Origin of the sequence: Sphingomonas longa, from assembly GCF_016892685.1 — a bacterium.
Taxonomy (GTDB): domain Bacteria; phylum Pseudomonadota; class Alphaproteobacteria; order Sphingomonadales; family Sphingomonadaceae; genus Sphingomonas; species Sphingomonas longa.
Window position 1 is genome coordinate 1 of record NZ_JAFEMC010000005.1, and the last position, 230,686, is coordinate 230,686.

Here is a 230,686-nt window from a genome sequence, read left to right on the forward strand (position 1 = left end):
TGAGCCAATCAGCACCGTCCAGCGTCAATCAGCCGTTGCCTGTCTCAAGACCCAACACCGACTTCTTCAACACAATCACCCACAAGCAGACACTCGCGGGCTCCTTGGGCCTTCCCAACTTCGGCCGTTTGTTCATGTAGGCATATCGTCGCGGACGGGATCGCATGGATATAGAGGATGCTGTCAGCCTTACGCGAACCGCTCTCCGCCAGAAGCATGTCGGGCTTTGAGGATGGCCGCTTATCCGCAGGGTCGGAACGCGGTCTGATAGGGCGACGGAGCTGTCGAGCCGGCTGTGTTGCTCGTCGAAGGCAAAGCGATTGGCTGCGGCACTGGATGTGAAGCGCCCGAGCAACACGCCGCTACTCTCCCGTACCGTCCACCCGCCACCGACATCCCGGCCAACGACAATGATTTCGTGCTCGGCCATCATCAACGCTCACGGAAATCAGACAAATAGTCCTGCGGGCGAGCCTTATAGCTTCGTCTCCACCGCGTGCTGACCTGAACCTCATCGAACAGATGTTTGCCGAGCATCGCCAGAGCGGTTCCTGCGCTGGCGGAAAAGAAACCCACTGTCGCCAGCGCGTAGGCAAGCGCTCCCGCCGTACGAGGCGCAACCTGCATCGCGATCAAACAGGTGAGCGCCAGATACGCCAATCCGCACAGGATCAGTCCAGAAATACGAAGGCCGATGTCAGCCTTCCACGATCGATGCCACGATGCCATGCCACAACTCTCAAGGTGGCCATCCAGCTATCGGTCCGGACGTAGCATTTCGAGATCGATTCCACGAAACTGCATAGCGCTGGCGTAGCGTTGCGTTGTTCGAACGACCGCAGCCGCTATTGATCGGCGCGCAATCGGTACCCAACACCAAGTTCGTTGGCGATGATGCTGCCGACCGCGCCCGGCGCTTCCAGCTTTTGCCGGAGGTTGCGCACGACGATCCGCAGATACTCGACGCGGGGGTCCTCCCCTGCCCAGGCAACCGCAAGGATGCGGTCGTGCGTCACGACGCGGCCGGCATGACGCGCCAATAGCGCGAGAACGTCATGCTCCTTGCGGGTGAGGTGTAGTTCCACTGTTCCGCGGCAGACGAGGCGACGATCAAGATCGATCGTAACGTCACCTTTGCGAACGATCTTTGGCGCTGTCTCCGAGACCCCGCGGTGGCGAAGGGCGACACGCAATCGAGCGAGCAACTCATCCGTATCGAAAGGCTTGGATACAAAATCGTGGGCGCCAAGATCAAGCGCGGCGACCTTCTCGTCGGTTGCGTCGCGAGCAGAGACGACAAGGATAACGGTGTCGCTGTTCTGCAGGAGGAGCGGGATAAGACCCAGCCCGTCCCTATCCGGCAGGCCAAGATCGAGGAGGATCGCGCTGGGGTACTCAGCTCCGGCGCGAATAAGGGCATCGCGTCCGTCGGCAGCTTCCACAACAGCATAGCCGGCCCGCTCGAGCGTGTTGCGAAGCAAGCGGCGGATCGAGGCTTCGTCATCCACGACGAGGATCTTTGCAGGCATCAGATGTGGCTCTCGGAAGTGTTGCGGACGATCAGGTCTGCAGGAAATACGAGTGTGAAGGCGGCACCTTCTCCGTCGTCACGGTTGCCAGCTTCGACGCTCATCCCCATCGCCTCGGCAAACGCCTTGACGATCGCAAGGCCAAGGCCCGTGCCGCCAATCGCACGATCAGAGCCCTCGAGGCGGCGGAAGGTCTCGAACACCTCCGCCTCTCGCCCAGGGGGTAAACCTGGTCCATGATCGAGGATGCTCAGCCGTATCTGGCCATATAGGTGGACGCCCTCGACGATGATTTCGGTACCAGGATCGCCGTAGCGCCCGGCATTGTCGAGGAGGTTGAGCAGGCAATGGTGCAGGAGTTGCGCGTCTACGCGGACGAGCGGCAGCGACGGCGATACCTGGAGGCGTACATCATGGCCTTGCAGCGCCCGCCGGGCATCGTGCGCGGCGCCGGCGACGGCATCGCTGAGGTCGGTGGCCTCGACGTTGAGCTTCAACGCTCCAGCCTCCACCCTCGCCATGTCGAGTAGATTGGCGACGAAGCGGTTAAGCCGCGCGGACTCGCTCTTGATGGTGCCGATGAGCTCCGGCGTCGCACCGTGATCCAGCTGATCCGCCGCGGCGATCACCGCGGTCAGCGGTGTACGCAGATCATGGCTGACCGACGATAGCAGGGCAGCGCGCAGGCGATCACGGGTCCGTACGGCATCGACGTCGCGCATCTCTGTCTCGAGCCGGAGGCGTTCGAGTACCAGCGCTGCCTGATCGATCAAGCTGGTCAGCAGCGGCAACTGATCGGCACGGATCGGATCGCCGCTATTCTCCTTCGCCACCCCGATCACCGCCAGCGCCTTGCCCCCTGCCTTGAGGGGCTGGAACAGCCATTCCGAGGCTGCAAGCGTGCCTGAACCCTTGCCCGCCGCGGTGCCGTTGTCGGATGCCCAATTGGCCGCTGCCATGTCCATCGTATCGAGGCGGTAACCGGGAGCACTCGCCGCTTGGACGGTAAGGCTGGTTCCGCCCGACGAGGTGAGCAGAACCGTCTCGACGTCGAACAGGCGCGCGACGTCGTCGCAGATCATGCGGGCAGCAACCGATGCGTCGTTGATCGCGCTTAGCTGCCGCAGGAAGCCCGCCAATGTGGCGTTCGTCCGCGCGCTGGCCGCAGCCATATCGGCCTGAGCACGAACGCGCGAAGTCAGCTGGCTGGTGGCGGTCGCCACGCCGAGCAGCACGAATATCGACACGACGTTCTCGGGGTTGCTGACGCTCAGCGTTCCCACAGGTGGCAGGAAGAAGAAATTATAGGCCAAGCTGGATGCAATGCCTGCGAACAGCCCGGTGCGAAGGCCGAACAGACTTGCGGCAGCCATGACGGGCAACAGGTAGAGCAGAGCAACGTTGCCGAGGTCGAGGATATGGAACAGCGCGCTGGCAAGCGCGGTGACGAATGCCACGAGCAGCAGCGTGACGAGGTAACCGGCAGGCTTGCCCCAGTTGCCACTCTGACGACGTACCGGTGATGAACCCGGTCCTTCCTCCATCGGAAGGACGTGCACGGTGACGCCCGGCGTCTCGCGGATCAGGCGATCGACGACCGAGCCGTGCAGGAACTCGAACCAGCGCGACCGACGGGACTTGCCTACCACGAGCTGCGTAGCGCGGGCATCAGTCAGAAAACCGCGAATGCCCTCCACTACGGAAGTCGCAGGCACGGTCGCAACCGCAGCACCGAGCTGCGTCGCCAAGGTCATCACCGCGGCAACGCGCTGATGCTGCGCGTCGCTGAAATGAGCGGTCCGCGGCGTCTCGATGAAGAGCGCTGTCCAAGGTCCCCGCAGGCCATCCGCTACCCGCTTGGCCGCGCGCACCAGGCCGTCGGCGCCAGGCAGTTCGTTGATCGCAACGACGATGCGGTCCGAACCCGCCCAGGTGCCACCGACGCCGAGCGCCCGGACATGCTCCAGCATCTGGGTATCGACCGCCTGCGCAGCTCGCCGCAGCGCCAGCTCGCGCAATGCCGACAGATTGGATTTCGAGAAGAAGTGGCTGAGCGCGCGCGTCGCCTCATGCGGCAGGTAGACCTTGCCGGCCTTCAATCGCTCGATGAGCTCGTCGGGCGGGATGTCGACGACCTCGATCTCCGCCATCTCGAGGATGCTGTCCGGCACCGTCTCACGAACCCGGACGCGGGTGAAACTCGCGACGATGTCGTTGAGGCTTTCGACGTGCTGGATGTTGAGCGTCGAATAGACGTCGATCCCTGCTGCCAGCAGTTCCTCGACATCCTGGTAGCGTTTGGGATGACGGCTGCCGGGCGCATTGGTGTGCGCCAGCTCGTCGACCAGTGCGAGACGTGGACCGCGCGCCAGGACGGCGTCCAGGTCCATCTCCCCCAGCGCGCGGCCCTCATAGGCGACGTTGAGCCTCGGGATGATCTCGTGGCCGCGGGTCAGCGCTTCGGTTTCGGCCCGGCCATGCGTTTCGACCACGCCGACGACGACATCGGTTCCATCACGGCGTCGTCCAGCGCCTTCCGATAGCATCTCGAAGGTTTTGCCGACGCCCGGCGCTGCTCCGAGGAATATCTTCAGGCGTCCCCTGCCCTCCTGCGCGGCTGCACGCAGGAGGGCCTCTGGATCCGGTCTGCCGTCGCCACTGACCGGCATCAGCGCGCGGCGGCGTCCAAAGTGCGGTTCAGGCCAAGCACGTTCACGTGCGGCTCTCCGAGGATGGAGGTTTCGGTCGATCGGGCAACGATCCCACGCACCACATCGACCGACATTGCTCGAACGCGCGCAATGCGGGGTGCCTGAACCAGGGCGGCGGCTGGCGACAGATCAGGGTCGAGACCTGAGCCACTGGCAGTGACGAGGTCGGCCGGCAGCGCGCCGGTCGCGCCTTCCGCCTGCCGCCTGGCGACATCGGGTTTGACCCTATCGACCAGCGCCTGAGACGCTGGGCCAAGGTTTGATCCCGACGAAGCGAGGCCGTCATAACCCTTGCCGGCCGCCGACGGCCGGGTCTGGAAGTAGCGGTCCGAGGTGAAGGCCTGGCCGACGACGGTCGAACCGATCACCTTGCCGTTTGCGCTCACCAGGCTGCCGTTAGCCTGCGAGGGGAATATCATCTGCCCGATGCCGGTCATTGCCAGGGGGTACAGGATCCCAAGAAGGGCTGCGAAGAGGATCGTCATGACGATCGCGGGCCGCAGGGCGGAAGTGAAGTCTTTGCCCATGATGGTTGTCCTTATGCGAGGCCGATGCCACCGACGACAAGGTCGATGAGCTTGATGCCGATGAAGGGCGCAATGAGGCCGCCGAGGCCGTAGATGGCGAGGTTGCGCGCCAGTAGCGGTCCCGCCCCCATGGGCTTGTAGGCCACGCCCTTGAGCGCCAGCGGCACCAGCATCGGGATGATGATCGCGTTGAAGATGATCGCCGACAGGATCGCGCTCTGCGGGCTGCCGAGCGCCATGACGTTGAGCACGCCCAATCCCGGATAGAGCGCGACGAACATCGCCGGGATGATCGCGAAATACTTTGCCACGTCGTTGGCGACGGAAAAGGTGGTGAGCGCCCCGCGCGTCATCAGCAGCTGCTTGCCGAGGCCGACGACTTCGATCAGCTTGGTCGGGTCGCTGTCGAGGTCGACCATGTTGCCCGCCTCGCGCGCGGCCTGCGTCCCGGTGTTCATCGCCACGCCGACATCCGCCTGCGCCAAAGCAGGTGCGTCGTTGGTGCCGTCGCCGCACATCGCGACCAGCTTGCCGCCCTGCTGTTCCTTACGGATCAGCGCCAGCTTGTCCTCGGGACTGGCTTGCGCAAGGAAGTCATCGACGCCCGCCTCGGCGGCGATCGCGGCGGCGGTCAATGGGTTGTCGCCGGTGATCATCACCGTGCGGATGCCCATCTGCCGCAATTCGCCGAAGCGTTCGCGGATACCCGCCTTGACCACGTCCTTGAGGAAGATCGCGCCGAGCAGGCGGCCATTCTTGGCGACCGCCAGCGGGGTGCCGCCAGCACGCGAAATCTCGTCGGTGATACGGCGAAGCTCGGTCGCGGCAGCCGTTTCGCCGACGCCGGGGTTGGCCTTCAGGATCGAATCCACCGCGCCCTTCTGGACCAGCATGTCCGGCGTCTGCACGCCCGATATCCGGGTCTGCGCGGTGAACGGGATGACCTCGGCACCCGCCGGCAGCTCGGTGGTGCGAACGCCGAACCGGTCGCGGGCGAGCACGACGATCGAGCGCCCTTCCGGCGTCTCGTCGGCGAGGCTGGCGATCAGCGCCGCCTCCGCCATCTCGGCGTCGGTCGCGCCGCCGACGCTGCGGAACTCGCTCGCCTGCCGGTCGCCGATCGTGATCGTGCCGGTCTTGTCGAGCAGCAGCACGTCGATGTCGCCTGCCGCTTCAACCGCGCGACCCGACTTGGCGAGGACGTTGAAGCGTACCAGCCGGTCCATCCCGGCAATGCCGATCGCCGACAGCAACGCGGCGATGGTGGTCGGGATCAGCGTGATGAGCAGCGCCGCGAGCATAGCGACCGGGATCGATCCGCCGGCATACGCGGTGAAGCCGGGGATGGTGGCGACCGCGATCAGGAAGATGATCGTCAGCCCGACCAGCAGCAGCGTCAGTGCGACCTCGTTCGGTGTCTTCTGCCGCTCCGCGCCTTCCACGAGGGCGATCATGCGGTCGAGAAAACCCTGGCCGGGCATGACCGTCACTCTGACGCGGATCTCGTCCGAGATCACCCGCGTGCCGGCGGTCACCGCCGACCGGTCGCCGCCTGCCTCGCGGATCACCGGCGCGCTTTCGCCGGTGATCGCCGCCTCGTTGACCGAGGCCACGCCGGATACGACTTCGCCGTCCGATGGGATCAGATCGTTCGTTTCGACCAGCACGATGTCGCCCACCTTCAGCGCGCTGGCAGGCACAGTCTCATGCTCCCGGCCGTTGCCCTTGAGGCGCTTGGCGGTCAGCTCCGCCTTGGTGGCGCGCAGCGATGCCGCCTGCGCCTTTCCGCGCCCCTCGGCCAACGCTTCGGCAAACGTGCCGAAGAGGACAGTCAGCCACAGCCAGACGACCAGCTGCAGCTTGAAGCCTGTTGTCAGCCCGTCATTGCCGATGATGAGCAGCACGGTCATCAGCGCGGCGACAGCCGCGGTGACGAACATGACCGGATTGCGGATCAGCTCCGCCGGATTGAGTTTGACGAACGAGGCCTTGATTGCCGGCACGACGAGGTCAGCCGTGAACAGGCTTTTCGATTGGGTCTTTGCCATGTCAGGCGCCCCTTCAGGACAGTTTGCCGCTGATCATCGCGAGATGATCGGCGATAGGGCCAAGCGCGAGGCTCGGCAGGAAAGTGAGGCCGCCCAGGATCAGCACGATGCCGACGAGCAGCCCGACCCACAGCCCGCCCGTGGTCGGGAACGAGCCGGCACTTTCCGGCGTGTACTTCTTCGCTGCCAGGCCGCCGGCGATCGCCAGCATCGGCACGATAATGAAGAAGCGGCCGACCCACATCGCAACGCCGAGCAACCCGTTATAATATGGCGTGTTGGCGGTGAGGCCTGCGAACGCAGAGCCGTTGTTCCCGACCGCGCTGGTGAAGGCGTAAAGGATCTCGCTGAACCCGTGCGGCCCCTTGTTGAGCGGCCCTGCCAGTCCCTGTTGCAGCACCGACGACAGCGCCGTCAGTCCCAGGATCATCAGCGGCAGCACGGCGATGGCGAGCACCGCGAGCTTCACCTCGCGTGCCTCGATCTTCTTGCCGACATATTCAGGCGTGCGGCCGACCATCAGCCCGGCGACGAACACCGCGAGGATGGCGAACAGCAGGAAGCCGTAGATGCCCGCACCGACGCCGCCGATCACGACCTCGCCCAACTGGATGTTGAACAGCGGGATCATGCCACCGAGTGCGGTGAAGCTGTCGTGCATGCTGTTAACGGCGCCGCACGACGCAGCGGTAGTGACAACCGAGAACAATGCGGATGCAGCGATCCCGAAGCGGACCTCCTTGCCCTCCATGTTCCCGCCCGCGACACCCAGATGATGCAGCACGGGGTTGCCCGCGGCTTCCTGCCAGTACGTCACGGTGACGCCCGCGAGGAACAGGATCACCATCGCCGACAGGATCGCCCAACCCTGCCGCGTGTTGCCGACCGCCTTGCCGAACGTCCACGTCAGGCCGAACCCGATCAGGAAGATCGACAGCATCTGCACCAGATTGGTCAAGGCGGTCGGGTTTTCGAACGGGTGCGCGCTGTTGGCGTTGAAGAAGCCGCCTCCGTTGGTGCCGAGCATCTTGATCGCTTCCTGGCTGGCGACGGGGCCGAGCAGCAGCGACTGTTTCGCACCTTCCAGCGTCTGCACATCCACCACGCCGGACAGCGTCTGCGGCACACCGCTCGCGATCAGGAACGTCGCATAGACGATGCTAATCGGCAGCAGCAGGTACAGCGTGACACGAGTCGCATCCGCCCAGAAATTGCCGATCGCCTTAGTCTCGCGTCGTGCAAAGCCGCGGAACAGCGCGAACGCCAGCGCGATGCCGGTCGCCGCCGACAGGAAGTTGTGGATCGTCAGCCCCAGCATCTGGGACAGGTTCGACATCGTCGATTCCCCGCCATAGCTCTGCCAGTTGGTGTTGGTGGTGAAGCTGATCGCGGTATTGAACGCGAGGTGCGGCGACAGCCCCGCCAGCCCTTGCGGATTACCCGACAGCGCGCCCTGCAACCGCAGCACCGCATAGGTGAACGCCATCAGCGTCGCGTTGAACAGGAGCATGTGCACCGCGTAGCGCCGCCAGCCATATTCCTGATTGGGGTCGATGCCGGCCAGCTTATAAAAGCCCGTTTCGACCGGGCCGAGGACGGTGTGCAGCGGCGTGCGGCGACCTTCGTACAGCGCGAACAGCCACGTGCCGACCGGCTTGGTCAGCGCGAGCAGGATGGCAACGAAGCCAAGGATCAGGAACCAGCCCTGGAATGTCATGAATCGCCCCCTTCAGAAGCGTTCGGGACGGATCAGGACCGCCACGAGATAAAGGAGAAGGCCAAGCGCGGTCAGCGCTGCGAGCCACAGGTCGAGGGTCATCGCATCACCTCAGGCGTTGTCGCACAGGCGTGCATAGGCGAGCGTTGCTGCCACCAGCCCGAGCATGACGAGGATCCAAAGCAGGTCGTCCATCAGCTGTTCCTCTTCAGAAAGCGGCGGTCAGCGACACGACGAACGTGCTGCCGGCAATATTACCGGAGCCGTCCTGGCCCTTGCTGAAGCTCGGGCGCAGGTAAGTCGCCTCTCGAGCGGAGATGTCGGTGTCGATGTACGAGACGTTGAACGTGAGGTTCTTCCAGGTCGCATCCGCACCCAGCGACCAGTCCCAATACTCGCCTGTCGGTGCGACCGCGGTGGCATTGGGACCCAGCCCGTCCTGCCCCCAGCTGTGACCGACATGTGCCTTGGCGGTGAACGGCGTACCCGTGACGGCCAACGCACCGTCGCCCCACAGGTAAAGATTGTCGTCCTTGTCGCCTGGATCGTTATAGACGCCCGCGGCTGCATCGGCGCCGGTGTTGTACCATTTACCGATCGCCTGCTGCTTGGGCGCGTAGGCCACGCCCGCTGTGAGGGTCGCAGGTCCAGCCGTGCCAGTAAGCTTGGCGTATGGCTCGGCGAAATCGGTCTTATCCGCGCCGCCTGGATACATGTACCAGGTTAGGCCAACGTCCAGCGTCGCGTTCTCGGCAAGCTCTGCCTTGTAGCCGCCGATCAGGTCGAGCTCCATGTTGGCGCCACCGAAGGTACCCCAACCGGCAAGGTTGGATGCCCATGTGCCGATGTAGAAACCGCTGTTGTGCGCGATGGTGATCCCACCCTGCACTGCCATTTCGCGATCAGACTGCGAGACACCGCGGAAGCGATAGTCGGATGCAATCGTCGCCGATCCGCTGACGGTGATCGCAGGTGGTGGTGCTGTGTCACCGGCCACCTTGTCCTCAGGCGTCGATTGCGCCTGTGCGGCAGGAGGAACCCCAATTAGCGCAACGGCGATAAGCGGTAGTGTAAGCTTCATTCTTGCCCCCAGCGGAACTGGCTACCGCTGACTGAGCGCGGAGCCTTAGGGGCATGCGATTAGGCCTATGCGGCGTAGCAATTCGAGATCGATTCCGGGAAAACGCGTATAGCTGGCATATAGCTGACGTTTTTTTGGCCTTCATCCGTCGCTTCGGTTTAGCTCGTTCCGAGAATCAGGCCTCTTACGACTGCCTTGCTGTACATCACTTGCGGTGACCGTACTTGAAGCGAAAGGTGCAACGTTCCTTTCGAACCGGTCCTACATGCTTGTACATTCAGGGTGCTGAAGAAGGAGTCTAAGGAAAGCCAAAATGGCTGCGAAACGTCCACTACAAGGCACCCACGCTCGACAGCCATCTTCCACCGCTCTGCTGCGAATAGCCGCCTTGATCGATTGATTACCGGTAAAATTTAGGTGTGCCTCAAAAGGACCAAGTTTAATTCTGCCGTCTTTGAGGCAAACCGCGACAGCTTCCAATTAACAACCTCGTCCGGCCGGAGTTTCGTGGCTTCAGGGTGCCCGGTTTGTGATCCTGACAACGTAAGTTCGAGCTTTCGACGACACGCGCCTCGGACGGCTTTCCCACGTCTTGCTGACCCAATTGCGGCCATTCACGCTTCCGATTTCCCTTCTCAATTTCGGTCATTCGTTCATCTGTACCATCACCATGGTGGGCAGCAGGTGAAAGCGCTCTTCTGTCTTCCGACAGAGCCGGCCGACTGCTGGTAAAGCAGCCCAGTACCCCGCTGCGGCTGATCAGCCATGGCATGAAGCCAATCGGCTGCGGCGGAGCCGACTACAACCCATACCGAAGCTGGCTCTTCCGCAGGGCCGCTCCAAGTTTACGATGGGGCTTGACGGTGTAGCGAATGCAGAGGCAAAAGGTGCAGGTCGCTCCGACGCACGTCCGCGACTGAATTGATTTGAAGGTTCGTTAAGCCGACTCGGTTACACGCTTGGACGAGCGGAACCGACATCGGATCGAGAGCATTCTTACCAACGGACGCTCCAAGGCGTCCCACAGGCCGCAAGGCAACAACGACCCCCGGCGGCAACGTCGGGGGTCCTTCATTTCAGCTTGGCGTCGACCAGCCGTCGGTCCTTGTGTTTCACCCCGCTTTTCAGCCAGCGGATCCCGAGCGCCCACATGTCGAGCGAGGCAGTCCCATCGCGGCTCCGCATGTCCCAGATTGATCGCCAGACATACGGCCATCCCGGCATCGTGAACGCCGCCTCGTCCAACCAGCGCTCACCCAGGCGACGAAGGCCGATCGTGTCCCTGCCCCCCTTGGCACGGATCGCGGAACGCCAGATCAGGCTCCAGTTTCGATCCGAGAAGTCCGTCTGCGATAGCCACCGATGTGCCCTCGCGACGATCGCCGCTTCGGTCCAGGGAGAAGGATCGACGAGTTCGCGCCACTTCATAACGCGCAGCCAACCCTTTCCCCCGCCCGCTTCGGAGCCAAGCCACGCGTCCACGGAAGCGATCACATCGTGCGTCCCAAATCTCTTGGGTGCCACCCGCAGGAGCGCCGAGAAGACGAGGTACCATCTCTTGGGCTCGATCAGCGGCAAGGCCTCGAGGCCCAGTTCGATGAGCCGGGCGATGTGGGCGTCGTCCGTCTCGACGTCGAAGGCAGAGCGCCAGAGCAGGCCGAATCCGTATCGCTCGGCGGGCCCCTCCAGCCAGGAGCGCGCGCAGCCCAGCGCCTGATCGCGCGCGGCGCCGTCCAGCCTCAGGAGCAGCGCCGCGCAGAGATGCACCCACGCTCCGTTGTCATGCGGCTTCAGCACGGCGGCGACGGCCGGGTCACGCAGCGTCCGATCGTCGAGAAGAGCCTCTCCTTCGGGATGAATGCTCCAGACCTTCATCCACCGCTCGGCGCCACCATTGGCGCGCAGCCAGATCGTCATCCCCGCGGCGATGCCCGGGCGCCGTGCGAAGCGCTTGTCGATGGCTCGCGCCCTCAGCAGGACGCGGTCCCATCGATCGTGCGACGGTCCCGACGTAAGGAGCCATGCCGACGCGGCGTCCAGCAGTTCCGCCCAGCCGGACGGCGACTCGTGCTTGGCAAGGCCCTCCCACAGCGACGGCCAGGATCTTCCGAGGGCATCCGAGCGGATCAGCGACATGCCCTGGTCGACCAGCGCCGCAGCGACAGCCGTCTCCGCGCGGAGGCCCAGCGCATAAGAGCAGAGGGCGGCACGACGGCGCTCCACGCCACGGCCGGACGTCAGGAAGTCGAGCGCCAAACGGGTGAGGATCTTCGTCGGGAGCCGCGCGCGGCGAGCGCCCTGCCAGACGCGGAACCATGCATCGTCATCGAGGTCCAAACCGGACAGCCGCTTCGAACAGTGAGCCTGGAACGCCTCCAGCTCGCCCGGCCCGGGATCCGACGCGATCCATGACGGGATCACCGGCAGCCATCCGGGATGGTCGTCGTGGCGAAGCAGCCAGGTGGTAGAGAGTGCACGCGCCGTTGAGATCGCGCCGGATGATCCGTCCTCGAGCAGGTAGCCGGCCACGCGGGACCAGCCGACATGCTCGCCCGGCGTCCTGCGCAACCACGTCAGACCCTGCGCCTCGATGGCGTTCCTCGTCTCATCGGGAGCCGCTTTGGCCAGCGCGAGCCAGACGTGCGCCCAGCTTCGATGCCCGCCCGACGAGCTCTCCAGCCACTCAGCCCCGAACCGCAGCGCCGTTAGCCGCTCAGCGGACTCGGTCGCGAGCAGCAGACCCTCGAAGACGAAGGCCCAGCCGAGATGCTCCGGGTCCGCCGTGGCGAGCCACTCCCGGCCGATACCCTCCAGATCCGCAACCGCGTCGCGGTCGGCACTCCGACGGGCCTCCTGGATGGCCGGGCCCCAGACATGGGACCACCCTTTGAGCTCGACGGGCGCAGACCGCAGGCGACGGACGGCTAGGGCCAGCAGTTCACCGCGCTCCCGCGGGTCGGCGTGCTCGAATACGTCGGGCCAGACCCTCGTCCAGCGCTCGTCCCCCACGTCGGACGCCTCGACCCAGTCGCGCCCGACCCCAAGCAGAAGACCGACCTCTAGGTCCCCGCCGTGGATCGCCTGATCGAGCAGACGACGCCAGATCATGTCCCAGCCGGGTGTCTCCGGACCCGCCAAGAGGCTGCTCCCCTCGGTGAGACCGAGCCAGCGCATGCCCTGCCTCCGCAGGGCGGCTGGCTGCCCCCTCCCCGTATCGATCAGCGCCGCCCAGACCCGCGGCCACGACCCCCGGTCCCGTCCTGCAGCCAGCAGACGCTGCGACAGCACGTCCGTCTCCGCGCAGTGCCCGTGTCCGTCGATCAGGTTCGATAGGATCGAGCCCCAGCCAAACTCGTCATCGGGCGTCCGCTGCAGCCAGTCGACGACGATGCCCCTCACCCGTTTGGACGTCTCGCCCTGAGCGAGGCCGTTCATCAGGCGCGACATTCCCCTCAGCTGCGGGGCGTCGCGCGACAGAGCGGCGATCTCGTCGAGCAGGGCCTCGCCGCCCTCCCTCGACACGTAGTCCATCGCCAGCGGCGCCCAGTCGTGCCACGGCAGGGGATCTCCCCAGCCCGCGAGCCGCCGCAGACAGCCGGAGACCGAGGCGACCGCGCGGTCACGGAAAGGACCCTCTTCGGCCAAAAGGAAATGGCAGGACAGCCGGAGTCCTCTGACCGGCTCCTGTACCTCGTCGATGGCGGTCACCAAGAGATCCGCGGGTGACGGGTTCAGCCGAAGGTCGAGAAGGCGATCGAGAGCCAGCCAGACCGGAAGGTCCTCGATGGGGTGCAGTCCGTCCGCGACTCCGTTCGCGTAGATCGAGGAGAGCACCTCCCGCAGCTCCGGTCGGATGAGATCGATGCGCGCGCGCAGCGCCGGGTCGGTCTCGCGCCCTCCCCGGTCGCGTTCGCGAGCGAGCCGACTTATCGCCCAAAAGGGGGCGTACCGTACCTCCGGTGGTCGTTCGTCGTTCACGAGGTCGGCCGCCAGCGATGCGGCGAGATGCCGCTTGCGCCATGGCCGGTCCGTGATCCGCCCGAACCACTCCCGGTAGATCGCGTCGGCGAGATGCGGATGGGTCAACCTTATGCCACTCGACGACTGCGCCGTGAATTGAAAATGCGACTCCAGCTCCTGCAGCCGTATCAGCGCACTCTCCAGCGTCGGATGCTCATGCTGACTGCGGAGCAGCTCCGACATGGGATAGTCGACGTAGAGCCGGTTGAGCGCCAGGATGCTGGCGATCGCGTCGAGGACCGGGCCGTCCTGGCGGCTGTCGTCGAAGGATCTGATCCGATCCCGAAAGCGCCTGGCGAACTCGGCGATGCTGCCCTTGGTCCACTCGAACAGCTGCTGGACGAGGAGGACGTTGCCCTCCATCGGCTCAACCGACCTCCCGGTCCGAAGGCGATACCATTCGGCGAGTTCGAGAAAGTCGGCGTCCGTCTCGTTCGGCATGTCGAAGCCGTCGAAGTCAAGCTGACCCCCGCAGGCCTCCTCGGCGGACGCCCGCTGCTCGTTCGGCCCGCAGCAGAGGAGGAGCGGTGACCGAGCCGTCTCCCCGGCACCGACGCAGATGCTCTCCCATTCTGCCTGCGCATCGGTGACCGACTTGATAAACTCGGACTGCCGCTCGGCCGTGAAGGGATCGTCGAGCACCAAGACGACGGCGCGCCCCTCCGCCGCCATCCGGCCAGCCCACCGCACGGCCGGCCCGAGCAGCTCGGGGCGGTGGCCGACCCAGAGCACCAGCCGGTCGGGGTTCTGCGCATGCAGCCTTGCCGCCACATGCAGAAGCGCGGCGCTCTTTCCGCACCCCGACCGGCCGGAGATCCAGAACACGGGCAGCTTGTAGAGCGGGCGTTCGCCCGCTAGCCGCTCTTCGCAGGCGCGCTCGATGCGATCATAGACCGCGCGCTTGGCCAGCCTGCCTTCGCGAAGATCGGACACGGACAGACGTTCCCCAATCCGGACCGCCCGCCTGTCGTCGTTCTCGCAGACGACTTGGTCGGGCGCCCTTTCCTCGCTGCTCCACAGGCCGAAGCGCCGCTCCACGGTCGCCGCCGCCAACCGGAGCGCGCGGAGCTCGGCGCGGAACTCGTCCACGACCTGATCAAGAACGCCGCCCGATGCGGCGAGGAAGCGCGACATTGCCCTGTCGAGCCTCTCGAGAGGATCGGCATCCCTGAACTCCTCGATGAGGATCTTTGCCGCCTCGAGCCGCGGAGAGGGAGTGACCGCGATGTCGACCCGCTCGCGGAACACGGCCAGCGCGTCGCCGTCCGCTCCTTCCGGGCTCCAGCGCGCGAGACTTCCGGTCCAGTCGCCGAGCGTCCGCGTGGCGGCCTGAACCCGGTAGCGGAGCAGCGGCAGCAGGTCCGGTGTCCGCTCCTTCGCGAGCAGGTGCACACCCCAAAGCTCGTCGAGCGCCGATCGAAACGCCGAACTGGAAAGGGTCCGCTTCGCCTGCGTGATCAGGAAGCCGTCGGAGCTCTCCACGATGTCGGAGAGCACCTCGATGAACGCCGCGCCGCCCTGTCCCCCAGCCTCCTGTCGCACGATGACGTGCAGTGCGCTCGCCAATTGGAAGTCGAAGCCGGCCATGGCAGCGAGCCCGCCGATGGCGTGCCGCTTCTCGGACCAGAAGCGGCGCAGAGTGAGAAAGGACTCGAGAGCCCCGGCGGCATCACCACTCAGTACTGCCATGACCCGGACCGACCGCTCCTAACCGGGCAAGCAGACCAACCCGTTCACTCACTGTTCTAGGTCGCAGTTTGTTATCGTCAATGCGATTGGGGCCACTTCGTCGGCCTTCAACATTCCCGATTTTCATCCAGGTAGGTGATTGCCGGGTTCCACTCGGGGGTGCTCTTGGCCGTGACAGCAGCATAGGCGCCCTGCCAGCTAGCGACTAGAGCGAACCGGCACCTTATATGAGTGCTGCTCCCAACGCTTCTGAGCTCGCTTACTCAAGACCCAATACCGGACCTTCAACGGCATCTCTGCGGTGCTCGAAAACGGACGCCCGTTCATCTGAGCATCTGCAAAGTTCGCTTATCGTCTCCGGTGGCGCGATACGGCGTGTCAGGTGGTGTGCCTGGACCTGCTCCTCAGATCGTCGAGCAGCCATGCCCCCGCGCGGCCTAGCGGCCGGCTACGCATGTGAGCTGCGTAGATCATGAGCCCGCCTGGCGGCGCGACGTCGTCTTCGATCGACAGCTGGACCAGCTCTCCCGCGGTAAGCAGCGGTGATACGAGCTCCTCGGGCATGCGACACCAGCCAAACCCAGCCCGCAAAAAGTCCATCCGCCGGCCGAGCTCCACGAAACGCCAGGTCTGAGAGCTGAGCACGCCGTAGCTGGGGCCATCCGGCACCGTAGCATCCGACAGGACCAGCTGCACATGGGTGTCGAGATCGCCACGGGAGACTGGTCCCTGTGCCTGCCCCAGAGGGTGCGACGTCGCGACGACGGGAATCATGTTGAGGCCGAACAATGGCAATGCCGCAACGTCTTCGGGAACGGCGGGCAGCAGCACGCAGAACGCCAGCGCAGCGTCGCCGTTACGCAGGCGCCGCTCGGCGCCACGCAGCCCCTCGGTGGAAAAGCTCACCGGCAAATGGGGAAAGGTCGACCGAAGCGCGTGCAGGCTGTCGATGAAGGCAGTAGTCGGAACTAGCGGATCAATCGCGACTGTGAGCTCCGGCTCCAGTCCCTCGCGGGTTCCCGCGGCGAGTGCCTCGAACTGCTCAGCGCTTGAAAGAACCACACGAGCCTGCCTGACCAGCGCAAGGCCGATATCGCTTAGCTTTGGTCGATGGCCGCTACGGTCAAAGAGCGTGACGCCCTGGACTGCTTCGAGGTTTGCCACCGCCTGGCTGATCGCAGACTGGGCACGTTGAAGCTTGCGCCCCGTAGCCGAGAAGCTGCCCGTCTCGGCAATCGTCACCAGCACACGAAGCTGGTCAAGCGTCAGGTTGCCGATCATCCATCATCCAAACCGATAGAAGCTATCGCTTCTTTATCTCTCCCGCCGCTGCTGTCGAGGGCGCAGAACGACCTCGTGCTCCCAGCCTCCACCCAAAGAACACCTGCTGTCGCTGATGTTGCCGTTGGCGCTGCGGAAGGTGATCCCGCCTTCCGTTCGCTCCCACGACCACGCCACCGCAAAGCCGACTTCCGGCTTTCGCTTCAACTTACCCATTCCTGAAAGGACACCATCGTGCCCAAGCTTCTTGTTGTCGAAACAAGTCCTCGCGGCGAGTACTCGATCTCGCGCAATCTAACCCGGCGCTTTGTGGCTGAGTGGCAATCCGCCCACCCGGGTGGCAAGATCCTTGAACGCAATCTGATGACGACCGACCTGCCGTTCGTGACCGCGCCCTGGCTTCAGGCGTACTTCACGCCTGTGGAACAGCACTCTCCCGAAATGCGCGACAGGCTTCGCCTGTCGGACGAGTTGGTCGCTGAGGTGCTTGAGGCTGATCATCTGGTGATCGCCACGCCTGTCTATAACTACAACGTTCCGGCTGCTTTGAAGGCGTGGATCGACCACATCGTTCGCAAAGGGCTGACCCTGGGGCTCGATGGCAACGGCCTGGTCCTCGGCAAAAAGGCGACTGTGCTGATGGCCTCAGGCGGCGTGTACACCGAAAGCTCGCCGATCCAGGATCGGGATATCGCTACCCAGTACCTGCGCATGATCCTCGGCGTCATTGGGATCACGGATGTAAACATCATCGCTGCAGGCGGTGCCAAGGCTGTCGACATGGGTCAGGTCGGTCGTGAGGAGTTCCTCGACCGCTTCGAGCACGAGATCGCAGTCAAGGCCGGGGCCGCCTAGAGGGCGGCAAGGTAGAAGGTAACTAAGCCAATCAACAGGCTGTTCACGGCAGAAGCGCCTATCCGCTCGACGGCACGAGACCGCTCGGGCACTAGGTCTTCCGCCTTTGCCCAACAGCGCAGCGAGAAACTCATGACTGAAGCTACCTGGAACGAAGCCTCCAAGACGCCGGAGATCGACTGGCGCATGAGTGCAGCACTCGAGAACGTGCCGCGCGGTGAAACTGACGTCGCCGACGTGACCAGCCTGGAAGGCGCGGTCCGCGTCTGGCTAGAGCTGGATCCACAGCACCGAGTGAATGCTACGCTCACGCCCGAAAGGCCCATCTTCATCGATGGCGCCGCTCACAGCACCTTCGTGGGAGAGGGTGTTGACCTGATCGCCCAGCTCTTGCCCACTAAGCAGACGGAGGCTTGAGGCGTGGCGCGGCCAAGTGTCTGGTTTGAACCGGGCGAATGGGAGTGGGTCGACGAGCGGGAAAGCATTGGCTTCACCGGCCATACTGAGATGGGACCCGTCGAGTTGCTGATCACGAGCGAGGCGCTTGTCGAGCTCCTCGATCCTTCGCGGGACGCAATGGACCGTGAAACCGCCATCGAGACATTCATCGAATTCGAGAGCGACATTCACAGGATCGCGCTTCGTGAATTCGTTAGCCGCCTAGGCGGCGAGCCGCCGATCCTGCTGACTTCGGCCGACGTCGCTAGTTGATTGGTGGTGCAGCTGGCCTGGACTTGGAACGCTGAGGGAGAGGCGGCTTTTGGAAGCTCGAAGCAGCCGCCGGCCCGCCTGCAGTTTGGATAGCAATGCGGGAGATCCGCAGCAGCGATGAGACCCAGAAACGGTCATTGAGCAGGCGGTTCTGGGATTCCAGCTCCGGAAGTTTGTTCATGCCGTGGTTTGAGCCTCTGTATATGTACTCGGCTGCTTAAGCTGCCACCCTTTCCCACTTGGGTGACAAGCAGCTCTTGAGGCCAAGAAGGAGGGGCTTGAGTTCGCCAGCGGGAAGGTGGTCAATCAGATGGCTGTCCTAGTCGTATGCGCTGACGAATGGACTCAAATGCTGCCTGTATGGAGCGGAAGAGCCCACCGACGAGGCAGAAATCGGTTGTCGCACCTGTACCGCACTTGCCGTCGTGACAGCGCGTCGTGTCAGATGCGGCGAGAAAACACCCGGCTCGACGTCCAAGTGACAATGGGCCAAGATTTTCCTGATCTCCGCTTCTGGATCGTGAACGAGCCGCTCGTACTGAACGTGCAACAATCTACTCCCAAGCAGGTCCTGCCATTTTTGTAGAAGCGATTCCTCCAGCCTAAAATGATGGGCTATGTCAGCCAGATCATATGACCAGTTGGCGCCGCGCAAGAAAAAATGCTTGAAGCACGACCATGCCTGATCCAGAGAGTTGCGGGTGATCCATATGAGCGGAGCATCGGGCAGGCACGTAGCGAACGCGCCTAGGTAACGACTTGCATCAAGGCTCTTGTCGACTACGCGTCCGTGCTCTCCGAACCGCTGCGCGAGCAGATGAAGGTACTGCTCGGCAAGGCCCAAACGAATATCCTTCTCGGACAATTGTAATGATGGAGGAACCGAGCTCCCGCCAATTTCATTGAATAGGCGGCGAAAGATTTCGAGTTCCCCGCCCCCTGCAACGCTAGTGTGGCTTGCAAGAATTTGCTCGATGAGTGTTGTTCCGGCACGAGGCGATCCGGTGACGAGGATCGGCCGTGACGTATCGCTGGATGACCGACGGTCCCCGTCGAATGACGCTCGGGTGTACCCCTCCACTGCGCTTTCAGCCGATCGTGAATCAGCAGATCGGTCTGGATTGATCTGGCTGCGCCAGTCGGCCGATGCAGCGGCGATGACGGCGAAGGCAGCATCATGGTCACCGGCGTCACACAGCAGCTTGCCGAGCCCGTAGAGGTACTGTGCACGCTCTCGCTTCGACGCTCGCGCCATCGCGCTTCTGCTTTGCTCTAACAACATGAGGATGTCTCGGTCGCCTTTACGTGCGACCATAGCCAAAGCCAGCCAAGCTTGCCCTGAAAGCGGATCGGACGACGTGGCAACCAGCAGGTAATGACGAGCCTCATCAAGATCGCCGAGGTTCAGTGCGAAAGTGCCGCGAGTATACGCATAGGCCCCCGGAGACGGCACGTTATCAGGCACGGCGATCAGCAAACGACGTGCCTCGGCGACGGCTCCCGCGCGAGCCAACAAAATTGCCTGCTGATAAATAGCTTTAGGGTCGCGCTGTGACGAGCGTAACGCCAGGTTGCCAGCCTCTACGGCAAGACGATGCTCGCCGTTAGTCGACAGAACGTTGGCTATTGTTTGCCAGCTGCTCCCGAGGTCAGCATTCCGCCTGATGAGAATAGTGGCAGTCGCATTGACCTGTTTCCGATTCCCTTCCGAAAGAGCCTTTTGTAGCCGCTCTATAATCAATCCGATTGGGAGCATCATTATCGATCACAAAAAAAAGGGGCCGGTTGAACCGACCCCTTGATCTACAGCCCTGATTTTAGAAGCCAACGCGGAACTGGATACGGGCAGAGCGCGGCTGCTGGTACACCAACGGCGAGCGGTAATTGGGATTGACGTCGCCGCTGTCCAAATCGCCAAACTCGTCGAAGTCGAGCGCCGACTTCGTATTAAACACGTTGAATACGTCGAACCGAATACTGGCATCGAAATCAGCAGGAACCCGGACCGAAACGGTGAGGTTCAGCTCCTTACGCCAGTCGCTTTCAAATGACTTACCACGTTGCGTCGCCACACCTTGGCAAAAGTTGCCGGCTGCCTGGTACTGGGCCGCAAAGGGATCGACACTGGTGGGGACGACGCCGATACAGCCAAACTTCTTCGGCGATTGAAGGAGCCCGTTAGCACCAAGCGTAACGACATCGTTGAGCTGATAGCTGCCGAAAAGCTTGAACGAATGCCGGCGATGGCCCGGGAGGTATCCATATGATCCCAGCGTCAGGCCAGGCTGATCGAAATCCTGCGTTGCGCCGGTATCCGCCTGGCCAACATCAGATTTCGCGCCGCCCTCGTAGTTACCTTTCAAGCTTGACCACGTATACGATCCTTGCACGCTCCAAACGCCGTCGAACTCGCGATTGAACGTCACGTCCACCGCCTTGTAGGTTCTACGGGCCTTCGGGTAACCCAATTGCTGAGCCGTAAAGTCGACGACGGGCGTCGTGCCGTCGGGAAGGCCAAGCAACTGTATCGAGGCATCTTCACCGGGATTGACGAGCACGTACTGCGAGAACCCAGAATAAATTTCGCCACAGGCATCGGAGGTGAAGCCTTGCGCGGTGCAGTACGCGATCGCAGCCTGATCGATCGCCACGTCCTCGAGAACCTGACCCAGCTTACGATAGGTGAAGTTCAAGCCTACCCGGAGGCGCTGACCAATGCGGCGTTCGAAACCAACGATGTACTCATCAAGAGACTGAGGCTTTAGACCTTGCGCAATAAACGCTGTAGGATCGGTGACCTCACCATTGCTGGTCACAGTGCAGTTTGCAATACCGGTATCAGGACATGGGCGGGAGTTCGACACGGTCAGGATAGGCGCACCAACGATAGGTGACCCATTGGCGTTTACGCCATCCAGAACATTGAAGCGGGAATAATCGAGTTCGCGCCCTGCACCTCGAATGTTGGTGTTAGCGGCGATAGGAACGAAGTATCGGCCGAACGATCCAAAGACTTTGTTACGGCCGTCGCCAAACGGGTCAGCCGTAAATCCAAGCCGCGGACCCCACTGGTCGCCAGACTTGTAGAACGGATCCCCGTTTGCATCCTTGTTCGTAAAGCGGTCGTTACGAATGCCAAGTTGCAACGATATTCTGTCCTGGAAGATCGACCAGCTATCCTGGATATAGAACGCCTCGTTGTTTGTTCCAAACGACCCCCCGTTTTCAAAAAAGCGCGAGGTTAAATATTGCGTGCCAATTGGCAGTCCCGTGCGATCATTCGCAGTTCTAACTTGGAAGTAGTTGATTGATCCACCGCCAATGGAAGTAGAGATCTGCGTCGCAGTGAGATTCTCACGATCATAACCGGCCCGAATGTGGTGAGAACCGAGCAGCTTGAAATAGAGATCGACATCACCGCGGTAGAACTCGCGCTTATCATCATTGGTGGTGATGCTGTTGGACGGATTGCCGATAGACGCTGACGTTCCGCTCCGCTGATCGATAACGTTCGGATTAGTTGTATCAAGTGGCAACGATCCACCACGATTCTTATTTACGCCGTACGCCGCCGATAGGGTAAGCCATGGCGCGAACGTACCAGTATACCTGCCGACGTAATTCTCGCCGCCTGAACGAACATTAGACCCCCCAGTAAAAAGGCCGCGCTCGTTAGTATCGGAATTGTAGATCGTTTGATAGGTATTTGTGGTCTGGGTAGTATTGAAATACGTACCCTCAAGCCGATGACCCTCAAAAAGAATGGCGTCGAGCTTACCTCCCCAAAAGGGGCTAGTCGTACGCTGCTGCGTGTTCCTATTGTTGCCGGGAGTCAGCGTGCCATCTGCAGCTGCCGCACCCGTTGTGCCATTTCGTGAAATGACATCGCGAGCGTTATACAGGCCATAGAAAAATAACCGGTCCTTGATGATTGGCCCGCTCAGCTGAAAAACGGTGTCAGTGCGATTGGAGTAGTCGCCGTCGTTATCAGCTAGGTAGGTGTTTGGCGCGTCGTCTGTTAGCGAGTTTGGCTCCCAGTTAAACAAGACGCTGCCGTGGAATTCATTGCTGCCGCGCTTGGTCGTGGCGTTGACCACACCGCCGGTCGATCGACCAAATTCGGCTTGGAACCCTCCGGTCTTGACTTCGACGGTATCGTAAAAGTCAAACGGCACCGTTACCGGCGCAAACCCCTGGCGGAATTCCGTGATATTCAAGCCATTTACGTAGTATGCGTTTTCCGTGAAAGACGATCCGCTGATCCCCGTCTGGTTGGCAAATGCAGCGTTTTGTCCAGACGATCCCTGGGTTGTGCCCGGTGCAAGCAGGATCACGTCGCGCAGCGAGCGCGCTACTGGAACCCGGGCTTGCAGCTCTCCAACGTTGATGACAGCGCCGGTGGTGGTGCGATCGAAGTCAGCGATTTGCACGCGAGCGCCCGTCACGACAATGTCGCCGCCCTCGGCGGCAGGCGCTGCAGCTCCAACGGCCGCAAGGCGGAAGCTGTTACCGGACTGACTCTGACTAATGGCAACATTATCATCCACGAAGGTATCGTAGCCATCGGCGGAAATCGTGAAGGTGTAGGTCCCAGGCGGCAGCTGCGGTACACGATAGGAGCCGTCGCTTCCGACTTCAGCATCGCGGGTGAAGCCCTGATCATTCGACCGCATCTGGACCCGCGCGCCGACCAACGCTTTGCCTGCGGTATCCGTAACGCGACCTGCAGCGGTCACGTTGGTGTAATCCTGAGCGTAAGCAGGCGAGGCGAAGGCCATTGTTCCGCAACCAGCGCCCAGGAGTGCGATCGCTGGCAAAGCCGAACCCAGCCGCAGTGAACGACGGGCAAAATCCAATGTCGAAACCATACCAAACCCTTTTTTCGCTTCGAGCGAACCCCACTCTTCTAGCGGCAATCCCTCCAAAGGCTGTCGTCCGCGGCGCCGCACACGCGGCATTCCATGGAATTTCAACAACGTGCAGGGCCAAGGTGGCGGTGTAAAGCGACGGAGCAAGCGAGCCTGAAATTTGCAGACGCGTGTGACCGAAATGACACGGTCCCTGTCCTACTTAGATGTAGTTCTAGTTGTACTGGCCGAGGTACCAGCGCGACATCCCATCAGCGCGTTCTCCGGGGTATGGCTATGAGTTGCTGATTTCACCAAGCCAGTGAAAATACTCTGGGCTTCTCTCGGCGTTCACGCAGCCAACGTTGAAACCAGATATGATTAGCCAACGTCAAACGGCTCAACCACTATCGGTCCTTCAGGATGATTCAGACGCCTCCAAGCTCGCTCCGCGGCGTTTACTTTGATTGTAAGAGCGCTCAGGTGAGGATGGCGCTGCAAGATCTCTGTTATTTGCATGATGGTTTCTGGCTGGTACCAACCTTGTAAACGAGCGGCGCCCGGCAGGGTATCATCCCTAAAGTCAAAATCGAAGTCGCCGCGTTTCACAAAGCTGTCGCAAAAGTGGTCATGTTTCATCCTCAGGCGGGATCAAGACTAGCATCTCTCGAAGCTGCCCTCGCGCGGTGCCTCTGCCATCTAACTTAGATCGCTTTATGCCGTCTCAGTCAACGATGATTTTAACCTACATTTTGCGTGAACTGATCCCTCTTCCCAACTCCGCACGCGAACCCTCCCCCAACGCCGCAATTCCCGCACGCCAGTCCGCCGGCGCAGTCCAACAGCGAAGGCAGCCCACCATCGATCCACTCGCTCAACATTGGTGGGCCAGCTAAGATCGAAGCAGAAAGTTTCCTTGGTGAAAATCGTCTTTTAAGGCTTCGCCGGCAGCTAAGATACTCGCGGCAACAACGGGCCGCGTGAACTCGACAGAGCTAGGTTGTAAGTTGCTTTGGGTCATGGCCCTATTGGAGGGCGGTTGCTTGACATCGGCAGCGTCGAGGCCTTTCTACCTGCTGATTCCAACCGCGAAGAGCCAAAGAGGAAGGCGTGTCGCATGCCCCTGTCCTACCCGATGATGCTGGCAATCAGTAGCTTAGCTCTTGGTGCATCACTTGTCGGGTATGAGCATCAAGCTGTGCCTCGAAGCGGTGTTCATGAGAAGTCAGACTATGATTCCGGCGCCATCGTGGTCACAGGCAAGCGGGATGATCTAAGCGAGGTTCCGGGCGTCATAACTGGCAGTGGACGTACGCGAACGCAAGACGGTGGCGACGGTCCAATCGATGTGGCATTTACCTACTCCTACGCCCGTGACGTGGCTAGATGCGCCATGAACGACGATATAAGACAAATCAAAATAGCCGTCGATGGAGCGCCAAGCTCTCCATCGCAGGTGTATGCTCAAGACTGGATTGTCCGAAACAATATAACGTGCTCAGTAAGCGGCAACCTTCTCTCGATAGCTCCACCAGAACTAGGTCGCTCTATGTATCAGCGGGGAGCCCTTATCACTGAGGTACTTGTGAGATTTGCCCCAAACCTAATCTTGAGCCGCTCGCAGACGACTGATCCTGCGGTAATTAAGCGTTATGAAGCTCGGGAGGCGAAAAGGAACCGTGTACGTGCACCGAGCGATCTTCGATACTTCAGGGCAGTGACGTGTATGGTTCAACTGCAGCCCGAGGCATCCGTCAAGCTTGCCTATGGCAATTTCGGATCGAAAGAAGAATCTAAAATTCGAGAGAAGATACTCGGTGGCGCTCAGTTTTGCCTGGGCAATCCGAGAAACGTCTATGTTAAGGCTCTGCAATTCCGCGTGTATGTAGCCGACGCGGTATATAGATGGGCTGTAGCAGTGCAAAACGTGGATACGCTTATCAAGTCATGATCATCGACATCGTTCAAACTGTTATAAACGATACGAACCTTTGACAAATACTATAATATTTTGCTTATCTATGACAGGTTTACTCGAGATTGTAGCCAATATTAAGAAGCGGGCGAGCGAAACTATGAGGGATAGGCTTACAAGTCCGTGGTTGCGTTACCGCACAGACCCACTTCCGGCCAGTCGTACGCAGTTTGCGGCCACCAAGGTTCAGACGTTCGTTCATGTCCGGTGACGACAGCTTTCGGCAACCGTAAATTGACGTTCGAACGACCGCCGCTGTGAGGAAAACGGTCATTAGGGTTACAAATCGTAGCCCCTGCTAGCGGTCCAACATGCCCACTAGAGCGAAGCACCACCCCCAAGCACCCCCGACAAGGCCCTCAATCAAGATGCGCCGGATCGTCCATATGGTCGGTCCTCAGGCCAACGTGGGAGGACCCCTTAAGACGGTCGACCGTCAAGGTTTCACGGCGGGGGCAAGCCCGCCCGCCCAGGTTGCAAACCCCGGCACTAAGGCGACCGGCACCATGAACAGCGGCGAGAGGATTGCAGCCGCACCCCAGTACCAGGCCGGATGGATTCTCCCCTGGGTCCATCGTTCGTGGACTGCGCTCCAGGCGACCGGCGCGAGCATTCCCGCCTCCATCAGCAGCAGACCGATCGGCCCAAGCTGTTCCATCGGCACGATCCGGGCCCAAGCGGGAGCGACGGCGATGATCGTGGCGCACGCCAGAAGCCGACGATGCCAGTCGCTGCGCCGCCGTACACGGATTGCCAACATCACCAAGAGGGCAAACGGGATCAAGCCGCCGATGTTTGCTACGATCGTAAAGGCGGGTTCTGACTGGCGGCCACCGACGATCGAGTCGAAGGTTGTCCAGATCCCGGTTGTTACCAGCGCGACGGCGATAAACGCGCCGATCCAACCAAACGTTCGGTGAAGCTCGCGCTGTCGCATGCCAATCAGCCATGGCTGGATGACCGCCAAAACGCACCAGGCCAAGCCGATGGTGGCATGCAGGTAGACTTCGAGTGGCAACGCGCCGTAATTTGTGCGTCCGCGCATGGGTTCCAAACCGAACCCGGCGATCACGACGAGCAACTGCGTAAGGGCAATCCCCGCGAACAGGCGCGGTTCTCCCTTTATTGACCGGAAGCTCCTGATCACGGCCTCTCCCAAACCCTAATATCGCTGATGCTACCGCCAAAGACGGGCGCTGGCGAGCGTCGGCTATTGGGGCGTTAACGAACTGGCATTTCGCGTTCGCAATGACCCACTTTCAGATGTTCAGCTTGGTTGAAGCGTCTCCCAACTCCGGTCATCCATTCATCTGAGCCGCGGCAAAATCGTGTTCATTCTGAGCCATTCCCGCCCAGTCAGCTCGTCTGGAAGCCCCTATGTCTTACGAGAGGCGACGTCCGCGGTGGCCAGCTGGAGCGCTTAACCCGGAAGGGTCAGTGGCCGCGCCCGCGTGGCGCGAACCCACTGGGAAACATCCGCTGTCAGGAGTTCAGCTGTTCGCCGGATCAGGCGGCGTAAACCATCGAACCCCGGAGCCTCATCCGTGACGATCCGTCGCAATTCAGCCAACTGTGTTGCCAAAGCCGCGTTGCGCTCTGCTGCGCCTGCAAAGTCACCCTGCATGCGGATGCCGTAAATGGCTGCGCCAATTGCAGGTAGCGAGGCGCTGACCACTGTCACGCCGAGCGGAAGGCTATGCTCCGCCCCCGGCGCATGCGAAAACGTCCAGAATACCTCGATGCCCAGTACGCCCGCGCAGACCAGAGCGGTGATCGCGAACAGGGCGCCGCCGAGGCGATGCAGCCGGTGCTCCAGCCGGTGCATCCGCCCGGCCTCTCGCCGTACGTAGCCGATCTGATTGTCGAGCAGAGCGGCGAGGCTGGCATGGGCGTCCGCGAGGTAGGTTGCATCGATTCTGGCAGATGGAAGTGCGAGCCTTCGCGCGATGACGCGCCGTTCGCGTCCGGCAGTGTCTGCCCCCTGCCCCTGCACGCCACGCAGGAACAGGTCACCGAGCGCAGCCGACACCGCTAAACAGCGAAGCTCTTCGGCAAGGGCGCGCTGATCGAGCCATCGCCCATGCCAGCCCGCCCGCGATCCCCAACTTGTAATGAGAAGGATCATTGCGATCGATGCGAACTCGCCTGCGGCGAGGAGCGGTTTCACCCCAACCGGCACGATCAGGCCGAGCAGAGCCAATGTGACCGCAAGCGCAGCCAGTGCGAAGCTGCTGACGAACGCGCTGCGGAACAGTTGTGCGGCCAGACTCGCCTCGCAATCTGCCGCGTCGAACCGAGGCCAGAGCTGGGCATCGATCCGCGCGGCCATCGAGCGGCCAGGCGCTCCGCCCGGCACTCGCGCGGCCGGGCACGGCCGGCGAAGGTCAGCAAGCCGGAAGCGCCGAACGCCCGTGAATGCGAGGAGAAGCGGATAAGCCACCGCGAAAAGCGGCGGCGCCTCGGGCACGACCCGGCGGCTTCCTTCGCTGCCACGAGTTGAGATCAACGCGCCGAGGCGCGTCATCAGCAACGGCAGGTCGTCCAGGCTTCCCCGAGCGATGGTATCGACGGCTTCCGGCCCGGTGTCATGCTGGTTCAGTCCGCTCCAGAGCAGGACCGGCGGTTGCGACGGATCGGGGTGCAGGACCAGCACGGGGATTGCCTGTGCAACAGCCTCCGCCACGATCTGGGCGGCACCTCCGCGCCCGCGGGCCGGCTCGCCGTCCCATATGGCGAGCAGGATGTCGCTCTGGGTGAGTACGACGCGACCGGCCCGTTCGTACGCTGCGGCTTCGCCGCCCGGCTCGTCGCGCCGACCCGGCAGTTCCAGCACGTTCGTGGATCGATCAAGCCTGGCGTGTAGACTCGCTGCGCCGGCACGGTCGAAATCGTCCGCATAGTCGTCGCGGGCGAATGGTAGCACGGTATCGAGCTGCCAGCCCGCGCCGAGCGCAGCATCGGCCGTCATCATGTCCGACCCTTCGGCAAGGCTGCCGATGAGGCGGAAGCGACTGTCCGGCGACGCCGCAGCCATCGCTGCCAAGACCTCGTCAATCCGCGCCTGCAATTGCGCCAGGTCGATGTTGGCGAGCCGGGCAAGCCGGTGCCCGGTTACGCCAATGGCGATGGGCGCATCCTGGATTGTTGCGGTCATGGTGTGCGGTGTCACCGCGTTCGTCGACGTGTTCAAGATCCTTGCACCTTCATGCGCGCGAGATGCCCGCCGATCCAAGGTTCTCGTCGATCTACATGCTCCACGCTCGTCTCCCCACCAGCGTCCGTCTCAACCCAAAGTCACCACTTCCACTGGGGAAGCGCATAGCGAGCCGACCGATCCTTGTCTGCCGCCACTGCTTTAATGGATCGCACCATCCCTGACTGTGCCCTGATGACGCTGCTGTTCCGCACCCCGGGCGGATCGCAGGTCGTATATCGCTAGATCATGAGTTCTCCATGACGTCCGGGGTCTTGCGAAACAAGGCGAGGTGCCCGACACGCGGCACGGGGAGTGCGGGGGCTACCCGCTTCGGGGGGCAATTTGTGAGCCGCTACGCCGCTTTCATCAGCTACAGCGGTGCTGTCAGTCTAACGCGAACTGCTCTCCCCAGGATGGATGTCGGGCTTTGAGGCTAGTCGCCTAGCTGGCGAGCACCTGCCACTCCGCAAGAGCTGCGGAGCGTCGTTCGCGGTAAGTCTGTCGGTCGGTGAGATGGCGCTCCAGGCTGAAGTGGTTGTGGACGTTGGCGTGCACGGAAGCGAACTTCTGCAGCGTCTTCATCTGCCTGAAGCGTAGCATCGCCCTCTCTCGTCGTCGGAACGGCAGGTGGGAGTTCTCGACCCGGTTGTTGGTCCAGCGACCGATCTCCTGCTTCTCCGCATTGCCGAGGTCGTTCATGGCTGCACGGTAGGAGCGCAGGCCGTCCGTGGTGATCGCCTCTGGTGAGCCGTGGCGCTTCAGCGCCTTCTTCATGAAGGTGAGAGCTGCTGCCTTGTCCCTGGTCTTGGTAACGTAGCTCTCCAGCACCTCGCCTTCGTGATCTACCGCTCGCCAGAGGTAGACCATCTCGCCATTCAGCTTCACGTACATCTCGTCCAGGTGCCAGCGCCAGTGGCGGAAGCCACGCATGTGGCTCACCCTCTTCCTCCGCACCTCGCCTGCAAACAGCGGCCCAAACCTGTTCCACCACAGCCGCACCGTCTCGTGGCAAATGTCGATCCCACGCTCGAACAGCAGGTCCTCCACGTTGCGCAGGCTGAGCGGAAAGCGGACGTACATCAGCACCACCAGCCGGATCACCTCCGGCGAGGAGTTGAAGTAGCGGAACGGACTGGCTGGCTTGCGCGGGCGGGGCATGCGGCGCCCTTACAATCCCCGAGTTACCGACGGGTGCATTTGCTTTGACAGAGCCACTGGCTGGCTTGCGAGAACGCGGCATGTCCGCGCCGTACCCTGCCCCGATTACCAGCCGGTGCACTTTCTTTGACGAAGCTCCTTATCCCGGCATGCTCATTCTGTTGTTCTGAGCGCAGGGTCGTCCGATCTTGGCATCGAAGCACGCCACGTTTCTAATCCCTCCGGGTAGTCTGCTGCGGCATTCCTACCGAACGCCTTCATGCGCAACTGCTCCGAAAGGATACCCGGATATTCGGCGGCAGGCGCGAAGTACAGGAAATCGAGCAGCCGGCTGCCGAACCGCCATTGGCCGTCTTGCCGGACATAGTGATCATGGTAGCGGGTGGCGCCGAGGAACCCCGTACCCTGCAGACTGCTTTCGACATGGGAGAAGACGATGCCGGTTGCGCTGTTGTCGTCCTCCAACGTGATCAGATGATCGTGCGTCCAGTGATTGGTGACACCCATGCCCGCATATCGGCTGCTGAAATGGCGGCGGATGGCGTCGCGGCCATGCGCATCGGTGGCGCCGTTGCGGCTCTGAAAGGTGCCTTCCGGCGTGAACAGCCCGGTCAGCGTATTCAGGTCGCGATCGTCGCACGCCATGCAATAGGTGCTCACCAGCGCACGGATCTCCTGCTGCGCCTCCACCCGGGCGATCCGCCGTTCCAGCGCCGCGATGTCCGTCATTTGACCACCTCCGTTTGCATCCGGGCGTTGCCGGGCTCCAGCACCATCGCGAACTTGCGAGGAAGCGCCTCCATCTGCCCCGGCTCATCCACGTCTGCCATCAGTCCCGGGCGGCGCAGCACCGCGACGGCGTGACCGGCCTCCCGCGTCGTGGACAGGTGGCGCCAGAAGCTGCCGGCGCCATGGCTGTAGGGGAACAGGCAGGCCGGCATCAGCATCGCATTGGTGCCGCCGCCCGCCTTGTCCGCCGCGATCACCACCGCACGATCCGATGATGCCGCGGCCAGGAGCGCCTGCACATCGCCCACCGTCAGCTGCGGCAGGTCGGTGAACAGCGACAATATGTGTGTAGCTCCCCTCGACGCCGCAAAGGTTGCCGCGCAACCCAGGGCATCGTTCAGATCGCTGTCCGCCGCTTCGGGCAGCGCACGAACGTCGTGTCGACGCGCCTGGCTCAGCACGTCCGGATCGCGCGAGATCACCACGGTGCGCTCGGGAGGGATAACCTGAGCCGCGGTGGTCAGCACATGGTGAAGAAAGGCCCGGTTCAGAGCCGCGCGTTGCCAGGCCGGCAGGCACAATCGTGATTTGCCGTCGCGAAACGGCTTGGCAGGAACGATCAGCCACAGTCCGTCCATGTCACCGGCCCTCGAAGACCGGTGGACGGCGCTCGCCGAAAGCTAGGACCGCCTCCTCATGGTCGCGCGTTTCGTGGGCAAGCGCCTGCATCGCCGCTGACATCTCCAGCACGGCGGAAAGGCTGGCCTGCTGCGCTTGGCGCATTAATCGCTTGGTCATCCGCACCGCATGCGGCGGGTTGTCCGCGATCTGCCGTGCCACGGCGGCCGCGGCCTCCTGCAAGGCGTCGGCCGGCACCACTTTCGACACGAGGCCGCATGCGAGCGCCTCATGCGCGTCGATCATCTCGCCCGTCAGCGCCATGTGCGTCGCCTTGGAAACGCCGACGATCCGCTGCAGCAGCCAGGCCCCGCCATCGCCGGGCACGATGCCCATCTTCACGAAGCTCTCGGCGAACTTCGCGCTGTCCGCAGCGATGCGCACGTCGCACATGCACGCCAGATCGCATCCGGCGCCGATCGCCGCGCCGTTGATCGCGGCGATCACCGGCACCTCCAGATCCTGAAAGACCAGCGGCAGGCGCTGGATGCCGTTGCGATAATTGCGCCGGGTCTGCGCCGGCAGGGCATCACGCAGCCCCCCACCCGGCACCATCTTCTTGACGTCGCCGCCTGACGAGAACGCGCTCCCCGCACCGGTGAGCACGACGGCGCGGACGGATACGTCGCGGTCCGCCTCCAGCAGCGCCGCGATGACCGCCTCGATCATGTCTGGATCGGAGATCGGGTTGCGCCGGTCCGGCTGGTTGAGCGTCAGCGTAAGGACATGGCCGTCGCGCCGGGAGAGCAGGATGGCCATGTCAGGCTGACGCCTTCACATAGGCGTCGCGCAGTTCGGCAAAGTCGCGGATGTAGTCGAGTTGCGCCTCGAGTGGATCGGGCGGGAAGCGCAGATGGACGTTGGTCACACCCACCGAGCGTAGATAGTCGATCTCCGCCATCACTTGGTGCCGATCCTTGCCATGGGGATGCAAGCTGATCTCCAATCCGAGGGTCGCGGGATCGCGCCGGGCCTCCGACATCGCTGCGCGCACGACATCCAGCGCCGCGATCTGGTCGTCGGGCAGCTTGCCCGTTGCATCGTCGATGCGGAATAGCGGCATGAACCCATCGGCAAGGCGACCGACACGATTGAGCACGGCTGGCGGCGGAACCGGTGCATCGGTACGGCCGCCGCCCATCCAGATCGGTATTGAACGGGCCGGCGGCGCCGGATTGACGTTCACGTCGCGCAGATGATGCCAGCGGCCCTCGAACGTCACCGACTCGCCGGTCCACAACTGGCGCAGCACGTGGATCTGCTCCTCGATCCGCGGCGCGCGTTCCTTGAAGTTGAATTCCATCGCCTCGAACTCGACCGGGTTGTAGCCGATGCCCACGCCCATCACGAAGCGGCCACCGCACAGGATGTCGACCTGCGCCGCCTGCTTGGCCACCAGCGCCGTCTGCCGCGCTGGAAGGCCCAGCACACCGGTCATGTATCCCAGCCGCTCGGTTATCGCCGACAGGTAGGCGATCAGCGTGAACACCTCGAGGAGTTCACTCTGTGCCGTGTACGGCGTCTTGTCGATGCCGCCGTGTTTCTCCGCGTCCACCCCCACGACATGATCGAGCAAGCGAAGATAATCGTAGCCAAGCCTGTCGGCCTCCTTGGCGAACGGCACCATTGAGGAAAGCCCGCCTGCATGGACGAAATGATTGCCGTTGACGGTGAACTTTAAAGCATTGCTCAAGGCATGTCTCCTGCGACGGACGGACGGACGGCCCATGCCGGCCAGCGGGATCAAACGGCGGTGATGCGGATGCCCGATCCGGAACTCTTGTACCGACGGTTGATCGAGATCAGCAGCGAGGTCAGCGCCTCGGCCGCAGCGGAATTAACGATCGGCCCGGCATGGAAACCGCGCATTCCGATCTCGCCGATCAGCGCCACGACCGTGTCGCACGCGTCATTGTCGTCGCCGCACACCAGCACGTCGCAATCGATCGCATGGTCCAGGTCGATCAGGTGATTCCAGGAGACGTTCTGAAAGGCGGAAACCACCTTGACCTCGGGTCCCAGCAACACCTGGATCGCGGCCACTGCCGATCCACCCTCGGGCAGCTGGACGCGCGCCACCTTGGGCGGCACCAGCGGCACCGTCGCATCCACCAGGATCTTGCCCGCCAGTGCTTCCTTGAGCGACAGGGCCGTGTGCTTCTGACCCTGATAGGGGACGGCTAGCACGACAAGATCAGCGGCAGCGACTGCATCCGCATTGGTGTGGCCGCTCACCCGATCGGCGCCCACCTTCTCGTTGAGACGCGCCGCTGCATCGGCTGCCTTGTCCGCGTCGCGCGAGCCGATGATCACGCGGTGTCCCGCATGGGCAAAGCGCGCAGCGAGGCCGCCGCCTTCCTGTCCGGTGCCGCCGATCACGGCAATAGTACGTTGCTCGGCCATCTCTTCTCTCCTTGTCAGCAGGCCGCGGTGGCGAACTGCAGCGGCGTCAGCGGCGCCGCATTGATCGACTGGTTGCGCCGCCCGGCGTGGGGGGTTCCGTACAGCGTGGTGCGCTGGCGAACGGGCCGACCGACCCGCTCGCCGAACGCCTCGATCGCGCGCGGCGACCATTCCTGGCCATGGCTGGCACCCGCGGCGCGCGAGATGCTTTCGTTCATAAGCGTGCCACCCAGATCGTTGACACCGGCGCAAAGACAGCGCTCCATTCCCGCCTCGCCCAGCTTCACCCAAGATGACTGGATGTTGGGGATCAGCGGCCCCAGCACGAGCCGGGCAACAGCGTGCATCAATTCCACCTCGCGGAAAGTCGGTCCGCGGCGCGCCAAGCCTTTAAGGAACATGGGCGCCTCGGCATGGACGAAGGGCAAGGGCACAAACTCGGTAAACCCGCCAGTCTCGTCCTGCAGGTCGCGGATCGCCAGCAGGTGCCGCGCGGCATCGCCATGGCCTTCGACATGGCCGAACATGATCGTCGCTGTGGTGCGCAGCCCGATCTCATGTGCGGTGCGCACGATGCGCAGCCAGCCCGCAGTGTCTAGCTTGTCCGGGCAGATCTGTGCACGAACCTTGTCGTCGAGGATTTCGGCCGCGGTGCCGGGCAGCGACCCGAGCCCCGCGTCGCGCAGCATCTCCAGATAGCGCCGCTCGCCCATCTCCAGCGTGGCCGCACCGTGCTGCACTTCGAGTGGTGAAAAAGCGTGCACGTGGATCGAGGGTTGCACTTCCTTGGCGGTCGCCAACACAGCCAGATAATCCCGGCCGGTAAAACGCGGGTGGATGCCGCCCTGCATGCACACTTCGGTTGCGCCGCGACCCCATGCTTCCGCAACGCGGCGCCCAATTTCCGCAAGCGGCAGATCATAAGGCTTGCCGCGCAGATGCTCGTGCTTCTTGCCCTTGGAAAAGGCACAGAACCCGCATTTGTACGCACAGATGTTGGTGTAGTTGATGTTGCGGTTTACCACATAGGTGATCGTGTCACCCGCCTGGCGAGCGCGTGCGGCATCGGCCGCCGCCATCACGGCCGCCGCCGCCCCGCCACGCGCATCGAGCAGCTCGGCGATGTCGCCGCTGTCGATTCGCTCGCCCCGATCCGCCCGCGCTAGGATCGCGTCGATACGCGGCCCCGCCGCCAGCAGGGTTGGCGCCGCAGGTGGCACGACGATCTCTGTTCCGCCGGGAAACCAGCGATCCTGGCGCAGTAGCCCGGCGCCATCACTAGCGCGCAACACGACTGGGGCGACCGCCGGATCGAGCCAGCGCGAACGCTGCGCCAGATAGTCGGGGTAGACAGGCAGGCGCGGCACCAGCTCCAGTCCGGCGGCGGCCGTGATCGCGGCAAGGCGATCAGCGGCGGGCCATGCCGCTTCGGGATTTACGTGGTCGGGCGTGACCGGCGACACGCCGCCCCAATCGTCGATTCCCGCTGCCAGCAGTTCGCCAAAGCGATCGAAGCTGAGATTGGGCGGGACCTGCAGGTGAACGGTGCCGGGCAGGATCAGCCGCGCCACCGCCGCCGTCCAGAGCAGTTCGTCAAATCCTGCGGCGGGCACATCCGCCAGCTTCGTGCCCGGCTTGGGCAGGAAGTTCTGCACAATGACTTCCTGGATGTGGTCATGCCGGACATGCAGGTCACGGATAGCCAGCAGCGCATCCACGCGCTCGCTGCGTGTCTCCCCGATGCCGATCAGGATCCCGGTGGTGAACGGAATGGCGAGCGTGCCCGCCTGCTCCAGCAGCGCCAGCCGCCGCTGCGGCGCCTTGCCGGGCGAGCCGTGATGCACGCCGCCCTTCTGCGTCAACCGCTCCGACGTCGATTCGAGCATCAGCCCTTGCGAGCCCGAGGCACGACGGAATGCGGCAAGCTCGTCCACCGTCATAATGCCGGCATTAACATGCGCCACCAGCCCGAACTCGCGCTGCACCATGTCGGCCATGGCGGCGCAATAGGCGTTGGTGGTGGCATGACCGAGGTCGGCAAGCTCGGCGCGCGCCACCGAATAGCGGGCCTCTGGCTGCTCGCCCAGCGTAAACAGCGCTTCGCCGCAGCCCGCAGCCGCGCCGGCAGCGGCTATGCCGCGGATCTCGTCCGGCGTCAGATAGGCGCGGTGGCCGGGCCGGGGAACCTGCGCGAAACTGCAATAATGGCATACGTCGCGGCACAACCGGGTCAGCGGGATGAAAACTTTTGGCGAGTAGGTTATCCGCGTTCCGTGGAAGGCGCGCGCCCGGTCCCAGGCCAGCGCGGACAAGGCGGTGATCGACAGCGGCTCGACGCGCGCCATCCAGCTGCCGGTTTCCTCGTGGCCGGCGGCGCCTTCGCAGGGTTCGCCCTGCCCGGCCGATGTTGCTGCCCTTCCGCCCATCAGATCGCCTCGTTCCACGCGGCCGCCCTGTCGACAACGTCCGTCCGTGCGATAGCATTGGAGATCTGCGACGGCACGCCCACTGTTGCAACAGGCGCCACGCCGTGCAGATCGGCTACCGACCAGCAGGTCGGGTATGCTGCTGAATTCGGCGGCTCCGCATCGCGCTGGGTGCCCATCTTACTCTCCTGCAGGCTTTCTCGCCCTTGTCTCTGTATCCTCTATATAGAACGGATTTCGCAATAGAAAAAGATTCTTGAAGCCGGATCGATGATGTGGTTTGCTGGCGACAACGACAAATCAGGCCAACGAGCCGTTGAGAGGACGCCGGCAGCTGTGCTGACCTATCCGCATTTCGAACCGCATTTCCCGCGTGACCAGTGGTCGTTACCCGCGGTTCTGGAGCACCAAGCAGTGCATCGCGCCGACCGGCCCTGTCTGTCGTGGACGGACGTCGGCCGTGCGCACTCCTTCGGGGAAGTGAATAAGATCGCCAACCGCGTTGGGCGCGGCTTTCAGAGCCTGGGCGTGGCCAAGGGTGACTTCGTGATCCTGTTCCTGCCCAATTGTCTGGAATACGTCTTCGCATGGTATGGCTTGGCCAAGATCGGTGCCGTCGAAGTGACGATCGGCAACGATTACAAGGGGGAGTTCCTGCGGCATCAGGCCGGCCTCAGCAAAGGCCGCCTCGCCGTCACCACGCCCCAACTTGCCGCACGCATGGCCGAGATCGAGGACCAGCTGGAAGGCATCGAGCATTGCATTCTGGTGGGCGACGGTACCCCGCCGGCCTTTTCGCGGATCACCACAAGCCGCTTCGAAGACCTGCCGCAGGGCGACGGGAGCAATCCGGGCATTGAGGTCGGCCCGCGCGACACAGCGGCCGTGCTGTTCACCTCGGGCACTACAGGCCTGTCCAAAGGCGTGCTCATGGCGCACTCGCAATTCTACTTCTTTGCCGAAGAGGATGTGCAGCTTGTCCGTTTAACCGAGGACGACGTCTACTCGACCGCGTTTCCGTTGTTCCACGGCAATGCGCAGTTCCTCACGGTTTATCCGTCGCTGATCGCCGGCGCGCATTGCGTGCTGTATCCGCGGTTCAGCGCCTCCGATTTCTTCGGGCGCATCCGCCGGTCCAACTCCACCGTTTGCAATCTGCTGGGCGCAACCATGGCGTTCATCCTCGCGCAGCCGCCCTCGTCCGAGGACCGTGATCATCGGCTGACGCGGATCTATGCCGCGCCGCTGGCGCCTGATCTGGCGGAGAAGTTCGTCGCGCGGTTCGGGCCGATCACCTTCGTCGACGGCTTCGGCCAGACGGAAATCTCCAACGTGTTCCAGACGCCATGGGGTGCGCCCCGGCCGGCGGGGGCGTCGGGCGTGCTGGTGGACCAATTTTTCGAGATCCGGCTGGCCGATCCAGAAACCGACGAGGAAGTGCCGGAAGGCGCGATCGGCGAGTTGCTGGTGCGCCACAAGGAGCCGGGCATCATCTGCAACGGCTATCTCGGTATGCCCGAGAAGACGGTGGAGACCTGGCGTAACCTGTGGTTCCACACCGGCGACGCGATGCGCCGCGATGCGGAAGGCTGGTACTATTTCGTTGATCGCGTGAAGGACGCCCTGCGCCGCCGCGGCGAGAACATTTCTTCGTTCGAGGTCGAGGCGGTGGTTCGCTCCCACCCGGCGATCGCCGAATGCGCGGTCATCGGATCGCCGGCGGACGAGGCCGGCGGCGAGGACGAAGTGAAGGCGTTCGTGGTGCTCAACGACTGCGCGGTGCTCGATCATCACGATCTCGCCGCCTGGTGCGACGCGCGCATGCCGTCCTACATGGTGCCGCGCTATGTCGAGGTGATCGATGCATTGCCGCAGACCCCCTCTCAGAAGGTGCAAAAAAAGGCGCTGCGCGAGTCGGGGCACGGGCCCGGCAACTGGGATCGCATGCGCGCCCGCCAGACCGCAGGAGCCACGGGATGAGCACGCTGGCAGCAACGCAGATCGAAGCCGACAGCCTGACGCTTGCGCGCGACGGCGACATCGCGATCATCACCCTCGCGCGCTCGTCGGCGATGAACGCGGTCAACGATGCGCTGCGGATCGGGCTGGTGCGCGCGTGCGAGGAAGTGAGCGCTTCGCCCGGTATCAAGGCGGTGCTGGTGCGCGCCGAGGGCGAGCGCGCGTTCTGCGTGGGCGCCGACATCAAGGAGGATCGCCCCGCCCTTTCCCCCACCGAAGCGCGCAAGCCCCCGGCCGACCGCGATTACACCAACGCGCTGGCGGCCATGCGCAAGCCGGTAGTGTGCGCGATCCACGGCTTCTGCCTGGGGGCCGGGCTGGAGATCGCGCTAGCGTGTGACATCCGCATCGCGTCGGCCGATGCGACCTTCGGTCTGCCGGAAGTCAATCTGGGGCTGATTCCCGGCGCCGGTGGCACCCAGCGGCTGACCCGGCTCATCGGTTCCGGCCGGGCGCTTGACATGATGCTCAGCGGCGAACGGATCGATGCCGCCAGGGCGCTGGACTATGGCCTGGTGACGCGATTGGCGCCGTCGCGCGCCGACCTGCACGACGCAGCGATCGCGCTGACCAGGGCGCTGGCCGCCAAGGCGCCGGTTGCTATCGCCTATCTCAAAGAAGCGGTGTGCGCCGGCATGGACGGCTCACTGGGAGCGGGGCTCGCCCGCGAGCGCGACCTCTTCACCATGTTGCTGACAACCGAAGACAAGAAGGAAGCGGCGGAGGCGTTCAAGATGAAGCGGTCACCCGTCTTCCAGGGCCGATAAGGGACAACAATGACCAACACGACGAACACGGTGCTGGTGATCGGTGCCGGCATCATGGGTACGGGCATCGCGCATGGCTTTGCGGTGGCAGGCGCGAACGTGCTGCTGAACGACGCCTCGCCTGAGGCGACGGCCAAGGCGGCAGCGGCGATCGGCACCATCCTCGACGGCGCCGTTGCAATCGGCAAACTGTCGGCGGAAGACGCCGCTGCCGCGCGCGCGCGGATCACGGTGGAGCCCGATCTGGCGGCGGCCGCCTCTTGCAGCGGGCTGGTGGTGGAGACCGCATCGGAACGGCTGGACGTGAAGATCGCGATCTTCGACACAGTCAGTGTCAATGCCCCCGCTGGCGCCGTTCTGACCAGCAACACGTCTGCGCTGTCGATCACCGAACTCGCCGCCACCACGCCCGATCCGACGCGCTTTGCGGGCATGCATTTCTTCAATCCGGTGCACAAGATGAAGCTGGTGGAGATCGTGCGCGGGCTGCAGACCTCGCCCGAGACGGTGGCGCTGCTGACCGACTGGGCGACGCGCATGGGCAAGCAGTCGATCGCGATTGCGGAGGCACCGGGCTTCACCACCAGCCGCATGAGCGCGATGCTCGGCAATGAGGCGATGTACATGCTGCAGGAAGGCGTGGGTACCGCTGAGGATATCGACACGGCGCTGCGCATGGGGCTAGGCCATCCGATGGGCCCGTTGGAGCTGGGCGACATGACCGGCTGGGACACGCGACTGTCCGTGCTCAAATACCTCCATTCCACGCTGGGCGAGAAGTTTCGACCCTGTCCGCTGATCGAGAAGATGGTCAAATCCGGCCGCTATGGGCGCAAGGTCGGCCACGGGGTCTACAAGTATGACGCGGGCCAGAAGGTCGCCGGCTCCGGGTTGAGCGCACGATGAGCGGCAACGACGTCGTGATCGTCGGCGCGGTCCGCACGCCAATCGGCCGTTTCCGCGGTGCATTGGCGCCGGTGCGCGGCGACCATCTGGGGGCAGTGGTTCTCAACGCGCTGGCGGCGCGCTCCGGCATCCCGCACGAGCAGGTGGACGACGTTATCTTCGGCTGCGTGACGCAGGTCGGCGAGCAATCCGCCAACGTCGCGCGGACCTCGCTGCTTTCCGCCGGCTGGCCGGTCGAGATTCCGGGCATGACGATCGATCGCAAGTGCGGCTCGTCCGAGGCGGCGGTGCATGTTGCTGCCGGGCTGATCGCGGCAAGATCGGCGGACATGATAGTGGCGGGCGGTATCGAGAGCATGAGCCGCGTGCCCATGGGATCGAACCGGTCGATCCATGGCGAGGCCTATGGCTGGATGGCGGAAGAGCGCGGCGAGATCCCGTCGCAGGGCGAAGCGTCGGAGCGGATCGCCGATGTCTGGCAATTGACGCGCGAGGACGTCGACGGCTTTGCGATCCGCAGCCACACGCGCGCGGCGCAGGCCGAGGACGCCGGCCGCTTTGCCGACGAGATCGTGCCGGTGGACATCGCCGCGGTGGCGGAGCGTGGCGTCGAACTGAAGGCGCAGCGACTGGAGCGCGACGAGACGATCCGCCGCGACACCAGCCGCGAAAAGCTCGGCACGCTGAAGACGGTGTTCCGCGAAGGCGGCCGCATTACCGCGGGCAACGCATCGCAGATTTCCGACGGGGCAGCGGCGCTGCTGATCGCGCGGCGCGAGCGTGCAGAGGCCCTGGGGCTGCGCGCACGTGCGCGGGTGGTCGCCTTCACCTCGATCGGTGCCGATCCCGCCCTGGTTCTGACCGGACCAATCCCGGCGACGCGCAAGGTACTGGCGATGGCCGGGCTCACGCTGGACGATATCGACCTGTACGAGATCAACGAGGCCTTCGCCTCCGTGCCGCTGGCCTGGCTCAAGGAACTGGGCGGCGACCCTGAGAAGCTGAACGTCAACGGCGGCGCGATCGCGCTCGGCCATCCGCTGGGCGCCAGCGGCGCGCGGCTGATGACGAGCCTGCTACACGAACTGGAACGTCGCGGTGCGCGCTACGGGTTGCAGGCGATGTGCTGCAACGGGGGGATCGCCACCGCCACGATCATTGAACGGCTTTGAGGCAGGATCGCCGACAGGGCACGAGGGAGAAGGGCGTGAAAACCGTACGGCTTGGCCGATCCGATCTTGAAAGCTCCGCCCTGGGGCTCGGCTGCATGGGCATGTCCGAATTCTATGGCGACGCGGATGAGGCGGAAAGCCAGGCGGTGCTGGACCGCGCGGCCGAACTGGGCATTACCCATCTCGACACCTCCGACCTGTACGGGCGTGGGGCCAACGAGGAACTGGTCGGCCGCTTCCTTGCGCGGCATGGCCGCGACGACATGCTGATCGCCACCAAGTTCGGCATCCTGCGCGATCCGGATGGACCCGTTGGCAGCACCTACGACCGGGTGCTCGATAACTCCCCGGCGCATGCCCGCGCGGCCTGCGAGGCATCGCTCAAGCGGCTCAAGGTCGAGGCGATCGACCTCTACTATGTCCATCGCCACGATCCGGCGATGGCGATCGAAGAGGTGGTGGGCGGCCTTGCCGATCTCGTCCGCGAGGGCAAGATCCGTGCCATCGGCCTGTCCGAAGTATCGGTAAAGACGCTGCGCCGGGCCAATGCCGAGTATCCGATTGCAGCGCTGCAGTCCGAATATTCGCTGTTCGCGCGCGAGGTCGAGGAGGACGTGCTGCCCACCTGCCGCGAACTGGGCATCACCTTTCTTGCCTACAGCCCGCTGGGGCGCGGCATTCTGGGCGGGCAAATCCGTTCGGTCGACGATCTGGCGCCGGACGATCTGCGCCGCAACGCGCCGATCTTTTCGGCGGCGCACCTGCCCGGCAACCTTGCGCTAGTGGATCGGGTGCGCACGATCGCCAATCGGCATGGCGCGACGCCTGGCCAGGTCGCGCTGGCCTGGCTGCTGGCGCAGGATGTGGTGCCGATCGCCGGCACCAAGCGCGTGCGCTATCTGGAGGAGAATGCCGGTGCCGCAACGCTGACGCTGGATGCAGAGGATTGTCGCGCGCTCGATCAGGCGCTTGCTCCCGGGGCGGTCGGCGGAGCGGGCAAGTGGAGCACGGTTCCGCAGCCGGCCGAAGCACGGTGAGCACTCGTTTTGCCCTGCGGGATCGCACCGCGATCGTGGGCCTGGGCGCGACCCCGTATGTGAAGCGCGGCCACTCCGCCCCGCAGACGCTGGAGGAACTTGTCGGCAAGGCGATCATCGCCGCGGCAAACGATGCCGGCGTGGCGGTGCCGGATATCGACGGTTTCGCCTACTTCGCGGGCGGGTTCGACACCGGCTATCTGATGGAGACGCTGGGCATCCGTGATTGCGGCTTCACCGCCTCGCTGACGGGCAGCGGCGGCGGATCGGCCGGCGCCGTGGGGCTGGCCTCCGCCGCGATCCTGTCGGGCCATGCCGAAACGGTCGTCGTGGTCGGAGCCGTGCAGCAGGGGACGCTGCGCTACGGCGCTATCCCGACCAGCTATGCCGCGAGCCCGGAAAGCAGCTTCTACCAGTCCGCCGGGCTTGTCGGGCCGGGGCACATGTTCGCGCTGCTCGCCCGGCGCCACATGCATCTCCACGGCACCACCCGCGACCATTTCGCCGACGTGGCGATCACCGTGCGCGACAATGCGGTGGGCCATCCCACCGCGCTGATGCAGAAGCCGCTGACCCGCGACGAGTATTTCGCCGCGCCGATGATCAGCGACCCGCATTGCCTGTACGATTTCTGCCTGGAGACGGACGGCGCGGTGGCGGTGATCGTGACCTCGACAGAGCGGGCCCGCGACCTCAAGCAGCGGCCGGTGCTGGTTCACGCCAGCGCGCATGGCGGCGCGGGCGAGTGGGCCCGATCGATCTACTGGATGGACATGCCGGACGAGACTTTCGCGTCCTCCGGCCATGCGGCGATCGCCCGGCGCCTGTTCGCCGCCGCGGACGTCGACGTGGGCGGGATCGATACCGCCCAGATCTACGACCATTTTACCTCGCAGGTGCTGATGCAGCTGGAGGATTACGGCTTCTGCGGCAAAGGCGAGGGCGGGCTGTTCGTGGCCAGCGGCGCGGTCGCCCGGAACGGCCGCCTGCCGATCAACACCGATGGCGGGCAGCTTTCCGGCGGCTACATCTGGGGCATGAGCCATGTGCGCGAGGCCGTGGAGCAGCTGCGCGGCACGGCGCACCATCAGGTCGCCGGCGCCAGGACTGCGCTGGTTACCGGCGGTCCTTCCAACGTGCCCGTCAGCGGGCTGATCCTCAGGAGCGATCGGTGACTCGGATCGCCAAGCGCCCGCCCCTTGGCGCCTTCACGCTGGCCAGTGATCGCTGGACCGAGCCGTTCTGGGACGCGGCTGAAGAGCACCGGCTGACCTGCGCCCGATGCGGCGCGTGCGGCCATTTCCGCATGCCGCCTACCCCCTTCTGCCCGGTGTGCCGCTCCCAGTCGATCGAGTGGCCGACGCTGCCGGGCACCGGCACGCTCTACAGCTACACGATCGTGGAGCGCGCCACGCTGCCGGGCACCGAGCATACGATCCCCTATGTCCCAGCGGTCGTGACGCTCGACGGCGCGGACGGCCGGCGGATGGTGACCAACATCGTCGACAGCGCGATCGACGCGGTGCGCATCGGCGCCCCCGTCCACGTGGTGTTCGACACGCTGGAGGACGGAACCGTGATCCCGCGCTTTCGCCTGGGAGAGAGTGCCGCATGACCCCCTCGCCAATCTGGGCCACGCCGTTCCTGGACGACCATCATCGCGCCCTGGCCGCCCGCTTGGCCGAATGGTCGATCCCGCATGTCGAGGAGGAGCCGGCTGACTTCGGCCCGCCGGTACGCACGATGCTGCGCGCGCTGGCGGACGAGGCACTGCTCGACCTGATCATTCCCGCAGCGGGCAGCACACTGGCCGTGGACGTACGATCGGTCTGCCTGATCCGCGAGATTCTGGCGTATCGCAGCGGCGGGCTGGCTGACACCGCCTTTGTGATGCAGGGCATCGGCACCGCGCCGTTATGGCTGGCCGGCGGCGGCGCGCTGGCCGGCGAGTATCTCGATCGTGCGCGGCAAGGGCGCACGATCGCAGCCTTTGCGCTCACGGAGCCTGACGCGGGTTCCGATGTCGCGGCCGTTGCCACCACTGCCGTTCGCGACGGCGATGATTATGTGCTCAACGGCACCAAGACCTACATCACCAATGCCGGCATCGCCGACCATTACGTCATCGTCGCGCGTACCGGCGAGGCGGAGGGTGCGCGCGGGCTGTCGGCATTCCTGGTCGATGCGGACACGCCCGGGCTTTCCGCCGAGACACAGGATTTCGTCGCCGCGCATGCCGGCGGCATCTTGCGCATGAACGACATGCGCGTGTCCGCCAGCCGTATGGTCGGCGCCCCCGGCAGCGCCTTCAAGCTTGCGATGCAGACCTTCGACATCTTCCGGGTTTCGGTGGGTGCCGCCGCGCTAGGCTTTGCCCGCCGCGCGCTGGACGAGACGGTGGAGCGGGTCGGCAGCCGCGCGATGTTCGGCAAGCCCATGGCCGCGATCGAGGGCGTACAGAGCAAGATCGCCGACATGACGGTCGCGCTCGAAGGCGCCGGCCTGCAGGTCTATCGCGCCGCCTGGTCCAAGGACGCCGGGCTGGGGCGCTGCACGCGAGAGGTCTCCATGGCCAAGCTGGTCGCCACCGAAGCCGCGCAGGAAGTTGTCGACACGGCGGTCCAGCTGTTCGGCGGCGCGGGCGTGCTGCGCGGCTCGATCGTGGAGCGATTGTACCGGGAGATCAGGCCCATGCGCATCTACGAAGGCGCCTCCGAAGTGCAGAAGCTGGTGATCGCGCGCGACATCCTGAAGCCGCGCTCGTGAGCCGGGCAGGGATTGCACCCTACCCCGGCGGCGCCGGTGACGTGGCAGGCCCTCGTGCCGCGCAGCCCGGCCGGGGAAAGCTGGTCTATGCGCTGCTGGTGCTGACGGCCGTCTACTGCTTCGCCTTCGTGGATCGTCAGATCCTCAACCTGCTGGTCGGCCCGATCAAGCGGGAGTTCGCGGCCAGCGACAGTCAGATCGGCTATCTGCTGGGGCCCGCCTTCATCTTCAGCTACGCATCGCTGGGCTTGCCGGCAGGCTGGTGGGTAGATCGGACCAATCGCCGCAATCTGGTGTTCGGCGCGGGCATCGTCTGGGGGCTGGGCACGATGGCGGCCGCCTTTGTCACTAGCTACGAGGCGCTGTTCCTCAGTCGGCTGGTGGTCGGCGGATCGGAAGCATTCCTGTTTCCCGCTGGCATGTCGATGATCGCCGACATGTTCGACAAGCGTCGCCTGCCGGTGGCAACCAGCGTGTTCCTGGCATCGCCCTATATCGGCGGAGGCCTGGCGCTGATCTTCGGCGGGCTGGTGCTGCAATGGACCGAATCGCTGCCGCAGGTCGCCTTGCCGCTGATCGGCGGCATTCCTGGCTGGCAGTTCACCTTCATCATCATCGGGCTGGTCGGCCTGTTGCCGGTGCTGCTGCTGCCCACGATCCACGAGCCGGCGCGCGATCGCCACGATGCCGACGAGGCGGCGGCTGACACACGGCGCTACGGCTTTGTGCAGGGGCTGGCCTATATGGCGCAGCGCTGGCGCTATTATTTCGCCTTCTTCTTCGGTGCTGCCTGTTCCTCGCTGGTGCTCACCACGGTTTCGGCTTGGGCGCCGACCTTTCTCACCCGCTCGTTCGGCATGAACCCCGCCGCGATCGGGGTGAATTACGGGTCGCTGGTGCTGGTGTTCGGACTAGGCGGCGGGCTGCTCAGCCCGATCGTCAATGCGTTCATCGCGCGTCGCCACCCGCTCGACTCCACCATGCGCACCGTTCGGCTCGGTCCGGTGATGGTGATGCTGTCGGCGCTGTGCCTCTGGTTCAGCACGTCGCAGACCATGGCGCTCGTCTGCCTCGCTTGCCTGACCTTCGCGTACAGCTTTCCGCTGTCCATGGCGGGCACCTCGCTCCAGCTCGCCACGCCGCCGCGGCTGCGTGGCTCTGCGTCGGCGGCGTATTTCGTCATCGTCAGCCTGATCGGACACGGCGTGGGGCCCACGCTGGTGCCGCTGGTTACGCACAACATCTTCGGCGACGAGGCGCGCGTCGGCGAGGCGCTGGCACTGATCGCCTTTGTTTTCGGGGTGCTCGCCTTCTGCCTGCTCTCGTTCGCCTTGCGCGGTTTCCAGATCGAACGCGGCCTGCGCGAGCACCCTGCCGTCCCCAAGGAGTTCTGACATGGCGCGGACATCGCCCGAAACTTTCGATTACGTCATCGTCGGCGCAGGATCGGCCGGCGCGTTGCTGGCCGCGCGGCTTGCCGAACGCGACGGCGTCACGGTGTGCGTGCTTGAAGCGGGGCCAAAGGACAGCAATCCGTTCATCGGCATACCCGCCGGCTTCCTGAAGGTAATCTTCGATCCCAAGCTCACCTGGGGTTTCACCACGGAGCCTGGCGAGCATATCGATGGCCGCACCGTGCCGGCCTTGCAGGGCCATGTCGTGGGGGGCTCCGCGGCGATCAACGGCATGGTCTATACGCGCGGCCAGGCGGACGATTTCAACGGCTGGGCGCAGCTGGGCAATCGCGGCTGGGGCTATGCCGACGTGCTGCCCTATTTCATGAAGACCGAGCGGCGGACCGACGGCGGCGGGGACGAAGGGTATCGCGGACGCAGCGGCAAGTTGCCGATCGTCGATCTCCACTGGAAGAACCCGCTGCTGGATCGCTTCTTCGAAGCCGCCGGCGCGATCGGCATACCGCGCAATCGTGACTTCAACGGCAAGGCGCAGGAAGGCGCGGGCACGTACCAGTATAATATCGGCCGGGGCAAGCGCGTGAACACCGCGCGCGCCTTCCTGAAGGATGGCATCAAGACCGGCCGCATCGACCTGCGCACCGGCGCGCGCGCCACGCGCGTCCTGTTCGACGGCACCGTCGCCACCGGAATCGAATATGTCTTTGAACGGGGCGGCACGGCGAGCAGAGTGCATGCCCGGCGCGAGGTGATCCTGTGCAGCGGTGCGCTCAACACGCCGCGCCTGCTGCAGGTGTCGGGCATCGGCGCACCCGCCTTGCTAGGCGCGCTCAACGTGCCGGTGGTCAGCGCGCTGCCCGGCGTGGGCGAGAACCTGCGCGACCATTTCACGCCGCGCACGGTGGTACGGGTCAAAGGCGCACCGACGATCAACGATTATGCGCGCGGGCCAAAGCTGATCGGGCAAGGCGTGCGCTGGCTGACCGGCCGACCCAGCGTGGTCGGCATCGGCGTGGTGCTGGGCCATGCCTTCTGGAAATCCGATCCGGCGCTGGACCGCGCCGACATCCTGATCACCTTCACCCCCGGCAGCTTCAAGGAGGGATTCCTCGGCGTGCTGGACGATCAGCCCGGCATGACGCTGGGCGCCTGGCAGCTACGTCCCGAAAGCTCCGGCTATGTGCGCGCACGCTCCACCGATGTCTTCGAGACGCCGGCAGTGCAGCCCAATTACCTGGCGTCGCAGAACGATCGGCGCGTGCTGCTGGCGGGACAGAAGATGATCCGCGAGCTCCTCGCCCAGCCCGCGCTCGCCCGCCACGTCGCGCAGGAGGTGATCCCCGGGTCGGCCGTGCAGAGCGACGACGAGCTGATGGCCTATGCCCGCCGGCAGGGTCTCGGCGGCTACCATTATTGCGGCACCGCCAAGATGGGTCCAGCGAGCGATCCGATGGCTGTCGTCGACGATAAGCTGCGCGTCCGCGGTGTTCAGCGCCTGCGGGTGGTGGACGCCTCGATCATGCCGGACATCCCCTCGGGCAACACCAACGCGCCGACCATGATGATCGCCGAAAAGGCCGCGGACCTGATCCTGCAGGCGGGCTGAGCCCCACCGGCAGGATCGTCGCCCGGTCAGCCGAAATAGGTGGCGCCGTTCACGTCCAGGATGGCGCCCGACATGAACCCAGCCGCGGGCGAGCAGAGAAAGGCAAGCGTCGCGCCGATCTCCTTGGGCCGCCCCTGCCGCCCCTGCGGATAGGCGTCGCCGGTCATGCCATTGGCGATCGCCATCGGCGTCTCGATCGACCCGGGCGCGACGGCGTTGGCAAGCACATTGTGCCGCGCGCCCTTTTGCGCGAGCCAGCGCATGAACGCGTGCAGCGCGCCCTTGGAGGCGGCATAGTGCGGACCGCAGGCAACGCCGCCCATCCGCCCGGACACCGATCCGCACAGCGCGAACCGGCCTTCGCCCGCCGTGACCATTGCCGGCAGGTAGGCGCGCGCCAGATTGATCGGGCCGACCAGATTGGCGCCGAGCACCGCGTCATAGGCGTCCTCCCATCCCGGCGCGGTCCAATCGTCCTGCGGGCAGAAGCCCGCGGTGTCGATCACGGCAAAGACCGGGCCGGTGGCTGCCGCCATCGCCTCGACCGCCTCGCGATCTGCCAGGTTCACCTGATGATAGGCGCTACTCGTGTCGACCCTGGTCAACCGCGCACGCGCGGCGGCTTCGGGTACCATGTCGGTCAGCGTCACGGTGGCGCCCTGCTCCTGCACGACGGCGGCGGCAGCGGAACCGATGCCGCCGGCGGCTCCCGTCACCAGGATATGCCGGCCCGAAAGGTCGAAAGGCCGCTCGAGTGCACGGTCGAGCGCGGAAAGGTCAATGGTCATCAGGCGATCGCCACATTTTTGGTGCGGATGAATTCGGCGAGCCCCTCAAGCCCGCCTTCGCGGCCGTAGCCGCTCAGTCCTGAGCCGCCGAACGGCGCGTTCTCGCGCGCGGTGGGCGCGCCGTTGACCTGGATCGTGCCCGCATGCAGCCGATGCGCCAGCCGCAGGGTGCGACCCAGATGCGTGGAATGAATGTAGGCGCCAAGGCCAAACTGCGTGCCGTTGGCGATGCGCACCGCTTCGTCCTCGTCGCGAAAGCGCAGAATCGAAAGAACCGGGCCGAAACATTCCTCCTGCCCCAGCGGGCTGGCCGGATCGACGTCGGCAAACACGGTGGGTGCGACATAATAGCCGCCCGGCTGCGACGCGGGACGCGCGCCGCCAGTCACGACCCGGCCATCGCCGCGCTCGCGCGCTGCATCGATGGTGGACAGCAGCCGCTGCTGCGCACCCTCGTTGACCACCGGGCCGAACTCCGTCTCGGCGTCCACGGGATCACCGATGCGCAGCGACTCCACCTCGGCCACCACGCGTTCCACGAAGGCGTCGGCGATGCTGTCCTGCACCAGCAATCGCGTCGGCAGCACGCAGCCCTGTCCGGCGAGGAACAGCGGCTGGCGGGCCGAATGGCGCACGGCAAGGTCGAGATCGGCGTCGGCGAACACCAGGTTGGCCGATTTGCCACCAAGTTCGTAGATCGCCGGCTTCATCAGCGGTGCGATCGTTGCCGCGATCCGCCGTGCGGTCGTGATGCCCCCGGTAAAGGCGATCTTCTGCACGTCCGGGTGGCGGACCAGCGCCTCGCCCGCTTCGGCACCGCCCGTCACCAGATTGAGCACGCCGGGCGGGATCCCGGCCTGCTCCGCCATCTGCAGCAGTCGATAGGCGGTGAACGGCGTCAGTTCGGGCGGCTTGATGACCAGCGTGTTGCCCGCCGCCAGCGCCGGACCCAGCTTCATGGCCAGCCCCATCAGCGGGCCGTTCCACGTGATGATCATGCCGACCACGCCGAACGGCTCGGCCAAAGTGTAGTCAAACACGGTGTCGTCCTGGAAGGTGGAGACGACGCGCCCTTCCAGCTTGTCGGCCCAGCCGGCGGCATATTTCGTCCACGCCGCGAACTTGCCCGGGATCGCCCGCACGCCGCTGATCGGGGAGCCGACTTCGCGCGCGCCGATCCAGGCGAACTCCTCGCCATGCGCCTCCACCAGGTTCGCCAGCCGGAACAGCAGGTCGCGCCGCACCGCCGGCCGCGTCGCGCGCCAGCCGGGCAGCGCCCGTGCCGCCGCCGCGACCGCGCGTTCGACGTCGCTCGCCCCGGCAACCGGCACCACTGCCTGCACCTCGCCCGTCGCCGCGTAGCGATGCTCGTGCGTGCCCGCGCTGCCCTGCTTCAGATATTTATCGCCGATCACGAGCCCGGCTTCGGGCAGCGAAAAGGCCGTGTTGCCCTGTTCCATGTCTCTCTCCTTAGCCGTCGATGTCCGACGCGCCGCCGCTACGCTGCAGCATGATCTCCATGCGATATCGGCCGGCCGGGAAGTGCCCGAGGCCAACCTCCATCACCTCGCCCGCACTGGTGATGAACTCAGTGCGCACCAGCAGCAGCGGCGATCCCGGCGCCACACGCAGCGGCGCCGCCATCGCCGGCGTGGCGGTGCTTGCCTCGATCGATTGCTCCACTCGGCGCACCACCAAGCCGGCGCGCTGCTCGAGCTGGCGATAGATCGTCAGGCTGTCGTCGATCGTGCCGAGCGCGTCGGCATGGCGCGCGTCCACATAGATTTCGGACAATCCCAGCGGCAACTGGCCGCGCATCGGCGTGCGAAGATAGTCGAGCCGCAACCAGCGCGATCCGGCAACCACGCCCAGGCGGCGCGCCATGTCCCCGGTCGCCACCACCTCGCTCCGAGCAAGCAGGGTGGATCGCGTTCGCCCGGAATATTGCAGCAACTCCCCGATCGACTGCACGGAGTTGACGAAGCTGTCGGTCGGGTCGTCCGCCACCAGGATCGAGCGCGCGCCCTGCCTACGCTTGATATACCCCATCGCGGCAAGTTCGCGCAGGCTCTCGCGCACCGTGCTGCGGCTTGCGCCGAACCGCTGCACCAGTTCGGCCTCCGTCGGCAGCGCGTCGCCGATCCGCCAGTTGCCCGCTTTGATGTCCAGGATCAGCGCCTCGGCCATTTCGCGATAGCCGATCACGCGATCCGCCCAGCCAGGCGCGGTGGTAGCCCGCACGCACGTGTCCACCTCGTGGACCAAGGCGTGTTCGCTCGATCCGATTTCGGGCTTTTGCACCGTCGTCACGCTCCCAGCATCACCTTAGCGTCCACGGCGATCACGCCCTCGCCTGCCGACTGGACCAGCACGGGATTTATGTCGAATGACTCGATCCGCGGTTCCGCCAGCGCCAGCGCCCCCAGTTTGGCGACTGCCCGCGCGAGCGCGTCCAGATCATACCGCTGCCCGCGATATCCCGCGAGCAGACGGCCGAACCGGGTGCCTGCAATGGCGCTTGCCGCTTCCGCCACATCGAACGGCGGCACCAGCACCACGGCATCATCCAGCAGCTCGACCAGGATGCCGCCGGCACCCACCACCACGACCGGGCCGACCACCGGATCGCGCTGGATGCCCAGGATCGCCTCCAGCCCGCTGCCGATCATCTCCTCGATCAGGATCGCGTTCCCGTTCGGGTCGGCCTTGGCCAGGGCGGCGGTGACCCGCTCCCATGCCGCGCGCAGCTCCTCATCGCTGCGCAGCGACAGGGCGACCAGGCCGTGTTCGGTCTTGTGCGCGATCCTGTCCGACAATCCCTTCATCACCACCGGCCGGCGAAGCGGGTCCAGCGCGTCCTGCGGGAACGCGCTCACCGGTGCCACGACGTTGGCCGGCGTGCCGATCCCGACGGCGCCCAGCAGCGCCTTGCTGCGCGCCTCGTCCACCAGCCCCGCGCCCTCGGGCAGCGCCAGCGCGGGTATTACGGGCAGTTGCCCACGGCCCGCGCGCAGCACACCGGCAGCACGATGCCGCTCGATCGCGGCCAGCGCCTTCAGCAACGCGGGCGTGTTGTCGGTCAGCAGGATGCCGGCATCGTTGAACCGCCGCCGCTCCGCCTCGTCCACTTGCGGCGACAGCGCGAACAGCTTGTCCATGCCGCGCGCCTTGGCCTCGATCAGCAGCGCGGCGACCTGATCGTTGATCGCCGGCTTCAGCAGCACCAGACCGAATAATAGCTGGTCGAACCCGTCGTTGCGGAAGATGTCGATGATCTCGGGGATCAGCGCGTTCTGCGCGGCGATGTCATAGGGGTTCACCGGGTGGCTCTGCGTCGGCAGCGCGGAGAGCGCCGCCTTGCCGGCCTCAGTCGGATCCTGCAGCGGGATGCCGAGCCGCTCCATCACGTCCGCGGTCTGCGCCGCGAACCCGCCCGAGATTGAGGCGAGGAAGCGGTTCGCCGGCTTGCCGGTGTCGGACCAGTCGTAGCGAAACAGGCATTCCGCGATCAGCGCCAGGCTTTCCAGATCGTCGGCGACATATACGCCCTCGTTCTCCAGGAAAGCGATCGTGTTGCGATACGATCCGGCGATCGCGCCCGTATGCGACAGCGTGGCTTTTTGCCCGCTTTCCGACTCGCCCACCTTGATCGCGACGATCGGCTTGCCCGCATCGCGCGCGCAGGCCAGCGCCGCGCGGAAAGCGGGCATGTCGCGGATCGTTTCCAGATAGAGGACGATCACATCGGTATCCGGATCGTCGGCGAGGTAGGTCAGGTAATCGGCCGCACCCAGCACCAGCTCGTTGCCGCAGGTCACCGTCTTGGCGATGCCCAGCCCGCATTGATGCAACCGGCTGAGCAGCGACGACACCATCGCGCCGCTTTGTGAAACCACACTGATACGCCCGCCCGTCGCACGCCCGGGATATTGGAAGATCGGGGCGATCGAGGTGGCAAGCCCGGTGGCGACGTTGGCCAAGCCGTTGGTGTTGGGGCCGGTGATCGCCACGCCCTGCGCGGCGAGCGCCAGCAGCCGGGCGTCGCGCTGCTCTCCCTCCGGCCCCGCCTCGCCGAATCCTTGCGCGATCACCACCATGGCGCGGATACCTTTGGCGGCGCAGGCTTCCGCCGCCTCCACCGCCGCTTCGGCCGGAACGATCAGCATTGCCAGATCGATCCCGTCCGGAAGCGCCTCAACCGAGGGGTAGCAGCGATGCCCCATCATCTCGGCATGACGCGGATTGACGACGTGGAGATCGCCCGCAAAGCCGAGATTGCACATCGCCACGAGCGGCGAGCTGCCCAGCTTGGTCGGATCACCGGAAGCACCGATCACCGCGACCGAACGCGCCTCGAACAGGTGCCGGATCGCATCGCGCGGATCGACCGCGACCGGCCGTTCCAGGATCGTGCTCGTCATGCCAGTTGCTCCAATGCCGCAGCACCGCAGCGTGTCGTCAGAAAGGACCACAGGTCGCCCTCGCGCCGGGCCGCCTCGCCCAGCCGCGTCGCCCAGGCCCGCTCGCTTCCGTATTCCAGCCGCCAGGTCCACAGGCGCCGAGTGACGTAATGGAGCATGTGCTCGTCCGTCACGCCGATCGCGCCGTGTACCTGATGCCCGATCGTCGCCGCGATGCGCGCCGCCTCGCCCGCGCGGATCTTGGCGATGGCACCGGCATGGTCGAGTGTCCCGGCATCCAGCGCGCTCCATGCCATGTCGGACGCCGCCTGCCCCGCTGCCGCTTCCGCGGCGAGCCTGGCGAGCAGTTGCTGCACCGCTTGGAATCGGCCGATCGGCCGGCCGAACTGCTGCCGGGTGTTGGCATAGTCCACCGCCATCTCCAGCACCCGCGCAACCGCGCCCGCCATCTGGCTCGCGCGCAGCATCGCGCCTAGCGTCAGCAGGTCGGGCAGCCCGTCGGGGATCGGATGCGTCGCGATCGCTTTGCCCCCCTGCGCCACCGCATAGGGGACGCGCGCGATGGAGCCGAGCGCCGCGCCGCTCTGCACCTCGAGCGCCCAACGGCCATCGCGCTGCACCAGCACGTGGCCGACGCCCTGCGCGGCAAACGCCTGGTCACCTCCCGCGGCCAGCGCGATCGGCCCGACCGGCGCTTCTACGCCCGCGCGCGCCAGCATCATGCGCGCCAGCATGGTCTCACCCACGGGCAGCGGCACGACATGCCGACCGAGCGAGGCGAACAGCGCACCCGCCTCGGCGAATGACAGCCCGCCGTCCTGCGCCGGCACTATCAGCGCATCCGGCAACCCGAACGCCTCGACCTGCGCCCACAGGCCCGACGGCCAGCCGCCTTGCTCCACCTCCACCAGCAACTGCCGGTCGACATGGTCGCCGAACAACCGATCGGTCTGGTCGAGCATCATCTCCAGCAGGTCACTCATCGCAGGCCCAATCCCCGTGCCGTCATGCCGCGCATGATCTCGCGCGTGCCACCGCGTAGCGAGAAGCTCGGCGCCGTCTGCGTGAGAAAGGCCAGCGCGTCCTCGAGTCCGCCGTCGCCAGGCAGCGCGGGCCCGATGTCCAGCATGTCCGCCAGCATGGCGGGCGTTTCCTGCTCGAGGTCGACGCCCAGATCCTTGATGAGCGCCGCTTCCTGCAGCGGCTCCAGCCCGCGCTCCAGCATGCCGGCGGTGGAGACGGACATGCCGCGCAGCGTGGCGTACCGCGCGACGAGCCGACCCAGATCGTCATCATGGCGCTCGGCATCCTCGCCCAGCCGGTCGAGCGCCGGCTGCAGCACCGGGAAGCTGGAAAGGTAGCGATCCGGCCCGCTGCGTTCATAGGCAAGCTCGGCATTGGCCTGCGCCCAGCCTTCGCCCTCGCGCCCGATCATCATCGTTTCGTCCACGATCGTGCCGTCGAAATGCACCTCGTTGAAATGCGCCTCTCCGGTGAGGTCCGCGATCGGCTTGATCGAGATGCCCGGCAGCGTGAGGTCGATCAGGAACTGCGTCAGCCCCGCCTGGCGCGGCGCGCCCTCGCCCGTGGGAGAGGTGCGCACCAGCGCGATCATGTAGTCGGATCGGTGCGCGTTGGTGGTCCACACCTTGGTGCCGTCCAGCCGCCAGCCGCTGCCCTCCCTGGTGGCGCGCGTGCGCAGCGACGCCAGGTCGGAACCGGAATCGGGTTCGCTGAGACCGATGCAGAAGGCCAGTTCGCCGGTGACGATCCGGGGCAGCAGCGCGACGCGCTGTTTCTCCGTGCCCGATCGCAGCAGCAACGGGCCGCTCTGCCGGTCGCCGAACCAGTGCGCCCCCACCGGCGCGCCCGCGGCCAGCATCTCCTCCAGCACGACATAACGCTCCAGGCTCGATCGCGCCTGTCCGCCATACCGGGTCGGCCAGGTCATGCCGATCCAGCCGCGCGCGCCTACCGCCCGCGAGAAGTCGCGGTCGAACCGCGTCCAGCTGTGCGCGCGATCGAGCAGCGTCCAGCCTGCGCCCCATTCGGCGAGAAACGCGCGCACCTCGGCCCGCAACTGCTCGGCCTTGGCCGGCAGGGCGGTGGGCGGAAAGGCGAAGCTCATGCGTGGCCTCCGTGGATGCGCAGCGTCTCGCGCGCGGTTTCGACATGCGCGATGTCGACATGCTCGCCGCGGTAAATCACCGCCGCCTTGCCCTGGGCCTCGGCCTCGGCAAACGCCGCGATCATGCCCGCGAAATAGTCGCGATCCTGCTCGCTCAGGGAATAGGCCTCGTTGGCGACCGTCACGTTGGACGGGTGCAGCACGATCTCGCCGGTATAGCCCAGCTGACGATTGAAGGCGGAGAAACGCCGCATGCCCTCCAGATCGTGCACGTCCTGCCACAGCCCGCCGATCGGGAACGGCTTGCCGGCCGCGCGGCAGGCGATGATCGTCTTTGACCGGAAATAGAGCGTCTCCAGCCCCTCGGCCGACCAGGTGAAGCCCAAGGCACGCGCCACATCGGCATTGCGCGCTGCCGACGACACCAGCGTCTGCACGCGCGGGTGCGAGGCGATGGCGAACGCCAGTTCGGCTGCCCGCGCCGTTTCCAGCGCGACGACGAAGCCGATGCTGCCGATCGCCATGCCGCGGCGATGCTCGGCTTCCGCCACCAGCCGGGCGAGCACCTCGACATCCTCCGGCCCCTGCACCTTTGCGACGAACAGGCCGTTCAATCCGGGCTGCACCACTGCCTGCACATCGTCCCAATCGGGCATGTAGGTGCCCGGATTGGTGCGCACGTAAAGCAGGCCGTTCGCCGGATCGTGGCGCGCGACCGCGTCGGCGACGATGACGCGCGCTTCCACCTTGGCCGCCACTGGCACGCTGTCCTCAAGATCGAGCACCAGCGCGTCGGCCTTCGCCGCCGCGGCCTTGTCGATCCACGAGGCGCGGTTGCCCGGCACGAACAGCATGGATCGGATCGGGCGCGCCAGCGCCGCAGCGGGCGTCATCAGAACGACCTCGGCAGATGCAGCATCCGCTCCGAAATGTAGGACAGCACGAAGTTCTGCGAGATCGGGGCGATCCGCCACACCCGCGACTCGCGGAAATAGCGCTCCACATGATATTCCTGCGCATAGCCGTATCCCCCATGCGTCTGCACCGCGCGGTCGCACGCTTCGAACCCGGCCTCGGTCGCCAGATACTTGGCGATGTTGGCTAGGTCGCCGCACGGCAGATCATTGTCGTACAGCCACGCGGCCTTGTCGCAGATCGCTTGCGCCGCCTCCAGCTTGGCCAGCGATTCCGCCAGCGGGAACTGCACGCCCTGGTTCATGCCGATGGCACGGCCGAATACCTTGCGATCGTTGGCGTAGGTCACCGCGCGGCGCAGCGCGCACCGGCCCAGCGCTACCGCTTCCCACGCCACCAGGATGCGCTCGGCGTTCAATCCGTCGAGCAGATACTGGAAGCCCTTGCCCTCCTCGCCCACCATGTCCGCCGGATCGACGGGCAGGTTGTCATAGAAGACCTCGCACGACGCAACGGCCTCGCGGCCCATCTTTGGGATCGGGCGGATGGTGACTTCGGGCCGCTGGATATCGACTAGGAACAGCGTCATGCCGTCCGACTTCTTGGCGCATTGCTCGATCGGCGTGGTGCGCGTGAGCAACAGGCACTTCTGCGACTCCAGCGCCTTGGACGTCCACACCTTGCGGCCGTTCACCACCCAATGGTTGCCGTCGCGCTGCGCGGTGGTCTTGATGCGCGTGGTGTCTGTGCCCGCGTCGGGCTCGGTGACGCCGAAACAGACGTGCAGGTCGCCCGAAATCACCTGCGGCAGATATTTGTGCCGCATCTCCTCGCTGCCGAACTTCACCACCGGGGTGAGGCCGAAGATGCTCACGTGCACCGCGGTCGCAGCACTCAGTCCGCCGCCGCTGGCGCCCACCACCTCTGCCAGCGCGATCGCCGCCTCCGTCAGCCCCAGGCCCGAGCCGCCATATTCCACCGGCGTGACCATGCCGAGAAAACCTGCAGCGGCGAACGCGTTGTAGAACTCCCACGGAAACTGCTTCTCGCGGTCCTTTTCGGCCCAATATTCGTCGGGGAACTGCTGCATCAGCTGGTTCACCGCGTCGCGAATCGCGACCTGATCGTCGCTTGGCGTGTAATCCATGATCGCGTCCTCAGGCGGCAGCGGCAGCGGCAGCCGCAGCAGCGGCAGGGCGCTTCATCATCAGCCCGGCGCGGATGGCGCGTACCACCAGCTCCTCGCGCTGATTGTAGCCGTCGTGCTGGAACATCACGATGCCGGCATCCGGATATTTGGCGCTCTCGCGCTTGGACACGATGGTGGTTTCGGACCGGATCGTGTCTCCGATCCGCACCGGATTGGGAAAGCGGATTTCCTCATAGCCCAGATTGCCCAGCGTCGTGCCGAGCGTCAGATCGGACACTGTCACGCCGTTCACGAACGACAGCGTCCACAGGCTGTGCACGATCCGGCTGCCCCACATGGTCTTCTTTCCGAACTCCTCGTCCAGGTGCAGCGGCTGGTCGTTGTGCGTCAGGCACGTGAACATCAGATTGTCCACGTCGGTCACGGTGCGGTGCAGCGCATGCTGGTACACCTGCCCCGGGTCGAGGTCCTCGAAATACTTGCTCATGCTCTCTCTCCAGCCGGCGGCAACTCGCGCTTGTCTGGACAGGTTCAACGCCAATGCCGACGCCATGTCAAGCCGACATGTTCTCTCACGAGAACATAAGACTATATGGAAAATAGTAGTTGTGCCCTTCGATGCCCCTCGCTAGCCTTTCCTCAAGCCGGAGCCGCAGAGCATCCGGCAACGGAGGATGCGATGAAGACGCTTCAGATATCTCTGTGTGCGGGCGTGTCGGCGCTCGCCCTCGCCGCAGCACCGGCATGGGCGCAGGCCGGTTCGAAGGAGCCGGCGCAGGCAGTGCCGCCACCTGCGCAGCAGGTGGGTGAAGCGCAGGCCGATCCGGCAGCGACCACGGATCGCGCGCAGCGTGGCGGTCTGGAGGACATCGTCGTCACCGCCCGCAAACGGGTGGAGAACGTTCAGAACATTCCCGTCGCCGAGACGGTGGTCTCGTCCGAGCAGCTGCAGAATCAGCAGATCACCAGCATCGAACGGCTGTCGTCGGTCGCGCCGCAGCTGATCGTCGGGCGTTCCGGCACCGGCAACGGTGCCGCCATCGGTCTGCGCGGCATCAGCGTGAACGCCACCTCGATCAGCCTCGAACAATCGGTCGCAGTGGTCATCGACGGCGTCTATTATTCCGGCGGGCGCGCCCTCAACGAAGGCCTGTTCGATCTGGAACGGGCAGAGGTCATCAAAGGCCCGCAATCCCTGTTCTACGGTAAGAACACCACGGCCGGCGCGCTGTCCTTCACCACCGCCGATCCGACGCGGGAGTTCCACGGCATGGCACGCGTGGGCTACGAGTTCCGCGCCGATCAGGTCTATTCGGAAGGGTTCGTTTCCGGCCCGCTCAGCAGCACGCTCTCGGCCCGCCTCGCCGGCCGCGTGTCCAAGCAATATGACGGCATCATCGACAATCTGGCGACCGGCGGCACGCTGTTCACCACCGACATCGTCACGGGCACGCGCACCGCGCATCCGTTTGCGGCGCCCTCGTCAGACGACATTCCGGCCGAAAAGCAGAAGATCTTCCGCGCCGGCCTGAAATGGACACCCGATTCCGCGCTGTCCGCCACCGTCAAAGCGACCTACAACAAGGTGGACCAGTCCACCCCGCATGCCAACGTCGTGATCGGCTTCTGCGAGCAGGGCTTCGTGCAGTCCGATCGCAATGCGCCATGCGGGCGGGACTGGCGCTCGGTGCAGCAGCGCCTGCCGGCCGACATCGCCGCCAGCAATCCGCTGCTCAATCGCCGGAACGGGCTGACCTACCTGGAATATGAGTCGGTCGGTGTGTCCGGCAACTTGCAGTATGACGGCGACAAGGTGAACATCAGCATCGTGCCGGGCTATATCGACTGGCGCACCCGCTGGCGCGGCGACAACGATTTCGTCCAGGCTTATATCCCGCCCAGCAACAGCGGCAACGGATCGGCGGAGGATTCCTCGCTCAAGGCTTTTTCCGTCGAGGCGCGCGCTCAGTCGCGCTTCAAGGGGCCGCTTAACGTGCTGATCGGCGGCTATTACCAGGACTCGGACCTGGATTTCCAGCAGGACAATCTTTTCCCGGGAGGTGCCGAGAACTCTGCCGTCAGCGATCAGACACTGCGCTATCTCACGCTGCGCAAGGTTTCGCACACCTATGGCAAGACCTATGCCGGCTTCGGCCAGATCCTGCTCGACGTCAGCCCCACGCTGAACCTCACAGCAGGCGCGCGCTATACGCACGAGACCAAGAGTTCGGTGTTCGCCCAGCCTTACGTGATCCGCACGGCGCAGGCGACCTATCGCCAGGATGCGATCGGCGCCGACCAGAGTTTTGACAACTTCTCGCCGGAGGGAACCGTCACCTGGAAGCCGAGCAGCGATGTCACCGTCTATGGCAGCTACAAGACCGGCTACAAATCGGGCGGCTTCTCCATCTCGGGGCTGATCGTGCGCAACACGACGCCGGCCGATGCCACCTTTGCGCCGGAAAAGGTCAAGGGCTTCGAAGGCGGAATCAAGACGACGCTCGCCGATCGGCAGCTGCGCGTGAACCTGAACGCGTTTAATTACAATTACAGCGATCTTCAGGTCGACTTCTTCGACGCGACGATCGTCCAGTATCTCACGCTCAACGCGGGCAAGGCGCGGACGCGCGGTGTCGAGCTGGAGGCAGAGTACGCGCCCCGTCCGGTGCCCGGCCTCACCTTGCGCGGCAGCCTGGCCTATACCGATGCCAAATACACCAGCTTCCCCTTCTCGCCCTGTCTGTCTGGTCAGCGCCCGGACGAAGGCTGCACGGTGGGGCAGACCCCCAACGGTGTCCGCAGCTTCCAGAATCTCACCGGCGAGCGCACGCAGCAGGCGCCGGTTTGGACGGGTACAAGCAATGTCGACTATTCGCGGCCGATCGGCGGTGGGCTGAAGGTCGGGTTCACCGGCAGCATGCGCTATTCGGGCAGCTATCACACCAGTCCGTTCGCCAACTCCGAAGCACGCCGGTTTATCCAAGGCAGCTACGCGACGTTCGATCTCAACGTGCGGCTGGCCGAGGAGAACGATCGCTGGGAGCTGGCGCTGATCGGCAAGAACCTGACCAACAGGTTCATCACCGCGGCAGCCTTCGACCTCACCTATACCGGTTCCGGCACCGCCACGCCGGCCGGCATTCATGCCGACGGGCGCAGCTCCGTTTATGATCCGCGCACGATCGCCGTGCAGGGAACCGTTCGTTTCTGAGCAGCACGCGCGGCGTTGCCCTGTTGGCAGCGCCGCCGCTGTTCTAGCCCAGCGCCAGCGGCTCCGCGGGGATGGTTCCACGACCGGCGGAGGAGCCGCGGTCGATCACCAGCGACTGCCCGCTGATCCAGCGCGCTTCGTCCGACGCAAGGAACAGCACGGCTTGCGCCACGTCCTTCGGCAGCCCGCGCGGGTTGGCGGACGCGGCGATGCCCCTCACCAGCCCGCTTCCCCTATCGCTCACATCCGGCAGGCCGACGATCATCGGCGTGTAGATGCCCGCCGGCAAGACGGCATTGCAGCGCACTGGCAGGCCGATCTGCTGACAGTAGAAGGCCACGGTGCGCGTATAGGCATCCACCCCGCCCTTGGCCGCCGAATAGGGCGCATGGTTGGGCTCGCCGCGCGCGGCCGCGATGGAGGCGACGTTGACGATCGAGCCGCCGCCGACCCGGCGCATGGCGGGAAGCGCGTGCTTGCACCCCCACACGACACCGTCCAGACTGACGGACAGGACGGTGTGATAGGCATCCTGCGTCACCGTCTCGGGCGTGCTCAGCCGCGCGACGCCGGCATTGTTCACCAGCACGTCCAACCGCCCTTCGATGCGTTCGCATTCGGCGACAAGGCGCTGCCAGGCTGCCTCGTCCGTCACGTCGTGCTGCACGAAGCGCGCTGCTGGCCCAAGCTCCTCCGCAAGCGCCTGACCCGCATCCGTGTCCACATCGGCCAGCACCACACGCGCGCCCTCCGCCGCGAACAGCCGGGCATCGGCTGCGCCAAGTCCCTTCGCGGCGCCCGTGATGATCGCCACCTTGCCGCCCAACCGCGCGCCCATCTTGTGCCTTCCTGCCCGATCGCTCTAGTGCGACGTGTCGCTATGGAGTTGATCGTGGCAGTTCCCCAAGTTTCTCGCAAATGATCCGCATCGAGCCCGTGACGGGCCTGGGCGAGATCGCGCCGGGCGACGATCTTGCCGACCTGCTGCGGCCTCGGGTCGCGCCTGCTGCGGACACCGTGCTGGTGGTGACGCAGAAGATCGTCTCCAAGGCGGAGGACCGCTACGTGGATCTGCACACCGTGAGGCCCGGGGCCACTGCGATCGATCTGGCCGAACGAACGCGCAAAGATCCCCGCCTGGTCGAACTGGTGCTCGCCGAGTCGAGCGCGGTGGTGCGCGCCGCGCCCAACGTCCTCATCACCCGCCATCGCACCGGCCATGTGATGGCCAATGCCGGTATCGACCAGTCCAATATCGGCGCCGGCGGCAACGATCGCGTGCTGCTGCTCCCGCTGGACGCCGATACGTCGGCCGCGGCGCTGCACGATGCCCTCGGCATCCCGGTGGTGATCGCCGACAGCTTCGGCCGGCCATGGCGCTACGGCACGGTGAACGTGGCGATCGGGGCCGCTGGCTTGCCGTCGCTGGTCGACCAGCGCGGGGACGAGGATCGCGATGGCCGCACGTTGCAGGTGACGCAGGTCGCGCTGGCGGACATGATCGCCAGCGCCGCCGGGCTTGCCATGGGCGAGGCGTCCGAAGGCATTCCCGCGGCGATCGTCCACGGGCTTGCCTGGCATGCCGTGCCGCGCGCGGCGTCCGCGCTGGTTCGCCCGCTTGAAGAGGATCTGTTCCGATGAAGGTGGTTGTGCTGACCGGCGGCGTGGGCGGTGCCAAGCTGGTGCTGGGATTGCAGCACGCGCTGCCGCCTGGAGACCTGACCGCGGTGGTGAACGTCGGCGACGATTTCACGCACCTGGGCCTGCGCGTCTGTCCCGATCTCGATACCCTGCTCTACACGCTGGCGGGCAAGTCCAACACCGAGCAAGGCTGGGGTCGCGCGGGGGAAGGGTGGCGCTTCATGGAGGAACTCCGCTCGCTCGGCGCGCCGGACTGGTTCAACCTCGGCGATCGCGATCTGGCGATACATGTCCTGCGCACCGCCGCCCTTGCGCAAGGCGAGCCGCTGTCGGCCGTGATGGATCGCCTGCGCACCGCCTGGGCCGTGCCGACGCGGATCCTTCCGGCAAGCGACCAGCACCTCGCCACCATGCTAGACACCGATGAAGGGCGGTTAGCGTTCCAGACCTATTTCGTGGCGCGCCGTTGCGAGCCGCAGGTCGAGCGCGTCGTGCTGGAGGGCGTCGATGCCGCGCAGATGGCGCCGGGGGTCGGCGAGGCGATCGCCGCCGCCGACGGCGTCATCCTGGCGCCGTCCAATCCGTATCTCAGCGTCGATCCGATCCTGGCCATTCCCGGCATGGCCGAGACGCTCCGCGGCGCGCATGTGGTGGCAGTAACGCCGGTGCTGCCCGGCCGATCTTTCAAGGGCCCCACCGCGCGCATGATGACCGACTTCGGGCACGCGGTCGACAGTGGGACGGTCGCCCGCCACTATGCCGAGGTCGCCAACATACTGGTGGTTGATCCCGACGAGACGGTAGCGGGCTCGCCGATCAGGATCGCCCATGCGCCGGTGACGATGAATAGCCTGGACGAGAAGGTCGCGCTTGCCGAAGCGTGCCTTCGCCTGCTGCAATAAGGCCGGTGCCACCACACAGGATCGGTTCGCCATTGCGAAAGCCGTTCTAGTCACGGCATAGACCGAAGGATCGTGCCGTCGGAGCTGCCCAATGTCGTCGAGTCCCTTGTCGCCTGAAATCTCCCTCGACGTTCAGGAACCTGTTGCCGCGTCGGCACGGGTCAGCAGCTTCAAGCCCGTCGGCGCGGTGGTGGCCGGGCTGGCCGTGCTGCGGTATCTCGCCGCTTCGCCCGCTCCCATGCCCCTGTCGCGCATCACCCGCGATGTCGGGCTGAACCCCAGCACCTGCCTCAACATCCTGCGAACGCTGACGCAGGAGAATTATGTCAGCCTCGATCCGCATTCCAAGCTGTACGCCATGGGCCTTGGCGCGCTGGAACTTGTCAGCGGCGTGCTGGCGCATGGCGGGGATCTCAGCAGCGTGCGCATGCTGATGGACGGCATCTCCCGCGAGGAAAGTGCAACCGTCACCTTGTGGCGGCGTATTTCCGATCACCGCATGATGCTGATACTGGAAGCGCTGCCCGCCGGCAACGTCAGCATCAAGATGAACATCGGCCAGCGCCTGCCGCTGCTGATCGGCGCTGCAGGGCGTTTGATGGCTGCGTTCACCCGATTGAGCGAGGCAGAGCTGCGCCAGCAATTCCGCACGCTTCGCCTTGAACAGCCGATGACCTTCAAGGAGTTCCAGGCGGATGTGGAGCAGACGATCGCGCGCGGCTATGCGGTGGACGAGAGCCACTTCTTTGTCGGGACCTCGTCCGTTGCGGTGCCCGTGCTCAACAGCGAGAACGAGGCCACCTTCGCGCTGACCGCCACCGTCTTTGCGGCTCGGTTCACGCCCGAATGGGCCGCCAGCATGGCGCAGCGCCTTGCCAAGCCGGCCGAACTGCTCGCGCGCGCGCAACCGTATCTGTGAGCCTGCCTGGCGCCGCCTGACGATGCGGCTTCGGCACACGCCTCAGCGGGCGGCCACCATTGTGGCGGCGATCTTCTCCGCGACCATGTAGGCCGGGAAATTGGTGTTGGCGCTCGGCACCGACGGGAAGATCGAGGCGTCAACCACGCGCAGTCCGCGCACGCCATGGACGCAACCTTGCGCGTCGGTGACGGTGATCGAATCGTCCGGCGCGCCCATCCGGCAGGGACAGGACGGGTGCTGTTAGTTTAACGCGAACTGCTTTTCACAGGATGGATGTCGGGCTTTGAGGCTAGTCGCCTAGCTGGCGAGCACCTGCCACTCCGCAAGCGCTGCGGAGCGTCGTTCCCGGTAGGTCTGCCGATCGGTAAGATGGCGCTCCAGGCTGAAGTGGTTGTGGACGTTGCCATGGACCGAGGCGAACTTCTGCAGCATTTTCATCTGCCTGAACCGGAGCATCGCCCTCTTGGACATGCCCCGGACGAGTGGAGAGTTCCCTTGAGGTGAAAGGCGAACTCGATAACGAAGCAGCGTAGCCTCAGCGGTGAGGTACGCCGCGGGTGGAACCACAGCATAGCGGCCATGACCCAGACCCGCTGGTCTATCACAATACGGAGCCTGTCGGAACGGGGACGCCATCTCACAAAGCTGACCAATTGATGAGGGCGCACCGGTCGGTGCGTAAAAGTTGCTCCTGATGACGACGGTTGTTGAAATGCTTACGAGTATCGCTCTTCCGCCCACGGGTCGCCGCGCATGTGGTAGCCGTTGACCTCCCAGAAACCAGCCTGATCGGCGGCCAGGAAATCGATCCCCTTGAGCCATTTGGCGCTCTTCCAGAGGTAGAGGTGCGGGATCAGCGCGCGTGCCGGACCTCCGTGCGCACGTGTCAGCGGCTTGCCGTCCCAGGCGTGGACGATCATCGCCGCCTCCGCTGCGAAGTCTGCGAACGGCACGTTTGTCGTGTAGCCGTCATAGCCATGGAGCAGGACGTACGCCGCTTCGTCATTGGGTTGGACGAGGTCGAGCAGATCGTGTGTCGCGACCCCATTCCAGTCGTTGTCGTAGCGCGACCAGGTCGTCACGCAATGCATGTCCGAACGCGTTCGTGTTTGCGGCAGCGCCATGAACGCCTTCCAGTCGAGCGTCACCGGATTGTCGACGAGGCCACCGATCTTCAGTTCCCAGCGTTCCGGCGCGACATCGGGCTGGCGGCCGAGATCGAGCACCGGCCAGTCGCGCACCAGATGCTGGCCCGGCGGCAGGCGCTCGTGCGCGCTTCGATTAACGTCCCCCGTGATGAACTTATGCTCGCTTGCCCAACGCTGCTTCGAGCGGGTCAGCTTGCTGTCGGGTGGCGTTTCGTCGGTCATGGCGGTCTCCAGCAACGCATCATCTCGTAGCGTTCGTCGCAGCACAAGCACGTGTGCGGCGACCCAAACTCCAAGCTGCGCGTTGCAACAGCATGAAGACGATTGCTCTACCCGACGGCACGACCGTCCCCGCGCTCGGCCAAGGCACATGGATGATGGCGGAGGACGCCGATCGCCACGCTGCTGAGATTGCGGCGCTGCGCACCGGGATCGACCTTGGCATGACGCTGATCGACACGGCAGAGATGTATGCCGACGGTGAATCCGAGCGTCTCGTCGGTGAGGCGATCACTGGCCGACGGGAAGACGTGTTCCTCGTCAGCAAGGCCTATCCACAGAATGCCTCACGCACGCGCCTGCCGCAGGCATGCGAGGCGAGCCTGCGTCGTCTCGGTACGGACCGGCTCGATCTTTACCTACTCCACTGGCGCGGCGGCGTTCCGCTCGTCGAGACCGTCGAGGCGATGGGACGACTGGTCGATGCAGGCAAGGTCCTGCGGTGGGGCGTCAGCAACCTCGACACGGACGAAATGGAAGAGTTGATTGCTGCAGGCGGCAAGGCATGCGCGACCGACCAGATCCTCTACAATTTGACGCGCCGCGGCCCCGAGCACGACCTGCTGCCGTGGCTCGCCACGCACACCATTCCGGTGATGGCGTACAGCCCGGTCGAACAAGGACGTCTCGTCGCGGATGCAGAGCTATGTTCGCTTGCCACCGATCTCGGCGCAACACCGGCGCAGGTCGCGCTGGCATGGCTGCTCGCGCAAAACAACGTCATCGCCATTCCCAAAGCTGGCCGCAGCGCGCACGTCCACGACAATCGTGCCGCTGCCGATCTGGTACTCGCTCCGGACACACTCGCGCGGCTCGACGGACTGTACCCGCGTCCGAGATGTCGCGCGCCGCTCGAGATGCTCTAGCCGAAGTTGTAGACGCCGCCTGCTTCCGCGGCGACGAAGCGGTACGTGCGATGCCAGCCGCCCGCAATGCCTTCGCCAGCCCTTCCGCCGGCGCACCGCGCGCCTCATCGGTCAGCTGGAACGTGCCCCAATGGATATCGAGCGCCCTCGTTGCGTCGACGTCGGTGAAGATGCGTACCGCTTCTGCCGGATCGACGTGCTGCGCGGTCATTAAACAGCGCGGCTCATCGGCGCCGATCGGGATCAACGCGACGCCGGGCGCTCTCAGGCGGCTCCGCACGTCGGCGAAGATCCGGCCGTCACCATAGCCGGTATCGCCGACGAACCAGATCGACCCCGCTGGCGTATCCAGATAGTGACCGCCCTACAGCATCATCCGCGTGTCGGTAGGCCAGCGGTTCGACCAATGGTAGGCGGGTGTCAACGTCGTCGCGATCTCCGAACCAAGCGGCAGCCGATCCCACCAGTCTACGGTAACGCAACGTGCCGCCGGCACCGCAGCACGCACGATAGCATCATTGCCGAGCGGCATCGCCATCAGCGGGTCGTGGACGGCGTGCAGTCGCCGCAGCGTATCAACATCGATATGGTCATAGTGTCGGTGGCTCAGCAATACGACGTCGATCGGCGGCAGGTCGTCGAACGCGACGCCTGCGCGGCAACCCGCTTCGGTCCATTTCGCCGGAAGGGGATGGCCCGCTCCGACCAGACTGGATCGGTGAGGATGCTCATGCCCCCCGCCTGGATCAGCAGCGAGGCATAGCCGATCAAGGTGATGCAGAGCCCATCGGCCCGCGCCTCTGGCTTTGCCGGAACGACCGGCACAGACTTCGGCCATTTGGCGGCCGCTCCCGCCAGCTTCAGCGCAGCATCGCGCGAAGGCCCCGATCAAAGCTCTCCTGCCCGGGATTGAACAAGCGGGTGCCGTCGTAATGGTCGCTCGGCGGGCCATCGTAGTAGCGGTTGGTTGCCATCATCAGGCAACGCTCATCAACTGTGATGGATAAGCGCTGAGGAGCGGCAATGCTTCATCGACCGGCGCCGACAACCAGCGTTCCTGATCCTCTGCCAGCAGGATCACCGGCATAGCCTTCGGGTGCTTGGGCGCGACCAGCGGATTGGGCTCGGTGGTGCAGAAGGCGTAAACCCGGTCGTGATCAGCATCGACCTTCCAAAGCCCCGCGAAGCACGGCACAGGCTGATCCTCGACGGTGAACCACCAGCTGGTGTCGCCCGGTCCCTGCCGGTCCGCGACCGCCTTGGGTTCGGAAAAGCGGGTGAATGGCACCAGACAGCGATGCTCGGCACGCAGCAGCCACGGCTTCCACATGTTGCTCTGCATGTTCCGCGCATTGGTCCACCAGTCGTAGAGGAAGGGCATCTCGCCCTCACGTGCCGGTCGCTTGCGAGGCTTGCGTGTCGGGAACCCCCAGCGCATGGTGCTGAGCACGCGCTGGCCGTCCTCGTAGCGCACGACGTACCCAGGCTTGCCGGGCGCGGCATAGTCCTTCTCGACAGTGAGTACATTGGCGGCATCGTCAACTGTGGCGAGCGCATCGAAGTAGCCGCGCGGGTCGACCTTGAGGTTGTAGAGGTTGCACATCCCCGTCTTCGATCACGAGCGATAGCGGGAGACAAGCCTCTTCCACGTCGCCTCGTCAGGGTACGGCAGCGGCTCGCCAGTGGGTGCTTCCCGACCGACTATGATGCGCGGTCGAACCGTAGTGCCTTGAGCCTTGCAGGCGGTGCAACACAGACGCGATGAAGCCGCGGGGAAGGCTTCCGTCCCAGCCTCGTCGCGTGAACATCCACCAGAGGCATACCGCGTCGAGCACCTGGACATGAGCGCAACGCGGGCAGGTCAGCCGCAGCGTCCGCTTGTGAAGCGCGCAATTTTCGAGCGTGCGAAGCCGCCGTCCGACATGGTCGTACTCGGCGTTCGCTGACACCGCCCGCCCCGTGTCGTTGGCGGCTTCGATCCCGTTTCGGTTCATCGACTCCGCTCCACAACGCCTTGACCCTTCGTCAATAATTTGGAACATATAGCGAACAGATGAGTCGCAGCAACCATGTCCACCAACCTCCAACGCCATGATGCCCTGGCTCTTCTTCGCGAGAGCATGGGCGAGATGCGTGGGGGTGAGACGGCGGTCCTGCCATTCGGGATCGATGCTCTGGACAAGCGACTCGCAGAGGGTGGGTTGGTGCTCGGCGGACTACACGAGGTCTCCGCTGCGACGCCGACGCTGACTGATGATGCCGCGGCTACGCTCTTCTCCGTCGGCATTGCCGCACGGGCGGCGGCGGGCAGCGGACGCCGTGTGCTGTGGGCCCTTACGCGCTTCGACCTTTACGCGCCGGGACTGGAGCAGGCGGGTCTTGATCCCGCCACGCTGCTTTTCGTCGAGGCCAAAGATGACAAAGACGTCCTCGCGGTTATGGAGGACGGGCTGCGCCACGGCGGGCTTGCCAGCGTGGTCGGCGAGGTGAAGCGCGCCGACATGGTCGCCACCCGCCGACTGCAACTTGCCGCGATGAGTGGGGGCACACCCGCCCTGCTGGCTCGCCGCTGGCGCAAGGCGGGCGTAAGCCCACTCACCGAACTCTCCGCGGCGATGACGCGATGGCGCATCGCCTGCGCGCCGTCCGAACGGCTGCCCGCACCGGGTGTCGGCCGGGCACGTTGGACCGTCGAGCTCGCGCGTCAACGCGGCGGCCCCCCTTTCACCCTGGAATTGGAGGCGTGTGATGACACGGGTCGCCTCGCTCTACCTGCCGCACCTCTCGATCGAGAGACTGCGCCGGCTCGAGCGACCGCGCGCGCTGCCTGAGCAGCAGCCAGCGCCTCAGCTTCCGGTCGATGACGATCCCAGTGTCTGCTCGGTGCCGCGGGGCGGTGGCTGGCGTCCCGGTGCCCGCTGGGCGCGAGCCGACGCCGCGCGTGCTGCCATCGAAGAACAGGCGTCGACACTACCGCTCCACCAGCAGCCAACCATGCGTGAACTTGGTCGGCGCTCGGAAGCCGCTGACCACCCCTTCAAGCGGCCGGTTGCGGCACCGGGCAGTCTTGCGCGGTCGCCCGTCCCGGTCATCCATTCCGTGCCACTGATCCTGGCCGAGCAGGTCGGCCAGCGGAACGTCATTACGGCGGCCTGCCCGGCTGCACTGGCACTCGGCCTGACACCGGGCATGGCGGTTACTCAGGCCCGGGCGCTCGTGCCGGACATCGACATCCGTCCTGCTGATCCCGCCGCGGATCAGGCTGTGCTCGACAGCCTTGCGCTGCACGCCGTGCGCCACTGGACTCCGACCGCAGCGGCGAGCGGCGCCGATGGGCTATGGCTCGACCTGACTGGTGCTGCGCATCTCCACGGCGGCGAGGAACGGTTTTGCCGCCGGCTGGTGAGTTTCTGTCGTCGGTTTGGCTTCACCGCACGAGTGGCCGTGGCGGGGAGACCGGGAGCAGCCCACGCGCTGGCTCGCTTTGGTCGTCAGTCAGTCACGTCCATCCCGAACGGCTCTGAAGCGCAGGCGCTTGCGCCCTTACCGCCGGCTGCCCTGCGCCTGACGCCGGATGCTTTGACCGCCGCGGCCCGCTTCGGCCTTGATCGTATAGCTGACCTGCTCCCCCTACCGCGCGGTCCGCTGGCACGGCGACTGGGCATCGCAAGTGTCAGGCGTCTCGATGAGGCGCTCGGTCGCGTTCCCGAACCCATTGTGCCTGTGGTGCCAGAGGAGACGCCGGTTGCACGGCGAAGGCTGCTTGAGCCAATCGGCACGGCTGAGGCGATCGAACATGTCATTGGCGATCTGCTCGGCGACATGATCCTGACCTTGCAGGAGCGCGGTCTTGGCGCTCGTACGCTGCTGCTGATCCTCGAGCGGATCGACGGCAGCGAGCAGCGCATCGCGATCGGCACCTCGCGCCCGAGCCGCGATGCTTCGCACCTCGCGCGGCTCTTCCACCTTCGTATCGAGAAGATCGACCCCGGCGATGGTATCGAGACAATGCGCCTTGCTGCCACACGCACCGATCCGCTCAGCGCGACCACGCTTGCCGCCAGCCTTGCCGGCGACGATGCGCCCGCCGACGTCGCCACGCTCGTCGACCAGCTCGCTGGCCGCGTGGGCGATGCCGCTCTGTTTACCGCAGCCCCGGTCGAGAGCGATGTTCCCGAACGCGCAGTGTGCCGCGCCTCGCCGCTCGCGGCACCGACCGGCTGGCCCGCGTGGCGTCGCCCGGTGCGCCTCCTGCGCCGCCCCGAACCCCTGATCGGCGTGCTCGCGCTGCTGCCCGATGCACCACCACGGCGGTTTACCTGGCGAGGGCATGTTCATGCCGTGGTTGCTGGTGACGGGCCCGAGCGCATCCACGGCGAGTGGTGGCGACGTGACGGTGAGCTCTGGGCGGTCCGCGACTATTTTCGGGTCGAGGACGACACCGGCGCGCGCTTCTGGCTGTTCCGCCGCGGCGACGGTGTCGATGCGAGCACCGGCGACCTCAGCTGGTATCTGCACGGACTGTTCGGCTGATGGCGTCGCAGACGACCTATGTCGAACTTCAGGTGACGACCCACTTCTCGTTCCTGCGCGGCGCCTCCAGCCCGGACGAGCTGTTCGCCGCCGCCGCCCTGCTCGGCCATAGCGCGCTCGGGGTGGCCGACCTTGGCAGCGTTGCCGGACTGGTCCGGGCGTGGGAGGCTCAGAAGGCAACAGGCGTCAGGATGATCGCTGGCGCGCGCGTCGACCTCGACGATGGCCGTGCTCTTCTCCTCTACCCGACAGACAAGCCAGCCTGGTCTCGGCTTACCCGGCTGCTGACGCTCGGCAAGTCGCGCGCTGGCAAGGGCGGATGCACGCTTGGCTGGGATGACGTCGTCGAGTGGAGCGACGGGCTGATCGCCATTCTGCTGCCCGATCTGCCCGACGAAGTCACCTCCACCGGTTTGACCCAGCTACGCAGCGTCTTCGGGAGCCGCGGCTACTGCGCACTCGCATTCCGCCGCCGGCCTGACGACGCCATGCGCCTGCACGACCTTTCGCGCATGGCGGCTGACGCGGGCGTGGCCACAGTCGCGGTCGGTGACATCCTCTACCATGCACCCGATGCCCGCCTGCTCCAGGACGTGGTCACCGCCATCCGCGAGAAGTGCACCGTCGACACGCTCGGCTACAGGCGGGAGCGCCATGCCGATCGGCATCTGAAAGCTCCCGAGGAGATGGAGCGCCGGTTCGCGGCCTATCCAGATGCGATCCGCGCGACCGCTGAGATCGCCCGCCGCTGTACCTTCGACCTGGGCGAACTCAGCTACCAGTATCCGCATGAGCGTGTGGTCGAGGGCATGACAGCGCAACAGGCGCTCGAGCACCTCACGGCGACCGCCGCCGAGCGTATGTTCCCGGACGGCCTGCCCGATCAGTATCGGACCCAGATCGCGCATGAGCTGCGGCTGATTGGCGAGCTCGGCTACGCGCCCTACTTCCTGACCGTCAACAGCATCGTTGCCGAGAGCCGGCGGCGCGGCATCCTGTGTCAGGGACGCGGCTCGGCGGCGAACAGCTGCGTGTGCTTCATGCTCGGGATCACCTCGATCGACCCCATCCAGCATGAGCTGCTGTTCGAACGCTTCGTATCGGGTGAGCGGCGCGAGCCGCCGGACATCGATGTCGACTTCGAGCATGAGCGGCGTGAAGAGATCATCCAGTGGATCTACGAGACCTATGGCCGCACGCGCGCGGCGCTGACCGCGGTCGTCACCCGCTACCGTGCCCGCGGTGCAGTCCGCGAGGTTGGCAAGGCGCTGGGGCTACCTGAAGACCTGACGAAGGCGCTTGCCGGGCTGGTATGGGGCTGGAGCCAGGAAGGTGTCGGCGAGAAGCAGGTCGAGCAGCTCAACCTCAACATGAACGACCGCCGGCTCCGGCTGGCGCTCGATCTTGCCCGCAAGCTGATCGGCACACCGCGCCACCTGTCGCAGCATCCGGGCGGCTTTGTGCTCACCCACGACCGGCTCGACGACCTCGTGCCCATCGAACCTGCCGCCATGATCGATCGGCAGGTCATCGAGTGGGACAAGGACGACATCGATGCGCTGAAGTTCATGAAGGTCGACGTGCTCGGCCTGGGCATGCTCGGCTGCATGAACCGCGCCTTCAACATGCTGGAGGAAGCCAAGGGCGTCCGCGTCGGAATGGCCGACCTTCAGGACGATGACCCCAACGTCTACGCCATGATCCAGAAGGCGGACACGCTCGGCACCTTCCAGATCGAGTCTCGCGCGCAGATGTCGATGCTGCCGCGCATGAAGCCGGCACGCTTTTATGACCTCGTCATCGAGGTGGCGATCGTGCGCCCGGGACCGATCCAGGGTGACATGGTCCACCCCTATCTGCGCCGCCGTGAGGGGCGGGAGAAGCCGGACTATCCGCGTCCTGAACTGCGTGCCGTGCTCGAGAAGACGCTCGGCGTGCCGCTGTTTCAGGAGCAGGCGATGAAGGTCGCGATCGTCGGCGCAGGGTTTACACCCGCCGAGGCGGACCAGCTGCGCCGTGCGATGGCGACCTTCAAGTTCACCGGCGGCGTCAGCCACTTCTTCGAGAAGCTCGTCGGCGGGATGGTGGAACGCGGCTACCCGCGCGAGTTCGCCGAGCGCACCTTCAAGCAGATCGAGGGCTTTGGCAGCTACGGCTTTCCCGAGAGCCACGCCGCCAGCTTTGCCAAAATCGCGTACGCCAGCTGCTGGATGAAGCACCATCATCCCGACGTGTTCTGCGCAGCACTGCTCAATGCGCAGCCGATGGGCTTCTACGCGCCGGCGCAGGTGGTGCGCGACGCGCGTGACCACGGGGTCGAGGTGCGGCCTGCCTGCATCAATGCCAGCCGCTGGGACTGCACGCTGGAGCCGGGCCGTGGACGCTATCTGGCGGTGCGGCTCGGCCTGCGGCAGGTGCGTGGGCTCGCCAACGCGCATGGTGCCGCGATCGTCGCGGCACGTGGTGATACCCCCTTCGGCTCGGTTGAGGAAGTATGGCGGCGGGCCGGTGTTCCGCGGGCTGCGATCGAGCGTCTTGCTGAAGCGGACGCCTTCAACAGCTTCGGCGAGGACCGCAGACAGGGGCTGTGGAAGGTGAAGGGATTAGGCGAAGCGCCTTTGCCTCTGTTTGCCGCCGCCGATGAGCGGGAGGCGCTATTCAGCCCCGAAGGGCTGGAGCCTGGCGTCGCGCTGCGACCGCTCTCCGATGGTCGGGAGGTGGTGGAGGATTACCGCGCCTTGCAGCTGTCGCTGCGTGCGCATCCGCTCGCCTTCCTGCGCCAGGACCTTTCCCGCCGCGGCATCGTGCGCTGTTCCGACCTTGAGCACATCAAGGACGGCCGCCATGTCGAGGTAGCCGGGATCATCCTCGTCCGTCAGAAGCCTGGTTCGGCAAAGGGCATCCTGTTCCTCACCATCGAGGACGAAACCGGGATTGCTAACGGCATCCTCTGGCCGGACCGCTTCGAGGCGCAGCGGCGCACCGTCATGTCGGCGGCAATGATCAGCATGAAGGGGCGCGTGCAGAAAGAGGGACAGGTGATCCACGTCATCTGCGACCGGATCATCGATCAGGGGACGCTGCTGGCGCAGGTCGGTCAGATGGATTTCCCGCATACGACGGGTCGTGGCGATGGCGCTCGCCATGCTGGGGCGCCGGACCGCGGCGATGCCGGCTGGCGACCGGGGCCGCGCGACAGCTACTGGCCACCGCATGCTGCCGGTGCCGACCCGGAGGATGTGGTGCGCGTAAAGTCGCGCGACTTCCACTGAACGCATGTCCCGGCATCAGCGGATTATCATCGACCTTGCGCTTCACGTCCTGCGCGCCGCCGCGGCAAGATCGGGCAAGGGCAAGGTAGACACGGTAGAGGTGCGGCTCGCGCTCCGGTGCCTCCTAACGCACTGCCCGGAGCGGTGGCCCCTCGACATGTTCTGGAGCTCGGCTGCCACCGACCATGACATTGGGCGCGCGCAGGGTTGCACGGCTGCATACAACGGGATTGTTCGCCAGCTGCGGGAAACCACGACCTAGTCGCTCGACTTCAGCGCGCACCAGAGCGACAGGATGCTCGACTCGGATGCGCAGCGGGAGCGCACGAGCCAGAGCCCTGATCGGCGTGACCGACAGGGCTGCCGGTGGTGGCAGCGGCACTGGAGCCGCTGCGAGCCAAGGAACACCACCATGCCAAAACTCAGCGACACGCAGGCCATCCTGCTGACCCATGCAGCGCAGAACGACACCGCCAGCCTCTATCCCCTGCCGCAGACGCTGCGCCGCGGCGGCGGCATCACCAGGGCTATCGGCGCACTGGTGAGCGCCGGCTACGCTGACGAGCGCGAGGCCCGCGACGCGGATGCGGTGCACCGCACCGACGCTGATGTTCGCTACGGCGTCTACGTCACCGCGTCGGGGCTCGCCGCCATCGGCATTGTCGATGGCGAGCAAGGCGATGCGGCCCAGCCACCCTCGCCTGATCCAGTGGCTACTGCGTCTCGGGTCACCAAAGCCAGCACGGTGGTGGCACTGCTGTCGCAGCCTGCGGGCGCAACGCTGCCGGAGCTGATCACCGCCACCGGCTGGCTGCCGCACACCACCCGCGCTGCACTCACGGGCCTGCGCAAGAGGGGCCACATCATCGTGCGGCACAGCCGCGATGGCGCGACCTGCTACCGCATCGACGCTGCGGCGGCCGCAGCATGAGCGCTGTCGAGGCGGAGATCGCCGCGCTGGAGGCGCTGTCCTCGGCTGTCCTGCGCGAGCGGTGGTCGGCGCTGACCGGCAGCCCGGTGCCGCGGATCAGCCCGAAGCTGCTGCGGCTGGCGCTTGCGTGGGAGCTGCAGGCGCGCAGCTTCGGCGGCCTGTCGCGGGCGACCACGCGCACGCTCGACCAGCTCGGCCGCGGCGAGACGCTGACCGCCCCTGCCCGGCCCGGCATGCGGCTGGTGCGCGAGTGGCAGGGCCGCGTGCATGTGGTGACGGTGGGCGAGGATCAGGTCGTCCGCTGGGAGGAGCGGCCATACCGCTCGCTGAGCGAGGTCGCCCGCGCGATCACCGGCACCCGCTGGTCCGGACCTGCCTTCTTCGGCCTGAAGAAGAAGGTCGCGGCATGAAGCCTGTCCTGAGCAGAGCCGCGACCACGGTCCGCTGTGCGATCTACACGCGCAAGTCGAGCGAGGAGGGTCTGGAGCAGGACTTCAACTCGCTCGATGCGCAGAGAGAGGCGTGCAGCGCCTACATCCTCAGCCAGGCCAGCGAAGGCTGGCTGCTGAGCCCCAGCCGCTATGACGATGGCGGCATCTCGGGCGGGACGCTCGCCCGCCCTGCCCTGCAGCGGCTGCTGGCCGATGTCGCAGGCGGCGAGATCGACATCATCGTCGTCTACAAGGTCGACCGGCTGACGCGCTCGCTGCTCGACTTCTCGAAACTGGTGGAGGCCTTTGATGCCGCCGGCACCAGCTTTGTCTCGGTCACCCAGTCGTTCAACACCACCACCAGCATGGGGCGGCTTACCCTCAACATGCTGCTCTCCTTTGCCCAGTTCGAGCGGGAGGTCACCGCCGAGCGCATCCGCGACAAGATCGCCGCCTCCAAGGCCCGGGGCATGTGGATGGGTGGTACGCCGCCGCTCGGCTACGCGCCTGATGGACGATCCCTCAGAATCGTCGAGGAGCATGCCGCCATTATCCGGCAGATTTACACGCGGTATCTGGCGCTTGGCTCGGTGCGCAGCCTGTCCGAGGAGCTGGAACGCACCAATATTGGCGCGCCGGTCCGCACCACCCTCGGTGGCAAGGCCTTCGGCGGTGTCCGCTTCTCGCGTGGCAACCTCTACTCGATCCTGCGCTGTGCGACATACGTCGGCGAGATCAACCATCAGGGACGGGTTCACGCCGGCCTCCATCCGCCGATCATCGCGCGCGACGTTTGGGAGGCGGTGCAGGCAAAGCTCACCGACAACCGCCAGGGCGAGCAGCGTCGCGGTGGCCGGGCAGCCGCCAGCCTGCTCGCCGGCCGCGTCGTGGATGCGCAAGGGCGGCCGCTGGTCGCCACCCATGCCGCCAAGGGGAAGGCCCGCTACCGCTACTATGTCAGTCGTGATCTGCAGACCGGCTCCAGCGACACCGGGCTGCGCATTCCCGCCACAGAGCTGGAGGCGGCCGTCACCCGGCGGATCGCCGAGCTGTTTGCCGATCCGGTCGCGCTTGCTGCTGCCGCACAGCTCGAGCTGAAGCCGGACAGCTTTGCCGCCGCCGCAGCGAACGCCGACGCGATTGCGACGGGTGCGCCGGCTATCCTGAAGGATGCTGCCCGCAGCATTGTCACCTTGGTGCAGATCCATGACGGGCGCATCGATCTGGTTTGCAATGCTGCAGCCATTGCTGCGGTCCTTCAACTCACCAGCAACGCCACCACAGTAGAATGCATCACCATCCGCTCGGAGGTGCGGCTCACCCGCTCAGGACGTGTCATGCGGCTGGTGCATGCCAGTGGCAGCGGCGTGACCGCGACCGCCAACGGATCGCTCGTCCGCCTCATCCTCAAGGCGCGCCGCTGGTGGAGCATCCTCAAGGCTGGCGAGCTTGATGTCACCACGCTCGCTGCCCGCGAGAACGTGCAGGCAGGCTATGTCACGCGCGTGCTGCGGCTGGCGTTTCTGGCACCGGCAGTGGTCGAGGCGATCCTTGCCGGCAACGTCAGGACTGGTGTCGATGGAGCAGCGCTGACCGCCACCGGCGCAGTGCCGGTGCTCTGGGCTGAGCAGGTGACGACGCTGCTGCCGAAACAACGCTGATCCACCGTCAGGCCTGAGGACGACCTCAGCTCCCAGTAAGCCGGTAAAGGCAGGCTTTCAGACGCCGGTCCGCCGCGATTTCATCCTGACGATTGGCTTCAACCGCCAGCACAATGTCATCCAGGCCGAGTTCGGTGGCCAGCCGTAGCGCCGTTTCCGACGACACGATCTCTGCTGCCTTCGCCTTTCGGATCGCCCCCGTCAGCGCGATGTCGAGCAGTCGGCCGCGCTGCGTCTGACTCGCGTCGCGCTCGGCGTCGTCCAGAATGCCGTTCATCCACAGATTGGAAGGCCCTTCCATGTCGCCACCGGCCCTCAGCAGGCGCTCAGCCTGAGCAGCAGCAGTTGCAGCTTCGGTGCGAAGACACTCGGCGAGTACGGCATCAGAGCACCCTGATGCGATAGCAGGCAGCCTTCGCACCTGATCCAACTTGCCCGCATGGAGATCCTGGAGCGCCACGTGCAGAAGCGCCGCTGCGGAAGATGTAGTTGTCATTCCTGTCCAGCGTGCAGAGGAAACGGCGGTTCCGCGTAAGGTGACCGCCACCCCCCATACGGGAAGACCAGCGACGCGATCAGTCGCTGACAGGACGCATGATTGATCATGAAATCGGGATGGCGGACCATCGAAGGCGGTAGCGATTATGGCGCCTGTTCAGCGGACGTTAGGGCGGACAGCGCGAGCGGAGGCCAGCCCGACTGACAGAAGAGAACAGCCGCATGTCCCAGCCTTCCCGCAGATCACTGCTTCTCGGTGCAGCGTTGATGGCCCCGCTGCTCGCTCTGCCAGCCTGCGTCACAGGCGGACCGGGTGGAGGTTTGACCGAGGGTCTGCGACGCCTGTTGGAGATCTCCAGCCAGCGTGCGCTTGCCCGGCTGGCAACATCAAACGGCTACCTGAACGATCCCGCTGCGCGCATTACACTTCCAGGTGGAAGCAGCGATCGTTCTGCCGCCGTTCTCGGTGCCCTGTTGCGATCGGCACCGGTGCAGCGTGAACTGACGCTGGCGATCAACCGCGCCGCGGGCGAAGCTGCGGATCGCGCCGCGCCGCTTGTTTATGACTCGATCCAGTCCCTCACCTTTTCGGATGCACTCGGCATCGTTCGCGGCGGGCCGACCGCCGCCACCTCCTACCTTGAACGATCCATCGGCGCTCAGATCATCGATGCGATGTTCCCCGAGATTGGTGAGGCACTCCGGCAGATCGGAGGCGGGTCGATCCTCGGGCCGGTCCTTGGCGCCGCGACCGGCATCGACATACCCGCGATTCAGCGCGCTGTGACCAGCCAGGCTTCACAAGGGCTCTGGCGTGCGATTGGCCGGGAAGAAGCTGCCATTCGCGCCGTACCTGCGCGTGCAGGCGATCCGCTTGTCGAGGCGATACTGACCGGTCGAATACCAGGCTAGGCTTGGGCCAGCGTTCGTCCCAGCATCAATTTGCGAGAGGTGTTGGTGCCGATCATGGCATCCGAAGCAGAACAGTACCGTCAGAGGGCCGAGGAGCAGCGCAAGGAAGCCGGGACGGCAACCCTCGCTAAGTCCGTGCCCGAGCGTTGCATGCGGCGGAGCGCTGGACCCTGATGGCAGAACAGGCCGAGCGGTCGTCAGCCGCAACCCTCAGGCGCGACGCAAATAAGGCGGTTCGCGATGCAGAACGAGAAGCGCGGGGCTGACTTAGCTCGCCGAAACACTTCGCTCTGCAGGCCCCTGTAACCCGGGCGGGGGCACGCCATTCGCATCGGGATCCACGCCACGCCGTTTGTCCAGTGAACGCATGATGGGCGTCACGGTCAGACCATGCAGGAGCACAGAAACCAGCACCACCAGCCCGACAATGCACCAGAGGCGTTCTGCGTTTGCCACGTCCATATGGTTGATGCCGTAGGCCAGATAGTAGATCGAGCCGACCCCGCGAATGCCAAAGAAGGCGAGGGTCATTTTCTCGCCCTGATCGGCTCGGTAGCCGAGCAGGGCAAGCCAGCCTGTCACCGGGCGCACGATCAGCAGAATGACCAGCGTTACGCCAGCGTCTGTCCACGTGACGGGCGCCAGCAATCCGCTGACCAGAGCACCACCAAACAGGATCAGCAGCACCATCATGGCCAGCCGCTCGATCTGCTCAGTAATCGCGTGCATGTCTGCCTGGAACTCATGCTCGCGGTGCGTGTGTCGGACGGTGAGCGCGGTGACGAAGACGGCCAGAAAACCATACACATGCATGATCTCCGTCAAACCGTAGGAGACGAAGGTCGCCGAGAGCGCGATCAGGCCGTCGCCGGTCCGTGCAAGCTTGGTCTCGGCCGGAACATGGAAGGTCAGCCAGCCAAAGACGCGGCCGACGATCCAGCCGCCGGCGATGCCTCCTCCGATTTCCCATAACACCCGGTAGGTCAGCCACTCCCCCAGCCATGGCTTGCCTGCCGGTAGCGCGACTGCCAGCAGGATGGCCAGGTGCACAAATGGAAAGGCCGCCCCGTCGTTGAGGCCGGCTTCGGAGGTGAGGCCGAAGCGCACCTCATCCTCGTCCCCTGTCTTGGGTGGGCCAACCTGAACGTCCGACGCCAACACGGGATCAGTCGGCGCAAGGCTGGCTGCAAGCAACAGGGCTACGGCCCAGCTTAAGCCAAGCGCCCACCACGTCAGCAGTGTAATCGCGAGAATGCCGAGCGGCATGGTGATCGCCAGAAGTCGCCAGGTGATCGACCAGCGTCGCCAGCCGAAGACCCGATCGATTTTCAGGCCGGCGCCCATCAGCGCGATGATGACCACAAATTCGGCAAAGCGCTCGGTTATTTCCGGGTAGCGCACCGGCAGTGGCCGCAATGTTACCTGCGGCAGGAGGAAGATAGCGGCGCCAATGCCAATACAGACAATTGGCAGCGACAGCGGCAGCCGCCTGAGCGCAAGTGGCAGCCACGCCACCAGAGCGATCAGCAGGCCGGCACCAGTCATGATGAGGATGTAAGGTTCAGGCGAGAAGGACGGCATGTGCCCTTAACGGCCGCACGCTGCGGGCGGACCCACCATCAATGCACAGACGACGCGTTGGGGTACCGCTCGTCTGCGTGTCTCCGTGACTCACAAGGCGTATTCAGAAGCGCTTCTGTTCCCCCTATGTCCTACAACCCTTTGGATGTGCCACATGGACCTGCCGAGTCGAACAGGTTGAGAAACATGGGTGTTTTGCAGAAGAGCTGGCCTGAGGGCCTGAGTGACGAGGAGGCCCTGCAGCGGCTTCAGACACTGTGCCTGGGCGCATGCGACGGCATCCAAGATCTCGCTGATGACGCGAGGTACAAGGCGCTACGCCGTGCACTGCTGGCCCGCGTAGACCTGCGGCCGCTCGCTCCCTCGTTCATCGCTGCGCAGCCCGGCCTCGAAGCGTTTGTTCGCCACATCCGCGAAACGAAGGATCGGGCAGCCCGCCGGGACAGGGTGCGGCAGGAGTTCCTGCCGCTCTGGAACGAGATCAGGGGAGACGAGCCAATCAGCTCGGCCGCGTGGACGGGCCGGCCTGCCCGGCATGAACAGGCCGCGATCGTTCAGGCCCTTGCCCCAATTGCACTCGAAGCAGTGCAGCGTCTGATCGACGACGAGGAACGCGCCCTCGGCAACGGCGGCCCGGTCGATACGGATCGTGCTGTCGCGCTCCAGCAGCTCAGGGCCCTTCATGACGCGCTTGGCCAGCTAATTATGTGCGTGGAGCGCGAGCAGCCGCTGACCACGGCACTGTCGCGACTGCAGGCCATCAGACAGGAAGCCAAGATCACATTCGGCAGGCTGGTGACTGCACTGCCCGTCACGACGTCGGCCTTGATGGCGTTCGGCAGCGTCGTCGGCATTGCCGAGATCTTCGTTGGCAACGTCGTCATTTCCGTTGCGGCCGGAGCCATGGCCGGAAACACGGTTAAGGACGCCATGCTCAAGAAGGATGCGACAGCATCATCAGCCGCCGGAAGACAATAGCCCCTCGAGCTCCCCTTCCGTAGAACCCTGCCTGGCTGCGCCTCCACTACAGCGGCTCACAACCACTTCCACGGCTTGCGCAAGCACGATAGAGCCAGCAGCATTCCAGGTGGGGAGTGACGTGCGCGAGATTGACAGCGCCAGCACTTGCTCCGGTTGCTGGCATGAGGCTGTGCACGGCTCCGCGTGATCAGCGGCGCATCCCTCTTGCAGCCATGATGTCCGGCGCGTGCGCTTGACCCACCTTCGGCCATTCACGTCCGCTTCGCGACGGCCCGGAAGCTGACGTCTGTTCAGGTTTACTCCAAAGTTCCAATCAGGGGACCAGCCACGGCCCGGCTCGTGGCTGGCTTCGTTGTCGACCTGCTCAGGCGGCCATCGCCTCAATCCTTTGAGCGGCGCTCGCCATCGCGGCCTGATCCTGCTCCGGCCCGTAAGCGATGCCTTCCGCTCGGATCACCTCGACGTCCAGCATGCCGAGGAAGTTAAAGATCGCTGTGAGGTAGGTCGACAGGTGATCGTACCCAGCGAACGGCCCTTCCGAGTAAATCCCACCCGATGAGAGGACGAGATACACCTTGCCGCTCAGCAACCCGCGTGGCCCCTCGGCCGTGTAGCTGAAGGTTTGCCCGGCGATCGCTACATGGTCGACCCACGCCTTTAACGTCGAGGGCACCGTAAAGTTGTACATGGGCGAGCCGACCACCACCACGTCTGCCGCCTTCAGCTCGTCAACCAGAGTCTTGGATCGGCTCATGGTCTCGGCCAGCTTGGTTTCGCCGCTGTCCTCGGCCGTCCAGGCATGCCGGATCGTCATGTCCACGTGAGGAAGCTGATCGGCAACAAGATCGCGGTACACGATTGTCGCACTGGGATTGGCCGTCTTGAGCCGCTCAACGAATTGGCTGGAGAGGCGGCGTGTATGCGAGGCAGCGCTGTCGCTCGCACTGGCATCGATGTGCAGGATGTTCATAAGGTCAGCTCCGGTCTGGAAAAGTGACCTGGACCAGCTATGAGACTTCAAGCGCCCCGCCAAGGAGGCATTTTTGCAGGACCTAGTCACATGGAGCTGACCACCCCCGAGCCGATCCATGTCGAGTGTAAGCGGTTCAGCGGTGTTCTCAGCCTGATTGGCGACAAGTGGACGGTGATGATTGTGCTGACGCTCACAGAGCGGCCGCGCCGCTTCAACGACATCAAGCGCACCATCGGCGGCATAAGCCAACAGATGCTCGCCCGAACGCTGCGTGCGCTTGAACGCGATGGCATGGTGACCCGCACCGTCCACCCCACCGTGCCGCCTCAGGTGGAGTACGCCCTCACCGCACTTGGCCGTTCGTTGGCCGATCCGATCCGCGAACTCGGATTCTGGGCCGGCACGCACATTGCAGAAATCGAGAGCAATCGGTCGGCGTTCGACGACGCAAGGGACAGCCAATAGCCCCGCCCGACACCGCAAGGACCTCGCCTTCGCAGCGTTCTACAACCGGCGGCTCGACCCATTTTCGGCCGTTCGCGGCTCGTGTCCGGCTCTGCAACAGCGGACGTTGGCTCATCGGGCACCGCCTATCGCCAAGTCGCGAAACAAGGCAACGAGCCGGCATGAACCGTCTCGCCTTTCTTGCCCTCACCCTGGCCGGACTTGCCTGGGGGCTTGGCTTTCCACTCGGCAAATTAGCCCTGCGCGAACTCGACCCGGCGCATATGGTGCTGCTCCGCTTCATCGTTGCCAGTATCGTCGCCTGTCCATTCGCCCTTGCCACGAAGGAAGCTCGAGCGCTGTTCCGTTCGCCACCGGTGCTGCTGGCGGGTGCGCTTTACGGACTGGCCTTCGTGGTCCAGTTCGAAGGACTGGCCGGGGTCACCGTTACGCTTGCTGCCCTGCTGGTCGGAGCGATGCCCGCGCTGATCGCAGTCTCGGCTTATCTGATCGGCGAACGTGTCACGCGCGCCTCGTGGATCGGCGTCGTCGCAGCGACGGGTGGCGCGGCTTTGATTGCTGGCAAGCCGGGCGCCGCCGGCACTGCGATCGGCATCGCGCTCTCATTGGCATCGCTGCTGATCTTCCTGGCGTGGCTGCTAGCGCTCAAGCGCGTGCCTGCGACGCGATCGGCGATGGCAGTGCCCGCCGTCACACTGGTTGTGGCGACGCTCACCGTGCTGCCGGTCGCTCTACTGCTCCACGGTGCGCCCCCACTCGCGCTTAGTCCGGTCGCTTGGGGTGGGATCATTGGACAGGGTCTCCTCTCCACCTTCCTTGCCACCGCCGCGTGGCAGTATGGCGCGGCCCGCGTCGATAGCGCCAGTGCAGGCGTGTTCATCAACATCGAGCCGCTGATCGGTGCCGCGCTCGGCATCAGCCTGTTTGGTGATCCGGTGGGATGGCCAGTCCTGCTGGGCGGAATGCTGATCGTGCTCGGCAGCATTGTCGTCGTTCGCGGCGAACGCCCCAACGCCAGCCATGCAGCAGACGCTACGCATGGTCTTTCAATGGACTAGGTCCTTTCCCGCCCTGCGCCGCAGCGGGGAAAAGACCCAAAAACGGACCTTCAGCGACCTCACGGGGGCACCCGAAATCAGCCGGTCGTTCATGAGAATGAGCCAACTGCGTCCAAGAGCCCGGCAGTCGCTTGGCCTGGCTCAGATTAAGGGGATCGGCGTCAGGCAGCTATCGAGCGACCATGTGCAGATAGCTGATGTGAGTGGACCTTTTCTGCACGTTGATTCTCGCACGGATTGATGGACGTGGATCTGCTACGATGCCCAGCTCCGGGCGTTCGGGATCTCAGCGTGCATAAATCGGCCGTTATATGTACATCGCCGCTACCAGCCCCTCAATGACCCGAACCGGTGTCCGCTCTATGGTTGAACCAGCCCCTACGTAAACGGACGACTTTCTCGCGAAGGAGCGGACCTCAATCGGCCGAACGCTTGCCCGCAGTCGCGTTCACGACCATTTGTCTAGCATGAGGCAGGAGATCATAGAGAAGCTGGCGATCGCCGAGCAGTTCTCGCACAACGCCCAGTATGCGGGTGTCCCGCGGCAGGCGGTAGCGGACGGTTATGCCTCGGTCGACGCGATGTTCTCAGCGGTCCTAGAGGACGAGGGGGTCGTGCCGCCGCGAAACCATCGGCAAAAGTTGGAAGAGGTCCACCGCCGGGCTCCCGCGATGTTTGACGAGCGTCAGGAGCGGTGTGGCTCTGGCTTTTCCTACATGGGCGGGATCGACTGGGCCGACCTGGAGATGTTTTACCGGGAATGGCTGACCAGCCGATACGAGCGGTTCGAAATGTCCGCCGGCTTTGCACGCGGCAGAGTTGCGATGACTATGCAGGCTAACAACCTAGGCGTTCGTTGGCTTGCCGACCGCCATGGCGAGGACTGGCTCGATGTGCAGGCGGCGGTTTCGCGTGCTGCCTACGGATATGATCAAAGCCGGACCACTGAGGCGCTGGCCCACGCGCACGACTACCTATTTGGGGAGGCCGAGGCGTACGGTGAGCGGATTGGCCGCAAGTTGGCGACCAAGATGGCGAGTGTCACGAACTTCTGTGGAGCCGACATCGTTGCGGGCGACGAGATCACACGCGGGATTATTGAGGACGACGAGCGCATCGCGCGGCATGCGTCGCGCGTCTACGTCGATTTCTGCGGTTTAATGGAGGAGATCAGGGCAAAGCGGCTGAAAGCTATACTAGCGAGGGACCCGGCAATTGGGTACAACGAGGCGCTCGACGCCGCGACAGACTTTATGCTTTCGATGAAGACCAAATATCACGGCGAGCCGCTGTCAGACATTGGCGCGGGAGTCAGCCGTATGATCGAGCGTTCGATTATGATGATGCCAGGGGCCAGGGGCGACGCCGACGGGATAGAGGCGGGACGCGAAGATTTGCCCAACAATGAGCCGACCGCTGGATGAGCGACGCTGCCGCGGATGATGAACTGAGCATCGGCTATCGGCAAGATCGCCCGCTCATCTACAAATATGTATCCGACGTAGCGCTGCGAGGGATCCTAAACAGCAGTCGGCTTGGCTTTTCGCTGCCCGCCGATCTCAACGACCTTTTTGACCAGCCCCGTGTCGAGCGGTCGCGCTTCCCCCAATCGATCATGACTTTGTTTGGCAGCGAAAAGACAGACGAGGAACTGGCGCAGGAGGAAGATGCGCGCTGGGGCACATGTGCAGTCGGTAGTTTCACGCGGACGCCGGACAACGCGCTGATGTGGGCTCACTACGCTGCCGGCCACCGCGGCGCGGTCATTGAGTTGGACGCAGACATTGCTGAGCTTACCGCTCCAAGCCTGCTAGTCCCAGTCCAGTATGGTTCCTGTATATACATGAAGCGGCCCAACCAGTCGCGTTACGGACGCCTACGCCTGCCGACGTTCCGGAAAGATGGGGAGTTCCGACTTGAGGATTACGAGCGTCTACAGCGGCTGTTTTTGAGCAAACCGCTGTCCTGGGCCTACGAGGAGGAAGTACGCGCCGTCGTCAGGACGAGCGACTTCGCGTTCTCGGGCCGCAGCATGGACGGACGATGGGAAAGGTTCGAGCTTGACGGACGGACGCTGTGGGGCCTCAGGCTGGACCCAGGTGCGGTGACGAGAGTGATCGCGGGGGCGAGGTTTGAAGGTATGGACTGGCTCAGGGCGTGGGGAGCGGAGCATCGCGCCACGATCGAGCGAGCCACCCCGTCGCCAGACACCTGGGACCTCAGATTCGTGACTACCTGAGCGTCTAAGCGCCAGTCTCATCCGCTGCCAAAGCGGAAGAAGTGAGACCGAGTCACCGAGGCAATCTACCATCCTTTCCGGAACAGCAGCCGGCGGAGCCAGTGCACTAAACAGCCATTTTTGCAGCCCCCAACGTCGCCGAGCCGCGCAGTGCTAAACTAATATGAGACGACGTAGCTAACTCTAAACGCAAAGGTGGTCATGCTTAGAACTGGCGACCTAGCGCGGTTAAGAGTGCTTCCTGGGCATCCCGCGCGGCCTAACCGCAGGACCAAGCAATGCCGTTCTGGTGATATCCGATATCGGTTGCTAGCCAACTCACTTCATGACAAACATAAATGCTATCATAAAAGGTGGTTGTGCGGAGGACGGCTTGGTTTTTTTTGAACTCCCGTGCCATCCTCAGGATGGTGCCACAGCTTGGCATCTAGGCAACCTAGTGCATATACACTCTCAACGCTTAGGAGCGCACAACACCCCATCCGCTGAACATGGCAACGAGATATTAGCGCACGCCAAGGGAAAATACGGCGAAATAGCGTTCCACAATTGGCTAATTACCCTCGGTCTAGTAATTAGCCACACGCCGTTCAGGGATGACTATACGCAGAAGGTTGGGGATGACGACTTCATTGTTAATGGCCATCGCTTAGAAATAAAGAGCAAAATGCGGACGGACGCTAGCTCGTTTCCTCCTAAGCCATATTACAACGTCAATCTTGGCAAAAAGGGCATTGAAGAGGCAATTCATGTCTTTGTCGAGATCAGTGGCCGTGATCCGCTTGACCGCGCACCGCCAGCGCTAATCGTCGGCTGGGCCACTCCGGATCTAATTCGTAAAAAGGGTGAACAGACGTGGCCCGGCAAGTTAAGCGACAACGGCCGTTTTACTTTTAAGCGCCATGACTGGGATATCGCTATTTCCGATTTATTTGATCCCTTTTCCTTATCTAGTATTCTAAAGGCTGCATAGTTTTATTTTACCGATCTTCATAGCGCTCCCATCTCTGACAAGAACCTTGACGGGCTTTTTGACCAACCATCCATTCGTGCAGCGTAAGACATGGTCAGGGTCTCTTGCGTCCTAGTTATCGCAACAAAGCAGTTTCGTCGTTCTTCTTGCATTTCCTTAGATGACGAACCCTTTTTAACCGCCGACCAACTGGGAAGCTGGTCTTCTATCATAGCCACGAGATAGACGTGGGCAAATTCTAAGCCTTTTGACGCATGAATTGTAAAGCATGGGATGGCACCTGCCTGCGGCAGCGCCGACTTGGATCGTAGATCCAGTTCCTGCAGAAGAAGATGCAATGTGACTTCGTCTCGGCCGTACTGAGCACAGATTTCCTGTGAAAGGTTGCTCCAGGTGCCCTTCTCATCCGGGTAATCGTCAAAGGTCCCATCCTGGGCAGCAGCCGAATTCGGAAGAGCATCAAGCCACTCAAATGCAGCCGTGATAAAGCCCCAAAAATCTAGCCGGTCCGCCAGATTACGAATTGGCCCATCAACAAGTCTGCGCGTATCTGTGGAAATGTGATCACGCGCCAAAACAGCCGCAATCCATGCTCTTAGATAATCCCCTCCCATAGTTGATGCAGCTGAGATTACATCTCCCGTGTTTAGGTCTACGCCCTCCAATGAGAAGAACGCTTTGTTCGCTTTACGCAGGCACTCACGGCTACCGCGCGCATTAGCAAGACGCAGAATTGAATGCAGCCACTGAAGCGGAGCGCTTTCAAACTCATTTTTACGCGCTCCGAGATAGCCGCTTATACCTTCCGCATCCAAAGCTCTTATTACGCCCTCAAGTGCTTTCCTAGTGCGAGCCAGGATCGCGCAATTGCCCCTATATGATTCCGACTTTGCGGCTATATCAGCCGCAACCCATGATGCCTCACTTGCGAAGGTGTCAAACTGACGCACCCGCACGACCTCATTGTCGGTTTGTGGCCGATGAGCCCGTAATTGGAGCTTTCCTTCCGACCTCTCGAAGTTATGGGCTATCAGCTTGTTTGCCAAAGCAACTACCTGCGGAGGACATCTGTAGTTATCCGGTAACTGTATAGTGGATACATTAAAGTCCTTTTCAAGCGCCCGCAGCCTATCAGGACTCGCGCCATTCCACTGGTATATGATCTGATCATCGTCGGCTACGGCAAACAGATTTTTTGACTGGCTATTTACAATATGACAAAGTATCTTATACTGAGTCATGTTTGTATCTTGGAATTCGTCAATACATACGTAAGGGTAAATGCGTTGCACTTGTTTTTTAACATTAGGCCTTGTTTCAAGTAGGTTAAGAGCTTCCGCCATAAGACCCGGAAAGTCTAAGGCGTTACGTTCAATCATCAATCTACGATAGCTCTTATACACTAGGCCTAATGATTCTGGTTCCTGAACACCCCCAGCTAAAAGCGTTGTGGAAGCCGTTTCGGGCTTGATGTCATTCTCCGTTAAACGATTTACTAGTGGAAGAAGACGCTCGCTAGATAACTTGTCACGAACAGAAATATCTTGCAGTTCATTAATCGCTTCTTCGAGCAATGAGTGACGATCGCCGTCTTCCACAAGCATTGTAAAGTCAGGGCGGAGGCCGACATGCTGACCATGCTGCCTGACAAGGTCAGCAGCAAATGAGTGAAACGTCGTCAGTAGCGTACGCTGTAAGGAACCCTTTAGAAGGTCAGAAACCCTTTCCCGCATTTCAGCCGCGGCCTTATTCGTAAAGGTCAGCGCTAGGACTTTAAAATGTCTGTCCGACGTCTCGTCGATCAACCTTGCTAAGCGATATGCAAGAACCCTTGTTTTACCGGATCCCGGCCCAGCCAAAACAAGTAGGGGCCCATCGTTCCACTGCACAGCTGCAAGCTGATTTTCGTTGAGCGTAGTTAGGTCCAACATCACGCTGCATCCTTCGCGAGTCTGATAGCTTGATTTATTGCCGACTTAAGAAGGGCAGGAACGCCTGCCTCCCCCTGCGCGATAATTTGTTCGGCAACTTGTAAAGCGGCAGCAGGCTTACCACCCTTTGCTTGAGCCTTGTAGACTTGGTGCCAGTATTGGACAGATCCAACTGGATCTACTACTGTCGCAGCCTTCTGGGGCGATATGTTTCCTTGATATACGGCTCCGTACCCTTCAACAGATAGAAATACCTCCATAGGTCCATGATCTAGCATGGAGATGTGATCCGCCGCAGAGCGGCCTGCCAAGCGATTGCTCGCGGTTGTTTGATACGTCGCTCCGGCCGGGTCGCGGTCAACCAGAACGAACCACGCGATGCCAAACTCGTCGGCCAACGTGATATACCTGTCTAGACCAACCTGAGAGAACTCGACGAACGACACGCCTTCTCCGTAAAGGTCGTGCCCCATAGCACGGGCACATTCCATCAATAGCTGCCCCTCTGTCTCGCCCTCTACGAGGATCCAACAGCGCGAAAACAAGAGGCTACCTCGCGTCGACCGCACCTTGTAATCTAGCTTTCGGACATCGTCAGCGTTCAAGGCACCTGGACTGAGATAGCTTACCTGGATATTCCCGTTTTTCCGGTGAAGCCTCCTAATCTTGCTAAGCGGAACGCCCGCTAACAAGTCACCTGAGTGGGTTGATATTAACTTCTGCCCGGCAAAAGACTGTAGCATCCTTCCAACTGCTTGAATCGCTGATGGATGTAAATGAGCCTCTGGCTCCTCCAACGCGAGCAGTGGAGATGCCACGGCACCATACCCGTCAGCTAAACGACTCTTCAAGAATGCGTCGAACAGGCAAATAACGGCGAGGCTTTGAGTGCCATTCCCATGCCTCACAATCGGAATCTTCGCGCCCGTACGAGCAGACAGGCTGACCTGCGTTCGTGACAGAATGTCAAAGACGCGCGCTGGCAACGCCTCGATTAGGACCGGATCAGCAGATCCGTCGGGTAGAAGAGCAGTAGCGTTTGCAAGATGGGTTTTAACATCTTCAAAAGCAGTATGCTTTTCTAGAATTTTCTCATTAAGAGCCGCTAGTGCCTCTTCTAATTCCTTCTGATCTTCTGGCGTAAGACTGAGACTCTTGACGAATGGCCCCCAGAATTGCGATCGGGGCTTGAATTCCTGAGTGGCGTCCCGCAAAGATGCCAGATAGAAATATGGCACAATCTGTGATAAACTACTCACCGCTCGGGATGCTTTGCCCGGTGACAAAGTGTTTCCGGCGCTATCGATAAATGATTGATCAGACACATAGTCATTGATGGTGCTATCGAAGCTACTACTCACGCGCAATGTAAGCGAACTTCTATCACCTAAATCCTGGGTCACACCGTCAAGAAGCTGGTATACATCGTCCGGCCATTCGGAACCTGGCTCCTCCTCGAAGTGAAGCGTTATGACGATTGGCGATGCCTGCCTTGGGTCTGCTGCATTGTCATCTAAATGATAGTCGTATTCAGAAAAGGGAGAAGAGCGCCGGCCAACCGAACGCGAGAGACATAGGCGAATAGCATCGAGGACTGACGTCTTCCCGGCATTGTTTTCGCCAATCAGAACGCAAATATCATCAAATTCAACGGTAAGGTCGACAATTCCGCGAAAGTGCTCAATTTTCACCCTCTTTAGTAGCATGGTACCTCCAGGTCTTCTTTGAGCACTCGCTTTAGGCGCGAGACCATCAACTTTAAAAAATTACGTTCTTACAATCATTGCAAATATCACTAGCTATGTTGATGCCTCGCCTGAGGGGCTAGCGTTGAAGTGTCCTAAATCAGCCTTGCTCATCCAACGTCGGAATTGGAGCTTTTGCTCGTTTCCAAATACGTCTTCATATTCGGCCTCCCCAAAGAAATATATATGCCTTTTACCTTCCCTAATTTTACGAGCCTCGCCAATGCTAATGCCGTACCTCTTCTCTCGAACTGCCTCTTGACCAGCTCCTAGCAACCCGCGGCTTTGTGTTGGCTTCCACGTTTTTGTCCTAAAGAATGTTTCCGCTTCAAACGGGTCACCAATCTTCAGCCTTCTTGATACCTTAAAACCTTTTGCTGGTGTCTGCCCAGTATTTCTAATCAAAAACTTAAGGTCAATGGTCGGTTTCGGTCCGTCAAGATCAACCTTCAAAACTTCTATATTAAAGGCTAGATAAGCACGTAGACCGATCCTTGATGCGTTATCAGCAATATAATTCGCTTGCCGCGCTCTTTCTAAAGCCTTTCTGCCCTGACGTAGAGTTTCTACGAGTGCAATGAGACCTAGCCCGCTTAGAAGCGATCCAACTATCGTGAGGCGCATCGACCACTCGCCAGCCCAAGCTCCCCGTTCAGCAGCAATAGCTGCCCGCCATTGCGCACATAAATCAGCTTCATCGTGCCCGACTGGGTTGGTACAAGGCCGGCGACGTTCCCGTACTGGAGGGACCAAACCTTTTTGAGCTACGACTTCTGAAGCTTGGTCAGCGCTCGTAAACTCATAGGTTGGCATCTGCGTAGCGTTAGCTGCCGCGTGATCCTTGCCAATCAGGAAGCCTATCCCAAATGTGAGAAAAAGCGCCAAGATTATTCCGATGAGAGGCATGCACCAAGCCGGTGCAACTGGTTCAACGTGCTTCTCATTATCCACGTGCCGCCTCTGCCGCGATATGGCCAGCCAAGGTGGCAACGAAGGTTTTTAGGCTGGTCAGCTCCGACATAGCGCAAAATTCGCCTGTCGTGGCGGCTTTACGTGGTGACGCGAGAACCGCCGCAGCGCTGTAGAGCTGTTCTTGAACAAGGCGTTGGCAAAGTACGTCATAGCGTTTGAGGTAGGATGCATCTTGGAACGCCTCAAAGACCGGGAAATGCGGCGAACGATCTGTCACTTTCCGGCGAGACTCGGGAGCATCTTCCACCATCATTAGCCACCCCACAAACGGCCTCGGCTGCGTGCCGAAAGCACCTTCCCGATAAGCGGTCCAGAGATCGTGCGCTGTGCCGATCGCCTCCTCCGTGCGGTTATTGAAGTTGTTGCCGAACGATGGTCCAACCTGACTTTTCAGCTCGATCGCAGCAACCAGGTGCCCGCGATGGATGACAAGGACGTCCCATAGCTTTGTCGGCCGAAAATAGCCCGGCAGTGTGAGCACGGCGCGCCGCTGGTGGACGTCTGCACCTTGCAGCCCATTCGCCTCCACCAGATCGATCAGGAGGGCAAGGAAGCCGTCCATGTTCTTGCCAGAGGTCACGCCGGCACGCTCGCCCTGATCGGCCTTCCCTGCCTCGATCTGAGCTTGGCGGGCCTTCTCGCGATTGCCCCAAAACGCCATCGTGGCTTCGTGGGCCTTCCGTTCATAGTCAGCTAAATCGAGTGCCATGTTATTCGCCGTTCCCCCCGAGTGCAGCTTGCTCGGCCTCTGACAAGCCGTAGAGCTTGAATACAGCGCGGTTGCAGGCCGCTATGTCCTGCCGCTCGGCCGCCTCGATCAGCTCGCGCTGTAGGGCCTGCGACACCATCTTCCATTCCGGCAACCGGATGCGGCGGAGATACTGCGCTTGAAAGCGGAGATAGCCGCCGCGCATTTGGGTCGAGTAGATGGCGACGAACAAGCGGGCGATGCCCGATAACAGGACCGCTTCCAACGCCCGAACGTTCCAGATTTCGGATGTGATGTAGTAGAGATTGTGGTGCGGGTAGAGCTTGCCGCTCTCATACACCACATGAGCCTTGCCCTTGATGTCGGGAATGAGAAGCTTCGGCTTCGCTGCGATAGCGGGGTAGATGCGGTCGATCGTCCGATACCAGTTGGCCGGCGACTTTTGAGCGACGTGTCGTCGTTCGATCTGGTCGCGCCGAGTTTCTAGGTAGCGGGCAAGCTTCGGGAACGCAGCCAAGTCCACCAAACGTCCATCATCAGCGAACGGGTTTATAACACCATAGCCTCGCCATACGACTTCGCCGCTGTCGATATCGCGGGTCATCGCCAGCCGAAGTTTGCGGCTCGGCTCCACGTCTAACGCGTCATACAGACCGATGAAGGCTTTATCGGCTCCGGTCGCGACGCCAATACCGACCTTGCATCCCGCATCCTCAATCGTCGGGAACTCGGCCTCGAGCCGCCGTACCAAGGCGAGCTGGTCAGAGGATTCCAATATCCAGGGTTCCGCGCCGGCAGTCACGCCGTACAACTCGCGAACCCCGCTTGTCGGGTCGGGCGCGCGCTCATTTGCGATATGGGTCGCTAGCGCGCTAAGCGCGGCGCGGTCGATCGCGGGACGATGCGCGATGCGAGTGGCCGTCCCCTTATCGCGACCGATAATCGTGATCGCGGGATAGGCTACGACATCGACGTGAAACGCTGGCGTATTCACCATGTCGATATAGGTTTTCAGGTGATAATGGCCGGCCACCAGTGACCGAAGAGGCCCGCCATAGCGGTTCTTCATCCACCTATCGGAACATATGAAACCGCAATGGCCACCATCGGCCAGTAGCGCCAGCGACCGCTCGATAAAGGGGACGTAGATGTCGGCGCGATCGTAGATCGTTCGATACCGCGCGCGGTATTCTGCCATCAGCACATCAGGAATCAGCTCCTGGCGCACATAGGGCGGGTTTCCGACAACGACATCAAACGGGCCATCAAACTCGGTCAGGAGGAAGTCTCCTTGGACGAGCCAACGCTCGGCCAAGACCCTGGCCGTATGGCTGGGCAAACCTTCTTCGGTCAGCTTGGCGACGACACTGACCGCCGTGCGAGCCACGGATGCACGATGCAGCTCTACCGCCCGAATAGCATTCCCAAGACTGGAAATGGGATCGGGCTTTCCAGCGCTCTCCCATGCCTGCAACAGCCGGTCGACCGCTGGCAGCAGGAAGTCGCCATCGCCGAACGACGGCTCCAGCAACCGCAGCTCATGCAACGGCCTATCTGCGGTGTAGCCCGATAGATCGAGGATGAAGTCCACCACCTCGCGCCGGGTGAAGATCGCTCCCCGCTCCTCGATGCCGGCATCAGCCATCGCATCAACCGCTGCCGATATGAGGCAAAGGCTCGGATAGGTGGTCTGGCGAAACGCCGGTATGATCGTCGCCATTAAATCAACCTTGCCTGCTGCTCGACCTGCCTACTCCCGACAGGAATGACGTTCAGGTTTCCCGCCCGCTTTTTCGCCTGCGCTAGGTCATAGGTGAGCTGATGCTGTAGCCACGCTTCGGCATCGGTGCTGAAGGCCTTCGCGAGGCGCAGCGCCATCTCCGGAGAGATGCCGCAATGGCAGTTCACAAGGTTATTGAGAGCTTGGCGGGTGACCCCGAGCACGCGCGCACCGTCGGCGACCGATAGACCATGGGGTTCGAGGCACTGACCACGAACGAACTGGCCAGGATGAACAGGTTCGATCGACATAGAACAAATGATGCACGTGCCTCGAGCTACACGTCAAGAGACAAGTTGCTCTTGTCACTTACCTCGAGCCGAATGGTCCTGTGCCCTATGATCGCTCACTGACGAGAACACGAAGCTGAGCCAACGTGAGCCATGGCTTCGCGGCATGGACCATGCGGTGACAGTTCGCACAAAGCAGCGCCAGATCGGACACCTTGGTCGTTTCGCCGTGCGACATGGCATGAACGGGATTGGTATGGTGCGCTTCAATATACCCGGCCCCACGCGAGCCGTAGGTAGCCAAAAAATCGAAGTCGCAGGCTTCGCACTCAAGCTTGCCATGTTTCTTCAGCGCGCCCGTTTTCCGTAGGGCGACGACCTTCCTATCGCGCTCAAGGTGCCTGTGCAGGCGGTAACTCACCCTGCCCTCTTTGGCCTCATAGCTCTCGATTTCATCGAGAACGTCTTCGTCCAGGTCGGCCGTGATGCCCTGTCGAATTACCTCCGCCGCGATGGCGAGGGCGTGCCGATCGCCGGCAAACTTATCCCAAACCACCCTGTCTAACTTGCTCGCCGAATTGAGCCCCTTGCCACCGCCAGCGGTAAAAATTGGGTCCAGGCTGCGAAAATTCATGAGCTTCATGGCTACACCGTTCGCGTTGCGAAAGGTGATCAGTCCTGCCCCGCCCGCCATCTCTCGCAGTAGCGCAGACAGCGCTAATACGTCTGGGTGGGTGTCGCCTGGGTCTCTACCACCATGGCGGTGGTAGAGGTCAAGGGCGAGGATCAACTCATCCCGAGACCATGGTGGGTTGCGGGCAGCAGCCGTCGCCGGTGGGTCAAAAGAGAAGCCGAGGGCCTTCAGCACAGGCACGACGTAAACCAGTCCCCCGCTAAATTCGTAGAATCGAAGCGGAGGAGGGTTGCCCGGCAGATAGCCGAACGCCGCGCCAACGATGGCTTTGCTGTCGTAAGATTTGCCCTCGTGCCAGAGCTGGTACTTGGTTGCTCGGCCATAGCCGTATTTCGCTAGAAACGGCTTTTGCCCTAGGTGGTCGTACTCAGCGAGCGCAGCGAGCACCGCCGGCCGTGTAACGTTGCTGGTGATCCGCTCTATCGCCATCCCGCCCCCAACGCTTCGGCCTTTCGGATACTTAGAGTTCCTGTTGAGACCGGTTGTACATCGAGGCCGGCAGATGGTGCCAACGATACCTGATAATCAAGCAAGATCGAAATAACGCGCGGTTCTGAAAGCAGTCAGGCCGGTTCTGCCCTCGCCCCCCACCCCCTCGTGCCCGACTGAATGAACGAACGATCGTTTACGGCCAAACATCGCCCGAAAGCGGTCAGACTGCTCTCCACCAGAAATGCCCAAAATCAGACGGTCTGTCTCGTCTCAGGAATGCTTGCTGCCGCTTAGGCCGGCTCTCCCTGATGTTTCGCCTCAACGTCACACGGCAGAAGCGGTGCGGGCGGACGCTTGGACAGTGGGTGCTCTGCCCCAGCCTTTTGGACGCCCGGGTTGCGGCGACGCATACATGACGGCAGCCGCTGAAAACGGTACCTGCCGCCGGGTGACGCTCTCCTTCCAGTCCTTCGTCAGTACGTCCGCGCTCAAGCAGGCCTTCCGGGTCGCCGCGGCCTGCGCGGTCGCTTACGCGGCATACAGGCTGCTAGATCTGAAGCAGGGTTACTGGGCGGTGTTCACGGTACTCATCGTGATGCAGGGCTCCATCGGCGGGACGCTTGGCGCAGCGTTCGATCGGCTGCTCGGCACGCTGGTCGGGGCAACGCTCGGCGCGCTGGGTGCCTGGGCGCACAATGGCGGCGTGATCAGCACGGGTGTTGCGCTGGTCGCCGTAGCAGCCCTTGGCAGCTATCTGGCCGTGCTCCGCCCCCAACTCAAGGTTGCACCGGTCACGGCCTCGATCATGATGCTGACGGTGCCGCCAGCCAGTCCCATCGCGGACTTCGTCGTCGACCGCGTCGCCGAAATCATGCTCGGCGGGGCAATCGGCGTTGCAGCGATGGCGCTGATCCTGCCGGCGCGGTCGGGGGCACTCGTCGCCCGCCGCATCGCCGCGGTGCTCGACACCATGCACGTGACGCTCGGCAACATGGCAGCTGCCATCGCAAGTGGCGCGACGCTGTCGCTGGGTTCATCGCTGGTGGCGCTGCGTCCTGCGCTTGCCGGTGTTGAACAGGCGCTAAAGGATGCTGACCGCGAACATGCCGCGCGGTTGTGGCGGCACGCCATCTCGCCTGCGGTGCCGCGAACATTGTGGCGCATCCGCTCGGACATCGTGCTCGTCGCCCGCGCGCTCAACCCGAGCTTCCCGGACCCGGTTCGCGCTGCGCTGGGAGCGCCGGCCGCGGCACTGGTTCGCCAGTTCGGCGCCGAGATCCTCGCATGCGCAACGGCGCTGCGAACCAGACAGACCGTCGCACGCGGTGATCTCACGACGGCGCGGCAGGCATTCTCCAGCGCGCTCACTGCGTTTCGCACCAGCGCGGAGGGGAACGCGCTGGATCTGGACATGGCGGGACATGTCTTCGGCTTCTCGTTTGCGCTGGACGAACTCGCACGCGACCTTCGGGATCTCGCCGACCGAATCGACGAGATCAACGCGTAAAGCTGTGTTGCTCATGAGCAGTCATTGATGATCTAGCCCGCATCGCCTTTAACGAAGCACTCGTTGCTGACCGCAAGGCCGCCTGCCGGCTCGCTGAGCGAGCCAGAGATTAGCTGCTCTCAGCGTCGCCGGTGCTGCTGATGGCGCTGGCGATCATCGCAGCCAGCGTCTCCTCGGCGCGCTGCCGCTGCAGCGGATCGCGGGCGGCAAGGTCCACCCTCACCCACTCCGGCGCGCGGGCGAGCACCTTCTCAACGAGATCGACGAGGCTGGCAGATGGCATGATGAGGGGCTGTCTCACGGGCCACTGGCCGTCACAAGACGCTTGGGCGACGCGCTGTTCCATTCCGAGCCAGCATCGCTCAGCGACGATGCGGCTGCGCCTCGCGAGCAGCGTCGACGACATCGGCAATCGTCTGCAGTTCGCGAGCGACGTCCCGCAGTTCCTGCGCCCGCGTTGCAGTCAGAGGATCCAGCAGCGCCTTTGTGGCCATATCCTCCATGATCATGCCCGCTGCGGTCATGTAGGTGCGGATAAGTTCGTCCGGTGTCATGCTCAGCCTCCTGAGCATGACCACAGCCCTGCTTGGCGGCAGAAGTCGATATGCAGCTTTCGAGGGTTGCCGCGCATCCCTCATCGCCGTCGCGGCGGATCCTCCCGGCCGGTCCGCGGATCCACGCGAGTGAGCATCCACATGCGGTGGTTCTTCTGGTGGCGAACGAAATGGCTGAAGCTGTCCACCTGGTCGTCGTGCCGTCCGTTGGGAAAGGCCCGCAGTTCCCGGCGGAACTCGTCCAGCCACGGTGCGGCCGCGGGCAGCAGGATGTTGCCGGCCTCGACTTCCCCGAAGGTCCCGGTGAAGCGCGATATCTTGTCCACGTCGGTCTTGCTCATGAACGGCCGAAACTTGTTCCTCAGCCTGATATCCTGCGCCACCGATTTGCCGGCGCCGGCGTCCTCGATGATCACCCGGTCGGCCTTCCACTGGTCATGAAGCCGCTCCACCGCCCGCCGGAGTTCAGGATAGTCGAGCCGCTGGCGGAAGACGTCCAGCAGGTACCATTTGTCTCCGCAGAAACCCCATGTCGTGCAGACCGAGAAGTCGCTGGTCGGTGCTGCACTCATGCCCGTGTCCCAGCTTTGCACGACCCTGGTGAAGTTCCGGCGCGCTGGCGGCTCGTCATAAGTCTGGAACCACTCCATCCGGATCGAATTGCCTTCCGGCGCCACCGGGTTCTGTTGATACTGCGCCGAGAAGACGACGGGCCCGAGTTCGATGCGCATGCGATCCAGCAGCGCGCGGTCCTCGCGATCCGGGTTGAGCAGGTCGCCGACGACGCGCCGGTGAACCTTGCCGGGGCCAATCGGCACGTCCTCGACCTGCTCGGCGATGGCGGGCAGATTGAGGTGGCGATAGCCACGCTCCAGCAGCATCGCGGGCAGATCATCCTCGTGGAGGCGCTGCTGGATCGAGATGATCCGGCCGGTCTGCTTGTCATTGAGGCGCGTGAGGAGCGTATTGGCAAACCAGTTCTTCACCTCCTCGCGCAGGGTTACGCTCTTCACATCGTCAGCCTTCATGCAATCATCGACGATGATGAGATCCGCGCCGAAACCGGTCACCGTCCCGCCGACCGACACGCCCTTTCTTACCCCGCCCTGCGTGGTGATGATCTCGAGTGCCCGGTTGCCGCCATCGGCAATCCGGGTCTTCGGGAACAGGCTCTGGTACCAGTCGGACTCGATCAGCGTCCGGCACTGGCTGGCGTGCAGGCGCGACAGATCCTGGCTGTAGCTGGCGACCATGATCTTCATCGTCGGATCACGCCCGAGCGCCCAGGCGACGAACGCCACCGAGGCGGTCACCGACTTCAGGTGGCGCGGCGGCACCGTAACGACCAGCCGTCGCTCATCACCCGCCTCGACCCTCTCGAGCCAATGGCACATCGCATCGAGGTACCATGCGTGCGCCAGTGGTTTCTCCCCCGGGTGCAGCGTCTCGAACGCCTTGATGAGAAAGAAGGACAGGCGCTGGCGGCGTACTGCCGCCAGCGCATTTACATGCAACGGGGTCATGCCGTGCCCCCGTTTCCGGTCGTCAGACCAGCCATGATCTCAGCCGTCAGCTGTTCGTGCAGCAACTGCAGGCTGAGCGCGTCCGCCTCGGTCAGGTCGGGTTGCGCGTCGCCGGTACCCGATGCCGCGTCTGCCCGTGCGGTCTGGATGCCTTGTGCCTGTCCGTACTGGCGCAGGACCTGGTCGATAGCACGCGGGTTGCCCTTCACAGCCAGTTCCAACTGCTTGCGCAGGAGGACCTCGATGCGCGGAATCCGCTTTGGGCCTGCCGGCGAGTTGACGGCGATGCGCTCGTCGCAGATCGCAAGCACCATCGTGTCGAGGTTCTCCGAGCCTTTCTTGCGACCCTTCGGGTTTCCCGACTGCCCACGCTGAAAGCGCGTGTGCAGCGGTGGCTTGCGGTAGCCGACCTCATAGCTTCCAGGCGGCGGCGGCTCGGCCGCCGTCGGCGATGCGGCAGGTGCCGTCATTACCGGAACCGCCGCTGGTGAAGCCGCAGCAACTGATGTTGGCGCGGCGATGCCCCCAGACGCTATGGGTCGCGTGCGCTTGCGAGCGGGTGGAAGATTGTCAGGCAGCAACATGGCACGCCTCCCCCTGCTCAATATCATCGGCAACGCTGGCGTCGTCACGCAGCAAAAGGCGCTCCGCCGCGACCCCTTCCCAGCTTTGGCCGGTGTCCGCGAGCACGGCCATGCCGCCCGTCAGCTCCTGCCAGCGTCGGATCGCAACATCGACAAAGCGCGGCTCGATCTCGGTGCCATAACCCAGACGGCCGGCGCGATCCGCGGCGAGCAGCGTCGTGCCCGAACCCATGAACGGGTCGAGGACGATCTCTCCCTTGCACGTGACATCGCGGATTGCATCGGCAACGAGGGCAACAGGCTTGACGGTGGGATGGTCCGCCAGGTCCTGCATACGACCTGCACCAAAGCTGTTGACGCCGGCATAGTCCCACACGTTCGTGCGATACCGACCGTGTTTGCCGAGTTCGACGTTATTGATGTGCGGTGCCGTACCGACTTTGGTGACGGCAACGATTTCGTGTTTGGAGCGGTACAGGCTGCCCATGCCGCCGTTGGTCTTGTTCCAGATGCATATGTTCAGAAGCGACAGCTGATTATCATCGATGGCTGCGTGCAACTCGCGCAGGTGACGCCAGTCCATGCATATGTCGATCACCGCGCCGTCGCGTAGATGCCGCTTGATGGCGGCCAGGTAGGACGAGAGAAAATCAGTGAACTCTCCCTGGCTCATCTCTCCCGATGCCATCGCAAACTCGGCATGTTTGACCTTGCCCAGACCACTGACATGGCCGCCGACCTTCACGTTGAAGGGCGGGTCGCCGAACGACATGCCGGCCATTTTGCCGTCCAGCAGGCGGTGCCAGGAGGCATCATCAAGCGCTGATCCACACAGCAACCGGTGCTGCCCGAGCAGCCAGAGGTCACCGGGTCGCGCCACCGGTTGCAGCGGCGGCTCGATCTGCGCATCGGCAGGGTCGCGTTCTCCTGCATCGCCGACGGGTGCGATCAGCAGCACGTCGAGTTCGGCGGTCGACCAGCCGATGCTCTCGACCTCGATCTCGTCGAGAGAGATGATCTCCGCGATCTCGATGGCGAGCGCCTTCATGTCCCACAATCCGAGCTCAGCCACGCGATTGTCGGCCAGTCGGTAGGCCTTCACCTGTCCAGGAGACAGGTGCGTGGCCGAGATCGTCGGCACCTCAGGAAGCCCGAGCCGCTTCGCTGCCTGCAGTCGCGCATCACCGGCGATGATCTGGCTGTCTCCATCGACCAGTATCGGCATGTTGAAGCCGAACTCAGAGATGGACGCCATCAGCGCGACGATCTGGCGCTCGGGATGTTTGCGCGGATTGCGCGCATAGGCGATCAGTTCGTCTGGCCGGCGATAGATGATGGGTCCAAGCCGTGCGAACAGCATGTCGCTGCTCCTGGCCTTCGCCTTTCGTGGACGCGATGTGGTCATGGAATTTCTCCTGTGGTTAAGCACCGGGCACAGACGCGCGTTTCCGATCCGCGAAGTTGCGGTCGCGCGTAGAACATCATTCCCGCAAGGCGTGGGGCATGCTGCTGGATGTGCCGACAGCCGGTGGATCTAAAGACCCGCACTGGCCCGGTGAGGCCGATTGGCCTGCGCGCTATTTTGGATGCGCGACTCCGGAGCACAAGAGCGTCAAAGTCATCAATTTGGTTAAGTCAAGATTTATTTTTGAGAGCGAGCGAATGTCTAGGTCTGTTCGAGCTATGCGGCTCCCTGCAGCATGCCGGCAATCTCCCTGCTCCAGTGCGACCCTTCGCTGCAATTTCCCTGCTCAATGCAGCAGGGAAATTAGCTGCAAAACCCGCGCAAATGCTTCGTTCCTGACCCACTCCGGCCCATCGGCCGACGGCAAAACCGACCTAATTCCCTGCAGATTCGCGTGCTATGGGAAATCAAAGCGGCACATCTGCAAACCGTACCGGCGGCCAGAGGCGCAGAGAATCAGGGCAATCTGGAGCCGCATCTCTCCTCCCCTGACGCTCTCCGCAGTAGCGTTTGCAGACGGGAATGCCGCAGAACTGCGCCGCTTTCGCGGGCATTCTCTGATCAGGTTCTGCACTGAGCGACTGGGTGGCGGAGCGGGAGGCCGCTGCTAGTTGTTCCTGCCTGATCCAGCATGTTCCCTAACTGTCTGTTTCTTTACGGTTTCTTATCATTAGGTTCCTGCGCCTTCCTATTTGGTCGGCCATATTCCCTTTTCGATTGATGGGCGATATGTTGGGCGCATTCACTAAGTCGAATGTTGGGCGGAGCAAAATATGAGCGGCTACAAGCCGACCGGTCGGCATCGTGAGAAGGTGCTAACTCCCGCTGCTGTTCGCAATTTGAAACCGGGGTTTCATTCAGACGGGGGCAACCTGTACTTGAAAGTCGATCCGTCGGGCGCACGACGGTGGATCGTTCGGCTAAACGTTCAGGGTAAACGTCGAGACATAGGCCTCGGGTCGGCGGCAGTTGTTAGCCTCCTAGAAGCCCGAGAACAGGCGCTACAGCACCGTAAAGCTGCGAGGGTGGGCGAGGACCCCTTGGCTGCTAAAAGGCGCTTACAGGCCATCCCCAGCTTCGAGGAAGCCGCTAACCACTATATTGAACATCGTAGGGGCGGATGGAAAAGTGAAAAACACCGGAAACAATGGAGCGCCTCTTTAGAGAAGTATGCCTATCCTATCATGGGCTCTCTTCAAGTGTCCAAGGTAGACAGCGCCGATATCCTTCGGGTTCTTGATCCCATTTGGGTCGATTTAAACGAGACGGCGAACAGAGTTCGGCAGCGTATAGGATTGATTTTAAAGTGGGCAATTGCTCGGGGATTTCGGACTGACAATCCTGCTGATGCGGTTCAACAGGCTCTAGCTAAACGTGACGGATCGAAGCGCCAGCGCATGAAGGCCTTACCATATGATGAAGTTGCGAACGCAATAGACAAAGTGACTGAAAGTAAGGCCTCGGACGCTACTAAGCTGGCCTTCCAGTTTCTTGTTCATACTGCATGTCGATCTGGCGAGGTCCGTGGGGCATTGTGGAGCGAGGTTGACCTCGCAAAGCGCGTTTGGACCGTATCAGCCGATCGCATGAAAGCCGGTAAGCAGCATCGAGTCCCTTTGAACGACGCCGCCGCCGCCGTTCTGGAAAGGGCTAAGGCGTTAAAGCAGGAGGATGTGGACCTTGTATTCCCCAGCACTAGGGGGAAGCCTTTAAGCGACATGACCCTATCGAAGCTGATGAAGGAACTCGGCATCGCCGCCGTACCCCACGGTTTCCGATCTAGCTTTCGGGACTGGGCTGCGGAGCAAACCAGCTATCCCGAGCGTGTTGCCGAGTTCGCCCTCGCCCACGTCATCAAGGACAAGGCAGAGGCCGCTTACGCCCGCTCTGACCTGCTAGATAAAAGAAAAAGTTTGATGGCGGATTGGGGCCAATTCCTAGCCGAAAGGCCAACAAAATCAACGATCTAGGTCTTTTAACCCCTCCAAACAAACGTTCAGGCCGCTTTAAGAGATTTTCCTATCTTGAGCCCTGTTGACAGTGCTTTCTGGATGGTTTCTGCGGAGTTCGACGACAGTTGGAGGAAGCCGTGAGTTCAGTCAGAATGCTTCGCAGACCCGAGGTAGAGAAAACCGTGGGCTTAAGCCGTAGCGCAATCTATGCTGCTATGAGCAGAAGCGATTTTCCACGCCCTGTGCAAATTGGTCGACGCGCAGTTGCGTGGCGATCTACTGACATTGAACATTGGCTTGAAAACCGCCCGCCTTCTATTGGATGGATTTAATGTCCAAAAACGTTCTTCTTCTAGATGATCTTATTTGCGTCATTCAGCAGATTGATTCGATTATCGATGCTATGTCTATAGCTATGCTCTCTAGCAGCGATCACGTCGGCGCAGACCGACTTAAGGAACTTAGCGACGCCTTATCATCGGCTGTTAAAGTGGCAAAATCGGTTCCTGATCGGGATACCTATACCGCCTTCATCAACAACGAAGGTTTGCTTCAAGTGGGAAGTGAGACCCGCACCCTTGACCTGACTACAGATCAGATCGACCGTCTTCAAAGGTTTGGGTTATTTTAACGCCTTAAGATTGTACAAGACACACCTTTCCCTTCCGCTAGGGTAATGCCCTTAAAGAGAAACGATCAAGATAGAGAATATACAAGATCATTAATCACCTACCGATTGGTAGTAGTACATTAGGCGGAATACTGCCCTAAAATCATCATGCTTCGTTTATCCTGGCTGCCTATTCGCCATCCCCTTGAAAGGGATGAACGGGGGCCAACCCGCGTATAATGCCTTGTGGACGCACAAGGACGTACATTACCCTAGCTTTCGCTTAGACCAGATTATTCCCTACGCAGATTTCTAGCGATCGGGAGAGGCGGAAGGGAAAGTTCCTCCGAAGCTGCTTGAGCCTATCCGGGTTTTGGCTTATCTCTATCGCACCGGTTCCGAGCACATCAGCGCATAGCGCCTTCGCTTACCAGAGTTGCGGAGTAGATGGGAGGGCCAAGCCGTTCAAAGGCTAAGTCTCACCACCTAGCTTACTAGAAGGCATACGCAAAGTAAATAGGTATCTCGACCGGGGTTGATTCATCATTACGCGTGTAAACATACTATCAACTTACATAAACATGTTTAAACATCTCGACAAGCCCGCTTTGTTTCAAGCCGCCCATTCTCTGTCGAATGTGAAGATGCAAAGGTTAGATTGTACTGGATTCAACTATACTTTAGCCATCGACAAAGCAGTAGAGGCAAAGTTACGCTGCAATCCCGGTCCGTCAGTCCTCCACTAAGAACGGGTAGGTAGCGTCATACAGCACGCTTATCGTCACGCCCTCAAAGGCCCAGTGCTGTCCGGGCGCGACGGCATAGGCTGCACCTGACACGATCTGTTGGGCCTTGGTCAGCGACACGATCTCGCCTCGGAAGCGCACCCTTTTCGGCTCTACAACCTCTACCTCTTCGCCGGTCAGAACGTGCGACAACGTCGACCCGATAGGCACGCCCATTTCGATGAAATTGAGCGGTGGACGGCGGCGGCGTTCGTAGCGCTCGGCGGCGGCAAGCGTGCCGGGTTCCGATGCCTCTACTTCCCTCTCTACGGCGCGCTCTGTCTGCGGGGTTAGATCATCGCCGGGGAACGCATTGATCAGCGCTATTGCTCGGTCAGCATGGATGGCGAAGAACTCGCGGGCCGGGTTCACACGATCGGGGCCGAAGGCAATGTGGAGGGCGCGCTCTACGACTTTTGCATCATGAACCGTTCGGGCAACAGCGACCTTAAAAGGAAGCGGCACGCCGGTTGCCCTGCTAAGTTCGGCAACCCGACGCTCCACGCCCTCGCCGGACGTACGCCCGATCTTGATGATGTTCGGCATGGCGTCATTGGTCAGGACGTAGATGATCCCGCCGTTTTCGATATCGTTCATGGGATCGATGTTACGCGCCGCCGTCAATCTGTCTACACTGATGGTGCTAGATTAGGCCGTTTAGAGATATGCCTTTATTTGGAAGCAGGAAGGCCATACAGCGGCGTTTCTATGTTGCTGGCTACCTGCCTAGCCAAAATCAGGAAAGTGCCTGTAGAGCGATCCTAGACGGTTTTAGAAGGGGTAACCCTCACACCCCTCCTAGTGAAAATGAGAAGTGCTCTTCCTCCCTAATAGTGTGAGGATAGAAGCAAGCGAGTGTTCTCACTGACTCCGCTAGGGTCAGCAGACCCCAATCTCGGTTAGACTTCACCTTCTTTCACCACCCCGTTGATGCCGCCGCCGCCATCCGGCATGGTGCCTCTGCCCGTATGCAGAATCATGCGGGCGGGGCGTCAGAACCTCAAAAGCACGTAGGCCGGTCGAACAGTGTTCGGCCGGGAGGGTGCTACGTATGTCCAAGGCATTGCCCAAAGGTAGTGCCGCTCGGTGCTACGTGTCGAGTTCTGAACTCCCGGCTCACCGCCGGGCCGCCCCTCTACAGGGGAGACCATCGTGAACAACACCGCATCATCCAATGTTAAAGAAGACCAAAGCGTTAATCCTTGGCTTAGCAAGCCTAAGAACAGCGGCCTGTGTCCCGAAGGATCATCCGCATTGTGGGCTGTAATCACTTGCCTTGGCTTAGCCGTCATTGGTGGCCTCATGTACTGGGCAGCCGAAACTGGCAGAGCGAAGATGGATGGCACGTCATCCTCCCTGACTTCCCCTGCTAAACGCTACATTGCATCGTTGATGCGCGATCCCTCGTCAGCACAATTTCAAAATGTGGTCTCGATTGGCCACTGTATACGTGGAGAAGTAAACGGTAGGAATGCCTTTGGAGGCTATGTTGGCTTCTCTGACTTCTACTTCGACACACGCGTAGGCACCGGCGCGATCAGTCCGATGACGAGGAATTATGTAACCGCTGGCGATGACGGGAATTTATCTGACGCGCTGGCAATGGGCGACTACCTGACCGGACAGGTTGCTTGCGCGCGACATTGAGGCGTTGCCTACCCTCTAGCCTGTCGAACCAAGCGCCGCCGCTCCCTGTCATCCACGGTGCTGTCCCATTCGCTCTGATCCATACCTTGCGGTGCGTGCGGTACGCCACTGCGTACGCCAGCTATTCGCCGGATGTAGGTGCTTATGCTGGCCCACAACCTCGATCGCCGACGCGTCGTCCGGGCAATCTAGATCGACCCTACGGGAGACACGATCGTCGGCTCCTAGGAAGTATAATCGGTAGTGAGCCACGGAGCGATCCTCGACCAAGAATTTGCGCAATATGGCCGAATCGGGCTGTACAGCCGAATGCCTCTTGGATCACCATAAATAGCACGTCACAAACGTCTTGATTTGGATCAGCCGCCGTGACGAAAATGAATAATCGGAGCAACGTTAGCGCTACCGGCATGTTTAGACGGAATGGAAGCCTCAAATATTCCGTTCGCTCTTGTCGTAGACGACGAGCCGATGATCCTGATGCACGCAAGTGCCATCTTAGAGGATGCAGGGTTTAGAACGCTTGAAGCAATTAACGGCGATGAAGCCAAGAGGCTACTGGCTGAATACACCGAGAACGTGATCCTCCTGTTCAGTGACGTAGATATGCCGGGAGAAACAAACGGCTTTGCGCTAGCGCGCCACGTAGAAGAGTCTTATCCTCACGTTGAGATTGTGATCGCAAGTGGAAGGGTTACACCGGGTCCCGGGGATATGCCTCCTAAGGCTACTTTTATAAACAAGCCCTTTAGCGAGCATTCCGTTGTTAGCCATTTGGCTGAAAAGTTACCGGACGGGAAGAAGCCAGAGCCTTTAAAGAAGGCTGTTTAGCTAAATCGCTGCACTGCGATCTATCTCGGAGGTAAGGCCAAGGCTAATAACTCTTGAAACTGCCATAGCGACGTCGCGTCGATTACAGTGCGCCCAATCTTTCGTAGTAGACACGCGTCGGCCATTCAGCACTCTTTAAGAGCCGAAACGATCGATACATGAAGCCGTTTTGACCGTCGAAAAGGCTGAACCATCGGGCTTACCCGCCGTTAATTGTTGAGAGGCGGCGCAGGGTGGTCGCCTCTCCAATGGCCGACTTGGCGACACCCTTGACGCGTCCCCCGACGTGAACCTCCACTCGCCAAGTCGGTCCACCCGCTAGCTGGGTAGACATAGAAAAGCCGTCAGACTTTCGACTGACGGCTTATCGATCCCGCTGGGGAGCGGTTAGGCGAAGGAAACCTTCGTGCTGACCCGGCGGCGGCGCATCGCGCCACCGACCATACCGATGCCACCGATCATCATTGCCCAAGTAGCGGGTTCTGGGACCGCACCCGAAATGGTGCCGCTGAACGTGGTCGAGTCATTGAAGTAGCTGTTGTTCGGACCTCCGCGATCAATGCCCAGACCGACCTTCTGACCAGCCGTCAGGAACTGGCTGTACTGGAAGGTGTAGGTCGGATTTCCGGCGTTGATCGTAGCAATCAACGGCTTCGTGCCGTCGAGGCTGTTGAACGTGAACAGGTTCACGCCGTCACCGCTGTCACCACGGTTGACGGTAACGTCGTAGGTGTAAGTGCCCGTACGAGGCGCAACGAACATCAGAAACGAATTCTGACCATCTTCCGGGCCGGGGTGGACCAACACATTGGCGGCGTCGCGCTGGAACAGGACCTGAAACTTGTCGGTCCCGCGATAGCAGAGCGTGCTGACGTTGATATCGGAACAGTCGGAAGGTGCGAAGGTGGTGAAGGTGTTGCCCGCTCCGCCGTTGGTAACCGTGCCGTACTGGAAAACGGGATTGCCGAAGTCGCCAGCAAGCGAATACGTGCGTGCTGCGGCAGGAACTGACGCGATCGTCGCAATGGCTGCGGCTGCAATGATCAACTTCTTCATATTACCCCTCCAAGTTTCGGCACTGTCGCCGCCTTGGGTTTCCTTTCCAGTAGATTAACAGATTCGGCAACGGTGCTTTTTTGTGGCGTTTTCAGGCTCTGTGCCGATTTCGTACAGCCACCAGCAGACGGCGGAGCCAGTTTGTCAATTTCCACGGCGCAAGGCGAGGCTCGACAAGCGCCAACACTGCCACCTATTTCCCGAAATGGGACAGGTGGGTCAGAGGCACTTTTTAACGGCGGCATCATCATATTGCTGGATGACACGCTGTCTGGTTCTGCGCGATGATGACTACTGACCCTGCGAGACTGCAAGCTGCCCACCGCATCCTCCTTAAAGCGTCGGTACGGAACGATATTTTCAAGAGCAAGCTTCTGCGTGAACCCGCTTGGACGATGATGCTCCACCTGTTCGTCGCCCGGTGCGAAGGCCGGACTATGACAGAGGCGCACCTGATCAAGCTGTCCGGGGCTTCACCCCGTGACGGACAGTTGTGGCTGTACCGGCTGGCAAAAGACGGACAAGTCACGCCACGCGTCGCCGGTGACGACGTAAATCTGACGGAGGCAGCTATGGCGAGGTTGTCGGAATATCTCGACTTCGCCGCGCTACCCGCGTGATTGCGTATCCGGCAGCGAGACCGACAAGCGCTCGAAACTCAAAAACGCGATACTACCGGTGTTCCACCGGACAGCATTGACATGACTGCGTCGTATTCTATGGTTAGACGAGCGCGGCGGGGAACGCGTTCGGTTTCTATCCGACCAGCGGTTCCCCCTGCCCCCCCGGCTTAAGCGCCCTCTGGTTGGACTTTTGTATGACCGGTCAGGCGGCGCGCTTCCCCTTTTCCGAGACGCCTGACCGATCCTTGAGCAACATTATACGATGTGCAACGGCAGGTCGCAACGGCGACTTGGAACAGCAGATTGCATCGTCCTTCAAGGGATCAAGCGCGGGTTTAGCGGAAGCTTGCTGTAGCTTCGTTGCTCGGTGACACTACCGCGAGCAATATCGCGTTACCGTTGCCGCAGAGACCTTCCAGTGCGCCGCCGTCGCTGCGATCGTCGCCTTGTTCTCCTTACGCCACGCAACGATAGCCGCCCGATCGCCAGCCTCTGGCCTTCCAAGGCTCTTCTTGCCCCTATGCGTCATGCCCGTAGCTGCTAGAGAGGCCTTAGCCGCCGCCCGACCTGCCTCGCAGCGCTCTCTGATCCGGTTACGCTCTAGGTCCGCCATCTGGGCTAGAACCGCTACAATGACCTCCCCAATGCCCTTAGCGATGGGTCCAAGGCCTCTAACGTCCACCGTCACGCCCTTATGGATTAGCTGGCGGATTACAGTCTGAACGTCGAGGGCATCGCGACCTAGCCGATCGATAGCGTAGACGTACAGGGTATCGCCTTCGCGGACATAATCCAGCAGGGCAGAGAAGCCGGGGCGGTCACAGGCAAGCGTCGCCCCGCTAACAGCCTCATCGATGAACTCGCGATCGAAGGCACCGCCTAGGGCATGGCGTTGGGCTTCAATGCTCTGATCTACAGTGGACACGCGGTAGTAGGCGATGCGGGACATAGCTTCGACTCACTCACTAGTTACCCTGTAACTATGTGATGTAGTCAGAATGGAGTCAACGTACCTTTTGAGGTAAGAAGAAGCCCATTTTTAGGCTCCATCAAAACCTACAACTACTGATCCGACGACCTTTAAAAGACCCTATCGGTGATTCCCAACCGCTCATACGCTAGTGAGTGATCAGCGCACGTTTGCCGAATGTAGCGTCTACATCCCCAATTTCAGCAGAAGCATCAACTATCACCTGATTTGTCTTTCTAGTGTAAGGCTCCCCAAATGCATCTTCGAAGGCTTCCTGAAATTTCCGATCTTCTTTGATAAAACTGAAAACTGGCCACGTCCTAAAGCTATCAGCAAATACGCTTCTTGAAGCCTTGACTAGCGGAATTAAGCGCACAACTTCATTTATATCTTTTCGTAAAGCGGCAACGCACAATTTAAAATCATCAGCGGCAGCAGTCCAATCCACCTTGTCCAAGGTCCTTTCAGCCAAATCTTCCTTCTTCATGTGCATTTGCGCGCTTGCAAGATTGACCACAAAACGTAGCCGTGTTGCTTCCTTCATAGCTGTATTTTTCAAGCTAAGAGCATACTCGCTTATGAATATAGCAACGCTCCCTCTACCTACAGCTATCAATTCATAAACTACTTCATTTAGGGCCGCGAACGCCTCACTTTCATCATCCGACTGATGCTTGCGCCAGAGACTGAAAACAAGAAGAACCGAGAATTCAAATAACGTGTTAAGGCTTTGCCGAAGATACCTCGGGGTAATTTCGATTTGCTTTCCTAGTACTTTATCTGAACCTTTGTGGTTATGCTTCGTGCATATCGACACGTATCTAGCAGTATAAGTACCTTCACCATGAGCAACAAGGTTTCGCGTTTCAAATACTTCAATCAAGTCTGGCCATCTTTTCCAAGATTTTCTTATCTCGATATCAAAGTTCTCTTCAATATACTTTACCTGCTCATCATGGCCAAACCTAGAGAATTGATAAACCTCATCAGCTACAGCCTCATCTATGATTTCCTGCAAGGAAGAAGCATTCATGATGCTTGATAGAGAGACCTGACGCTGGCCAGATCGCAGCTTGTCAGATTTCACGGTCAACATTGTCCGTACTGTTTCCGACATTTGACTGTCGAAGGTGGCAACAATGCTCAACAAAATCGCATCTGGTAACTGATCGAGGCCTTTGGTTGTTTTTACGAGTTGCGACACACCTTTAACAACATCAGATGTTTGCGCCTCGTTCAGAGAGTATATTTTGTAGTTATCCGTCTGAACAGCGACTAACGCACCAGCCAATGATTTATCTACGATCTCATACTTCGCCATAGCTTGCGGAAAGTGCGACTTTATTGCTGTCATCAGCATCACCATATCGTATTGATGATGACTACTATCTGCAATCTTTTTTAGTAACCGTCCGAGTACATGGTCGCCAGATGGCGAAATTACTTCTTCGGAGTTCTTCTCTCGGTCTATAGCCTCCTTGCCCCCAGCATCGGCCCAAGTACGCAGCTTGGCAAGGTCGCTTCCAATTTGGAACGCCTCTGGAATCAACGCTTCCTCCGACTGCAAGACACAGAAGTAAGTCGGTGGTTTCCCATTTGTGTCGTGCATCGTGCGTCCCTCGTCACCTGCGGATCAGGCTAGGTTCGTTGGCGAATTCCGCAAGCTAGTTCGAACGGATGTTGGGCGGCTTGTTGGTCAACCCGCGAATCATCTCAAAAAATGGTGCTTTTTCAAGATGTTTCGGCAGTAAGTGGCGGAGCGGGAGGGATTCGAACCCTCGATACGCTTTTGGCGTATACTCACTTTCCAGGCGAGCGCCTTCGACCACTCGGCCACCGCTCCGCATGTCCTGGAAGGGGGCCGATAGGACGGGTGGCGCGTGGGCGCAAGCGGTTGCTTGCATCGCGATGCTCGGGCAGGCTGACGATATGCTGTCGATCCTCATCTTTGCCGCCGTGCAGGCCGCTTCCGCCACCCCGCTCGCCACACCCGCCGCGTCGGATGCACTGCCGGCGGATTGGGTCGCCATTCCTGACGATCAGATCCTGGTGATGACGCTGGCCGGCGGCGGCACCGTCGTCATGCGGTTGGCGGCGGCGCAGACGCCCCGGCACGTCGCGAACATCCGCAAGCTTGCAAAGGCGAAATGGTGGGACACCGGCGGCAGCGTCTACCGCGTGCAGGACAATTACGTCGCGCAATGGGGCGACGTGACCGAGAAAAAGCCGCTGCCCACGGATGTCGATGCGAACCCGCCCGCCGAATATGAGTGGCAGGGCGCGGCCCCCGTCGCGAAGCTCACGCGGCGTGATCCCTATGCCGAATGGGGCGGCTATACCCGCGACGGCTGGCCATTGGCAGGCAGCGGCACGGTTCAATGGCTGCCGCATTGTTATGGCATGGTCGGTGTCGCGCGCGACCTGGCGCCGAGTACGGGCAGCGGCGGCGATCTGTACGCGGTGATCGGCCACGGCCCCCGCGCGCTCGACCGCAACATCGCCGTCGTCGGCCGCGTCGTGGAGGGAATCGAGCGGCTGTCCGCCCTGCCGCGCGGCACCGGTGATCTGGGTTTCTACAAGGCGCCCGCGGAGACGCCCGTCGCGATCGTGTCCGTGCGGCTGGCGAGCGACCTGCCCGCCGCGGAACGTCCGCATTTCCAGTATCGGGCGACGGACAATGCCCGCTTCGCTGCCTGGATCACGGCGCGCGAGAACCGTCAACCGCCGTTCTTCGTCGTCCCCGCGGGCGGCGCCGACATCTGCAACGCGCTGCCGCCGGTGCGCCGCGCGCCGGCGGCGTCCGGCGCTATTTCAGGTGCCGCACGCTGACGATACGCACCGGCGCGGCGAGCGTATGCCCTGCTGGACGCGCCCATGCCGCGGCCTGCGGAGAGTAGCGCGTCCCAGATCCGGCGAACCGCGTTGATGCCGTCCACGACCCGGCCGAACACCGCGTAGCCGCTATCGTCGCCGGGCTTCGCAGCATCGGCGTCGAGAGGCGCCAGCACAGGCCGATATCGGACGCAACGGCTGCCGGATCGACAATCGCCGACACACGCTACGCCCCCGTTCGGATCAGAAGTGAAAGGCCGCGCCGCCGGAGAACGCCCAGGGGTCCAGCCGGGTACGGCCGACCACCGGCGCGCCGCCGAAGCTGCCATAGGCGTTCGGCCGCAGCAGCGCCTTTTTCACGTCGGCGAAGATGCCCCAGTTCTGGCTGACCATGATGTCGGTGCCCGCTTCGAACGCCCAGCCCAGATCGTTGTCGACCTTCAGGTTCCGGAACGCGCCGTCCTTGGTGTCGAACACGATCATGTAGCTGGCGCCGATGCCGACATAGGGGCGGATGCGGCCGCTGCGCGTCGGGTGATATTGCACCGTCAGCATCGTCGGGCCGTAGGTCACCTCGCCCAGCTTCGGCAGCGCGCCGATGCTGCCCGCACCACGGATGTCGATCGTCGGCGGAAAGCCCAATGTTGCGTTCACTGCGATGTTCTGCGTCAGGTAACGGCCGATCTGGATCGACGGCGTCTGATGCTCGTACGTCGACAGGCCGGCGCCCGGATAGACCGCTCCCCCTACCGACAGGGCGACCTTGTCCGCCAGCGTCAGGCTGGTGAGGCCGCCGCGCAGCACCCACTTGGTGGTGTCGGTCTCGATCCGTGTGTCGCTCTCCGCCGCGCCGCCGCGACCGAAGCGCGCGACCACGCCGAGCTGGATCGTCAGCGGATCGAGTTCCGCCTTCGCATCGACGCTGGCGAACTGCGTATAGGTCGCATCCAGCGGCAGCAGGCCGGTGGCGTTGGTGTGGTAGAACGCCTTGCGCACGTCAGCGAACAGCCCCCAAGTCCGCGACATCGCGACGTCGACGCCGGCATGGACATAGGGTCCGTAGGCGTTGGGAATGTTCAGCCCGACGCCGAGCCCGTCCCGCTCCTGCGTGGTGAAGTGGCGGATGATGCCGCCGCCGACATAGGGTTGGAACTTGCCGCGAAAGGGATGCAGGCTGACGCCCAGCGTCGCCATCGTGAACTCGTCGTCGCCCAGGTTCGGGGTGCCCAGCAGCGATCCCGCCGGCAGATTGTCGGTCGTCGCGGGGGTGGAGATCGATGCCTCCACCGCGATGGAGTTGGCGATGTAATAGCCGCCCGTGACGACGCCGTGGAACGTCTCGCGCGTGGAGTAGCCGGCGGCGGGATCGAGCACGCCGTTGGTCTTCACGTCGCCCTTGTCGACCAGCTTGGTCCGCGCGGCGGCGACGCGGACATAGGCGTCACCGGCCTCCTGCGCGACGACCGGAGACGCGGCGATCATGCCCAACAGGCTGGCCGACATCAACGCGGCGATGTTCATCTTCATGGCAGGGAGGTTCCTTTCGCGGGCTAACCTGTAGCAACCCGCAGTAAACACGACGTAAACCCTCAGGCGGCGAGCGAACCGCGCCCACCGCCCCGTCTGGCCCGGGCACACGGCGCCTCCGGCTCCACCACCGTCCGGCGGACGACGGGCCGATCCCGTTCCAGCGTCTCGATCGTCGCCGCCCCGGTTTCCAGCGCATTCATATCGTCGGTGGCATCGGCGACCGCGGTCGACAGGCGGTGCACCGCGTCGATGATGTCGTGCTGGCTGTGGCGCGCCATCACCTGCAACCGGAACCGTGCCTGCCCCTTGGGCACCGCCGGGAACTCGACCAGGTTGGCGAGCATCCCGAGCGACGGCAGGCGACGGCTGACGAGCCGCGCCAGCGCCTCGCTGCCCATCTTCACGCACACGATCGCGGACGGATCGCCATAAACCTCCAGCCCGCAGCCCTGCAGCAGGCTGCGCAACATCAGGATGTTGTCCATCAACTTGCGCCGCAGCACCGCGCCCTCTTCCGACGCGACGATATCGAACGCCTTGCCGACGATCGCCGCGTTGGCGGGCGACATCGCGTTGGAGAAGGTGTTGGGCGAGCTGTAATAGCGCATATACTCCTTCACGCCGCGGCCCCGCGCGGCGACGAAACCGCCGTTCGACGCGAAGGTCTTGGAGAAGCTGCCCATCACCACGTCGACCTTGCCGAGCATGCCCTGCGCCTCGATGAACCCACGCCCGGTGGGGCCGAGATTGCCCAGGTCGTGCGCGACATCGACGACCAACGTCGCGCCGTATTCGTGCGCCAGTGCCTGCAACGCGCGAATGTCTGGCGTATCCGAGTCCATCGAGAACAGGCTCTCGGTCACCAGCAGGATACCGTTTTCCGTATCGGTGCTGCGGATCTTCGCCAGCTTGGCGCGCGCCGCCTCGACCTGATTGTGACGGAACAGGTGGATGTTGCGCGTCGCCGCCTGTGCGCCTTCCTGAAGACAGGCATGGCTCAGCGCGTCCATGACGATATGATCGTTCGGCCGCACCAGCCCCTTGATGACGCCGAAGCCCGCGGCCCAGCCGGTCGGGAACAGCGCGACATGGTCGTAGCCGAGGAAGTCGCCGATCTTGCGTTCGAGCGCGATCGACAGCGACGTGTTGCCGACCAGGGCGGGCGATCCGGCGCTGTGCACGCCGAACGCGCGCATCGTTGCGATCGCGGTTTCCAGCACCCCGTCGTGCGAGTTCAGGCTGAGATAGTCCTGGCTCGCGAAGTTGACGCCGTCGAACAGCTCGCCCTCGTCGGTGCGCGCGGTGCAGCGGCTGAACGCGCCCTGCTCCGTCGAGCGCCCAAGCGGCCAGACACCCGCCGCCCGGCGCGTCTCCTGCCACTGGTAGAAAGCATCGACGCGGGCCAGCAGGTCGGCACCGGGCAGGTAGCGAAAATCGCGCATGCTGCCAGCGAGGGCGCCGAACTGCGGCGTATCCGTGGTCATGATTGGCCTCGTATGGGATCGGGTCGGGAACTGATCCGGGATAGTTTCGCAACCCATAAGCATCGGCGAGCGGACCTGGTTAAAGATCCGGTAACTCGACGATTTGCGAACATTTACGCGGCGTTGCGCACGGTGGCATGCTGCTCGATCTTGGCGATCAGGTCGGGCAGCGACACCGGCTTGGTCTCGAAATCGACGCAGCCCGCTTCGATGCTGCGCAGCCGGTCGCTCTCCAGCGCGTGCGCGGTCAGGGCGATCACCGGGATCGTGGCACTGCGCGGATCGGCGTGGATCGCCATCGTCGCCTCCCACCCGTCCATATCGCCGAGTGCGACGTCCATCAGGATGATGTCGGGCCGGGTCGTCGTCGCCATCGCGATCCCCTGCGGCCCATCGACCGCACACGACACCGCATAGCCTTTCCGCTCCAGCCGGCGTTGCAGCATGTCGCGGTTCAATTCATTGTCTTCGACGATCAGAATGTGGGTCATATCGGAAATCCGGTGTCAGGCGGCGAAGGGGAGCGCGGGCGCGGCGGAGGTCAGTTCGGGCAGGGTCAGCACCGTGGCCGGCCGGCCGTCGGCCAGATGCACCGTGCCGATCGATCCGCCGAGCAGCTGCGCCAGCTTGTACGCCAGCGCGATCTCGATCCCGGTGCCTCCGTATTTGGTCGGCGAGGCATCGTCGCCATGTTCGAACATCTCGTGGATGATCGGCACCGCGCGCGCGCGACCGTTCGGGGCGGTGTCGATGAAGGTGAAGGACAGGCCGCCACCCTCCAGCGTCCGGCAGTCGATCGTCAGGGCGCCCGCGCCGTGCTGCACAGCGATACCGGTGACGAGGTGCCGGACGGCGGAACCCGTCGCGGTCCAGTCCATCGACCATTCCGTCGCCAGCGCCCCGCTCGGCAGCACCTCCACGGTGTAGCCGCGGACGCGATCGCCCAGGTCGCGCAGCCAGATCGGCATGCGCGCGCCGACCGAGCCGATCGCCGGGTTGACGGGCATCTTGCCCGCCTCGATGCGGGAATAGGCCAGGATGTCGTCGATCAGTCGCAGCAGGTCGGACCCGGCCCGGTGGACATGGCCGAGATCGGCGACGGTATCGTCGTCGTCCTCGTCCTCCGCCTCTTCGAGCAGCAGCTGGCTGTACCCGATGATCGCGTTCAGCGGCGTGCGCAGCTCGTGGCTCATCCCCGCGACGAAATCGGCTTTCGCCGTGCTCGCCTGATTGGCGGCGGCGGTCAGGTTGCGCAGGTTGTCGGATGTCGAAACCAGCGAGTTCAGCTCGCGCGTGAACTCCCGCTGCTCGTGGAACATCTTGGCGAAATACAGCGACATCATCGCGAAATAGAGCGCGACGCTGGCCATCGAGATCATGCCGATGACCTGGAAATCGGACAGCTCCACCGCCGGCAGCGGCGTGCCGTCGTAACAGCGCGCGAGGAAGAAGGCGACGTTGCCGAAGATCTGGATCAGCAGCACGTTGCGCACCCATCCGACCGGCGGCAGGTACAGGAACGCCAACAGGGGAAAGATCAGGATCCACGGCAGGAACGGCGAACTGACGCCGCCGAAGGAATAACACGCCCACAACGCGCAGAAGATCAGGTTCTGCACCGACAGGAACGCCAGCAACTGGTACCGCCCCGTCGCGCGCAGCACGAACGGATAGATCCAGAACGCCAGGATCGACAGGAAGAAGACGGTCGCACGATAATCGCGGCAGATGCCCGCCACCACCAGGTACAGCGGGATCGCATTCCCCAGGATCGGGCCGAACACGTGGCTGAGCATGAACATGCGCGCGCGGCGATGCGATTCCGCGTGCACCTGCATCTCGGCAGGGATGAAATGGTCGAGCAGCGCTGCGAGGGAGAAGCCGGGATTGATGCTGCGGGGCAAGGCGCGCGCCGTCTGCATTGCGGGTACATCCTCCGGGAAAGCGGCCGTCGATGCAGCCCGCTTAGGGGCGGACCCCTTAAACCCGGTTAAACCTGACCTTCATCAATCTTTAGGGGTGGTTGGCTATCACCAATGTCGATCCCGGGGGCATGATGCACAAGCAGTTCTACCGCGCCATTGACTGGTTCATCCCGGCCGCGATGCTGCAAGGCGACTCCGACCGGCTGATGGCGCGCACCTTCGTGATGCTGCATCTGGCGGGTCCGTTGATGGGCCACAGCGTCACCTTCTTTCTGGCGCGGACCCCGGCGGGGGAGACGTGGCAGTTCTGGGTGACGGAGGCGATGGTCGCCGGCTTCCTCGCCATCCCCGTGTTGCTGAAGGCGAGCGGGAGCATGCGCCTGCCCGCGATGACCAGCGTGCAGATGCTGGTCGGCCTGTCCCTGTTCGGCTCCTTTTACTTCGGCGGCATCAGCTCGCCCCTGCTGCCGTGGTTCCTGATCGCGATGGTGCTGGGGTTCTTCTACCTGTCGGAATCCATCAAACTCGTGCTGACCGGCATCGCCATGCAGTTGGCCGCGTTCTTCGTCATGCGTCTCGCCTACGGGCAGTTTCCGACGCTGATCGACGCGCGCGACCTGCATCTCGCCAATACCTTCTCGATCCTCGCGGCGCTGGCGTACATGACGATCCTGTCGCTGTTCTACGAGACGGTGCTGCGCATCAGCTTGAGTCTGGAACAGGAGACGATCGACCAGCGCAGCAAGCTGACGCTGGTGCGCGCCGCGATGGAGGCGGCGGAACTCGCCAGCAAGCGCAAGTCCATCTTCCTCGCCAAGATGAGCCACGAACTGCGCACGCCGCTGAACGCCGTCATCGGCTATGCCGAGATGCTGCGCGAGAATTTCGAGGATCGCGCCGACGCCAGCCGCAAGATGCAGGACCTGGATCGCATCCACGCCGCGGGTCGCCACCTGCTGGCGCTCGTCAACACCGTGCTCGACCTGTCGTCGATCGAATCGAACCGGCTGGAATTGTCGACGGAGGCGGTGGACGTCGCGTCCCTCGTCACCGAGGTCACCGCCACCGCATCGCCACTGATCGCGAAGCGCGACAACCGCCTGATCGTCAACATCCCGCAACCGCTCGGCACGATGGAGCTCGATCCGCTGAAGGTGCGCCAGTCGCTCCTGAACCTGCTCAGCAACGCCGCCAAGTTCACCACCAAGGGTACGATCATGCTGACCGTCCTGTCGCGCACGACCGACCGCGGCGAGTGGATGACGCTGGAGGTGACGGACAACGGCATCGGCATGAGCCCGGAGGGGCTGCGCCGTATCTTCGAGGATTTCAGCCAGGCGGAGAACGACACCGCCAGCAAGTTCGGCGGCACCGGCCTCGGCCTCGCCCTCACCCGCCGCTTCTGCCGGATGATGGGCGGCACGATCGACGTGCGCTCCGAACGCGGGGTCGGCACCAGCTTCACGATCGAGATCCCGATCGTGCGCGTGCAGGCTCCCGCCGCTGCCGGCCTGCCGCTGGATATCGCGGCATGAAGCCCGCCATGTTCGACGACGACGGCCACCGGCCCCTCCTGTATCAGGCGGCGCGGCGATCGCTCCACCTGCCGCTGACGGTAGCGCTGCTCGCGGTCGTGGCGACGGCGGTGATCGCCGGTGCCATGGCAGGTCTGCTCACGGAGCCGATGACGCCGTTGTGGCCGGTCGCCGCGGCGCTGATGGCGCTCGCAATCGGTGGTGGCGCGGCTGTCATCGCCGCGCGGCTGCTCGCGCGGTCGATCGTACGCGCCACGATCACGCCGCTGGAACTGCTCGTCGGCCAGCTGGAGCCGGAAGACCTCGCCGCCTTTCACTGGCAGCGGGGCGACGCCCTGTCGCGCAGCGAAATCACCGCCGACACCAAGCTGCTCAAGCGCCGCATCCGCGAGATCGCGCGTCGCGCCCGGGAAACGATGGGCGCCCTCGAACAGGCGCGCGAACAGGCGAACCAGCAGAATATCGCCAAGTCGCAATTCCTCGCGACGATGAGCCATGAACTGCGCACGCCGCTGAACGCGATCCTCGGTTATGCGATGCTGCTGCACGAGGATGCCGCCGACGTCGGCAATGCCGCGACGATGGCGGACCTCGACCGGATCCAGCATGCCGGCCGCACGCTGCTGGCGCTGATCAACGACATTCTCGACCTGTCGAAGATCGAGGCGGGACGCACCACCGTCAGTCGCGTCGTCATCGACGTGAAGGCGCTGGTCGCCGCCGTGGTGGCGACCGCGGGCACGGAAGCGCCACCGAACGGCAATCGCTTCACGATGACGGTCGACGACGGCGTCGGCATCATGATCGGCGATGTCGACAAGGTGCGTCAGTGCCTGTCCAACCTCATCAGCAACGCATTCAAGTTTACACGCGGCGGAGAGGTCGAGCTGACCGTCGCGGCGCATGAGCGCGATCACCAGCCGTGGATTGCGTTTACCGTGCGCGATACCGGCATCGGCATTCCCCCGGAGCATGTCGAGCGTCTGTTCGAGGCGTTCCAGCAACTCGACGGCAGTTCGACGCGCCAGTTCGGCGGCACCGGGCTCGGCCTCGCGATCGTCCGCCGGCTGGCGCGGATCATGGGCGGCGACTGCACCGTCGACAGCGTGGCGGGCGTCGGCTCCACCTTCCGGCTGGTGCTGCCGATGGGCGACGCGGTGATGCGCCGCGACCTGCTGGACGTGCCGGCGGCCGGCGTGGAGGACACCCGCTTCCTCGAAACGCCGAGTGCGGAGCATACCGCGCTGGTGGTCGACGACGATCCCGCCGCGATCGACCTGACGCAGCGCTGGCTGTCGCGCATGGGCTACAGCGTCCTGTCCACCACCAGTGCGGACGCGGCACTCGATCTGGCGCGGCTGCACATGCCCGATTTCATCCTGCTCGATGCCCTGCTGCCGGGGCGGACGGGTTATGACGTGCTGGAGGAATTGCGCCGCGATCCGCGCATCGGCCACATTCCGACCATCCTCGTCACCATCGACGACGACCGCGCCCGCGGCCTGCGTGCCGGCGCGACCGACTATCTGCGCAAACCGGTGACGGAGGCGCAGTTGCGCGACGTGCTCGACGTCTATCGCCTGCGCGCGTCGGGCGAGGTGCTGGTGATCGACGACGACGACGATGCCGCCGACCTGCTGACCCGCTGCGTCGCACAGGTCGGTTTCTCCACCCGGCGGGCGATCAACGGCGTTCAGGGATTGGCGATGGCCGCGGATATCCGCCCCGACGCGATCGTGCTCGATCTGGCGATGCCCGCGATGAACGGGTTCGAGGTGATGCAGCGACTGGCCAAGGACGACGACTTGCGCGACGTGCCCCTGATCGTCGTGTCCGGCTGCGACATCACGCTGGACGAACATCGCCGCCTCGCCGCGGCGGGCCATCGCTTCTTCCCGAAAGCCGCCTCCACCCCCCGCGAGATCGCCCAGTCGCTGAAGGAGTTGGCCGTCAAGGCCCGCGATGTGAAGACCCTCAGCTACAAAGACATGGCCCATAAGGAACTGGCCGCATGACCGCGCCGCTGCCGACCTCCATCCGCGCCCAGAAGCAGGTCCTGATCGTCGACGATGTCGAGGACAACCGCATCCTGCTCGACCGCGCGCTGCGTTCCGGGAACTATGGCACGCTGCACGCCGACAGCGGCCGGGCGGCGCTGTCGATCATCTCTGCGCGATGCCCGGACATCGTCCTGCTCGACTGGATGATGCCCGGCTTTTCCGGGCTGGAAACGCTCCGCGCGATCCGCGAGCTTCACCCGAAGACGCGCCTGCCCGTCATCATGTGCACCGCCGTCGACGAGGAGATGTCGGTGGTGACCGCGATGTCCGAAGGTGCCAACGACTATATGCTGAAACCGATCAGCCTGGCCATCCTGCGCGCCCGCATGTCGAGCCACCTCGACCAGCGCGACGCGCTCGCCAGCGTCACCACCGAAAAGCAGCAGGCCGAACGCCGGCTGGGCGAACAGGCGCGTCAGATGTTCACCGCGATGGGCCGCGACCGGCCGGCGGTCGGTGGCCGTTACACCCGGTGAGACTCGGCTCTGCGTACCGACGGTTGCGATCGGTGCCCTGGCGGTCATCGCTGGGGTGGTCGATGGCGGCTGCGTCCGGTGCCGGCTCGCTCGGCCTGCTGCTGCTGGGCGGTGCGGGCGCCTGCACCGTGGCGGGGCTGACGGCGACGATCGTCGCGCTGGGCTGCGAAGCCGTCCGCCACAGGTCCTTCGCTCATGCCCTGCTCGCCGGCAACACCGAACTCCGCGCGCTGCTCAACGTCGATCACCTGACCGGTCTGATGAACCGCAAGGCGTTTCATGCCGCGCTGGAGGATCGCGCGCTGCTCGATCACGAGATGCTGGTCGTGCTGTTCTTCGACCTCGACCGGTTCAAGGACGTGAACGACACGCTCGGGCACAAGGCCGGCGACGACCTGTTGCGCAAGGTCGCGGAGCGCGTCCGCCGCACGATCCCCTCACCCGTCGCGCTGGCGCGTCTCGGCGGTGACGAGTTCGCGGCGATCCTGGCGTGGCGGCCCGACGTGTCGGCGGAGGATCATGCGGAGGCGATCGTCGCCGTCGTCGCCGAACCCTTCGATCTCGGTGGGAGCCAGGTCGAGGTCGGCGCATCCGTCGGCCTCGCGATCGGCGATCCGACACGGCTCGACGGCACCGAGTTGCTCCGTCGCGCCGATCTCGCCATGTACGCCGCCAAGGCCGCGTCCAAGGGCTGCTACCGCGTGTTCGACGACGCGATGGACCGGCGCGAGATGCGCGAAAGCTCGGTGCGGGTCGAACTCGGGCGCGCGATGATCGAGAACCAGTTCTCGCTCCATTACCAGCCCTTGGTCGACGCCCGCTCCGGCGCATTCGAAAGCGCGGAGGCCCTGCTCCGCTCGCAATCGGCCGCGCTGCGCGACGTCAGCCCCTTCGCGCTGATTGCGACGGCGGAGGCGAGCGGCCAGATCGTCGCGCTGACCGACTGGACGATCGAGACCGCGCTCGCCGCCGCCGCCCGGCTGGAGAACGCGCCGGTCGCGGTCAACATCTCACCCGTCTATTTCCGCCACCCCGATTTCGTGTCGCGCATCGTCGACCAGTTACTGGCCGCGCGCGTCTCGCCCGAACTGCTGAAGGTGGAGATCACCGAGGGCGTCCTGATCGACAATCTTGATAGCGCCCGCCAGTCGGTCGACCGCCTCCGCGAACTCGGCGTGCAGGTGTACCTCGACGATTTCGGCACCGGCTATTCGTCGCTCAGCTATCTCCAGCATTTCGAACTCGACGGGCTGAAGCTGGACAAGTCGTTCCTGCGATCGGTCGGTGATCGTCGCAAGACGAACCAGATCATCCGCTCGATGATCGACTTCGGCCACAGCCTCGACATGCGTGTCGTGGTCGAGGGCGTCGAGAGCGACTGGCAGGCACGGCTGCTCCAGATGCTCGGCTGCGACCTGTTGCAGGGCTATGAGATCGGGATGCCGATGCCGCTCGACGACCTGATGATCTGGCGCGCCGGACATGACGCGACCCAGTGGCAGAACCCGCAACCGGCGATGCGCGACGCGGGGGCCGTGGCGGCTTAGAGGGCGCGCCTCTGCCCTCCCCTTGGGAGCAGCAAGAGGTAGAAGGACGGAAGCCCTACCGCCTGACCGCCCCGACATCCTCCCGCGCCCAGCCGCCACCAAACGTCTGGTACAACGACACATACGCCGCCAGCCGATCGGCTCGCGCCTGGATCAGCGCCAATTCGGCGGTCAAAAGCGCCCGCTGCGCATCGAGTTGTTCGATATACGCCGAATACCCCGCCCGGTAACGATTGGAGGCGATCCTGAGCGCCCCCGCCGCCGCCGCGCGCTGCCCCGCCAGCGCCGTGGCCTGCTGCCCCGACCGCAGCACCGACGCCAGACTGTCGTCCACCTCCCGAAACGCGATCAGCGCCGCGCGTTGATAGCTCCACGCCGCCTGATCGCGCCGCGCCGCCGCTGCATCCGCCTGCGCCCGCAGCCGACCGCCGTCGAACAGCGGCGACAGCACGCTGCCACCGATCGAGAACACGCCGATCGGGTTCGCCAGCGCCGTCGACAGCACGACGCCCGCACTGCCGGTCAGCGCCACGTTCGGCATCATCGCCGCCCGTGCGCTGTCGAGGCTGCGGTCGGCCGCGACCAGCGCCTGCTCCGCCTGGAACAGGTCCGGGCGCCGCCGCAGCAGGTCGGCGGGCAATCCGTCCGGCACCGCCGGCGCGAGCAGCCGGTCGAGCGGCAGGCCGCGCGGGATCGGCCCCGGCGACGTGCCCAGCAACAGGCTCAGCGCATTCTCCTGCCGCGCCACCAGCAACTGCGCCTGCGGCACGAGCTGCTCGGTCGCGCGATACTCGCCCTCCGCCTGCCGCAGTTCCAGATTGGACGTATAGCCCGTCTCCGCCCGCCGCCGCGCGATCCGCAGCGCTTCGGATCGCGCCGCCAGCGTCTCCCGCGCGACCGCCAACCGCAGGTCGAGCGCGCGCAACTGGATATATCCCGACGCCACAGAGCTGACGATCGCGAGCCGCACCGTATCGCGTGCGCCCTCGTTCGCCAACGCCTGTGCCCGCGCCGCCGCACTCGCCTGACGCAAGCGGCCGAACAGGTCGAGGTCGTAGCTGGCGGTGATCGACGGCTGCGCCCCGAACGCCGTCGACGGCGTGCCGAACGGGCTGACGGTCTGCCCCTCCGTCGTCGGCAGGCCGGCGTTCAGCGTCGGCGTGCGCTGTGCCCGTGCCAGCCGCTCGGCCGCGCGCGCCTCCTCGACACGCGCCGCCGCCACGCCCAGATCAGGGTTCGCCGCCAGTGCCCGCGCGACAAGATTGACCAGCACCGGATCGCCGAACGCCGTCCACCAGTCCGCCCGGATTGGTGCGCCCGGCCCGTCGAGCACCGTCCGCCACGCCGGCGGCGGCACTACCGACGCGCCCTGCGGCGGCGCGGGTCGCGGCCCGGCGCACGCCGCCAGCGTCTGGGCCAGCGCCAGCCCCAGCAGCAGCGCGCCCAGCTTCATCGGATCGCCGGACCGCCCGACGTATCCACCCGCGCCTGCACAGACATCCCCGGCCGCAACCGTTGCGCCAGCGGCTGACCCGGATCGACACGGATGCGAACCGCGATCCGTTGCGGCACCTTCGTGAAATTGCCGGTCGCGTTGTCCGCCTTCAGCACCGCGAACTCCGATCCGGCGGCGGGCGACACCCGCTCGACACGTCCGGTCAGCCGCGCATCCCCCAGCGCGTCGACGGTGAACGACGCCGGCTGACCGACCGCCATCCGCGCGATCTGCGCTTCCTTGAAGTTCGCGATTACCCAAGTCTCCGGGGGTACGAGGAACATCAACTGCGTGCCCGCCGTCACATATTGGCCGACGCGCACGCCGATTTCGCTCAATCGCCCGCTTTCGGGCGCACGCACGATCGTGTTGGACAGGTCGATCTGCGCCAGTTCGCGCGCCGCCTGAGCGCCGGACACGCCCGCACGCTGGCCGCCGCGCCCGACCTCGACGGTGCGGATATCCTGCCGCGCGATCTCTCGCGCCGCACGCGCCTGACGCACGCCGGCCTGCGCCTGCCGCAGCGCCGCCAGCGTCTGGTCGCGTTCGCGCAGCGACACCGATCCGTCGGTGACGAGGTCATTGACGCGCGCCATGTCCGCCTGCGCGCGCATCAACTGCGCCTCCGCATTGGCCACGGCGGCGTCCTGCGCGGTGAAGCTGGCGGCGCGGCTGCGTTCGGATTGCAGCGCGTTGGCGAGGGTCGCCTGCTGCGCCGCGACCTGCGCCTCCGCCTGCTCGACGCGCTGGCGATAGATGCGGTCGTCGATCGCCACCAGCGCATCGCCCTGCTTCACATCGGCGAAATCCCGCGCCAGCACCCGTGTGACATATCCCGACACCTGCGGCGCGATCACCGTCGTCCGCCCGCGTACATAGGCATTGTCGGTCGACTCATAGTCGCTGGTGAAGGGCGGCAGCCGCCACGCCGCCAGCACCGCCAGCACGCCCGCGATCGCCACCAGCGCCAGCACGATCACCACGCGGCGGCTGTTGGCCGGCGGTCGCCAGCCCGACCCGACGGGCGGTGCGGCCGGCGTCGCGCCGATCTCTGCCGCCCGCTCCTCGGTCACCGGTCCGGGCGCAACGGGTCCGGTCGCCGCCGGCGGCACGGGATCACGAATGTCGGTCATGCCGTCATCTCCGACCGCGCCGCCCGCCGCGCGCGCCAGCTCCGCCGCCCGAGCAGGAACGCCAGATAGCCGGACGTCGCCGCCGCCAGTACGCCGATCAGGCGGAACACGTCGTCATAGGCCAGCACGTTTGCCTCCCGCGTGGTCGTCTGCGACAGGATCGCCGCACCCTCCGCCGATCGCAGCGTCGGATCGCCGACGACGCGACCCACCGCTGCGCCGCCCGCCTGGATGCGCTGCGTCACGATCGGGTCCGTGGGCTGCATCTGCTGCACCAGCGCCGCACTGTTCGCCTTCTCCCGTATCTGCTGATAGCTGCCGAGCAGCGCCGTCCCCGCCAATCCGCCGATCGAATTCACGATACCGAACAACGCGATGAAGCTGATGATGTGTCCCGTCCCCGCCTGCAGCGCGCGAGTCATCCCGAACAGCAGCGATGGCCCGAGGAAGAACGTCGCCGCGAACGCGATCAGAGCCTGCGTCCAGTAAAGCTGCGGCCCGCGCGTCAGGCTGGTCGATTGCGCATCGAAGAACGCTGCCACCGCGACCAGCCCGATTGCCAGCATCACCGGATGCGCCAGCCGGTTGACGTCCAGCACCACCGCGCTGGCGACGACGCCGACCACCGACGCCGCGAACACGATCAGGAAGAACGTGCCGAGCTGGTCGTTGTTCTGGCCCAGCACGGTCAGCAATCCGACCGCGGCATAGGTCTGTTCGGACAGTACGATCCGCGCCATGATCGTCACGATCGTAAAGCGCAGGATGTCCGCGCTCCCCAGCCAGCGCGTATTGAGCAGCGGATTGGCGCGATTGTGCTCGATCATCAGCGCCGCCGCCAGCATCGGGATCGCCGCGATCAGTGCCCAGCCGATCCAGGCCGCATTGGTCCACCACACGATCCGGCCCAGCCCCAGCACCGCCGAGAACAGCGCCATCGCCCCCGCGAACAGCACGAATGTCAGGAAATCGAGCGGCTCGAACGCCTTCTGCCGCGTCGTCGGCGGCAGGCGCAGCCACGCCACCGCCGCCAGACTGAGCAACGCCAGCCCCAGTTCGAACAGGTACAGCGTCCTCCACTGCGACATCGCCAGCAGGTCGGGGGAGAACAGCCGCGCCAGCGGCGTCGCGCATTGCGGCACGCCGATCCCCAGCACCACCGCCTTCAACCGCCACTTCGCGGGCAACGCCTGCATCATGTAATAGAGCGCCAGGCTCGACACCGCCGCACCCGCCATGCCGCTGGCGGCCCGCACCGCGATCGCCGACGCGAAACCGTGCACGAACAGATGCGCCAGCGTCAGCGCGGCATAGACCGTCAGGAAGATGATCGCGAACGGGCGCAGGCCGAACTGCTGCCGGAACTTGATCATGATCAGGTTGATCGACACGTTGGTCATCACATACACGGTCGGCAACCACGCGATCTGCGCCGGATCGAGGCCGAGCGCACCTTGCAAGGTATATGTATTCGCGGAAATCAGCGCGTTGCCGAACCCCGCCGTCAGCCCGAGCAACACCGAGATCGATCCATAGGCGAAGCGGCGCGGATGCGGATGCTCCGGCGATCCGGGCGATCCGGGCATCACCGGCGCCTCGTGCGCGGCGAAGGCCCAATCCTCCTCGCGCAGGAAATGTCGCATCCGCTGGATCATGACGACGATGTAGACCGGTGCCGGCCTGCGGCAAGGTGATGCAGGACAATGCCCCCGGTCGTCGCGACGTTCAGGCTGTCGAAGCCCGCCGCCATGTCGATCCGCACCCCCCGTGCCCGTGCGATCAGGTCCGCCGCCAGCCCCGGCCCCTCCGCGCCGAGCAGCACCGCATTGCGCCGTCCGGGCACCACCTCCGCCAGCGTCGTCGCTCCGCCGGGCGTCAGCGCCAGCGGCGCGAAGCCGTGCCGCTCCAGCAGCGCGACCGGATCGTCACCGCGGGCCAGCGTCGCGTAGGGCGTTTTCAGCACCCCGCCGACCGATACCCGGATCGCCTTGCGATACAGCGGGTCGCAGCATTCGGCATCCAGCAGCACCGCACCGACGCCGAACGCCGCGGCGTTGCGGAACAGCCCGCCCATATTGTCGTGATTGGCGATCCCGCTCAGCACCAGCACGTCCGCATCCCCGGACAGGCTCGCGAGCAGCGCATCGGGCGACAGCGGATCGACCCGCCGTCCGATCGCCAGGATGCCGCGATGCATCGGGAACCCCGCGATAGCGTCCAGAACTGGTTGCTCCGCCGCATAGACCGGCACGTCGTCGGCCAGCGGCGCGACCAGATCGCCGACGGAGTCCAGCCGGTGCGCCGCGACCAGCACCGACTCCGCGCGATATCCGGTCGCGGCGACCAGCATCGCCAGCACCACGCGCCCTTCGGCCACGAACAGCCCCTGCCGCCCGACCAGATCCCGCTCGCGAATGTCGCGATACGCGGCGATGCGCGGGTCGTCCGCGTCGTGGATGGGCAGGATCGTCGGCATGGTTGCGCGCTAACGCATCGCGCGCGTGGCTTGAAGAGTGGGCGAGATGCTTGGGACAGCTACTCCGCAAGCGACGAAGGGCATGCCGTTGCCCGATCTCCGCTCCCCTCCCGTTGGGAAGGGGTTGGGGGGAGAGCCTCGCCACGAGCGCAACGCTGCCCGAAAACCGCCGCGCGAGCATTTTGTTGGACCCAGCTCCTGTCCTACGTGCCCGACTTGTGACACGCCGAACCCGCTCTTTCTCATGCGTCGCCGGTCATCGGGCTCGCCCGGCCGACACGCCCATCCGACACGCTGGCGAAACACCGCATTGGACTAACCTTAGCCTAACCTTCCGTCCGCAACGCCCGCCTACGATCTTCCGTCATAAGCGAAAATCCGCTGCATCGGCAGCCACTTGGGACCCGCCGGGTCGATCGCCCGCTGGTACGCGCCCATCTCGGCCTCCCACGCCGCGACCACCGGATCCAGCGCGGGATCGGTCGCCCGCGGATAGCCGTCCGCCGCGTCGAAGATCATCACCAGCCGGTCGGCGACATGCCACAGCTCCAGATCGTTGCAGCCGATCGCCTCCAGATAGCGGATGATGTCGGGCCACACCGCCCCCGGCGCGTGCCGTGCGCGATATTCGGCGATCAGCGCCGCATCGTCGACCAGATCGAGCACCTGCACGACACGGCTCATGCATCCTCCATCAGCAGGTGCACCGTGTCCGGGCGCACCCAGACCACCGCCCGGGCACCCAACGCCGACAGCGCCGCGGCATCGACCCTGTCGCGCGCTGCCACCACGATCCGCAACCGCCCCGGCAGCCGCGCGGCCACTACGACATTGCCCGCGCCGATCGCCGCCGCCACCCGTTGGGGCAAGGCATAGGCCACCGGCGCTGCCACTGGCGCAGCGACCCCCGCAGGACCAGCGTCCAGCACCGCGCGCATGTCCATCGCCAGCCCGTCCGCGATCCCGCCGACCACGACCTGCACCGCGGTCGGCGACGGCCGCAGGACGCCGCGCGCACCCAGCCGCTTGAGCGCGGGCTCGTCGATCGCCTGCGCATCCGCAACGGTCAGCCGCAGCCGGGTCGTACAAGCATCGACCCCGCGCAGGTTCGCCGCCCCGCCCAGCGCCGCGACATAGGCCGCCGCCCGATCGCCGACCGGCACCGGCGCCGCGGGGGCGGTCGCCTCCTCCGGCTCACGCCCCGGCGTCGGCAGGTCGAACCGGACGATCGCCCAGCGGAACAGCCCGTAATAGACCGCGGCATAAGCCGCACCAACCGGCAGCAGCAGCAGCGGCTTCGTGGCCTTGCCGAAGTTCAGCACATAGTCGAACAACCCCGCCGAAAATCCATAGCCGAGCCGGACGCCCAGCGCGTTCATGATCGCCTCCGCCGCGCCGGTCAGCACCGCGTGCACCGCGTACAGCGCGGGCGCGAGGAACATGAAGCTGAACTCGATCGGCTCGGTCACGCCTGTCAGGAACGACGTCAGCGCCAGGCTGAACAGCAGTCCGCCAACCGCCTTGCGCCGGTCCGGCAGCGCGGTGTGGTACATCGCCAGACACGCGGCGGGCAGGCCGAACATCATCACCGGGAAGAACCCGCTCATGAACCCGCCCGCGGTAGGATCGCCCGCGAAGAAGCGCGACAGATCGCCCGTCTTCCCGTCGTAACTCCCGACCACGAAGTACGCGACGTTGTTCAGGATATGGTGCAGTCCGGTGACCAGCAACAACCGGTTGAGCAGCCCAAAGGCGAACAGCCCCCACCCGCCCGCTGCGACCACGCCGTTGCTCAGCGCGTCGACACCCGCGCTGACACCCGGATAAGTCAGGCCCAGTACGCCCGCGATGACGAGGCCGGCGAGCCCCGCGACGATCGGCACGAACCGCCGCCCGCCGAAGAAGGCGAGATAATCCGGCAATTTGAACGTCGCGAACCGGTTGTAGAAATGTCCGCCGACCAGCCCCGCAACGATGCCGATCGGCACCTGCAACTTGTCGATCGCCGCCGCCTTCCACGCGCTCGTCACCAGTCCTGTCGCAGTATCGGGCACACCGGCCAGCGTCGCCGCCGGCACGGTCAGGAACACCTGAGCGCCATTCCCCGCCACCAGATAGCAGACGATCCCCGCCATCGCCGCCGCACCGTTGCCGTCGCGCGCGAAACCGGTGGCGACCCCGACCGCGAACAACAGGCCGAGATGCGCGAAGATGGCATCCCCCGCCGCGGACAGGAACGCGATGTCGAGCAGGTCGGGCTGCCCCAGCCGCAGCATCAGCCCGGCGACCGGCAGAACTGCGATCGGCAGCATCAGCGCCCGACCGAGCGGCTGGAGGAACGCCATCGGCGATGTCATGCGACCGTCTCCTCGGCAAAACGCCTCGCCAGCGTGCGAACCTCGCCAGCCGACTCGCACGCCAGCGCCTGAAGCGCGTGGACATGCGCCTGCGTCACACCGACCGCAGCGACGCCGGCCCGCGTCGCCGCGATCCGGCCCGCCGGCACCGACAGCGACGTGACCCCCAGCCCGACCAGGATCGGCACCGCCAGCGGATCGGCGGCCAGTCCGCCGCAGACGCCGACCGGCACCCCGTGCCGCGCCGCGCCCTCGCAGGTCGCCGCAACCAGCCGCAGCACCGCCGGATGCAGACCATCGAGCCCCGCCGCGACCGCCGGGTTCCCCCGATCCATCGCGAGCGTGTACTGAGTCAGGTCGTTGCTGCCGATCGACAGGAAATCCGCGCGCCGCGCGATCAGGTCCGCGCCGATCGCCGCCGCCGGCGTCTCGATCATCGCACCCAGCAATATCGGCCGCGAGCCGCGCAGCCGATCGACGACGACGCGAACCGCGTCCAGTTCCGCGACGCTGGCGACCATCGGCACCATGATTCGGCACGGCGCGCCATCGGCCGCATCGAGGATCGCCGCGACCTGCGTCTCCAGCACATCCTCGCGCGCCAGCACGACGCGAACGCCGCGCAGCCCTAGGGCCGGATTCTCCTCCGCCGCGATCGCCAGGTACGGCGCGGGCTTGTCGCCGCCGATGTCGAGCAGCCGGATCGTCAGCGGCCGGTTGCCCAGCGCCGTGCCGATCGCGCGATATTCCGACGCCTGTTCATCGCGCGTCGGCGCGGTCGCCCGCTCCAGGAACAGCAATTCGGTCCGCAGCAGGCCGCACCCTTCCGCCCCCGCCGTCACCGCCGCCGCCGCTTCCGCCGCGCTGCCGAGATTGACGTGGACGCCGACCGCGAGGCCGTCCGCCGTCGCCGCCGGGCGACCCGACGCCGCCGCCGCCAACGCCTCCGCTTCGGCCAGCCGGGCGGCCTCGACCTTCGCCCGTGCCGTGTTCAGGGACGGGGCGTCCGGATCGGGCAGCAGCGATCCGGCATCTCCATCGAGGATCAGCGTCGCGCCGTCGGGTACCGCCGCCAGTGGCTCGCCCAGCGCGACCAGCATCGGCACGCCGAGCCCCGCCGCCATGATCGCGACATGCGATGTCGGGCCGCCGCGCACGACCGCGATGCCGGCCAGCGCCGTCGCATCCAGCGCGGTCAGTTGCGATGGCAGCAGATCGTCGGCGAGCAGGATCGTTCCCGACGGCAGGACAATGGCGTCCGGCTCCGTGCCCAGCACCGCATGCGCCAGCCGCTGGCCGATATCGATCAGGTCGTCGCCGCGCTCGGCGATCCGCGCGTCGCTCGATCGCGCCAGCCGCGCCGCCTGAGCCCGCGTCACCGACAGGGCCGCCGCCGCCGCACCCTCGCCCATCTCGACCGCCGCGACCAGCGTCGCCTCCAGATCGGGATCGTCGAGGATCGCCCGGTGCGCCGCCAGCACGCTGTGTCCACTCGCCACCGCCAGCGTGTCCCGCAGCCTCGCGATCCCGGTGACCAGTCGCTCGCGCTCCGTCGCCACGTCGTCGGCCGGCGGCACCTCCGGCGCGGCGACCCTGAGCCAGCGCGCAATCCCGATCGCCAGACCCGGCGCCGCCGGCACGCCCGCCAGCGCCCCGTCGGCGACCTCCGCCGGCGCAACCGGCACCGCACGCGGCGCAGGCGGGTCCGCGTCCTCGTGGGCAGTGAGGATCGCGACCACCGCCGCGACCGCCCCCTCCGCATCGCCGCCCTGCGCTGCGATCGTCAGCGTCGATCCGTGAACGGCATCGAGTCCGAGCATGCCCGTCACGCTCAGTGCCGACGCGTTGCGATCGTCGCGCGTCAGCGTCGCGCTTGCCCCCGCCGCGCGCACCGCCGCCGCGATCCGCGCCGCCGGACGGGCGTGGATACCATGCGGCAACGCCACGACGACCGTCGCCGAGGCGCTTGTGGTGGAGGCTACCGTTCGCTCGCGCTGCGCCGCGCCGGTCGGGACCAGGCGCAACAGCGGCGCGCCAACTTCCACCAGCCCATCACACGCGACACCCTCGATCCGGAAATCGTCGCCCGACGTCAGGACGATCGGTGTCGCCAGCGCACTCGCCCGCTGCGCGATCAGGTCGAGGTCGAAGCGGATCAGCGGCGTACCTGCCGTAACGCCCTGCCCCGGCTCCACCAGTCTCTCGAACCCCTCGCCACCCATCGCGACGGTGTCGATGCCGATATGGATCAGCACCTCCGCCCCTCCCGCCGTCCGCAGCGTCACCGCATGGCCGGCAGCATGAACGCTCAACACCGTCGCCGCGCACGGCGCGTGCAGCGTGTCACCGGTCGGGTCGATCGCGACGCCCGCGCCCATCATCCCCTCGGCGAAGACCTGGTCGGGCACCGCCGCCAACGTCATCAGCCAGCCGCCGAGCGGCGCGACGAGCGTCTCTGCGCTCACGCCACCGCCCTCCCGCCGATCCAGGTGGCGACCGGGCGGAACTGCGCGTCGAGCTGTACCCAGTCGGCGCGCAGCCCCTTCGCCAGCGTGCCGCGCTCGTTCTGCAAGCCCAGGAACGTCGCCGGGATCGTCGCGGCCATCGCCGCCACCGTCGTCACCGGCACGTCGAGGTCGGCGACCGCGTTCGCCACCGCCTGCGCCATGTCGAGGTCGGACCCTGCCAGCGTTCCGTCCGCGAAACGGCAGATGCCGTCCGCGACGCGGATGGGACGGCCCTGCAACACGAAGTCCTTGTCGACCGCACCGACCGACGACATCGCGTCGGTGACCAGCATCATCCGGTCGTGCGGTCGCGCCCGCATCGCCACGCGCAGCACCGCCGCCGCGACATGCACCCGGTCGACGATCAGCCCGCACCACGGTCGAGCATCGTCCAGCGCCGCGCCGACCAACCCCGGCTCCCGCTGCATCATCGGCGGCATGGCATTGAACAGATGCGTGATGCCGGAGAGGCCGGCATCGAACGCCGCCTTCGCCTGCTCGAACGATGCCTCGCTATGCCCGGCGCTGACGATCACGCCCGCGGCGACCAGCTGCGAAATCGTGGCGGTGTCGGTGAGTTCGGGTGCAATCGTCAGCATGACCGTGCCACGATGCGGGCGAGACAGCAGCGCGACCGTCTCCGCATCCAGCCGGCGGAACCGCTCCGGATCGTGGATGCCCTTGCGCGCGACGTTCAGGAACGGTCCCTCGATATGGACGCCGACGACGCCCGGCACGCCCTGCGCAATGGCGGCGTCAGTCGCCTCCAAGGCGGCGGCGATGCGATCGGGCGTCTCGCTGATCAGCGTCGGCAGCAGCGCCGTGGTACCAAAGGCGGCGTGCGCGCGCGCGATCGCCGCCACCGCGCCGACGCTGATGTCGTTGTTGAACAACACCCCCCCGCCGCCATTGACCTGCGTGTCGACGAACCCCGGCATCAGCCAGCCACCGGCCAGATCGATATCACCCGCGCCTCTAAAGGCATCGATCTCGGCGATCCGCTCGCCGTCGACCGCGATCGTCGCCCCCGGCCATACCGCATCGCCGGCCACGACATGGCCGTTCCCGAACCGCATCGTGGTCATAGCGTGCGCGTCACCTTCGACAGGAACGGCGGTTCATCCGGGTCGAGCCCCCGCCGCCGCGCCAGCTGTTCCGCCAGCCCATAGAAACTCGCCAAAAACAGGATCGGCTCGATCGCCGGATGCGCCGCGGCCGCGGGCAGCAGCGACGGCCCTCCCGCACGCGCCAGCAACACCGCCGCACCGCGCGCCTCGAACTCGCCCGCCGCCTTCACCACGTCCGCACCCGCTGCGTCGGATGTCGCCAGCGCCAGCAACGGGAACCCGTTGCGCACGATCGCCATCGGGCCATGCCGCACCTCGGCGGCACTGAACGGCTCCGCCTGGATCGCGCAGGTCTCCTTCAGCTTCAGCGCACATTCTTGCGCCACCCCGAACCCGTATCCCCGCCCCAGCACGAACATCTGCGTCACCCCGGATAGCGGTTCGATCGCCGCGCTCCAGTCCTGCCGCACCGCCTGCGCCAGCGCCTCGGGCAGCGTCTCCACCGCCGCCGCAAGCCGCGCATCGCCGGACCACGCCGCGACCAGCCCCGCCAGACCTGCCATCGCCGCGATACAGGACTTGGTCGCCGCCACCGATCGCTCCGGTCCCGCGCATAACGGCAGCAGCGTATCGGCACACTCCGCCAGCGGCGAACCCTCATCGTTGACCAGCGCGGCGACGTGAGCGCCCGCATCAGCGTGCGCCGCAACCGTCGCCAGCAGGTCGGGGCTTCGACCCGATTGCGAGATCGCGATGCACAGCGCGCGCCGCGTCGTCACGCTCGCCTCGAACAGCGACACGACAGAGGGAGCCGCCGACGCGACCGGCACGCCGACCATCGTCTCGATCAGATATTTGCCGAACGTCGCGGCGTGATCCGAAGACCCGCGGGCGCAGGTGACCACGACATCGGGAGCCTCGGCCCGCAACCGCCCGCCAAGCTCGGCGAACGCGGCGGCGTTACGCGCGATCATCTCCGCTACGCGCGCCGGCGCCTCCAGCGTTTCCGACCGCATCAGCGTGGTCGTGGCAGGCGTTCGGGGTGCGTCGGTGATCACGAAAGCCTCTTGCTCAGAATCAGATGTCGGACAGCTCGGCCACGAAGTCGTAGGCATCGCCGCGGTAATAGGAGCGAGTGAATTCGACCGCGCGACCATCCCGCAGGAACCCGCGCCGCTCGATCAGCAGTCCCGGCTGGCCGGTATCCACGCCGAGCATGCGGGCATGTTCCGATCCGAACGGCACCGCGCGCAACCGTTGCAGCGCGCGCACCGGTCGATGGCCGGCCGCGTCGAGCGCAGCGTACAGCGAGTCGCCGATGGCCTCGACCGACGGCAGGCAGAATCCTGCGATCGTCGAGAACTCCAGGGCCATCGGCACCTCGTCCGCATATCGTATCCGAACGAAGCGAAATACCGGCGCACTCGGCGACAGGCCGAGTGCCATCGACTCTTCCGGACTGACGGTACCCGTCGCGCGCGATACCCAGGAACTGCTCGGAACCCGCCCGCGGGCGACCATATCCTCGCTGAAAGACGACAGTTTGGAGAAGTTCTTCTCCACCCGCCCCGCGACGAACGTGCCCGCGCCGCGACGCCGCGTCAGCAGCCCCTCCTCGACCAGGCCGGCAATCGCCTTGCGCACGGTGATCCGCGACACGTCATAGTCGAGCGCCAGATCGCGCTCGGCCGGAATTGCATCGCCACGCGCGACCGACTCATTTTCGATCGCTTCGCGGATCAGCTGCTGAAGCTGAATGTAAAGCGGCGAGGCGTTGCCGCTTCTGAAGCGGCCGATCCTGCCGGTGAAGTCGTCCGATCCGTCCATCGCCCTGCCGTCCCCTCGGTCATGGCCTGCCCGGTTCGCGAACAGGTCACGGCACGGGCATGATACAGCCTTATTGTCTTACATTGGACTTGTTGTCTAATGCCATCTTCAAGCCGGTCACCACGCCGGCATCGGTAGTCCGTCGCGCCGCCGACGCGAACCCCATTGCGACGACGCGGGCATCGCGTTCCCCCATGATCCCGCTGGCGGAAGCATGCACGGCGGGGACGCCCGTCGTCGCCACCAGCGCTGCGACGTTTTCGGGCCGCACGCCCGACCCGGCGATCACCTCCACCCGACCTGCGGCGCGAGCGACCATAGCCGCGATCACGTCATGCGCCTCTCCCGCAGTCGGTGCCCCCCCCGATGTGAGGATGTGGGTGAACCCCAGCGCAGCGATGCGGTCGACCGCTGCGACCGGATCGTCGACCAGATCGATCGCGCGGTGAAAGACCAGGGCGGCGGAACGACCGATGCCGCCGCGCACGCCTTCCATCCACCGCGTCGCCGCATCGACATCCACCTCACCGCTCCGTGCCGCCCCGAATACCAGACCGTTCACGCCCCGGTCGGCCAGCATGATGGCCTCGCGGATCGCTAAGTCGATCTCATCGGTGTCGTAAGCGAAGTCGCCACTGCGGGATCGTACCATCGCATGCACGGCGATGCCTGCGTCCGCGGCGCGGGCGACGGCGAAGTCCGTCAGTGCACCGCCGGGCGTTAATCCACCCACGTCGAGGGCGGAGCACAGTTCGATCCGATCTGCGCCGCCTGTAATTGCCGCGCCAATGCCGGCTGGAGAATCGACGCAGATTTCCAACGTGATGCGCGTCCCATTTCGAGATTCGGTACAGGTCATGCCCCCGCCCTTGCGCGGCCGTCCGTCTCCGTTTTTTGGCGCTTAATCACTACAATCATTATACGATTCCTCCACTGAAATCGATTTGTCATTTTTGGTAGCACCTTTGGGCTATATTGGTTATGAAGATGCGTCACAAACATCGTATCGGGCCGATTGATGCGCCAGAGCGGACAGGAACAGTGACCACCGCCAGCAACGCGGTGATCTCGGGGGGGCTGCGCTGCTGGGCGCATCCCGAAAGGGATTTGCAACATGACTATCCGCCAACTGATCCTGTTCACCACCGCCTTATCCGGCGCGATCGGTTTCGCCGACATCGCCGCCGCTCAGGAAGCCGGCCAGAGTGGTGCTCCGGGCGACACCCAGATCGGTACCGAAGACGAAATCCTCGTCACCGGATACCGCCGCAGCCTTGCCGATGCGATCGAAACCAAGCGCCGCGCCGATTCCATCGTCGACGTCATCAGTGCCGAGGATGTCGGCAAGCTGCCCGACAGCAACATCGCCGACTCGCTGGCGCGCCTGCCTGGCGTGACCGTCGACCGCCAGTTCGGCGAGGGCGAGCAATTGTCGATCGCGGGCGTTGAGCCGGCACTCAACCGCCTGACCATCGACGGCCACTCGGTCGCCTCCGCCGACTGGGGCGGCAACCCGTCCGACCGATCGAGCCGCAGCTTCAACTATTCGCTGCTGTCGCCGACGATCATCAGCCAGGCCGTCGTCTACAAGACGCCGGAAGCGCGTCTGCAGGAAGGCGCGATCGGCGCAACCGTCGACATCGTGACGCGCAAGCCGCTCGACCTCAAGGCGAACACGGTCGCCGTCACGGCCGGCGGTGAGTATAACGACCGCGCCAAGCGCGGCAGCTTCCGTGGCTCGGCGCTGTACAGCTGGCACAATGCGGACGAGACGATCGGCTTCCTCGGCGCGGTCAACTACGACAAGGAACAGCTCAGCCGCGCCGGCGTCGCAACCTATTGGTACCGTACCGGCGCCGCCCTGCTGGAGGCGTATCCGCGCGATATCAACGGCAACATCGTCTATGATGGCCCCGGCGGCACCGTCGCCACCGGCCCGACGATCAACGGCGCGCGGCCCAATCGGGCGACGATCGACGCCTTCAGCAGCGCCCGTTACGCCTCGTTCCTGGCGCGCGAGTTCTTCAAGCAGGAGCGTGAGCGGATCGGCTTCAGCGGCGCGATCCAGGCGAAGCCGACCGACAATCTTTCGGTCGTCGCCACCGGCCTGTTCATCCGCGGCAATTACGACAACGTGTCGAATTCCATGTACACCTATGGCTTCGAAGGGTCGCGGATGAGCGCGGCGACCTTCGACAACGGCATCGTCACCTCCGCGACCTTCACCGGAATACCGGACGGCACCAACGGCGCGACGGGCCAGCTCGACACCAACTTTCGCCGTACGCGCATCAAGAACGACTCCGTTGCGATGCTGATCGACTGGCGTCCGGACCGGTGGGAAATCACCGGTAATTTCGGCGGCACGCGCGCGTCGGGTGGCAAGAACCCCGAATATCTGCTCGATTTTCGCACGAAGCAGGGCTTCACCGCCGGCACCGATGGCCGCAATACGATCGTCAACTGGAACTCGCCCGCCAGCGACCCGACCAAGTGGCTGAGCAACTTCACCGCCCTCGGCGGCGAAAATCTCAGCGCGTCCGATCGCGAGAACAATGGCGGTCGCAATTTCTTCGGTCGCCAGATCGGCGGCATCCCGCTCCAGTCCGGGTTCACGCTCGACAAGGAGATCTTCGGAGAGGCCAATTTCAAGCGCGAGGTCGACATGGGGCCGATCAAGAGCCTGTTGTTCGGCGGGCGCTACGTCGCGCATGAGAACAGCAACAGGACGTTCAGCAACGCGATCTTCACCAACCAGAATTTCACGCTGGGCGACCTCGACTTCTACATCCTCGACGGCGACCTGTATAACGGCCTCGGCACATCCGGGAACGGCACGCCCTATGCCACACTGGACCGCGACGGCATCATCGCCGCGCTCCGCAAGTTCGGCACCACCAACGTCGAGCGCGGCTTCTCGGCCGGCGACTATTGGCTGGTGAGAGAAAAGATCGCATCCGGTTACCTGCAGGCGAACTTCCAGTCCGGAAAACTGCGCGGCAACGTCGGCGGCCGGTTCGTCAACACGCGCGACGAATCGAACTTCTTCCTCCAGAGCAATGGGCGGTTCGCCCCGACGCAGATCACCAAGAGCGACAATCGCTTTCTTCCTGCCGCCAACCTGATCTTCGACGTCAGCGACAGCGTCGTGCTACGCGGTGCCGCAGCCAAGGTCATCGCCCGACCGCGCTATTCCGATCTCGCCGGCTCGATCTCGCTCGACGACGCCTCCCGCTCGGGCAGCGGCGGCAACCCGGATCTGAAGCCCTATGCGGCGAACAATTTCGGGCTGTCGGCGGAATGGTATTTCGCGCCCGGCAGCTTCCTGTCGGGTGAGGTCTTCTACCGCGACATCACCAACTATATCGGCAATTCGGTGACGGATGACGTGACGTTCACCAACTTCGTCACCGGCATCACCCAGACCTATTCGATCTCGCAGCCGATCAATATCGCCAACGCCTCGGTCACCGGCTTCTCGCTGTCGGGCAATACCGCGCTGAAATGGGGTTTCGGCATCCAGGCCAACTACACCTTCGCGGATGCGCAGACCTCGATCGCGACCGGCCTGCCGTTCCTGTCGCGCAACACCGTCACGGTCGTACCCTATTACGAGAACGGGCCGCTACAGGCGCGGGTCAGCTACAATCGCCGGTCGAAGTATTTCTACCGCGTCGGCCGCCTCCAGTCGCAGGATTACACCGATGCCTATCGTCAGCTCGACGCATCGATCTCCTATGCGCTGACCGACAACATCCAGGTCCAGGCGCAGGCGTCCAACCTGCTCGACGAGACCTATTACCAGTATAGCAGCACCAAGAGCGCGCCGACCTCGATCTACAAGAACGGTCGCGTGTTCTCGCTGAGCGCCAGCTTCAAGATGTGAGCGACGGCGTGGAGCGACCCCGAACGACTGTCGTTCCTCGCACGCCGCCTGCCGCTGCTATCCCTGTCGTGCATGACCTCACCGCATGCACGTCCCTCCCCGCCCGCCGGCCCCGCGCCGACGGGCGGTTTTTTTCGTGACCAGGTCGGCACCGCGCTCATGTTGCGGTAGGGTATTGGTATTCGTCGTTTTCGGGAGCACGCCTTGACCGTCCTTCGCTTCACCCTGACCGCCGCCCTGCTGCTCGGTACGACGCCGCTGACGGCCCAGTCGCTGCTACCCATTCCCGCCTCGATGACGCCGGGCGCGGGCAGCTTCACCGTCGCGGACGGCACCCGCATCGGCGCCCCCGCCAGCGACGCCGGCGCGAACACCGCCACGAAACTGCTGGCCGAGCATGTGAAGAGGGTCCGCGGCCTGACGCTGGTGCCGGGCGCCACCGGCCCGGTCCGCTTCGTTCGCGATACCGGCATCAAGGGCGACGAAGCATACCGCCTGACGGTGACTTCCACCGGTATCGTCATCGCCGCATCGGGCGACCGCGGTCTCGTCCACGGCGCGATGACGTTGGCGCAGCTGGTCAGCCCCGATGCGCAGTTCGGCAGGCCGGTCACGGTCGCCGCGACGACGATCGCCGACGCGCCGCGTTTCGGGTGGCGCGGCCTGATGATCGACCCCGCGCGGCACTTCCTGCCGATGCCCGCCCTGCGGGCGATCGTCGACCAGATGGCGGCGGTGAAGCTCAACTCGCTCCACCTGCACCTGACCGACGATCAGGGCTGGCGGTTCGAGGTGAAGCGCTATCCGAAGCTGACCGAGATCGGCGGCTTCCGCACCCCGCCCTCGACCGGCGGCGATCCCGGCCCGAAGGTCGGCGGCTTCTATACGCAGGAGGAATTGAAGGCGCTCGTCGTGTACGCCCGCGACCGCGGCATCACGATCGTGCCGGAGATCGACCTGCCCGGCCACGCACAGGCGCTGGTCGCCGCCTATCCCGAGCTTGGCCTGCTCGGCGACCGGCCCGAGGTCAGCAACAACTGGGGCATCATGCCCTATCTCTTCAATCCCGGCCCAAAGGGCATCGCGTTCGTGAAGGCGGTGCTGGACGAGGTCATGGACGTGTTCCCCGGCACCTATATCCACCTCGGCGGAGATGAGGCGGTGAAGGACCAGTGGGAACGCAGTGCGGACGTTCAGGCGCAGATCAGGGCGCTTGGCCTGAAGGACGAGAACGCGCTGCAAAGCTGGATGATCGATCAGTTCGGCACCTACCTGCAGTCAAAAGGCCGCCGCCTGATCGGCTGGGACGAGATCCTGGAGGGCGGCCTGCCCGCGTCCGCATCGATCATGTCGTGGCGCGGCGAAAAGGGCGGGATCGACGCGGCCAACCTGGGCCACGACGTGGTGATGTCGCCGGGCACCCCGATGTACCTCAACTATACGCAGAGCGACCTGTCCGACGAACCGCCGGGCCGGTTCGACGTGCTGCCGCTGGATAAGGTGTACCAGTACGATCCGATGCCCGTCGGCATCGCGCCCGATCGGGAGCGGCACGTGCTCGGCGCGCAGGCCAATCTGTGGAGCGAATACATCGCCACGCGCTATCAGTTGCAGCACCACATCTTCCCCCGCGCCGCCGCCGTCGCGGAGGTGACGTGGGCGCAGAAGGGCGGCAAGGACTTCGCCGCCTTCCTGCCGCGCGCCCACCAGCAGGGCGAACGGTGGAAGCGCGCCGGCATGCAGGTCGCCGACAGCGCCTTTGCGGTCGATATCGGCGTCGACGGCACCCGCGGGGACGCACTGCGCCGGAACAGCATCCCGCTGACGCTGAAGACGCAGGCCCCCTACGGCACGATCCGCTACACCACGGACGGCAGCACGCCGACCGCACGCTCCAAAGCCTATGCGGCGACGCTGTCGGTGAAGCCCGGCACCGTCATCCGCGCCGCCGCGTTCGACGCCGCCGGTATGGCGACCGCGACGCCGCGCAGCTTCGACACCGCGCGCGCCGCGCTGCTGTCACGGTCGAGTTCGGACATGCGCGCCTGCCCGAATGGTTCGCTCGGGCTGCGGCCACCGCTGACGTCGGAGTCGACCGCCAACGCGCCGGCGTTCAACATCAACCTGTTCGACACCTGCACGCTCTACCCGGATGCGCCCCTCGACATCGCGCGCGGCTACGCGGTCGATGTCGTCCGCCTCGCGCGGCATTACGGACTGGCGCACGAAGCCCGGATGCTGCGCGAGCATTACAACGTCACGGACCACGGCGAATTGCTGGTGCAGGTCGGTTGCGTCGCCGCCGCCGCCGCGCGCAAGGCGGGTGACAAGACCGCGCGACCGGTCGCGGCGGGGGCGTTCCCGCTGCCCGATCCCAAGATGGCCCCGCAACGCTTCACCTTCAAGGGTACGCTGCCGAACGCGAAGGGGGATCAGGACATCTGCTTCCAGTTCACTTCGCCGCTCAGCGATCCCTATTACACCGTCGAACGCGTGCAGTTGACGGAGGGCGACCGATGAGGATCGCGCCGGCCCTGACCGCCGCCGCGCTTCTCCTGTGTCCGACCGCCGCCTGGGCGGGGCCGAAAACGGTCACGCCGCTCGACGCCGGGTGGCAGGTGCGGATCGACCCCGCCGACGCGGCGGCCACGAAAGCGCATCCGAAGGCCGCCCGCTGGCTGAAGGCGACGGTGCCCGGCAGCGTGCAGCAGGACCTGATCGCCGCGCGCATCGCGCCCGACCCGTTCAAGGGTACGAACGAGGCCGCGATCCAGTGGGCGGGGCTGACCGACTGGCAGTACCGGCTGGTGCTGGACGTGACGCCGGCGATGCTGGCGCGCGATCACCTCGATCTGGTGTTCGACGGGCTCGACACGTTCGCGACCGTGTCGGTCAACGGCCGGCCGCTGATCGCCGCCGACAACGCGCACCGGCGCTGGCGCGGCGACGCGAAACCGCTGCTGAAACCTGGTCGTAACGAGGTCACGGTCCGCATCGCCTCCCCGATCAAGCGGTTGCAGCCGATGGTGCTCGCGGAGAAGAACCCGCTGCCCGGCGAATATGATTCCGCATTCGGCGACGAGCCGAAGGGCAAGCAGACCTCCCCCTATCTGCGCAAACCCAAATATCATTACGGCTGGGACTGGGGCCCGCGCCTCGTCGCGATCGGCGTGTGGCGGCCGGTGCGGCTCGAAGCGTGGGACGATGCCCGCATCGAGGCGTTCCGCGTCGACCAGCAGGCTTTAAACGAAGCCGAGGCTCGGCTGGCCGCGACGTTCGACATCGTCGCCGATACACAAGCGACGACCGAGGTCCGCGCCACCGTCACCGGCCCGACCGGCACGCCCGTCACGGCGGCGCGCACCGTCACGCTGGTGCCCGGACTGAACGTCGTCACCGTGCCGCTGACCGTCGCGCACCCCGAGCGGTGGCAGCCGGTCGGGTACGGCGCACAGCCGATGTACCGCGTCGATGCGACGCTGGGGCAGGACGACACCGCCAGCCGCCGCATCGGCCTGCGCACGGTCGAGCTGATCCGGGGCGGCGGCGCGTTCGGCTTCCGCGTCAACGGCATCCCGATCTTCGCCAAGGGCGCGAACCTGATCCCTTTCGACAGCTTCCCCGCCCGCGTCACGCCCGCGTCGATGCGGCCCCTGCTTCAGGGCGCGCGCGACGCCAACATGAACATGCTGCGCATCTGGGGCGGCGGCTATTATCTCGACGACGCCTTCTACGACATGGCCGACGCGATGGGCCTGATGATCTGGCAGGACTTCATGTTCGGCGGCAGCGTGACGCCGCCCGACGCCGCCTACCGCGAGAACGTCAAGATCGAGGCGGAGGAGCAGGTCGCGCGCCTGTCCTCGCATCCGTCGATCGTGCTGTGGGCGGGCGGCAACGAGATCCTGTCTGGCTGGGAGAACTGGGGCGACCGCAAGGCGTTCAAGAAAGCCGTCGGTGCGGACGAGCAGGAGCGAATCGGCGCGAACATGGCCGTGCTGTTCGACCGCGTGCTGCGCGCGGCGGTGACCGCGAAGGCCCCGCAGACGCCGTATTGGGCGAATTCGCCATCGACCGACTATGACGGCCCTGTCGACACCGACGCGGCGGGCGACCGGCATTTCTGGGACGTGTGGTCGGGATCGAAGCCGATCGAGCGCTATCTGGATAGTTGCCCGCGCTTCATGTCCGAATACGGGTTCCAGTCGATGCCCGACCTGTCCACGATCCGCAATTTCGCGGGGAAGGGTTCGCTCGCCGCCGAAAGCCCGGTGATGAAGGCGCACCAGAAGTTCCTGGCCGGCGAGGGCAATGCCCGCCTGCAACTCTATCTCGACGCGCGACTGCGGCCGGCGAAGGATTTCGCCGACATGGTCTATCTGACGCAGGTCAATCAGGCGCAGGCGATCGAACTGGCGGCATTGCACCACCGCGCCTGCCGGCCGGTGACGATGGGGTCGCTCTACTGGCAGTTGAACGATGTCTGGCCGGCGATCTCGTGGGCCAGCATCGACTATTCAGGGCGGTGGAAGCTGCTCAACTACGCCGCGCGCCGCTTCTTCGCACCGCAGGCGATCGTCGCGGAGAATGTGAACCGGGTCACGCGGGTGTCGCTGATCTCCGACCGGACGACACCGACGCCCGCGCGGTGGCGCATCACGGTGCGCGACATGGCCGGGGCGACACTATCGACGCGCGACGAAGCAGTGACGCTCGTGCCGCTTGCGGCCACATTGGTGGCGACGCTGGACGACACCGCGCTGTTCGGCACGGCAGCGCCGACCGCCAGCTATGCGGTCGCGGAACTGCTGGTGGGCGACAAGCCGGTCAGCCGGGCGATCGTCGAGCGCGCCCCGCCCAAGGACATGGCCTATCCCGCGCCCGGCCTGTCCACGCGTTTGAACGGGCGCGACGTGACGATCACCGCCACCGCACTGGCGCGTGCGGTGATGCTCGATTTCGGCGATGTCGCCGCGCAACCGTCCGACGACGGGTTCGACCTGTTGCCGGGGGAGAGCATCACCGTTGCGGTCGCCTCCGAGGCTTCGCCGGCGACGCTGGCCAAATCGCTGACATTGAGGACGCTGGCACGATGATCTGGCTATTGTTCGCGCAAGCTGTCTCGGGTTCGGGTGACCCCGTCACCGCATCGATCGCGACGATGTCGGTCGCCGAAAAGGCCGCGCAACTGCAAAGCAGCGCCCCCGCCGACGCGGAGGCCGGCCTGCCCCCCTACGACTGGTGGGGAGAGGGACTGCATGGCCTCGCGCGGAACGGCCACGCCACGGTGTTTCCGCAGGCGATCGGCATGGCCGCGACCTGGGACCCCGATCTCGTCCGGCGCATCGGCGACACCGTCGCGACCGAGGCGCGCGCGAAGTTCAACGCGCAACCCGTGGCGGCTCCACGCCGTATCTACGAAGGGCTGACGATCTGGTCTCCCAACATCAATATCTTCCGCGATCCGCGCTGGGGGCGGGGGCAGGAGACGTATGGCGAGGACCCGTATCTGACGGGCACGCTCGGCGTCGCGTTCGTCACCGGCCTGCAAGGCCCCGATCCGCTCCACCCGAAGGTGATCGCCACGCCCAAGCATCTGGCGGTGCATAGCGGGCCGGAGGCGGGGCGCGACGGGTTCGACGTCGATCCCTCACCCCGCGATCTGGAAGCGACGTACCTGCCCGCGTTCCGCATGGCGGTGATCGACGGCAAGGCGCGGTCGTTGATGTGCGCGTACAACTCGATCCACGGCACCCCCGCCTGCGCGGACGGCGCGTTGTTGAACGATCGCATCCGCGGGGCGTGGGGGTTCAAGGGCTTCACCGTCTCGGACTGCGATGCGGTGGCGAACATCCACCTGTTCCACCACTACCGGCTGGACGGCGCGGCGGCGGCGGCGGCGGCAGTGCGCGGCGGCACCGACCTGAATTGCGGCAACGCGTATAGCGCGCTGCCCGCCGCGGTCGCGAGCGGGCTGGTCACCGAAGCCGAACTCGACACCGCGTTGACACGGGCGCTGACCGCGCGGCGCGATCTCGGCATCGCCTATGGCGCGAAGAGCCCGTGGTCACGGATCAAGCCGTCGCAGATCGGCACGCCGGCCCACCGCGCGCTGGCGCTGGAGGCGGCGCGCAAGGCGATCGTGCTGCTCCAGAACACAGGCGACCGGTTGCCGCTGGCGACCACGACGCGGCTGGCGGTGATCGGTGCGAATGCCGACGATCTCGGCGTGTTGCAGGGTAATTACCACGGCACCGCGACCGCGCCGGTGACCCCGCTGGAGGGTCTGCGCGCGCGTTTCGGCAACGTCGTCTATGCCCAAGGATCGATCCTCGCGGACGGTGCGCCGGTGGTGGTGCCGGAGACGGCGCTGATCGGGCTGAAAGCGGAATACAGCGTCGATGGCCGCACCGTCGCGACACGCGCCGAGCGTCGCGTCGACCTCGACATCAACCGCGCCGCGCCGGTGCCGCAGATCCGCGGCGACCGGTTTGCCGCGCGCTGGACGGCGCGTTTCACGCCGCCGGGTCCGGGCACGTACAAGCTGGTCGTCGATGTTCCCGCATGCTGGAAATACTGCAAGTCGCACGATGCGGTGCGACTGTGGATCGGCGATCGTCAGCTTGCCGCGGGCGAGGTCGCGAAGGGTCGTGTCGAGGTCGATTACGTCAGCAACGGCACGCCCGTGCCGTTGCGGCTGGAACTCGATCACGTCAGCGACGACGAAGGTATCCGCCTGATGTGGCTACCTCCCGCAGAGCCGTTGCTGGCGCAGGCGGTTGCCGCCGCCGAGTCCGCCGATGTCGCGGTCGTATTCGCCGGCCTGTCCCCCGACCTAGAGGGTGAGGCGCTGCCGGTGCAGGTGCCCGGCTTCGTCGGCGGCGACCGAACTGATATCGCGCTGCCGTTCGCGCAGCAGCGCCTGCTCGCCGCGCTGAAGGCGACGGGCAAGCCGATCGTGCTCGTTCTCGCCAGCGGCAGTGCGGTGGCGGTCGATCCTGCGTCCGCCGACGCGATCCTGACGATGTGGTATCCGGGCGAGGCGGGTGGCACCGCCGTCGCCGACACGCTGGCGGGCGTCAGCAATCCGTCCGGGCGGCTGCCCGTCACCGTGTACGCGAAGACCAGCGACCTGCCCGCCTTCGTGGATTACGGGATGAAGGAGCGGACCTATCGCTACTTCACCGGCACGCCGCTCTGGGGCTTCGGCCACGGGCTAAGCTACACGCGCTTCGGCTATGACGGCGTCGCCGCGCCGGGCGTCGCGACGGGTGCGCCGATCACCGTCACCGCACGCGTCGCCAACACCGGTACGCGCGCTGGCGAGGAGGTGGTGCAGGCTTACTTGGTCCCGCCGCCGTCGGACGAGCCCGCGGGCTTCACCGATCCGGTGCTCCAGCGCCAGCTTGCCGCCTTCACGCGTGTGGCGCTGAAACCCGGCGAGACGAAGACGGTGTCGCTCCGGATCGATCCGCGGACGATGGGCAGCGTGTTCCGCGACGGCACCCGCCGCGTGCTGCCCGGCACCTATCGCCTGTGGGTCGGCGGCGGCCAGCCGGATGCGGCGGCGGGACGCTGGATCGATGTCGCGGTCACGGGATCGCCGCTCGACCTGCCGCAATGACCCTTACCGGAGTAGCCGCATGACCGAGTTTTCGCGCCGTACCCTGCTGGCATCCGGTCTGGTGTCGGGGCTGGCCAGTGCCGCGCCGGGCTTGGCCGCCGACGGCGCACCCGCAGCGTGGGGCGCGACGCCATCGCCGCGGCAATGGGCGTGGCACGGGCACGAGCAATACGCGTTCGTGCATTTCTCGATCAACACCTTCACCGACAAGGAATGGGGCTATGGCGACGAAAGCCCGTCGCTGTTCGACCCGACCGATTTCGATCCGGATCAGATCGTCGCCGCGGCCAAGTCGGCGAACATGCGCGGCATCATCCTGACCGCGAAGCATCACGACGGCTTTTGCCTGTGGCCGACGATGCTGACCGACCACTGCATCCGCAACAGCCCGTACAAGCAGGGCAAGGGCGACATCGTCGGCGAGATGGAGCGCGCCGCGCGGCGTGCCGGGCTGATGTTCGGACTGTATCTGTCGCCCTGGGACCGGAATCACCCGGAATATGGCCGCCCCGCCTATATCGACTATTACCGGAAGCAGGTGGTCGAGCTCTGCACCCGCTATGGCGAGCTGTTCGAATTCTGGTTCGACGGCGCGAACGGCGGTGACGGCTATTATGGCGGCGCGCGCGAGACCCGGACGATCGACGCGCCAAAATATTACGACTGGCCGTCGATCATCGCGCTCGTCCACCAGCACCAGCCGATGGCGTGCACCTTCGATCCGCTCGGCTCCGACATCCGCTGGGTCGGGAACGAGGACGGGGTGGCGGGCGACCCATGCTGGCCGACCATGCCCAATCACCCCTATGTGCAGACGGAGGGCAATGCCGGCGTGCGCGGGGGCGCGCTGTGGTGGCCGGCGGAGACCAACACGTCGATCCGGCCCGGCTGGTTCTATCACGCCGACGAGGACGCCAAGGTGAAGAGCCCCAAGCGGCTGCTCCGCTATTACGACGAGTCGGTGGGGCGCGGCACCAACATGCACCTGAACCTGCCGCCCGACCGGCGCGGCCGGATTGCCGATCCCGATGTCGCCTCGCTCGCGTCGTTCGGTGCGGCGATGCGCGCGACGCTGGCGTCGAATCTGGCGGAGGGGGCGGTCGCGTCCGCCAGCGCCACGCGCGGTCCTGCGTTCGCCGCCGCGAACGTCCTCGACGACCGGCGCGACAGCTATTGGTCCAGTCCGGAGGGCGACACGACGCCGTCGCTGACGCTCGATCTGCCGCCGGGACGCAGCTTCGACCTGATCCGTATCCGCGAATATCTGCCGCTGGGGGTGCGGGTGACGCGGTTCGCGGTCGATGCGTTTACGGATGGCCGCTGGCAGACGCTGGCCGAACGAGCCTGCATCTCGGCGCAGCGGATCATCCGCCTCGATCGCCCGGTCAGTGCACGCCGTCTGCGCCTGCGCATCCTCGACGCCCCCGTCTGCCCGGCGATCAGCGAGATCGCGCTGTTCCGTCAGGTCGCGCCGCAGCCGGTCGCCGCTGCCCGGTCGAGCGACCGCACGATCCTGTCCCCCGCCGGCTGGTCGATCGTCGCCGCCTCCGCCCCCGGCGGCGAAGCACTGATCGACGACGACGCCGCGACGGTGTGGACGATCGATGCACCGACATCGACCTCTCCGGCCACCGTGACGATCGATCTCGCCCGTGCCGAAACGCTCGCCGGATTCAGCCTGACGCCGTCACGCGCGCCGCCGAACGGCTCGGTCCCGCCGCGTGGCTACCGCGCGGACACCAGTGTCGACGGACGCGTGTGGCAGGCCGGCGCCAGCGGCGAGTTCGCCAACATCGCCTACGCCCTCGCCACCCAGCGCATCGCCTTTGCCCAACCCCGCACGGCGCGCTTTCTGCGATTGCGCTTCGACGCACCCGCCGTGGCGGGCGCGACCCGCGTCGCGGTGGCCGGGATCGGGGCGTTTACGACGCCGCAGGGTGCACCGCAGCCGCGGTAGCGCTCCCGCTATTTTGCATTAATCCCGTCATGGCCGCAAAATACTTTCCGGTACAATTGTTTGCACGCCGCCTCGCCGGTCGTGACTTTGCCGTTACGACCGGTTAGCATCATCTCATGACAGGCCAAAAATTGCCCGAGAACGAGGGAAAGTCTCCCACCTATTCAGCCCCCGCGTTGGAAAAGGGGCTCGACGTGGTCGAGCTGCTCGCGCGGGAGCCGTCCGGTCTTTCGATCGGCGAAATGGCGGCGCGGCTGGGTCGCTCGATCAGCGAGCTGTTCCGAATCATCGTGGTGCTGGATCGGCGCGGCTGGTTGCAGAAAATTCCCGGTGGGGACCGCTACCGTGTGACGTACAAGGTGCTGGAGGTGGCCCACCACGCCACGCCGGCCCGCGAACTGACCCACGTCGCCGCACCCCTGATGCACGATCTGGCGGCGAAGATTCAGCAGTCGTGCCACATGGCGGTGATGAACGGCGACCACGGTTTGGTCGTGCTTCGCCACGAAAGTCCCGGGCCGACCGCGTTCGCCGTGCGGCTGGGTACGACGATCGACCTGCTGACCAGCTGTTCGGGCCATGTCCTGCTCGCCTTCGCCAGCCCGGAACGTCGCGAGGCGCTGATGTCGGCGCTATCCGCCCCGGCGGGACTGGACGCCGAACTCGAAACGATCCGCGAACGTGGGTATGAGCGGCTGGCCAGTGCGCGCCTGTCCGCGGTGTGCGACGTCAGCTGCCCGATTTACGGCTTCGACGGCAAGGTCGTGGCGGCGCTGACCGTTCCCTATCTGGAGGCGATCGACCGCGACGGTCACGCCGATCTGGACGCCTCGCTGGCGGAACTGCAAAGCACCGCGGCCGCGATCTCGACCGCGCTCGGCTGGTACGACCGCTCCGACCAGCCGATCATGCCGACCCTGTCGGTCGCCACGCCGCCGCCACGCCGCCGCCGCGCCCCCTGATTGCGCCGGCCGGAGCGACGGACGGCACGATGGGCGACCGCATCCTGATCCTGTACGGGTCCTACCGATCCGATCGGCAGGGCATCAGGCTGGCGGACTATCTGGTCGCCAGCTTCACGGCGCGCGGCGCGGCGGTGGAGTTGATCGATGCGAAGGCGATCGACCTGCCGATCCTCGATCGCATGTACAAGGAATATCCGGCGGGCGAGGCACCGCCGAAGCTGGCGGAACTGGCGGCGAAGATCCGGGCGGCCGATGCCTTCGTGTTCGTGACCGGCGAATATAACTGGGGCGTCCAGCCCGGCCTGAAGAACCTGACCGACCATTTCCTCGAGGAATGGTTCTGGCGACCCGCCGCCATCGCCAGCTATTCCGCCGGCCGGTTCGCCGGCGCGCGGGCTGGACTGGCGTGGCACGGCACGCTGTCGGAAATGGGGATGGTCGTCATATCCAGTTCGCTGGCGGTCGGCGGCATCGGTCAGGCTTTCGACGCGGACGGTGCACCCGCAGGGTCGGGCGGCGCGGCGCTGGAACGCGCCTTCCCGCGCTTCGCCGACGATCTGGCGTGGTGGACCGAGGCCGCACGGGAACAGCGCGCGAAACGACCGCCGCCGTATTGATGGTGGTGCGCGGCAGCCGCTCTCTCATGCCTGCCCGGCGGAAGCCGAGGCCAGTCGGGATGTCGGCGGCAATCAATTGAGAGCGACAGCCGAACGCGACTTCGGCCTTCGCCGGGGTGGTAGCTTGGCGACGGGCAGCCTCGCTATGCCGCCCCGCCCGAGCCCCCGGCATCCGCCCCCGTGACGTCGCCCAGCAAGTCCCGCGTCGCACTGATCCGCGCATTCTCCAGCAGCGCCGCCGCCCGTTCGTCGGGATAGGCGCGGGACAAGGCGACCGTGCCGACCATCTGCGCCAGCACCGATGCGGCGCGCGCATGCGCCACGACCGCCTTCAGCCCCAGCCGCTCGAGCAAATCCGCCACCCGACCGACCAGACGGTCGATCGCATCCGCGAACCGGGTCTGTGCGGCTTCCGGCAAGCGGTGGATCTGCCCCGCCAGGATCGGCACCGGACACCCCTTGGCCAACGACCCACGGTGCAGCATCGACATATAGGCATCCACGAAGCGGCGCAGCGTCGCCGCCGGATCGTCGCCCTCGCCTTCCAGAAACCGCCCGTACCGCTCGTCGAACATGTAGCGGACGGCTTCTCCCAAGAGGTCGTCCTTCGACTTGAAGTGCGCGTAGAAGCCGCCATGCGTCAGCCCGGCACGGTTCATCACCGTCGCCACCGCCATCCGGTCCGCGCCTTCGATCCGGATCGCCTTCGCCGCCTCTTTCAGCACGCGCTCGCGGGTGCGGGCCTTGTGTTCGCTGTCATAGCGCATGCCGCATCCTATCCCCTCTTGTGACATGACGTCCATCATATTATGAGCATCATATTACGATTTGGGAACGCTCTCGCATGAGTCAGGATCAGGATCGGGATACCGACCGCCCCGATGGACTCACGCAGTTGCGGGCCATGATGGAGACGAACCGGCAACCGCCGATCGGCGAAACGCTCGGCTTTTCGCTGGTCGAGGTCGATCGCGGCCATGCGGTGTTCACGGGCACGCCCGGCCGCAGCGTCTACAACCCCATTGGTTCCGTCCACGGCGGCTATGCCGCGACATTGCTGGACAGCGCGTGCGGGATCGCGACCCATTCCGGCCTCGCCGCCGACCAAGGCTACACGACACTGGAGCTGAAGGTCTCGTACGTGCGCGGTCTCACCGATCGCAGCGGCGAAGTCCGCGCGGTCGGCCGGCTGGTGTCGATCGGCCGCCGCGTCGCCTTTGCGGAGGCGACACTGCACGACGGCGACGGACGCCTCTGCGCCACCGCCACGTCCACGCTGCTCGTCTTCGAACAGCCGCGCTGACTCCCGTCCTGCCGCCCCATTCTATCGGAGAAATACGATGATGATCGTCGCCGCCACGCTCGCCCTGTTCGCCGCCGCCGCCCCGCAGACGGCCGAGGCTCCCAAGCCCGGAAAGTATCTGACCCAGAGCGACGGTCGCCAGATCGCCCGCATCCAGCGCGTGCTGGCGGACGGTTCCGTGGTCGTGATCGTCGGCGAAAAGTACGTGACCGTCCCCGCCGCCACCGTGTCGGTGAAGGACGGGAAAGCCAGCACCACGATGACCCAGCGCGAGATCGCACGGATGTAGCCGGCCGGCGACGTACCCTCCCTCACCCCGTCCCGTCTGGGCTGAGCCTGTCGAAGCCCCTGCGCCCACCGACGACCGTGCCGGCGGATAGCAGCCCTTCGACACGCTCAGGGCGAACGGATTGGGCGAGTAGCCGTCGTCACCTCCACGGCATTACGGGATCAGCCGGTCCGCGCGCAGACGATCGAACAGCGTCAGGAACGCGTCGTCGGTCGCGCGGTAGCCGGTGAACCCCAGCCGCCGACTCTTGGACATATCCGTGACAACCTCGATCGGTCGGCCAAGATCGGCGTCGGTGTGCCACGGCGACGCCAACCGGGCGAGGTCCGGTTCCGCCAGCCCCTCGCGCAGCGCCAGTTCGCGCCAGATCGGCGCATCGTTCGCCATCTGCTGCTCCAGCGGACGGACGGTGCCGTCGAACGGTGCCGCCTCGATCCCGAACGCGGCGGCGATCCGCCCCCACATCCAGCTCCAACGGAAGACGTCGCCGTTGACGACGTTGAACGCCTCGTTGCGCGCAGCCGGTGTCGTCGCTGCCCACAACAGATGCTCGGCGAGCAGGCCGGCGTCTGTCATGTCGGTCAGCCCGTTCCACTGCGCCGCCGATCCGGGGAAACAGAAGGGCCGTCCGGTCTCGCGACACAGCGTCGCGTAGACTGCCAGTGTCGTGCCCATGTTCATGGCATTGCCGACCGCTTTGCCGATCACGGTGTGAGGCCGATGCACGCTCCACCCGAAACCGTCGCGCCCGGCCGCGGCGAACACCTCGTCCTCCTGCGCGTAGTAGAAATTCTCGATATCGAGCCGCCCCTGCTCCTCGCGGAACGGCGTCTGCGGCAACGTGCCCTTCCCATACGCCTCGAACGGCCCGAGATAATGCTTCAGGCCGGTGACCAGCGCGACGTGCCGGGGCGCGACGCCGGGTCGCAGACCGTCCAGCAGGTTGCGGACCATCGCCGAATTGACGCGGATATTCTCCGCCTCGCTGTCCTGCCGCAGCCATGTGGTGATGAACACCGCGTCGGGCGTCACGCCCTCCAGTGCCGCCGCCGATCCAGCCGCATCCGTCAGGTCGGCGACGATGGGCGTCACGCCCGCCTGCTCGACCGGCCGCCGTGCGAGACCCTGCACGCTCCAGCCCTGCTCCACCAGCAGCGCCGCCGTCGCGCTGCCGACGATCCCGCTCGCGCCCACCACCAATGCCGTCTTCGCCATCTTTCCAGTCCCTTGCTGCTGCGGACGGCAGCTAGGCAGCGGATGCGTGCGTTCCTAGACGGCACCAAGAGGTAACCACATGCAGGCTGGCAGCGACGACAACGATTGGCGGGAGGATTGCGCGCCGCGCCGCGTGATGGAGCTGTTCGCGACGAAATGGACGAGCATGATCCTCCACACGCTGCACGCCCGTCATGCCGGGGCGGCGCGCAGCGGCGTGCTGCTGCGCAGCCTGCCGGGCATCTCGAAGAAGATGCTGACCCAGTCGCTACGAGAGATGGAGGGTAGCGGCCTGATCTCGCGCCATGTCGAGGACACGACCCCGCCCGCAGTCGAATACCGGCTGACCCCGCTCGGCGCACGCTTCGTGGGCGCGGTGGAACTGCTCTACGCGTGGGGCCGCGACAACGCCGACGCGCTCGATGCGCTGGGCACGCGACCGTCGTCGCGGCGGCGGGCTGGATCAAGTCCTCCCCTGTAAGGGGAGGGACTACCGCTCGTGCAGCCGCGCCAACACACCTCCCGCCAGATTCTGCGCCCGCTTCACATACCGAACCCGCGGCCCCTGCCCTGCCGTCGCCTCGACGAGCGCAGCATGATGCCGCGCGTCTCCGCCCCGCGCCCGCACCGTGCCGTTCGCCTGCGCCACCACCGCCGCGGAGTCGCCGATCAGCACGACTGCGTCCCACCCGATCGCCCGCGTCAGCTCCACCGCGTGCAGCAACGCGAGCCATTCCGCGTCCATGCTGGTGCCCGCCCCCAGATCGCGGCGGACATGCGCCTCCCCGCGGATCACCACCGCCGTTTCCATCCCTTCGGGACGCAGCCCGCCGTCGAAATACACCTTCAACCGTGACAATCGCGGGCTCCTTTGCGCTAAGGCGGCGCTCATGCTGCGTATCACCGAACTGAAACTGCCGCTCAACCACCCGGAGGAGGCGCTGGCCGCCGCCATCCGCAACCGGCTGCGCATCACGCCGCGCGACCTGATCCGCTACACGATCGCGCGCCGCGCCAACGACGCGCGCGACAAGATGGACATCCAGCTCGTCTATTCGATCGACGTGACGCTGAAGAACGAGGCGCAGGTGCTCGCCCGGTTCAAGCGCGACCGCCACGTCAACCCAACTCCCGACACCGGCTACCGCTTCGTCGCGAAGGCCCCCGCCAATTACGACGGTCCGCGTCCGATCGTCGTCGGCGCGGGGCCATGCGGCCTGTTCGCGGGGCTGCTGCTGGCGCAGATGGAATTCCGCCCGATCATCCTCGACCGTGGCAAGGTGGTGCGGGAGCGGACCAAGGACACCTGGGGCCTGTGGCGGCGCAGCGAGCTCAACCCGGAGTCGAACGTCCAGTTCGGCGAGGGCGGCGCGGGCACCTTCTCCGACGGTAAATTGTGGAGCCAGATCAAGGATCCGCGCCATCTCGGCCGCAAGGTTCTGACCGAATTCGTCAAGGCCGGCGCACCGCCCGAAATCCTGACCGAGGCGCACCCGCATATCGGCACGTTCCGCCTCGTCACGATGGTCGAGAGCATGCGCGAGACGGTGGAGAAGCTGGGCGGCGAGTACCGCTTCGGCACCCGCGTCGAGGATGTCGACATAACCGAGGACGCGGACGGCACGCGCCGCCTGACCGGTCTGACCTTCCACACCGGCGAGCGGATCGAGGCCGGACCGGTCGTCCTCGCGGTCGGCCACAGCGCGCGCGACACCTTCGCGATGCTCCACCGCCACGACGTGCATATGGAGGCCAAGCCTTTTTCGATCGGCGTGCGCATCGAACATCCGCAAAGCTGGATCGACGAGGCGCGGTTCGGCCCGTGCGCCGGCCATCCCGATCTCGGCGCCGCGGCCTACAGCCTGTCGCACCACTGCAAGAACGGGCGCACCGTCTACAGCTTCTGCATGTGCCCCGGCGGCACCGTCGTCGCGGCAACGTCGGAGGTCGGCCGGGTCGCCACCAACGGCATGAGCCAATATTCGCGCAACGAGCGGAACGCCAATTCGGGCATCGTCGTCGGCATCGATCCGGCGCGCGACTATCCGGGCGATCCGCTGGCGGGCATCGCGCTGCAACGCCATTGGGAGGAACGCGCGTTCGCGGCGGGCGGCGGCGACTACCGGGCCCCGGCGCAGCGGCTGGGCGACTTCGTCGCGGGCCGCGCGTCGACCGCGCTCGGCAGCGTCATTCCCAGCTACAAGCCCGGCGTGACGCCGACCGATCTGGCCGAGTGCCTGCCAGATTTCGCCGTCACCGCGATGCGCGAGGCGCTGGTGGCGTTCGGGCAGCAGATCCCCGGCTACGACCATCCCGACGCGGTGATGACGGGCGTGGAGACGCGCACCTCCTCCCCCGTCCGGATCACGCGTGGCGACGACTTTCAGAGCGTCAACACCGCGGGGCTCTATCCTGCCGGAGAGGGCGCGGGATATGCCGGCGGTATCCTGTCGGCGGCGGTGGACGGCATCAAGATCGCCGAGGCGGTGGCCGTGCAGCTGACAAAGGATTGCAGCGGCTAATTCACATCGATCAAGATAAAAGTCTTATTTTTCCAACATATATGCATTGAGGCGAGGCAACACGCGCGGTATAATTGCATCACTCACTTCGAGCGGAAGGCCGCCGAAGCCGCTTGGGGGATGATGCGATGAAGGCGAAGATGGCATTGTGGATGGGCATGTCGGCAATGGCCGCCATGACCAGCCTGTCGCAGGCGCAGGCGCAGACGGCGTCACCGTCGAGGACACAGCCGCAATCCGGTGCGGCCGACCTGCCGCGGCCGGAAACGCCGTCGGATCAGAGTGCGAACACCGCCGCACCACTGCCGGCGGTGCAGGAAACGCCGGAAGAGGGCGGCGACATCGTCGTCACCGGCCTCCGCCGCAGCCTCGAATCCGCGCAGGCGCTGAAGCGCAATTCCGACGGCATCGTCGATGCCATCGTCGCCGAGGATATCGGCAAGCTGCCCGACACCTTCGCCTCCGCCGCCCTTGCCCGCGTGTCGGGCGTGCAGGTCACGCGCGGGGCGGGCGAAGCCGCGGGTGTCCAGATCCGCGGTCTCCCGGACATCAGCACGACCTATAACGGGCGTGAGATCTTCACCGCCGAAGGGCGCTTCGTCGCCATCCAGGACTTCCCCGCCGGCACCGTCGCCGCGCTGGAGGTCTACAAGAACGGTACCGCCAACCTGATCGAGGGCGGCATCGGTGGGCAGGTCAACGTGCGCGGTCGTCGCCCGTTCGACTTCAACGGGTTCGAGGTGTCCGGTTCGCTCAACGGCGTGAACTGGGAGCATTCGGGCCGGACCACGTGGAATGGCAACATCCTCATCAGCGATCGCTGGGACACCGGCATCGGCGAGATGGGGCTGCTGGTGAACGCGTCCTATGTCGGGCTGAACTATCTCGACGCGACGCGCGAACAGTCCACCGTGATCGGCACCACCACCGCCGCAAATGCGCCGGGCGTCGGCGCGGGCATTCGCTACCCCGATGCGCAGGGTCGCTTCACCAGCAACGGCGACCGTTTCCGCCCGTCCGCCAACGCCGCGTTCCAGTGGCGGCCGACGCCGGAGCTGGAAATCTACGTCGACGGCCTGTTCCAGGGCTATCGCGGCAAGGACACCAACCAGTGGATGTTCGTACCGATCTTCGGCGGCCCCGATTTCCGGCTGGAGAATGTGACGACGCGGGCCGGGCGTTCCAACGTGGCGCAGAGCGCGACCGTCGTTGGTGCGACCGCGCCGGACGGCTACTACACCTCCGCCAACGGTCATACCGACACCTATCAGGGCGGCGGCGGCGCGGTGTGGAAGCGCGACAACCTCCAGATTTCGGGCGACATCGCCTACACGAACAGCAAGTACAAATTCGACCTCGTCAACATCGACTATGCGATGGCGAGCTCGCCGACCCGCGACGTCGTGTTCGATGCGCCGGGCACGAACGGCGGCCCGACCTTCGCCTTCCGGAACTTCGACGTCACCGATCCGTCGAACTACATCGCCCGCGGGCTATTTCAGGAATATCTGGTCGTCAGCGGCAAGGACATCCAGAGCCGCGCCGACGTGCAGTATGAATTCGACAGCGGTTTCCTGAAACGCATCCAGTTCGGCGCCCGCTACAACGACCGCGATGCCACGCGCGACCGCGGTGCGCCCTACGTCAACACGATCAACGGCGTGCCGGTGCCCGACCTGCGCATTCCGATCTCCGGCCTGCCCGTGTCCGTTCAGAACACGCGTCCCGCCTTCACCTTCGATAATACGTTCGGGGTGCGGACCTTCGCGGGCATCTCGTCGGCCAGCATCCGCGACAATCTGCCTGAGTTGCGTGCCTTCTTCCAGGCACCGGAAGGGCGGCCGGCGTTCAACCCGACCGAGAATTTCGTCGCCAACGAAAAAGCCTATGCCGCCTACGCGCAGCTCAAATACGGCTTCGATCTCGGCCCGACCATGTCGGTCGACGGTTTGATCGGCCTGCGGGCGGTCAAGACCAAAACCCGGATCAGCGGCTTCGTTCAGGAAGAGACGACACCGGGCGCGACGCCCAGCTTCTCGCCGACGACGGCGTCCAACGACTATACGGACTATCTGCCCAACGCCAGCGCACGGCTGATGTTCACGCCGGAACTGCAACTGCGCCTGAACTACAACCAGACGCGCACGCGCCCGAACTTCTTCGACCTCAATCCGACCCTGACCGTCGGCCCGCCGCCGACGATCTCGCCGGAATGTCAGGCGAACCCAGCGCTGCCGCAGTGCATCAACAGCAACCTGCGCAATATCACCGGCGGCAATCCCGATCTGCGCCCGCTGACGTCGGACAATTACGACATCAGCCTGGAATGGTATTTCTCGCGCTCCGGTTCGCTGACGGCGGCGGTGTTCCGCCGCGACGCCAACGGCTTCATCTCGCGCATCAACCGGGAGGGCGTGGATGTCGGCTACGGTCCGTCGCGCCTGAACCTGCCGGAGAATACCGGCAACACCCGCTTCCAGGGTGCGGAGGTGCAGTTCACCAGCTTCCTCGATATCGACGGCCTGCCCGACTGGGCCAAGGGTTTCGGTATCCAGGCGAATGCGACCTATGTCGATTCCGGCGGCGATCTTGCGCAGGGTCTCTCTGACTCTCCGAACGTTGCCGGGCGTCAACCACGCTTTACCGGCGTGTCGACATGGTCGGGCAACCTCGTTGCACTGTACGAACGGCCGTTCTTCTCGGCGCGCATGGCGTATAACTACCGCTCCGACTTCGTGTTCGAATACGGCGTCGTGAACCTCGACGTCGATGCGAACGGCGTACCGCGCACCGGTGCGATCATCGAAAAGGGTCGCGGACAGCTCGATTTCTCGACCACGGTCACGCCGATTCCGAACATCACGCTGGCGTTCGACATCGTCAATCTGCTCGGCAATCCGCTGAAGCGCAGTCGCGAGTTCGGCAGCGACGGCGACGCCTTCCCGCGTCAGGTCGTCTATCTCGAGCGCGTCTACTCGCTGGGCGTCCGCTTTCGGTTCTGAACGACATACGCGCCGTCATGCGGGGATGGTCCAGCATGACGGACGATGATTGTCGATTGTGCTGCTCCAGATCAAAGGGGGCGGCGGTTGAGGGTGACACCACCCGCCTGCGGGACTAGGCGACACGCGTGCTCCCGGTCCGCCGCCTGATCCGCGACTATCGCGCTGTCGCCGCCCTGCTGGTGGCGCTGGCGTTGGCGCTCCGGCTGCTGGTGCCGGCCGGGTACATGCCGATGATCGCGCAGGGCAGCGTCTTGCTCGCGATCTGCGACGGTGCCGGGCCGGTGACGATCACCGCGCCCGCCGCCAAGACACCGATGGCCGGCATGCACCATCATTCCGGCACCCCCGCCGACACCGCACCGGTACCGTCCAAGCCCGCCAGCGCCTGCGCCTTCGCCGACCTGTCGACGCCGGCGATGGCGTCGGTCGACGCGGTGCTGCTGGTCGCGGCGATCGCGTACGCCTTGGCGCTGGCGATCCGCCGGGTGGTGCCGCTGCGGGTCCGCGAACATGGCCATCTGCGCCCGCCACTCCGGGGACCGCCGGCGCTCGCCTGAGCCCGTCCGTGTCCTCGCCCTGCGGCCCGGCCGCGGGGCCAAGCTGGTATCGTCATGTCCCGAACATCTCCGCGCGTCGCCGCGGCTGCACTGGCGTGCGTCCCGTGCGCCGTCCTCGCGCAAGTCGCGCCGCCGCCCCCGCCCGTTCAACAGCCAGACGAGATCATCGTCACCGGCACCGCTCTGACGCTGACCACCGGCATCGCCGGCCAGACCGTCACCACGATCGACACGCGCGACATCGCGCTGACCCCCGCCACCACGATCGGCGACATCGTCAAGCTGGCGCCCGGCGTCGCGTTCATCCAGGGCAACGGCCCACGCGATGTCGGCGTCTCGATCCGCGGCTCCAACGCCCGCCAGAGCTTCGGCGCGCGCAATATCCAGGTGTTCGAGGACGATTTCCCCGTCACCCAGCCGGACGGCCTCGCCCGCTTCGACCTGACCGATCCGCATGCCTACGGCGCGGTCGACATCGTCCGGGGCCCCTCGTCCGCGCGCTACGGCAATTTCGCGCTGGGCGGCGCGGTCAATTTCCGCAGCCGCAGCGGGCGGGAGGTCGACGGGCTTGAGGTTGGCAGCGACGTCGGCCGCTACGGCTACGCCAACGTCTATGCAACGCTCGGCAAGGCCGGGCCGGGTTACGACTACAGCATCTTCGCCAGCCTCGTCGGCGGCAAGGGTTCGACCGGACACACCGATTACCGCACCGGCACGATCAACGCGCTCGGCACCTTCGCTGTCGACGGCAACGATCGCATCGCGCTGAAGCTGATCCACAACACGGGCGAGTTCCGGCTGTCGACGCGGCTGTCCTACGCGCAATATCTGGCGAACCCGTATCAGCAGGGGTGCGAGCGTGCCGCCACCGCCGCGCCCGGCTGCGCGACGATCCAGGTGTTCGTCAACGGTCGCAACGGCCCCCGCATCGCGCAGACCGCGGCGGAGGCCGATCTGGCCCGCGACGACAAGCGCACGATCATCGGTGTCCGCCACGAACATGACTTTTCGTCGCACGCCACGTTGCGGACGCAGGGCACGTTCGATCGCCGCGACGTGTACCAGCCGACCAGTGCGACACCGTTCCGCGGCACGCTCAACAGCTATCAGCTATCGTCGGACCTGACCGTCCGGTCGGGCGCGACGACCGGCTTCTTGCAGGTCGCCTACGGATCGCTGGAGAACCGCAGCTACAGCTTCGCCAAAACCCCGGCGGGCCGCGACGGGTTTGGCGCACCGACGCAGTTCGTGGTCGGCGACGTGCGCAACCTCGCGATCCGCGCGCGCGGCGAAATGGCGCTGACGCCGCGGCTGCTGGCGGTGGCGGGCGTCGGCGCGGAACGGTCCTGGATCGACGTCGTGCAGACCGGCTTCACCTATCCGCTGAACACCACGCGGGTCGTCAGCGTCATCCCGGCCGAGCGCCGCTTCGACAATCTCGCGCCCGAAGCCTCACTGCGCTGGCGCGCGATCGACGCGGTGACGCTCCACGCCCGCATCGCCAAGGGCTACGGCATCCCGCAGGCGGGCGGCCTGTTCGTCACGCAAGCGGGCATTCCCGGCGACAACCGCGCGCTGAAAAGCCAGCGCAACACCGGCGTCGATCTCGGCGCGACGGTGGCGCTGGGCGGCACGCTGACCGCGGAGGCGACGGTGTATCAGGAGTGGTTCCGCAACGAACTGGTCAGCCAGTCGGCGGGCGTGAACCTGCTCGCCTACACGTCGAACGTGCCACGCTCGGTCCACCGCGGCGTCGAACTCGGGCTGGATTGGCGACCCGTCGCGGGCCTGCGCGCACTCGCGAGCTATGGCTATACCGACCAGACCTATCGCGATTTTCAGGAGCGGCTGACGACCGGCACCGTCTCGCGCACGATCGACCGGCGCGGCAATGCGATCCCCGGCGTGGTTCCGCATTTCGGCAATGTCCGGCTTGGGTACGACCAGCCGACCGGGCCGGCGGCGGGGCTCGGCGGATTCGTGGAGACGAATGTCCGCAGCCGCTACTGGCTCGACAACGGCAACCGGCTGCGCGTGCCGGGCTATTCGCTCGTCAACCTCAACCTCCATTACGATCCACCGCCCGGCGACGGCGGGTGGCGGCGCTTGAGCTACTTCGTCTCGGTCCAGAACGTCGCCGACAAGACCTATGTCGGGTCCGCCAGCATCGTCTCCGACAGCCTGTCGGCGGCGGGCGTGGAGAACGGCGCGGCGGTGCTGCGCAACGTCGGCAGCGCGCTGTATGCCGGTCAGCCGCGGACGTGGTTCGCGGGCATCAAGGCGCGGTTCCAGTGAAGCGCGCCTGGCCCCGCTACCCGACCGTCTGGCGCTGGCACTTCTATGCCGGGCTGTTCTGCATCCCGTTCATCCTGTGGCTGTCGCTGACCGGCGGCGTGTACCTGTTCAAGCCGCAGATCGAGGCGTGGCTCGACCGCCCCTATGCCACCGTCGCGCAACCCGGCCGCCGCGCCGGTCCGGTTGCCGAAGTCGCCGCCGCGCTGAGGGCGGTGCCGGGCGGTACGCTGTCGCAGTACGAACTGCCCGCGACCCCGACGCAGGCGGTGCAGGTGCTCGTCAGCGACGGCGATCTGACGCAGCGTGTCTATGTCGATCCGGCGACGCTCACGGTGCTGAAGGTCGAGCGAGAGGATCGCCGGCCGATGAAGATCCTGTCGCGACTGCACGGCGAGCTGCTGGCGGGTCCGGTCGGGTCCTACGTCGTCGAACTCGCCGCATCCTGGGCGATCGTCATGCTGGTGTCCGGCCTGTTCCTGTGGTGGCCGCGCGGGCAGCGTCTCGCGGGCGTCGTCTATCCCCGCCTGCGCGCCGGCGGACGCCGGTTCTGGCGCGACCTGCACGGCGTGACGGGGTTCTGGGTGTCGGCGGCGGCGCTGTTCCTGCTGGTGTCGGGCTTGCCCTGGGCGGCAAGCTGGGGCGCGTATCTGAAGATGGCGCGGCACGTGGCGGAGGGGCAGCCGGTGAAGCAGGACTGGTCCTCCAGCCACAGCGGACACGACGGGATGGCCGACATGGCGGGCATGACGATGCCGAAGCCCGCGTCCGTCCCCCTCGCGCCGCTCGACCGCGTGGTCGCAACGATCCGACCGCTCGACCTCGCCGCGCCGGTCCTGATCGCGCCGCCCGCGCAGGCCGCCCAGCCGTGGACCGCCAAGTCGAACGCCGCGAACCGCCCGCTCCGCACCGACCTGACGCTCGACGCGTCGGGCGCGGTGCTCACCCGTCAGGATTTCGCGCAACGCCCGCTCGTCGATCGCCTCGTCGGCTGGGGCGTCGCGATCCACGAGGGGCAGGCGTTCGGCTGGATCAACCTGCTGGTGAACCTCGTCACCGCGCTGATGCTGATGCTGCTGTCGATCAGCAGCGTCATGCTGTGGTGGCGACGGCGCGCACCGGGGACGCTCGGCGCTCCCCGAGCCGCCGTCCGCCCGGCGCTGGCGTGGAGCTTCGCCACAACGGTGGCGGCGCTGGCCGTGATGCTACCGCTGTTCGGCGCGTCGCTGCTGCTCGTTCTGCTGATCGACCGCATCCTGCCGGCTCGGCCACGCGCCTGGCTCGGGCTGGAGGCGACGTGAAAGATAGTTAACTTGGCAGTATCCTTTTTCTTGCAATAGCGCGGGATCAGGGAGCGAACATGTCGGAAAACCCGGTCTTCTACGATGCCACGGGACGGCGACGGCGCCGCTTTCTGGTGGCGGCGGTGGCGTTCGCGCTGCTGCTCGTGCTGGCGGTGGCGGCATTCGCCGCGACCGTGCTCGACGTGGTGCCGCAATCCGCGCTGCCGTTCCACGCGGAGCGCGCGCAGTTGCGCAAACCCACCGGGGCGGAGCGGCTGGTCGCGCAGGGTCGCCAGACGCTGCGTCACACCGTTCATGCCGGCAAGCGCCTGTTCCGCACCGGTCCAGCCGTCAGCCCGCCGCTGGCGGTTGCCTTCCACGCGCCGTGGGACGATGCCAGCGCCGCCTCGCTCCAGCGCAATATCAGCCAACTCGACTGGCTCGTGCCCGGCTGGCTGTCGATCACCGGCCCGCAGCATCAGGTGACGCTGTTCCCCGACGCCCGCGGACGCGCGATCATCGCCGGGGCTGCGCGCCGGCCCAAAGTGCTGCCGATGGTCCAGAACGCGCTGAACGGCGAGTGGGACGGTGCGGGCGCGGCGGCGCTGATGCGCGACCCGACCGCGCGCAAGACGGCGCTCGACCGGATCGAGGCGCTGCTGGTGCAGACGCATGCGGACGGCGTGTTCTTCGACTTCGAGAGCCTGCCCGACACCGTCCACCCCTATTATCGTCGCTTCCTGACGGAGGCGCGTGCCCGCTTCGCCCCGCGCAACTGGGTCGTGTCGATCGCCGTGCCCGCCGCCGATCCCGCCTGGGATCTCGCCGCCTATGCCAAGGTGGCCGACAAGCTGTTCCTGATGGCGTATGACGAACATTATGCCGGCGGCACCCCCGGCCCGATCGCGTCGCAGGAATGGTTCGAGAATGTCGTCGCCCGCGCCGCGCGCGACGTGCCGGTCGGCCACCTCGTCGTCGCCGTCGCATCCTACGCCTATGACTGGCACAAGGGCGGCACGGACGCGCTGGCCGTCGACGAGGCGTGGCTGGCCGCCAAGGAATCCGACGTCGTGCCCCGCTACGACAAGGCGAGCGGCAACAGCGCCTTCGCCTATGACGAGGATGGCGAGCGGCATGAGGTCTGGCTCGCCGACGCCGCCTCCGCCTATCACCAGATCGACTGGCTGCGGAAAGCCGGCATCCAGTCGCTGGCGCTGTGGCGGCTGGGGAGCGAAGACCCGTCGCTGTGGCGCTTCTTCGGCCGCAATCACCGCAAGCTGCCGCCCGCCAACGTCATCGACGAAATCCCGGCGGGTACCGATGTCGATATCGAGGGTACCGGTGAGGTCCTGCGCATCGGCGATCCCCCCGTCGCCGGCCATCGCAAGGTCACCGTCGATGCCAAGGGCGAGCTCAGCGACGTCGTGTTCTCGCAGCTCCCATCCCCCTGGACGGTGCAGCGGACCGGCTATCGCCCCGGCCTCGTCGCGCTGACGTTCGACGACGGTCCCGATCCGAAATGGACGCCGCAGATCCTCGACGTGCTGAAGGCGAAGCACGTCCCCGCCACCTTCTTCATCATCGGCGACAATGGACTGACGCAGCGCGGCCTGCTCCAGCGGCTGATCGCGGAGGGGCATGAGGTCGGGAACCACACCTACACCCACCCCAATCTGGCGACCACGTCGGACGACACGACGATGCTGGAACTGAACGCGACGCAGCGGCTGTTCCAGGCGTTCACCGGCCGCTCGCTGCGCCTGTTCCGCGCGCCCTATTTCGGGGACGCCGAGCCGAGTACCGCCGACGAAATCGGCCCCGCCTATGCCGCGCAACAGCGTGGATACCTGTCGGTCGGCCTGCACGTCGATCCCGACGACTGGATGCGTCCCGGCGCGCAGGCGATCGTCGATCGCACCGTGGCCGGCGTCGAAGCCGGCGACGCGGAGCGCAGCGGCAACATCGTCCTGCTTCACGACGCCGGCGGCGACCGCGCCCAGACCGTCGCGGCACTGCCCGTGCTGATCGATCGGCTGCGCGCCAAGGGATACCGGTTCGTGCCGGTGTCGGAGCTCGCCGGCCTGCCTCGCGACATGGTCAACCCGCCGATCTCGTCCGGCGACCGCTGGGCCGCGCGCGCCGACCTGGGCCTGTTCCTGACGCTCGGCGGGCTGACGGTAGCGATCAAGTGGCTGTTCGCGGTCGCGATCACGCTTGGTATCCTGCGCGCGCTCGCCTTATCCCTGCTCGCCCTGATCCAGGCGCGGCGCGAGGCGCAGACGGTGTTCCCGGCGATCGATCCCACCACCGAAGTCACCGTGCTGATCCCCGCCTTCAACGAGGAACGCGTGATCGAGCGGGCAGTGCGCCGCGTGCTCGACAGCCGCGACGTGGCCGTGAAGATCGTCGTGATCGACGACGGCTCCAGCGACCGTACCAGCGCCGTCGTCGCCGAGGCGTTCGCCGACGAACCGCGCGTCCGCCTGATGACGCTGGCGAACGGCGGCAAGGCGCGCGCGCTCAACACCGCGTTGCTGGAAGTGACCAGCGACATCGTCATCGCGCTCGACGCCGATACCCAGTTCGAGGAAACGACGATCGCCCGCCTCGCCCGCTGGTTCGTCGATCCGAAGCTGGGTGCGGTCGCCGGCAACGCCAAGGTCGGCAACCGCGTCAACCTCATCACCCGCTGGCAGGCGCTGGAATATATCACCGCGCAGAATCTGGAACGGCGCGCGCTGGCGCGACTCGACGCGATGACCGTCGTGCCCGGCGCCGTCGGCGCATGGCGGGTCGCAACGCTGCGTCAGGTCGGCGGCTATCCGACGGATACGCTGGCGGAGGATCAGGATCTGACGATCGCCATCCAGCGCGCCGGCTGGCGCGTCCATTACGACCAGTACGCCGTCGCCTGGACCGAAGCCCCGGAAAACATTCGCGGCCTTGCCAAACAGCGCTTCCGCTGGGCGTTCGGCACGCTGCAATGCCTGTGGAAACACGGGCGGGTCATCCGTGAAGGCCACCCGAAAGGTCTTGCCCGCGTCGGCCTGCCGCAAGCGATCCTGTTCCAGGTCGTGCTGGCCGCGATCAGCCCGATCATCGATCTCGCGCTGATCCTCAGCGTCATCGGCACCTGGACCCGCGTTGCCGCGCACGGCTGGGCACAGACGCAGACCGACGTGTTCACGATGCTGACCTATTGGCTGATCTTCACCGCGATCGACCTGCTGGCGGCGTTCATCGCCTTCGCGCTGGAACGGCGGGAGAAATGGCGCCTGCTCTGGCTGCTGATCCCGCAACGCATCGGCTATCGCCAGATCATGTATTATGTCGTCTGCAAGGCCATCGTGCAGGCGATGCGCGGCCCCTCCGTCGGCTGGGGCAAGCTCGACCGCAGCGGCCGGGTGACCGCGGCATAGTCACGCTTCAACCGCCGTCATTGCGAGCGTAGCGAAGCAATCCAGAGCGTGGAGGTCGGCCCTGGATTGCTTCGCTACGCTCGCAATGACGGGTGAATTGCCGGTAGCTCGCCAACCTTCAAACCGTGAAGGCCGAAACGCGTCAAAACGCCCCCGCGAAGTCCGGCACCACCGCACACCCCGTCCGCGCCGCCTCCGCCGCCGCCTCGACCACCGCCATCACCGCCAGCGCCTCGCCCGGCGGCACGGGGTTCGGTGCGCCGGTCGTCAGCGCCGCCACCACGCCTGCGTAGAAGCGCCGCTGATCGCCTGCGATCGCCGGCACCACCCGCGGCGCGCCACCGCTGCCGTCATAGACCAGCAGCGGGTCCGGGTCCTCGCCCCAGCCCGGCGCACCCGGCGTCATCCCCTCGATCAGCTGCGCCTCCTGCCGGTCGATCGATGGCTTCACCAGTGTGCCCCCGCTGCCATGCACCACGAACCGATGCGTGCCCCCCGCGACCAGCATGCCCGCATGCAGCACCACGCGCCGCGTCGGATAATCGAGCACGACATGCGCCCAGTCGTCGACCTGCGCGCCGCGGCGCAACGTCCCCAGATTGGCGTGCACCCGCTCCGGCGGACCGAACAGGCACAGCGCCTGATCCGCCAGATGCGGCCCCAGATCGTACCACAGCCCACCGCCCGGCCCATCCCGCTCGCGCCAGCGGTCGCGGACGACCGGGCGGAACCGGTCGATGTGCGATTCGAGATGCGCCACCTCACCTACCAGCCCGTCCTCGATCGCCTGCCGCACGGTCAGGAAATCGCTGTCCCAACGGCGGTTGTGATACACCGACACCAGCCGATCGGCATCGCGCGCCGCCGCGATCACCGCGCGCGCTTCGGTAAGGTCCAGCGTGAAGGGCTTGTCGACCACGACATGCCGCCCTGCCCTCAGCGCGGCCAGCGCCAGCGGCGCATGGCTGTCATTGGGCGACGCGATCACGACCAGATCAACACTCTCGCTCATCGCCAGTGCAACCGGGTCGCCGTCCACCCTGACGTCCGGCCAGTCGGCATGCACCTTCGCCGCATCGCTCGACGCCACCGCGACCAACTCCAGCCCCGGCGTCGCCTGGATCAGCGGCGCATGAAACGTCTTGCCGACATAGCCATAGCCGATCAGCGCGACGCGGATGGGGTGCGGCATGAAGGTTCTCCCGGTGGTGCCGCCGGGCGACGGCGGCTATCGTCACCGACTTTCCACAGGAATGGGCCGATGACCACCGCCTCCCGCACCGTGACGACGATCCGCATCTTCTGTCCGGTGCAGGCAGCGACGCTCGCTGCGGCCATCGCGGGCGACGCGGCGGCGATGGACGCCGACCCGGTCCTCGGCGCGATGCTCGCGATCCTCCGCGACGACGGCCCGCTCGGCGACTTCGGCATCTACCGGAACGTGGTCGAGATCGCGCCGGGCTGGGAGAGCTTCCGCCCGACCGAAGACGCGAACCCGACCAGCGGCACCGCCGGTGCGGTCGCGCTGTCACCGACCATCGTGCTGACGACCTATATCGCGGCGGACGCGCCGGCGGAGGCGGTCGACGCGGCACTGGCCCGGATCATGGCCGCGCATCCGTGGGAAGTGCCGGTCGTGGAGATCGGCAGCGCCCGGTTGTTGGTACGGGGGTGAGCACGCACGAGCGGGTTGGCCTGTGGCCATCCCGCTCGTGGCGCAAACCCTCAGTGGTTGTCCCGCGGCAACCCCATCGTCTGCGCGATCCGCTGATACGCTTCCGCGCCCTCCAGGATCGCGCCGGTGCCCAGCTGGCCCACCGTCGCGCGCTGAATCTCCTGCCACGGCGTCTGCGAAGCGGGATATTTGAACCCGCCCTCCGCCGCGAGCGCGGCACGACGGTCGGCGATCTCGGCGTCGGACAGCAGCACGTCGGCGCTGCCCGTCTTCAGGTCGATCCGCACCCGGTCACCCGTGCGCAGCAGCGCCAGCGTTCCGCCCGCCGCCGCTTCCGGGCTGGCGTTCAGGATCGACGGCGAACCCGACGTCCCCGACTGGCGACCGTCGCCGATGCACGGCAGCGCGTGGACGCCGTCCATGATCAGGTGCGCGGGCGGCCGCATGTTCACGACCTCCGCCGCACCGGGATAACCAACCGGGCCGGCACCGCGCATGATGAGCAGCGTCTCCGCGGTGATGCCCGTCGCCGGATCGTCGATGCGGTGATGGTAATCCTCGGGTCCGTCGAACACCACGACCGGTCCCTCGAACGCGTCGAGATCGCCCGGCTTCGACAGATAGCGCTCGCGGAATTCCGGGCTGATGACGCTGGTCTTCATCACCGCGCTGTCGAACAGGTTGCCGGACAGCACGACGAAACCCGCCGCCTCCTTCAGCGGCTGGTCGAACGGGCGGATCACCTTTTCGTCCTCGATCGCGACGCCGCGGCAGTTGTCGCCCATCGTCTTGCCGTTGACGGTCATCGCGCCCTCGTGGATCAGACCCTGACCCATCAGCTGGTTGACCACCGCGGGCACGCCGCCGGCGCGGTAGTAATCCTCGCCCAGATACTCGCCCGCCGGTTGCAGGTTGACGAGCAACGGCACGTCCAGCCCCTGCTCCTGCCAGTCGGTGATCGGCAGGTCGACGCCGATGTGGCGCGCGATCGCGCACAGGTGGATCGGCGCGTTGGTCGATCCGCCGATCGCGGAATTGACGCGGATCGCGTTGTGGAACGCCTCCCTGGTCAGGATGTCGGACGGCTTCAGGTCCTCGTTGACCATCTCCACGATGCGGCGGCCGGTGTGGTACGCCACCTCCTGACGGTCGCGATACGGGGCCGGGATCGCCGCCGAACCGGGCAGCGACATGCCCAGCGCCTCGGCCAGCGAGTTCATCGTCGTGGCGGTGCCCATCGTGTTGCAATAGCCCGTCGACGGTGCCGACGACGCGACGAGGCGGATGAACTCCGCATCGTCGATCTCGCCCGCCGCCAGCATCTGCCGCGCCTTCCACACGATCGTGCCCGATCCGGTGCGCTCGCCCTTGTGCCAGCCGTTGAGCATCGGCCCCACCGACAGCGCGATCGCCGGGATGTTCACCGTCGCGGCGGCCATCAGCATCGCCGGCGTCGTCTTGTCGCAACCGATCGTCAGCACGACCGCGTCGAGCGGATAGCCGTACAGCACCTCGACCAGCCCCAGATAGGCCAGATTGCGGTCGAGCCCGGCGGTCGGGCGCTTGCCCGTCTCCTGGATCGGGTGAACCGGAAATTCGAGCACGATGCCGCCCATCTCGCGCACGCCTTCACGCACGCGCTCCGCCAGCACCAGATGGTGGCGGTTGCACGGCGACAGGTCGCTGCCCGACTGCGCGATACCGATGATCGGCCGGCCGGACCGCAGCTCGTCCAGCGACAGGCCGAAGTTCAGATACCGCTCCAGATACAGCGCGGTCATGTCGATGTTGGCGGGATTATCGAACCACGCGCTGCTGCGGAGCTTCGGGGCGGTGGTATCGGACATCGTTACGAGCTCCGGGTCAGAATACGAACACAGATATAGTCAGACAATTATGCCAATCGCGGCGACGGGGCAAGCGGGCCGGTGACGCAAATATAACATGCGCTATCGACAAAGACCGGTGCCGTCGGCTCACGCCATTCGCGAAGAGGGAAACGCTGGCTGCCCGAACCGGTCGGTCGGAAAACGGGACTACCGGTAAGGCGAACGGACGGACGGCATGCGATGCGATTCACGACGTCCTCCTCCCTCATCGCCCACTACGATGGCGGACGCGTTGCGCTGATAGCGCTATCACGAGCAGGGTTATCGGGCCGCTCGCTAGGCGTCAAGGCGCATGCTCGTCAGCGGTAGCGGTACAGCTTCACCCGCTGGATCTGCCAGTCGCCCGCACCCAGCCGGATATGGCGTCCCTGATGGGTCTGATCGCCGTTGAGCAGCCGCCCCGGCACCCAGCCTCCGCCCGCATCGAACACCCCCTCGTACGCGCTGTCGATACCGGCGGAGGCCGGGCCGTCGCCGACCGGCTTGAACGTGACCGTGATCCCCTGCCCCGCGATCAGATACTCTTCCGGCCCGATCTGGATGATCATGCCGCCCGCGGTGGCGATGTCGGGCGACGTGACCGGGCGCTGGATGTCGGCGAAGGCGATGGTGAAGCGATAGCCGCCGATCTCGCGCGTCTGCGGCTCATAAACGATCGTGTCGTCGTACAGTTGCCGCGGTTTGAAACCTGCCATCCGGCCCGTCCCCTGCGCCGCCAGGATGTGCGGACGAAGCTGCTGCAACACGCCGTACGCATCCTTGAGCTTCCCCGGCTCGGCGTCGATCGAATCGATCGAGAACGGCCCGAAGCCGATCGCGTCCAGTTGCCCGAAGGCATAGAAGGCGTTGGCGGCGACGGTCGGGTGATCGGCATTGTTGGCTTCGGGCACGAACAGCGGATTGTCGCGCCGAGTGTACCGATTGACGATGTCGACGAAGTTCGGGAAATAGATGTCCGGGGCGATCAGGTCGATGCTTGGCGCGCCCGCTTTCCACACGTCGATCAGATGCGGCAACGGCCCCCCCGCCGGATACTCGCCGGGCGCACGGCCCGGGCGGTTGAGCGCCACGTTGACGTACATCGGCATCGGGTACGCCGCCTTGCCCGCCCGCGTCAGGGCATCGGCGAACCGCGCATAGTGCCACGCCGCGAACACCTCCGCCCCGGCATCGCCCTCGCCGAACAGTTCGGTCCAGCTTCCCGCCGTCTTCGCCCCGCGATCCAGCCACATCGCCCGCATTTCGGGCACCAGCCCATCCTTGTGGGCGACCAGATAATCGACCAGCTCGCGCGGCACCGGCTGTGCGAAGGCGGCATTGGCGACCGGGCTGTAATCGCGTGCGACCGGCAGCATGCCGATCTCGTTCTCCACCTGGGTCATGACCACGGTGTTGTCGCGGTCGTCCACGGTCTTCAGATGCGCCATCAGCGCCGCGAACGCCTTCTGGTCCGCCGCCAGCGTCTCGGCGCCGAAGGTCGAGAGGATCTCCACGCCCTGCCCGTTCGGCAAACCCGCTCGCGGAAACCGGGTCTGATCGCGCTTCACCCACGCCGGGACATAGGTGGACATCGAATTCTTCCACGCCCCGAACCACAGCACGACGATCTTCAGGTCGTTGGCCCGCGCCGCCTTCAGCATCGCATCGACCGACGACCAGTCGTAGCGGCCGTCGACCGGCTCGATCAGTTCCCACGACACCGGCGCCAGCACGGTATTGAGATGCATCGCCTTCAGCTTCGCCCAGTGCGGAGCCATGTAAGTCGCACTCGACGCGGCGGAATTGCTCAGTTCGCCACCGATGACGAGCATGGGCTGGCCGTTGACGATCAGCTGGGTCGCCGTTCCCTGCTTGCGCAGCGAGGGCGGGTCGGCGAGCGCCGGCGCGGAAATCAGGGTAGCCAGAAGCAGGGCGCGGCGGATCATCGTTGAGTTCCCAGGCTGGCGACCGCGGCCCGGGCGCCGCTGGTCTGAAGGAGGTGGAGATGCGCCGCGATCGCTCCGCGCGCCGTGGCGTCGATATCGTCGGCACCGATCGCGGCCAGCAAGGCGTCCACTCCTCGCGCCGATGCCAGTCGATCGGCGATGGGATCGTCGACGACGAACCGGTCGCCGGCATCGGTCGTGCCCGCCTGCCACCGCATCCATGCCGCCACCGCGAGAGCGAGCGCATCCACCGGCAAGCCCCGCGCACGTCGCTCGCGGATCGGCGCGATCAGCCGCTGCGGCAGCTTCTGCGACCCGTCCGCCGCGATCTGGCGGGTGCGATGCTGGAGCGACGGATTGGCGAAGCGCGCCATCAACTGTTCGCGATAGGACGCCACGTCCAGCCCCGCCGGCGGAGTCAGCGTAGCGGCTGATTCATTCCACAACGCATCGACGAACGCCCGCCCCTCTGGCCGTGCGACGAATTCGTGCACGAAATCATCGCCTGTCAGCCCGCCGAGATAGGCGATGCCCGAATGGGCACCGTTGAGCAGCCGCAGCTTTGCGTCCTCCCACGGCCCCACCGCGTCTGTCAGTTGCACGCCGAACCGAGCCAAGTCAGGTCGCGGTCCGGAAAACCGGTCCTCGACGACCCATTGCAGGAACGGCTCGGTCTTCACCATCGCGCGATCCTCGACGCCGATGCGCTCCGTCAGCTTTATGATATCGTCGTCGGTCGTCGCCGGGACGATCCGGTCGACCATCGTCGCCGGAAACGCCACGTTTGTCGCAATCCAGTCCGCCAGCGCCGGATCGTGCGCGCACGCGATCTCCAGCACACCCGCCCTCAGCAATGCCCCGTTGTGCGGAAGATTGTCGCACGACAGGACCGTGATCGCCGCGATCCCCGCCGCCCGCCGCACGGCGAGCCCGGCCGCGATCAGCCCCGGCACCGTGCGCGGCGCGTCGAGCGAGGCCAGATCGCGGGCCACGTCCGCGTCGGTCCGGTCGAGCGACCCGCTGGCGCGATCCAGCTTGTAACCCTTCTCCGTCACCGTCAGCGTCACGAGGTGCGTGTCCGGTGCGCCGATGGCTGCCACGACCGCTTTGGGGTCCTCGGGTGCGACCAGCACGTCCAGCACCGCGCCGATCACCTGCACTTGCGCTGCGTCGTCGTCTCGCACCACCACCGTGTACAGCCCGTCCTGCGCCCGCATCTGGTCGCGCACCGCCGGGGACCGCAGGGAGACGCCGACGACGCCCCATCGCAGATCGCCCGCCGCCAGTGCCGCCTCGAAGATCGTCGCCTGATGCGCGCGGTGAAACGCGCCGATGCCCAGATGCACGACGCCGCGCCGGACCTGCGACCGGTCGTAGGTCGGTACGGCGGCGCTGTCCGGCAGGACGGATGTGGACAACCTCACAGCTTGTAGGCCGCCTTCACCAGATCATACGTCAACGCGTGCGCCAGTTCGTGCGCCTCGTCCTCGTCGAGCCGATGATCCGCGACGAGTTGCGCCAGCCACGCGCAATCGATCCGGCGCGCGACGTCGTGGCGGGCCGGGATCGACAGGAATGCACGCGTATCGTCGTTGAACCCGACCGTGTTGTAGAAGCCGGCGGTTTCCGTCGCCCGCTCGCGGAACCGGCGCATCCCTTCCGGCGAGTCGTGGAACCACCACGGCGGCCCGAGCTTCAACGCCGGATAGTGCCCCGCCAGCGGTGCGAGTTCGCGGCTGTACGTATCCTCGTCGAGGGTGAACAGGATCAGCGTCAGCCGCGGATCGTTGCCGAACCGGTCGAGCAGCGGTTTCAAACTGCGAACGAACTCCCCCGGCAGCGGGATGTCACCGCCCTTGTCGCGCCCGAAACGGGCGAAGACATCCTTGTTGTGACTGCGGAACACGGCAGGGTGGAGCTGCATCACCATCCCGTCCTCGACCGACATCCCGGCCATTTCCGTCAGCATCTGCGCACGGAACAGTTCCGCCTCCGCCGGCGTCGGGTCGGCAAGGACACGCAGGTACAGCGACGCCGCCTCGTCCGGCGGCAGGTCCGCCGTCGCGGCGGACGGATGACCGTGATCGGTCGATGTCGCTCCCGCCTCGCGGAACCGTGCCCGGTGAAAGCGGTGCGCGGCAAGATAACCGGCATAATCCGCCACCGCGACACCCGCCGTTTCGCCGAAGCGGCGGACGTTGTCCGCGAAACCCGGCGTGTCCGGATCGACGACCGGGTCGGGGCGATAGGCCGTGACGACCCGCCCGTGCCAGCCGCTCGCCCGGATGGCGGCGTGATGCTCCAGCGGATCGAGCGGGCTTTCGGTCGTGGCGATCACTTCGATGCCGAACCGTTCGTATAGCGCACGCGGGCGGAACGCGTCGGTCTTCAGCGCCGTGTCGATCGTGTCGTAATAATGGTCGGCCGTGGACGGCTCCAGTTGTTCGTCGATCCCGAAGGCCTCCGCAAAGACCCAGTCGAGCCACAGTCGCGACGGCGTACCCCGGAACAGGTGGTAGTGGTCCGCGAACACCCGCCAGATCGCGCGCGGATCGGTTTCGACGGGACTGCCGTCGACGCTGGGAACCCCGAGCGCTGCCAGCGGAACGCCCTGGCTCATCAGCATGCGAAATGCATAATGGTCGGGCACGATCAGCAGATTGGCCGGATCGCTGAACGGCTCGTTTCGCGCGAACCATGCCGGATCGGTGTGACCGTGCGGACTGACGATCGGCAGATCCTTGATCCGGGCGTACAGCGACCGGGCGATCGCACGCATACCCGGGTCGGCGGGGAACAGGCGGTCGGGATGCAGAACGAGCGGGCGGGTCATGCCATGATCCTCACGGCCCCATCATGGAGCGTCGGCCACACACTATCAGCAGTTCCTTGGAAATGGCCAGACCACATCGACAGACAGCATTCCTGACAACGGCTTACCAATCTCACGCCATATATGTGGCCGCTCAGGCGATCTCGAGCGTCGCGGTCTTCAGGTCGCGGCTGTTCGGACCGGCCATGATGTCGAACAGACCGGGCTCCACCACCTCGCGCATGTCCATGTCCCACATCCGGAACGCCTCCGGACCCAATACGAAGCGCAGCGTCCGGCGCTCGCCGGAGGTCAGCGTCACCCGCTCGAAGCCCTTCAGCTCCTTGACCGGTCGCGCCACCGACGACACCTGGTCGCGGACATAGACCTGCACGACCTCGTCGCCAGTTCGCTCACCGACATTCGCCACGTCGACCTCGACGGTGACGCTGCCGCCGCTACCGATCCTTGGCACGGACAGCCGCGGCGCGCCCACCTCGAACCGCGTGTAGCTCAGCCCGAAACCGAACGGGAACAGCAGCTTGTCGTCATCGAACAGATATCCGCGCCGCGCCGACGGCTTGTGATTGTAATAGAACGGCACCTGCCCGACATCGCGCACGACGGTGACGGGCAGCTTCGCGCCCGGATTGAAATCGCCGAACAGCGCCTCCGCGATCGCGGTGCCGCCCTCCTGCCCGACATACCAACATTCCAGCAGCGCGTTCGCCCCCGCGACGGCGGTCGGCCATGACGGCGGCCGGCCATTGATCGCCACCACCACCACGGGCTTGCCGGTCGCCTTCATCGCCTCGAACAGCGCATTCTGCTCGCCGAGCAGGTCCAGCCCGGTACGGTCGCCGAGATGGTTCTTCGCATAGCCTTCGCGGCTGGTCTGTTCGGTGTCACCGATGGCCAGCAGGATCACGTCGGCGGTCTTCGCGACCTCGACTGCCTCCGCGATCAGCGCGCGGTTCTTTGCGGGGTCGGCGAGCAGCACCTCGTTCGCGGACCGATCCTCGCTCTGCGTGATGAACACGCCCTGCGCATGCACGACCTCCGCCTTCCCCTTCAGGCGCGCCCGCACGCCGTCCAGCAGCGACACCTCGGTGCGCGGGATCGAGGAATAGCCGCCCAGCCGCGTCACCGCCGCGTTCGGCCCGATCACCGCCACCCGTTTGTGCGCGCCCGCCGTCAGCGGCAGCACGCCGTCGTTGACCAGCAGCGCGATCGACCGCCGCGCCGCCTCCAGCGCCAGCGCGCGTGCCTCCGCATTCGCGGTCAGCGCCGCCGCCGCGCGTGCATTCACCGGCTCCGCCTCGAACAGCCCCGCGCGGAACTTCATGGCCAGCATCCGCCTGCACGCCGCATCCACCCCCCCCACCGACACCGCGCCGCTGCGCACCTGATCGGCGAGCGTGCGATACGCGACCCCGTCCGGCAGGTCGCTGTCCACGCCGGCCTTCAGCGCCAGCGCCGCCGCCCCCGGCAAGCCGGGGGCGATGCGGTGGAAGCTCGCCAATTCCTGGATCGCGGCATAGTCGCTGACCACCGCCCCGTCGAAACCCCATTCGCCGCGCAACACCGTGCCCAGCAGCCAGTGATTGGCGTGACTCGGTACGCCGTCGATCTCGTTATAGGACGGCATCACCGCGCCGATGCCGGTCCGCTCCACCACCGCGCGGAACGGCGGGAAGAAGCTCTCGCGCAACTCCCGCTCGCCCAGCGGCGCCGGCGCGACATTGTTGCCGGCCAGCGGCTGGCCGTGCCCGGTCATGTGCTTCAACGTCGCAAAGACCTTGTGCCGCGCCAGCGTCTTGCCCGGGCCCTGGAGGCCGAGGACGGCGGCCACACCCATCTCGCCGCATAGATACGGGTCCTCGCCGAACGTCTCCTCGATCCGGCCCCAGCGCGGGTCGCGCGCGATGTCGACGACGGGCGACAGCGCCAGCACGGTGCCGTGCGCGCGCACTTCGCGCCCGATCACCGCCTGCACGCGCGTCATCAGGTCGCGGTCGAAGCTGCCTGCCAGCGCGATCGCCTGCGGAAAGCTGGTCGCCTCCGGCGCCATGTACCCGTGCAGCGACTCCTCGTGGTACAGGATCGGGATGCCCAGCCGCGTCGTCCGTGCCCAGGCTTGCCCGGCATTGACGAAGCCTATCGTATCCGCCGGCTTCCGCCAGCGACCGGTAACATCGGCGCCCGTGTTGTTCGCCGTCGCCGCACCGCCGCGATCGGATGGCCGGGCGATCTGGCCGATGCCGTGCGGATATGCCGTGCTCGCCATCACCGGATCGAAGGCGCGGTCGGCGTTCATCACGTCGCGTTTGCTGGTCGACAGCGTAATCAGCTGCGCGACCTTCTCGTCCAGCGTCATCCGCCCGATCAGGTCGCGGACGCGCAGGTCGACGGGCGCGCGTGCGTCACGGTACAACGGACGGTCGGCCACGGCAGCACGTACGGCGGCGGGCATCAGGCTGGCCAGCGAAACGCCCGCGCTCCAGCGCAGCAGGTCACGGCGGGCAAGGGTCGTGGCGGCGGGGGTCATGTCAGGCTCTCTCCCGGATGCAGACGCGGCATTGCTTGCGATGCCATCACTGTGATAGCGTTACCATGAACGACGGGAGGCGGCGCTGTCAACGGCACCGCCCGCGCAATGGGACGAGGATGATGACGCTTTTCGCACGCATCGTGCTGATCGCCGGGTTGTTGTCGGCGGGTGCCGCGCCCGCACTGGCCGAAGACGGTTACGACCTGTGGATGCGATATCCTGCGACGACGATCGCGCCGGACAGCGTCTCGGTACGCGGCGACACCCCCATGCTGCGCGTCGCCGCTGCGGAGGTTCGCCGTGCGCTTCCCGCCCAGGCCGGTGCGATCGTGCTGGCCAGGACGGCAGAGGTCGCCGACCTGAAGCTGCCGACCGCGACGCTGGGAGACGAAGGCTATCTCATTCGCGCCGTCCGGCTGAACGGTCGCCCGGTCACCCTCGTCACCGGCAACACCGATCGCGGCGTACTCTACGGCGCGTTCGCGCTGATCCGCCAGCGCGCGACCGGCGCCGCCGGCGACCTCACCTCCGCCCCCCGCGTGAAGCTGCGCGTCCTCAATCACTGGGACAATCTCGATGGCGTGGTGGAGCGCGGTTATGCCGGCCGCTCGCTGTGGGACTGGTGGACGCTCCCCGACTATAAGGACCCGCGCTACGTCGACTATGCGCGCGCCAACGCGTCGCTCGGGATCAACGGCACTGTCCTCAACAACGTCAACGCCAAGGCCGAAAGCCTTTCACCGCGCTACATCGCCAAGGCGGCGGCTCTGGCCGACATCTTCCGCCCCTACGGCATCCGCGTCTACCTCTCGGCGCGCTTCTCCGCGCCGATCGAACTCGGCGGGCTGAAGACCGCCGATCCGCTCGACCCGCAGGTCGCGGCGTGGTGGCGGGCCAAGGCCGACGAGATCTACCGCGCGATCCCGGATTTCGGCGGCTTTCTCGTCAAGGCGAACAGCGAGGGGCAGCCCGGCCCGCGCGACTATCACCGCACCCATGCCGACGGCGCGAACATGCTCGCCGCCGCCGTCGCGCCGCATGACGGCATCGTGATGTGGCGCGCCTTCGTGTATGCGGACACCGATCCCGACGATCGCGCGAAACAGGCCTATACCGAGTTCAAGCCGCTCGACGGCCGTTTCGCGAAGAACGTCATCGTGCAGGTGAAGAACGGCGCGATCGACTTCCAGCCGCGCGAGCCCTTTCATCCGCTGTTCGGCGCGATGCCGAAGACGCCGCTGATGATGGAATTCCAGATCACCAAGGAATATCTGGGGTTCGCCACTCACCTCGCCTATCTCGGCCCGCTCTTCGCCGAAACGCTGGCGAGCGACACCTTCGCGAAGGGCGCGGGATCGACCGTGGCGAAGGTCGTGGACGGCTCGCTGGAGGGACATACGCTCACCGGCATCGCCGGAGTCGCCAATATCGGCGACGATCGCGACTGGACCGGCTCAACCTTCAATCAGGCGAACTGGTACGCGTTCGGCCGCATGGCCTGGGACCCGTCGCTCTCTGCGGAAACCGTGGCCCGCGAATGGGCGGCGCAGACCTTCGCACCCGCCGCGGTCGCGCCCGCCGTGGCGATGATGATGGGATCGCGCGAAGCGGTGGTCGATTACACCGGCGCGCTCGGACTCGCGCATGTCATGGCGACGGGCCACCATTACGGGCCGGGGCCGTGGGTGTCCGACCTGAAGCGCCCCGAATGGAACCCGGTCTATTACCACAAGGCCGACAAACGCGGCATCGGGTTCGACCGCACGAAATCCGGCAGCAACGCCGTCGCGCAATATGCCCCGCCGGTCGCCGCGAAGTTCGCCGATCCCGCCACCACGCCGCCGGGGGAATTGCTCTGGTTCCACCACGTCGCATGGGACCGGCGGATGCCGTCCGGGCGTACGCTCTGGGCGGACCTCGTCGGGCATTACGATGCCGGTGTCGCCTATGTCGTCGGGATGCGGACGCGCTGGGACACGGTGAAGCCGGTCGTCGACGCCGAACGCTGGCAGAAAACCGCCAGCTTCCTGGCGGTGCAGCAGCGCGAGGCGCAGTGGTGGCGCGACGCCAGCCTCGCCTATTGGATGTCGGTCAACGGCCTGCCCCTGCCCGCGGGTGTCGCGCCGCCGCCGCACGACCTGAACTGGTACAAGGCCCTGAGCTTCCCCTACGCGCCCGGCAACCCGCAATAGCGGCGGGCGCGGAGTATCAGCACCGCCAGCAACGGCACCGCGACGGTGCCGTACAGGTACAGCCCGCCCCAGGTCGACCAGCCGAACCACTCGCTCGGCCATGTCCGAAGGTCGCCGCGCAGGAAGCGGTAATCGATCACCGCGCTCCAGATCGGGAAGCGGAATTCGGGCGGCGCGGCGATTTCGGCCGAGGCGACGCAGAGGTTCAGCCCGATCGACACCCCCAGCACAGCGCCCGCCGCCCAGCGCCCGGCCGGCTTCAACCCCGCCCACCACGGCGCGAGACACAGCGCGAGCAACCCCACCGCAGGCATCGCATGCCGCGGTCCAGTGGAATTGCCGCCATCCCAATAGACATAGGCGGCGTTGACCATCAGCACGATCAGGATCACCGCCGCCACCATCGCCGCCACGTCGCGCGTCCGCCGCTCGTCCGCCATCGTCGCCAGCCCCAGCGGCGCGATCAGCAACACCGGCGCGACCCAGAACAGCCCGCGCCGCTCCCCGAACAGGATCTCCCAAAGGAGGATCGGTCGCGGCCATGTCAGTCCGAACAGCCCCTGCTGCATCCCCTCGAAACCGACCACGCCGGAATAACCGACCTTGAACACCGTCCCGAACGCGAACAGGTTGTAGAGCGGCAACGGCAACAGCGCGACGACACCCCCCGCCGCCGCGAGTCCCAGCAGCAGCCAGCGCCGCGGCGATGGCCACACCCGCCACACCGCCCAGATCGCAATGGCACTTCCCGCCAGCACCGCCTGATATTCGACCACCACCGCCCAGCCGAGCGCCGCGCCACCGATCAGCGCCGGCCAGCGTCCTTGCGTCAGGCTCGCACGCCAGAAGCACCAGACCGCAATGACGTACAGCGCGGCCACCGCGGCATGGCCGAAGATCGTCGTCGACCATCCCCAGATCGGCGTCCCCAGTGCATAGGCGAGCGCCGCGAACAGCCCCGCCCCCACGCCTGCTCCCGAACCGGCGGTCGACGCCGCCATGTCGAACAGCAGCACCGCCGCGATCGCCGTCAGCACCGCCGGCCCGATCGCCGTCGCCAGTCGCAGCCTCAACCGCAGGAAGCGCGCCAGCGACGGATCGCCCAGCGCCATCACGAACGAGCTCGCCCGCTCACCCGTCACCGCATCGGCCAGCGCGACCGCCGGCACCGCCATCAGCGTCATGCCCGGCGCCTTGTCCAGATAGGCGTGCGGGCCGAAGATCGCCTTGTCGATCGTCAGGTCGCGGAACTCGTCGATCGTCGCATCGCCGTCCTCGACCATGCTGATCGCCGCAAACAATCGCGTCGAGTTGTTCGGATTGAACTCCCACGACCCGAACCACGCGCACGACAGCCAGACGAGCGCGAACAGCAGGATGCGGATCGTCTTCATCTTACGACCCGGCGACTAGCCGGCGGCCGGACAGCACGACGGCACCGACCGGCAGCATGTCCTGAAACCCGTCGGCCGCCATCCCCGATCGCGGCGGAACCCCCGAAACGATCGTCGCCATGTTCTGCGCCCCCCGGATCCTACGCGATCTGGCTAGCCGTCATGGCCGGTGCCGTCAAAGTGCAGGACGTGCCGAGGATGCAGTCGTCATCTGCCGGACCCGCCGCATGCGACGGTGCGCGGAAGTCTTGCTGTCGCGCCTCCACATAGTGGAAATAGCGGAAGTCCGCCGGTCGGCCGGTGCCGGCCATGTCCTGACACGCCATCCCCACGAACGTGCCGGTGAAATTCGGCAGGCCGGGCAGCGTCGCTTCGTCCGACAACAGGCTGGCATCGTGCTGTTCAGCCAGCCAGCACCAGTCGGTGTCGCCTTCCATTCGCCATGCGAACCGCAGATGTTCGTGGTCCACACTGGCGCGCAGTTCCACCGGACCGGGCGCGACGACGATCGGCGGCGTCATCAAGCTCTGCCCCTCGCCGAGCGGCAGGATCGACAGAAGCTGGATCTGGCGCTCGCCGTCATCGCCGGCAGTGATGTGCAGGAAATGATATTTGGTGCTGTTGTAGTAACAGACCAGTCCCGCCGCCTGCTGGAAGTGTTCCGGCTCGAAATCGACCAGCGTCATGGCATCGTACCGAAACGCCTGTTGCCGACGCGCGACCAGCGATTGGCGGAAGTGACTGCCGATCGTCTCGCGCCCGAACAGCCGCAGATATCCTGGCCGCTCGGTCAGGCTGAACAGATCTTCCGGGTACGGCGTGCGCAGCCACTGGAACGCCGGCGGCAGGAGCGACCCGTCGAATTCGCTGCGCTCGTCGATCGGCACCTCCACCGTCTCGGTGGGTAGCGGCGCGGCGCGGCGCAGCCAGCCGTCCGCATCCCACCGCATCGGCAGGATCGCCGTTTCGCGGCCCAGCACGCAGCGGTCCGTGGCGGGCAAGGGGCGTCCGCACAGGAACGCCATCCACGGCTCGCCCGTGGGCGTCTCGACCAGATCGCCGTGCCCGACGCGCTGCAATGCCGACGCCGGATCGCCCGCCGCGGTCAGGACGGGACCGTCCGGGTGCGCTTCATACGGGCCGAACAGCGAGCGCGACCGGGCCATCACGACCGCGTGGTTGCGCTCGGTACCGCCCTCCGCGACGAGCAGATGATACCAGCCGTCGCGCTTGTAGAGGTGTGGTCCCTCGGTGAACCCCAGCGGGGTGCCGCGGAAGATGAGGTGCCGCTGCCCGACCAGGTGCCCGGCGTTCAGGTCCATTTCCTGCGCGATGATGCCGGCGAAGCGCCCCCGGTCCGGGCGGTGATCCCACAGCATGTTCAACAGCCAGCTTCGGCCGTCGTCGTCATGGAATAGCGCCGGGTCGAAGCCGCTGCTGTTGAGGTGGACGGGATCGGACCAGTCGCCGTCGATCCGATCGCTCCACACCCAGAAGTTGTGGAAATCGCGCAGCGACGCACCCTTCGCACCGTCGACGGTGGTGCGGCCGTAGCGCTTCACGTCGGTGAAGATCAGGTGGAAGCGGCCGTCCTTGTAGCTCAGGTCCGGTGCCCAGACGCCGCAGGAATCGGGATCGCCGCGCATGTCGAGCTGGCTGGGGCGGACGAGCGGGCGACCGACCAGCCGCCATGTCGCGAGGTCGCGACTGTGGTGGATCTGCACCCCCGGAAACCATTCGAAGGTCGATGTGGCGATATAGTAGTCCTCGCCCACCCGCACGATCGAGGGGTCCGGATTGAAGCCACGCAGGATGGGGTTGGCAGGAGTCATGCGGGTTTTCGCACCAGGGTCCAGAGCAGGGCCGCACCGGCGAGATCGAGCAGGCCGAGCAGGACGAAGAAGGGCTGATAACCGACCTGATCAACCAGCGACCCGAGCGTCAAGGTGAAGATCAGGACGCCGAGATTCGCGGCCGTGCCGGACACGCCCGTGGCGGTCGCGACCTGATCCTGCGGAAACAGATCGGAACACAGGGTGATGACCGTGACCGACAGCGTCTGGTGCGCGAAGCCGCCCAGACACAGCAAAGCGACGGCGGCGACGGGGCTGGTGACGCTGCCCACGAACATCATCCCCGTCATCAGCACCGCACCGAGCGTGAAGACACCGCGGCGGGCGTCGATCAACCCGATGCCTCGCCGTTGCAGGTACGCCACCACCGCCGGGCCGAACAGGCACCCCAGATCGGCCGCGAGAAACGGCAGCCAGGCGAACAGCGCGATCTGTCCGAGGTCGAAGTGGCGGACCTGCACGAGGTAGAGCGGCATCCACAGCGACAGCATGCCCCAGACCGGATCGGCCAGGAACCGCGCCGCCGCGATGGCCCAGAGGTTGCGGCGGCGGAGCAGTTCGCCCAGCGGCGGCCGGCGGCGATGCCGGACCAACGCGGGCTCCTGCCCCTCGACGATCAGCGTCCGCTCGCGATCGGACAGGGCGCGATGCCGCGCGGGCGGCGCGTACCATGCGATCCATCCGAGCACCCAGACCAGCCCGAGCCCGCCGGCGACGAAGAACGCCGCACGCCAGCTATAGTTGAAGACCGACCAGGCGACGAGCGGCGGCGCCAAAACCGCGCCGAACGACGCCCCGATCTGGTAGATGCCGCCGGCAACGCCGCGTTCGCGGGCGGGAAACCACTCTGCGACCAGCTTCATCCCCGCCGGCTGCGCCGATCCCTCGACCAGCCCCAGTGCGCCGCGCAGCCCCGCGAAGCCGACCCAGCCGGTGGCCAGCCCGTGCCCGAGCGTGATGAGCGACCAGACCGCGACGAACAGCGTGAAGCCGATCTTCAGTCCGATCAGGTCGAGCAGATAGCCTGCCACCGGCTGGAACATGATGCCGAACTGGAACGCGCCGGTGATCCACGAATATTGCGCGGAGGAGATATGCTGTTCGGCCATGATCGCCGGGGCCGCGACGCCCAATACGCTGCGGGTCAGATAGTTGATGACCATCGCGCCGACGAACAGCGCGATGATCGTCCAGCGGACATAAGGGAATCGTCTCACCGTCCGCCTCCATGATTCATGGCCGTGGCCCCTGTGGTAAACAACGTCCGAAAGGTCCGCCGAATCCCCGAGACGATACGCCCCATTGACGTGCCCCGGCGGAACGATGCAAGTCCTTGAGCGGCGGCGACGATCCACGATACGCCGGAGCCAGCACAGAGAGAGACTTGGACCGTTCGACCCGTCGCCCACGCGGCGTGACCATCATCGATGTCGCGAAGGCCGCGGGCGTGTCGCCGATGACCGTGTCGCGCGTCATCAATGGCGACGCGGGCGTCCGGGCCGAAATGCGCGCGGCGGTCACCGAGGCGATCACCGCGCTGAAATACACGCCGAACCTGATGGCGCGCAGTCTCGTCACCTCGAAAGAGGTGAGGATCGGCGTGATCTATTCGAACCCCAGCGCCGCGTTCATGAGCGACTTCCTGGCCGGCGTGTTCGAGGAGGCGTCCGCGCGGGCCGCGCAGTTGATCCTGCTGAAGGGCGAAGGCGGCGCGCCACCGACGCGCGATGCGATCGAGGGGCTGATCGCATCGCGGATCGGCGGCGTGATCCTGGCGCCACCACTCGGCGAGAGCGCGGCGGTGCGGCAGATCGTGACCGACGCCGGCCTGCCCGTCGCCGTCGTCGGCGGCGTCGTTCCGGATGCGATCTGCGTCAACATCGACAACCACCGTGCCGCCTACGACATGACGCGGCATCTGGTCGGGCTCGGCCATCGGCGGCTCGGCTTCGTCCTCGGCAACCGCGATCAGGCCGCCAGTATCGAGCGGCTGGCGGGCTTCGAGGCGGCGGTGCGGGATGCCGGGACGGTCACCACCCACGTCGTCGAAGGTGATTTCAGCTACGCGTCCGGCCTGATCGCGGGCGAAACGCTGCTCGATGCGGCCAGCCCGCCGAGCGCGGTCTTCGCCAGCAACGACGATATGGCCGCCGCCGTCGTGTCGGTGGCGCACCGACGGCACATGGACGTGCCCCGCGACCTGACCGTCGCCGGATTCGACGACAGCACCGCCGCGGTCACGCTCTGGCCGCCGCTCACCACCATCCGCCAGCCGGTCCGCGCACTGGCCGCCGAAGCGATGCAGCGGCTGATCCAGGCGATGCGCACCGGACCGTCGGCGGCCGAGGTGGCCGGCAAGACCTGCATCCTCGACCACCTGCTCGTCGAGCGGGAGTCCACCGCCGCGCCGGCGTGACCGGCGAGCGCAGCTCTCGCTACGCTCGCCTCTCCCCAGCATCAGAAGTTGAATCGCACACCCGCGCGGTAGATCCGGCCATACACATCGTAGAGCGCCGGATTGACGAAGAAGGGCGACTTGGCCGGATCGCGATCGAGGAGGTTGTCGACCTTGAAGTACGCGGTGATCTCCTTGGTGACGTTATAGCTGCCGCCGATATCGAGATAGAACGCACCCGGCATGAAGTTCTGGTCGATCGTCGGCCGCGTGGTGGTCGATGCCGGGCAATTGCCCGCGCCGCACTCGACATACTGGTTCCCCAGCACGCCGTCGCTGAACCACCGCTCCTGAACCAGCAGGGAGAAGTCGTCGTTGGAGTAGCTCTGCTGCGCCAGCCACTTCCAGTCCGGCGTGCTCCCCGTGTTGACCCCCGCGGTATCGTTCGGGATCGTGCCGGGCAGGCCGGTGTCCGTCACGAACTTGCGGATGTTGGTCGCCAGCGCGCGCACGGTGAAGTTGCCCGGCAAGCCCAGTGGGCGCTGCCAGCGATAGCTCGCCTCGATGTCGAAACCCTCGGTATCGATCGACGCGAGATTGAAGGCCTGGACGTTGATGAAGTTCGGGCCATTGGTGTTGTTCAGGTTGAACGCGCTGCAACCGGCGGGAAGGATGTTCCGGAAGCACAGGTTGACGATGTCGCCTGCGCCCAGGCTGGAGATCACGTCCTTGATCTTGATACGATAGTAATCGACCGACACGCTGAGGCCGGGGAGCCACTTCGAGTCCGAGAAGGCGATGCCGGCGGTCGAGTTGCGCGCGATCTCGGGCGTCAGGTTGGTGTTGCCGATGGTATTCTGGATCGCCAGCACGTTCACGTTGCGGAACGGATCGAAGAAGTTTGGCAGCGTCGTCGTGACGGGTGCGGCGAACAGTTCCGACAGATTGGGCGCGCGCACATCGCGCGACGTCACGCCGCGGATGCGGAAGCCGTCGATCGGCAGGTCCCATGTTCCGCCGACCTTCCACGCCCAGACCGTGCCGGAGGTGCTGTAGTCGGTGACGCGGACCGCGCCGTTGATGTTCGCGCGTCCCGCACCGTCCGAGTCCAGAAGCGGGATGTTCGTTTCGACGAACGCTTCCTTGACGCTGTAGGCGCCCTGCCCGTTCTTGTAGTTGCCGGCGTACCAGTTGTTGCCGCCCGGCAGCAGCAACGGGTCGAACGGATAGGCCGCGTTGTTCGGCGTGTTCTCGATGCCTGCGCCGTACGGATCGGCGCGGACGCGATAATATTCGTGCCGGAACTCAGCGCCGAATGCGAACGAGACGGGCCCGGCCCACAGGCTGAACGGGGAGCCGGAGAAGTTGACGCTGATCACGTCCTGCGTCTGCCGGGTCCGCTGGTAGGGTCCGTTGGCCGGCATGATATAGTCGAGCGCCTGCTGCGACGGATTGCCCCCGAAGATGTTCAGCGGCTGGCAACCGCCCGCTCGCGCCACCGGGTTGGCGCAGACGATCGCACCGTTCAGCGTCGTGGCGTTGATTGCCTGGTTGAAGCGATTGGACAGCAGGATGTTGCTGACATCGATGTCCGAGTAGTTCGTCCCGTGTTCGTAGTACATGTCGTAGGTCCAGTCGGACCCGGCGACGGACTGACGCCCCTTCGCTCCGGCGACGAAGCGATACTGCCGCCGGTCGGTGTGCACCTGCGTGTTGCCGAGGGCGGCGTTGCTGGTGCCGTACTGGAAATTGGTGATGCCGGCGGTCGCGCAGGCGGCCTGGACGAGTGCGGGAACGAAAGGGTTCGCGCACTGGATCGTCAGGTTCGGACGGTTCTGCCCGCCCACCGGCTGGTTGCGGGTCTTCACCTGGCCGATGTTGCCGGTGAAATATATCTCGTTGTCGGGTGCCCAGTCGAACCCGATCCGGCCATAGCTGTTGACGCGCTGGATGCGCGACTGGAGCGATCGGCCCGCATCGACGTTGCCGGACAGGTCGCCGCCCAGACAGAAACCGGGGAAGCACCCGGTGACGGAGCCCGCGGCGTCGCGCGCGGGGGTGCCGTTGGAGCCGTACTGGAACTGGAACGGGTTGCCCGCCTGATCGAACGCGGTGCCCTGGAGCGGTCCAGCGGTGATCAGGCCGAACTTCGTGTAATTGTACGGCTGGGCGAAGTCCCGGAACAGATATTGCGGCGATCCGTCGTTCAGGACGTTGCGGTTGATGAGCGTCGATTGACGAAACCAGTCGCGCCCACCGGCCAGACCGATACCGAATTCACCGCCGCCGATACCCTCTTCCCGCGCATATTCGGTGCTGGCGACGACATGCACGCGATCTTCGAAGAAGCTGGTGCCGGCCGCAAGCTGCACCAGCACCTGCTCGTTATCGCCGTAGTTGGTGATGCCGCCCTGCACATTGCCCTTCACGCCCTGATACCGCGTATCGGTGATGAAGTTGACCACGCCGCCGACCGCGTCCGATCCGTAGGATGCCGATGCGCCGCCGTTGACCACGTCGACCCGCTTCACCAGCAACTGCGGGAACAGGCTGATGTCCGGAACACCCGTCACGTTCGCTCCGACGACGCGCTGCCCGTCGAGCAGCGTCAGTGTCCGGATCGCGCCCACGCCGCGCAGGGAGAACGAGCTGAGCCCCTGCTGCCCGCTAGACGTGCTGAAGGTGTTGGTAGCCGTGCCGGTCGATCCCTGCAGCGACGGCAACTGCGCGATCGTCGTGAAGATGTTAGGCTGCGCGTTCGCCGCGATCGCACTAGCGTCGATCACCGTCGTTGGAGTCGGCGCGGTGTAGCCGCCGGTCGTGATTCGCGATCCGGTGACGATGATGTCCTGCGCCGCGCCCGCCTCCGGGTCCGCGACCGTGTCTTGCGGGCTGGCAGTCGTTATCACCGTGTCCGCAGCCGTTGCAGCCGCGGCGCCGGACTGCTCCTGCGCCTGCGTCGCCGGAAGCTGGGCGGAGGCTGGCGATGCGATCAGGCACGTCGTGATCGCCGCCGAACTGACCGCACCCAACCGCCAGCGCCGAAAACGCAATCCGCTCGAATTACTCAAAGCCACAATCCTCTCCCATCGATCCAGTTTGTCTCTGGTAACGTTACCAGAGACATCCCAGTGTCGAGCGGACATGTCAATACTCGGACAGGAAAAATCCTATATGATCGAACATTTGACCGTCGTGCAGAAGGCTGGGAGCCCGAGGATCGACGTGCCTGACCGACGCGCCGCGGCGGGTCGGACTGACGGACCTGACCCCGTTTTTCCTCAACCGAGCAGGATGCGGCGCGAGTCGCCCTCGGGATCGTCCACCATCCGGCTGTCGACATCGAAGACCATTGTCTGGCAGCGCGCCGGATCGCTTGCGGTCCACGTCAGCGAAGGCTGGCTCGGATTGCCCGTGCGCGCGAAATTCGCCCAGGCCGTGGCCATCGTGCGGCCCAGTCGCTGCGCTTCCACCGTGTTGCCCGTCCCCTGCGCGCAACGCTCGACATTGTCGAAGCAGAAGGCGAGCTCGGCGGTGTGCCACGCTCCTGCCACGCCGCCGAGTTGCGGCGACTGGAACTGGAACAGATACTGGTAGACCGGCGCTCCGCCCTGTCCGTGCTTCAGCTTGACCATGCTCTGAACGCGGTTGCGGTTCATCAGGCCCTGCACCCCGTAAGCCAGCGTTCGCGTGGCTTTCTCCGGGTGCGCCGCCTTCATCGCCGCGATCAGCCGGCCCGCCTTGGCTCCTCCCATCTGTTTCGTCAGATCGGCACGCCACTGCGCCTCTTGGGGGTTGTAGCCCCACCTCATGCCCTCCTCGCTGGTATTCCCCACCATAAACGGCACGTCGCGCGACACCGCCGGCGCCGTATCGGCGAAGGAGCGCACATCGATGACCCGGCCGTCCAGCGTCGGGTTCCATCCGACCCGCGGCGTCATGGCAGGCCCCATCGGACCGCGTGGACCATTGATCTCGTCGGCCACCGCATTACCGGCTTCGAACAAGGGCTTCCACTCGATCTTCTGCAAAGCGCCGATGTCCTTGCCGCCGATATCGAGACGGCGCAGCAGCCGATGCGCGAATTCCCGCGACTGATCCGCGGTCGGCAACGCTCCGCCACCGCCCGATTGCGCCGCCGCACGATGGATCAGTCCCTTCCCGCTCTGCATCCCAAGCAGCGTGGTCACCTTCGATCCGCCGCCGGACTGGCCGTAGATCATGATCTTGTTCGGATCACCGCCGAACCTGGCGATGTTCTCCTGCACCCATCGCAGCGCGGCGATGCAGTCGGTCATGCTGACGTTGACCGATTCGTCATAGGCGGAGCCGCCCACGTCCTTCAGATCGAGGAAGCCGAGCACGTTCAGCCGGTGATTGAGCGAAATCTGCACGACATCGTGATGGCGCGCCATCTGCGCGCCATCGTGGGAGGCGAGTTCGTAAGAGGACCCGAAGCTGAAGCCGCCTCCGTGAAAATACACCATCACCGGCCTGCTGCCCGACAGCGAGGGCGTCCAGATGTTGAGCCGCAACATATCCTCGCCAAGGAACCCGTCGGTCCATTGTTGCAGGAAAGTGTGCTCTACCGCGCGAAAGTCGTGCAGCGTCTGCGGACAATTGGGACCGTATGACAAGGCATGGAAATCTTCCGTCCAACGCCGCGGCGGCTTGGCCGGCAGCCAGCGGTTCTCGCCACCCGTATCGGCGCCGTAGGGGATGCCCTTGAACGTGTAGACGCCGTCATCGAGATAGCCTCGCACGGGACCATATTGCGTCCGTGCCGTGGCGTCGCGCGGCGTCGACAGGGTGGACCGGCCCGATGGCCGCCTGCGGGCCTGGGCGGCCCCTGCGCCGGGAAGCATGAGCCCGGCCGCACCCAAGATGGGCGCGACCATCGCTTGACGACGACCGATCGGCAGACCTGACATGACGTGAACTCCCTCTCCTGCGCCGCATCGCGGTCGCCAGGGCCGATGGTACTACACGGGCGAGGAAATCATATAGGATATTTGGCAGGGACGGTTTGGGGCGTCGTTTGGAGTATGTTCACGGGCGTATCGATCCGCTCAGACCCGGACCTTCGTGCACACCGCTCGATGGGCAGGTCACCCCGATCGCGCGGCCATGCTGAAGGCGGGCGAGATCGACGTCGTCCCGCTCGCATTACGCGCGAAGAGCAGTACGCGCGACGACAGGCAGCGGGAGCGTGTCACGCACGTCCTGCGTCACACGCTCCCGCTGTTCATTGCTATGGAGCCCCGGCCGGCGGCATCGTCAGCAGGGCAGGCGGCCGCCACCGACCCGATGTCGGCGCGGCCGGCGACGGATTACCGGTCGCGTTCGGCCCGCTTGCGATCGGCCTTGCGAGCGCGGCTGATCGCCGCCGCACGCTCGCGCGCGCGCTTTTCCGACGGCTTCTCGTAGTGCCGGCGCAACTTCATCTCGCGGTACACGCCTTCGCGCTGAAGCTTCTTCTTGAGCGCGCGGAGTGCCTGATCGACATTGTTGTCGCGAACGATGATCTGCATGGTTGGTCTGATTCTCGAAATTGGCAGTGCGCGCCCCCTGTATGCGGGGATGCGTGGCTCGCCAAGCGTTGTGTTGAGGAACACTCTTCACGCGGCCGGGCGCACGAGGCCCCGACCGCCTTGCCCGAACGTCTTCGCGCCAACGGGTGCAACGCACCGCACGCGTGTCCGCGAGTAAAGACGTACGGCGCATAGTGGCCGGAACCAATGAATTCGCCGCCACCCCCTCCTGCCCAAAGAGGATCTGTTCGGCACGCCGATTGGGATCGCATCGGCATCGCACGCCTTAAGCATCACGATTGTCGAATTACGGGACATCTCCGTAGACAGTATTGACAGTAGCTGCCGTTGTATCATTTAGCGATCGGGCATAGATCGGATAGCGTAATCCGGCATGCTATCCTCGTATCGGGCAAGAGTATCTGAATGACTGACGACATCAACACGGTCGAACTTGCGACCGAACTCACCATTGCGTGGCTCTCCAATCCCAGCACGCGCACCAACGCCGACGACGTGCCGGCATTCATCGCGTCCATGCACGACGCCCTGAACAAGCTCGGCAAAGGTGCCGCGGCACCCCAGGATGATTCGGCGGAGCAGACCTACACGCCGGCCGTCACCGCCCGCAAATCCTTGGCCTCGCGCGATCACATCATCTCCATGATCGACGGCAAGCCGTACAAGACCCTCCGTCGCCACTTGAACGGCCATGGCCTTACTCCGGAGCAGTATCGTGAGCGCTTCGGCCTGAAGGCGGATTATCCGATGGTCGCAGAAGCCTACAGCGAAGCGCGCCGCGCCATGGCCAAGACCATCGGTCTCGGTCGCAAGCCGGGCCAAAAGGTCGCCAAGAAGGCCGAAGGTGCCGTCAAGCAGGTTCGCAAGACCGGCAAGGCCGCTCTCGACGCCGCCAAGACGGCGCTCGGCACGGCCGAATAGGCATGCGTGGGGGAGGAGCGTACGCCCTCCCCCATGTTTCGACGCGCTGGTCCGCAGGGCGCCGCAACTCCGGCGGGCGCGCCGGGTGAACATCCGGCCCTGTCGAGCAGGTGATTTTAGCGGTTGTGCCAGCCTGTCAAAGAAGGCAGGTCGCCCGACCGCTTTCGGAGTTCAGACAATGCCCAGCCGTTTCAAGATCGATCACGACAGCCTGACCGACAACGATCGCGAGCGGCAGGTCGAATTCACCGCCGAGATCGCCGGCGACGACCGCGATTTCGCCGTCAAATACGCTGTCCTCACCGAACTGAGCGGCGACGAGCCCGAGAACGATGCCCTGGAGCTGTTCGAGCGCTTCAGCGACGAACTCGTCGACGTTTGCATCGACGTCGCCGCCCGCAACACGAGCGACCTCGTCGTCATCACCGAAGACGATCTGGAATAAGCCCCCGCCAGCATCCACGGCTTGGCCTCCGCCGGAACCGCAACCGCACCTCGCCAGCCGTCAGCGCCTGCTGCACCCGCATGTGCAGGCAGACGGGGGCGAGGGTCACAAGCATGATAGTGGCAGTGACGACGGTAAAGCGTGGTCTAGCGTGGCTACGCCGCTCTACGATGGGCGGCGAGAAGCACGAACGGCTCGCTGAGGCCGCGCAAGGCCCAGCTATCGACATGGCGAAGCGCGGGACGCTCCGTGCTTCTCCGCCTTCGAATCAGGACAGCCTCAGCGACCCGCCCCGTGACGGGCTCTGCCTCGCCGATGGCGACGGTCCCGGATGCGCCGCAGTACCGCCAGGGGGTGCGGCGTATTGGCGTCGCCCCAACTGGTAAGCTGCTCGAGCGTTCCGCTGGCCTCGTCGCCGACGCATCCCAGGCGGCCGGCGCTCGGATCGCGGCCGCCACCCGCGACGCGACGACTCACAGACCGAAGCGGTCCGTGGCGTTCCGCTGCTATGTCGCTGCGGCAGGCTCGTGATATTCTCGTTACGGACCAATCCCCACCAGTCGTCCGTCCATTTCTTACATCCGCGTACCACGAAAGGCCGGAACATAGGCGATCCGCGGACCGACACGGCGCTCATTTCCGTAAGTAGCAGCGAAAGCTGAGCAAAAGAAGCCGCATTGGCGGAGACGGAGGGAACCTAATCACCATCGAAGAACATGAGAAATGTTGGGGTTTAGTATAAACGACAATAGCCGACCCTAAATGCGGCCCTAATCGCTGGTATTTGGGTGGAGGCACGTGTCGATCGCGCCCGCGACCCATTCACCTGCGGCCCATCACGTGTGCAGGCGAGCACAGACGACGTGTGGAGGCTCACGTAAGGACTTGCGCTGCCCGGCTCTGGCCGCTTGTTCATCTCAGCCGTGACGAGCTAGTGAGTGGTTCCAAGAACCTCTTTTGCTCAATCAGCTCGCGGGCGAATGAACATAGTCGCGAACGCCATACCCGCCTTATTGGATAAGGATGTATCATCCCAGAAGGCTCTGCGGCCGCACCCGCTCGGCCAAAACCCATTGAAAAACGTTTTCTGTCAGGTGTTCAGCTGTTCGCCGGATCACGCGGCGTAGACCGTCGAACCCCATGGCGTAACGCGAGCATCGCTCCTGGCTCGGTCTCTACAACGACAAATCGGTTGCCCCTGATCCCCGCGCCTGTATTATGGTATATACACTCTTCTAGTAGGCGGCGCATGCAGCAGTTCAAGACGGTCTACTTCGCCGATCATGCCTCGCCCGGAGGCCGCTCAGGTTTGACCGTTTCATTTTCGGCCGGCGACGGGCAGCTTTTTGGTGCGATAGCTCACCTAAGCAGCCATGCGATACGACGAGCCATCGGCCACGACAGCTTCGGCGATCTTCAGAAAGCTGCCGATCAAGCGGGTAGCACCGCTTCCGGCTACGTCAGGGACCGACTTCGTTCCGTTGTCCGGCCACTGTCGGTGAACAGCATCGGTACCGATACGACCATACAGTCCACCTTCGTCGGAGGGAAAGGAAGCCCACTTCACGACTGGTTTCCTTACTTGGAAGGCTACTCGCCTGCATTCGTCCGAGCCATCCTCCACTCCTATGCACCGGGCGCGACATCCGTCATCGATCCATTTTGCGGGTCCGGAACAACCGCACTCACCGCGGCCACCTTGGGGATGCGGGCGGAGTACTGCGAGGTCAATCCCGCCTGTCGTCGCGTCATCGAAGCCAAGTCGCTCGCCATCCTGCTGCCCGATGCGGAGCGGCTCAAGATTGCGGGCAGCCTACGGCGGGTTGCGGACGACCTGAGGGCAAGGGTCGCTGCAGTAAAGCCTGCGGAGGATCTCCGCGCCGCCTTCTTGCAGGTGTTCGGCACTCGTCCGTTCTTTCGCGCCCCGGACTTCGAGGCAGTCCTATCACTTCGAACGGTGGTGGATGAGATCGGCCGGGAGAATGAACAGCTCGGCCGCCTTGTCGAGGTCGCGGTGCTGGGTTGCCTTGTAACGAACTCTCTGATGGTACGACGAGGAGATCTGCGCTTCCGGACGTCTACAGAGCTCGCCATTCACCGGACGGATCCCGTGGAGGACGCCGCTGCCAGAGCCCGCATGATGGCGAGTGACCTTCTCGATCTCGACCAGGCGAATGGTACAATCAAGCTCGCCAGCGCCGACGTGCGAGACGTCCATGTGTCAGATGGCGGGCCATTCGACGCGGTGGTGACCAGCCCGCCGTACCTGAACGGCACCAACTACTTCCGCAATACGAAGATTGAGCTGTGGTTTTCTCGCTATCTGTCCACGAAGGCCGAGCTCAGAAGATTTCGTGATGCCGCGATTACGTCAGGTATCAATGACGTCACGAACGGAAAGGTTGGTGCCAGAGTAGTGCCCCAAAGCGAGGAGTTGCAGAAAACCCTGATGGCTCTCGAGGACGACGCCTACGATCAGCGCATCCCGAAGATGGCCGCCGCATACTTCGCCGAGATGGACGAGGCGTTCGGACGGCTTCGGGCCGTCGTGCAGCGCGACGCATGCGTGGCTGTGGATCTCGGCGACTCTTGCTACGGCGATGTCCACGTTCGTACGGACACCATTCTTCGTGCGCTCATGACCCGAAGAAATTTTGAGTTCGAGAAGGAAGTCGTCCTTCGGGAGCGAGCATCCCGTTCCGGTAGGCAGCTTCGACAGACCCTTCAGATCTTTCGGGTGATATGAGCATGTACCTAGCAGAAAATAGCGCCCCCGAGCGGCCGGCGGTCGTCCCAAAGGGCTGGTCGCACCTGGCAAGCGCGCTACCTCATCAGTCGGGAGAGCAGGCGAAGCGCAACTGGGGACATCCTTGGCATTCACTTTGCTCTTACCAGGGCAAGCTCAAGCCAGCCATCGCTAACAGTCTGGTGGGAGCCCTACTGCCGCAGGGCGGCGGCAGGATGCTTGATCCGTTCTCGGGCGTCGGCACCATTCCACTTGAGGCTCGTCTGGCAGGCCACACTGCTTATGGCTTCGACATCAGTCCCGCCGCTGTCGCAATATCGCGCGCCAAGGTTCAGCCCATGGATCCGAGCGGGGTCTGGGATGAACTCGATAGGCTGGAGAAGTGGATCTCCCTTACTCAGGACGGCGATGACAACCATATCGCCGGGAGCGTCAGCTTTAACGGCCCAGTCGAAGCGTACTTCCACCCGGATACCTTCAAGCAGATCCTCGGTGCTAGAGCTTACTTCCTCGAGTTCGGCTTCGATCTCCCCGAGCGAGCGATGGTACTCGGATGCTTACTGCATATCCTTCACGGCAATCGGCCATACGCCCTTTCGCGTCGGTCCCATCCCATAACGCCATTCGCCCCCACTGGAGATTTTGAGCGCCGAGATCTCATTCCTCGTCTTCGGACGAAGATCGAACGCATCCTCGCGGCTGAACTTTCTACCGCCGCCGATGGCCTGATCTTCGATCAGGACGCGACCGAAGCTTGGCCGGACGAGGTCAACGATCTCGATGCTATCATCACCTCGCCACCCTTTTTCGACAGCACCCGCTTCTATTCCGCCAACTGGATGCGGCTGTGGTTTGCCGGATGGAACCCGGCAGACTTTACGAACCAACCCAAACGCTTTGTGGAACGCCGGCAGAAGATCGACTTCAATGTCTATCAAAACATCTTCAGACAGGCGGCGGAGCGACTGAAGCGTTCCGGCTACCTGGCGCTTCATTTGGGCAAGAGCACGAAATGCGACATGGCACGCGATCTAGTCGACATCGCCAAGGCAGACCTGCGCGTCATCGACATGTTCGACGAGGATGTCGGCCACTGTGAGAGCCACGGCATACGCGACAAGGGTACCGTCACGTCTCACCAGTACGTTCTACTTCAACGCAGGGGCTGACCAACTCGCCATCACCAATCAAGGATTAAACGCGACAGCGCCGCCCGACCACGCGCTCTGCGGAATGGAGTACTGCTCGGTCGAGGTCTCAGTCGGCTGCAACTTCGTAACCGGATCTGGTATGACGGAAAATCGTGGAGTTGCCGAGATCATCTCGACCACGACGAGGAGGTAGTTTCCTTTGTAGTGCGCGGCAGCGGCATGTTCCATCTTTGTCAGAGTGACAGTACCGCCGGTGCCGGAGAAGCTCTTGACCTCGACCAAGAAGGCTTGATCGTCCTTTCGGGTCCAGAGATCGAAGCCGTAACCCCGCTTCCGTCCATAGTAAGCCACCTGCCAGCCGTTCGCCTTAAATATCTTTGCGACGAGCAGCTCCGCTTCGAACCCGTCATTGACCTGAGGCGCTGCCGGAGGCTCTAGGAGGTCGACCGGCGCGGCATCGTCCGGAATTAGCAGACTTGAGGACGGACGGACGCCAGCGGATCTTTTAGCCGCAGCCTTAAGCGAGCCCAAGCTCTCTCCGGCGACTTTCGCCGGCCAGGAAGGTTTCATCTTCGTTCCAGTGCCGGTGCGTCCGCCGGAATTGCCGACTTCGGGCTGCGTCTTGCCATCGTCCGGTGCATACGGATTAGCTGGCGACGTCGCGGGATGGTCGGCGCCTGCTTCGATCAGAAGCTCGCTCGCGAGCCACAGGCGATTGCCTTCACGTTCTGCGGAAACACCTAGGGAGAGCAGGGAAAACGTATGACGAGCGACATCTCGCCAGTTGAAGTACGCCTTCCTCTTGTTCTTACCCCCACCTTCCGCCGGGATCCGCTCCTCCACGAGGCGAAGTAGCGACGTGCGATCTTCAGGACGCAACGACCGGAAGGCCGCGATAGAAGCCACCGTGGAGGCGATCTCTCCGTCCGTTCTAATGCGAGAGACAAACAGATCAAACTCATCGTTGTCGATATACCCCGTGGAGAGCCTCAGCACCTCAAGTGTCGCTGCATAAGGTGCCACGTCGAACTCAGGATATTGTTCCTGCCGCCCCTCGCTGTACCAAGGCGACTGGGCAAAGCGAATATCGTGCAGAACCTGCTCAAAAACATCGATAGGGTCGTCCGACGATGCCAACTTTCGGCCCGCATCGGTCAGCCTTATCTTGGACCATGAGCGGGACTCGGCCCGCTCAATCAATCGGAGCGGCTGATCCATCGCAAGAAATATATGCCGCTTGACGTTCTTCTCGGCATCCTTTCTGATGCCCATGATCTCGCCGATCTGCTCATAGTTCTGCTCAGTGAGCTCGATGTAATCGTCCACTGACTTGACGGCAAGGAAGCGAGCTACCTCGGTAATCCGCGCTGGCGTGAGATGTACGCGCGTCACGAGCCACCAACCACGATCACCCCGCACGCCATCATCGAGCCGTTCGATCAGTTTATGGCGCAGATCTTCAAGTACCATTTACTTCTCCAAGCTGCCCGGCGTCACGGCGACAAGCCATCAGACACCACCTCTCCAAGACGGTCTGTCGCCGTCCGTATCGTCAAACCGGCGTGTTTGACGACTCGGCGAGTCTCGATGATCCCGTAGGCGACCGCAAGGGCCCTTTGCTCATAGCGTCAGCTTGAGTTTATCGGCTCGGAGGAATGGTATGCGTTGGACACGGTACGCCTAGGGGGGGCTCGACCGCGCAGCACCGCCGACTTTAAACTCTCGATGTGCAGACGAGGGTATCAATCGCAAAAACAAGCCTCTGTAAAATCGGCGACCTGACCGCGCTGTTGAAGCTACGTATGGAGTGCGAGCAACAATAAAGGTTTCGGGAACTTCCACATCACTGGGGATGGCCGAAACAGCAACGCAAGGCGCGCACTAGAGCCCACGAAGGTATGCAAGATCAACGGCTCGTTTCGCGGGACTATGGCAACCGCGGACTTGCGCGCCTGCGTGGGTCCCGGCACCATCCATCCATCCATCCATCCATCCAGCTTAGCAGGCATGGCCCTCGCGACGCAGTATCTACTGGAAACCTGTCCTTGCCCCGCATCTTCGCCTCCGGTGTCTTCGGTTCGGACTACGACCTCTGGGGGGCGTGGTCCTTCAGCGATCGCAAGACACGCGACAAGCTCGCGCAGACCATTGCCGATGACGACTGGTGCCTCGCGATCGGAATGACCTCGCCGCACACGCCGCAACATGAGCGAGGACGCCTGCTGGCGCTCTTGCAGATCGGCCACGAGGCCGTCGATACGCGAGAGCTGGTCGAACCTGAGCACTGGCGACGTACGGTGGAGGAGCACGGCAACGGCAAATGGCTTCACGCCTTCCCGATAAGGCGGGTCCAGCGTTTCATTCCAGGACCGGGGGGACTGCCACTTCGCCGTGAGGTTCTGCCGAGGATCGATAGCGAGAACCGCTACATGCAGGTCGGCCGCTACTACCTCGAACTCGATGAGGAGGAGGCTGCTGTCGTTTTCCGACTAGCGAGGACGGAGGAGACCGCGATATTTCGCAGCTCGGCCTCCATGTTCGCGGCAGCCCTCAGAAAGACGCGCGCTGGTCCGCCGCCGTCACCCGGAACGCGCGTTCTCTCGACCCTGTCCGGACCGGCAGCGACCTATCTCATGCGCCTCGAAGGAGATGCGGAGCCACAAGTCACTGCCGTCGTCCGGCCGAGCGCAGAACATGCAGTCTGGAAGATCGGTTTCTCGAACGATCCCGCCAGGCGTCTGGAGGAACTCAACGCCTACCTGCCGTGCCATACCGCACTACGGTGGAAGCTCTGCAGGCAGCAATGGCATTCCGACGAGATCAACGCTTATTCGCTAGAGCAGAGAATTTTCAACCTGGTCGAGGCACACGGGATCCACCGCTTCAAAGGAGAGATGATCTGTGCTCGGGCCGCCGACGTCGACACGTGTTGGACTGAGGGACTACGATCCGCTTCGCGACCATCTCACGAGATCATCGTCAGAGCCTACGATTGACTACGTTGCACCGGAGTCGCGGACGAGATGCAGCGCCGCAACATCGACCTCTGACAGCAACCGGGGGGCGGCGGCATGGGTGAGCAAGAAGACGACACGATCGTCGAGCGGTCGTTCAGGACAATAGTAGAGACATTCTCCATCTGGACAGCGGCTGGCTTCGTCGTGTCGGGATTGATCAACGCTTACCTGTTTTGGCGAGACTTTAGGCTAAATTTCTTCGCAGTCGCTCAGCCAACCGACATAATTATGAGCGGCTTCGTTTACGTTACGTACACTTTAGTCGCCGTGCTTGGCATCGCCGCAATAGCTTTCGTTTTGAATGCTATAACCCCCAGACGGCTGGTCACTCATATGTTCCTGTTCGGAACGAGAGTAGACTTGAAATACCCGGAGAATGTCCGGGCAAGGGCAGGATGGGCGATCGGAACTGCTTTCTTCGTGAACCTGATAGTTCAGGTAGTGTTCGCTTATGTCGGCGACGATAGGACGAACCCCAAGCGGCCAGGGGGTGAAGCTCGCACATATTGGGAACAATGTCTCACAACAACCGCGCAGAACGGTCTGCATCTTTCACCAACCAGCGACCAGTTCGCCGCGTGTGGGCGAGCGCCGGTTCTTTGGCTGGGATCGGCGACCGTTATCCTCAACTGTCGTGGCAGACTGCGCCTCGTGCAGAACACCGAGAACCTTATCTTGGAGCGCCTGTCACCAGAGGAGGAAATCGCCGATGTCAAAGCCCTAGCAATCCGATTGGCTCAGGAGTCCGGGGATGAGCAGGCAATCAACCAGATCGAAGGGCCGACGCCTACTGGCAGCCGGCGGTTGCCACCGCCAGCCGGTCGCCATACGCCTTCCGGTCGAGCGCCTGAGCCTGGGCCAGCTTCTCGCGCTGGTCAGTCGTCATCGCGTCCCACGTCGACCGGTCCATCCTGTCCCGCAGTGGGGTAGGCTCGGAGGGTTTCGCCACGACGCACGGGACCGTTACGGGCACCTTCACCTCGACGGGCTTCTCGACGATGACCGGCACTTCTGAAGCTCGCTGCCGTCCGGCTTCCGGCTGACGACCGTGAACTCGCCTGACGAGCCCGCATCGCTGAGCAAGCTGTCGGACATGCCGGTGACGGCGATGCAGTCATCACCGTCGGCGATGATCCGCATCTTTTCGAGCTTCAGGTGGGCGAAGATGCGCTTGTGGATCTCCTTGGTCGCCGGATCGCGCCATAGCTGGAAGACGTTGCCGTCGACTCTGATGTAGATGGGGAGATCGCAAGCGCCGTTCGCGCGGATGCGCTGCATCGACAAGTCGATGTTTACTCCCGCAATTCGGCCCAAAAGGCGAAAATTGTAGCGGAAGAATTTGGGGCTAGTTAGCATCGGCAAGCCTCACATTGGGAGAAAAGGGTGGTACCCTTCTCCCAACGGCACCGAGGCTCCGGCGCTGGTCGTGGTTCAAGTTGCCGCCCTCGACGGCGATACGCCGCGGAGCGGCAAGATCAGCCGGGATACTTGGAGCGGCTCGCGCAGGTTTTTTAGGGACCTCGACATCGGCCGCGATGTCCTCGGCGATTACGTCGCGAAGGGCGTCGCCAAGCGGGAGGGTCTGAAACTTGCCGCGTAAGCTGTCCCCTGCGCGGGTTCGCGAGCTCGAAACCGACCTCTCGGCCCGTCTCACCCCCGCTGACCATGCGTCGGCGGGGGGTTTTCTCCACTTCTGCGACGAGTGGGACGGCCTCCTGATCGACCAGACGGACGACGAATTTCAGTGCTGCAGCTGCCAGTTTTCGGATGAATTTGACGAGAACGGCCACATCCGCGCTGTAAACTGAGCGGAACGTAAAAAAAGGGGGGCGAAAGCCCCCCTTTTCGTATCACTTGGCCTTGGTGACCGCCGCCTTCGGGGGCGGCGAGACGGCACAGGGCTCAGTGCCCACGCCCTTCGGCATTGCCGGGACGGTGTTGCCGCATTGCTGGTAATTTCGGCAGCTCGATATGTTTGGGAACTTTGCTAAGCAGGTTAGCGAGCTTGGGGCCGGGGGTATGTGCTACACGTACGGCTACTTCAAAGCCGGAGCTTGGAAACTTTGTCGCATAGCATCGCGCGAGCGGCGTCGATCATCACTGGGTTGGTCTTTGTCGACAGGCGATCCGCCGGTTTAGAGCCGATGAAATAGGCAATCCGTTCGGCATTAGCGCCGCTCGGATGAGGCAGCCCATCCAGAATACGATCTGTTGAGATGGCGCCGAGTGCCGCAAGATGGCGCAGCCCGGCCGCTACCTTGGAGCCAAGGGGCACGAACACCGCATCGTCGAGCAAGGCCAGTTCTGAGCCCGTGTAGACTTCCAGCCACCGACGCATGGAGGCGTTTTTGATCATGTCGGGAGAGCCAGACCAGTTTTGGCCATCTACAAAGACGGGGTATCGCAGTGCGGACGTGAATTGGATCAGTTGGGCATCTTGGGCCCACAGGCTCGCGGTAGTATCGAGCCGCAGCCAGCGCGCGATGCCAACCGAGTCCAACATGCTCACGAGGTTGGCTCGCATTGGGCCTGAGAAGCTGGCGAAAACCTTGGCTCGCTCAGCGGCTTCATCGTTGCTGAGCCCAGCCTTTAAAGCAGCGTGCGCCGCCCGAAGAGCGTTCGCTGCCTGCTGCTTTCCCGGCGTTAGCCCGACGATCACCAAACGAGCCTTACGGTTCACATGATCGAATGGGGCATAGACCATCTCGATCTCACGCCCGCCGACCACTTCGCGATCGAGGAGGAGATGGGGCGCGGCCCGCGGATCATCGATTTGGCTTAGCGAAAGCTGACAGACGGCAGGCATAAATTTTGGGAAGAGATTGGGTGTCGTGCGCACGGTTTCGATTATTCCTGTTGATGTAAAATTGGTGCAGCTCAGCAGCCGGGCGCTCGGGCGACTGCGTCGTCAAATTTCAGCACAAAGGTGTCGATCGCCAAGCTTAAGTGGCGGGCATAGGATCTCAGGTGTTCTGGTGCTGGCGCCCCGTCTTGCTTCACGGCCGTTATGATGTGCTTCTCGACCGAGGCGAGCGCGTGATGGTCATTCACCCTGAGGTTGCGGCTGCGGACTGTGTCGAACGCAGCTGGTAGAGGCTGCGTGCGGAGGTGATGGATCGCGTCCCATGTCGATCGCGCTTCTGGCCGCTCCTCCTCCCGCAGCGGCACAAAATCGCGTCGCTGCTCTAACCAGCGGATCACCGCATCGTAGTCGATCTTGCCCTTGACCGGGCTAAGGCCCTCCTTGTTCAGCGAATTGCGCACTGCCTGCTCCGACATGTCCGCCAGCACAGCCAGGCTCTCGACCGCGCTCTGGTCGAGCTTGTTGTCGAACAGCGCCCCAGCCGACAGCTTCCAGCGTAGATACGCGGAAAGCATCGTTCGCCGGAGTGGACTACCAGGTACATCCGCGGGGTTTCGGTATCGGCGCGCCGCACCGCCGGTGATCGCCCCGACGATTAGTTCCAGCTCGTCAGCATCCTCGTCACTGAGCGAGCTATGTCCAACGCGGAATGCGCTTTCGTAGGCGTTTTTTATGACTCGAGCGAAGTTGAACTGGTCGAGATCGACTTGCTCTAATTGCTCGCCATGGTCCACGCCGTCGATGTCCAGCGGGAAGCCGATAAACGCATCAGCCGCTCTTGCATTAGCCAGCCAATACGTTTCGCCCGCCTGTACGAGTAGCGCCTTGCGAACATCCTGCTCGACGTCATCGAACGAGAAAGGAACGCTAGGCATCGTGAAGGCCCAGAGCTCATCGAGCGTCTTTACGGGTTCGTCTACGAAAGTGAGCGACGCCGGGGTGACTAGCGATGCCGGCGCCTTGCCGTCGGACATCCGGATCGAGAACCCGCGTTCGACCAGTTCGAGTGCTTCACCGTAGTTGTCGACCTTCGTCGCTTGCGCATCATGATGCCGGTCTTCGCCCTTGGCGGGGTCGCCCAGCACGAACTCGCGATCGCGATTTCGCCAGGGACGTTCCACGCGGCCGCTGGTGGGGTTGGTTCGCAGGATCTGCTTGAAATGCACGGTGCCTAAGGTCCTTCTGGTGAAATTTGTGAAAAGCTGGATCAGTGGTCGCGCTTGAGGCGGCGCGTTCGGTGCGCGACGGTGACCACAGCGCCGTTCTCGCTGACCACGTACGTACCCAGCCATGGCTCTATAATCCGGCAGGCGCGCTGTCCGCCGAACGCCTTGGTGATGCGCTTGCGCGCGGCTTTGTCGAAGAACAACACGTCCGCACCGTTGTGGCGCATCGAGCTGGCGAACCGTTCGAACAGCTCCAGCGCCAAAGCCGGAATGGCGCGCTGCTGCATCCGTGTTTGTGCATGGTGGGTAATCATCACTTACTCCGCTGATCCGATTAACAATGTATGTAACATCATCAGCGAGAGGTCAATGCTCCCGATGCGTTTTTTTTCCACCTTATGAGGCGGGTCACGCTCTGGCGCGCGGACGCCCGTTCGGCTCAATTTGTATCGGGGAAGAGAAGCGGTAGTTACCGACGGTCACAACCCGCATCGGAAAATACAGGTGGTACCCTTCTTCGCCCGCCCCAAGGCTCCGGCGCTGACTGTGGTTCAAGTTGCCGCCCTCGGCGCCGATGCACAGCGGGGCGGCAGGATCACCGCTCACCCGCGAGCACCGTATCCTGGATACGAGTGCCGGCAGGTCTAGCCCGGCGTCTGGAGATCAGTACATCCCGCCGCGGCCCGGCCGGCCCATCATCAAGGACAACAGCAATCAGGAATTGAAGTGACCGACCTTATCTTCCACACACTTGCCCCGTACTATTGGTCCGCCGGACTTCCCGCCATTCCGCTCCTGCCCCGTCAGAAGCGTCCGGCCATCATTCAGTGGTCTGCATTCGCCACCCAGATGCCGAGCAACGAGGTTCGCGAGCACTGGCTCTCGTCCTTCGCACACGGTAACATTGGTTTACCGCTCGGCCCCCAGGCCGGTGTCGCGATCATCGACATCGACACCGTGGACGAGGAAATCACCGCGGCTCTCCTCGACATTCTGCCGACGTCGCCGTGGAAGCGCGTCGGCAAGAAGGGGATGGCGCTCGCCTACCGCTTCCAGGGCCAGAAGAATTTCAAGCTCCGCGGCGTCGACGGCGAAATGCTGATGGAGTTCCTCGGCAACGGCAACCAGGTCGTACTGCCCGGCTCGATCCATCCCGACACCGGCCGTCCGTACGAGAGCAACACCCACCTTTGGGAGGTTCTCGACCAGCTGCCCGATCTCGGTGTCGACATCGAGGCCCGGCTTCGCAATCGCCTGGGCGTGAAGGGTTACTCCCTCGCCGCCGGGGGTCGATCGGCTCCGCTCGACGTGATCGCCGCTGGCGAGCGCGACGTGCAGATGATCCGTCATGCGGGATACCTGTCGCGCGTGGTTATGGGCATCGACAAGTCGCGGTCGTTCTCATTGTTCGAGGCGATCCAGCACATGTATCACTGGGTCGAGGCGTTCACCGCCAAGGTATCGGGCGACGCGATGGACCCTGAGAAGGGCGTCGCCAAGCTGCTGGAGTTCCTGGCTCGGGATTTGGAGATCGGCCGCACCCTTCCCCGCGGCTGGGACATCGAGCTTCCCCAGGAGTGGCAGGACCACCCGACGATCCGCGCAATCCAGGAGCGCGCTGCTCCCGTTTCTTTGGATCATGACAAGGCCACGGAATGGTTTGTCTCCTGCATGATGGAGGACCCGGACAGCGACGCAAAGACCGTTCAGTGCATTGAACAGCTGACGTCCAAGGCGGCTATGGATCGTCACGTCTCCGACGCAATGTTCGACGCGATGATGAATATGATGAGCGCACGCTGCCGCGTTAAGGTCAGTAAGCCTGTGCTGAAAAAGCTCTTTAACGGTATCCGTAACGGCAACGTACCGGATCAGGAGCAGACGCACTATACCATTGCCGGATGTGTACTCGAGAGCATGGAGACGGAAGGGGAGTTGCGGCATGACGCCGGCCAGTTTTGGCAGTGGTCCGGATCCTGTTTTCAGGCGTTGGACGACAACCAGGTGTATATGCACGTTGCGAACAGCGTCACTGGAACGCCGCTTGCTCGTCGCGACGGTGACTATGCGGCCGTCGTGAATGTACTCCGTCGGATGTGCCAGAGGCCGCTGAACTCGGGAGACGTGGCAGGTATCAACTTTGCCAACGGCTTCGTCGAGATGGACCTCGTGGTTCGGGAGCACAATCCCAGCTATGGTGCCACCTTCACGCTGCCCTTCAATTACAACCGCGATCTTGCGTCAGCGCCCGCAAGGTTCTTCGAGTACCTGACGTCATGCTGGGGCCACGAACCCGACTTTGAGCACAGGATGATGGCCTTGCAGGAAATGTTCGCCGTGACTCTGTTCAAGATCGCTCCGCGCTTCCAGCGCGCGTTTCTCCTGTTCGGACGCTCCGGAACGGGGAAGACGGTGCTGCTCAACATTCTGCGTGCCCTGCTGCCGCCTAACGCGGTTGCCGAGTTGAAGCCTACCAAGTGGGCCGAGCGTTTCGCTCCCACGCGGTTGATTGGGGCGGCAGCGAACATCTGTGGAGAGCTGCCGGAGAACGGGACCATCGGTGGAGACGTCTTCAAGGAGGTCGTTGAGGGATCTCCGATCGAAACCGAGTTCAAGGGCAAGGATGGGTTTTCGTTCCGGCCCGTCTGCGCGCACTGGTTCGCGTCGAACTATCTGCCGATCTCGCAGGACTCCAGCCGGGGCTTCATCCGCCGCTGGCTGATCCTCGACTTCAACAAGCCGGTCCGCGACGAGGACAAGATCGAGAACCTGGCCGAGATCATCGTTGCCGAGGAGCGCGAGGCGATCGCCGCGTGGGCGCTTGAGGGCTTGCATCGGGTTCTGGATCAGCGTGGTTATACCAAGCCCGCTTGTCACGATAAGCGGATGGGCAGCATGCGGCGCATCAACAATTCCGTTCACGCTTTCCTTGAGGACACTCGGGGCTACGCTCCCGGTGTCGGTGAGGCGCCGTGTCGTCAGGTGTACGATGATTACGCGTTCCACATGCGCGACGTGGGTCGGGGCAAGCCTGTCTCCTTCGAGCGGTTCGTCCAGATGCTCGAGGACCTCGACTTCGAGGTGAGCCGCAACCCGGTTGGAGACTTCGTTGTGCGGGGATTAACGAAGGTGATGGGCTTGGCTAACGCGGCACGATCGGCTTAAACGAAGCGATCACAAACGGCAGCCCCTTGCCTATAGGGGCTGCCGTTGCAGTTTCGATGCCGAAAAACAATAACTAATTGCTCAGATAATGGAGAAGCCCGTCGCCATATAACTGAAAACTTCTTAGTCTAGGACACCTGAATTTCAGTCTCTGACATTCAGATATATATCCAGGATATATAAAATTTACGCTTAAGGCGGTCGAGCTTAGCCACACGCCTTCCCGGATCGGCATTTCAGAAGATAACCTGGTTTTATGAGCCTAGGCACTCATATCCTGGATTAGCCGCTCGGACCGCCGGACCTCCGCGCCCACATCGGCGTTCTTGTTGCAGGAGTCACGGACTCCTAAGTCACCCAGCAGACCTGAGCGAGGCGGCAACCTCGCCCAGGCCCTGACCCCAACCGTCTAATGAGGAGACGACTGTGGCTACGACCACTGCTAATCGCGCCCGCCGGTGGCGCAATGCCCTTTCGAAGTACGATGCCCTGAACCAGCGCCTGGATGAGGCTCAGCCTCACGAGGTGGACGCGATCGAACGCGAGCTCGCAGATCGGGAGGCCGAGCTGTTCGACCTGCCCTCCCCGTCCTTCGAAGCCGTCCGCCAGAAGCTGGCGATCATGTGGCGGCTCGACATCGAAAAGCCGGACATTGAAGCCGGTGAGAAGGCGCTGATCCTCGAGGATTTGGATGACCTGATCGCGGAGACGGCCGAGTTGCTCGGCAGTCGCGCTTAGGTAGCCTCGGGGCTGGGCGAAGAGCCCGCGCAGCCCCGAACATCAAGTCCTGGATACGGTCGCCGTAGTACCTAGTCGCCCACGTTCGTGGGCGTATTTGGACGCCTCCTTTAACTGGAGGCAAACGTGACCGACCGTATCTCATTCTCGATCAACGAAGCCGCTGCGCTCTGCGGCCTGAGCCGGACCAAGCTCTACGAGCTGATCCGGGCAGGAGAACTGAAGCCTGCCAAGGTTGGACTGCGCACGCTCATCCTGCGAGCCGACCTCGAAGCCATGCTCCAGCGCGCCACGGCCTGAGGTACCAAGTGGCAAAACATACCAATCGTCTCTCCGCGCTCCGCATCAGCAGGGCGATGGAGCCCGGCCTGCACGCCGACGGGAACAACCTTTATCTGCGGGTTACCCCGTCCGGCTCTAAGAGTTGGACGCTGATCTACAACTGGCACGGCAAGCGCCGGGAACTCGGTCTTGGCAGCTCAACGGTGGTGTCGTTGGCCGAAGCCCGGCAGCGCGCACTGGAAGGAGCTCGCTTGCGCCAGCAGGGCCTCGACCCCAAGGCTGAGTGGTCCAGCACCAAGATCGATGTCGCGGCGCCGTCGTTCGGCAACGTCGCGCTCGAGGTCATCGCCGATCGACGTGCTGGCTGGCGGAATGCGAAACACGCTCAGCAGTGGCAGAATACCCTGCGGACCTACTGCGCGGCGTTCTGGGACAAGCCCGTTGCCGCCGTCGACATCGACGATGTCCGCAAGGCCCTGCAGCCGATCTGGTCGGCGAAACCGGAAACGGCAAGTCGGGTGCGTGGCCGTATCGAAGCTGTGCTGGATGCCGCCAAGGCGCGCAAGCTGCGGACGGGCGACAACCCCGCGGCGTGGCAGGGCAACCTCGCGCACCTGTTCCACCGCCACTCGTCGGCGCCGAAGCGGCATCAGCCGTCGATGGCCTACAATAGACTGCCTGGGTTCATGCTGGACCTGCATCGGCGCGAGGAACTCAGTGCGCGGGCGCTCGAACTCACGATCCTGACGGCGGCGCGGACCACTGAGGTACGGGAAGCCAGGTGGGAAGAGATCGACTTGGACGAAGCAGTTTGGCAGGTTCCGGCCGACCGGATGAAGATGAAGCGTCCGCATCGGGTTGCGCTCTCTCGGGCGGCCCTCGGCCTGCTGGCCGGTCTCGACTCGAGGTCCGGCCTGCTGTTCCCGGGCATGAAGCCGCACAAGCCCCTGTCCAACATGACGATGCTTCAACTGCTTCGGCGGATGGGCTTCGGCCAGTACACGGTTCACGGTTTCCGCAGCAGCTTCTCCACTTGGGCAGCCGAGCAGACCGATTATCCGCGGGAGATCGTCGAAGAGGCTCTGGCTCACGTCGTCGGGTCGGCGGTTGAGCGTGCTTATCGCCGGAGCGACGTGTTGGAGAAGCGGTTCGGCCTGATGGAAGCCTGGGCCGGCTTCATTGGCGCAGGCTGATCGTCGATCGGGTGGGGTCACCTAAGTGACCCTACTCGCGACCCTACTGGAAGTTCTGAACACAGCCGCACGTTGGCGCACGCCGATACACATCTAACCAGTGATTGCCGGAGGATGGCGGCCGACCCGTGCCACTAGCGAACACACGCGGACGCAACGTGGCGGAGACGGAGGGATTCGAACCCTCGGTACGGTTTCCCGTACGACGCTTTAGCAAAGCGTTGGTTTCAGCCACTCACCCACGTCTCCGGATGCGGCAGTGGAGCGGCTATAGCCAGCGTCGCGGCGGCGATCAACCGTTTGGCGCATCGGTTCGGCGACTCGTTCATTGCGTGGCAAGCCGCGGGTTGGTTAACGTGCTGCGATCAAGACAGGGGTTCGGGTTATGCGGGGCGGTTGGATCATCATGGCGGCGGCGGCGACCCTGTCGCTGGCGGCATCGCCCGTCGCGGCGCAGGTGCGCACGATCGACCCGAACAGCGCGATCGACAGCGATCTCGCGCCGGGCGCGCCCGCGGCGTCGCCGTCCGCACCAGTCCGATCGACCCAGCCGGCGCCTCCGCCGGTGCGGACCGCGCCGCAATCCACCGCCCCCGTCGAAGCTCCCGTCACGGCGTCCGAGGCCCGCAAGGAGGCGACCACGCGCGCCGCCGACACGTACGAGCGCGATGACCTGCTCGCCGCCGGGGAGGGTGTGTTCGGCAAGGGCGCGGAGGGTCTCGCCGGCATTCTCGAAAAGGTGCTGAAGGAGCAGGGCCGCCCCAATGCCTATATCGCCGGGCGGGAAGCCTCGGGCGCGTTCGTCGTCGGCGTGCGCTACGGATCGGGCGTCATGACGCACAAGGTGGAGGGGCAGCAGCCGGTCTACTGGACCGGCCCCTCGGTCGGCTTCGACGTCGGCGGCGACGCGAACAAGGTGTTCGTGCTCGTCTACAATCTGTACGACACGGAGGAGCTGTTCCACCGCTTCCCGGGCGCGGAGGGGCGTTTGTACCTCGTCGGCGGCTTCGCGGCGACCTATCTGCGGCGCGGCAACGTGGTCCTGATCCCGATCCGGCTGGGCGTCGGCTGGCGCGCGGGCGTCAACGTCGGGTATATGAACTTCACGCACAAGAGCCGCTGGCTGCCGTTCTGATCCCGTCCGGGTGCTGGTCAGTCCGACCGCTGCGAGCGCTGGCGGAGACACCGGCGCGCGGCTAGGCTGCCGCCATGCAGGCGATCGCGGTCTACAGTCCCAAGGGCGGCGTCGGAAAGACGACGCTTTCGGTGAATCTGGCATGGTGCGCGGCGACGCTGTCGGCGCGGCGCACCCTGTTGTGGGATCTCGATCCCCAGGGTGCCTCGACCTTCCTGCTGGGTCATGACCGCGCGCTGGACGGGCAGGCGCGGGCGGTGTTCGCGCGGGACGTGTCGGCGGACGCGCTGATCGTCGGCACCTCCGTCGATCGGCTCGACCTGCTGCCCGCGGATACGTCGTTACGTGGACTCGACCTGCTGCTGCACGGGCTGGGCAAGCGCAAGCGCTTGAACCGGCTGCTCGAAACGCTCGCGGGTCGGTACGATCGCGTCATCCTCGATTGCCCGCCGGGGCTGACGGAAACGGCAGAGCAGGTCGTTCGCGCCGCCGCGCTCATCATCGCGCCGGTCATCCCCTCCCCCCTTTCGCGCCGCGCGTTCGACGAGATGGTGCTCCACCTCGATCGCGGTGGCGGCCGGCGGCCGGCGATGCTGCCGGTGTTCGGCATGGCCGACCGCCGCCGCAGCGTCCACAACGCCGCACTCGCCGCCGATCCCGACTGGCCGGTGATCCCGATGGCGAGCGTGGTGGAGGCGATGGCCACGCGCCGCCAGCCGCTCGGCGCGTTCGCTCCGTCCAGCCCACCCGCACGCGCGGTGGCGGAACTATGGACCGCGATCGAGCGACGGCTGGCGGGCTGAGCGGCCGAGGTCAACGTTCAGGTCCGGCGTGGGTCTTGCCGCCCTCCCCGTCGCTCCAGGAATGAGCGACCCCGGCTTGATCGGGGTCCAGCATTCAGCGACGCTATCCACTGAAAAACGGGACGGCCACCTGCCCAACATTCCCCGTGCTCCCGCGAAAGCGCGAGTCCAGTGCAGCCCAGGATCGAGGTGCCGCCTACGCGGGCGCACCCGACCAGCACAGGTCTGAAGGACAGAAGCACCGAACACGTGAGGGTTACGCCGCGACTACGCCGATCATCCCACACCAGCCGAGAAAACGATCCGGCCCGACCGCCGCGCCGACACCACAGGCACGTCCCGCGTCGCTGGCACCGGACAGCGATCGGCAAACAGAACCTTCGCTCGACCGGAGCGATCTAGCAACGCCGCAGGGATCGCCGGGCCGCCATGCCGCGCGAGGCGGTGCGTTCCATGCCGTACCCAAACCGGTCCAACAGGAACGCCAAGCCGGTTCGCAGTGCGCAACAGCGGCACTGGGAGCGACACCTCCGACCAGTATCGGGCCTGACCCCACCACGCTGCTCTCCAGCCCGCTTGCCGGCTAGCTCGCGCACCGACTTCGGGCACAGGATGGACGCCGCCGAGCCGACCACGCGCGTCGCACCGCCGATTGCGGAACGCCCGCATCAGCCACATCCAACAAACCACTGGCTGACCTGTCCTACAGACGGGATCGAGCGTAGGCGTCGGGGCTCGTCAGGCGTCCACTCGCCGGACCGCTCTTTCAACTGTCCGACACCACCTCCTCGACGAGCCGAGGCGACCGCGGACATGCGTCGTTGGACTAACCTTAGCCTAACCTTCCAAGACCGGGACCTGAAAACATGAGGCTTTTTCCGCCACGCCACGCGGGCCGACGCGCCTCGCACCCCCTATCGCGCGGCACCGCGAGCCGGTTCAGCCGAATTCGACCGCGTCGAACCGGATCGGCTTGCCGGCGGGGGCCGCGCCCAGCTCGTCTTCCCACATCGCCGTCTCGCCGCGGACGATCGTGCCGACTGGCTTCCCCGTCAGCGTCATGCCCGTGAACGGCGACCAGCCCGCCTTCGACGCCAGCCACGGCTGCTCCACCGTCCACTGCTTCTTCAGGTCGACGACGGTGAAGTCCGCGTCGTATCCGACCACGATCCGGCCCTTGCCGGTAATGCCGAATACTCGCTGCGCGCCCGCACTGGTCAGCTCGATCAGCCGTTGCAGCGTCATCCGCCCCGCCGCGACATGATCCAGCAGCAGCGGCAGCAGCGTCTGCACGCCCGGCATGCCGCTCGGCGAATTGGGATATGCGTTCGCCTTCTCCTCCAGCGTGTGCGGCGCGTGATCGGAGCCGATGACGTCGGGCACGCCCTGGTTCAGCCAGCTCCACAGCCCGTCGCGGTGGGCGCCCGACCGGATCGGCGGGTTCATCTGCGCCAGCGTGCCGAGCCGCGGATACGCCTCTTCCCCCGCCAGCGTCAGGTGCTGCGGCGTCACCTCGCACGTCGCGATGTCCTTGTTCTGGCCGAGCAATTCCAGCTCGGCGGGCGTCGTCACGTGCAGCACGTGGATGCGCCGCCGCGCCGCCCGCGCCAGCGCGAGGATACGCCGCGTCGCCAGCAGCGCGCTCTCGTCGTCGCGCCAGACCGGGTGCGACGACGCATCGCCCGCGACCCGCTGGTCCAGGCGCGCCTGCATCCGCGCCTCGTCCTCGGCATGGATCGCGACGCGGCGGTGGCCGGATGCCAGCACATCCGCCAGCGACGAATCCTCGGACACCAGCAGGTCGCCGGTCGATGCGCCCATGAAGATCTTGACGCCCGCCGTGCCCGGCAGCCGCTCCAGCTCCGCGAGTTCGGCCGCGTTGGCGTTCGTCGCACCGACGTAAAAGGCGTGATCGCACCACATCGCACCGCCGGTCGATCCCGATCCGGGCGCACCCGCCGCCCGCGCCAGCTTGTCGGCGATCGCCGCCGCGCTGTCGGTGTTGGGTTTCGTATTGGGCATCTCGAACACCGCCGTGACGCCGCCCAGCACCGCAGCGCGGCTGCCGCTCGCCAAATCTTCCTTGTGCGTCAGGCCGGGCTCGCGAAAATGCACCTGCGTGTCGATGACGCCGGGCAGCACGTCCAGCCCGGTGCAGTCGATCGTGCGCCCCGCATCGCCGATACTGCCGATCGCCACGATGCGGCCGTTCCTCACGCCGACATCCACCCTGGCGGGACCGCCGGGCAGATGGACGGTGCCACCGGACAGCTTCAGGTCGATCGTCGCCATCGCGCGGGGCTCCTTCGGGTGTTTCGCTTGCGGTTGCGGCTCCCTACCTTGGTGCCATGACAGACACCACCCCGGGGATGCTGGAGGATCGCGCCGTGCTGCGCATCGCCGGCGACGACGTACGCGGTTTCCTGCAGGGACTCGTCACCAACGATGTCGCCGCGCTGGCGCCCGACCGACCGATCTGGGCGGGGCTGCTGACCCCGCAGGGCAAGGCGCTGTTCGACTTCCTCCTGTGGGATGGCGGCCAGGATACGGTCCTGATCGATTGCGAAGCGACGCAAGCCGACGCGCTGGCGAAGCGACTGACGATGTACCGCCTCCGCCGCGCGATCACGATCGAACGCTCCCCGCTGGCGGTGCACTGGTCCCCGGACGGCAGCCTCGGCGTCCCCGACCCCCGACAGGCCGCGCTGGGCGGCCGCTGGCTCGGCGAGCCGGGCGAGCCGGCGCAGGGATGGTTGGCCCACCGCCTGTCGCTCGGCGTGACCGAAGGCGTCGCCGAACTCGGCAATGGCGATACGTTATGGCTGGAATGCAACGCCCGCGAATGCAACGGCGTCAGCTTCACGAAGGGCTGCTACGTCGGCCAGGAAAACACGGCCCGCATGCACCACCGCGGCAAGGTCAACCGGCATCTGGTCGTGGTGCCCCTCGGCGAGGCCGGCGACCGGACGCGGGTGACGTATCCCGACGTGGGGTGGATGGTGGAGCATCGGCGGGTGGACGCTGTTGCGTCCCGGATCAGCTCCGGCGACGGTGCTTAACTCGGCAAAAAAAGGGGCCGGCAAGCCGACCCCTTGTAAACGACGGAAGCTAGTTTTTAGAAGTTCACACCGAACTGCACGCGAACCGATCGCGGTGCCTGATAGCCGGTGATCGCGCGGTAATCGGCGCGCGGCGCACCGCCACCTGTCGTCCCGACTTCCTGATAGTCGAGTGCCTGCGACATGTTGAAGACGTTCAGCACCGATACGCGCAGGAAGCCATCGAACAAATCTGAAGGCACCTTCAAGGTGGCATCAAGGTTCAAATTATACAGCCACTCCGAATTGAACGCCGTGCCGCGGCGCACGATCTGACGCGGAGGTAGTACTTCACCTGGCGCCGCCGGATTGGTTCGAACCGAGCCGTCGGAGTTCAGATTACAATAAGTCCCGTTCGCTCCATAGAAGAGCGACGCGTCCCGATCCCGGGAAGCTGGAACCGTTCCCAAACAGCCGAACTTACGAGGTGATACAATCTGGGCGTTAAGGCCAAGCGTAAGCCACTCGGTAGGAGCGTAGGACCCGAACAACTTGAAATTGTGAGCACGGTGATTCGGCGAGTAGCCATACGTGCCGTCGGCCAGACCAGGAAGGTCGAAGTCGACGGTCGCACCGGTATCATCCTGACCGTTATCCGAACGAACGCCACCCTCGGTGTTTCCGACGTTAGAAGAGTAGGTGTACGAGAATTCGCCGCCCCACTTTCCGTCGAAGTCACGCTGAACCTGGAACGTCATTGCCCGGTAACGGCGCTGGGCCCGCGGATAACCCAAGGCCGCAGCCGACAACTCGACGGTGCGTAGGCTCGTCTCCCCGTTAACCGGATCGCTGAGAGTGACGACCGCGTTGTTACCGGGATTGATCAGAACGTACTGGTGAGTGCCGCTAAAGATGGACTGGCACGTACTGCCATCGGCATTCGCTCCGTTGAGGTTGTTGGCCGTGCAATAGGCCCGAACCGCCGGATCAACTGCTGAGTCTTCCAAGCTCGCATTGAGATCGCGCCATGTCCCGAAAACATTGAAACGGAACTTTCCGACCCGCCGCTCAAAGCCGATGATGTATTCGTCGACAGATTGCGACTCCAGGTTACCCGCAATGAGCGAGGTCGGGTCGCCCGGCTGCCCATCATTGCGGATCACACAGGACCCGGCCAATCCTTCCAGGCACGGCCGGCTGCCATCCGGGGTTAGCTGCGCGCCCAAGATCGGCTGATTGGCGGCAGTCAGCCCGCTGAAGCGGAACACCCGCTCTTGATCCAGTTCGGCGCCGCCCAACCGGTTGTTAGTGCTTGCTGCGATCGGAAGGAAGTAACGTCCGAACGAACCATAAACTTTCGTCGACCCGTCGCCGAGCGGATCGCCGCTCAGTCCCAGCCGTGGACCCCATTGATTGCCGGACCGATAATATGGCGTTCCATCGATCGTGCGATTGGTAAAACGATCATTACGCAAACCAGCTTGGACGTTAAGGCGGCTGTTGAACATCGACCACTCGTCCTGGATGTAAAACGCTTCGTTCGCGGAACGGAACGTTCCGCCGTTCCGGAAGAAGCGCACGACCGCATACTGCCCCGTCGTGATGCCATATTGATCGTCGGACGATCCATCGGCGAGAGTAACCTGTCCGATGCCATTGGCCTGGGTGACGATGTCCGACCGGAGGTTCTCCCGGTCATAGCCACCACGGACGTGATGCGACCCAAAGAGATTGAAGAACAGGTCCACGTCACCGCGATAGAATTCGCGCCTGTCGTAGTTGGTCTCCGAGTTTGCGATTGGGCTACCGATAGAGTTGTTCAGGCCTCCACGGGTATCGACCACACTTGACAAGCTCGAGTCACTTGGCTCGGTCGTGTCCCGATCCTTGTTCTGGCCATATGCACCAGAAACTGTGATCCACGGGGCGAACGTTCCTGTGTATCGACCGACGTAGTTGATACCACCGGTGCGGAACACTGTCGTCGAGTCGTACGCGCCTGGGTCGTTCGTCGTAGGATTGTAACGGCGACCGCTTGCCGGGGTGCCAAATACATCGCGCGTAACCAAATTACGCGTGTCGAAGAACGTGCCTTCTAGGCGATGGCCGTCGGTAATGATGGCATCAACCTTAAACGCATAATACGGGCTGGACTGCTTCTCGCGAAAATACTGGCTGCCCACGATGGTCGGGTTCTGGAGCGTACCGCCACCCAAGGCCGTCACGGCCGTGGATGACGTCACGTTGCGGGCATTGTACAAACCGTAGAAGAACAGCCGGTCCTTGATGATCGGACCGGAGAGCTGAACTATTGTATCCTTCCGGTCGAACTCCCGCGCATCATTGTCGCGTACCAAAGTATTTGGAGAATTGCTGAGAAGATCATTCACCTCCCAGTTGAACGTGATCCCACCGTGGAACTCGTTCGATCCCGATTTTGATACGGCATTGATGATGCCACCGGTCGCGCGGCCAAACTCAGCCTGGAAGCCGCCGTTCTTGATTTCGACCGACTGGTAGAAATCGAAAGGAATCGTGACGGCACCCAAGCCGGTCCGAAAGTTCGTGACGTTGAGGCCGTTCACAAAGAACGCGTTCTCGGCCACGGAAGAACCCGATACGTTCGGCAGATTGCCGAATGCCGTATCGCCGGCCGTCGTTCCGGGCGATAGCTGAACGATGGAACTGATATCGCGGGCAACGGGCACCCGGGTTGCCAGTTCGCCCACGTTGATGACAGTACCCACCGTGTTGCGGCTAAAATCGGCGACCTGAACGCGGCCGGCCGTCACGATGATATCGCCGCCCGCCTCGGCACCTTCCGGCTGCAGCGTGAACTGGTTAGCGGCGCGCTGCAAGGTCAACTGAATGCCGGCTTCCGTATAGGACTGGAAGCCAGGGGCTGTGACTGTGAAGGTGTAGCTGCCTTGAGGCAGCTGCGCGACCCGGAAAGATCCGGAGGCGTCGGTTACGACGCTTCGCGTGAAACCCTGATCATCCGACCTGACCTCGATAGTCGCCCCGCCAATACCTTGGCCGCTTGTTCCCTGAACGCGGCCAGACGCTGTGACGTTCGTGTAATCTTGCGCCGCCGCCGGAGCAACCATGCCCACCGCGCCGACACCGGCGCCGAGCAGCGCCAGCGCGTGTAGCGCGGTACCGCCGCGCAGCATCTTGCGTGCGAAATCGAAATTGTTGGTCACGTGAAGCCATCCCCTTTGCTGCGACGGCAACGGCTGCTTTGCAGTCCGCGCCATGCCTGAGCGCTCCTCCCCGAACGCCTGTCGGCGCTGCGAATTGGAACATGAAGGGAAGATGACGGGACAAGTTGCCTTGTGTAAAGGCGGGCATTCACAATGGGTTCAAGTTTGAACGGTGGGTGTAACGTGAAAGCCACATCCACCTGCTACAGAGCCGGGTTTGCTGCCCATGCGGCGATCACGCCTGAAGAACCTGCCCGTTCAACGAGCAACGGGTGGCGGTGAGCCGGCGATCAGCAGCGGGTCGAGCTTGGCGCCCTGCCATTGCAGGCTCCAGTGAAGGTGCGGGCCGGTTGCACGGCCGGTAGCTCCCGACAGGCCGATCGGCTGACCCTGCCGCACGCGTTGTCCCACCGCGACATCAATCCGGGATAGATGCAGCAGCGCGCTGTTCAGGCCGGCACCGTGATCAAGCATCAGCAGATGCCCTTCCAGCGTGAAGGGTCGTGCCGCCGCCAAAATCACGACGCCGTCCGCCGGAGCGGTCACGACGGTGCCGGTGGGAACGGCGACATCCGCCCCGCCATGATAGCTGCCGGGCTTGCCCTGATACACGCGTTGGGCGCCGAACCGGCCCGACAGTCGCCCCGCCGCGGGCCAATGCAGATCCTGGCGCCAGCCTTTGGCGTCGGTGACCATCGCCCGCGCGGCGACGATCTGGGCGAGTTCGCCGGGTCGGAGTGCCGCGAACTCGGCGTCCGTCTTGCCGGCACGGTAAGGAGCGTCCACCCGTTCGATCGGCCAGTCGCGCGGTGCAACCGAGATGGGGCGCTCCATCCGGGTACCGTCCGGCGAAGTCAGCAGCAGCAGCGCCGCCGGTCCGGCATCGCGGTCGAACGCGATCAGGAACGCGCCGTCCGCGGCGACCGCCACCGGCCGACCGTCCAGCGTCAGTATACCGCCCAATGCGGTGCCACGCAGGATGCCGCCTTGCATGGCCTGTCCGCCGACCGTCAGGCGCGGCGCCGGCACCGGGGCTTGGGCGGACGGTGGCGTCGCGGGAGCGGGGTCTGGCTCGACGACGACCGGCGCGCCCACACACCCGGTCGATACGCCGACCAACATCGCGATACACCAAGTCCGCATCATTGCGGCGCAAGCGCCTCGCTGGCGATCGCCGCGGAGGCATAGGCAGCCTGCTCGCCCACGCTCCAATAGCGCAGGTCCTCCAACCGGATGCGAGCACCGGTCACCGCGCAGACGACGTGATCGCCCGGCGACAACACGCGGAAACCGTTCGCCATATAGTGGAGGCGCGCAGGCCGGTCGGTGTTGGACATCAGCATCTCAGGAGACTTTCCGGATCAGAGCAGCGTCGGCTGCGCATCGGGAGCGACATAGGCGCGGGTCCCACCGCGCTCAACCCGCGGGCGTGGTGCGGAGGGCGCACCATCCACCCGCGCATCGACCGCACCATCCCGGAAGCGCAGCGTCACCGCGCCGGCCGCCTTCGCCGCCGCGCTGGACGACAGGGTCGCGCCGCCGTCGCTGGCGGTGATGCGGGCATAGCCGCGCTCCAGCACGTTATCGGGGTTGAGCGTCTGGACGAGCCGCCACGTCGCCGTCAGCCGGTCCCGCGCGGAGGCCACCTGCCGCTCCAGCACCGCTGGCCGCAACGCCCCGGCCGCCCGGTCGAGCGTACCCCGCGCCGCAACCACGCGCCGCTCCAATCCCCGGTCCAGCCGCTGCGCCGCATCGTCGGCGCGCTGCCGCTGGGGTCCGAGCAGCGCCTCCCGCTTCGGCAGCAGCCGCGCCAGTCCGTCCAGCCTCTGACGGCCATAGTCGACATAGCGGCGGGCGCAGCGCTCGATCCGCTGGTGGTGGCTGGCGACGGTCAGGCGCAGGTCGGCAATCACCGGCACCGCGATCTCCGCGGCTGCGGTCGGCGTCGGCGCGCGCAGGTCGGCGGCGTGATCACACAGACTGGTATCGGTCTCGTGGCCGACCGCGGAGATGATCGGGATCGAACAGTCGGCGACGGCGCGGACCACGACCTCCTCGTTGAAGGCCCACAGGTCCTCGATCGAGCCGCCGCCGCGCGCGACGATGACGAGGTCGGGGCGCGGTACCGGTCCGTCAGCGGGCAAGGCGTCGAAGCCGCGCACCGCTGCGGCGACCTCCCCCGCCGCACCCTCGCCCTGCACCTTCACCGGCCACACGACAACATGCGTCGGGCAACGATCCTCCAGCCGATGGAGGATGTCGCGGATCACCGCGCCGGTCGGGGAGGTCACGACGCCGATGACGCGCGGCATGAACGGCAGCGGCTGTTTGCGGTCGCGGTCGAACAGGCCCTCCGCCGCCAGCTTGGCGCGCAGCTTCTCGAACAGGGCCATCAGCGCGCCGGCACCGGCCAGCTCCATCCGCTCTATCACGACCTGATATTTGGAACGGCCGGGGTAGGTGGTGAGCTTGCCGGTCGCGATCACCTCGATCCCGTCCTGCGGGCTGAAGGCGAGGCCAGACGCCGCGCCCTTCCACATCACGCCGTCGATCACTGCCGCCTCGTCCTTCAGGCAGAGATAGGCATGGCCCGACGCGGCGCGCTTGTAGCCGCTGATCTCGCCGCGCAGGCGGACATGGCCGAATTCGCCCTCCACCATCCGCTTCAGCTTCATCGACAGCTCCCCGACCGACAGCGCGAGCGCGTTGTCGCCGGGCACGGCCTCCGCTACGAGCCGGGCTTCATCGGAAAAGGGGTCTGGCATGAACGTCCTGCTATTGGGCTCGGGGGGGCGCGAACACGCATTGGCGTGGAAGCTGGCCCAGTCCAAGTCACTGGATACGCTGTATGCCGCACCGGGCAACCCCGGCATCGCAGGGCATGCGACGATCGTGGCCATGGACGCGACCGACCACGCCGCCGTCGTCGGTTTCTGTCGCGACCATGCGATCGGCCTTGTCGTGATCGGGCCGGAGGCACCGCTGGTCGACGGGCTCGCCGATTCGCTGCGTACAGCCGATGTGCCGGTGTTCGGCCCTTCCAGAGCGGCTGCGCAGCTGGAGGGGTCGAAGGGCTTTACCAAGGATTTGTGTGCGCGCGCGGGCATCCCGACCGCAGGGTACATCCGCGTCACCGACCGCGCGACGGCGGAAGCGGCGCTGGGGGGAACCTTCGGCCTACCGGTTGTCATCAAGGCGGACGGGCTGGCGGCGGGCAAGGGCGTGACCGTGGCGATGACGAAGGACGAGGCGATCGCCGCGATCGCCGACCTGTTTGCGGACGACGGAGGCGAGGCGGTGATCGAGGAGTTCCTCGACGGTGAGGAAGCCAGCCTGTTCGTCCTGACCGACGGCCGGACGCTGATGCCGTTCGGATCGGCACAGGATCACAAGCGGGTCGGCGACGGCGATACTGGCCCGAACACCGGCGGCATGGGCGCGTACAGCCCGGCCCGCGTGCTGACGCCAGAACTCGAGGCGCTGGCGATCGATACCATCGTCCGTCCTACCGTGGAGGCGCTGGCGGCCGAGGGAATGCCGTTTGTCGGCGTCCTTTATGCCGGGCTGATGCTGACGCGGAGCGGACCGAAGTTGATCGAATACAACGCCCGCTTCGGCGATCCGGAGGCGCAGGTGCTGATGCCGCGGTTCGAGGGCGATCTCGTGCAGGTGATGCTCGCCTGCGCCACCGGCACGCTGGCAGAAGTTGCGCCGCCGGTCTTCTCCGGCCGATCGGCCTTGACCGTCGTCGTCGCGGCGGCGGGATATCCCGCCGCGCCGCGAACCGGCGGGCGGATCGAAGGGCTGGCCGAAGCGGAGGCGACCGGCACGTTCGTGTTCCAGGCGGGGACCCGCGCCGATGGCGACACGCTGCGGACGAGCGGCGGGCGGGTCGTGGCGGTGACGGCGCTGGGCGACAGCGTCGCCGCGGCGCAGGCCGCCGCCTATCGCGGCGTCGCGGCGCTGGCGGTCGAGGGCGGTTTTCACCGCACCGACATCGGCTGGCGCGAGGTGGAGCGGGAGACGCGTTGATCGCTTACCGGCGATGTGACAATGTTGCATCGAGGCGCGGGTCGACTCGTTGCGCCGGGAGGGTTCATCATGCGTCTTCGTGCCGCCGTCGCCGCCGCCTCGCTGCTGGTCACCACGTCGGCGGCCCCGCCGCCGTTATCGTCGTCGCTGCTTCAGCGGACCGGCGGAGCGACCAGAACGATCGCCCGCCACCCCGACACGCGATCACCGGTGCACTGCCGTATCGGTGATGACCGATCCGACCTGGTGCAGTTTGCACCGGGAGCGCCCATCGCCCCACCGCCGCCGCCGCCACCGCCGCCACCGCCACCGCCCCCCTCCCCGTCGCCGGCCGCCACGAACAGCGAGATCATCGTCACCGGCGCATCGCGGGTCACTTCCTCGGCTATTATCCCGCCGACGATGATCCGCGGACCCGCACCCTATGGTGCCCCCGGCAACACCGAACGCTATGCCGGGAACGCGGTGGCCGCCGTCCACAGCGTCGCCGATACGCCCGTCTCCACCTTTTCGGTCGACGTCGACACGGGATCCTATGCCAACGTCCGCCGCTTTCTGAAGGAGGGGCAACCGGTTCCGGCGGAAGCGGTCCGGACCGAGGAACTCATCAACTATTTCCGCTACGACTATCCGCGACCGACTGATGCCGCACAGCCGTTCAGCGTCACGACAAATGTCGCGCGGACGCCGTGGAATGCGGATACGCGGCTGCTGCGGATCGGCCTGCGCGGCTACGACGTGACGACGGCCACACGACCGCCCGTCAATCTGGTGTTTCTGGTCGACGTATCGGGATCGATGGCCAGCCCCGACAAGCTGCCGCTGGTGAAGGCGGCATTGTCCGGGCTCGCCGATCGGCTGACCCCCCGCGACCGGGTGTCGATCGTCGTCTATGCCGGCGCGGCGGGCATCGTGCTCGATCCCACGTCGAGCGCGGACTACGTCAAGGCCGCGCTGTCGTGCCTGTCGGCGGGCGGCAGCACCGCCGGCGGACAGGGGCTGGAACTGGCCTATGCCACGGCGCGCGCGGGCTTCATCAGGAACGGCGTCAATCGCATCCTGCTGGCGACGGACGGGGACTTCAACGTAGGCGTGGCCAGCAACGACGCGATCGAGGCGATGGTCAAGCGCAACCGCGACGACGGCATCACGCTGACCACGCTGGGGTTCGGGACCGGCAACTACAACGAGGCGATGATGGAGCGCATCGCCGATGTCGGCAACGGCAACTACGCCTATATCGACAGCGCGATGGAGGCCGAGAAGGTGCTGGGCCAGGAGATGGCCGCGACGCTCGTCACGATCGCCAAGGACGTGAAGGTGCAGGTCGAATTCAACCCAGCCGTCGTCGCTCAGTATCGGTTGATCGGGTATGAGAATCGGGCGCTGCGGGACGAGGATTTCACGAACGATGCGGTCGATGCCGGCGACATGGGCGCGGGCCATCAGGTGACGGCGCTGTACGAGGTCGTGCCCGTGGGCGCGAAGGGTTGGACCGAACCGCGGCGCTATGCCGCCAATCGGGCCGCCGCCACGCCAGGATCAGGGTCGGGCGGCGAGATGGCCTATGTCCGGTTGCGCTACAAGCTGCCCGCTGGCGGGGCGTCGCGCGAGATGGATCGGCCCGTGTCCGCGGCATCGCTGCGCCGGGCGGTGCTACCGGCAGGGGACATGGCCTTCGCGGTGGCGGTCGCGGCCTACGGGCAGCGGCTGCGCGACGACCCTCTACTGGAGCAATATAGCTTCGAAGATATCCGACGGCTGGCCGGCGATGCACCGGATTACTGGCGGCAGGAGTTCGGGCAACTCACCCGGCTGGCAGATCGCGGCGCGGGCCGGTCCGGTGGGGGCGACTGAGCGGTGTGCGCGGATTAGCACTCGCAGGTGTCGGAACGGCGGGTTAGACACGGTGTTATGAACGAGACCAGCGCCGCCACCTCCGCACCCGGCTCCAGCCTGCTGCCCGACGGCACGGGGGTCATCACGACGATCCACCTCGTGCTGATCGTCCTGATCGCCCTTGCCGCGGTGGCGGTCATCGTCATCGGCGCGCGGCGCAAGCGGGCACGACGCCGGGCTGAAATCCAGGTCGAACGCAATGCGGAGCAGGCGGGTATCGAACCGGCCGCGCCTGCGCCTGTCGCAGGTCAGGAGGTGAGCGTTACGCCGCCTCCGCCCTCACCGGCAGTCGAGCAGGTCCAGACGCAGTCGCAAACATCCGCACAGCCCTTCGCGACCGAGCCCATGCCGGTCGTGACGCCGCCTGCCGATCGCCTTCCCGCAGTCGATCCGCTGGCGGTCGATCCCCGGCCGGCCGATCCCCAGCCGGCGGATCATACGTCGCTATCGGACGAGCCGATTCCGGCCGCCGCGCCGCTGGACGCCAGCCCGGCGACGCTCGCAGGCGACTTGCCGGGTCCGGACCTCGTCAAGCGTGACGCCGCGACGCCGGTGTCGGCGGATGCGCCGGTGACGACCCTGAAGGGTCTCGGCCCGAAAGTCGCGGCACGACTGTCGGAGCTCGGCGTCACGACCGTGGGTCAGATCGCTGCGCTGACGGATGCCGAGGCGGAGGCGCTGGATGCCGAGCTCGGCGCGTTCCGGGGTCGGATGAGCCGGGATCGCTGGATCGAGCAGGCGCGCCTGCTGTCGGCGGGCGACCGGGCTGGTTTCGAGGCGGCGTTCGGCCGGCTTTAGATCGGAAGGTTAGGCTAAGGTTAGTCCAACGCGCATCTTTCGGCATGCGCGCTTTTGGGGTGTACCGGCGAGTTCAAGGAGCGAGCCGCGGTATAGCCGATGTGAGGGTTGTAGGACAGCGTGACGCGTCCTGCCGCCCTCGACACCTCTTGTTCGATATACCGGCGATCGAGTGCGTGCGCCTCTCGTCATGCCGGGCTCGTCCCGGCATCCACTAGCCCGCAGGCGTCGGACTTACTGAACGGTGGAAGTCGGGACGGGCCCGGCACAACGTAGACCGTCGCTCGAATGCTGCCGACGGCGCGATCGCGGTCAGCCCCCGTGCCCTACACCGCGCTGACGAGCAGCTTGTCGATGCGGCGACCATCGAGATCGACGACCTCGAACCGCCAGCCCTGTTCGACGAAGCTTTCGCCCTCCAGCGGCAAATGGCGGAACGCGGCAAGGGCGAGGCCGGCGGCGGTGGCGTAGTCGCGGTCCTCGGGCAGGTCGATGCCGAGCCGTTCCGCCAGCGCGTCCGCCGACGCGGTGCCCGCGACCAGCAGCGATCCGTCGTCACGTTCGACCACCGGCGGGGCTTCGTCGGGGTCCGCGTCCGAGGCGAAGGTGCCGCCGATCGCGGACAACAGGTCGGCGGGCGTGACGATGCCTTCGAAATGGCCGTATTCGTCGTGGATGAGCGCCATCGGCACCTCCGCCTGACGCAGCGCCAACAGCGCATCCGGCGCATCGATGACGTCGATGACGACCGGCGCCTTGCGCATCAACTTGGCGAGATCGAGCGGTTCGCCGCGCAGCAGCGTCGCGGCGATGTCGCGCGACTGCACCACACCCTCGACCGCATCGATCGACCCGCGCGCCACCGGCAGGCGGGTATGCTGGCTGGCCATCAGCTTGGCGCGCAGCGCGTCGTCACCGGCGTCGAGGTCGAGCCAGTCGACCTCCGTCCGCGGCGTCATGATCTCGCGCACCGGCCGGTCGGCAAGGCGGACGACGCCGGAGATGATCGATCGCTCATGCTCCTCGATCACGCCCGACTTCGACGCCTCCGCGACGATCAGGTGCAGTTCTTCCGCCGTCACCTGATCCTCGTTCTCGCGATCGAGGCGCAACAGATGGAAGATCAGCGCGCTCGACTTGTCGAGCAGCCAGACCAGCGGCGCGGTCAGGATCGCGAGCCAACCCATCGGCACCGCGACCAATGCCGCAACCGTCTCCGGCGAGCGCAACGCGAACTGCTTGGGAACGAGTTCGCCGACGATCAGCGACGCATAGGTCGTCAGCGCGATCACCAGCGCATAGCCGACCGTCGACGCGGTTTCCGCGGACATGCCCAGCATCTGCAACCGCGCGGCCGTCGGCGTGCCGAGGCTGGCACCGGAATAGGCGCCTGCGATGATGCCGATCAGGGTGATGCCGATCTGCACCGTCGACAGGAACTTGCCGGGATCGGCGGACAGCGTCATCGCCGCGCGCGCGCCGCGCTTGCCGGAGCGGGCCATCGCCTCCAGCCGTGCCTTGCGCGAGGAGACCAGGGCGAGCTCGCTCATCGCGAACACGCCGTTCAGCGCTACGAGCGCCAGGATGATGAAGACATCAATCCAGGGAAAGGGAGGAAGTGCCATCGGCTTGGGTGCTTCCTTAGCCGGGATGATCCGGCCGCCACAACCGTTCATGTCACGATATGGGTCAGGCGACTTCGGGGTCAGCTTCGGTTCAGTGCGCAACCGGAACAAGGGGGCATGCGCAGGGTTCACCTGCCGAGATCGCAAAAGAGGGAATCGCCCATGAAGACCCGTCCGTTACTGCTCGCCAGCCTGACCGCGCTGCTGACCACCACCGCCTGCGTCACCGATCCGGAGACGGGGCAGCGCACGATCAGCAAGACCGCGATCGGCGGCATCGGCGGCGCACTGGGCGGGTACCTGCTGGGCGATCTGGTCGGCGGCCGGCGCGACCGCACCGAGAAGATCCTGGGCGCGGGCATCGGCGGCCTCGCCGGGGCCGGCATCGGCGCGTACATGGACAAACAGGAGCGTGAGTTGCGGGCCCGCACCGCCGGCACCGACGTTCAGGTGATCCGCCGCGGCGACGATCTGGTGCTGAATATCCCGTCGGGCATCACCTTCGCCTATGACAGCGCCGATGTGCAGCCGCAGTTCAAGCGGACGCTGGATCAGGTCGCGTCGACGCTGGCCGAGTATAACCAAACCTATATCGACGTGTACGGCCACACCGATTCGACCGGCAGCGATGCGTATAACCAGACCCTGTCGGAACGCCGCGCGCTGTCGGTAGCCAATTATCTGGCGTCGCAGGGCGTGCAGCAGGCGCGGATCGGTACCCGCGGCTATGGCGAGACGCAGCCGATCGAACCGAACGACACCGATGCAGGCCGCGCGGCGAATCGACGCGTCGAAGTGAAGATCGTGCCGATCACGCAGAACGATTTGCGGCAGTAGGGCCGGCGCGGGTCGGGGTGGCGGCTTGGCTTATCGGGGCGCAAGTCCGTGGTCGGGGTACGGTTCCCTGGGAGGGTCGGTTCGAGATTCTCTTCAGCCATCGCGGAAGGCCGGGTCCAGTCGGGTTACCCGGAGTAATATTCCGGAAACCGCTACCCTATTGGACCCCGGCCTCCGCCGGGGTGGGGTATTACCGAAGGGAAGCGGCGCTGTTTCGCTGCGATCCCGTTGGAGAAAGACGTGCGTGGGGCACGCGGCGGGTTCTCCAAGACCTGCATCACCGTCGTGCGGCGAAGAACTCCCGGAGCAACTCGCCGGCTTCACGCTCACCGATGCCTGCATATACGTCCGGCCGGTGATGACAGGTCGGCTGGCCGAACAGCCGCGGTCCGTGCTCGACCGCCCCGCCCTTCGCGTCGGGAGCGCCGTAATAAAGCCGCCGGATCCGCGCATGCGCGATCGCACCCGCGCACATCGCGCAGGGCTCCAGCGTTACCCAGAGGTCGCAATCCTCCAGCCGCTCGCGGCCGAGCACCGACGCCGCCGCGCGAATCGCCAGCATCTCCGCATGCGCCGTCGGATCGCTCAGTCGCCGTGGCGCATTTCCGGCAACAGCCAGCGCCTCGCCATCGCGCATCACCACCGCGCCGACGGGCACCTCCCCCGCCGCCGCCGCATCGCGAGCGGCGGCGAGCGCGGTGCGCATCGGTTCAGGGAGCGGGAACATCGCCGGCGTCATGCGCGAGAGGTCCCCTCCCCTGCAAGGCTCAGTTCGGGGCTTGTGCGTTCGCCGGACGCTCGACGTTGATCGTCGGCACCGCCACGGTCTTGTTCTCCGTACCCAGCGACACCCGCGCGACATCGGCCTCGAACTTGGGTGCCTGCACGACGCCGCGTTGCGTCTGGTCGATCGAGACGATGTTGAAGTAGAGCAGACCGGCGACCACCAGCACGGCGATTGCAACCAGGACCAACAGCGCGCGCATTCTCGTCTCTCCCATCCGATTCGATGGCGTAACAACGCGCCTCGTCGACAAGCGTTGCACGGGTGGAAGCTTGACGGATCGACCGTTGCCCGATACGAGCGCGACCTTTCCGGGCCGACCCGAAAACCAGGCCAACACCGAGATAAGGTAGTCATCATGTCGCGCATTTGCGAGCTGACCGGCAAGGGCCGGCAGGTGGGTAACAACGTTTCCCACGCCAACAACAAGACCAAGCGCACGTTCCTGCCCAATTTGCAGAACGTCACGCTGATCTCCGACGCGCTGGAACAGGGCGTCCGCCTGCGCGTGTCGACGCACGGCCTGCGCTCGGTCGAGCACAATGGCGGTCTGGACAATTGGCTGGTGAAGACCAGCGACGACAAGCTGTCGCTGCGTTGCCGCCGCCTGAAGCGCAACATCGTCAAGAAGCGCGCCACGACCGACGTCGCAGCGTAACGCGCGTCCCCTAGGGTCACGAAAGGCCCGCGCATCACGGTATGCGCGGGCCTTTCGGCGTGTCCGGCCTGATCCGCTAGCAGGTCAGCCGGAACTTCAGCAGCAGGGTGCGCTGGATCGGCAGGTGATTATCGTCCGACACCAGCCAGACGACGGTCGAATCGCCCTCCCGCCGAGCGGCGACGCCTTCGAAATTGTCCGTGATGAGCGGCGCGGCGAGGACGCCGATCGGCCGCGCCTGCACGCGCGCTGCTGGCCGAATCGACGGTAGATCCACGATTCCGACGCGGAGCGACCAAAAAAAGGGCAATGTGAACCCCCGCTCCAGGATCAGCAGGCGGCCATCGGGCAATTGGGTCATGTCCGACGGATCGTCGTGATCGTTGGTCGGGGCATAGCCGAATCGGAACGCCGGCCGGGTCCGCGTCGGATCGCCAGGCCAGACCAGCCCCATCCGCAGCCGCGCTCCCACTTCGCGCGGTGGTGATTCGGAGATCGCGGCGAAACGGCCATCGGCCAGACGAGCGAACGACTCGATCCCGCCATTGTCGCTCCAGTCGCGCATCGCCGCCGGCGCGATGCCGCGATCGCCGCGGCGGAAGCCGGGCGTATAGCGCCAGATCTGGTTATAACCCTCATACCCCACCCACGCGCGGTCCGTGACGGGATCGATCGCAAGCGACTCGGCGTCGCGGTGGCGTTTTTCCCAGCCGCTGGCAGGGCCACCGGGCAAATCCTCGAACAGGATGTCGCGCGGCGTCCAGTCGGCGCCCATCCGAAACCGGAGCACCTGCCCCCCGTCGCCGATCATCGTAAACCGGTCGCCACGGACCCCGAGCGCGGAGAAGCCGCCGAATGTGCGGTCGCTGCCGGTCAGGGCGACACCGCCCAGATAATCGAGGCAGCCGACGCGTCGGCGCGCCGGATCGTGGGCATCGAGTGGCACGCGTTCCGCCGTGACCGAGAGTTGGCCTGCGGGCACCGAGCGCCGTTCCAGCGTCGTCCACCGTGGCAGCACCGCGAGAGGGAACAGGACGATCGTGGCCAGTAGAACGGAGCGTCGCACCCGCCGGCCATAGCGGACACTCCCCGCGCCGCCAGCCTGAACCGCCGATAACGGACGCATTCAGTATCCGCTCAACGCGAATCGGCGAAAAGCCTCTCATCGACGACGGGCCCACAACCCGCCGACGGGCCAGAAACGGGAGTAAGAAACATGTTCAGGAAGTTTTCCCTCGCCGCTGCCGCTCTCGCAATGGGCGCGTCGGCCTTGATCCCCGCCACCGCTGCCGAAGCGCAGCGCGGCCGTCATTATCGCAGCTACGACGATCGCGGTTACGGCCAGTCCTATCGCGGCTACGACCGTCGCGATTACCGCGACCGTCGCGACTATCGCGGGCGTCAGCGGTGCAAGGACGGCGCAGGTGGTGCCATCATCGGCGCCATTGCCGGCGGCCTGCTCGGCCGCACCGTCGACACCCGTGGCGACCGCACGGTCGGCACGCTGGGCGGCGCGGTGCTCGGCGGGCTCGCCGGTCGCGAGATCGATCGGTCGGATCGTCCCGGATACTGCCGCCGCTAACGCCTGCGGCAGTTGCGTACCCCCCGCGTAGCGTTTGGGGGGCGGGGGGTCGGTTCCTGGCGGGGCCGGCCCCCTTGTGCGTGCGCCTGCATTGCGATGTCAACGCCCGCGCGCTACGGGTGAAAGCATGTTTCGCACGATCATGCTGTCGGTGCAGGTGGCGGCCCAAGTGCCAGTTGCGCCGCCGACGGTGCCCGCGCCCGACATCATCGTTACGGGCGAACGTCCGGCGACCAAGGACGAGGTCCGACGGAAGGTGGAGCGCGTGCTGCCGCCGCTGTCGTTCGATCACCCGCTTGCGCGTTTCACCGTGCCGGTGTGCCCCGGCGTCGTCGGCCTCGCGCGTCCGTCCGCACAGGCGATCGTCGACAGGATAGGTGTCATCGCCGACGAGGTCGGCTTGCGCGTCGGCGAGCCCGGATGCGATCCGAACCTGCTGGTGCTGATCGTCCCCGATTCGCGGGTCACGGTACGCCGGCTCGCCAGTCGCCGGCAGGGGGTCGTCGCAGCGCAGTCGCTGGCGGACGTCCGACGGATCGTCGCGGAGCCGGGCGCCGCCCGCGCCTGGGTGGAAGCCGAGGTCCGCAGCCGCGACGGCACGCCGCTCTACCTTGGTGCAGGCGGACCGCCGGAACTGGCGATCGAAAGCCCCAGCCGCGTCGCGCTCTCGTTCCGCCGCGATATCGTCGCGGCCTATATCGTCATCGACGCGGCCAGTGTCGCGGGACGCGATACGACGCAGATCGCCGACTATGCCGCGATGAGGGGACTCGCCGACGGACGCTCGGGGCTGGCGGCGGCGGGCGACTCGATCCTTGCGACGTTCACGCCGGACGGCGATACGCGGGCACCGGCGACGTTGACGGCGATCGATCGTGGCGTGCTGCGCGGCCTGTACAGCGGACAGGGCAACCGGGCCTCGGTCAATACGAGCAGTTCGATCGTGGCGACGATCGTCGGTGGCGGCGGGAAATAGGCGGGCGTTGCGCGCCGAAATCCGGTCGCGCCGGCTTTGGCAAGTTCGAGAGGCCGCTCCGGGTGCAAGCGAACTTCAGGTTGCTTTTTACCTCCGCGCGCCGACGGTAGTCAGTGACTGGCCCGGCTAACTCCGCCCTGGATACGTCGCCCCGGCTTGCGTCGGGGTCTTCTACGGCGGGGTCCTGATGACATCCCCGTGGACCGTTCGTGCTGAGCCTGTCGAAGCACCGATGAGGCGCATGCCCTTCGACAGGCTCAGGCGAACGGAGCGGTGGGTTCAACGTCATGTCATCGCGTGCGACCGTCTCAATGCACACGATTGCCACACCGCCATTCGACGTCGACCGGTTCGGCTTGCGCCGACCCGCCGGCCGTGCCGGTGGTGGCGGCGCGGCAAGGCCGCGCTGCCGCCATCGTCAGTACATATGCTGGCCGCCGTTGATGCTCAGCGTCGATCCGGTGACGAAGCCGCCGTCCTCCGAGCACAGGAAGGCCACACCGCGTGCGATTTCGTGTGCCTGGCCCAGGCGACCAACCGGGATTTTGGCGACGATCTTTTCCAGCACCTCGGGCGGAACCGCGGCGACCATGTCGGTGTCGATATAGCCCGGTGCGATCGCGTTGACCGTCACACCGGCGCGCGCGCCTTCCTGCGCCAGCGCCTTGGTGAAGCCGTGGATGCCGGACTTGGCGGCGGCGTAGTTGACCTGACCGTACTGGCCGGCCTGTCCATTGATCGAGCCGATGTTGACGATGCGACCCCATTTGCGGTCGCGCATGCCGGGGAAGACGGCCTTGGCCATGTTGAAGCAACCGCCCAAATTGGTGTCGATCACTTCCTTCCACGCCTGATAGGTCATCTTCAGGATCGTGCCGTCGCGGGTGATGCCGGCATTGTTGACCACCACGTCGACCGGACCGAGATCGGATGCGACCTTCGCGCAACCCTCCTGACAGGCGTCATAGTCGGACACGTCCCACTTGTAGGCAGGGATGCCGGTCCGTTCAGTGAATTCGGCCGCGCGCTGTTCGTTGCCCGCATAGTTCGCGGCGACCGTGAAGCCAGCTTCCTTCAGCGCAAGGCTGATCGCCTCGCCGATGCCGCGCGTTCCGCCCGTGACGATCGCCACTCGTGCCATTCAACCTCTCCCGTTCTGGTTGTACCGACGCTAGGGCAGGCGCACCCAGCCTTCAAGTTCCCGCGAGACGATGTTGCGCAACATTTCGATGCTCACATCCTCGTCGTTCAGGCACGGGAGATAGGCGAAATGGGTGCCGCCCGCCTCTTCGAACGACTCGCGGCCGCGGATCGCCAGTTCCTCCAGCGTCTCCAGACAGTCGGCCGAAAAGCCGGGTGCGACGACCGCGACCTTGCGCGTACCGGCCTTCGCGAGCGCCACCAGCGTCTCGTCGGTCGCCGGCCCCAGCCACTTGGCCGGTCCGAAACGGGACTGGA

Annotated in this window: 184 protein-coding genes, 2 tRNA genes and 3 pseudogenes (1 of these 189 cut by a window edge); 84 read left to right on the forward strand and 105 right to left on the reverse strand. The window is 64.9% G+C overall.

The genetic code is table 11. The annotated features are described in order from the left end of the window. Positions 1–432: 432 nt before the first annotated feature. The 10 genes from ILT43_RS15485 to ILT43_RS15530 all read right to left on the reverse strand — a co-directional run bounded on the left by ILT43_RS15485 (position 433) and on the right by ILT43_RS15530 (position 16,603). The gene (locus ILT43_RS15485) at positions 433–729 is read right to left on the reverse strand and encodes a hypothetical protein (RefSeq protein ID WP_204199887.1); all 297 of its coding nucleotides are present in this window, start codon (positions 727–729) and stop codon (positions 433–435) included. 116 nt (positions 730–845) lie between these two features. After that, positions 846–1,529, reverse strand: a complete 684-nt coding sequence (locus ILT43_RS15490; protein WP_204199888.1) for a response regulator transcription factor — start codon at positions 1,527–1,529, stop codon at positions 846–848. After that, on the reverse strand, positions 1,529–4,198 hold the full coding sequence (locus ILT43_RS15495; protein ID WP_204199889.1) for a sensor histidine kinase: 2,670 nt from the start codon (positions 4,196–4,198) through the stop codon (positions 1,529–1,531). The genes ILT43_RS15490 and ILT43_RS15495 overlap by 1 nt, the downstream gene beginning before the upstream one ends. Beyond that, positions 4,198–4,767: a potassium-transporting ATPase subunit KdpC gene (kdpC, locus tag ILT43_RS15500; protein ID WP_204199890.1), complete on the reverse strand. Its 570-nt coding sequence runs from the start codon at positions 4,765–4,767 to the stop codon at positions 4,198–4,200. The genes ILT43_RS15495 and kdpC overlap by 1 nt, the downstream gene beginning before the upstream one ends. 11 nt (positions 4,768–4,778) lie before the next feature. Then, positions 4,779–6,815, reverse strand: a complete 2,037-nt coding sequence (kdpB, locus tag ILT43_RS15505; RefSeq protein ID WP_204199891.1) for a potassium-transporting ATPase subunit KdpB — start codon at positions 6,813–6,815, stop codon at positions 4,779–4,781. A gap of 13 nt (positions 6,816–6,828) precedes the next feature. Next, entirely contained in the window at positions 6,829–8,532 is a 1,704-nt protein-coding gene (kdpA, locus tag ILT43_RS15510) for a potassium-transporting ATPase subunit KdpA (RefSeq protein ID WP_204199892.1), read from the reverse strand. Positions 8,533–8,544: 12 nt separating this feature from the next. Next, positions 8,545–8,634: a K(+)-transporting ATPase subunit F gene (gene kdpF, locus ILT43_RS15515; protein WP_038665721.1), complete on the reverse strand. Its 90-nt coding sequence runs from the start codon at positions 8,632–8,634 to the stop codon at positions 8,545–8,547. A gap of 106 nt (positions 8,635–8,740) precedes the next feature. Next, complete coding sequence (locus ILT43_RS15520; RefSeq protein WP_239474895.1) at positions 8,741–9,613, reverse strand: TorF family putative porin; 873 nt, start codon at positions 9,611–9,613, stop codon at positions 8,741–8,743. 1,071 nt (positions 9,614–10,684) lie between these two features. Continuing rightward, positions 10,685–15,322 (reverse strand): P-loop NTPase, encoded by a 4,638-nt coding sequence (locus ILT43_RS15525; protein ID WP_204199894.1) that lies wholly within the window; start codon positions 15,320–15,322, stop codon positions 10,685–10,687. A 378-nt stretch (positions 15,323–15,700) separates the two neighbouring features. Beyond that, a complete protein-coding gene (locus tag ILT43_RS15530; protein WP_204199895.1) occupies positions 15,701–16,603 on the reverse strand; it encodes a LysR family transcriptional regulator in 903 nt (300 codons plus the stop codon). A 234-nt stretch (positions 16,604–16,837) separates the two neighbouring features. Here ILT43_RS15530 and ILT43_RS15535 point away from each other — a divergent pair, with 234 nt between their 5' ends. The 3 genes from ILT43_RS15535 (at position 16,838) to ILT43_RS15545 (ending at position 18,169) form a co-directional block, all read left to right on the forward strand. Further along, positions 16,838–17,458 (forward strand): NAD(P)H-dependent oxidoreductase, encoded by a 621-nt coding sequence (locus tag ILT43_RS15535; protein WP_204199896.1) that lies wholly within the window; start codon positions 16,838–16,840, stop codon positions 17,456–17,458. Positions 17,459–17,590: 132 nt separating this feature from the next. After that, entirely contained in the window at positions 17,591–17,875 is a 285-nt protein-coding gene (locus ILT43_RS15540; protein ID WP_204199897.1) for a hypothetical protein, read from the forward strand. 3 nt (positions 17,876–17,878) lie between these two features. Further along, entirely contained in the window at positions 17,879–18,169 is a 291-nt protein-coding gene (locus tag ILT43_RS15545) for a DUF1488 family protein (RefSeq protein ID WP_204199898.1), read from the forward strand. 319 nt (positions 18,170–18,488) lie between these two features. Here the strand turns inward: ILT43_RS15545 and ILT43_RS15550 are convergent, their stop codons facing one another. The 3 genes from ILT43_RS15550 to ILT43_RS15560 all read right to left on the reverse strand — a co-directional run bounded on the left by ILT43_RS15550 (position 18,489) and on the right by ILT43_RS15560 (position 23,655). Then, positions 18,489–19,928: a sulfotransferase family protein gene (locus ILT43_RS15550; RefSeq protein WP_204199899.1), complete on the reverse strand. Its 1,440-nt coding sequence runs from the start codon at positions 19,926–19,928 to the stop codon at positions 18,489–18,491. 58 nt (positions 19,929–19,986) lie between these two features. Beyond that, a complete protein-coding gene (locus ILT43_RS15555) occupies positions 19,987–23,127 on the reverse strand; it encodes a TonB-dependent receptor (RefSeq protein WP_204199900.1) in 3,141 nt (1,046 codons plus the stop codon). 270 nt (positions 23,128–23,397) lie between these two features. Then, entirely contained in the window at positions 23,398–23,655 is a 258-nt protein-coding gene (locus ILT43_RS15560; RefSeq protein WP_204199901.1) for a hypothetical protein, read from the reverse strand. Positions 23,656–24,055: 400 nt separating this feature from the next. Between ILT43_RS15560 and ILT43_RS15565 the strand changes: the two genes are divergently transcribed. Further along, on the forward strand, positions 24,056–24,967 hold the full coding sequence (locus ILT43_RS15565) for a hypothetical protein (RefSeq protein WP_204199902.1): 912 nt from the start codon (positions 24,056–24,058) through the stop codon (positions 24,965–24,967). A gap of 460 nt (positions 24,968–25,427) precedes the next feature. Here ILT43_RS15565 and ILT43_RS15570 read toward each other — a convergent pair whose 3' ends face one another. From ILT43_RS15570 to ILT43_RS15615, 10 genes are all read right to left on the reverse strand, one after another. Beyond that, a complete protein-coding gene (locus tag ILT43_RS15570) occupies positions 25,428–26,138 on the reverse strand; it encodes a hypothetical protein (RefSeq protein ID WP_204199903.1) in 711 nt (236 codons plus the stop codon). Positions 26,139–26,411: 273 nt separating this feature from the next. Next, positions 26,412–28,181, reverse strand: coding sequence for a hypothetical protein (locus tag ILT43_RS15575; protein ID WP_204199904.1), 1,770 nt, complete (start codon positions 28,179–28,181; stop codon positions 26,412–26,414). A 447-nt stretch (positions 28,182–28,628) separates the two neighbouring features. After that, complete coding sequence (locus ILT43_RS15580) at positions 28,629–29,345, reverse strand: IS6 family transposase (RefSeq protein WP_204199905.1); 717 nt, start codon at positions 29,343–29,345, stop codon at positions 28,629–28,631. Positions 29,346–29,498: 153 nt separating this feature from the next. Continuing rightward, positions 29,499–30,074, reverse strand: a complete 576-nt coding sequence (locus ILT43_RS15585) for a nuclear transport factor 2 family protein (protein WP_204199906.1) — start codon at positions 30,072–30,074, stop codon at positions 29,499–29,501. Then, complete coding sequence (gene cofC, locus ILT43_RS15590; RefSeq protein WP_204199907.1) at positions 30,071–30,712, reverse strand: 2-phospho-L-lactate guanylyltransferase; 642 nt, start codon at positions 30,710–30,712, stop codon at positions 30,071–30,073. Before cofC ends, ILT43_RS15585 begins: the two co-directional genes overlap by 4 nt. A gap of 1 nt (position 30,713) precedes the next feature. Continuing rightward, on the reverse strand, positions 30,714–31,511 hold the full coding sequence (locus tag ILT43_RS15595; protein WP_204199908.1) for a crotonase/enoyl-CoA hydratase family protein: 798 nt from the start codon (positions 31,509–31,511) through the stop codon (positions 30,714–30,716). A gap of 1 nt (position 31,512) precedes the next feature. Beyond that, positions 31,513–32,499 (reverse strand): TIGR03619 family F420-dependent LLM class oxidoreductase, encoded by a 987-nt coding sequence (locus ILT43_RS15600; protein ID WP_204199909.1) that lies wholly within the window; start codon positions 32,497–32,499, stop codon positions 31,513–31,515. Beyond that, positions 32,496–33,155, reverse strand: coding sequence for an NADPH-dependent F420 reductase (npdG, locus tag ILT43_RS15605; protein WP_204199910.1), 660 nt, complete (start codon positions 33,153–33,155; stop codon positions 32,496–32,498). Before npdG ends, ILT43_RS15600 begins: the two co-directional genes overlap by 4 nt. Before the next feature lie 14 nt (positions 33,156–33,169). After that, entirely contained in the window at positions 33,170–35,581 is a 2,412-nt protein-coding gene (gene cofH / locus ILT43_RS15610) for a 5-amino-6-(D-ribitylamino)uracil--L-tyrosine 4-hydroxyphenyl transferase CofH (protein ID WP_204199911.1), read from the reverse strand. Continuing rightward, on the reverse strand, positions 35,581–35,760 hold the full coding sequence (locus ILT43_RS15615) for a hypothetical protein (RefSeq protein WP_204199912.1): 180 nt from the start codon (positions 35,758–35,760) through the stop codon (positions 35,581–35,583). The genes cofH and ILT43_RS15615 overlap by 1 nt, the downstream gene beginning before the upstream one ends. Positions 35,761–35,851: 91 nt before the next feature. Between ILT43_RS15615 and ILT43_RS15620 the strand changes: the two genes are divergently transcribed. Genes ILT43_RS15620 through ILT43_RS15665 form a run of 10 tightly spaced genes read left to right on the forward strand, consistent with a single transcriptional unit; the run spans position 35,852 to position 47,269 of the window. Continuing rightward, positions 35,852–37,561, forward strand: coding sequence for an AMP-binding protein (locus ILT43_RS15620; RefSeq protein WP_204199913.1), 1,710 nt, complete (start codon positions 35,852–35,854; stop codon positions 37,559–37,561). After that, on the forward strand, positions 37,558–38,367 hold the full coding sequence (locus ILT43_RS15625) for an enoyl-CoA hydratase/isomerase family protein (RefSeq protein ID WP_204199914.1): 810 nt from the start codon (positions 37,558–37,560) through the stop codon (positions 38,365–38,367). Before ILT43_RS15620 ends, ILT43_RS15625 begins: the two co-directional genes overlap by 4 nt. Positions 38,368–38,376: 9 nt before the next feature. Further along, entirely contained in the window at positions 38,377–39,273 is an 897-nt protein-coding gene (locus ILT43_RS15630; protein ID WP_204199915.1) for a 3-hydroxyacyl-CoA dehydrogenase, read from the forward strand. Next, on the forward strand, positions 39,270–40,445 hold the full coding sequence (locus tag ILT43_RS15635; protein ID WP_204199916.1) for a thiolase family protein: 1,176 nt from the start codon (positions 39,270–39,272) through the stop codon (positions 40,443–40,445). The genes ILT43_RS15630 and ILT43_RS15635 overlap by 4 nt, the downstream gene beginning before the upstream one ends. Positions 40,446–40,480: 35 nt before the next feature. After that, the gene (locus tag ILT43_RS15640; RefSeq protein ID WP_204199917.1) at positions 40,481–41,482 is read left to right on the forward strand and encodes an aldo/keto reductase; all 1,002 of its coding nucleotides are present in this window, start codon (positions 40,481–40,483) and stop codon (positions 41,480–41,482) included. After that, positions 41,479–42,657, forward strand: coding sequence for a thiolase C-terminal domain-containing protein (locus ILT43_RS15645; protein ID WP_204199918.1), 1,179 nt, complete (start codon positions 41,479–41,481; stop codon positions 42,655–42,657). Before ILT43_RS15640 ends, ILT43_RS15645 begins: the two co-directional genes overlap by 4 nt. Beyond that, on the forward strand, positions 42,654–43,097 hold the full coding sequence (locus ILT43_RS15650; RefSeq protein WP_204199919.1) for an OB-fold domain-containing protein: 444 nt from the start codon (positions 42,654–42,656) through the stop codon (positions 43,095–43,097). Before ILT43_RS15645 ends, ILT43_RS15650 begins: the two co-directional genes overlap by 4 nt. Then, positions 43,094–44,248 (forward strand): acyl-CoA dehydrogenase family protein, encoded by a 1,155-nt coding sequence (locus ILT43_RS15655; protein ID WP_204199920.1) that lies wholly within the window; start codon positions 43,094–43,096, stop codon positions 44,246–44,248. The genes ILT43_RS15650 and ILT43_RS15655 overlap by 4 nt, the downstream gene beginning before the upstream one ends. Positions 44,249–44,289: 41 nt before the next feature. Then, positions 44,290–45,642, forward strand: a complete 1,353-nt coding sequence (locus tag ILT43_RS15660) for an MFS transporter (RefSeq protein ID WP_204199921.1) — start codon at positions 44,290–44,292, stop codon at positions 45,640–45,642. 1 nt (position 45,643) lies between these two features. Continuing rightward, positions 45,644–47,269: a GMC family oxidoreductase gene (locus ILT43_RS15665; RefSeq protein WP_204199922.1), complete on the forward strand. Its 1,626-nt coding sequence runs from the start codon at positions 45,644–45,646 to the stop codon at positions 47,267–47,269. A gap of 26 nt (positions 47,270–47,295) precedes the next feature. Here the strand turns inward: ILT43_RS15665 and ILT43_RS15670 are convergent, their stop codons facing one another. The 9 genes from ILT43_RS15670 to ILT43_RS15710 form a co-directional block, all read right to left on the reverse strand. After that, entirely contained in the window at positions 47,296–48,057 is a 762-nt protein-coding gene (locus ILT43_RS15670) for an SDR family NAD(P)-dependent oxidoreductase (RefSeq protein WP_204199923.1), read from the reverse strand. Further along, a complete protein-coding gene (locus ILT43_RS15675; RefSeq protein ID WP_204199924.1) occupies positions 48,057–49,517 on the reverse strand; it encodes an aldehyde dehydrogenase family protein in 1,461 nt (486 codons plus the stop codon). Before ILT43_RS15675 ends, ILT43_RS15670 begins: the two co-directional genes overlap by 1 nt. Before the next feature lie 10 nt (positions 49,518–49,527). Further along, complete coding sequence (locus ILT43_RS15680) at positions 49,528–50,244, reverse strand: GntR family transcriptional regulator (RefSeq protein ID WP_204199925.1); 717 nt, start codon at positions 50,242–50,244, stop codon at positions 49,528–49,530. A 119-nt stretch (positions 50,245–50,363) separates the two neighbouring features. After that, positions 50,364–52,478 carry an acetate--CoA ligase family protein gene (locus tag ILT43_RS15685; RefSeq protein ID WP_204199926.1) on the reverse strand — a complete coding sequence of 705 codons (2,115 nt, stop codon included), beginning with the start codon at positions 52,476–52,478 and terminating at the stop codon, positions 50,364–50,366. Then, positions 52,475–53,461: an acyl-CoA dehydrogenase family protein gene (locus ILT43_RS15690; RefSeq protein ID WP_204199927.1), complete on the reverse strand. Its 987-nt coding sequence runs from the start codon at positions 53,459–53,461 to the stop codon at positions 52,475–52,477. The genes ILT43_RS15685 and ILT43_RS15690 overlap by 4 nt, the downstream gene beginning before the upstream one ends. Further along, positions 53,458–54,606, reverse strand: coding sequence for an acyl-CoA dehydrogenase family protein (locus ILT43_RS15695; RefSeq protein WP_204199928.1), 1,149 nt, complete (start codon positions 54,604–54,606; stop codon positions 53,458–53,460). Before ILT43_RS15695 ends, ILT43_RS15690 begins: the two co-directional genes overlap by 4 nt. Further along, the gene (locus ILT43_RS15700) at positions 54,603–55,499 is read right to left on the reverse strand and encodes an HpcH/HpaI aldolase/citrate lyase family protein (protein ID WP_204199929.1); all 897 of its coding nucleotides are present in this window, start codon (positions 55,497–55,499) and stop codon (positions 54,603–54,605) included. The genes ILT43_RS15695 and ILT43_RS15700 overlap by 4 nt, the downstream gene beginning before the upstream one ends. Then, a complete protein-coding gene (locus ILT43_RS15705) occupies positions 55,499–56,668 on the reverse strand; it encodes an acyl-CoA dehydrogenase family protein (RefSeq protein WP_204199930.1) in 1,170 nt (389 codons plus the stop codon). The genes ILT43_RS15700 and ILT43_RS15705 overlap by 1 nt, the downstream gene beginning before the upstream one ends. A gap of 10 nt (positions 56,669–56,678) precedes the next feature. Then, entirely contained in the window at positions 56,679–57,158 is a 480-nt protein-coding gene (locus tag ILT43_RS15710; protein WP_204199931.1) for a MaoC family dehydratase, read from the reverse strand. A 192-nt stretch (positions 57,159–57,350) separates the two neighbouring features. On the opposite strand from ILT43_RS15710, the gene ILT43_RS15715 reads away from it, so the two are divergent. Continuing rightward, positions 57,351–59,882 carry a TonB-dependent receptor gene (locus tag ILT43_RS15715; protein ID WP_204199932.1) on the forward strand — a complete coding sequence of 844 codons (2,532 nt, stop codon included), beginning with the start codon at positions 57,351–57,353 and terminating at the stop codon, positions 59,880–59,882. 43 nt (positions 59,883–59,925) lie between these two features. Here ILT43_RS15715 and ILT43_RS15720 read toward each other — a convergent pair whose 3' ends face one another. Then, positions 59,926–60,720, reverse strand: a complete 795-nt coding sequence (locus ILT43_RS15720) for an SDR family oxidoreductase (RefSeq protein WP_204199933.1) — start codon at positions 60,718–60,720, stop codon at positions 59,926–59,928. Positions 60,721–60,800: 80 nt separating this feature from the next. Between ILT43_RS15720 and cofE the strand changes: the two genes are divergently transcribed. The 3 genes from cofE (at position 60,801) to ILT43_RS15735 (ending at position 63,344) form a co-directional block, all read left to right on the forward strand. Beyond that, the gene (gene cofE, locus ILT43_RS15725) at positions 60,801–61,523 is read left to right on the forward strand and encodes a coenzyme F420-0:L-glutamate ligase (protein WP_204199934.1); all 723 of its coding nucleotides are present in this window, start codon (positions 60,801–60,803) and stop codon (positions 61,521–61,523) included. After that, the gene (cofD, locus tag ILT43_RS15730; protein ID WP_204199935.1) at positions 61,520–62,425 is read left to right on the forward strand and encodes a 2-phospho-L-lactate transferase; all 906 of its coding nucleotides are present in this window, start codon (positions 61,520–61,522) and stop codon (positions 62,423–62,425) included. Before cofE ends, cofD begins: the two co-directional genes overlap by 4 nt. A 91-nt stretch (positions 62,426–62,516) precedes the next feature. Continuing rightward, positions 62,517–63,344, forward strand: a complete 828-nt coding sequence (locus ILT43_RS15735) for an IclR family transcriptional regulator (protein ID WP_204199936.1) — start codon at positions 62,517–62,519, stop codon at positions 63,342–63,344. A 42-nt stretch (positions 63,345–63,386) separates the two neighbouring features. On the opposite strand, the pseudogene ILT43_RS15740 reads toward ILT43_RS15735, so the two are convergent. The 3 genes and pseudogenes from ILT43_RS15740 to ILT43_RS15745 all read right to left on the reverse strand — a co-directional run. Next, positions 63,387–63,575 (reverse strand): annotated as a pseudogene (locus tag ILT43_RS15740) (GMC oxidoreductase); the annotation flags it as partial. A 69-nt stretch (positions 63,576–63,644) separates the two neighbouring features. Further along, positions 63,645–63,812: pseudogene (locus ILT43_RS19715) on the reverse strand (IS6 family transposase); the annotation flags it as partial. A 251-nt stretch (positions 63,813–64,063) separates the two neighbouring features. Continuing rightward, the gene (locus tag ILT43_RS15745; protein WP_204199938.1) at positions 64,064–64,717 is read right to left on the reverse strand and encodes a sulfite oxidase-like oxidoreductase; all 654 of its coding nucleotides are present in this window, start codon (positions 64,715–64,717) and stop codon (positions 64,064–64,066) included. 92 nt (positions 64,718–64,809) lie between these two features. On the opposite strand from ILT43_RS15745, the gene ILT43_RS15750 reads away from it, so the two are divergent. Continuing rightward, complete coding sequence (locus ILT43_RS15750) at positions 64,810–65,640, forward strand: aldo/keto reductase (protein WP_204199939.1); 831 nt, start codon at positions 64,810–64,812, stop codon at positions 65,638–65,640. A gap of 187 nt (positions 65,641–65,827) precedes the next feature. Here the strand turns inward: ILT43_RS15750 and ILT43_RS19585 are convergent. Both ILT43_RS19585 and ILT43_RS15765 read right to left on the reverse strand, forming a co-directional pair. Further along, positions 65,828–66,478: pseudogene (locus ILT43_RS19585) on the reverse strand (MBL fold metallo-hydrolase); the annotation flags it as partial. A 138-nt stretch (positions 66,479–66,616) separates the two neighbouring features. After that, a complete protein-coding gene (locus ILT43_RS15765; protein WP_204199941.1) occupies positions 66,617–67,243 on the reverse strand; it encodes an SOS response-associated peptidase family protein in 627 nt (208 codons plus the stop codon). 466 nt (positions 67,244–67,709) lie between these two features. Between ILT43_RS15765 and ILT43_RS15770 the strand changes: the two genes are divergently transcribed. The 6 genes from ILT43_RS15770 to ILT43_RS15795 all read left to right on the forward strand — a co-directional run bounded on the left by ILT43_RS15770 (position 67,710) and on the right by ILT43_RS15795 (position 76,468). Beyond that, complete coding sequence (locus tag ILT43_RS15770; protein ID WP_204199942.1) at positions 67,710–68,471, forward strand: damage-inducible protein; 762 nt, start codon at positions 67,710–67,712, stop codon at positions 68,469–68,471. Continuing rightward, positions 68,389–70,173, forward strand: coding sequence for a Y-family DNA polymerase (locus ILT43_RS15775; RefSeq protein ID WP_204199943.1), 1,785 nt, complete (start codon positions 68,389–68,391; stop codon positions 70,171–70,173). Before ILT43_RS15770 ends, ILT43_RS15775 begins: the two co-directional genes overlap by 83 nt. Then, positions 70,173–73,445 carry an error-prone DNA polymerase gene (locus ILT43_RS15780; protein WP_204199944.1) on the forward strand — a complete coding sequence of 1,091 codons (3,273 nt, stop codon included), beginning with the start codon at positions 70,173–70,175 and terminating at the stop codon, positions 73,443–73,445. Before ILT43_RS15775 ends, ILT43_RS15780 begins: the two co-directional genes overlap by 1 nt. A gap of 412 nt (positions 73,446–73,857) precedes the next feature. After that, positions 73,858–74,376, forward strand: coding sequence for a DUF3489 domain-containing protein (locus tag ILT43_RS15785; RefSeq protein WP_204199945.1), 519 nt, complete (start codon positions 73,858–73,860; stop codon positions 74,374–74,376). Then, a complete protein-coding gene (locus ILT43_RS15790) occupies positions 74,373–74,786 on the forward strand; it encodes a DUF2924 domain-containing protein (RefSeq protein ID WP_204199946.1) in 414 nt (137 codons plus the stop codon). Before ILT43_RS15785 ends, ILT43_RS15790 begins: the two co-directional genes overlap by 4 nt. Continuing rightward, on the forward strand, positions 74,783–76,468 hold the full coding sequence (locus ILT43_RS15795; RefSeq protein WP_204199947.1) for a recombinase family protein: 1,686 nt from the start codon (positions 74,783–74,785) through the stop codon (positions 76,466–76,468). Before ILT43_RS15790 ends, ILT43_RS15795 begins: the two co-directional genes overlap by 4 nt. A gap of 25 nt (positions 76,469–76,493) precedes the next feature. On the opposite strand, the gene ILT43_RS15800 is transcribed toward ILT43_RS15795, so the two are convergent. Then, positions 76,494–76,928, reverse strand: a complete 435-nt coding sequence (locus ILT43_RS15800; RefSeq protein ID WP_204199948.1) for a DUF892 family protein — start codon at positions 76,926–76,928, stop codon at positions 76,494–76,496. Positions 76,929–77,287: 359 nt separating this feature from the next. Here ILT43_RS15800 and ILT43_RS15805 point away from each other — a divergent pair, with 359 nt between their 5' ends. Then, positions 77,288–77,878, forward strand: coding sequence for a DUF4197 domain-containing protein (locus ILT43_RS15805; RefSeq protein WP_204199949.1), 591 nt, complete (start codon positions 77,288–77,290; stop codon positions 77,876–77,878). A gap of 267 nt (positions 77,879–78,145) precedes the next feature. Here the strand turns inward: ILT43_RS15805 and ILT43_RS15810 are convergent, their stop codons facing one another. Then, on the reverse strand, positions 78,146–79,459 hold the full coding sequence (locus ILT43_RS15810) for a cation:proton antiporter (RefSeq protein ID WP_211534562.1): 1,314 nt from the start codon (positions 79,457–79,459) through the stop codon (positions 78,146–78,148). Positions 79,460–79,645: 186 nt separating this feature from the next. Here ILT43_RS15810 and ILT43_RS15815 point away from each other — a divergent pair, with 186 nt between their 5' ends. Then, a complete protein-coding gene (locus tag ILT43_RS15815; RefSeq protein ID WP_204199951.1) occupies positions 79,646–80,437 on the forward strand; it encodes a hypothetical protein in 792 nt (263 codons plus the stop codon). A 367-nt stretch (positions 80,438–80,804) separates the two neighbouring features. Here the strand turns inward: ILT43_RS15815 and ILT43_RS15820 are convergent, their stop codons facing one another. Further along, positions 80,805–81,410 (reverse strand): FMN-dependent NADH-azoreductase, encoded by a 606-nt coding sequence (locus ILT43_RS15820; protein WP_204199952.1) that lies wholly within the window; start codon positions 81,408–81,410, stop codon positions 80,805–80,807. Positions 81,411–81,500: 90 nt separating this feature from the next. Between ILT43_RS15820 and ILT43_RS15825 the strand changes: the two genes are divergently transcribed. From ILT43_RS15825 to ILT43_RS15845, 5 genes are all read left to right on the forward strand, one after another. Next, positions 81,501–81,878 carry a winged helix-turn-helix transcriptional regulator gene (locus ILT43_RS15825; RefSeq protein WP_204199953.1) on the forward strand — a complete coding sequence of 126 codons (378 nt, stop codon included), beginning with the start codon at positions 81,501–81,503 and terminating at the stop codon, positions 81,876–81,878. A 161-nt stretch (positions 81,879–82,039) separates the two neighbouring features. Then, complete coding sequence (locus ILT43_RS15830; protein WP_204199954.1) at positions 82,040–82,936, forward strand: DMT family transporter; 897 nt, start codon at positions 82,040–82,042, stop codon at positions 82,934–82,936. Between the two features lie 467 nt (positions 82,937–83,403). Beyond that, on the forward strand, positions 83,404–84,360 hold the full coding sequence (locus ILT43_RS15835) for a hypothetical protein (RefSeq protein ID WP_204199955.1): 957 nt from the start codon (positions 83,404–83,406) through the stop codon (positions 84,358–84,360). Beyond that, positions 84,357–85,175 (forward strand): DUF2971 domain-containing protein, encoded by an 819-nt coding sequence (locus ILT43_RS15840; RefSeq protein ID WP_204199956.1) that lies wholly within the window; start codon positions 84,357–84,359, stop codon positions 85,173–85,175. Before ILT43_RS15835 ends, ILT43_RS15840 begins: the two co-directional genes overlap by 4 nt. A 325-nt stretch (positions 85,176–85,500) precedes the next feature. Further along, positions 85,501–86,148 carry a hypothetical protein gene (locus tag ILT43_RS15845; protein ID WP_204199957.1) on the forward strand — a complete coding sequence of 216 codons (648 nt, stop codon included), beginning with the start codon at positions 85,501–85,503 and terminating at the stop codon, positions 86,146–86,148. A 17-nt stretch (positions 86,149–86,165) separates the two neighbouring features. Here the strand turns inward: ILT43_RS15845 and ILT43_RS15850 are convergent, their stop codons facing one another. The 7 genes from ILT43_RS15850 to ILT43_RS15880 all read right to left on the reverse strand — a co-directional run bounded on the left by ILT43_RS15850 (position 86,166) and on the right by ILT43_RS15880 (position 94,638). Continuing rightward, positions 86,166–88,079 carry an ATP-dependent helicase gene (locus tag ILT43_RS15850; protein ID WP_204199958.1) on the reverse strand — a complete coding sequence of 638 codons (1,914 nt, stop codon included), beginning with the start codon at positions 88,077–88,079 and terminating at the stop codon, positions 86,166–86,168. After that, positions 88,079–89,785, reverse strand: coding sequence for an ATP-dependent nuclease (locus ILT43_RS15855; protein WP_204199959.1), 1,707 nt, complete (start codon positions 89,783–89,785; stop codon positions 88,079–88,081). Before ILT43_RS15855 ends, ILT43_RS15850 begins: the two co-directional genes overlap by 1 nt. A gap of 93 nt (positions 89,786–89,878) precedes the next feature. Next, positions 89,879–90,709, reverse strand: coding sequence for a hypothetical protein (locus ILT43_RS15860; RefSeq protein ID WP_204199960.1), 831 nt, complete (start codon positions 90,707–90,709; stop codon positions 89,879–89,881). A 58-nt stretch (positions 90,710–90,767) separates the two neighbouring features. Beyond that, a complete protein-coding gene (locus ILT43_RS15865) occupies positions 90,768–91,505 on the reverse strand; it encodes a PaeR7I family type II restriction endonuclease (RefSeq protein ID WP_204199961.1) in 738 nt (245 codons plus the stop codon). 1 nt (position 91,506) lies between these two features. Beyond that, positions 91,507–93,225, reverse strand: coding sequence for an Eco57I restriction-modification methylase domain-containing protein (locus ILT43_RS15870; RefSeq protein ID WP_204199962.1), 1,719 nt, complete (start codon positions 93,223–93,225; stop codon positions 91,507–91,509). Continuing rightward, positions 93,225–93,536 (reverse strand): HigA family addiction module antitoxin, encoded by a 312-nt coding sequence (locus tag ILT43_RS15875; RefSeq protein WP_204199963.1) that lies wholly within the window; start codon positions 93,534–93,536, stop codon positions 93,225–93,227. The genes ILT43_RS15870 and ILT43_RS15875 overlap by 1 nt, the downstream gene beginning before the upstream one ends. Before the next feature lie 85 nt (positions 93,537–93,621). Beyond that, entirely contained in the window at positions 93,622–94,638 is a 1,017-nt protein-coding gene (locus ILT43_RS15880) for an HNH endonuclease (protein ID WP_204199964.1), read from the reverse strand. A gap of 415 nt (positions 94,639–95,053) precedes the next feature. Between ILT43_RS15880 and ILT43_RS15885 the strand changes: the two genes are divergently transcribed. Then, complete coding sequence (locus ILT43_RS15885) at positions 95,054–96,148, forward strand: FUSC family protein (protein WP_204199965.1); 1,095 nt, start codon at positions 95,054–95,056, stop codon at positions 96,146–96,148. 109 nt (positions 96,149–96,257) lie between these two features. On the opposite strand, the gene ILT43_RS15890 is transcribed toward ILT43_RS15885, so the two are convergent. From ILT43_RS15890 to ILT43_RS15910, 5 genes are all read right to left on the reverse strand, one after another. Continuing rightward, positions 96,258–96,431 (reverse strand): DUF6771 family protein, encoded by a 174-nt coding sequence (locus tag ILT43_RS15890; protein WP_204199816.1) that lies wholly within the window; start codon positions 96,429–96,431, stop codon positions 96,258–96,260. 79 nt (positions 96,432–96,510) lie between these two features. After that, positions 96,511–96,702 carry a hypothetical protein gene (locus ILT43_RS15895; RefSeq protein WP_204199966.1) on the reverse strand — a complete coding sequence of 64 codons (192 nt, stop codon included), beginning with the start codon at positions 96,700–96,702 and terminating at the stop codon, positions 96,511–96,513. 80 nt (positions 96,703–96,782) lie between these two features. Continuing rightward, positions 96,783–98,039, reverse strand: a complete 1,257-nt coding sequence (gene terL / locus ILT43_RS19805; protein ID WP_204199967.1) for a phage terminase large subunit — start codon at positions 98,037–98,039, stop codon at positions 96,783–96,785. 182 nt (positions 98,040–98,221) lie between these two features. Further along, positions 98,222–98,695 (reverse strand): DUF5681 domain-containing protein, encoded by a 474-nt coding sequence (locus ILT43_RS15905; RefSeq protein WP_204199968.1) that lies wholly within the window; start codon positions 98,693–98,695, stop codon positions 98,222–98,224. Between the two features lie 100 nt (positions 98,696–98,795). After that, on the reverse strand, positions 98,796–100,169 hold the full coding sequence (locus ILT43_RS15910; protein ID WP_204199969.1) for a site-specific DNA-methyltransferase: 1,374 nt from the start codon (positions 100,167–100,169) through the stop codon (positions 98,796–98,798). Between the two features lie 878 nt (positions 100,170–101,047). On the opposite strand from ILT43_RS15910, the gene ILT43_RS15915 reads away from it, so the two are divergent. From ILT43_RS15915 to ILT43_RS15925, 3 genes are all read left to right on the forward strand, one after another. Next, positions 101,048–102,244 (forward strand): tyrosine-type recombinase/integrase, encoded by a 1,197-nt coding sequence (locus ILT43_RS15915; RefSeq protein ID WP_204199970.1) that lies wholly within the window; start codon positions 101,048–101,050, stop codon positions 102,242–102,244. Positions 102,245–102,378: 134 nt separating this feature from the next. Next, the gene (locus tag ILT43_RS15920; RefSeq protein ID WP_204199971.1) at positions 102,379–102,558 is read left to right on the forward strand and encodes a helix-turn-helix transcriptional regulator; all 180 of its coding nucleotides are present in this window, start codon (positions 102,379–102,381) and stop codon (positions 102,556–102,558) included. Continuing rightward, positions 102,558–102,857, forward strand: coding sequence for a hypothetical protein (locus ILT43_RS15925; RefSeq protein WP_204199972.1), 300 nt, complete (start codon positions 102,558–102,560; stop codon positions 102,855–102,857). The genes ILT43_RS15920 and ILT43_RS15925 overlap by 1 nt, the downstream gene beginning before the upstream one ends. 710 nt (positions 102,858–103,567) lie before the next feature. Here the strand turns inward: ILT43_RS15925 and ILT43_RS15930 are convergent. Beyond that, positions 103,568–104,218 carry a GIY-YIG nuclease family protein gene (locus ILT43_RS15930; protein WP_204199973.1) on the reverse strand — a complete coding sequence of 217 codons (651 nt, stop codon included), beginning with the start codon at positions 104,216–104,218 and terminating at the stop codon, positions 103,568–103,570. Between the two features lie 555 nt (positions 104,219–104,773). On the opposite strand from ILT43_RS15930, the gene ILT43_RS15935 reads away from it, so the two are divergent. Both ILT43_RS15935 and ILT43_RS15940 read left to right on the forward strand, forming a co-directional pair. Continuing rightward, positions 104,774–105,268, forward strand: coding sequence for a hypothetical protein (locus tag ILT43_RS15935; protein ID WP_204199974.1), 495 nt, complete (start codon positions 104,774–104,776; stop codon positions 105,266–105,268). A gap of 423 nt (positions 105,269–105,691) precedes the next feature. Further along, positions 105,692–106,099: a response regulator gene (locus ILT43_RS15940; protein ID WP_204199975.1), complete on the forward strand. Its 408-nt coding sequence runs from the start codon at positions 105,692–105,694 to the stop codon at positions 106,097–106,099. Positions 106,100–106,486: 387 nt separating this feature from the next. Here the strand turns inward: ILT43_RS15940 and ILT43_RS15945 are convergent, their stop codons facing one another. Further along, complete coding sequence (locus ILT43_RS15945) at positions 106,487–107,155, reverse strand: PEPxxWA-CTERM sorting domain-containing protein (RefSeq protein ID WP_204199976.1); 669 nt, start codon at positions 107,153–107,155, stop codon at positions 106,487–106,489. A gap of 284 nt (positions 107,156–107,439) precedes the next feature. On the opposite strand from ILT43_RS15945, the gene ILT43_RS15950 reads away from it, so the two are divergent. Next, a complete protein-coding gene (locus ILT43_RS15950; RefSeq protein ID WP_204199977.1) occupies positions 107,440–107,775 on the forward strand; it encodes a hypothetical protein in 336 nt (111 codons plus the stop codon). 376 nt (positions 107,776–108,151) lie between these two features. Here the strand turns inward: ILT43_RS15950 and ILT43_RS15955 are convergent, their stop codons facing one another. The 3 genes from ILT43_RS15955 to ILT43_RS15965 form a co-directional block, all read right to left on the reverse strand. After that, positions 108,152–108,727 (reverse strand): recombinase family protein, encoded by a 576-nt coding sequence (locus ILT43_RS15955; RefSeq protein WP_204199978.1) that lies wholly within the window; start codon positions 108,725–108,727, stop codon positions 108,152–108,154. Positions 108,728–108,896: 169 nt separating this feature from the next. Beyond that, the gene (locus ILT43_RS15960) at positions 108,897–110,357 is read right to left on the reverse strand and encodes a hypothetical protein (RefSeq protein WP_204199979.1); all 1,461 of its coding nucleotides are present in this window, start codon (positions 110,355–110,357) and stop codon (positions 108,897–108,899) included. Between the two features lie 143 nt (positions 110,358–110,500). Next, positions 110,501–110,591 (reverse strand) — tRNA-Ser (locus ILT43_RS15965). A gap of 86 nt (positions 110,592–110,677) precedes the next feature. Between ILT43_RS15965 and ILT43_RS15970 the strand changes: the two genes are divergently transcribed. Continuing rightward, complete coding sequence (locus tag ILT43_RS15970) at positions 110,678–111,577, forward strand: peptidylprolyl isomerase (protein ID WP_204199980.1); 900 nt, start codon at positions 110,678–110,680, stop codon at positions 111,575–111,577. A gap of 246 nt (positions 111,578–111,823) precedes the next feature. On the opposite strand, the gene ILT43_RS15975 is transcribed toward ILT43_RS15970, so the two are convergent. From ILT43_RS15975 to ILT43_RS15990, 4 genes are all read right to left on the reverse strand, one after another. After that, on the reverse strand, positions 111,824–113,107 hold the full coding sequence (locus ILT43_RS15975; RefSeq protein ID WP_204199981.1) for an OmpW/AlkL family protein: 1,284 nt from the start codon (positions 113,105–113,107) through the stop codon (positions 111,824–111,826). Positions 113,108–113,169: 62 nt separating this feature from the next. After that, positions 113,170–114,594, reverse strand: coding sequence for an aminotransferase class I/II-fold pyridoxal phosphate-dependent enzyme (locus tag ILT43_RS15980; RefSeq protein ID WP_204199982.1), 1,425 nt, complete (start codon positions 114,592–114,594; stop codon positions 113,170–113,172). A 113-nt stretch (positions 114,595–114,707) separates the two neighbouring features. Beyond that, positions 114,708–115,085: a response regulator gene (locus ILT43_RS15985; protein ID WP_204199983.1), complete on the reverse strand. Its 378-nt coding sequence runs from the start codon at positions 115,083–115,085 to the stop codon at positions 114,708–114,710. A gap of 15 nt (positions 115,086–115,100) precedes the next feature. Further along, a complete protein-coding gene (locus ILT43_RS15990) occupies positions 115,101–116,516 on the reverse strand; it encodes a sensor histidine kinase (RefSeq protein WP_204199984.1) in 1,416 nt (471 codons plus the stop codon). A 131-nt stretch (positions 116,517–116,647) separates the two neighbouring features. Here ILT43_RS15990 and ILT43_RS15995 point away from each other — a divergent pair, with 131 nt between their 5' ends. The 4 genes from ILT43_RS15995 to ILT43_RS16010 all read left to right on the forward strand — a co-directional run bounded on the left by ILT43_RS15995 (position 116,648) and on the right by ILT43_RS16010 (position 122,137). Beyond that, entirely contained in the window at positions 116,648–118,054 is a 1,407-nt protein-coding gene (locus ILT43_RS15995) for a sensor histidine kinase (protein WP_204199985.1), read from the forward strand. After that, positions 118,051–120,069, forward strand: a complete 2,019-nt coding sequence (locus ILT43_RS16000) for a response regulator (protein WP_204199986.1) — start codon at positions 118,051–118,053, stop codon at positions 120,067–120,069. The genes ILT43_RS15995 and ILT43_RS16000 overlap by 4 nt, the downstream gene beginning before the upstream one ends. Continuing rightward, entirely contained in the window at positions 120,066–120,590 is a 525-nt protein-coding gene (locus tag ILT43_RS16005) for a response regulator transcription factor (protein WP_204199987.1), read from the forward strand. Before ILT43_RS16000 ends, ILT43_RS16005 begins: the two co-directional genes overlap by 4 nt. Before the next feature lie 62 nt (positions 120,591–120,652). Further along, entirely contained in the window at positions 120,653–122,137 is a 1,485-nt protein-coding gene (locus ILT43_RS16010) for a putative bifunctional diguanylate cyclase/phosphodiesterase (RefSeq protein WP_204199988.1), read from the forward strand. Positions 122,138–122,192: 55 nt separating this feature from the next. On the opposite strand, the gene ILT43_RS16015 is transcribed toward ILT43_RS16010, so the two are convergent. The 11 genes from ILT43_RS16015 to ILT43_RS16065 form a co-directional block, all read right to left on the reverse strand. Beyond that, complete coding sequence (locus tag ILT43_RS16015) at positions 122,193–123,590, reverse strand: efflux transporter outer membrane subunit (protein WP_204199989.1); 1,398 nt, start codon at positions 123,588–123,590, stop codon at positions 122,193–122,195. Continuing rightward, positions 123,587–124,765 carry an HlyD family secretion protein gene (locus ILT43_RS16020; protein ID WP_204199990.1) on the reverse strand — a complete coding sequence of 393 codons (1,179 nt, stop codon included), beginning with the start codon at positions 124,763–124,765 and terminating at the stop codon, positions 123,587–123,589. Before ILT43_RS16020 ends, ILT43_RS16015 begins: the two co-directional genes overlap by 4 nt. Further along, positions 124,762–126,420 carry an MFS transporter gene (locus tag ILT43_RS16025; protein ID WP_204199991.1) on the reverse strand — a complete coding sequence of 553 codons (1,659 nt, stop codon included), beginning with the start codon at positions 126,418–126,420 and terminating at the stop codon, positions 124,762–124,764. The genes ILT43_RS16020 and ILT43_RS16025 overlap by 4 nt, the downstream gene beginning before the upstream one ends. Beyond that, complete coding sequence (locus ILT43_RS16030) at positions 126,417–127,241, reverse strand: TrmH family RNA methyltransferase (RefSeq protein WP_204199992.1); 825 nt, start codon at positions 127,239–127,241, stop codon at positions 126,417–126,419. The genes ILT43_RS16025 and ILT43_RS16030 overlap by 4 nt, the downstream gene beginning before the upstream one ends. Positions 127,242–127,592: 351 nt before the next feature. Continuing rightward, positions 127,593–127,925 carry an L-rhamnose mutarotase gene (locus tag ILT43_RS16035; protein WP_204199993.1) on the reverse strand — a complete coding sequence of 111 codons (333 nt, stop codon included), beginning with the start codon at positions 127,923–127,925 and terminating at the stop codon, positions 127,593–127,595. Beyond that, positions 127,922–129,598, reverse strand: coding sequence for an N-acetylglucosamine-specific PTS transporter subunit IIBC (gene nagE / locus ILT43_RS16040; RefSeq protein ID WP_204199994.1), 1,677 nt, complete (start codon positions 129,596–129,598; stop codon positions 127,922–127,924). Before nagE ends, ILT43_RS16035 begins: the two co-directional genes overlap by 4 nt. Then, complete coding sequence (ptsP, locus tag ILT43_RS16045) at positions 129,595–132,063, reverse strand: phosphoenolpyruvate--protein phosphotransferase (RefSeq protein ID WP_204199995.1); 2,469 nt, start codon at positions 132,061–132,063, stop codon at positions 129,595–129,597. Before ptsP ends, nagE begins: the two co-directional genes overlap by 4 nt. Beyond that, complete coding sequence (gene nagA, locus ILT43_RS16050) at positions 132,060–133,190, reverse strand: N-acetylglucosamine-6-phosphate deacetylase (protein ID WP_204199996.1); 1,131 nt, start codon at positions 133,188–133,190, stop codon at positions 132,060–132,062. The genes ptsP and nagA overlap by 4 nt, the downstream gene beginning before the upstream one ends. After that, positions 133,187–134,230 carry an SIS domain-containing protein gene (locus ILT43_RS16055; protein WP_204199997.1) on the reverse strand — a complete coding sequence of 348 codons (1,044 nt, stop codon included), beginning with the start codon at positions 134,228–134,230 and terminating at the stop codon, positions 133,187–133,189. The genes nagA and ILT43_RS16055 overlap by 4 nt, the downstream gene beginning before the upstream one ends. Before the next feature lie 19 nt (positions 134,231–134,249). Further along, a complete protein-coding gene (locus ILT43_RS16060) occupies positions 134,250–134,999 on the reverse strand; it encodes a GntR family transcriptional regulator (RefSeq protein WP_204199998.1) in 750 nt (249 codons plus the stop codon). Between the two features lie 70 nt (positions 135,000–135,069). Further along, the gene (locus ILT43_RS16065) at positions 135,070–135,858 is read right to left on the reverse strand and encodes a copper homeostasis protein CutC (protein ID WP_204199999.1); all 789 of its coding nucleotides are present in this window, start codon (positions 135,856–135,858) and stop codon (positions 135,070–135,072) included. A gap of 255 nt (positions 135,859–136,113) precedes the next feature. Here ILT43_RS16065 and ILT43_RS16070 point away from each other — a divergent pair, with 255 nt between their 5' ends. The 7 genes from ILT43_RS16070 (at position 136,114) to ILT43_RS16100 (ending at position 150,048) form a co-directional block, all read left to right on the forward strand. Next, positions 136,114–138,885 carry a TonB-dependent receptor gene (locus ILT43_RS16070; protein ID WP_204200000.1) on the forward strand — a complete coding sequence of 924 codons (2,772 nt, stop codon included), beginning with the start codon at positions 136,114–136,116 and terminating at the stop codon, positions 138,883–138,885. Between the two features lie 204 nt (positions 138,886–139,089). Further along, complete coding sequence (locus tag ILT43_RS16075) at positions 139,090–141,405, forward strand: beta-N-acetylhexosaminidase (protein ID WP_204200001.1); 2,316 nt, start codon at positions 139,090–139,092, stop codon at positions 141,403–141,405. Next, positions 141,402–143,981, forward strand: coding sequence for a beta-mannosidase (locus tag ILT43_RS16080; protein WP_204200002.1), 2,580 nt, complete (start codon positions 141,402–141,404; stop codon positions 143,979–143,981). Before ILT43_RS16075 ends, ILT43_RS16080 begins: the two co-directional genes overlap by 4 nt. Next, entirely contained in the window at positions 143,978–146,509 is a 2,532-nt protein-coding gene (locus ILT43_RS16085) for a glycoside hydrolase family 3 C-terminal domain-containing protein (RefSeq protein WP_204200003.1), read from the forward strand. The genes ILT43_RS16080 and ILT43_RS16085 overlap by 4 nt, the downstream gene beginning before the upstream one ends. Positions 146,510–146,528: 19 nt before the next feature. Beyond that, positions 146,529–148,466, forward strand: a complete 1,938-nt coding sequence (locus ILT43_RS16090) for an alpha-L-fucosidase (protein ID WP_204200004.1) — start codon at positions 146,529–146,531, stop codon at positions 148,464–148,466. Between the two features lie 176 nt (positions 148,467–148,642). Then, complete coding sequence (locus tag ILT43_RS16095) at positions 148,643–149,428, forward strand: IclR family transcriptional regulator (RefSeq protein WP_204200005.1); 786 nt, start codon at positions 148,643–148,645, stop codon at positions 149,426–149,428. A gap of 29 nt (positions 149,429–149,457) precedes the next feature. Then, positions 149,458–150,048, forward strand: coding sequence for an NADPH-dependent FMN reductase (locus ILT43_RS16100; protein ID WP_204200006.1), 591 nt, complete (start codon positions 149,458–149,460; stop codon positions 150,046–150,048). Positions 150,049–150,191: 143 nt separating this feature from the next. Here the strand turns inward: ILT43_RS16100 and ILT43_RS16105 are convergent, their stop codons facing one another. Beyond that, the gene (locus ILT43_RS16105; protein ID WP_204200007.1) at positions 150,192–150,815 is read right to left on the reverse strand and encodes a TetR/AcrR family transcriptional regulator; all 624 of its coding nucleotides are present in this window, start codon (positions 150,813–150,815) and stop codon (positions 150,192–150,194) included. A 77-nt stretch (positions 150,816–150,892) separates the two neighbouring features. On the opposite strand from ILT43_RS16105, the gene ILT43_RS16110 reads away from it, so the two are divergent. Together ILT43_RS16110 and ILT43_RS16115 are read left to right on the forward strand one after the other, a co-directional pair. Next, positions 150,893–151,351, forward strand: coding sequence for a PaaI family thioesterase (locus tag ILT43_RS16110; RefSeq protein WP_204200008.1), 459 nt, complete (start codon positions 150,893–150,895; stop codon positions 151,349–151,351). A gap of 37 nt (positions 151,352–151,388) precedes the next feature. Continuing rightward, entirely contained in the window at positions 151,389–151,640 is a 252-nt protein-coding gene (locus tag ILT43_RS16115) for a hypothetical protein (RefSeq protein ID WP_204200009.1), read from the forward strand. A gap of 153 nt (positions 151,641–151,793) precedes the next feature. On the opposite strand, the gene ILT43_RS16120 is transcribed toward ILT43_RS16115, so the two are convergent. Continuing rightward, the gene (locus ILT43_RS16120; RefSeq protein ID WP_204200010.1) at positions 151,794–152,855 is read right to left on the reverse strand and encodes an SDR family oxidoreductase; all 1,062 of its coding nucleotides are present in this window, start codon (positions 152,853–152,855) and stop codon (positions 151,794–151,796) included. Between the two features lie 79 nt (positions 152,856–152,934). Between ILT43_RS16120 and ILT43_RS16125 the strand changes: the two genes are divergently transcribed. Continuing rightward, positions 152,935–153,336 carry a winged helix-turn-helix transcriptional regulator gene (locus ILT43_RS16125; RefSeq protein WP_204200011.1) on the forward strand — a complete coding sequence of 134 codons (402 nt, stop codon included), beginning with the start codon at positions 152,935–152,937 and terminating at the stop codon, positions 153,334–153,336. A gap of 9 nt (positions 153,337–153,345) precedes the next feature. Here ILT43_RS16125 and ILT43_RS16130 read toward each other — a convergent pair whose 3' ends face one another. Next, entirely contained in the window at positions 153,346–153,714 is a 369-nt protein-coding gene (locus ILT43_RS16130; RefSeq protein WP_204200012.1) for a reverse transcriptase-like protein, read from the reverse strand. A 31-nt stretch (positions 153,715–153,745) separates the two neighbouring features. Between ILT43_RS16130 and ILT43_RS16135 the strand changes: the two genes are divergently transcribed. The 6 genes from ILT43_RS16135 to ILT43_RS16160 all read left to right on the forward strand — a co-directional run bounded on the left by ILT43_RS16135 (position 153,746) and on the right by ILT43_RS16160 (position 165,933). After that, positions 153,746–155,377 (forward strand): NAD(P)/FAD-dependent oxidoreductase, encoded by a 1,632-nt coding sequence (locus ILT43_RS16135; RefSeq protein WP_204200013.1) that lies wholly within the window; start codon positions 153,746–153,748, stop codon positions 155,375–155,377. 128 nt (positions 155,378–155,505) lie between these two features. Continuing rightward, the gene (locus ILT43_RS16140; protein WP_204200014.1) at positions 155,506–158,379 is read left to right on the forward strand and encodes a TonB-dependent receptor; all 2,874 of its coding nucleotides are present in this window, start codon (positions 155,506–155,508) and stop codon (positions 158,377–158,379) included. 128 nt (positions 158,380–158,507) lie between these two features. Further along, positions 158,508–158,939: a hypothetical protein gene (locus ILT43_RS16145; protein ID WP_204200015.1), complete on the forward strand. Its 432-nt coding sequence runs from the start codon at positions 158,508–158,510 to the stop codon at positions 158,937–158,939. A gap of 54 nt (positions 158,940–158,993) precedes the next feature. Then, positions 158,994–161,234 (forward strand): TonB-dependent receptor family protein, encoded by a 2,241-nt coding sequence (locus ILT43_RS16150; RefSeq protein WP_204200016.1) that lies wholly within the window; start codon positions 158,994–158,996, stop codon positions 161,232–161,234. Beyond that, positions 161,231–162,532 (forward strand): PepSY domain-containing protein, encoded by a 1,302-nt coding sequence (locus ILT43_RS16155; RefSeq protein ID WP_204200017.1) that lies wholly within the window; start codon positions 161,231–161,233, stop codon positions 162,530–162,532. Before ILT43_RS16150 ends, ILT43_RS16155 begins: the two co-directional genes overlap by 4 nt. A gap of 59 nt (positions 162,533–162,591) precedes the next feature. Beyond that, positions 162,592–165,933: a polysaccharide deacetylase family protein gene (locus ILT43_RS16160; protein ID WP_204200018.1), complete on the forward strand. Its 3,342-nt coding sequence runs from the start codon at positions 162,592–162,594 to the stop codon at positions 165,931–165,933. Positions 165,934–166,075: 142 nt separating this feature from the next. On the opposite strand, the gene ILT43_RS16165 is transcribed toward ILT43_RS16160, so the two are convergent. Further along, positions 166,076–167,125, reverse strand: coding sequence for an oxidoreductase (locus ILT43_RS16165; protein ID WP_204200019.1), 1,050 nt, complete (start codon positions 167,123–167,125; stop codon positions 166,076–166,078). Positions 167,126–167,194: 69 nt separating this feature from the next. Here ILT43_RS16165 and ILT43_RS16170 point away from each other — a divergent pair, with 69 nt between their 5' ends. Beyond that, positions 167,195–167,608, forward strand: coding sequence for a hypothetical protein (locus ILT43_RS16170; protein ID WP_204200020.1), 414 nt, complete (start codon positions 167,195–167,197; stop codon positions 167,606–167,608). 50 nt (positions 167,609–167,658) lie between these two features. Here the strand turns inward: ILT43_RS16170 and ILT43_RS16175 are convergent, their stop codons facing one another. The 5 genes from ILT43_RS16175 to ILT43_RS16195 all read right to left on the reverse strand — a co-directional run bounded on the left by ILT43_RS16175 (position 167,659) and on the right by ILT43_RS16195 (position 176,782). Further along, positions 167,659–169,455 carry an IlvD/Edd family dehydratase gene (locus ILT43_RS16175; RefSeq protein WP_204200021.1) on the reverse strand — a complete coding sequence of 599 codons (1,797 nt, stop codon included), beginning with the start codon at positions 169,453–169,455 and terminating at the stop codon, positions 167,659–167,661. A 341-nt stretch (positions 169,456–169,796) separates the two neighbouring features. After that, positions 169,797–171,422, reverse strand: coding sequence for a GH35 family beta-galactosidase (locus ILT43_RS16180; RefSeq protein WP_204200022.1), 1,626 nt, complete (start codon positions 171,420–171,422; stop codon positions 169,797–169,799). Further along, a complete protein-coding gene (locus ILT43_RS16185; protein ID WP_425530309.1) occupies positions 171,419–172,846 on the reverse strand; it encodes a mannitol dehydrogenase family protein in 1,428 nt (475 codons plus the stop codon). The genes ILT43_RS16180 and ILT43_RS16185 overlap by 4 nt, the downstream gene beginning before the upstream one ends. Beyond that, entirely contained in the window at positions 172,843–174,255 is a 1,413-nt protein-coding gene (gene uxaC, locus ILT43_RS16190) for a glucuronate isomerase (RefSeq protein ID WP_204200024.1), read from the reverse strand. The genes ILT43_RS16185 and uxaC overlap by 4 nt, the downstream gene beginning before the upstream one ends. A gap of 133 nt (positions 174,256–174,388) precedes the next feature. Beyond that, positions 174,389–176,782, reverse strand: a complete 2,394-nt coding sequence (locus ILT43_RS16195) for a glycoside hydrolase family 3 N-terminal domain-containing protein (protein ID WP_204200025.1) — start codon at positions 176,780–176,782, stop codon at positions 174,389–174,391. 119 nt (positions 176,783–176,901) lie between these two features. On the opposite strand from ILT43_RS16195, the gene ILT43_RS16200 reads away from it, so the two are divergent. Next, the gene (locus tag ILT43_RS16200; RefSeq protein WP_204200026.1) at positions 176,902–178,977 is read left to right on the forward strand and encodes an alpha-glucuronidase family glycosyl hydrolase; all 2,076 of its coding nucleotides are present in this window, start codon (positions 176,902–176,904) and stop codon (positions 178,975–178,977) included. On the opposite strand, the gene ILT43_RS16205 is transcribed toward ILT43_RS16200, so the two are convergent. From ILT43_RS16205 to ILT43_RS16215, 3 genes are all read right to left on the reverse strand, one after another. After that, positions 178,953–180,371: a hypothetical protein gene (locus ILT43_RS16205; RefSeq protein ID WP_204200027.1), complete on the reverse strand. Its 1,419-nt coding sequence runs from the start codon at positions 180,369–180,371 to the stop codon at positions 178,953–178,955. The two genes, ILT43_RS16200 and ILT43_RS16205, sit on opposite strands and share 25 nt — an antisense overlap. A gap of 140 nt (positions 180,372–180,511) precedes the next feature. After that, a complete protein-coding gene (locus ILT43_RS16210; RefSeq protein ID WP_204200028.1) occupies positions 180,512–182,203 on the reverse strand; it encodes a glycoside hydrolase family 43 protein in 1,692 nt (563 codons plus the stop codon). Continuing rightward, a complete protein-coding gene (locus ILT43_RS16215; RefSeq protein WP_204200029.1) occupies positions 182,200–183,441 on the reverse strand; it encodes an MFS transporter in 1,242 nt (413 codons plus the stop codon). The genes ILT43_RS16210 and ILT43_RS16215 overlap by 4 nt, the downstream gene beginning before the upstream one ends. 197 nt (positions 183,442–183,638) lie before the next feature. Here ILT43_RS16215 and ILT43_RS16220 point away from each other — a divergent pair, with 197 nt between their 5' ends. Beyond that, the gene (locus ILT43_RS16220) at positions 183,639–184,640 is read left to right on the forward strand and encodes a substrate-binding domain-containing protein (RefSeq protein ID WP_204200030.1); all 1,002 of its coding nucleotides are present in this window, start codon (positions 183,639–183,641) and stop codon (positions 184,638–184,640) included. A 41-nt stretch (positions 184,641–184,681) separates the two neighbouring features. Here ILT43_RS16220 and ILT43_RS16225 read toward each other — a convergent pair whose 3' ends face one another. The 3 genes from ILT43_RS16225 to rpsU all read right to left on the reverse strand — a co-directional run bounded on the left by ILT43_RS16225 (position 184,682) and on the right by rpsU (position 190,150). Beyond that, the gene (locus ILT43_RS16225) at positions 184,682–187,615 is read right to left on the reverse strand and encodes a TonB-dependent receptor plug domain-containing protein (RefSeq protein ID WP_425530310.1); all 2,934 of its coding nucleotides are present in this window, start codon (positions 187,613–187,615) and stop codon (positions 184,682–184,684) included. 285 nt (positions 187,616–187,900) lie between these two features. Then, entirely contained in the window at positions 187,901–189,550 is a 1,650-nt protein-coding gene (locus tag ILT43_RS16230; protein WP_204200032.1) for a carboxylesterase/lipase family protein, read from the reverse strand. A gap of 399 nt (positions 189,551–189,949) precedes the next feature. Further along, complete coding sequence (gene rpsU / locus ILT43_RS16235; protein ID WP_055997902.1) at positions 189,950–190,150, reverse strand: 30S ribosomal protein S21; 201 nt, start codon at positions 190,148–190,150, stop codon at positions 189,950–189,952. A gap of 426 nt (positions 190,151–190,576) precedes the next feature. On the opposite strand from rpsU, the gene ILT43_RS16240 reads away from it, so the two are divergent. From ILT43_RS16240 to ILT43_RS16255, 4 genes are all read left to right on the forward strand, one after another. Next, entirely contained in the window at positions 190,577–191,092 is a 516-nt protein-coding gene (locus ILT43_RS16240; protein ID WP_204200033.1) for a Ros/MucR family transcriptional regulator, read from the forward strand. A gap of 178 nt (positions 191,093–191,270) precedes the next feature. Then, complete coding sequence (locus ILT43_RS16245; protein WP_204200034.1) at positions 191,271–191,537, forward strand: DUF1488 family protein; 267 nt, start codon at positions 191,271–191,273, stop codon at positions 191,535–191,537. A gap of 1,249 nt (positions 191,538–192,786) precedes the next feature. After that, positions 192,787–194,283, forward strand: a complete 1,497-nt coding sequence (locus ILT43_RS16250) for a hypothetical protein (RefSeq protein ID WP_204200035.1) — start codon at positions 192,787–192,789, stop codon at positions 194,281–194,283. Then, positions 194,280–195,452 (forward strand): TRM11 family methyltransferase, encoded by a 1,173-nt coding sequence (locus ILT43_RS16255; protein WP_204200036.1) that lies wholly within the window; start codon positions 194,280–194,282, stop codon positions 195,450–195,452. Before ILT43_RS16250 ends, ILT43_RS16255 begins: the two co-directional genes overlap by 4 nt. A gap of 18 nt (positions 195,453–195,470) precedes the next feature. On the opposite strand, the gene ILT43_RS16260 is transcribed toward ILT43_RS16255, so the two are convergent. Further along, complete coding sequence (locus ILT43_RS16260; RefSeq protein ID WP_204200037.1) at positions 195,471–196,904, reverse strand: protein NO VEIN domain-containing protein; 1,434 nt, start codon at positions 196,902–196,904, stop codon at positions 195,471–195,473. Positions 196,905–197,479: 575 nt separating this feature from the next. Between ILT43_RS16260 and ILT43_RS16265 the strand changes: the two genes are divergently transcribed. Next, positions 197,480–198,430, forward strand: coding sequence for a hypothetical protein (locus ILT43_RS16265; RefSeq protein ID WP_204200038.1), 951 nt, complete (start codon positions 197,480–197,482; stop codon positions 198,428–198,430). Positions 198,431–199,426: 996 nt separating this feature from the next. Here the strand turns inward: ILT43_RS16265 and ILT43_RS16270 are convergent. Continuing rightward, positions 199,427–199,729 carry a hypothetical protein gene (locus ILT43_RS16270; protein WP_204200039.1) on the reverse strand — a complete coding sequence of 101 codons (303 nt, stop codon included), beginning with the start codon at positions 199,727–199,729 and terminating at the stop codon, positions 199,427–199,429. 148 nt (positions 199,730–199,877) lie between these two features. Here ILT43_RS16270 and ILT43_RS16275 point away from each other — a divergent pair, with 148 nt between their 5' ends. Together ILT43_RS16275 and ILT43_RS16280 are read left to right on the forward strand one after the other, a co-directional pair. Then, positions 199,878–200,051: a hypothetical protein gene (locus tag ILT43_RS16275; protein WP_204200040.1), complete on the forward strand. Its 174-nt coding sequence runs from the start codon at positions 199,878–199,880 to the stop codon at positions 200,049–200,051. Next, a complete protein-coding gene (locus ILT43_RS16280) occupies positions 200,041–200,259 on the forward strand; it encodes a hypothetical protein (protein ID WP_204200041.1) in 219 nt (72 codons plus the stop codon). The genes ILT43_RS16275 and ILT43_RS16280 overlap by 11 nt, the downstream gene beginning before the upstream one ends. Positions 200,260–200,492: 233 nt before the next feature. Here the strand turns inward: ILT43_RS16280 and ILT43_RS16285 are convergent, their stop codons facing one another. From ILT43_RS16285 to ILT43_RS16295, 3 genes are read right to left on the reverse strand one after another with little or no spacing between them, the layout of a single operon-like run. Then, positions 200,493–201,290 carry a hypothetical protein gene (locus ILT43_RS16285; RefSeq protein ID WP_204200042.1) on the reverse strand — a complete coding sequence of 266 codons (798 nt, stop codon included), beginning with the start codon at positions 201,288–201,290 and terminating at the stop codon, positions 200,493–200,495. Between the two features lie 38 nt (positions 201,291–201,328). Next, positions 201,329–202,480 (reverse strand): hypothetical protein, encoded by a 1,152-nt coding sequence (locus ILT43_RS16290; protein ID WP_204200043.1) that lies wholly within the window; start codon positions 202,478–202,480, stop codon positions 201,329–201,331. A gap of 41 nt (positions 202,481–202,521) precedes the next feature. Continuing rightward, the gene (locus ILT43_RS16295; protein ID WP_204200044.1) at positions 202,522–202,767 is read right to left on the reverse strand and encodes a hypothetical protein; all 246 of its coding nucleotides are present in this window, start codon (positions 202,765–202,767) and stop codon (positions 202,522–202,524) included. Between the two features lie 439 nt (positions 202,768–203,206). Here ILT43_RS16295 and ILT43_RS19810 point away from each other — a divergent pair, with 439 nt between their 5' ends. The 4 genes from ILT43_RS19810 to ILT43_RS16315 all read left to right on the forward strand — a co-directional run bounded on the left by ILT43_RS19810 (position 203,207) and on the right by ILT43_RS16315 (position 207,858). Then, positions 203,207–205,645, forward strand: a complete 2,439-nt coding sequence (locus tag ILT43_RS19810; protein WP_204200045.1) for a phage/plasmid primase, P4 family — start codon at positions 203,207–203,209, stop codon at positions 205,643–205,645. A gap of 426 nt (positions 205,646–206,071) precedes the next feature. Then, on the forward strand, positions 206,072–206,383 hold the full coding sequence (locus tag ILT43_RS16305) for a hypothetical protein (RefSeq protein WP_204200046.1): 312 nt from the start codon (positions 206,072–206,074) through the stop codon (positions 206,381–206,383). 126 nt (positions 206,384–206,509) lie between these two features. Continuing rightward, on the forward strand, positions 206,510–206,683 hold the full coding sequence (locus ILT43_RS19730) for a helix-turn-helix domain-containing protein (protein ID WP_204200047.1): 174 nt from the start codon (positions 206,510–206,512) through the stop codon (positions 206,681–206,683). A gap of 56 nt (positions 206,684–206,739) precedes the next feature. Next, a complete protein-coding gene (locus ILT43_RS16315; protein ID WP_204200048.1) occupies positions 206,740–207,858 on the forward strand; it encodes a tyrosine-type recombinase/integrase in 1,119 nt (372 codons plus the stop codon). A gap of 159 nt (positions 207,859–208,017) precedes the next feature. Here ILT43_RS16315 and ILT43_RS16320 read toward each other — a convergent pair. Then, a tRNA-Ser gene (locus ILT43_RS16320) sits at positions 208,018–208,107 on the reverse strand. 136 nt (positions 208,108–208,243) lie between these two features. Between ILT43_RS16320 and ILT43_RS16325 the strand changes: the two genes are divergently transcribed. After that, a complete protein-coding gene (locus ILT43_RS16325) occupies positions 208,244–208,993 on the forward strand; it encodes a DUF1134 domain-containing protein (RefSeq protein ID WP_204200049.1) in 750 nt (249 codons plus the stop codon). 74 nt (positions 208,994–209,067) lie between these two features. Beyond that, the gene (locus tag ILT43_RS16330; RefSeq protein ID WP_204200050.1) at positions 209,068–209,796 is read left to right on the forward strand and encodes a ParA family protein; all 729 of its coding nucleotides are present in this window, start codon (positions 209,068–209,070) and stop codon (positions 209,794–209,796) included. A gap of 939 nt (positions 209,797–210,735) precedes the next feature. Here ILT43_RS16330 and ILT43_RS16335 read toward each other — a convergent pair. Next, complete coding sequence (locus tag ILT43_RS16335; protein WP_204200051.1) at positions 210,736–212,088, reverse strand: dihydroorotase; 1,353 nt, start codon at positions 212,086–212,088, stop codon at positions 210,736–210,738. Between the two features lie 56 nt (positions 212,089–212,144). On the opposite strand from ILT43_RS16335, the gene ygfZ reads away from it, so the two are divergent. Beyond that, entirely contained in the window at positions 212,145–212,855 is a 711-nt protein-coding gene (gene ygfZ / locus ILT43_RS16340) for a CAF17-like 4Fe-4S cluster assembly/insertion protein YgfZ (protein ID WP_204200052.1), read from the forward strand. Between the two features lie 56 nt (positions 212,856–212,911). Here ygfZ and ILT43_RS16345 read toward each other — a convergent pair whose 3' ends face one another. From ILT43_RS16345 to xseA, 4 genes are all read right to left on the reverse strand, one after another. Then, on the reverse strand, positions 212,912–216,091 hold the full coding sequence (locus tag ILT43_RS16345) for a TonB-dependent receptor (RefSeq protein ID WP_204200053.1): 3,180 nt from the start codon (positions 216,089–216,091) through the stop codon (positions 212,912–212,914). Between the two features lie 204 nt (positions 216,092–216,295). After that, entirely contained in the window at positions 216,296–217,180 is an 885-nt protein-coding gene (locus ILT43_RS16350; protein WP_239474952.1) for a M23 family metallopeptidase, read from the reverse strand. After that, a complete protein-coding gene (locus tag ILT43_RS16355) occupies positions 217,180–217,380 on the reverse strand; it encodes a DUF2093 domain-containing protein (protein ID WP_239474902.1) in 201 nt (66 codons plus the stop codon). Before ILT43_RS16355 ends, ILT43_RS16350 begins: the two co-directional genes overlap by 1 nt. Before the next feature lie 18 nt (positions 217,381–217,398). Continuing rightward, the gene (xseA, locus tag ILT43_RS16360) at positions 217,399–218,802 is read right to left on the reverse strand and encodes an exodeoxyribonuclease VII large subunit (protein ID WP_204200056.1); all 1,404 of its coding nucleotides are present in this window, start codon (positions 218,800–218,802) and stop codon (positions 217,399–217,401) included. Here xseA and purD point away from each other — a divergent pair. The 3 genes from purD to ILT43_RS16375 all read left to right on the forward strand — a co-directional run bounded on the left by purD (position 218,801) and on the right by ILT43_RS16375 (position 222,766). Beyond that, positions 218,801–220,069 carry a phosphoribosylamine--glycine ligase gene (gene purD / locus ILT43_RS16365; protein WP_204200057.1) on the forward strand — a complete coding sequence of 423 codons (1,269 nt, stop codon included), beginning with the start codon at positions 218,801–218,803 and terminating at the stop codon, positions 220,067–220,069. The two genes, xseA and purD, sit on opposite strands and share 2 nt — an antisense overlap. A gap of 69 nt (positions 220,070–220,138) precedes the next feature. After that, positions 220,139–221,926, forward strand: coding sequence for a vWA domain-containing protein (locus ILT43_RS16370; protein ID WP_204200058.1), 1,788 nt, complete (start codon positions 220,139–220,141; stop codon positions 221,924–221,926). Between the two features lie 57 nt (positions 221,927–221,983). Further along, the gene (locus ILT43_RS16375) at positions 221,984–222,766 is read left to right on the forward strand and encodes a hypothetical protein (RefSeq protein ID WP_204200059.1); all 783 of its coding nucleotides are present in this window, start codon (positions 221,984–221,986) and stop codon (positions 222,764–222,766) included. Between the two features lie 326 nt (positions 222,767–223,092). On the opposite strand, the gene ILT43_RS16380 is transcribed toward ILT43_RS16375, so the two are convergent. Next, positions 223,093–224,391, reverse strand: coding sequence for a hemolysin family protein (locus ILT43_RS16380; RefSeq protein WP_204200060.1), 1,299 nt, complete (start codon positions 224,389–224,391; stop codon positions 223,093–223,095). Positions 224,392–224,553: 162 nt separating this feature from the next. Between ILT43_RS16380 and ILT43_RS19605 the strand changes: the two genes are divergently transcribed. Then, positions 224,554–225,228 carry a YiaD family glycine zipper/OmpA-like lipoprotein gene (locus ILT43_RS19605; RefSeq protein WP_211534567.1) on the forward strand — a complete coding sequence of 225 codons (675 nt, stop codon included), beginning with the start codon at positions 224,554–224,556 and terminating at the stop codon, positions 225,226–225,228. Positions 225,229–225,505: 277 nt separating this feature from the next. Here the strand turns inward: ILT43_RS19605 and ILT43_RS16390 are convergent, their stop codons facing one another. Both ILT43_RS16390 and ILT43_RS16395 read right to left on the reverse strand, forming a co-directional pair. Then, the gene (locus tag ILT43_RS16390) at positions 225,506–225,934 is read right to left on the reverse strand and encodes a nucleoside deaminase (protein WP_204200156.1); all 429 of its coding nucleotides are present in this window, start codon (positions 225,932–225,934) and stop codon (positions 225,506–225,508) included. Positions 225,935–225,995: 61 nt separating this feature from the next. Next, complete coding sequence (locus ILT43_RS16395) at positions 225,996–226,214, reverse strand: hypothetical protein (RefSeq protein ID WP_204200062.1); 219 nt, start codon at positions 226,212–226,214, stop codon at positions 225,996–225,998. 156 nt (positions 226,215–226,370) lie between these two features. Between ILT43_RS16395 and rpmB the strand changes: the two genes are divergently transcribed. Then, the gene (gene rpmB / locus ILT43_RS16400) at positions 226,371–226,670 is read left to right on the forward strand and encodes a 50S ribosomal protein L28 (RefSeq protein ID WP_204200063.1); all 300 of its coding nucleotides are present in this window, start codon (positions 226,371–226,373) and stop codon (positions 226,668–226,670) included. Between the two features lie 76 nt (positions 226,671–226,746). Here the strand turns inward: rpmB and ILT43_RS16405 are convergent, their stop codons facing one another. Next, positions 226,747–227,796 (reverse strand): esterase-like activity of phytase family protein, encoded by a 1,050-nt coding sequence (locus ILT43_RS16405; RefSeq protein ID WP_204200064.1) that lies wholly within the window; start codon positions 227,794–227,796, stop codon positions 226,747–226,749. 90 nt (positions 227,797–227,886) lie between these two features. Here ILT43_RS16405 and ILT43_RS16410 point away from each other — a divergent pair, with 90 nt between their 5' ends. Then, positions 227,887–228,252 (forward strand): glycine zipper 2TM domain-containing protein, encoded by a 366-nt coding sequence (locus ILT43_RS16410; protein ID WP_204200065.1) that lies wholly within the window; start codon positions 227,887–227,889, stop codon positions 228,250–228,252. Positions 228,253–228,379: 127 nt separating this feature from the next. Further along, complete coding sequence (locus ILT43_RS16415) at positions 228,380–229,228, forward strand: hypothetical protein (protein WP_204200066.1); 849 nt, start codon at positions 228,380–228,382, stop codon at positions 229,226–229,228. A gap of 418 nt (positions 229,229–229,646) precedes the next feature. Here ILT43_RS16415 and phbB read toward each other — a convergent pair whose 3' ends face one another. Next, positions 229,647–230,369: an acetoacetyl-CoA reductase gene (phbB, locus tag ILT43_RS16420; protein ID WP_204200067.1), complete on the reverse strand. Its 723-nt coding sequence runs from the start codon at positions 230,367–230,369 to the stop codon at positions 229,647–229,649. Positions 230,370–230,399: 30 nt separating this feature from the next. Continuing rightward, positions 230,400–230,686 carry the 3' end of a ferrochelatase gene (gene hemH, locus ILT43_RS16425; RefSeq protein WP_204200068.1) on the reverse strand. 733 nt of this gene lie beyond the right edge of the window, so 287 of the gene's 1,020 nt are visible here — the last part of the coding sequence; the start codon falls outside the window, past its right edge — the gene reads right to left on this strand; it ends in the stop codon at positions 230,400–230,402.

Bases quoted from the DNA above. Each gene is read 5' to 3' on its own strand.
- ILT43_RS15950 (WP_204199977.1), top strand. From the start codon at position 107,440: ATGATGACTACTGACCCTGCGAGACTGCAAGCTGCCCACCGCATCCTC.
- ILT43_RS15695 (WP_204199928.1), bottom strand. From the start codon at position 54,606: ATGAGCTTCGCCTTTCCGCCCACCGCCCTGCCGGCCAAGGCCGAGCAG.
- ILT43_RS16330 (WP_204200050.1), top strand. From the start codon at position 209,068: ATGCAGGCGATCGCGGTCTACAGTCCCAAGGGCGGCGTCGGAAAGACG.
- ILT43_RS16245 (WP_204200034.1), top strand. From the start codon at position 191,271: ATGCCCAGCCGTTTCAAGATCGATCACGACAGCCTGACCGACAACGAT.
- nagA (WP_204199996.1), bottom strand. From the start codon at position 133,190: ATGACCACGATGCGGTTCGGGAACGGCCATGTCGTGGCCGGCGATGCG.
- ILT43_RS15830 (WP_204199954.1), top strand. From the start codon at position 82,040: ATGAACCGTCTCGCCTTTCTTGCCCTCACCCTGGCCGGACTTGCCTGG.
- ILT43_RS16150 (WP_204200016.1), top strand. From the start codon at position 158,994: ATGTCCCGAACATCTCCGCGCGTCGCCGCGGCTGCACTGGCGTGCGTC.
- ILT43_RS15555 (WP_204199900.1), bottom strand. From the start codon at position 23,127: ATGCCGCGTGTGCGGCGCCGCGGACGACAGCCTTTGGAGGGATTGCCG.
- ILT43_RS16060 (WP_204199998.1), bottom strand. From the start codon at position 134,999: ATGGACGGATCGGACGACTTCACCGGCAGGATCGGCCGCTTCAGAAGC.
- ILT43_RS16030 (WP_204199992.1), bottom strand. From the start codon at position 127,241: ATGCCGACGATCCTGCCCATCCACGACGCGGACGACCCGCGCATCGCC.
- ILT43_RS16350 (WP_239474952.1), bottom strand. From the start codon at position 217,180: ATGCGGACTTGGTGTATCGCGATGTTGGTCGGCGTATCGACCGGGTGT.
- ILT43_RS15680 (WP_204199925.1), bottom strand. From the start codon at position 50,244: ATGGCCGAGGCGCTGATCCTGGACATCAAAGCGGGCAACTGGCGGATC.
- ILT43_RS16080 (WP_204200002.1), top strand. From the start codon at position 141,402: ATGAGGATCGCGCCGGCCCTGACCGCCGCCGCGCTTCTCCTGTGTCCG.
- ILT43_RS15955 (WP_204199978.1), bottom strand. From the start codon at position 108,727: ATGTCCCGCATCGCCTACTACCGCGTGTCCACTGTAGATCAGAGCATT.
- ILT43_RS15885 (WP_204199965.1), top strand. From the start codon at position 95,054: ATGACGGCAGCCGCTGAAAACGGTACCTGCCGCCGGGTGACGCTCTCC.
- ILT43_RS15720 (WP_204199933.1), bottom strand. From the start codon at position 60,720: ATGGGCGCGCGGTTGGGCGGCAAGGTGGCGATCATCACGGGCGCCGCG.
- ILT43_RS15710 (WP_204199931.1), bottom strand. From the start codon at position 57,158: ATGAGCAAGTATTTCGAGGACCTCGACCCGGGGCAGGTGTACCAGCAT.
- ILT43_RS16000 (WP_204199986.1), top strand. From the start codon at position 118,051: ATGAAGCCCGCCATGTTCGACGACGACGGCCACCGGCCCCTCCTGTAT.
- ILT43_RS15540 (WP_204199897.1), top strand. From the start codon at position 17,591: ATGACTGAAGCTACCTGGAACGAAGCCTCCAAGACGCCGGAGATCGAC.
- ILT43_RS16240 (WP_204200033.1), top strand. From the start codon at position 190,577: ATGACTGACGACATCAACACGGTCGAACTTGCGACCGAACTCACCATT.
- npdG (WP_204199910.1), bottom strand. From the start codon at position 33,155: ATGGCCGAGCAACGTACTATTGCCGTGATCGGCGGCACCGGACAGGAA.
- ILT43_RS15970 (WP_204199980.1), top strand. From the start codon at position 110,678: ATGCTGTCGATCCTCATCTTTGCCGCCGTGCAGGCCGCTTCCGCCACC.
- ILT43_RS16100 (WP_204200006.1), top strand. From the start codon at position 149,458: ATGGGCGACCGCATCCTGATCCTGTACGGGTCCTACCGATCCGATCGG.
- ILT43_RS16295 (WP_204200044.1), bottom strand. From the start codon at position 202,767: ATGCAGCAGCGCGCCATTCCGGCTTTGGCGCTGGAGCTGTTCGAACGG.
- ILT43_RS15835 (WP_204199955.1), top strand. From the start codon at position 83,404: ATGAGGCAGGAGATCATAGAGAAGCTGGCGATCGCCGAGCAGTTCTCG.
- ILT43_RS15495 (WP_204199889.1), bottom strand. From the start codon at position 4,198: ATGCCGGTCAGTGGCGACGGCAGACCGGATCCAGAGGCCCTCCTGCGT.
- ILT43_RS15585 (WP_204199906.1), bottom strand. From the start codon at position 30,074: ATGACGGACATCGCGGCGCTGGAACGGCGGATCGCCCGGGTGGAGGCG.
- ILT43_RS16415 (WP_204200066.1), top strand. From the start codon at position 228,380: ATGTTTCGCACGATCATGCTGTCGGTGCAGGTGGCGGCCCAAGTGCCA.
- kdpC (WP_204199890.1), bottom strand. From the start codon at position 4,767: ATGGGCAAAGACTTCACTTCCGCCCTGCGGCCCGCGATCGTCATGACG.
- uxaC (WP_204200024.1), bottom strand. From the start codon at position 174,255: ATGACCCGCCCGCTCGTTCTGCATCCCGACCGCCTGTTCCCCGCCGAC.
- ILT43_RS15785 (WP_204199945.1), top strand. From the start codon at position 73,858: ATGCCAAAACTCAGCGACACGCAGGCCATCCTGCTGACCCATGCAGCG.
- ILT43_RS16260 (WP_204200037.1), bottom strand. From the start codon at position 196,904: ATGGTACTTGAAGATCTGCGCCATAAACTGATCGAACGGCTCGATGAT.
- nagE (WP_204199994.1), bottom strand. From the start codon at position 129,598: ATGACATCGCCGATGGCGTTCCTCCAGCCGCTCGGTCGGGCGCTGATG.
- ILT43_RS16090 (WP_204200004.1), top strand. From the start codon at position 146,529: ATGACCGAGTTTTCGCGCCGTACCCTGCTGGCATCCGGTCTGGTGTCG.
- ILT43_RS16395 (WP_204200062.1), bottom strand. From the start codon at position 226,214: ATGCGCGCGCTGTTGGTCCTGGTTGCAATCGCCGTGCTGGTGGTCGCC.
- ILT43_RS16115 (WP_204200009.1), top strand. From the start codon at position 151,389: ATGATGATCGTCGCCGCCACGCTCGCCCTGTTCGCCGCCGCCGCCCCG.
- ILT43_RS15745 (WP_204199938.1), bottom strand. From the start codon at position 64,717: ATGACCGACGAAACGCCACCCGACAGCAAGCTGACCCGCTCGAAGCAG.
- ILT43_RS16170 (WP_204200020.1), top strand. From the start codon at position 167,195: ATGACCACCGCCTCCCGCACCGTGACGACGATCCGCATCTTCTGTCCG.
- ILT43_RS16195 (WP_204200025.1), bottom strand. From the start codon at position 176,782: ATGACCCCCGCCGCCACGACCCTTGCCCGCCGTGACCTGCTGCGCTGG.
- ILT43_RS15735 (WP_204199936.1), top strand. From the start codon at position 62,517: ATGTCGTCGAGTCCCTTGTCGCCTGAAATCTCCCTCGACGTTCAGGAA.
- ILT43_RS16270 (WP_204200039.1), bottom strand. From the start codon at position 199,729: ATGCAGCGCATCCGCGCGAACGGCGCTTGCGATCTCCCCATCTACATC.
- ILT43_RS16205 (WP_204200027.1), bottom strand. From the start codon at position 180,371: ATGAAGACGATCCGCATCCTGCTGTTCGCGCTCGTCTGGCTGTCGTGC.
- ILT43_RS15850 (WP_204199958.1), bottom strand. From the start codon at position 88,079: ATGTTGGACCTAACTACGCTCAACGAAAATCAGCTTGCAGCTGTGCAG.
- ILT43_RS16110 (WP_204200008.1), top strand. From the start codon at position 150,893: ATGAGTCAGGATCAGGATCGGGATACCGACCGCCCCGATGGACTCACG.
- ILT43_RS15940 (WP_204199975.1), top strand. From the start codon at position 105,692: ATGGAAGCCTCAAATATTCCGTTCGCTCTTGTCGTAGACGACGAGCCG.
- ILT43_RS15715 (WP_204199932.1), top strand. From the start codon at position 57,351: ATGAAGACGCTTCAGATATCTCTGTGTGCGGGCGTGTCGGCGCTCGCC.
- ILT43_RS16020 (WP_204199990.1), bottom strand. From the start codon at position 124,765: ATGACCGACATTCGTGATCCCGTGCCGCCGGCGGCGACCGGACCCGTT.
- ILT43_RS19605 (WP_211534567.1), top strand. From the start codon at position 224,554: ATGAAGACCCGTCCGTTACTGCTCGCCAGCCTGACCGCGCTGCTGACC.
- ILT43_RS15790 (WP_204199946.1), top strand. From the start codon at position 74,373: ATGAGCGCTGTCGAGGCGGAGATCGCCGCGCTGGAGGCGCTGTCCTCG.
- ILT43_RS16355 (WP_239474902.1), bottom strand. From the start codon at position 217,380: ATGCTGATGTCCAACACCGACCGGCCTGCGCGCCTCCACTATATGGCG.
- ILT43_RS16180 (WP_204200022.1), bottom strand. From the start codon at position 171,422: ATGATCCGCCGCGCCCTGCTTCTGGCTACCCTGATTTCCGCGCCGGCG.
- ILT43_RS15560 (WP_204199901.1), bottom strand. From the start codon at position 23,655: ATGAAACATGACCACTTTTGCGACAGCTTTGTGAAACGCGGCGACTTC.
- ILT43_RS15550 (WP_204199899.1), bottom strand. From the start codon at position 19,928: ATGATGCTCCCAATCGGATTGATTATAGAGCGGCTACAAAAGGCTCTT.
- ILT43_RS15630 (WP_204199915.1), top strand. From the start codon at position 38,377: ATGACCAACACGACGAACACGGTGCTGGTGATCGGTGCCGGCATCATG.
- ILT43_RS16380 (WP_204200060.1), bottom strand. From the start codon at position 224,391: ATGGCACTTCCTCCCTTTCCCTGGATTGATGTCTTCATCATCCTGGCG.
- kdpB (WP_204199891.1), bottom strand. From the start codon at position 6,815: ATGGCAAAGACCCAATCGAAAAGCCTGTTCACGGCTGACCTCGTCGTG.
- ILT43_RS15490 (WP_204199888.1), bottom strand. From the start codon at position 1,529: ATGCCTGCAAAGATCCTCGTCGTGGATGACGAAGCCTCGATCCGCCGC.
- ILT43_RS16390 (WP_204200156.1), bottom strand. From the start codon at position 225,934: ATGCGCACCGCGCTCGCCGCCGCTCGCGATGCGGCGGCGGCGGGGGAG.
- ILT43_RS16025 (WP_204199991.1), bottom strand. From the start codon at position 126,420: ATGATCCAGCGGATGCGACATTTCCTGCGCGAGGAGGATTGGGCCTTC.
- cofC (WP_204199907.1), bottom strand. From the start codon at position 30,712: ATGGACGGACTGTGGCTGATCGTTCCTGCCAAGCCGTTTCGCGACGGC.
- ILT43_RS15635 (WP_204199916.1), top strand. From the start codon at position 39,270: ATGAGCGGCAACGACGTCGTGATCGTCGGCGCGGTCCGCACGCCAATC.
- kdpA (WP_204199892.1), bottom strand. From the start codon at position 8,532: ATGACATTCCAGGGCTGGTTCCTGATCCTTGGCTTCGTTGCCATCCTG.
- ILT43_RS15895 (WP_204199966.1), bottom strand. From the start codon at position 96,702: ATGACACCGGACGAACTTATCCGCACCTACATGACCGCAGCGGGCATG.
- ILT43_RS15990 (WP_204199984.1), bottom strand. From the start codon at position 116,516: ATGCAGACGGCGCGCGCCTTGCCCCGCAGCATCAATCCCGGCTTCTCC.
- ILT43_RS15485 (WP_204199887.1), bottom strand. From the start codon at position 729: ATGGCATCGTGGCATCGATCGTGGAAGGCTGACATCGGCCTTCGTATT.
- ILT43_RS15875 (WP_204199963.1), bottom strand. From the start codon at position 93,536: ATGTCGATCGAACCTGTTCATCCTGGCCAGTTCGTTCGTGGTCAGTGC.
- cofD (WP_204199935.1), top strand. From the start codon at position 61,520: ATGAAGGTGGTTGTGCTGACCGGCGGCGTGGGCGGTGCCAAGCTGGTG.
- ILT43_RS15980 (WP_204199982.1), bottom strand. From the start codon at position 114,594: ATGACCACGGATACGCCGCAGTTCGGCGCCCTCGCTGGCAGCATGCGC.
- ILT43_RS15855 (WP_204199959.1), bottom strand. From the start codon at position 89,785: ATGCTACTAAAGAGGGTGAAAATTGAGCACTTTCGCGGAATTGTCGAC.
- ILT43_RS15995 (WP_204199985.1), top strand. From the start codon at position 116,648: ATGATGCACAAGCAGTTCTACCGCGCCATTGACTGGTTCATCCCGGCC.
- ILT43_RS16120 (WP_204200010.1), bottom strand. From the start codon at position 152,855: ATGGCGAAGACGGCATTGGTGGTGGGCGCGAGCGGGATCGTCGGCAGC.
- ILT43_RS16250 (WP_204200035.1), top strand. From the start codon at position 192,787: ATGCAGCAGTTCAAGACGGTCTACTTCGCCGATCATGCCTCGCCCGGA.
- ILT43_RS15945 (WP_204199976.1), bottom strand. From the start codon at position 107,155: ATGAAGAAGTTGATCATTGCAGCCGCAGCCATTGCGACGATCGCGTCA.
- ILT43_RS15985 (WP_204199983.1), bottom strand. From the start codon at position 115,085: ATGACCCACATTCTGATCGTCGAAGACAATGAATTGAACCGCGACATG.
- ILT43_RS15520 (WP_239474895.1), bottom strand. From the start codon at position 9,613: ATGAAGCTTACACTACCGCTTATCGCCGTTGCGCTAATTGGGGTTCCT.
- ILT43_RS15525 (WP_204199894.1), bottom strand. From the start codon at position 15,322: ATGGCAGTACTGAGTGGTGATGCCGCCGGGGCTCTCGAGTCCTTTCTC.
- ILT43_RS16345 (WP_204200053.1), bottom strand. From the start codon at position 216,091: ATGGCGCGGACTGCAAAGCAGCCGTTGCCGTCGCAGCAAAGGGGATGG.
- ILT43_RS16325 (WP_204200049.1), top strand. From the start codon at position 208,244: ATGCGGGGCGGTTGGATCATCATGGCGGCGGCGGCGACCCTGTCGCTG.
- ILT43_RS16315 (WP_204200048.1), top strand. From the start codon at position 206,740: ATGGAGCCCGGCCTGCACGCCGACGGGAACAACCTTTATCTGCGGGTT.
- ILT43_RS16175 (WP_204200021.1), bottom strand. From the start codon at position 169,455: ATGTCCGATACCACCGCCCCGAAGCTCCGCAGCAGCGCGTGGTTCGAT.
- cofE (WP_204199934.1), top strand. From the start codon at position 60,801: ATGATCCGCATCGAGCCCGTGACGGGCCTGGGCGAGATCGCGCCGGGC.
- ILT43_RS15765 (WP_204199941.1), bottom strand. From the start codon at position 67,243: ATGTGCAACCTCTACAACCTCAAGGTCGACCCGCGCGGCTACTTCGAT.
- ILT43_RS15840 (WP_204199956.1), top strand. From the start codon at position 84,357: ATGAGCGACGCTGCCGCGGATGATGAACTGAGCATCGGCTATCGGCAA.
- ILT43_RS15815 (WP_204199951.1), top strand. From the start codon at position 79,646: ATGGGTGTTTTGCAGAAGAGCTGGCCTGAGGGCCTGAGTGACGAGGAG.
- ILT43_RS15595 (WP_204199908.1), bottom strand. From the start codon at position 31,511: ATGGCCATCCTGCTCTCCCGGCGCGACGGCCATGTCCTTACGCTGACG.
- ILT43_RS16405 (WP_204200064.1), bottom strand. From the start codon at position 227,796: ATGCGTCCGTTATCGGCGGTTCAGGCTGGCGGCGCGGGGAGTGTCCGC.
- ILT43_RS15810 (WP_211534562.1), bottom strand. From the start codon at position 79,459: ATGCCGTCCTTCTCGCCTGAACCTTACATCCTCATCATGACTGGTGCC.
- ILT43_RS16065 (WP_204199999.1), bottom strand. From the start codon at position 135,858: ATGACCTGTACCGAATCTCGAAATGGGACGCGCATCACGTTGGAAATC.
- ILT43_RS15705 (WP_204199930.1), bottom strand. From the start codon at position 56,668: ATGGATTACACGCCAAGCGACGATCAGGTCGCGATTCGCGACGCGGTG.
- ILT43_RS16085 (WP_204200003.1), top strand. From the start codon at position 143,978: ATGATCTGGCTATTGTTCGCGCAAGCTGTCTCGGGTTCGGGTGACCCC.
- ILT43_RS15910 (WP_204199969.1), bottom strand. From the start codon at position 100,169: ATGCTGTTCGCACGGCTTGGACCCATCATCTATCGCCGGCCAGACGAA.
- ILT43_RS15775 (WP_204199943.1), top strand. From the start codon at position 68,389: ATGACACGGGTCGCCTCGCTCTACCTGCCGCACCTCTCGATCGAGAGA.
- ILT43_RS16335 (WP_204200051.1), bottom strand. From the start codon at position 212,088: ATGGCGACGATCGACCTGAAGCTGTCCGGTGGCACCGTCCATCTGCCC.
- ILT43_RS16200 (WP_204200026.1), top strand. From the start codon at position 176,902: ATGATGACGCTTTTCGCACGCATCGTGCTGATCGCCGGGTTGTTGTCG.
- ILT43_RS16135 (WP_204200013.1), top strand. From the start codon at position 153,746: ATGCTGCGTATCACCGAACTGAAACTGCCGCTCAACCACCCGGAGGAG.
- ILT43_RS15615 (WP_204199912.1), bottom strand. From the start codon at position 35,760: ATGGGCACCCAGCGCGATGCGGAGCCGCCGAATTCAGCAGCATACCCG.
- ILT43_RS16410 (WP_204200065.1), top strand. From the start codon at position 227,887: ATGTTCAGGAAGTTTTCCCTCGCCGCTGCCGCTCTCGCAATGGGCGCG.
- ILT43_RS15750 (WP_204199939.1), top strand. From the start codon at position 64,810: ATGAAGACGATTGCTCTACCCGACGGCACGACCGTCCCCGCGCTCGGC.
- ILT43_RS16255 (WP_204200036.1), top strand. From the start codon at position 194,280: ATGAGCATGTACCTAGCAGAAAATAGCGCCCCCGAGCGGCCGGCGGTC.
- rpmB (WP_204200063.1), top strand. From the start codon at position 226,371: ATGTCGCGCATTTGCGAGCTGACCGGCAAGGGCCGGCAGGTGGGTAAC.
- ILT43_RS15700 (WP_204199929.1), bottom strand. From the start codon at position 55,499: ATGACGCCCGCTGCGGCGCTGGCGCGCCCGATCCGATCCATGCTGTTC.
- ILT43_RS15780 (WP_204199944.1), top strand. From the start codon at position 70,173: ATGGCGTCGCAGACGACCTATGTCGAACTTCAGGTGACGACCCACTTC.
- ILT43_RS16210 (WP_204200028.1), bottom strand. From the start codon at position 182,203: ATGACTCCTGCCAACCCCATCCTGCGTGGCTTCAATCCGGACCCCTCG.
- ILT43_RS15620 (WP_204199913.1), top strand. From the start codon at position 35,852: ATGATGTGGTTTGCTGGCGACAACGACAAATCAGGCCAACGAGCCGTT.
- xseA (WP_204200056.1), bottom strand. From the start codon at position 218,802: ATGCCAGACCCCTTTTCCGATGAAGCCCGGCTCGTAGCGGAGGCCGTG.
- ILT43_RS15870 (WP_204199962.1), bottom strand. From the start codon at position 93,225: ATGGCGACGATCATACCGGCGTTTCGCCAGACCACCTATCCGAGCCTT.
- ILT43_RS15675 (WP_204199924.1), bottom strand. From the start codon at position 49,517: ATGGAACAGGGCAACACGGCCTTTTCGCTGCCCGAAGCCGGGCTCGTG.
- ILT43_RS15795 (WP_204199947.1), top strand. From the start codon at position 74,783: ATGAAGCCTGTCCTGAGCAGAGCCGCGACCACGGTCCGCTGTGCGATC.
- ILT43_RS16005 (WP_204199987.1), top strand. From the start codon at position 120,066: ATGACCGCGCCGCTGCCGACCTCCATCCGCGCCCAGAAGCAGGTCCTG.
- ILT43_RS15845 (WP_204199957.1), top strand. From the start codon at position 85,501: ATGACAAACATAAATGCTATCATAAAAGGTGGTTGTGCGGAGGACGGC.
- ILT43_RS15670 (WP_204199923.1), bottom strand. From the start codon at position 48,057: ATGACCATTGACCTTTCCGCGCTCGACCGTGCACTCGAGCGGCCTTTC.
- ILT43_RS15690 (WP_204199927.1), bottom strand. From the start codon at position 53,461: ATGAGTGACCTGCTGGAGATGATGCTCGACCAGACCGATCGGTTGTTC.
- ILT43_RS15905 (WP_204199968.1), bottom strand. From the start codon at position 98,695: ATGACGGCACCTGCCGCATCGCCGACGGCGGCCGAGCCGCCGCCGCCT.
- ILT43_RS16035 (WP_204199993.1), bottom strand. From the start codon at position 127,925: ATGAGCCGTGTCGTGCAGGTGCTCGATCTGGTCGACGATGCGGCGCTG.
- ILT43_RS15930 (WP_204199973.1), bottom strand. From the start codon at position 104,218: ATGAACGATATCGAAAACGGCGGGATCATCTACGTCCTGACCAATGAC.
- ygfZ (WP_204200052.1), top strand. From the start codon at position 212,145: ATGACAGACACCACCCCGGGGATGCTGGAGGATCGCGCCGTGCTGCGC.
- ILT43_RS15865 (WP_204199961.1), bottom strand. From the start codon at position 91,505: ATGGCACTCGATTTAGCTGACTATGAACGGAAGGCCCACGAAGCCACG.
- ILT43_RS15825 (WP_204199953.1), top strand. From the start codon at position 81,501: ATGGAGCTGACCACCCCCGAGCCGATCCATGTCGAGTGTAAGCGGTTC.
- ILT43_RS16165 (WP_204200019.1), bottom strand. From the start codon at position 167,125: ATGCCGCACCCCATCCGCGTCGCGCTGATCGGCTATGGCTATGTCGGC.
- ILT43_RS15890 (WP_204199816.1), bottom strand. From the start codon at position 96,431: ATGCCATCTGCCAGCCTCGTCGATCTCGTTGAGAAGGTGCTCGCCCGC.
- ILT43_RS16070 (WP_204200000.1), top strand. From the start codon at position 136,114: ATGACTATCCGCCAACTGATCCTGTTCACCACCGCCTTATCCGGCGCG.
- ILT43_RS15960 (WP_204199979.1), bottom strand. From the start codon at position 110,357: ATGCACGACACAAATGGGAAACCACCGACTTACTTCTGTGTCTTGCAG.
- ILT43_RS15975 (WP_204199981.1), bottom strand. From the start codon at position 113,107: ATGAAGATGAACATCGCCGCGTTGATGTCGGCCAGCCTGTTGGGCATG.
- purD (WP_204200057.1), top strand. From the start codon at position 218,801: ATGAACGTCCTGCTATTGGGCTCGGGGGGGCGCGAACACGCATTGGCG.
- ILT43_RS15530 (WP_204199895.1), bottom strand. From the start codon at position 16,603: ATGATCGGCAACCTGACGCTTGACCAGCTTCGTGTGCTGGTGACGATT.
- ILT43_RS15920 (WP_204199971.1), top strand. From the start codon at position 102,379: ATGCTTCGCAGACCCGAGGTAGAGAAAACCGTGGGCTTAAGCCGTAGC.
- ILT43_RS15915 (WP_204199970.1), top strand. From the start codon at position 101,048: ATGAGCGGCTACAAGCCGACCGGTCGGCATCGTGAGAAGGTGCTAACT.
- ILT43_RS16370 (WP_204200058.1), top strand. From the start codon at position 220,139: ATGCGTCTTCGTGCCGCCGTCGCCGCCGCCTCGCTGCTGGTCACCACG.
- phbB (WP_204200067.1), bottom strand. From the start codon at position 230,369: ATGGCACGAGTGGCGATCGTCACGGGCGGAACGCGCGGCATCGGCGAG.
- ILT43_RS15625 (WP_204199914.1), top strand. From the start codon at position 37,558: ATGAGCACGCTGGCAGCAACGCAGATCGAAGCCGACAGCCTGACGCTT.
- ILT43_RS16230 (WP_204200032.1), bottom strand. From the start codon at position 189,550: ATGTCAGGTCTGCCGATCGGTCGTCGTCAAGCGATGGTCGCGCCCATC.
- ILT43_RS16160 (WP_204200018.1), top strand. From the start codon at position 162,592: ATGTCGGAAAACCCGGTCTTCTACGATGCCACGGGACGGCGACGGCGC.
- ILT43_RS15665 (WP_204199922.1), top strand. From the start codon at position 45,644: ATGGCGCGGACATCGCCCGAAACTTTCGATTACGTCATCGTCGGCGCA.
- ILT43_RS16010 (WP_204199988.1), top strand. From the start codon at position 120,653: ATGGCGGCTGCGTCCGGTGCCGGCTCGCTCGGCCTGCTGCTGCTGGGC.
- ILT43_RS15925 (WP_204199972.1), top strand. From the start codon at position 102,558: ATGTCCAAAAACGTTCTTCTTCTAGATGATCTTATTTGCGTCATTCAG.
- ILT43_RS16140 (WP_204200014.1), top strand. From the start codon at position 155,506: ATGAAGGCGAAGATGGCATTGTGGATGGGCATGTCGGCAATGGCCGCC.
- ILT43_RS15655 (WP_204199920.1), top strand. From the start codon at position 43,094: ATGACCCCCTCGCCAATCTGGGCCACGCCGTTCCTGGACGACCATCAT.
- kdpF (WP_038665721.1), bottom strand. From the start codon at position 8,634: ATGACCCTCGACCTGTGGCTCGCAGCGCTGACCGCGCTTGGCCTTCTC.
- ILT43_RS15770 (WP_204199942.1), top strand. From the start codon at position 67,710: ATGTCCACCAACCTCCAACGCCATGATGCCCTGGCTCTTCTTCGCGAG.
- ILT43_RS16105 (WP_204200007.1), bottom strand. From the start codon at position 150,815: ATGCGCTATGACAGCGAACACAAGGCCCGCACCCGCGAGCGCGTGCTG.
- ILT43_RS15685 (WP_204199926.1), bottom strand. From the start codon at position 52,478: ATGACGAGCACGATCCTGGAACGGCCGGTCGCGGTCGATCCGCGCGAT.
- rpsU (WP_055997902.1), bottom strand. From the start codon at position 190,150: ATGCAGATCATCGTTCGCGACAACAATGTCGATCAGGCACTCCGCGCG.
- ILT43_RS15880 (WP_204199964.1), bottom strand. From the start codon at position 94,638: ATGGCGATAGAGCGGATCACCAGCAACGTTACACGGCCGGCGGTGCTC.
- ILT43_RS15820 (WP_204199952.1), bottom strand. From the start codon at position 81,410: ATGAACATCCTGCACATCGATGCCAGTGCGAGCGACAGCGCTGCCTCG.
- ILT43_RS15580 (WP_204199905.1), bottom strand. From the start codon at position 29,345: ATGCCCCGCCCGCGCAAGCCAGCCAGTCCGTTCCGCTACTTCAACTCC.
- ILT43_RS16015 (WP_204199989.1), bottom strand. From the start codon at position 123,590: ATGAAGCTGGGCGCGCTGCTGCTGGGGCTGGCGCTGGCCCAGACGCTG.
- ILT43_RS16375 (WP_204200059.1), top strand. From the start codon at position 221,984: ATGAACGAGACCAGCGCCGCCACCTCCGCACCCGGCTCCAGCCTGCTG.
- ILT43_RS16125 (WP_204200011.1), top strand. From the start codon at position 152,935: ATGCAGGCTGGCAGCGACGACAACGATTGGCGGGAGGATTGCGCGCCG.
- cofH (WP_204199911.1), bottom strand. From the start codon at position 35,581: ATGGGCGGAAGGGCAGCAACATCGGCCGGGCAGGGCGAACCCTGCGAA.